The sequence below is a fragment of the Candidatus Palauibacter soopunensis genome (assembly GCF_947581735.1).
Classification (GTDB): Bacteria; Gemmatimonadota; Gemmatimonadetes; order Palauibacterales; family Palauibacteraceae; genus Palauibacter; species Palauibacter soopunensis.
Genome location: NZ_CANPVT010000002.1, coordinates 345,650 through 576,335 on the forward strand (window position 1 = coordinate 345,650; position 230,686 = coordinate 576,335).

At 69.3% G+C, this 230,686-nt stretch carries 195 protein-coding genes, 13 tRNA genes and 1 pseudogene (2 of these 209 cut by a window edge); 111 read left to right on the plus strand and 98 right to left on the minus strand.

Annotated elements, in window-relative coordinates; all coding sequences use genetic code 11:
* On the plus strand, positions 1–340 hold the 3' portion of the coding sequence (locus RN901_RS01785; RefSeq protein WP_310755194.1) for an alpha/beta fold hydrolase. The gene continues 677 nt to the left of window position 1, outside the view; only the last 340 of its 1,017 coding nucleotides appear in the window; its start codon lies off the left edge, out of view; its stop codon occupies positions 338–340.
* A gap of 9 nt (positions 341–349) precedes the next feature.
* Here the strand turns inward: RN901_RS01785 and RN901_RS01790 are convergent, their stop codons facing one another.
* The 5 genes and pseudogenes from RN901_RS01790 to RN901_RS01810 all read right to left on the minus strand — a co-directional run bounded on the left by RN901_RS01790 (position 350) and on the right by RN901_RS01810 (position 4,718).
* Entirely contained in the window at positions 350–2,071 is a 1,722-nt protein-coding gene (locus tag RN901_RS01790; protein WP_310755196.1) for a CocE/NonD family hydrolase, read from the minus strand.
* Position 2,072: 1 nt separating this feature from the next.
* A pseudogene (locus RN901_RS01795) lies at positions 2,073–2,456 on the minus strand (redoxin domain-containing protein); the annotation flags it as partial.
* A gap of 12 nt (positions 2,457–2,468) precedes the next feature.
* Positions 2,469–2,723, minus strand: coding sequence for a hypothetical protein (locus RN901_RS01800; protein WP_310755198.1), 255 nt, complete (start codon positions 2,721–2,723; stop codon positions 2,469–2,471).
* A gap of 40 nt (positions 2,724–2,763) precedes the next feature.
* Positions 2,764–4,362 (minus strand): carboxylesterase family protein, encoded by a 1,599-nt coding sequence (locus tag RN901_RS01805; RefSeq protein ID WP_310755200.1) that lies wholly within the window; start codon positions 4,360–4,362, stop codon positions 2,764–2,766.
* 14 nt (positions 4,363–4,376) lie between these two features.
* On the minus strand, positions 4,377–4,718 hold the full coding sequence (locus tag RN901_RS01810; protein ID WP_310755202.1) for an MGMT family protein: 342 nt from the start codon (positions 4,716–4,718) through the stop codon (positions 4,377–4,379).
* Here RN901_RS01810 and RN901_RS01815 point away from each other — a divergent pair.
* From RN901_RS01815 to RN901_RS01825, 3 genes are read left to right on the plus strand one after another with little or no spacing between them, the layout of a single operon-like run.
* Entirely contained in the window at positions 4,717–6,723 is a 2,007-nt protein-coding gene (locus tag RN901_RS01815) for a CocE/NonD family hydrolase (protein ID WP_310755204.1), read from the plus strand. The genes RN901_RS01810 and RN901_RS01815 overlap by 2 nt on opposite strands.
* Complete coding sequence (locus RN901_RS01820) at positions 6,720–7,184, plus strand: hypothetical protein (protein WP_310755205.1); 465 nt, start codon at positions 6,720–6,722, stop codon at positions 7,182–7,184. Before RN901_RS01815 ends, RN901_RS01820 begins: the two co-directional genes overlap by 4 nt.
* Before the next feature lie 25 nt (positions 7,185–7,209).
* Positions 7,210–8,337, plus strand: coding sequence for a PLP-dependent transferase (locus RN901_RS01825; protein ID WP_310755207.1), 1,128 nt, complete (start codon positions 7,210–7,212; stop codon positions 8,335–8,337).
* A 66-nt stretch (positions 8,338–8,403) separates the two neighbouring features.
* Here RN901_RS01825 and RN901_RS01830 read toward each other — a convergent pair whose 3' ends face one another.
* Genes RN901_RS01830 through bla form a run of 5 tightly spaced genes read right to left on the minus strand, consistent with a single transcriptional unit; the run spans position 8,404 to position 16,543 of the window.
* Positions 8,404–12,120, minus strand: a complete 3,717-nt coding sequence (locus RN901_RS01830) for a 2Fe-2S iron-sulfur cluster-binding protein (RefSeq protein WP_310755209.1) — start codon at positions 12,118–12,120, stop codon at positions 8,404–8,406.
* Positions 12,117–12,452, minus strand: a complete 336-nt coding sequence (locus RN901_RS01835; RefSeq protein WP_310755211.1) for a sarcosine oxidase subunit delta — start codon at positions 12,450–12,452, stop codon at positions 12,117–12,119. Before RN901_RS01835 ends, RN901_RS01830 begins: the two co-directional genes overlap by 4 nt.
* 7 nt (positions 12,453–12,459) lie before the next feature.
* Positions 12,460–13,758 carry an FAD-dependent oxidoreductase gene (locus RN901_RS01840; RefSeq protein WP_310755213.1) on the minus strand — a complete coding sequence of 433 codons (1,299 nt, stop codon included), beginning with the start codon at positions 13,756–13,758 and terminating at the stop codon, positions 12,460–12,462.
* A gap of 12 nt (positions 13,759–13,770) precedes the next feature.
* Complete coding sequence (locus tag RN901_RS01845; RefSeq protein WP_310755215.1) at positions 13,771–15,090, minus strand: FAD-dependent oxidoreductase; 1,320 nt, start codon at positions 15,088–15,090, stop codon at positions 13,771–13,773.
* A gap of 4 nt (positions 15,091–15,094) precedes the next feature.
* Positions 15,095–16,543: a class A beta-lactamase gene (bla, locus tag RN901_RS01850; protein WP_310755217.1), complete on the minus strand. Its 1,449-nt coding sequence runs from the start codon at positions 16,541–16,543 to the stop codon at positions 15,095–15,097.
* 151 nt (positions 16,544–16,694) lie between these two features.
* Between bla and RN901_RS01855 the strand changes: the two genes are divergently transcribed.
* From RN901_RS01855 to RN901_RS01885, 7 genes are all read left to right on the plus strand, one after another.
* Positions 16,695–17,972: an ArgE/DapE family deacylase gene (locus RN901_RS01855; protein ID WP_310755218.1), complete on the plus strand. Its 1,278-nt coding sequence runs from the start codon at positions 16,695–16,697 to the stop codon at positions 17,970–17,972.
* A 148-nt stretch (positions 17,973–18,120) separates the two neighbouring features.
* A complete protein-coding gene (locus RN901_RS01860) occupies positions 18,121–19,278 on the plus strand; it encodes a Fic family protein (protein ID WP_310755220.1) in 1,158 nt (385 codons plus the stop codon).
* Complete coding sequence (locus tag RN901_RS01865; protein ID WP_310755221.1) at positions 19,275–20,879, plus strand: amidase family protein; 1,605 nt, start codon at positions 19,275–19,277, stop codon at positions 20,877–20,879. The genes RN901_RS01860 and RN901_RS01865 overlap by 4 nt, the downstream gene beginning before the upstream one ends.
* A gap of 63 nt (positions 20,880–20,942) precedes the next feature.
* Positions 20,943–21,269: a hypothetical protein gene (locus RN901_RS01870; protein ID WP_310755223.1), complete on the plus strand. Its 327-nt coding sequence runs from the start codon at positions 20,943–20,945 to the stop codon at positions 21,267–21,269.
* Between the two features lie 21 nt (positions 21,270–21,290).
* Positions 21,291–21,560, plus strand: coding sequence for a hypothetical protein (locus tag RN901_RS01875; protein WP_310755225.1), 270 nt, complete (start codon positions 21,291–21,293; stop codon positions 21,558–21,560).
* Positions 21,557–21,958, plus strand: coding sequence for a type II toxin-antitoxin system VapC family toxin (locus tag RN901_RS01880; protein ID WP_310755227.1), 402 nt, complete (start codon positions 21,557–21,559; stop codon positions 21,956–21,958). The genes RN901_RS01875 and RN901_RS01880 overlap by 4 nt, the downstream gene beginning before the upstream one ends.
* A 182-nt stretch (positions 21,959–22,140) precedes the next feature.
* Positions 22,141–25,473, plus strand: coding sequence for a hypothetical protein (locus tag RN901_RS01885; RefSeq protein WP_310755230.1), 3,333 nt, complete (start codon positions 22,141–22,143; stop codon positions 25,471–25,473).
* Between the two features lie 31 nt (positions 25,474–25,504).
* On the opposite strand, the gene ggt (RN901_RS01890) is transcribed toward RN901_RS01885, so the two are convergent.
* Both ggt (RN901_RS01890) and RN901_RS01895 read right to left on the minus strand, forming a co-directional pair.
* Positions 25,505–27,208 (minus strand): gamma-glutamyltransferase, encoded by a 1,704-nt coding sequence (gene ggt / locus RN901_RS01890; protein WP_310755233.1) that lies wholly within the window; start codon positions 27,206–27,208, stop codon positions 25,505–25,507.
* A gap of 77 nt (positions 27,209–27,285) precedes the next feature.
* The gene (locus RN901_RS01895; protein ID WP_310755237.1) at positions 27,286–28,182 is read right to left on the minus strand and encodes an LpqB family beta-propeller domain-containing protein; all 897 of its coding nucleotides are present in this window, start codon (positions 28,180–28,182) and stop codon (positions 27,286–27,288) included.
* 118 nt (positions 28,183–28,300) lie between these two features.
* Between RN901_RS01895 and RN901_RS01900 the strand changes: the two genes are divergently transcribed.
* Together RN901_RS01900 and RN901_RS01905 are read left to right on the plus strand one after the other, a co-directional pair.
* Positions 28,301–29,605, plus strand: coding sequence for a dipeptidase (locus RN901_RS01900; RefSeq protein WP_310755240.1), 1,305 nt, complete (start codon positions 28,301–28,303; stop codon positions 29,603–29,605).
* Positions 29,605–31,323 (plus strand): YncE family protein, encoded by a 1,719-nt coding sequence (locus tag RN901_RS01905; protein ID WP_310755243.1) that lies wholly within the window; start codon positions 29,605–29,607, stop codon positions 31,321–31,323. The genes RN901_RS01900 and RN901_RS01905 overlap by 1 nt, the downstream gene beginning before the upstream one ends.
* On the opposite strand, the gene RN901_RS01910 is transcribed toward RN901_RS01905, so the two are convergent.
* Positions 31,320–33,185 (minus strand): thioredoxin family protein, encoded by a 1,866-nt coding sequence (locus RN901_RS01910; protein ID WP_310755246.1) that lies wholly within the window; start codon positions 33,183–33,185, stop codon positions 31,320–31,322. The genes RN901_RS01905 and RN901_RS01910 overlap by 4 nt on opposite strands.
* A 191-nt stretch (positions 33,186–33,376) precedes the next feature.
* Here RN901_RS01910 and RN901_RS01915 point away from each other — a divergent pair, with 191 nt between their 5' ends.
* On the plus strand, positions 33,377–33,784 hold the full coding sequence (locus RN901_RS01915) for a DoxX family membrane protein (protein ID WP_310755248.1): 408 nt from the start codon (positions 33,377–33,379) through the stop codon (positions 33,782–33,784).
* 57 nt (positions 33,785–33,841) lie between these two features.
* On the opposite strand, the gene RN901_RS01920 is transcribed toward RN901_RS01915, so the two are convergent.
* A complete protein-coding gene (locus tag RN901_RS01920; protein WP_310755251.1) occupies positions 33,842–35,371 on the minus strand; it encodes an inorganic phosphate transporter in 1,530 nt (509 codons plus the stop codon).
* A 235-nt stretch (positions 35,372–35,606) separates the two neighbouring features.
* Here RN901_RS01920 and RN901_RS01925 point away from each other — a divergent pair, with 235 nt between their 5' ends.
* Both RN901_RS01925 and RN901_RS01930 read left to right on the plus strand, forming a co-directional pair.
* Positions 35,607–36,728: an aminotransferase class I/II-fold pyridoxal phosphate-dependent enzyme gene (locus tag RN901_RS01925; protein ID WP_310755255.1), complete on the plus strand. Its 1,122-nt coding sequence runs from the start codon at positions 35,607–35,609 to the stop codon at positions 36,726–36,728.
* Positions 36,729–36,754: 26 nt separating this feature from the next.
* A complete protein-coding gene (locus RN901_RS01930; protein WP_310755258.1) occupies positions 36,755–38,254 on the plus strand; it encodes a CHAD domain-containing protein in 1,500 nt (499 codons plus the stop codon).
* A gap of 40 nt (positions 38,255–38,294) precedes the next feature.
* On the opposite strand, the gene RN901_RS01935 is transcribed toward RN901_RS01930, so the two are convergent.
* The gene (locus RN901_RS01935; protein ID WP_310755261.1) at positions 38,295–39,551 is read right to left on the minus strand and encodes an amidohydrolase family protein; all 1,257 of its coding nucleotides are present in this window, start codon (positions 39,549–39,551) and stop codon (positions 38,295–38,297) included.
* Positions 39,548–40,324 (minus strand): histidinol-phosphatase, encoded by a 777-nt coding sequence (gene hisN, locus RN901_RS01940; RefSeq protein ID WP_310755263.1) that lies wholly within the window; start codon positions 40,322–40,324, stop codon positions 39,548–39,550. The genes RN901_RS01935 and hisN overlap by 4 nt, the downstream gene beginning before the upstream one ends.
* A gap of 88 nt (positions 40,325–40,412) precedes the next feature.
* On the opposite strand from hisN, the gene RN901_RS01945 reads away from it, so the two are divergent.
* On the plus strand, positions 40,413–41,399 hold the full coding sequence (locus tag RN901_RS01945) for an FAD binding domain-containing protein (RefSeq protein WP_310755266.1): 987 nt from the start codon (positions 40,413–40,415) through the stop codon (positions 41,397–41,399).
* A gap of 33 nt (positions 41,400–41,432) precedes the next feature.
* Here the strand turns inward: RN901_RS01945 and RN901_RS01950 are convergent, their stop codons facing one another.
* Complete coding sequence (locus tag RN901_RS01950; RefSeq protein WP_310755269.1) at positions 41,433–42,560, minus strand: hypothetical protein; 1,128 nt, start codon at positions 42,558–42,560, stop codon at positions 41,433–41,435.
* 213 nt (positions 42,561–42,773) lie between these two features.
* Here RN901_RS01950 and RN901_RS01955 point away from each other — a divergent pair, with 213 nt between their 5' ends.
* Entirely contained in the window at positions 42,774–43,385 is a 612-nt protein-coding gene (locus RN901_RS01955) for a superoxide dismutase (protein ID WP_310755272.1), read from the plus strand.
* A 33-nt stretch (positions 43,386–43,418) separates the two neighbouring features.
* Here RN901_RS01955 and RN901_RS01960 read toward each other — a convergent pair whose 3' ends face one another.
* Positions 43,419–44,552 (minus strand): ATP-dependent 6-phosphofructokinase, encoded by a 1,134-nt coding sequence (locus RN901_RS01960; protein ID WP_310755275.1) that lies wholly within the window; start codon positions 44,550–44,552, stop codon positions 43,419–43,421.
* Between the two features lie 128 nt (positions 44,553–44,680).
* Between RN901_RS01960 and RN901_RS01965 the strand changes: the two genes are divergently transcribed.
* Entirely contained in the window at positions 44,681–45,355 is a 675-nt protein-coding gene (locus RN901_RS01965) for an HAD-IA family hydrolase (protein WP_310755278.1), read from the plus strand.
* Here RN901_RS01965 and lon read toward each other — a convergent pair.
* Complete coding sequence (gene lon / locus RN901_RS01970; RefSeq protein WP_310755281.1) at positions 45,352–48,054, minus strand: endopeptidase La; 2,703 nt, start codon at positions 48,052–48,054, stop codon at positions 45,352–45,354. The two genes, RN901_RS01965 and lon, sit on opposite strands and share 4 nt — an antisense overlap.
* A gap of 244 nt (positions 48,055–48,298) precedes the next feature.
* Between lon and RN901_RS01975 the strand changes: the two genes are divergently transcribed.
* A complete protein-coding gene (locus tag RN901_RS01975; protein ID WP_310755283.1) occupies positions 48,299–49,546 on the plus strand; it encodes a 4-hydroxy-3-methylbut-2-enyl diphosphate reductase in 1,248 nt (415 codons plus the stop codon).
* Between the two features lie 38 nt (positions 49,547–49,584).
* Here RN901_RS01975 and RN901_RS01980 read toward each other — a convergent pair whose 3' ends face one another.
* Both RN901_RS01980 and RN901_RS01985 read right to left on the minus strand, forming a co-directional pair.
* On the minus strand, positions 49,585–50,208 hold the full coding sequence (locus RN901_RS01980; RefSeq protein ID WP_310755285.1) for a thiamine pyrophosphate-dependent enzyme: 624 nt from the start codon (positions 50,206–50,208) through the stop codon (positions 49,585–49,587).
* On the minus strand, positions 50,208–50,831 hold the full coding sequence (locus RN901_RS01985; RefSeq protein WP_310755288.1) for a thiamine pyrophosphate-binding protein: 624 nt from the start codon (positions 50,829–50,831) through the stop codon (positions 50,208–50,210). Before RN901_RS01985 ends, RN901_RS01980 begins: the two co-directional genes overlap by 1 nt.
* 93 nt (positions 50,832–50,924) lie before the next feature.
* Here RN901_RS01985 and RN901_RS01990 point away from each other — a divergent pair, with 93 nt between their 5' ends.
* Together RN901_RS01990 and RN901_RS01995 are read left to right on the plus strand one after the other, a co-directional pair.
* Positions 50,925–52,103, plus strand: a complete 1,179-nt coding sequence (locus tag RN901_RS01990) for an acyl-CoA dehydrogenase family protein (protein WP_310755291.1) — start codon at positions 50,925–50,927, stop codon at positions 52,101–52,103.
* Positions 52,104–52,137: 34 nt separating this feature from the next.
* A complete protein-coding gene (locus tag RN901_RS01995) occupies positions 52,138–52,968 on the plus strand; it encodes a MaoC family dehydratase N-terminal domain-containing protein (protein WP_310755294.1) in 831 nt (276 codons plus the stop codon).
* Between the two features lie 25 nt (positions 52,969–52,993).
* Here the strand turns inward: RN901_RS01995 and RN901_RS02000 are convergent, their stop codons facing one another.
* Both RN901_RS02000 and RN901_RS02005 read right to left on the minus strand, forming a co-directional pair.
* Positions 52,994–53,386, minus strand: coding sequence for a hypothetical protein (locus RN901_RS02000; protein ID WP_310755297.1), 393 nt, complete (start codon positions 53,384–53,386; stop codon positions 52,994–52,996).
* Between the two features lie 101 nt (positions 53,387–53,487).
* The gene (locus RN901_RS02005) at positions 53,488–54,735 is read right to left on the minus strand and encodes an aminotransferase class V-fold PLP-dependent enzyme (protein WP_310755301.1); all 1,248 of its coding nucleotides are present in this window, start codon (positions 54,733–54,735) and stop codon (positions 53,488–53,490) included.
* On the opposite strand from RN901_RS02005, the gene RN901_RS02010 reads away from it, so the two are divergent.
* Entirely contained in the window at positions 54,734–54,982 is a 249-nt protein-coding gene (locus RN901_RS02010; protein WP_310755304.1) for a hypothetical protein, read from the plus strand. The two genes, RN901_RS02005 and RN901_RS02010, sit on opposite strands and share 2 nt — an antisense overlap.
* A gap of 28 nt (positions 54,983–55,010) precedes the next feature.
* On the opposite strand, the gene RN901_RS02015 is transcribed toward RN901_RS02010, so the two are convergent.
* From RN901_RS02015 to RN901_RS02025, 3 genes are read right to left on the minus strand one after another with little or no spacing between them, the layout of a single operon-like run.
* Positions 55,011–56,423 (minus strand): hypothetical protein, encoded by a 1,413-nt coding sequence (locus RN901_RS02015; protein WP_310755307.1) that lies wholly within the window; start codon positions 56,421–56,423, stop codon positions 55,011–55,013.
* Positions 56,420–58,225, minus strand: a complete 1,806-nt coding sequence (locus tag RN901_RS02020; protein ID WP_310755311.1) for a sodium:solute symporter family protein — start codon at positions 58,223–58,225, stop codon at positions 56,420–56,422. Before RN901_RS02020 ends, RN901_RS02015 begins: the two co-directional genes overlap by 4 nt.
* Entirely contained in the window at positions 58,216–60,978 is a 2,763-nt protein-coding gene (locus RN901_RS02025; RefSeq protein WP_310755314.1) for a PIG-L family deacetylase, read from the minus strand. Before RN901_RS02025 ends, RN901_RS02020 begins: the two co-directional genes overlap by 10 nt.
* Positions 60,979–61,111: 133 nt before the next feature.
* On the opposite strand from RN901_RS02025, the gene RN901_RS02030 reads away from it, so the two are divergent.
* From RN901_RS02030 to RN901_RS02060, 7 genes are all read left to right on the plus strand, one after another.
* Complete coding sequence (locus RN901_RS02030; protein ID WP_310755315.1) at positions 61,112–61,399, plus strand: NifU N-terminal domain-containing protein; 288 nt, start codon at positions 61,112–61,114, stop codon at positions 61,397–61,399.
* Positions 61,400–61,573: 174 nt separating this feature from the next.
* Positions 61,574–64,582 carry a BTAD domain-containing putative transcriptional regulator gene (locus RN901_RS02035; protein ID WP_310755316.1) on the plus strand — a complete coding sequence of 1,003 codons (3,009 nt, stop codon included), beginning with the start codon at positions 61,574–61,576 and terminating at the stop codon, positions 64,580–64,582.
* Positions 64,583–64,817: 235 nt separating this feature from the next.
* Entirely contained in the window at positions 64,818–65,189 is a 372-nt protein-coding gene (locus RN901_RS02040) for a BlaI/MecI/CopY family transcriptional regulator (RefSeq protein WP_310755317.1), read from the plus strand.
* Between the two features lie 4 nt (positions 65,190–65,193).
* Complete coding sequence (locus RN901_RS02045) at positions 65,194–66,963, plus strand: TonB family protein (protein WP_310755319.1); 1,770 nt, start codon at positions 65,194–65,196, stop codon at positions 66,961–66,963.
* On the plus strand, positions 66,948–67,145 hold the full coding sequence (locus RN901_RS02050; RefSeq protein ID WP_310755320.1) for a hypothetical protein: 198 nt from the start codon (positions 66,948–66,950) through the stop codon (positions 67,143–67,145). Before RN901_RS02045 ends, RN901_RS02050 begins: the two co-directional genes overlap by 16 nt.
* 4 nt (positions 67,146–67,149) lie before the next feature.
* Positions 67,150–68,478 (plus strand): TonB family protein, encoded by a 1,329-nt coding sequence (locus RN901_RS02055; RefSeq protein ID WP_310755323.1) that lies wholly within the window; start codon positions 67,150–67,152, stop codon positions 68,476–68,478.
* 193 nt (positions 68,479–68,671) lie between these two features.
* Entirely contained in the window at positions 68,672–70,078 is a 1,407-nt protein-coding gene (locus RN901_RS02060; RefSeq protein WP_310755325.1) for a carboxypeptidase regulatory-like domain-containing protein, read from the plus strand.
* A gap of 4 nt (positions 70,079–70,082) precedes the next feature.
* Here RN901_RS02060 and RN901_RS02065 read toward each other — a convergent pair whose 3' ends face one another.
* The 3 genes from RN901_RS02065 to RN901_RS02075 form a co-directional block, all read right to left on the minus strand.
* On the minus strand, positions 70,083–71,456 hold the full coding sequence (locus tag RN901_RS02065; RefSeq protein WP_310755328.1) for an MATE family efflux transporter: 1,374 nt from the start codon (positions 71,454–71,456) through the stop codon (positions 70,083–70,085).
* An 88-nt stretch (positions 71,457–71,544) separates the two neighbouring features.
* Positions 71,545–72,576, minus strand: a complete 1,032-nt coding sequence (locus tag RN901_RS02070; RefSeq protein WP_310755331.1) for a carboxypeptidase regulatory-like domain-containing protein — start codon at positions 72,574–72,576, stop codon at positions 71,545–71,547.
* Entirely contained in the window at positions 72,573–73,754 is a 1,182-nt protein-coding gene (locus tag RN901_RS02075; RefSeq protein WP_310755334.1) for a serine hydrolase domain-containing protein, read from the minus strand. Before RN901_RS02075 ends, RN901_RS02070 begins: the two co-directional genes overlap by 4 nt.
* 138 nt (positions 73,755–73,892) lie before the next feature.
* Here RN901_RS02075 and RN901_RS02080 point away from each other — a divergent pair, with 138 nt between their 5' ends.
* A complete protein-coding gene (locus RN901_RS02080; protein WP_310755337.1) occupies positions 73,893–74,183 on the plus strand; it encodes a hypothetical protein in 291 nt (96 codons plus the stop codon).
* Positions 74,180–74,449, plus strand: coding sequence for a hypothetical protein (locus RN901_RS02085; protein ID WP_310755340.1), 270 nt, complete (start codon positions 74,180–74,182; stop codon positions 74,447–74,449). The genes RN901_RS02080 and RN901_RS02085 overlap by 4 nt, the downstream gene beginning before the upstream one ends.
* Before the next feature lie 20 nt (positions 74,450–74,469).
* Here RN901_RS02085 and RN901_RS02090 read toward each other — a convergent pair whose 3' ends face one another.
* Positions 74,470–74,922 carry a hypothetical protein gene (locus RN901_RS02090; protein WP_310755342.1) on the minus strand — a complete coding sequence of 151 codons (453 nt, stop codon included), beginning with the start codon at positions 74,920–74,922 and terminating at the stop codon, positions 74,470–74,472.
* Between the two features lie 324 nt (positions 74,923–75,246).
* Here RN901_RS02090 and RN901_RS02095 point away from each other — a divergent pair, with 324 nt between their 5' ends.
* Positions 75,247–76,308 (plus strand): TonB-dependent receptor, encoded by a 1,062-nt coding sequence (locus RN901_RS02095; RefSeq protein WP_310755346.1) that lies wholly within the window; start codon positions 75,247–75,249, stop codon positions 76,306–76,308.
* On the opposite strand, the gene RN901_RS02100 is transcribed toward RN901_RS02095, so the two are convergent.
* From RN901_RS02100 to RN901_RS02120, 5 genes are read right to left on the minus strand one after another with little or no spacing between them, the layout of a single operon-like run.
* A complete protein-coding gene (locus RN901_RS02100; RefSeq protein WP_310755349.1) occupies positions 76,305–77,405 on the minus strand; it encodes an ABC transporter ATP-binding protein in 1,101 nt (366 codons plus the stop codon). The genes RN901_RS02095 and RN901_RS02100 overlap by 4 nt on opposite strands.
* A complete protein-coding gene (locus RN901_RS02105; RefSeq protein WP_310755352.1) occupies positions 77,402–78,100 on the minus strand; it encodes an ABC transporter permease in 699 nt (232 codons plus the stop codon). The genes RN901_RS02100 and RN901_RS02105 overlap by 4 nt, the downstream gene beginning before the upstream one ends.
* Positions 78,101–78,109: 9 nt before the next feature.
* Positions 78,110–78,937, minus strand: a complete 828-nt coding sequence (locus tag RN901_RS02110; protein ID WP_310755355.1) for a substrate-binding domain-containing protein — start codon at positions 78,935–78,937, stop codon at positions 78,110–78,112.
* A complete protein-coding gene (locus RN901_RS02115) occupies positions 78,919–80,274 on the minus strand; it encodes an ABC transporter permease (RefSeq protein WP_310755358.1) in 1,356 nt (451 codons plus the stop codon). The genes RN901_RS02110 and RN901_RS02115 overlap by 19 nt, the downstream gene beginning before the upstream one ends.
* Positions 80,271–81,248 (minus strand): ATP-binding cassette domain-containing protein, encoded by a 978-nt coding sequence (locus RN901_RS02120; RefSeq protein WP_310755361.1) that lies wholly within the window; start codon positions 81,246–81,248, stop codon positions 80,271–80,273. Before RN901_RS02120 ends, RN901_RS02115 begins: the two co-directional genes overlap by 4 nt.
* A 118-nt stretch (positions 81,249–81,366) precedes the next feature.
* Here RN901_RS02120 and RN901_RS02125 point away from each other — a divergent pair, with 118 nt between their 5' ends.
* A complete protein-coding gene (locus RN901_RS02125) occupies positions 81,367–81,558 on the plus strand; it encodes an AbrB/MazE/SpoVT family DNA-binding domain-containing protein (RefSeq protein ID WP_310755365.1) in 192 nt (63 codons plus the stop codon).
* 21 nt (positions 81,559–81,579) lie between these two features.
* Here RN901_RS02125 and RN901_RS02130 read toward each other — a convergent pair whose 3' ends face one another.
* The gene (locus RN901_RS02130; RefSeq protein ID WP_310755368.1) at positions 81,580–82,320 is read right to left on the minus strand and encodes a ubiquinone/menaquinone biosynthesis methyltransferase; all 741 of its coding nucleotides are present in this window, start codon (positions 82,318–82,320) and stop codon (positions 81,580–81,582) included.
* An 11-nt stretch (positions 82,321–82,331) separates the two neighbouring features.
* On the minus strand, positions 82,332–84,269 hold the full coding sequence (locus RN901_RS02135) for a von Willebrand factor type A domain-containing protein (protein ID WP_310755370.1): 1,938 nt from the start codon (positions 84,267–84,269) through the stop codon (positions 82,332–82,334).
* A 148-nt stretch (positions 84,270–84,417) separates the two neighbouring features.
* Between RN901_RS02135 and RN901_RS02140 the strand changes: the two genes are divergently transcribed.
* The gene (locus tag RN901_RS02140; protein WP_310755374.1) at positions 84,418–84,795 is read left to right on the plus strand and encodes a hypothetical protein; all 378 of its coding nucleotides are present in this window, start codon (positions 84,418–84,420) and stop codon (positions 84,793–84,795) included.
* Here the strand turns inward: RN901_RS02140 and RN901_RS02145 are convergent.
* Positions 84,792–86,276 (minus strand): anthranilate synthase component I family protein, encoded by a 1,485-nt coding sequence (locus tag RN901_RS02145; protein ID WP_310755377.1) that lies wholly within the window; start codon positions 86,274–86,276, stop codon positions 84,792–84,794. The two genes, RN901_RS02140 and RN901_RS02145, sit on opposite strands and share 4 nt — an antisense overlap.
* Before the next feature lie 167 nt (positions 86,277–86,443).
* Here RN901_RS02145 and rocD point away from each other — a divergent pair, with 167 nt between their 5' ends.
* From rocD to RN901_RS02195, 10 genes are all read left to right on the plus strand, one after another.
* Positions 86,444–87,661 carry an ornithine--oxo-acid transaminase gene (gene rocD, locus RN901_RS02150; RefSeq protein ID WP_310755380.1) on the plus strand — a complete coding sequence of 406 codons (1,218 nt, stop codon included), beginning with the start codon at positions 86,444–86,446 and terminating at the stop codon, positions 87,659–87,661.
* 227 nt (positions 87,662–87,888) lie between these two features.
* On the plus strand, positions 87,889–88,431 hold the full coding sequence (locus RN901_RS02155; RefSeq protein WP_310755383.1) for a sigma-70 family RNA polymerase sigma factor: 543 nt from the start codon (positions 87,889–87,891) through the stop codon (positions 88,429–88,431).
* Positions 88,425–89,474, plus strand: coding sequence for a hypothetical protein (locus RN901_RS02160; protein ID WP_310755386.1), 1,050 nt, complete (start codon positions 88,425–88,427; stop codon positions 89,472–89,474). Before RN901_RS02155 ends, RN901_RS02160 begins: the two co-directional genes overlap by 7 nt.
* Before the next feature lie 20 nt (positions 89,475–89,494).
* Entirely contained in the window at positions 89,495–91,363 is a 1,869-nt protein-coding gene (locus RN901_RS02165) for a HEAT repeat domain-containing protein (RefSeq protein ID WP_310755389.1), read from the plus strand.
* Positions 91,364–91,434: 71 nt separating this feature from the next.
* A complete protein-coding gene (locus tag RN901_RS02170; protein ID WP_310755393.1) occupies positions 91,435–92,451 on the plus strand; it encodes a hypothetical protein in 1,017 nt (338 codons plus the stop codon).
* A gap of 204 nt (positions 92,452–92,655) precedes the next feature.
* A complete protein-coding gene (locus RN901_RS02175; RefSeq protein ID WP_310755396.1) occupies positions 92,656–93,747 on the plus strand; it encodes a hypothetical protein in 1,092 nt (363 codons plus the stop codon).
* 120 nt (positions 93,748–93,867) lie between these two features.
* Positions 93,868–95,094 carry a hypothetical protein gene (locus RN901_RS02180; RefSeq protein WP_310755399.1) on the plus strand — a complete coding sequence of 409 codons (1,227 nt, stop codon included), beginning with the start codon at positions 93,868–93,870 and terminating at the stop codon, positions 95,092–95,094.
* Positions 95,091–96,236 (plus strand): 6-bladed beta-propeller, encoded by a 1,146-nt coding sequence (locus RN901_RS02185; RefSeq protein ID WP_310755402.1) that lies wholly within the window; start codon positions 95,091–95,093, stop codon positions 96,234–96,236. The genes RN901_RS02180 and RN901_RS02185 overlap by 4 nt, the downstream gene beginning before the upstream one ends.
* Positions 96,237–96,379: 143 nt before the next feature.
* Positions 96,380–98,701, plus strand: coding sequence for a DUF2723 domain-containing protein (locus RN901_RS02190; protein WP_310755763.1), 2,322 nt, complete (start codon positions 96,380–96,382; stop codon positions 98,699–98,701).
* Between the two features lie 2 nt (positions 98,702–98,703).
* Positions 98,704–100,983 (plus strand): DUF2723 domain-containing protein, encoded by a 2,280-nt coding sequence (locus RN901_RS02195; protein ID WP_310755405.1) that lies wholly within the window; start codon positions 98,704–98,706, stop codon positions 100,981–100,983.
* A 6-nt stretch (positions 100,984–100,989) separates the two neighbouring features.
* Here the strand turns inward: RN901_RS02195 and RN901_RS02200 are convergent, their stop codons facing one another.
* Positions 100,990–101,448, minus strand: a complete 459-nt coding sequence (locus RN901_RS02200) for a DUF2269 family protein (protein ID WP_310755408.1) — start codon at positions 101,446–101,448, stop codon at positions 100,990–100,992.
* A 98-nt stretch (positions 101,449–101,546) separates the two neighbouring features.
* On the opposite strand from RN901_RS02200, the gene RN901_RS02205 reads away from it, so the two are divergent.
* From RN901_RS02205 to RN901_RS02215, 3 genes are all read left to right on the plus strand, one after another.
* Positions 101,547–102,944 (plus strand): FAD-linked oxidase C-terminal domain-containing protein, encoded by a 1,398-nt coding sequence (locus RN901_RS02205; RefSeq protein WP_310755411.1) that lies wholly within the window; start codon positions 101,547–101,549, stop codon positions 102,942–102,944.
* Complete coding sequence (locus RN901_RS02210) at positions 102,941–104,437, plus strand: amidohydrolase family protein (RefSeq protein ID WP_310755414.1); 1,497 nt, start codon at positions 102,941–102,943, stop codon at positions 104,435–104,437. The genes RN901_RS02205 and RN901_RS02210 overlap by 4 nt, the downstream gene beginning before the upstream one ends.
* Before the next feature lie 86 nt (positions 104,438–104,523).
* On the plus strand, positions 104,524–105,690 hold the full coding sequence (locus RN901_RS02215) for a glycosyltransferase family 2 protein (protein WP_310755417.1): 1,167 nt from the start codon (positions 104,524–104,526) through the stop codon (positions 105,688–105,690).
* Between the two features lie 29 nt (positions 105,691–105,719).
* Here RN901_RS02215 and RN901_RS02220 read toward each other — a convergent pair whose 3' ends face one another.
* The 15 genes from RN901_RS02220 to RN901_RS02290 all read right to left on the minus strand — a co-directional run bounded on the left by RN901_RS02220 (position 105,720) and on the right by RN901_RS02290 (position 122,169).
* Complete coding sequence (locus tag RN901_RS02220) at positions 105,720–106,187, minus strand: hypothetical protein (RefSeq protein WP_310755420.1); 468 nt, start codon at positions 106,185–106,187, stop codon at positions 105,720–105,722.
* Positions 106,184–107,650, minus strand: a complete 1,467-nt coding sequence (argH, locus tag RN901_RS02225) for an argininosuccinate lyase (protein ID WP_310755423.1) — start codon at positions 107,648–107,650, stop codon at positions 106,184–106,186. The genes RN901_RS02220 and argH overlap by 4 nt, the downstream gene beginning before the upstream one ends.
* Positions 107,651–107,658: 8 nt before the next feature.
* Positions 107,659–108,984: an argininosuccinate synthase gene (locus RN901_RS02230; RefSeq protein ID WP_310755426.1), complete on the minus strand. Its 1,326-nt coding sequence runs from the start codon at positions 108,982–108,984 to the stop codon at positions 107,659–107,661.
* Positions 108,985–109,081: 97 nt separating this feature from the next.
* Positions 109,082–110,431 (minus strand): ABC transporter permease, encoded by a 1,350-nt coding sequence (locus tag RN901_RS02235; protein ID WP_310755429.1) that lies wholly within the window; start codon positions 110,429–110,431, stop codon positions 109,082–109,084.
* Positions 110,431–111,114, minus strand: coding sequence for an ABC transporter ATP-binding protein (locus RN901_RS02240; RefSeq protein WP_310755432.1), 684 nt, complete (start codon positions 111,112–111,114; stop codon positions 110,431–110,433). Before RN901_RS02240 ends, RN901_RS02235 begins: the two co-directional genes overlap by 1 nt.
* Before the next feature lie 33 nt (positions 111,115–111,147).
* A complete protein-coding gene (locus RN901_RS02245; RefSeq protein ID WP_310755435.1) occupies positions 111,148–111,651 on the minus strand; it encodes a DUF3299 domain-containing protein in 504 nt (167 codons plus the stop codon).
* 25 nt (positions 111,652–111,676) lie between these two features.
* Positions 111,677–113,311, minus strand: coding sequence for an amidohydrolase (locus RN901_RS02250; RefSeq protein WP_345782340.1), 1,635 nt, complete (start codon positions 113,309–113,311; stop codon positions 111,677–111,679).
* A gap of 81 nt (positions 113,312–113,392) precedes the next feature.
* Positions 113,393–116,656: a carbamoyl-phosphate synthase large subunit gene (carB, locus tag RN901_RS02255; protein ID WP_310755440.1), complete on the minus strand. Its 3,264-nt coding sequence runs from the start codon at positions 116,654–116,656 to the stop codon at positions 113,393–113,395.
* A gap of 80 nt (positions 116,657–116,736) precedes the next feature.
* The gene (locus RN901_RS02260) at positions 116,737–117,498 is read right to left on the minus strand and encodes a TonB family protein (protein ID WP_310755443.1); all 762 of its coding nucleotides are present in this window, start codon (positions 117,496–117,498) and stop codon (positions 116,737–116,739) included.
* Between the two features lie 9 nt (positions 117,499–117,507).
* On the minus strand, positions 117,508–117,627 hold the full coding sequence (locus RN901_RS02265) for a methionine/alanine import family NSS transporter small subunit (protein ID WP_310755446.1): 120 nt from the start codon (positions 117,625–117,627) through the stop codon (positions 117,508–117,510).
* Complete coding sequence (locus RN901_RS02270) at positions 117,624–118,211, minus strand: HDIG domain-containing metalloprotein (RefSeq protein WP_310755449.1); 588 nt, start codon at positions 118,209–118,211, stop codon at positions 117,624–117,626. Before RN901_RS02270 ends, RN901_RS02265 begins: the two co-directional genes overlap by 4 nt.
* 6 nt (positions 118,212–118,217) lie before the next feature.
* On the minus strand, positions 118,218–118,709 hold the full coding sequence (locus RN901_RS02275; protein ID WP_310755452.1) for a PH domain-containing protein: 492 nt from the start codon (positions 118,707–118,709) through the stop codon (positions 118,218–118,220).
* A 14-nt stretch (positions 118,710–118,723) separates the two neighbouring features.
* A complete protein-coding gene (gene dinB / locus RN901_RS02280) occupies positions 118,724–119,947 on the minus strand; it encodes a DNA polymerase IV (RefSeq protein WP_310755455.1) in 1,224 nt (407 codons plus the stop codon).
* Complete coding sequence (locus RN901_RS02285) at positions 119,934–120,758, minus strand: glycerophosphodiester phosphodiesterase (RefSeq protein ID WP_310755458.1); 825 nt, start codon at positions 120,756–120,758, stop codon at positions 119,934–119,936. The genes dinB and RN901_RS02285 overlap by 14 nt, the downstream gene beginning before the upstream one ends.
* Before the next feature lie 7 nt (positions 120,759–120,765).
* A complete protein-coding gene (locus RN901_RS02290; protein ID WP_310755461.1) occupies positions 120,766–122,169 on the minus strand; it encodes a hypothetical protein in 1,404 nt (467 codons plus the stop codon).
* Positions 122,170–122,244: 75 nt separating this feature from the next.
* On the opposite strand from RN901_RS02290, the gene RN901_RS02295 reads away from it, so the two are divergent.
* Positions 122,245–123,621 (plus strand): hypothetical protein, encoded by a 1,377-nt coding sequence (locus RN901_RS02295; RefSeq protein WP_310755464.1) that lies wholly within the window; start codon positions 122,245–122,247, stop codon positions 123,619–123,621.
* Between the two features lie 7 nt (positions 123,622–123,628).
* Here RN901_RS02295 and RN901_RS02300 read toward each other — a convergent pair whose 3' ends face one another.
* Positions 123,629–124,534: a TIM barrel protein gene (locus RN901_RS02300; RefSeq protein ID WP_310755467.1), complete on the minus strand. Its 906-nt coding sequence runs from the start codon at positions 124,532–124,534 to the stop codon at positions 123,629–123,631.
* On the minus strand, positions 124,527–125,405 hold the full coding sequence (locus RN901_RS02305; RefSeq protein ID WP_310755469.1) for a sugar phosphate isomerase/epimerase: 879 nt from the start codon (positions 125,403–125,405) through the stop codon (positions 124,527–124,529). Before RN901_RS02305 ends, RN901_RS02300 begins: the two co-directional genes overlap by 8 nt.
* A gap of 168 nt (positions 125,406–125,573) precedes the next feature.
* Here RN901_RS02305 and RN901_RS02310 point away from each other — a divergent pair, with 168 nt between their 5' ends.
* Together RN901_RS02310 and RN901_RS02315 are read left to right on the plus strand one after the other, a co-directional pair.
* Positions 125,574–126,188: a gluconate 2-dehydrogenase subunit 3 family protein gene (locus tag RN901_RS02310; RefSeq protein WP_310755472.1), complete on the plus strand. Its 615-nt coding sequence runs from the start codon at positions 125,574–125,576 to the stop codon at positions 126,186–126,188.
* Entirely contained in the window at positions 126,185–127,876 is a 1,692-nt protein-coding gene (locus RN901_RS02315; protein WP_310755475.1) for a GMC family oxidoreductase, read from the plus strand. Before RN901_RS02310 ends, RN901_RS02315 begins: the two co-directional genes overlap by 4 nt.
* Here the strand turns inward: RN901_RS02315 and RN901_RS02320 are convergent.
* Positions 127,873–129,195, minus strand: a complete 1,323-nt coding sequence (locus RN901_RS02320; protein ID WP_310755478.1) for an aminotransferase class V-fold PLP-dependent enzyme — start codon at positions 129,193–129,195, stop codon at positions 127,873–127,875. The genes RN901_RS02315 and RN901_RS02320 overlap by 4 nt on opposite strands.
* Before the next feature lie 182 nt (positions 129,196–129,377).
* Here RN901_RS02320 and RN901_RS02325 point away from each other — a divergent pair, with 182 nt between their 5' ends.
* The 3 genes from RN901_RS02325 to RN901_RS02335 all read left to right on the plus strand — a co-directional run bounded on the left by RN901_RS02325 (position 129,378) and on the right by RN901_RS02335 (position 132,202).
* A complete protein-coding gene (locus tag RN901_RS02325) occupies positions 129,378–131,468 on the plus strand; it encodes a S9 family peptidase (RefSeq protein WP_310755482.1) in 2,091 nt (696 codons plus the stop codon).
* A 69-nt stretch (positions 131,469–131,537) separates the two neighbouring features.
* Entirely contained in the window at positions 131,538–131,771 is a 234-nt protein-coding gene (locus RN901_RS02330; RefSeq protein ID WP_310755485.1) for a ribbon-helix-helix protein, CopG family, read from the plus strand.
* Entirely contained in the window at positions 131,732–132,202 is a 471-nt protein-coding gene (locus RN901_RS02335; RefSeq protein WP_310755489.1) for a PIN domain-containing protein, read from the plus strand. The genes RN901_RS02330 and RN901_RS02335 overlap by 40 nt, the downstream gene beginning before the upstream one ends.
* A gap of 26 nt (positions 132,203–132,228) precedes the next feature.
* On the opposite strand, the gene RN901_RS02340 is transcribed toward RN901_RS02335, so the two are convergent.
* Positions 132,229–135,363: an aminotransferase class III-fold pyridoxal phosphate-dependent enzyme gene (locus RN901_RS02340; RefSeq protein ID WP_310755492.1), complete on the minus strand. Its 3,135-nt coding sequence runs from the start codon at positions 135,361–135,363 to the stop codon at positions 132,229–132,231.
* A gap of 118 nt (positions 135,364–135,481) precedes the next feature.
* On the opposite strand from RN901_RS02340, the gene RN901_RS02345 reads away from it, so the two are divergent.
* Together RN901_RS02345 and RN901_RS02350 are read left to right on the plus strand one after the other, a co-directional pair.
* Entirely contained in the window at positions 135,482–137,425 is a 1,944-nt protein-coding gene (locus RN901_RS02345; protein WP_310755495.1) for an Ig-like domain-containing protein, read from the plus strand.
* Positions 137,422–138,372, plus strand: a complete 951-nt coding sequence (locus RN901_RS02350; protein WP_310755498.1) for an SDR family NAD(P)-dependent oxidoreductase — start codon at positions 137,422–137,424, stop codon at positions 138,370–138,372. The genes RN901_RS02345 and RN901_RS02350 overlap by 4 nt, the downstream gene beginning before the upstream one ends.
* 46 nt (positions 138,373–138,418) lie before the next feature.
* Here the strand turns inward: RN901_RS02350 and RN901_RS02355 are convergent, their stop codons facing one another.
* Positions 138,419–139,114 carry a redoxin domain-containing protein gene (locus tag RN901_RS02355; protein WP_310755500.1) on the minus strand — a complete coding sequence of 232 codons (696 nt, stop codon included), beginning with the start codon at positions 139,112–139,114 and terminating at the stop codon, positions 138,419–138,421.
* Positions 139,115–139,364: 250 nt separating this feature from the next.
* Between RN901_RS02355 and RN901_RS02360 the strand changes: the two genes are divergently transcribed.
* The 4 genes from RN901_RS02360 to RN901_RS02375 all read left to right on the plus strand — a co-directional run bounded on the left by RN901_RS02360 (position 139,365) and on the right by RN901_RS02375 (position 145,776).
* A complete protein-coding gene (locus RN901_RS02360) occupies positions 139,365–141,833 on the plus strand; it encodes a prolyl oligopeptidase family serine peptidase (protein WP_310755503.1) in 2,469 nt (822 codons plus the stop codon).
* Positions 141,834–141,883: 50 nt separating this feature from the next.
* Positions 141,884–142,624, plus strand: a complete 741-nt coding sequence (locus RN901_RS02365; protein WP_345782343.1) for an enoyl-CoA hydratase-related protein — start codon at positions 141,884–141,886, stop codon at positions 142,622–142,624.
* Positions 142,625–142,723: 99 nt separating this feature from the next.
* Entirely contained in the window at positions 142,724–144,124 is a 1,401-nt protein-coding gene (locus RN901_RS02370) for an amidohydrolase family protein (protein ID WP_310755508.1), read from the plus strand.
* Complete coding sequence (locus tag RN901_RS02375; RefSeq protein ID WP_310755511.1) at positions 144,124–145,776, plus strand: D-aminoacylase; 1,653 nt, start codon at positions 144,124–144,126, stop codon at positions 145,774–145,776. Before RN901_RS02370 ends, RN901_RS02375 begins: the two co-directional genes overlap by 1 nt.
* Here the strand turns inward: RN901_RS02375 and RN901_RS02380 are convergent.
* A complete protein-coding gene (locus RN901_RS02380) occupies positions 145,773–146,288 on the minus strand; it encodes a ferritin (RefSeq protein ID WP_310755515.1) in 516 nt (171 codons plus the stop codon). The two genes, RN901_RS02375 and RN901_RS02380, sit on opposite strands and share 4 nt — an antisense overlap.
* Positions 146,289–146,536: 248 nt before the next feature.
* Between RN901_RS02380 and RN901_RS02385 the strand changes: the two genes are divergently transcribed.
* The 16 genes from RN901_RS02385 to RN901_RS02460 all read left to right on the plus strand — a co-directional run bounded on the left by RN901_RS02385 (position 146,537) and on the right by RN901_RS02460 (position 165,763).
* On the plus strand, positions 146,537–147,913 hold the full coding sequence (locus RN901_RS02385) for a glycine--tRNA ligase (protein ID WP_310755518.1): 1,377 nt from the start codon (positions 146,537–146,539) through the stop codon (positions 147,911–147,913).
* Between the two features lie 15 nt (positions 147,914–147,928).
* Positions 147,929–149,419: a hypothetical protein gene (locus tag RN901_RS02390; protein ID WP_310755521.1), complete on the plus strand. Its 1,491-nt coding sequence runs from the start codon at positions 147,929–147,931 to the stop codon at positions 149,417–149,419.
* 10 nt (positions 149,420–149,429) lie between these two features.
* Complete coding sequence (locus RN901_RS02395) at positions 149,430–150,425, plus strand: alpha/beta hydrolase (protein ID WP_310755524.1); 996 nt, start codon at positions 149,430–149,432, stop codon at positions 150,423–150,425.
* Positions 150,422–151,909, plus strand: coding sequence for a sodium-dependent transporter (locus RN901_RS02400; protein ID WP_310755528.1), 1,488 nt, complete (start codon positions 150,422–150,424; stop codon positions 151,907–151,909). The genes RN901_RS02395 and RN901_RS02400 overlap by 4 nt, the downstream gene beginning before the upstream one ends.
* A gap of 27 nt (positions 151,910–151,936) precedes the next feature.
* Entirely contained in the window at positions 151,937–152,641 is a 705-nt protein-coding gene (locus tag RN901_RS02405) for a hypothetical protein (RefSeq protein ID WP_310755532.1), read from the plus strand.
* Complete coding sequence (locus tag RN901_RS02410; protein WP_310755535.1) at positions 152,641–153,801, plus strand: site-2 protease family protein; 1,161 nt, start codon at positions 152,641–152,643, stop codon at positions 153,799–153,801. Before RN901_RS02405 ends, RN901_RS02410 begins: the two co-directional genes overlap by 1 nt.
* A gap of 52 nt (positions 153,802–153,853) precedes the next feature.
* Positions 153,854–154,465, plus strand: coding sequence for an endonuclease III (nth, locus tag RN901_RS02415; RefSeq protein WP_310755538.1), 612 nt, complete (start codon positions 153,854–153,856; stop codon positions 154,463–154,465).
* A gap of 1 nt (position 154,466) precedes the next feature.
* Positions 154,467–155,576, plus strand: coding sequence for a tRNA epoxyqueuosine(34) reductase QueG (queG, locus tag RN901_RS02420; RefSeq protein ID WP_310755541.1), 1,110 nt, complete (start codon positions 154,467–154,469; stop codon positions 155,574–155,576).
* A gap of 45 nt (positions 155,577–155,621) precedes the next feature.
* Positions 155,622–156,674, plus strand: coding sequence for a fatty acid desaturase (locus RN901_RS02425; protein ID WP_310755544.1), 1,053 nt, complete (start codon positions 155,622–155,624; stop codon positions 156,672–156,674).
* 150 nt (positions 156,675–156,824) lie between these two features.
* Positions 156,825–157,931, plus strand: coding sequence for a multicopper oxidase domain-containing protein (locus RN901_RS02430; RefSeq protein ID WP_310755548.1), 1,107 nt, complete (start codon positions 156,825–156,827; stop codon positions 157,929–157,931).
* A complete protein-coding gene (locus tag RN901_RS02435; RefSeq protein WP_310755551.1) occupies positions 157,924–159,150 on the plus strand; it encodes a hypothetical protein in 1,227 nt (408 codons plus the stop codon). The genes RN901_RS02430 and RN901_RS02435 overlap by 8 nt, the downstream gene beginning before the upstream one ends.
* Before the next feature lie 28 nt (positions 159,151–159,178).
* Positions 159,179–159,610 carry a DoxX family protein gene (locus tag RN901_RS02440; protein WP_310755554.1) on the plus strand — a complete coding sequence of 144 codons (432 nt, stop codon included), beginning with the start codon at positions 159,179–159,181 and terminating at the stop codon, positions 159,608–159,610.
* 68 nt (positions 159,611–159,678) lie between these two features.
* Positions 159,679–160,008 carry a hypothetical protein gene (locus RN901_RS02445; protein ID WP_310755557.1) on the plus strand — a complete coding sequence of 110 codons (330 nt, stop codon included), beginning with the start codon at positions 159,679–159,681 and terminating at the stop codon, positions 160,006–160,008.
* An 87-nt stretch (positions 160,009–160,095) separates the two neighbouring features.
* Positions 160,096–161,406, plus strand: a complete 1,311-nt coding sequence (locus RN901_RS02450) for a TolC family protein (protein ID WP_310755559.1) — start codon at positions 160,096–160,098, stop codon at positions 161,404–161,406.
* Positions 161,403–162,629, plus strand: coding sequence for an efflux RND transporter periplasmic adaptor subunit (locus RN901_RS02455; protein ID WP_310755561.1), 1,227 nt, complete (start codon positions 161,403–161,405; stop codon positions 162,627–162,629). The genes RN901_RS02450 and RN901_RS02455 overlap by 4 nt, the downstream gene beginning before the upstream one ends.
* Positions 162,626–165,763 carry a CusA/CzcA family heavy metal efflux RND transporter gene (locus tag RN901_RS02460; protein ID WP_310755564.1) on the plus strand — a complete coding sequence of 1,046 codons (3,138 nt, stop codon included), beginning with the start codon at positions 162,626–162,628 and terminating at the stop codon, positions 165,761–165,763. The genes RN901_RS02455 and RN901_RS02460 overlap by 4 nt, the downstream gene beginning before the upstream one ends.
* Before the next feature lie 22 nt (positions 165,764–165,785).
* Here RN901_RS02460 and RN901_RS02465 read toward each other — a convergent pair whose 3' ends face one another.
* The 12 genes from RN901_RS02465 to RN901_RS02520 form a co-directional block, all read right to left on the minus strand.
* The gene (locus RN901_RS02465; protein WP_310755567.1) at positions 165,786–166,274 is read right to left on the minus strand and encodes a nuclear transport factor 2 family protein; all 489 of its coding nucleotides are present in this window, start codon (positions 166,272–166,274) and stop codon (positions 165,786–165,788) included.
* A 47-nt stretch (positions 166,275–166,321) separates the two neighbouring features.
* Positions 166,322–168,112: a carbohydrate kinase family protein gene (locus tag RN901_RS02470; RefSeq protein ID WP_310755570.1), complete on the minus strand. Its 1,791-nt coding sequence runs from the start codon at positions 168,110–168,112 to the stop codon at positions 166,322–166,324.
* Positions 168,113–168,122: 10 nt separating this feature from the next.
* Positions 168,123–169,496, minus strand: a complete 1,374-nt coding sequence (locus tag RN901_RS02475; RefSeq protein WP_310755572.1) for a hypothetical protein — start codon at positions 169,494–169,496, stop codon at positions 168,123–168,125.
* A gap of 60 nt (positions 169,497–169,556) precedes the next feature.
* Positions 169,557–171,248: a multicopper oxidase family protein gene (locus RN901_RS02480; protein WP_310755575.1), complete on the minus strand. Its 1,692-nt coding sequence runs from the start codon at positions 171,246–171,248 to the stop codon at positions 169,557–169,559.
* A 26-nt stretch (positions 171,249–171,274) separates the two neighbouring features.
* Complete coding sequence (locus RN901_RS02485) at positions 171,275–171,868, minus strand: hypothetical protein (RefSeq protein WP_310755577.1); 594 nt, start codon at positions 171,866–171,868, stop codon at positions 171,275–171,277.
* A gap of 73 nt (positions 171,869–171,941) precedes the next feature.
* The gene (locus RN901_RS02490; RefSeq protein WP_310755580.1) at positions 171,942–172,772 is read right to left on the minus strand and encodes an intradiol ring-cleavage dioxygenase; all 831 of its coding nucleotides are present in this window, start codon (positions 172,770–172,772) and stop codon (positions 171,942–171,944) included.
* A 34-nt stretch (positions 172,773–172,806) separates the two neighbouring features.
* Positions 172,807–173,331, minus strand: a complete 525-nt coding sequence (locus tag RN901_RS02495) for an FxsA family protein (RefSeq protein ID WP_310755582.1) — start codon at positions 173,329–173,331, stop codon at positions 172,807–172,809.
* 36 nt (positions 173,332–173,367) lie between these two features.
* The gene (locus RN901_RS02500) at positions 173,368–173,658 is read right to left on the minus strand and encodes a metal-sulfur cluster assembly factor (protein ID WP_345782344.1); all 291 of its coding nucleotides are present in this window, start codon (positions 173,656–173,658) and stop codon (positions 173,368–173,370) included.
* Between the two features lie 150 nt (positions 173,659–173,808).
* Positions 173,809–175,044 (minus strand): FAD-dependent oxidoreductase, encoded by a 1,236-nt coding sequence (locus RN901_RS02505; RefSeq protein WP_310755587.1) that lies wholly within the window; start codon positions 175,042–175,044, stop codon positions 173,809–173,811.
* Between the two features lie 7 nt (positions 175,045–175,051).
* On the minus strand, positions 175,052–175,576 hold the full coding sequence (locus RN901_RS02510; RefSeq protein ID WP_310755590.1) for a nuclear transport factor 2 family protein: 525 nt from the start codon (positions 175,574–175,576) through the stop codon (positions 175,052–175,054).
* 5 nt (positions 175,577–175,581) lie between these two features.
* Positions 175,582–176,457, minus strand: coding sequence for a prolyl oligopeptidase family serine peptidase (locus RN901_RS02515; protein ID WP_310755593.1), 876 nt, complete (start codon positions 176,455–176,457; stop codon positions 175,582–175,584).
* A gap of 7 nt (positions 176,458–176,464) precedes the next feature.
* Positions 176,465–177,055: a cob(I)yrinic acid a,c-diamide adenosyltransferase gene (locus RN901_RS02520; protein ID WP_310755596.1), complete on the minus strand. Its 591-nt coding sequence runs from the start codon at positions 177,053–177,055 to the stop codon at positions 176,465–176,467.
* Between the two features lie 139 nt (positions 177,056–177,194).
* On the opposite strand from RN901_RS02520, the gene ggt (RN901_RS02525) reads away from it, so the two are divergent.
* The 10 genes from ggt (RN901_RS02525) (at position 177,195) to RN901_RS02570 (ending at position 179,978) form a co-directional block, all read left to right on the plus strand.
* Positions 177,195–178,976: a gamma-glutamyltransferase gene (gene ggt, locus RN901_RS02525; RefSeq protein WP_310755599.1), complete on the plus strand. Its 1,782-nt coding sequence runs from the start codon at positions 177,195–177,197 to the stop codon at positions 178,974–178,976.
* Between the two features lie 36 nt (positions 178,977–179,012).
* A tRNA-Met gene (locus RN901_RS02530) sits at positions 179,013–179,086 on the plus strand.
* A 75-nt stretch (positions 179,087–179,161) separates the two neighbouring features.
* Positions 179,162–179,234: transfer RNA gene (locus RN901_RS02535), tRNA-Asn, on the plus strand.
* A 36-nt stretch (positions 179,235–179,270) separates the two neighbouring features.
* Positions 179,271–179,343: transfer RNA gene (locus tag RN901_RS02540), tRNA-Phe, on the plus strand.
* Between the two features lie 41 nt (positions 179,344–179,384).
* Positions 179,385–179,457, plus strand: a tRNA-Trp gene (locus RN901_RS02545).
* A 3-nt stretch (positions 179,458–179,460) separates the two neighbouring features.
* Positions 179,461–179,532 (plus strand) — tRNA-Thr (locus RN901_RS02550).
* Between the two features lie 26 nt (positions 179,533–179,558).
* A tRNA-Arg gene (locus RN901_RS02555) sits at positions 179,559–179,633 on the plus strand.
* Positions 179,634–179,660: 27 nt separating this feature from the next.
* Positions 179,661–179,732 (plus strand) — tRNA-Glu (locus RN901_RS02560).
* Positions 179,733–179,795: 63 nt separating this feature from the next.
* Positions 179,796–179,868, plus strand: a tRNA-Ala gene (locus tag RN901_RS02565).
* 37 nt (positions 179,869–179,905) lie between these two features.
* A tRNA-Lys gene (locus RN901_RS02570) sits at positions 179,906–179,978 on the plus strand.
* A gap of 65 nt (positions 179,979–180,043) precedes the next feature.
* On the opposite strand, the gene RN901_RS02575 is transcribed toward RN901_RS02570, so the two are convergent.
* Positions 180,044–181,120, minus strand: a complete 1,077-nt coding sequence (locus tag RN901_RS02575) for a hypothetical protein (RefSeq protein ID WP_310755601.1) — start codon at positions 181,118–181,120, stop codon at positions 180,044–180,046.
* A 134-nt stretch (positions 181,121–181,254) separates the two neighbouring features.
* Here RN901_RS02575 and RN901_RS02580 point away from each other — a divergent pair, with 134 nt between their 5' ends.
* From RN901_RS02580 to RN901_RS02610, 7 genes are all read left to right on the plus strand, one after another.
* Positions 181,255–181,830 carry a VanZ family protein gene (locus RN901_RS02580; protein ID WP_310755604.1) on the plus strand — a complete coding sequence of 192 codons (576 nt, stop codon included), beginning with the start codon at positions 181,255–181,257 and terminating at the stop codon, positions 181,828–181,830.
* 103 nt (positions 181,831–181,933) lie between these two features.
* Positions 181,934–183,220, plus strand: a complete 1,287-nt coding sequence (locus RN901_RS02585; protein ID WP_310755607.1) for a serine hydrolase — start codon at positions 181,934–181,936, stop codon at positions 183,218–183,220.
* Positions 183,221–183,322: 102 nt separating this feature from the next.
* A tRNA-Arg gene (locus RN901_RS02590) sits at positions 183,323–183,397 on the plus strand.
* Between the two features lie 73 nt (positions 183,398–183,470).
* A tRNA-Leu gene (locus RN901_RS02595) sits at positions 183,471–183,556 on the plus strand.
* Between the two features lie 6 nt (positions 183,557–183,562).
* Positions 183,563–183,648, plus strand: a tRNA-Leu gene (locus RN901_RS02600).
* 40 nt (positions 183,649–183,688) lie between these two features.
* Positions 183,689–183,762 (plus strand) — tRNA-Arg (locus RN901_RS02605).
* A gap of 192 nt (positions 183,763–183,954) precedes the next feature.
* Positions 183,955–184,407 (plus strand): GNAT family N-acetyltransferase, encoded by a 453-nt coding sequence (locus RN901_RS02610; protein ID WP_310755610.1) that lies wholly within the window; start codon positions 183,955–183,957, stop codon positions 184,405–184,407.
* Positions 184,408–184,417: 10 nt separating this feature from the next.
* On the opposite strand, the gene RN901_RS02615 is transcribed toward RN901_RS02610, so the two are convergent.
* Positions 184,418–186,034 carry a M28 family peptidase gene (locus RN901_RS02615; RefSeq protein ID WP_310755613.1) on the minus strand — a complete coding sequence of 539 codons (1,617 nt, stop codon included), beginning with the start codon at positions 186,032–186,034 and terminating at the stop codon, positions 184,418–184,420.
* 126 nt (positions 186,035–186,160) lie between these two features.
* Here RN901_RS02615 and RN901_RS02620 point away from each other — a divergent pair, with 126 nt between their 5' ends.
* From RN901_RS02620 to RN901_RS02645, 6 genes are all read left to right on the plus strand, one after another.
* A complete protein-coding gene (locus tag RN901_RS02620; RefSeq protein WP_310755616.1) occupies positions 186,161–186,925 on the plus strand; it encodes a 3-oxoacyl-ACP reductase family protein in 765 nt (254 codons plus the stop codon).
* Between the two features lie 165 nt (positions 186,926–187,090).
* On the plus strand, positions 187,091–187,399 hold the full coding sequence (locus RN901_RS02625) for a hypothetical protein (protein WP_310755619.1): 309 nt from the start codon (positions 187,091–187,093) through the stop codon (positions 187,397–187,399).
* Positions 187,400–187,538: 139 nt separating this feature from the next.
* Positions 187,539–188,438, plus strand: a complete 900-nt coding sequence (locus RN901_RS02630; protein WP_310755622.1) for a TRAP transporter substrate-binding protein — start codon at positions 187,539–187,541, stop codon at positions 188,436–188,438.
* Positions 188,435–188,956 (plus strand): TRAP transporter small permease, encoded by a 522-nt coding sequence (locus RN901_RS02635; protein ID WP_310755625.1) that lies wholly within the window; start codon positions 188,435–188,437, stop codon positions 188,954–188,956. The genes RN901_RS02630 and RN901_RS02635 overlap by 4 nt, the downstream gene beginning before the upstream one ends.
* The gene (locus RN901_RS02640) at positions 188,956–190,230 is read left to right on the plus strand and encodes a TRAP transporter large permease (RefSeq protein WP_310755628.1); all 1,275 of its coding nucleotides are present in this window, start codon (positions 188,956–188,958) and stop codon (positions 190,228–190,230) included. The genes RN901_RS02635 and RN901_RS02640 overlap by 1 nt, the downstream gene beginning before the upstream one ends.
* Positions 190,231–190,283: 53 nt before the next feature.
* Positions 190,284–190,829 (plus strand): GNAT family N-acetyltransferase, encoded by a 546-nt coding sequence (locus RN901_RS02645; protein WP_310755631.1) that lies wholly within the window; start codon positions 190,284–190,286, stop codon positions 190,827–190,829.
* A 9-nt stretch (positions 190,830–190,838) separates the two neighbouring features.
* Here the strand turns inward: RN901_RS02645 and RN901_RS02650 are convergent, their stop codons facing one another.
* The 5 genes from RN901_RS02650 to RN901_RS02670 all read right to left on the minus strand — a co-directional run bounded on the left by RN901_RS02650 (position 190,839) and on the right by RN901_RS02670 (position 195,182).
* Complete coding sequence (locus RN901_RS02650; RefSeq protein ID WP_310755633.1) at positions 190,839–191,393, minus strand: flavin reductase family protein; 555 nt, start codon at positions 191,391–191,393, stop codon at positions 190,839–190,841.
* Between the two features lie 216 nt (positions 191,394–191,609).
* Positions 191,610–192,749 (minus strand): DUF1295 domain-containing protein, encoded by a 1,140-nt coding sequence (locus RN901_RS02655; protein WP_310755635.1) that lies wholly within the window; start codon positions 192,747–192,749, stop codon positions 191,610–191,612.
* Positions 192,749–193,165, minus strand: coding sequence for a DUF1801 domain-containing protein (locus RN901_RS02660; protein WP_345782345.1), 417 nt, complete (start codon positions 193,163–193,165; stop codon positions 192,749–192,751). Before RN901_RS02660 ends, RN901_RS02655 begins: the two co-directional genes overlap by 1 nt.
* The gene (locus tag RN901_RS02665; RefSeq protein ID WP_310755639.1) at positions 193,162–194,571 is read right to left on the minus strand and encodes a serine hydrolase domain-containing protein; all 1,410 of its coding nucleotides are present in this window, start codon (positions 194,569–194,571) and stop codon (positions 193,162–193,164) included. The genes RN901_RS02660 and RN901_RS02665 overlap by 4 nt, the downstream gene beginning before the upstream one ends.
* Before the next feature lie 47 nt (positions 194,572–194,618).
* A complete protein-coding gene (locus RN901_RS02670; RefSeq protein ID WP_310755641.1) occupies positions 194,619–195,182 on the minus strand; it encodes a hypothetical protein in 564 nt (187 codons plus the stop codon).
* Between the two features lie 194 nt (positions 195,183–195,376).
* On the opposite strand from RN901_RS02670, the gene RN901_RS02675 reads away from it, so the two are divergent.
* Together RN901_RS02675 and RN901_RS02680 are read left to right on the plus strand one after the other, a co-directional pair.
* Positions 195,377–196,492 carry a TauD/TfdA family dioxygenase gene (locus RN901_RS02675; RefSeq protein WP_310755643.1) on the plus strand — a complete coding sequence of 372 codons (1,116 nt, stop codon included), beginning with the start codon at positions 195,377–195,379 and terminating at the stop codon, positions 196,490–196,492.
* A gap of 51 nt (positions 196,493–196,543) precedes the next feature.
* Entirely contained in the window at positions 196,544–197,482 is a 939-nt protein-coding gene (locus tag RN901_RS02680) for an aldo/keto reductase (protein WP_310755645.1), read from the plus strand.
* Between the two features lie 14 nt (positions 197,483–197,496).
* Here RN901_RS02680 and RN901_RS02685 read toward each other — a convergent pair whose 3' ends face one another.
* Genes RN901_RS02685 through RN901_RS02695 form a run of 3 tightly spaced genes read right to left on the minus strand, consistent with a single transcriptional unit; the run spans position 197,497 to position 200,666 of the window.
* Complete coding sequence (locus tag RN901_RS02685) at positions 197,497–198,459, minus strand: aminopeptidase (RefSeq protein ID WP_310755647.1); 963 nt, start codon at positions 198,457–198,459, stop codon at positions 197,497–197,499.
* Positions 198,460–198,472: 13 nt separating this feature from the next.
* Complete coding sequence (locus tag RN901_RS02690; RefSeq protein ID WP_310755649.1) at positions 198,473–199,465, minus strand: hypothetical protein; 993 nt, start codon at positions 199,463–199,465, stop codon at positions 198,473–198,475.
* Positions 199,458–200,666, minus strand: a complete 1,209-nt coding sequence (locus RN901_RS02695) for a cation:dicarboxylase symporter family transporter (RefSeq protein WP_310755650.1) — start codon at positions 200,664–200,666, stop codon at positions 199,458–199,460. Before RN901_RS02695 ends, RN901_RS02690 begins: the two co-directional genes overlap by 8 nt.
* 225 nt (positions 200,667–200,891) lie before the next feature.
* On the opposite strand from RN901_RS02695, the gene alr reads away from it, so the two are divergent.
* On the plus strand, positions 200,892–202,160 hold the full coding sequence (gene alr, locus RN901_RS02700; RefSeq protein ID WP_310755653.1) for an alanine racemase: 1,269 nt from the start codon (positions 200,892–200,894) through the stop codon (positions 202,158–202,160).
* Between the two features lie 13 nt (positions 202,161–202,173).
* Here the strand turns inward: alr and RN901_RS02705 are convergent, their stop codons facing one another.
* The 3 genes from RN901_RS02705 to RN901_RS02715 are packed head-to-tail and all read right to left on the minus strand — an operon-like array spanning position 202,174 to position 205,882.
* Positions 202,174–203,466 carry an aminotransferase class V-fold PLP-dependent enzyme gene (locus RN901_RS02705; protein WP_310755655.1) on the minus strand — a complete coding sequence of 431 codons (1,293 nt, stop codon included), beginning with the start codon at positions 203,464–203,466 and terminating at the stop codon, positions 202,174–202,176.
* A complete protein-coding gene (locus tag RN901_RS02710) occupies positions 203,463–204,923 on the minus strand; it encodes an APC family permease (RefSeq protein WP_310755657.1) in 1,461 nt (486 codons plus the stop codon). Before RN901_RS02710 ends, RN901_RS02705 begins: the two co-directional genes overlap by 4 nt.
* Positions 204,923–205,882, minus strand: a complete 960-nt coding sequence (locus RN901_RS02715) for a 3-keto-5-aminohexanoate cleavage protein (protein WP_310755659.1) — start codon at positions 205,880–205,882, stop codon at positions 204,923–204,925. Before RN901_RS02715 ends, RN901_RS02710 begins: the two co-directional genes overlap by 1 nt.
* A 100-nt stretch (positions 205,883–205,982) precedes the next feature.
* On the opposite strand from RN901_RS02715, the gene RN901_RS02720 reads away from it, so the two are divergent.
* Positions 205,983–206,885: a 3-hydroxyacyl-CoA dehydrogenase family protein gene (locus RN901_RS02720; protein ID WP_310755661.1), complete on the plus strand. Its 903-nt coding sequence runs from the start codon at positions 205,983–205,985 to the stop codon at positions 206,883–206,885.
* A gap of 3 nt (positions 206,886–206,888) precedes the next feature.
* Here RN901_RS02720 and RN901_RS02725 read toward each other — a convergent pair whose 3' ends face one another.
* Positions 206,889–207,326: a DUF126 domain-containing protein gene (locus RN901_RS02725; RefSeq protein ID WP_310755663.1), complete on the minus strand. Its 438-nt coding sequence runs from the start codon at positions 207,324–207,326 to the stop codon at positions 206,889–206,891.
* Positions 207,326–208,666 (minus strand): aconitase X, encoded by a 1,341-nt coding sequence (locus RN901_RS02730; RefSeq protein ID WP_310755665.1) that lies wholly within the window; start codon positions 208,664–208,666, stop codon positions 207,326–207,328. The genes RN901_RS02725 and RN901_RS02730 overlap by 1 nt, the downstream gene beginning before the upstream one ends.
* Before the next feature lie 191 nt (positions 208,667–208,857).
* Between RN901_RS02730 and RN901_RS02735 the strand changes: the two genes are divergently transcribed.
* The 5 genes from RN901_RS02735 (at position 208,858) to RN901_RS02755 (ending at position 215,232) form a co-directional block, all read left to right on the plus strand.
* Complete coding sequence (locus RN901_RS02735) at positions 208,858–209,232, plus strand: BlaI/MecI/CopY family transcriptional regulator (RefSeq protein WP_310755667.1); 375 nt, start codon at positions 208,858–208,860, stop codon at positions 209,230–209,232.
* Positions 209,229–210,668, plus strand: coding sequence for a M56 family metallopeptidase (locus tag RN901_RS02740; protein WP_310755669.1), 1,440 nt, complete (start codon positions 209,229–209,231; stop codon positions 210,666–210,668). Before RN901_RS02735 ends, RN901_RS02740 begins: the two co-directional genes overlap by 4 nt.
* Positions 210,669–210,809: 141 nt before the next feature.
* Complete coding sequence (locus RN901_RS02745) at positions 210,810–212,339, plus strand: tannase/feruloyl esterase family alpha/beta hydrolase (protein WP_310755671.1); 1,530 nt, start codon at positions 210,810–210,812, stop codon at positions 212,337–212,339.
* Positions 212,324–212,818: a 2Fe-2S iron-sulfur cluster-binding protein gene (locus tag RN901_RS02750; protein WP_310755673.1), complete on the plus strand. Its 495-nt coding sequence runs from the start codon at positions 212,324–212,326 to the stop codon at positions 212,816–212,818. The genes RN901_RS02745 and RN901_RS02750 overlap by 16 nt, the downstream gene beginning before the upstream one ends.
* A complete protein-coding gene (locus RN901_RS02755; protein WP_310755676.1) occupies positions 212,815–215,232 on the plus strand; it encodes a molybdopterin cofactor-binding domain-containing protein in 2,418 nt (805 codons plus the stop codon). The genes RN901_RS02750 and RN901_RS02755 overlap by 4 nt, the downstream gene beginning before the upstream one ends.
* Positions 215,233–215,253: 21 nt before the next feature.
* Here the strand turns inward: RN901_RS02755 and RN901_RS02760 are convergent, their stop codons facing one another.
* The 4 genes from RN901_RS02760 to RN901_RS02775 form a co-directional block, all read right to left on the minus strand.
* A complete protein-coding gene (locus RN901_RS02760) occupies positions 215,254–216,339 on the minus strand; it encodes a DUF5009 domain-containing protein (RefSeq protein ID WP_310755679.1) in 1,086 nt (361 codons plus the stop codon).
* A 16-nt stretch (positions 216,340–216,355) separates the two neighbouring features.
* A complete protein-coding gene (locus tag RN901_RS02765) occupies positions 216,356–219,247 on the minus strand; it encodes an outer membrane beta-barrel protein (RefSeq protein ID WP_310755681.1) in 2,892 nt (963 codons plus the stop codon).
* On the minus strand, positions 219,244–220,083 hold the full coding sequence (locus tag RN901_RS02770; protein ID WP_310755683.1) for a GLPGLI family protein: 840 nt from the start codon (positions 220,081–220,083) through the stop codon (positions 219,244–219,246). Before RN901_RS02770 ends, RN901_RS02765 begins: the two co-directional genes overlap by 4 nt.
* Positions 220,084–220,182: 99 nt before the next feature.
* Complete coding sequence (locus tag RN901_RS02775; protein ID WP_310755685.1) at positions 220,183–221,538, minus strand: MATE family efflux transporter; 1,356 nt, start codon at positions 221,536–221,538, stop codon at positions 220,183–220,185.
* 153 nt (positions 221,539–221,691) lie between these two features.
* Between RN901_RS02775 and RN901_RS02780 the strand changes: the two genes are divergently transcribed.
* On the plus strand, positions 221,692–222,309 hold the full coding sequence (locus RN901_RS02780) for an MBL fold metallo-hydrolase (RefSeq protein WP_310755686.1): 618 nt from the start codon (positions 221,692–221,694) through the stop codon (positions 222,307–222,309).
* A gap of 7 nt (positions 222,310–222,316) precedes the next feature.
* Here RN901_RS02780 and RN901_RS02785 read toward each other — a convergent pair whose 3' ends face one another.
* Positions 222,317–223,768, minus strand: coding sequence for a serine hydrolase (locus tag RN901_RS02785; protein ID WP_310755688.1), 1,452 nt, complete (start codon positions 223,766–223,768; stop codon positions 222,317–222,319).
* 119 nt (positions 223,769–223,887) lie between these two features.
* Here RN901_RS02785 and RN901_RS02790 point away from each other — a divergent pair, with 119 nt between their 5' ends.
* Positions 223,888–224,505: a MarC family protein gene (locus RN901_RS02790; RefSeq protein WP_310755691.1), complete on the plus strand. Its 618-nt coding sequence runs from the start codon at positions 223,888–223,890 to the stop codon at positions 224,503–224,505.
* A gap of 34 nt (positions 224,506–224,539) precedes the next feature.
* On the opposite strand, the gene RN901_RS02795 is transcribed toward RN901_RS02790, so the two are convergent.
* Both RN901_RS02795 and RN901_RS02800 read right to left on the minus strand, forming a co-directional pair.
* Entirely contained in the window at positions 224,540–225,079 is a 540-nt protein-coding gene (locus RN901_RS02795; RefSeq protein WP_310755693.1) for an SRPBCC family protein, read from the minus strand.
* Positions 225,076–226,002 carry an arginine deiminase family protein gene (locus RN901_RS02800; protein WP_310755695.1) on the minus strand — a complete coding sequence of 309 codons (927 nt, stop codon included), beginning with the start codon at positions 226,000–226,002 and terminating at the stop codon, positions 225,076–225,078. The genes RN901_RS02795 and RN901_RS02800 overlap by 4 nt, the downstream gene beginning before the upstream one ends.
* A gap of 104 nt (positions 226,003–226,106) precedes the next feature.
* Between RN901_RS02800 and RN901_RS02805 the strand changes: the two genes are divergently transcribed.
* Positions 226,107–226,637: a thioredoxin family protein gene (locus RN901_RS02805; protein ID WP_310755697.1), complete on the plus strand. Its 531-nt coding sequence runs from the start codon at positions 226,107–226,109 to the stop codon at positions 226,635–226,637.
* A gap of 7 nt (positions 226,638–226,644) precedes the next feature.
* Here RN901_RS02805 and RN901_RS02810 read toward each other — a convergent pair whose 3' ends face one another.
* The 4 genes in view from RN901_RS02810 to RN901_RS02825 are tightly spaced (at most 32 nt apart) and all read right to left on the minus strand, a layout consistent with a single transcriptional unit that may run on beyond the window.
* On the minus strand, positions 226,645–228,012 hold the full coding sequence (locus tag RN901_RS02810; RefSeq protein WP_310755698.1) for an amino acid permease: 1,368 nt from the start codon (positions 228,010–228,012) through the stop codon (positions 226,645–226,647).
* Between the two features lie 32 nt (positions 228,013–228,044).
* Positions 228,045–229,190 carry a fumarylacetoacetate hydrolase family protein gene (locus tag RN901_RS02815; protein WP_310755700.1) on the minus strand — a complete coding sequence of 382 codons (1,146 nt, stop codon included), beginning with the start codon at positions 229,188–229,190 and terminating at the stop codon, positions 228,045–228,047.
* Entirely contained in the window at positions 229,187–230,362 is a 1,176-nt protein-coding gene (locus RN901_RS02820) for a fumarylacetoacetate hydrolase family protein (protein ID WP_310755702.1), read from the minus strand. Before RN901_RS02820 ends, RN901_RS02815 begins: the two co-directional genes overlap by 4 nt.
* Positions 230,363–230,393: 31 nt before the next feature.
* A protein-coding gene (locus tag RN901_RS02825) for a dipeptidase (protein ID WP_310755704.1) crosses the window boundary here: on the minus strand, positions 230,394–230,686 show its final stretch. It continues 874 nt past the right edge of the window; 293 of the gene's 1,167 nt are visible here — the last part of the coding sequence; the start codon falls outside the window, past its right edge; the stop codon is at positions 230,394–230,396.

The window sequence follows — 230,686 nt, forward strand, 5'->3', positions numbered from 1 at the left end:
CGCCGTCGGCCGCTACCTGGAGAAACAGGGACGGGAGTTCGCGGAACGGTTCGAGGCGGAGACCTATCTGACGCTGTCGGCTTCGGTCGACCTGTGCGACCTGCGTCCGGACGAACTCGGCGTCCCCGCCTGGCTCATCGGGTGGGAGGAGGACACGCTGGTCCCGCCCTGGCTGCTCCTGGAGACCGCAGGCCGGATCGGCGCGCCTTCTCGCCTGCGGATTCTGAACTCCGACGCGGGCCACGACGCCTTCCTGCTCCACGCGCCCGACTACGAGGAAGCCCTGAGGGAGAGTCTCTTCGCGACGGAACCGCAGGCCCTCGCGGGCTCAGCCGGATGACTCGCGGGTTCAGCCGGGCGCCGCCGCCGCGACGGGAAGCCGCACGCACGAAGGATATGCGGCGGTGTGCAGGACCGTGTTCCGCGCCGTCCGCATGCGCGTGCCCGTCCCCACGTCCTCCCCCGTGTTGAGGTTGCGGCTGAAGCGGGGGAAGCAACTGCTCGTGATCTGAAGCCTGATCCGGTGGCCGGCCCGGAACACGTGGCTCATCGGATAGAGCCGGATCCGGAACTCGGTGGCTTCGTTCGGCTCCAGAAGCTCCGTCCGGTCCAACCCCCCTCGATATCGCGCGCGCAGGATCCCCTCTGTGAATACGAATGATCCTCCCGCCGGATCGACGTCCGTCACCCGCGCCACGAAGTCCGTGTCGCGCGCCGAAGATTCAGCGTAGAGCACGACCTCGACCGGCCCCGTGACCTCGAGATCGTCCTCCAGAACCCGCGAGGTGTAGACGAGCACGTCGGGCCGCCGCTCGAGCGGCGCCTGCTCGACGGGGCCGCCCCGCATCGGCGTCTCGGCGTGGGTCGTGATCAGCCGGGAAGAGAGATTGCCCCCGAGTGAGGGCGCCGGATCGCGCGGATCGTACTCGAAGCGGTCCGGCGGCTCGTCCCCGGGAGGCTCCGGATCGAGCCGGGCGTCGTCGCCCCGGTTCGCGCGCCCGCGGCTGTGCAGATACCAGGGCACTTCCTCCGTCCCCGGCGGCGGCCACTCCGCGCCCTCCCGCCACCGGTTGGCGCCCGTCGTGAACCAGCGCAGCGGCGGGTCTTCGCCGATCCCGTCGTCCACGCCGCGAAGCTGCCAGTCGAACCAGCGCCGCTCCTCCTCCCGCACATCCACCCAGGCGTCCGGGCCGAAGTCGAGGTCCCCGACCGTCCTCGTCTCCGGGACCTCGTGCGACCAGGGCCCGAGCAGGCTCCGGCTCTGCGTGCGGGCGCGCGGGGTCGCCGCCCCCGACATCCCCTCGTGGATGCGAAGCAGGGACCCCGGATACGCGTCGTACCACCCGCCCTGCTGAAACACCGGCGCCGTGACGCGGTCGTATTGGTCCGTGACCCTGAGGCGCCGCCAGTACTCGTCCCGCGTCGGGTGTTCCAGCCACTCCCGCCAGTAGGGGATCTTCCGTCCGATCGCGCGCTCGTCCATCTCGATGAGCGGCAGATGGGCCCAGAACTTCGGGTTCTGAAACAGGCGCGCGGCCTGCGGGCCGGTCACGATGGCGAGGTTCGTCTCCCAGATCACGGCCGCTGCGAGCGAGAGGAGCAACTGGAAAGCCCCGCCCAGGTAGTGACAGTCGCCGAAGTGGTCGTCGCAGATCACGTGCGACGCCATGCAGGTGAGGTGCGGGCTGCCGAGCGGCGCGCTGAGCCACTGCGTGAGCCCGCCGTAGCTGCGCCCCCACATCCCGATCTTCCCGTCGCACCACGCCTGCCCCGCCACCCACTCCAGCGTGTCGTGCCCGTCCTCGATCTCGGGGAGATACGCGTGGAACACGCCCTCGGACTGGAACCGGCCGCGACAGTCCTGGACCACGAACGCGTACCCGCGCTCGGCCCACCAGACGCCGTTGTCGATGAACACGTCCCGGCCGCTTTCGTACGGCGTCCGGGTCAGGATGGTGGGGAAGGGACCTCCGGAAGCGGGCAGATAGACATCCGCCGAAAGCCGCACCCCGTCCCGCATCCGCCCCCGCACCCCATGCAGCAGCCGCACCTCCCGCGGGGATTCGGGCACGCTAGGTCGGGATGGCGGCGAGGACCTCGGACGGTTCGGCGCGCGCCGTGTAGTCGGGGTCGGCGGAGGCGTAGACGATGGTTCCGTCGCGGTCGATGACGAAGGTGGACGTGAGCGGGAGTTCCCAGGACTCGTCGCCGTTGAAGCGGGCGAGGTCGATGCCGAGCCCGTCGCGGTACAGGGTGCGCAGCTCTCCGTCGACGGTGAACGTCAGGCCGTAGTCGCGCGCCACGCCGAGCCCGAAGTCGAGGAGGACGTCGAACTCGATGCCGTCTTCCTCGATCCAGCCGCGGGCGAACTCCGGGAGCTGCGGGGAGAGCGTGACGAGACGGCCCCCCTTCGCCCTGATCTCTGGGAGAACCGATTGAAGAGCAGCCTGCTCCTCGCGGCAGTACGGTCACCAGCGGCCCCGGAAGAAGCTGAGCACCACGGGCCCCCGCTTGAGGAGCGTCGCGAGCCGGACCGTGGGGCCGGCCACGCTCGGGCGGGCGAAGAGCGGCGCCCGGTCGCCCACGCCCGGGACTCGGTCGAGGATGCCGGAACTCCGCAGCGCCTCCGTGCCCGCGGCCATGACCTCCGTCGCGGCGGCGGGACGCGCGGCCTCCTTCTCTGCGCGGATCCCGGCGAGTCGCCGGTTGAGCGGCCCGCTCACCGCGGTGCTCCCCTGAGTCCTCCCGTGGCTCGCCGACGCATCACGGCGTGCCGGCGCGCAGGCGCCGCTCCCAGAAGTCGAGTTGGGCCGTGCGGAGTTCGCTTCCCGCCTCGACCGTCGGCCCCAGCACGAGATGGGCCTCGGAGTCGCGCGTGTAGGCCGGCCACGGCGGCAGCCCGGGACCGTTCGGATCGCCGTTCGCGGCGAAGTTGACCCAGTAGGAGGACATCGTCTCCGCCAACCGGCGGTCCACCGCTTCCCGTTCGCCTGGACCGACGTTGCCGAAGGCGTACACGATCTCGGCCGCGTGGTACGACTTGAGATAGTCCTTCGCGGGCCCCGGCGGCTCGTGCGTGAAGTAGTAGAGCCACGCATCCGCGCCGGCGGCTTCCGACGCCCGCGCCCACGTCCGCATCTGGATGCCGAACAGGGCGTCGCCCCGGCTTCGCATGAAGGCGTCGAAGATCTCGCCCTCCTCCTTCACGGGGTAGGCGGCGTCGAAGCTCTCCGCATCGTCGCCGACACGGCCCGCGACCCACTCGCGCCACGCGTCGAGCGTCTCCGGCACGGATCTCGGGGACGAGAGGGAGGTCATCTCATCGGCGTTGAACCCGACGAGCACCGGGACGTTGTTGTGTGCGCCCCCGGCGAACGCCGTCGTCACGTCCGTCGGCAGCACCCAGCCGTCCACGTTCTCCGCCGTCCTGAAGCCGCGCCCGGCCGGCGTCTCGAGCCCCGCCATCACGCTCGCGGCGGAGAGCCGCCGCATGTCCTCCAGCGTCTCCGCCCCGAGCGCCCCGAAGAACGCCGCGCCGATCTCCTCCGCGGAGCGTCCGCCCTCCGGCGCCTCCGAAAGGCGCATCATGGGCCCGAACCGCCCCCCGCTCTGCCCGATGGCGCGGTGGAAGAGTCCCGCCGCCAGCGGCGTCGCCATCAGCGTGTTCACGCTCCACGAGCCGGCCGACTCGCCGAAAATCGTCACGCGGTCCGGGTCGCCGCCGAAGCTCGCGATGTTGTCGCGCACCCACTCGAGCGCGGCGACCTGGTCGAGGACCCCGTAGTTGCCGGACGATCTGTGTTCGGATTCGGCCGTGAGGAGCGGGTGCGAGAGGTAGCCGAACGGTCCGAGCCGGTAGTTGATCGTGACCACGACCGCGCCCTTCTCCGCCAGTGCCGTCCCGTCGTAGATGCCGGTGGAGCCGGACCCCCGCGTGAGCGCGCCCCCGTGGATCCAGACCATGACCGGCCGCCGCTCCGAGGCGTCGGCGGCTCCGGTCCAGACGTTCAAGTACAGGCAATCCTCCGCCGTCGGGGCGGGGGGACCTCCGAAGAACGAGCCCGCGCCGTAGGGGGTCTGCATGCACTCCGGCCCGAAGCTCTGCGCGCGCAGCGTCCGCCGCCCCCACGCTTCGACCGGCTGGGGCGGCTTCCAGCGCCGGTCCCCCACGGGCGGCGCCGCGAAGGGAATCCCCTTGTAGGAGCGAATCCCGTCGACGAGGAGGCCGTCGACGTTCCCGCTGGCGGTCTCGACGCGGGTCTGCTGCGCGAGCAGCGGCGCCCTGAAGCCACCGACGGCCAGGGCGACGAGCAGGACGCGGGCCAAAGTGCGAACCGGATGAGCGCGAGAGTCACGACGCATGCGAGGCTCCGGAATCAGGAGGGAGGCGAGGGGCTGGCCGGGGGCGGCATCTCCCCGTTCCAGCGGAAACGCTTGAGCGAGATGCGTCCCCACTTGTCGAATTCCACCCCTTCGTTGGCCAGCAACTGGTACTGGATCATCTCGGAGTACGAGTCGCCGCGGGGGCTGATCTCGCCGCGCGCGTTGATCACCCGGTGCCAGGGCAGCGGCCGGTCGGAGGCATAGAGCGCGTAACCCACGAGACGGGCCTGTCCGCCGAGTCCGGCGAGCTGCGCGACCTGCCCGTAGGTGGCGACGCGACCGGCGGGAATCCGGGCGACGACGTTGCAGATGCGCTCGTGGAGGTCCGAAGCCATGGTGGTCGTCACTCGCTACGTGGCCGGGGGTCGTGTCATCTTCGAGAACAGTTTCGAACGCGTGAATCTTGGGGAGTGGGAACCGATGGACAATTCTCGGCCGGGCCGCGTCTTCGCATTGGCCGTAGCGCTCGCCGCCTGTTCCGGAGGCGGAGACGCGCCCGCGACGCGGGTCGCCGACGGCGGAAGCATGCCGGAAGGATCCGCCGCCCTCGACCGCTTCGCGCAGGACCCGGACGATCCCTCCGCGGCCCCCGAACCGACGTTCGAGGTGCGGGTCGAGACGGACCTCATGGTCCCGATGCGGGATGGGGTTCGCCTCGCGACGGACCTCTATCTGCCGGTCGAGTCCGCCGACCGCGGCGACCGCCTGCCCGTCGTCATGATCCGGCTGCCGTACGACAAGGCGTCCTATCGGGCCGGCGCGATCTCTCCGGCGCGGTTCTTCGCGGGACACGGATACGCCGTCGTCGTCCAGGACGTGCGCGGCAAGTACGCGTCGGAAGGGGACTATCTCCTGTCCGCGGCGGACCGCGAGGACGGTTACGACGCCGTCGAGTGGGCCTCGACCCAGCCCTGGTCGAACGGGAAGGTCGGAACCTTCGGCTGCTCCTACCTCGGGGAGAACCAGACGCAACTCATGGCGCAGCGCCACCCGGCGCACGCCGCCGCCATCCCGCTCGCGGCCGGCGGGGCGGTCGGCTCGGCCGGCGGACGGTACGGCTACTTCGGCATCTTCGAGGGAGGCGCCTTCGGGCTCTCCGCGAGCTTCGGCTGGTTCCGCGGCAACGGCCGGAAGCGGCCGGGGGGCGAGCCGCCGCCGCAGGTCGAGATGTTCGCCGCGCTCCGCGAGCTACCCACCGTCGACCTCATGCGGAAGTACGGCCCGCCCGACCGGGACACGGACTGGGAAGAGGTCATGAGCACGCCGCTCGCCGACGAATGGTGGGACGGACTCGGATACCTGAGCGACGCCGACCGGTTCGACACGCCGGCGCTCCACGTGAACTCGTGGTACGACCTCGGCGCCAACGAGACGCTCCAGCAGTGGCGGATGATGCAGGACAACGCGGTGAGCGACCGCGGCGGCGCGCACCAGTACGCCATCCTCTCTCCCACCAGCCACTGCATGTCCGAGCGCGCCACGGAAAACACCGTGGTCGGGGACGTCGACTTCGGCGACGCCCGCCTGCCGTACCGTTCCCTCTATCTCGCCTGGTTCGACCACTGGCTGAAGGGCGTGGACAACGGGGTCACCGACATCCCCCGGGTCCACTACTACGTGATGGGCCGGAACGAATGGGCGTCCGCCGACACCTGGCCGCCCCCCGGGGCCGAGATGACCCGCCTCTATCTCCGCAGCGAGGGCAACGCGAACACGCGGCTCGGCGACGGCGTCCTGTCCACGGAGGCCCCCGGCGAGGAACCCGCGGACCGGTTCGTCTACGACCCCGCGGACCCCGTCCCCTCCCGCGGCGGATCCGTCTGCTGCACCGGGAACCCGGATGACCAGCCCGGCGCGTTCGACCAGTCGGACATCGAGGAACGCGAGGACGTCCTCGTGTACACCGGCGATCCGGTCGGCGACGGCGGCCTCGAGATCGCGGGCCCGCTCGAGGCGCGGCTCTACGTGAGTTCGAGCGCCCCGGACACCGACTTCACCGTGAAGCTCCTCGACGTGCATCCCGACGGACGGGCCATCAACATCGTCGAGGGCATCATGCGGGCGCGCTACCGGGACGGATACGAGGAACCCGCGATGATGGAGGAGGGACAGGTCTATCCCGTCCGGGTGGACCTCCATTCCGTGGCGCACCGGTTCGCGCCCGGCCACCGCGTGCGGATCGAGGTCTCGAGTTCCAACTTCCCCCGCTTCGACCGCAACCTGAACACGGGCGGCAACAACTATGACGAGACGGAATGGGAGGTCGCGGAAAACGTGATCCACCACGCCGGAGACCGGGCATCGCACATCGTCCTGCCCGTCATGGAGAGGGACGGATGACCGACTCCGGATCGCCCCCGGGCTACCGTCCCAACCTCGACGAGGCGGTCGAGACGTGGTCGAGCATGAACGACGCCTCGATCCTGCGCAGCGTCGCCGCCGTCATCCTGGGGTTCGTGGTGCTGACGCTGGGCTCGGTGCTCGCCGGCCGGCTGATGCTGTCGCTGTTCGGCGTCGAACCGGAGATGGCTCCGGGCGCCGCGTTCATCTTCACGAGCCTGGGCGTGCGCCTCGCGGTCACCGTTCTGGCGGGCTTCCTCGCGGCCCTCGCCGCCCCGCGCGCGCCGCGGCTCCATGCGGTTGTCCTGGCGGCGATTCTCGTCTTCTTCAGCCTCGCCTCGCTCGCCGGCCTCTCGGCGTCCGGCGACCCGTACGGGCCCGCATGGTACCCCATCGTGATGCTCGTCATCGGCCCCGTCGGCGTCCTCATCGGCGGTGCCCTCCGAGCCGGACGACGCTGATCCGGTGCCCCCGGAAAGGTCGGAAATGCGAATCGAAACGCTGGCGGTGAAGACGGGCATGGACCCGGACGCGACGAGTCGGGCGATCGCGCCCCCGATCACGCTCTCGACCACCTTCGAGCGCGGGGAGGACGGGTCGTACCCCGGCGGGTTCGACTACTCCCGCAGCGGGAATCCGAACCGGGCCTTGCTGGAGGCGGCGCTCGCCGCGCTGGAGGGCGGGCCGGAAGCCGTCGCGTTCCCCTCGGGGATGGCGGCGACGTTCGCCGTCATCTTCTCGCTCGCGCCGGGGGATCACGTCGTCGCCGCGGACGACGCGTACTACGGGACCGGCGTTCTCCTGCGGGACTCGTTCGCCGAGCGCGGCATCGAGGCGAGCTTCGTCGACATGACCGACCTCGACGCCGTCCGCGCCGCCATGCGGCCGAACACCCGCCTCGTGTGGATGGAGACGCCGTCGAACCCGCTCATCCGCATCTCCGACATCGAGGCGCTCGCCGGCATCGCCCGGGAGGGCGGGGCGATCTCGTGCTGCGACAACACGTGGGCGACGCCGCTCCTGCAGCGGCCGCTGGATTTCGGCGTGGATCTCGTCATGCACTCCACGACCAAGTACTTCGGCGGCCACAGCGACGTGACCGGCGGCGCGGTCATCGTGCGCGAGCCGGGCGGGACGCTCGATGCACTGCGGAAGATCCAGAAGGACGGCGGCCTCGTGCCGTCGCCCTTCGACGCCTGGCTCACGAGGCGCGGCCTGGAGTCGCTCGCCGCGCGCATGGCCCTGCACTGCGCCAACGCCATGGAGCTTGCCCGCTTCCTCGACGCCCACCCGCGCGTCGAGCGGGTCCACTATCCGGGCCTGGAGAACGATGCCGGGCACGCCCTCGCCGCGCGTCAGATGTCCGGCTTCGGCGGCATGCTGTCCTTCGACGTCGCGGGCGGCCAGGAAGAGGCGTTCGCGGTCGCGGCCCACGTGAAGGTCATCGCCCGCGCCACGAGTCTCGGGGGGACCCACTCCCTCATCGAGCACCGGGCGTCCGTCGAAGGTCCGACGACCCGAGCTCCGGAGAACCTGCTCCGCATGTCCGTCGGCCTCGAACACATCGACGATCTGAAGGAGGATCTGGACCGGGCCCTCTCCGCCGCCTCCTGAGCTCCTCGCCCAACGGGCTCGGCGGCCGTGCCCCGCAGCCGCCCGAAGCGTTCCCGCGGGAACGTTTCAGCTTTCCAGCGCGTGAATCCAGTCGGTGAACACCCGCTCGCCGGCTGGGCGCAGCCCGGCGTGGCGACCCGATTCGAGGAGCGCTTCGACGAAGGCCTGTGCGTACCCGCGGCTGAAGGCGATCAGGACGGCGTCGTCCCGCCAGGTGACGACTTGGCAGGGGACATGGAGGACGGGCCCCTGGGTCAGGAATGGGCGCGCGCGCACCGGGTTGAGGAGGTCGAGATCGGTGACGCTCTCCAGTACCTCCTGAACGGAGTCTCCGAGCAGCGCGAGCCAGCAGTGCGAGTCGGTCGTGTCCGTGTAATGCGGACTGTCCGGCATGGCCGGGGGTGCGCCCGGTCCGACGTGCCAGATCGAGGCTTGGGTCCCGTTCATGCGGTTGATCATCAGCCCGTCGCGGACCTGGACGTCTCCCGGCGTGCGCGGCACGTCGAGGCCGAATGGCTGCACGGCCCGGATGTTGCGGTGCTGGGCGTCCCAGCGTGTGCGGTGGCTGAGGTCGATGAGGCAGGCCTGGCGCAGGGCGTCGGTGGAGGCGCGGTCGGTTTCGTAGTCGAGCACCACGTTCCAGCCGGCCCGGCGCTCGGTGCGGGCGGGCGCGGCGTCGAAGCGGACCGGAGACCGGCGATGGGCCGCGGGCGCCGGCTGCGATGACGCCTCGCCGGACCGGCGCGGGCGCCCTTCGGGGGCGATCCGCAGGCGCTGCCCCTTCGGATCGTAGAAGTGGGGAGGCACCACGGTGGCGGTCGAACGCACGGTCCGCCGGCCCGGCGACTCGTACAGGTCGAGCGAACGGCCCCGCTCCGCCAACCGGTCCTCGACGAGCGCGAGTCCGTACTGCCAGCCCAGCGTCGCGCTGTGCCGCGTCGTGCAGACGAAGCCGGCGATCCGCTCCCCGTCCACGACGAGCGCCCCGTCCTCGGGCCGGTGGGCGATGTCGCCGTCGTCGATCCGGAGTCCGACGAGCTTCAGCCGCCCGGCCTGTTCCTCGCAGTGGCGCAGCGCCGCGGCGCCCACCTTGCCGGAGGCCAGGTCTTCGCGGTCCCAGAGCCAGCCCATGCCGATGTCGAGGAGCGTGACGCGCTGCTCGGACTCCGTCCCGATGATCACGTGTCCCTTCTCGGCCCGCAGGCAGTTCTGCGCTTCCAGCCCGAACGGCCGGATGCCGTACTCCGCCCCGGCCTCCCACAACAGATCCCACACGTACCGGGCACAGCTCGCGCGCACGTGCAGTTCATAGGACAACTCGCCGACGAACCCGAGGCGCAGGCACCGCGCCGCCACGCCGTCTCCCACCTCGATCTCGCGGCAGCCGAGGTACGGGAACGCCTCGTCCGAGAGGTCCGCGCCCGTGATCTTCTCCAGCACCCGCCGCGCGTTCGGCCCGGCCACGTTGATGGAGGCGAGGGCGTCGGTGAGGTTCACGAGGTTGTAGTCCCACCCGTCGTACCGCGTGTGGAAACGGAGCCACTCGACCGTGGTCCCCGCCCGGTTCGAACTCGTCGTGAAGTAGAACTCGTCCTCGCCCGTCCGCACGACGACGCCGTCGTCGATGATGTTGCCCGTGTCGTTGCACATCGCCGAGTACGCGCAGCGGCCGGGCCGGGCCCGCGTCATGTCGGAGACGTAGGCGCGTTGGAGGGCGCGCAGGGCGTCGGGTCCCCAGATCCGGAACTTTCCCAGCGGCGAGCTGTCGAGGAGGCCGACGTTCTCGCGCACGTTGCGGATCTCTTCCAGGCACTCCCGATCCTCGCTGAAGTAGCGCGCCCGCTGCCACGGCCCCGCCCGTCGGAACACGGCGCCCCGCGACGCCTGGTCGTCGTGGAGCGGGGTCCGCTTGTGGATGTCGTGGTTCGGGCCGGCGAGCGTCGCGAGGGAGGGGGGGATGACCGGCGGGCGCACCGTGGTGGCGGCGAAGCTGCCCACCGGCCGCCCCGCGATCTCGGCCATCGCCATGGCGAGGTTCTGGCCCGGCACACGGTACTGCCCGGGGCCGAGTCCGAAGTTCCCGAAGCGCTTCGCGAGTTCGGGCACGTCGAAGGCGTAGGCGGCGCACTGGGCCGCGTTCTTCCACGTGCCGTCCTCGTCGAAATCGAGGAACGCCTTGCGGCCGGGGGCGAGACGCCGTCCGGCGGCGGGTCCGCGGACGATCGAGGAGCCCCGGGCGGGCCCCGGCAGGTCGGCCAGGCGCGCGCGCTCCCGGGTCAGCGCCCCCGCGACGTCGGTGCCACACGCCGCGGCGGCCTCGAGCCCGGCGATCCGTCCGGAACCGGTGAGCGCCTCGAGATCGGTGAGCCGAAGAACACCGCCCGCGGCGAACACGTCGGGCGGGAGGCGCTCGAGCTCGAAGGTCCGGGTGCGTTCGCCGTGGCGGAACCGCGCGCCGGCGCATGAGAGGACCCCGATGTCCGGTTGCCGCCCCGCGCTCGCCACCAGCAGGTCGCACGCCACGCGCAGCGCGTCGCCCGCCCCGCCACCCCCGGCGCCGCTCCCCGCCCGCGCCGCCACCTCTACGCCCCGCACCCGGCCTCGCCCACGCACCCGGGTCGCGGCCCATCCCGGCCGGAAGTCGATCCCCGCGGCCGAGAGGGCGTCTACCAGCTCCGGGTCGTGCCCTTCGCGCCGGGCGTCGGCGACGACGCGGATGTCCACACCCAAGGCCGCCAGATCCGCGGCCGCCTCGAGCCCGAGGTCGTCGCCCACGCTGAAGGCGGCGGCCGCGCCCGGCCGGACGCCATAGGTCCGCGCGAGCCGAATCGCCGTATCGACCTGCATCACGCCCGGACGGTCGTTGTGCTCGAACACGAGCGGCCGCTCGATCGATCCCGTCGCGACCACGATCGTCCGCGCGCGACACTCCCAATGCACTTCCCGTGGTCCCCGGTCGAACGGCATCGTCGCGGAGCCGCCCGCGGTGGCGCCGCCGGCCGCGCGCTCCGCCCCGCCGTGCTGAAAGCCCGTGAGCAGGTTCTCGCCCCAGATCCCTGTGACCGGCGCGTGCCGGACCACGCGGATCGAGTCCGTCCCTTCGACCTGCGTGACGAGTGCCGATACGTCATCGGCCAGCGGGCGACCGTCCCGCACGCGCCAGTCGAGGTGCCCACCGAGCCACGGCCGCCGCTCGAACAGGCACACCCGCAGGCCGCGCCGTCCGGCCTCGAGCGCCGCCGACAGCCCCGCCGGGCCGCCGCCGACCACCGCCACGTCCGCGTGCAGATAGCGCTCCGCCCGCTCCCCCGCGTCCGCCCGCTCCGCCGCGTCCAGCCTCAACACGCCCAGGCCGGCCAGCGCCCGCATCCGCTCCTGGAAGAACCGGGCGGCCCACGCGGGCCGGTGGAAGAGCCGGTAGTAGAAACCCGCCGGCATGAACCGGTCGAGCCGGTCCAGGAAACCGAACGCGTCGAACCGCGGGTCGCCGCGCACGTTCTGCGCTCCGACCTCCATCCCCTCGCGCAGCGGCGCCGTCCCCGCCGACTGGTTCGGCACGCCGTCGATCGAGACGAGCTGGCTCGACCCTTCCCCCTCCAGGTCGTACAGGCCCCGTGGCCGGTGATACTCGAAGCTCCGGCCGAAGGTGCGGATCCCCGCCCCCCAGAGGGCCGAGGCGACCGTGTCTCCCTCGAACCCCTCCAGCGCGCGCCCGCACCAGCGGAAATCGAGCGGGCGCGAACGGTCGAGGCGCTCCGTCGAAGAGGGCGGCAGCCGGCTCACGACGGATCTCCCCCGCTCGCCTCATTCTCGCCCGCGTCGCCGCCGCCGGGCCGCGTCTCCCGGTTCGTGGCCGGGTCGCGCCAGGTCGAAAACCAGACGCCGCAGCCGGCCCCGTGGTGCCACCACTCCTCGTGCGGCTCCAGGCGGTTCATGCGGAACTGCGCCCACCGGAAGTGCGCCTCGGCGGCGGCCCCGGGATCCGATCCGGCCGCCGGATCCGGGTCGGCCGCGGGCTCCGCCTCCGCCGGCCTCGGCCCCCGCTCCGGTCCCCCGTACGTGAACTCGTACACGTCGCGCTTCCCGCACACCGGGCACGTCAACCGGAACGTCACGGCACCGTCAGTCCCACTGCCCGTACTTCATGGTCGTGGCCGTCTCCCCCATGTACCGGTTCTCGAGGAAGCGGCGCAGGGCGAACGGGCGCAGGATGTCCGGCGCCTCCTCGCGCGCCATGAATTCGGCCATGTACCTGCCCGCCACGGGCCCGGACTTGAAGCCGAAGTATCCCCAGCCCACGTCCAGGTAGAGCCCCTCGTGGGCGAAGTTGCCGTCGAGGATGGGCGCCATGTCCGGCGTCATGTCCGCGAGCCCCGCCCACACGCGCAGAAACCGCACGCCCTTCAGGCACGGCATGAAATCCGTCAGCGACTCCGCCTGATGCTTGAAGTAGCCCGCCGTGACATCCGTCGTGTAGTTCACCTGCGGGTCCATGTGCGCGCCGGTCGCGATCTCCCCCTTCAGCGTCTGGTTCGCGTAGACGTGGTACGCCCCGGAACTCACGACGTGGTGCAGGAACGGCTTCAGCGGCTGCGTGACCATCGCCTGGATCGTGAGCGGGTTCACGGGCAGTTCGATGTCGAGCATCGCCGCGACCGCCGGCCCGTAGCCGCCCGCCATGATCCCGAGCTTCCGGCACCCGATCGGCCCCGCGCTCGTCCGCACGCCCGTCACGCGCCCGCCCTCGGTGTCGATCCCCCGGACCTCGACGCCCTGGTGGATGGCGGCCCCGTGCTGGCTGGCGCCCCGGGCCAGTCCCCACACCACCGCGTCGTGCCGCACGACGCCCCCGGGCGGGTGGTACATGCCGGCCTGGATCGGGTGCGCGGGCCGGTCCGACACGTCGAGCGCCGGGACCAGTTCCTTGCACTGCTGCGGATCCAACAGTTCCGAGCGCACCCCGCAGAAGTTCGCCGTGTTGATGGAGAGCCGGAACGCGGCTACTGCCGCCTCGCTGTGCGCGAGGTTGACGTTGCCGCAGTTGTGGAACATGAGGTTGAAGTCGAGTTCGTCCGTGAGGATGGGCCACAGCTTCAGGCCCTCGTCATAGAGGGGGACGTTCTCCTGCGTGCGCTGGTTCGCCCGCACGATCGCGGTGTTTCGCCCGGATCCCCCGAACCCGATGTACTCGCTCTCGAGCACGGCGATGTCCCGGACGCCGTGGTCTTTCGCGAGATAGTAGGCCGTGGCGAGCCCGTGGATGCCGCCCCCGATGATCACGACGTCGTAGTGGCGGCGTAGCGGCCGCTCCTCCCACAGGCGCCCGGACCGGAAGACGCCCGCCCCGAGTGCGGATTTCAGTCGCCCCGGCGGGCTGGCAGCCCGAGGGACACGCTCCGCTGCCTTCGAGCGGCGCTGCATCACGCCTGAAGGTCAGCCGATGACCGAGTAGGACGAATCCGGGTTCATCGTCCGGAGTCGACTGAAGAATCCGAGATCACAGTCCCGCCTCGTATACTTCATATGGAACTGTACCGGATCGACGTCGTGGTCGCGCCCGTCCTCGACCGCCTCTATCAGCTCCGCCATGAGCTGGCCCGCGACCGGCGCGTTCTTGAACTGGTTCCCGGACGTCCCCACCGCCATATAGAAGCCGGGCAGGTCCGACTTGTCATAGATGGGGATCCAGTCGTCCGACACATCGTAGAGGTCGACGAGTCCCTGCCGCGCCTCCGGGACCGGGAGTCCCTTCACGCGCTGCGCCTCGCGCAGGACCTGCGTCCTCCACTGATAACTGAACGTATTGTCATAGTCGTCCGGGTCCTCCACCCACTCCAGATCGTCGCACGGCGGATCCTCGGAACCGATCAGAATGTGATTGCCGACTTCCGGCCGCGAATAACACCCGATGTCGCTGTCCGAAATCAGCATCCCCACGACGTTATAGTCGACGCCCTCCGGCGCGGGCACGTGGCACACCTCCTGCTTCAGGGCGCGCGTCTTGATGTTCATCCCCTCCTCAACCCCCGCCATGCGGTTGATGACGAAGGAATGGGGACCGCCGACGTTCACGACGACAGGCGCCCGGACTTCGGACCCGTCCTTCAGTCGAACCCCGGCCGCCCTCCCGTTCTCCCGCAGGATCTCCGTCACCTCCGTGTTGAAGCGGAACTCGCCCCCGTGCGCCTCGCACCCGAGTTGGACGTTGTGGCAGCACAGTTGCGGGTCGTTGATGTAGCCGGATTCCGGGATATAGAGGGCCCCCGCCACGTTGCCGCCCGAGGGCCGGCCGAACCCCGGATCCTCCTCCGTCACCGGAGGCCCGAACTGCCGCGTGTCGAGGACGGAGAGCTTCTCCCTCATCCCCTCCGCGTCCAGGTCCTCGTACGCGACGTGGAGTTCGTCGAGACTCTCCTTCACCCGCTGCAGGTGGTGGTTCTTCTCCGTCTTCGTGACGAGGCAGCCGGTGTTGACGTAGCGCGCGAGCCCGGAGGGATCCGGCACGCCGACGTACTTCCCCCAGTCGAGCCAGTAGAAGTAGGACTCGCGCGCCATGGCGACGCCGTCCGGGGTCGAATAGTGGAGGCGGATGATGGCGCAGGTGTTCGAGGTCGAGCCGTACCCGGCGGCGGGGAGCTTGTCGACGTTGAGCGTCCGGAACCCGCGCTTGGCCAGTTCGAATCCGGTGCAGACGCCGATGACGCCGGCTCCGATGATGATCGCGTCGTAGTCCCTGGCCATCGCCTCGCTCACCGCCTCACCCGCCGATGCGTTCGTACACCGCGTGCGATACGCGCTCGTTCCCGTCCGCGTCCGTGCTCCGGTATTCGTTGTCGATCCGGTTTCCGTCCTCGGACAGGACGTTGATGATGACCTGCGTGACGCGGCCGTCCCGCCGGCTCGTGATCCGGTTCGTATAGCGGTCCACGACCTCCACCGCCGTCTCGACCCCGTCCCGCCCGGTCACGGGCCGGAATTCGCCGTCGAACATCGTGTCGTAGCTCCACTTCGCCTCGCCGCCGCGGGTGTTGGTGGACTCGACAGTGATCTTCATCCCGCCGTCCCCCCAGGGTTCATAGGTCATCACGTTGAGAGCCGGGGGCGGCGCGTCGGAGCGCAGCTTCCACACGCCGTAGCGGGGGTTGGCGCGGTCCGCGGCCGGATCCCCCGGGCTCCCGGGGTTGAACAGGAAGTAGTCGTAGATCGCGCGGGAGATCTGGGCGATCGTCGCCTCGCGCGCCGGGACCGGCCGCTCGGAGTCCTTCACGAACACGACCGTGATCACGTGCCCGGCCCCGTCGGGAAGGTAGATGTACCCGACGTCGTTGGTGGTCCCGCCGATCGTCCCCGTCTTGTGGCCGACCGGGGTGCCGGGCGGCAGCACGCCCTTGATGCGGCCGGTGCCCGTCTGCACTCGCAGCATGACGTCCTTGAAGACCTCCGTGTTCTTCGAGCCCAGCGCCTCGCCCGCCCAGGTCATGGCGAGCAGGTGCGCCATCGCGCGGGGCGTCGACGTGTCGCGCGCATCGGTCGAGAAGGCCTCCCGTGCCGCCCCGCGCTCGTCCGCCGTCACCTCCGCGGCCCGTTCCCGGAACTCCGCCATCGAGATGCGCCCGTCCGCGGGGGTCTCGACGCCGGAATAATCGCCGATCAGCGACGAGGTCGGACGGTCCACGCTCAGTCCGTCGACGCGCAGTTCCGCCATGCGCGCGTTCACGGCGTCGGGGCCGCCGGCCGCGGTGAGGGTGAGGTCCGTCGCGCTGTTGTCGGAGATGAGGAGCATCAGTTCGAGCAGGTTCCGGAGGGAGAGCGCCACCCCGGGGTCGTCGAACAGGTTCGAGATCGTCCCGCTGCCGGGATGGATGTCGGAGGGTTCGAGTTCGACCATGTCCGCCAGCGAGATCTCGCCGCGGTCGACCCGGGACAGGAGCTGCACCGCGATCGGAACCTTGTAGGTCGAGGCCATGGGGAAGCGCTCGTCCTCGTTGAACCACACCGCGCGGCCCGTCTCGATGTGGACGGCGCCGACGCCCACCGTGCCCCCGCTGCCGGGCGCCAGGCGCTCGATCTCCGCCAGAAGACGGCCGAGACCCGGGTCCCCCGCGGGCGTGACGGACTGCGCCGCGACCGGGACGGCGGCCAGCATCCCGATGGCCAGCGTCGCCGCGGCCAGTCTCGTGAACGAATGTCGTGTCCGGACGCGCATCGATCATACTCCGTGGTTCGTTTGAGCCGGGTCCTGCTTCCGCCGGTACGGTAGCCGTTGCGCAACGCGCGGACGAGACCACCGGTGCCGGGTCGCCCCGGCGGCCCCGCCGGTGGCATACTCCGCGATCCACGCAGGCAAGAGGGAGACGATGCCGGACGACAATCGCGCGCTGACCCCTGAGGAACGCCGCGCCGTTGAGGCGGTGGACGCGGACCGGCTCTTCGCGCTTCTGGCCGACTTGATCGCGATCGAGAGCGTCGCGAACCGCGAGACGCCGGCCCAGGAGCGGGTGGCCGAGGAGATGCGGGCCATCGGCCTCGAGACGGACGTGTGGCAGATCGACTTCGAGCGGCTGCGCCGACACTCCGCCTACACCGCCGACGTGGAGCGTCACGAAGGTCTCGGAGTCGTCGGCAGCATGGGACGCGGCGAAGGCCGCACGCTGATCCTGAACGGGCACGTCGATGTCGTCCCCGCGGGCGAGGTCGAGCGCTGGACGCACCCGCCGTTCGAACTCACGCGTCGCGCCGGTCGCCTGTTCGGGCGCGGGGTCGTGGACATGAAGGGGCAGGTGTGCGGCGCGCTGGCGGCGGCGTGGGCGCTGCGCGACGCGGGGATCGAACTGGACGGCGCGCTCCAGATACAGAGCGTGATCGGCGAGGAGGACGGCGGGGCTGGGACGCTGGCGACGATCGAGCGCGGGCACACGGGGGACGGGGCGATCGTCGTCGAGCCGACGGAGTTCGTCATCGCGCCCGCGCAGGCCGGCGCGCTCAGCTTCCGGCTCACGGTCCCCGGCCTCGCCGCGCACGGGGCGATGCGGGAAGAGGGCGTGGACCCGGTAGAGAAGTTCATTCCCATCTTCCGGCGACTCCGGGCCCTCGAGGCGGTCCGGAACCGCGACGTGGCCGACCCGCTGTTCCGCGGGGAAGCGCTGCCGTACGCCCTGACCATGGGACGGCTCCGGGCGGGGATCTGGCCCTCGACCGTGGCCGAGAGCCTCATCGTGGAGGGCCGCTACGGCGTCGCGCCCGGAGAAGACCTCGCCGGGGCGCAACGCGCGCTGGAGGATGCCGTGACCGAGGCCGCGTCCGGTGACGCCTGGTTGCGCGACCACCCGCCCACGGTCGAGTGGATCGGGGCACAGTTCGCCCCCGCCCGCACGGACGCGCGCGACCCTGTGGTCGGCACCCTGGCCGGCGCCGTGCGGTCACTCGGCGGCACGGAACCCCGCGTCGGGGGCGTGCGCTACGGCGCGGACATGCGGCTCCTCGTCAACCACGGCCACGTGCCCACCGTGCTCTTCGGCCCCGGCGACGTCCGCGAGGCCCACCGCCCCGACGAGAGCATCCGGGCCGCCGACCTGGTCGAACTGGCCCGCATCCTCGCCGTCACCGCCATCCGCTTCTGCGGCATCCGGGGCTGAACCCGAGTCCATGGCGTTGCCGACCGTGTCTCGGGGGCGTGGGCCATCCGCTCATGCCTTGCGCTCAAACCCTCGCAATTAAAGGTTGGGGCATGTTTTTTTATTAGCGGCGCACGCTATTCAAATCACTTAACCAGGCGCTGTCCCCATGATCCGCGGTGCGACCGGTCGCTACGAGACAAGCGCGGCAGGCGGCGAGACGGTCCGGGCGTTCGTCCCCGCGCCCCTTCCGCCGCAGCCGGACCTGGACCTGAAGACCCTGCTGGACCCGCTGGAGAAGGCGTCGCTGGCCCTCGGCAGTTTGGACAGCTTCGCCTCCCTCCTTTCCGATCCCCACATTTTCCTGTTCAGCTACGTCCGCAAGGAAGCGGTCCTCTCTTCCCAGATCGAGGGCACCCAGTCCTCGCTCTCGGATCTGTTTCTCTTCGAACTCGAACCGAAAACAGGTGCTCCGTTCGACGAGATCACAGAGGTGTCCAACTATGTGGCCGCCCTGGAACACGGGCTGCGGCGGATGCGGGAGGGGTTCCCGTTCTCCAACCGTCTCATTCGCGAAATTCACGCCACTCTGCTCCGTAGCGGAAGAGGCAACAAACAGGCTCCGGGCGAGTTCAGGCGCTCCCAGAACTGGATCGGCGGCACCCGGCCCGGAAACGCGAGTTTCGTCCCGCCCCCCGCGCATGCGGTCGAAGAATGCATGTCGCGGCTGGAACGTTTCCTGCACTTTCCCGCTGCGGGCCTGTCCCCGATCCTCAGGTCCGGTCTGGCCCACGTTCAGTTCGAGACGATTCATCCCTTCCTCGATGGGAACGGGCGCGTGGGCCGACTGCTGATCACCCTCCTGCTCTGCCACGATGGCGTACTGCGAGAGCCGCTGCTGTACCCGAGCCTCTATCTGAAGCAACATCGCGATACGTACTACGCCCTCCTCGATGAGGTCCGGCGGACCGGCGATTGGGAGCGGTGGCTCACGTTCTTCCTCGACGGTGTGGCGGAGACCGCGACCGACGCCGTCGCCAAGGCGCAGCGCATGCAGGAGCGGTTCGAGGAAGACCGCGCGCGGGTCGAGCGTTCCGGGCGGGCGGCGGGTTCGAGATTGCGTATTCACCAGGCGTTCCGGGACCGTCCGGTCCGAGACCTCCCCGGCCTCGTCCGGCAAACCGAGTTGTCCTTCCCGACCGTGTCATCCGCGGTGAAGGCACTGGAGCGGTTCGGGGTCGTCCGGGAGATTACGGGCAAGGCACGCGACCGTGTCTTCGCCTACGAGCCGTATCTGGCCATTCTCAACGAGGGGACGGAACCATGAAGACACGTGCAAAAGTGAGCCTGCGCGATTTCTTCGACGGCTCGGCGTTGCCGTCGCTCATCCTGATCATCGCGCTCGTCGCGGGCGGAGTCCCGCTCGCGGCGCAGTCATTCGCGGTCGAGGAGACGACGGTCGCGGAAGTCCACGCGGCTTTCCGGGCGGGCGACCTCACGTGCGAGGGTCTGGTCGGGGCCTACCTGGCGCGCATCGACGCGTACGACAAGCAGGGGCCGCTTCTCAACTCGATCGCCGTCGTCAACCCGCGCGCCCTCGAGGAGGCCCGGGCCCTTGACGCCGCCTTCGCGTCCGGCGGCCCCACCGGGCCGCTGCACTGCGTCCCCGTCCTCCTCAAGGACCAGGTGGAGACGAGCGACATGCCTACGACCTACGGGTCGGCGCTCTTCGCGGGCTACATGTCGGAGCGGGACGGGACCATCGTGACGCGGATGAAGGAGGCGGGCGCCCTCATCATCGCAAAGACGAACATGGGCGAGTTCGCCTCGCGCTACGTGGGGTCCGGGTTCGGGATCATCCGCAACGCGTACGACACGGGGCGGAACCCGAGCGGCTCCTCCGGCGGCACGGGAGCCGGCGTGGCGGCGAATCTCGGCCTCATCGGCATCGGCGAGGACACGGGCGGCTCCATCCGGGGCCCGGCGGCGGTGGCCTCGCTCGTCGGCCTCCGTCCCACGCTTCCCCTCGTGAGCCGGTTCGGGATGATGCCCGCCAACCCCACCACCGACACGATGGGTCCGATGACCCGCACCGTGATGGACGCGGCCATCCTCCTCGACGTCATCGCCGGCTACGACCCCAACGACCCCGTGACGGCGTATTCCGTGGGCCAGGTTCCCGACTCCTACGCGGCCGGACTCGACGCGGGGGCGCTGACCGGCGCCCGGATCGGCGTGATCCGCGAGCCGATGGACCGCTCCGTGGACACATCATCGGACGGGTTCCAGCAGGTGCGCGCCCGCATGGAGGCGGCGATCGGCACTCTCCGCGACCTGGGGGCCGAGGTATTCGACGTCGCAATCCCCGGAATCGAGCAGGTGAGCACCGTCTTCGGCGCCAACTCCTACGAGACCGAGGAGGTGACGGATGCCTACCTCGCCGAACTCCGCGACCCGCCGTACCGCACGCTCGCATCCATTCTGCTGAGCGGCCGCGTCAACCCGTGGCGGGCCGCCGGCATGGCCGATCTCCTGGGGAAGACGACCCGTGATCCCGGCTACCTGGAATACCTCCTGGCGCGCGACCGGGTGAGAGAGGACGTCATGGCGACGATGGCCGAGCACGACCTCGACGCCTTCGTCTACGCCACCTTCGACCACCCGCCGGACCTGATCGCCGAGGATGTGGAGACGAACCCCGCCCCGGCCGACCGCTACGCCCTCGGCGACAACCGCTCGCTGAGTCCGCTGACGGCGCTCCCGGCGCTCACGGTGCCCGCGGGATTCACGGACGACGGCCTTCCGGTGGGCCTCGAGTTCCTGGGCCGTCCGTTCACGGAGGCGATGCTCCTCGGCTTCGGCTACGCCTACGAGCAGGCGACAAATCACCGCCGCCCACCCCCCACCGCCCCACCCCTCGGACGTTGACTCGACCGACATGCACCATCATATTGTGCATGTGTCACAGTCATGCACACCCAAGAGAGGTCAATGTCGAGGATTCACTTCGTCGTCAAGAAAAGCGCCAGGCTCCGCTACCAGGCCCAGGCCGACCGCGAGGGGAAATCGCTCGCGCAGTGGCTGCGTGAAGCGGCCGACGAGAAACTGGAGGCCGCGCGTCCACGCCTGTTCACCGTAGAGGAACTCAAGGCGTTCGCCGCCAAGTGCGACGCGATGCATCCCCCCGGCGCCAGGGAGCCGAGCTGGGGAGGAAACCAAGCGGATGCTCGTCGAGACTCGGTTCCCGGATCCCGGCGTATGATCTTCGTCGACGCCAACGTTTTAATCTACTTGTCTGAAATCCGACAATCGGCGTGAGGCCGGGGGAAGAAAACGATCGTGTCCCGCATTCACTTCGTCGTCAAAGAGGCGGAAAAGGTCCGCTACCAGGCGCAGGCCAGTCGAGAGGGGAAGTCTCTCGGGCAGTGGTTGCGCGAAGCCGCTGACGAGAGGCTGGCCGCGGCCCGTCCGCGCAAGTTCACTCTGGAGGAACTTCGCGAGTTCAACGCCGCGTGCGATGCGCGGCGGTCCGACGCTCCTGAACCCGACTGGCCCGAAGTGAAGCGAGTGATCTCGGAGTCCAGACTGTCCGGGATCGAGACCACGTGATCTTCGTCGACACGAACGTCTTCATATACCACGTCGGCCGTCAGCACCCGCTGCGTCGGGAGGCGCGCGAGTTCATCGCTAGATCATTGGCACGCGATGACCATCTCGTCACATCCGCGGAAGTGCTCCAGGAACTGCTCAACTTCTACTTGAAGGGCCACCGACTGTCCGCCCTCGACGACGCTTTCACGCTCGCGGAAGCCTGCATTGACGAAGTGTGGGCCGTGGAAGAGGCGGACGTCCTGACCGCTCGGAATCTCGCGAACAACCATCCCGGGCTGGAGGCGCGAGACCTCGTTCATCTTGCCTCCTGCATCCGGCGGGAGCCCGACGACCTCATGACGTTCGACCGGGCGCTGGCCGCGGCTTGGCGGTCGCGGTCGCCCGGAAGGAACTGACGCGATCTCGCGGCGGGGCGCCTCCGCGTCGCCCTCCCCCTCATTCCGCAGCGTCCGCCGTGTCCGTTCGTCGCTCGCCGTGCCCTGTCTGCCCCGTGTCTACCGAGATAGCGTATCCGGCGGAATCTTCGCAGAAACCCCGGCACGGGCTGCCTGCCCGTGGCAAGAAGGAGAGCAGCGAGATGACGGATTCGTCGAGACGGCGTGCGTCGCGCGCGCGGCTGGTGGTCGGTTTGGGCGTCCTGATGGGGCTTCCCGGAGCCTCACCCGCCTGGGCGCCGGAGGTTCGGGCCCAGGAGGTCGATCAGTCGCTCGTGGCGGAGGTCGTGGCCGGCCTGCCCCTGCGCGAGATCGGCCCCGCGCTCATGGGCGGCAGGATCGCGGACATCGCCGTGCACCCGCACCGGAGCAGCACGTGGTACATCGCGGTCGGCTCCGGCGGCGTGTGGAAGACGACGAACGCGGGCGTGACGTGGGACGCGATCTTCGAGGACGAGTCCGTGTACTCGATCGGCGATGTCGCGATCGATCCCGACAACCCGGACGTAATCTGGGTGGGGACGGGGGAGAACGTGAGCGGGCGCCACGTCGGCTGGGGGGACGGCGTCTACCGCAGCCGCAACGGCGGGGAGACGTGGGAGAACGTCGGCCTCGGGGATTCGGAGCACATCGGCAAGATCCTCATCGACCCGCGCGACAGCGATGTGATCCTGGTGGCGGCCGAGGGGTCGCTCTGGGCACCGGGCGGCGACCGGGGCGTGTACAAGTCCACCGACGGCGGCGACTCGTGGCGGCTCGTGCTGGAGATCGACGAGAACACCGGCGTCACCGACATCGAGTTCGCCCCCGGCAACCCGGACATGGTCTACGCGGCGGCGTACGAACGGCGGCGCAAGATCTGGGGACACCTCGCCGGCGGACCCAACTCGGGCATCTACAAGTCGACCGACGGCGGCGAGAACTGGCGCCGGATCACGGCCGGACTCCCGAGCGGCGATGTCGGAAAGATCGGACTCGCCGTCACGCCCGCGAACCCCGAGGTCGTGTACGCGACCATGGAGGCGAACGACGAGGAGCGCGGCTTCTACCGGTCCCTCGACAAGGGGGAGAGCTGGGAGCGGCGGAACTCCTACATCTCCGGCGGCACCGGGCCCCACTACTACCAGGAGATCGAGGCCTCGCCGCACGACGCGGACGTCGTGTACCAGATGGACGTGTTCATCCAGGTCACGCGGGACGGGGGCGCGACCTTCGGCAACCTCGAGACGGGGCGGGAGAAGCACAGCGACAACCACGCGCTGTGGATCGACCCGGAGGACGGGCAGCACCTGATCGTCGGCACGGACGCCGGGCTGTACGAGAGCTTCGACGACGGGCGCACGTTCCGGCACTTCCCGAACATGCCCATCTCGCAGTTCTACAAGCTGACGCTCGACAACGCGGAACCGTTCTACAACGTGCTCGGCGGCGCGCAGGACCTCGGCACCCTGTGGGGTCCCGCCCGCACCACGAACATCGAGGGCGTGCGGAACCGGGACTGGTACGTGCCCATGGGGGCCGACGGGTACGCGGTCCAGATCGACCCGAGGGATCCGGACATCCTCTACCTGCAGACGCAGCAGGGGAACCTCTACCGCTACGACCGGGGCAGCGAGGAGGCGCTCGACATCCAGGCGCAGCCCGCGCCCGGCGACCCGCCCGAACGCTGGAACTGGGACGCGCCGGTCCTCATCAGCCCGCATGACCCCGACCGGATCTACCACGGCTCGCAGCGCGTCTGGGCGAGCGACGACCGGGGCAACTCCTGGACGGCGATCAGCGGCGATCTGACGACGGACGTAAACCGCTACGAACTGGAATTCATGGGCCGCGTATGGAGCGTGGACGACCTCATCGACAACGGCGCCATGTCCAAGTACGCGACCCTCACCGGGATCTCCGAGTCGCCGGTGACGGCGGGCGTGATCTACACGGGGAGCGACGACGGACTCATCCACGCGACGGAGGACGGCGGCGCGAACTGGCGGCTCGCGGGCGCCCTCCCCGGCGTGCCCGAGCGGGCGTTCATCAATGACGTGGAGGCGTCGCAGTTCGACGCGGCGACGGTCTTCGCCGTGGCGGACAACCACAAGGAGGGCGACTTCCGGCCGCTCGTGTTCGAGAGCAACGACGGGGGCCGCACGTGGCGCTCGATTTCCGGCGATCTGCCGAACGGGACGATCCTGTGGGCGATCGAACAGGACCACCTGAACCCGAACCTCCTCTTCCTCGGGGCGGAGTTCGGGATGTACGCGAGCGTGAACGGGGGCGAGAACTGGCACATGCTCCCCGGGCCGACGATCCCGCACCGCGATCTGGAGGTCCAGCGGCGCGACAACGACGTGGTCGGGTCGACGTTCGGCCGCGGCTTCTACGTGCTGGACGACTATACGCCGCTGCGCGAGCTGGCCGGCGGGGAGAACACCGCGATGGCCGCTGCGGACGGCGGAGCGCTGTTCCCGGTTCGCGACGCCTGGTGGTACGTCCCCTCGGTCCCCATGCAGGCGCGCGGCAAGCCGACGCTGGGGTCGGACGACTACACGGCTCCGAACCCGGACTTCGGCGCCGTGATCTCCTACTACTTGCCGGAGACACCGACGACGATGGCGGAGGCGCGCCGCGCGGCCGAAGCGGAAGTGCGAGCGGCCGGGGGAGACGTGACGTTCCCCGGCTACGACGCGCTGAACGAGGAGACGACCGAGAGCGGCCCGCGGGCGCTGGTTGCGATCGCCGACGCGGACGGCCGGACCGTGCGCTGGGTCGCCGGCCCCGCGAGCAAGGGACTCCACCGCGTGAGCTGGGATCTGCGGGCCCCGGCGCCCGATCCGATCGACCTCACGGTCCCCGGCTTCACGCCGCCGTGGGCGGGACCGCCCCAGGGGCCCCTCGTCGCCCCGGGCGAATACTCCGCGCAACTCGTCGTCGTCACGGCCGAAGGCGCGCGGGAGGTCGGCCAGGCGCAGACTTTCGGAGTGAAGGCGGTGCCCACGGCCGATCCGGGCACGGACTTCGGGGCCGTCGTCGCCTTCCAGAACGAAGCGTCGGAGCTGAGGCGCCGCATCGCATCGGCGGGCGAGGAAGTCGGCCGCGCCCGCGACCGGCTGCGTCACATGCGGGCCGCCCTCCTCGAGGCGCCGGACGCCCCGCTGGACCTGTTCGGGGACCTCGATGCGCTAGGCGCCCGCCTTCAGGAGTTCTCGATCCGTCTCTTCGGCGACCCGGCCCGGCAGCGCCTCAACGAGCCCACCGTACCCTCGATCTCGAACCGCGTGGGACGCGTAATCGGCGGCCACTGGGACACGCGCCAGACGCCGACGGCCACCCACCGCCGCAACCTGGAGATCGCCGAGACGGACTTCGGCGCGTGGCTGTCGGATTTCCGGAACTTCATGGACGGTGCCTTCGCCAACGCCGAAAGCGCCCTGGAAGCGGCCGGAGCCCCCTGGACCCCCGGCCGCCGCCTCCCCGGCAGCTAGCCCAACGTCGCCGGGGCCTCGCCGTCGGCCGTCAGTGGCCGATGGCGAGGCCGTCCTTGCGGGGGTCCGACGCGCCGGCCCAGCCGCGGTCCAGCTTCATGACGAGCTGACCGCCGCCGAACGAGGCGCTCTCCCAGTCCACGAGCTCGTGGCCGAACGCGCTCATGCCGGCTTCGAGTCCGTCCGTCAGCCGCTCGACCGCGACCCGGAGCCCGCCCATGTGGCGGAAGCGGGCCGCGTCGATCGCCTGCTGCGGGTCCATCCCGAACTCGATCATGTTGAGGACGACCTGGGTGTGCCCTTGCGGCTGCATCGACCCGCCCATGACGCCGAACGCCATCAGCGGCTCTCCGTCCCGCGTCACGAACCCGGGGATGAGCGTGTGGAAGGGCCGCTTGCCCGGTGCGACCTGGTTCGGGTGCCCGTCCTCGAGCGTGAAGCCGGCGCCCCGGTTCTGCAGCACGAAGCCCGTCCCCGGGACCACGACGCCCGAGCCGAACGAGCCGTAGATGGAGTGGATGAAGGAGACCATGTTCCCGTACCGGTCGGCGACCGACAGGTAGATCGTCTCCGTGGCGGTCGCGAACTCGCCGGGCTCGACCCGCTCGGCGGCCACCGCCGGGTTGATGAGCGCCCGCCGCGACGCGAGGTAGTCGGGGTCGAGGAGTTGCTTCGGGTCGATCTCCATGTGGTCGGCGTCGCCGACGTGCCGGGCCAGGTCCGCGAACGCCACCTTCTTGGCCTCGATCAGGTGATGGAGGTACTCCGGCGAGTTATGCCCCATCCCCGCCAGGTCGAACGGCTCGAGCATCCCCAGCATCTGCAGGGCGGCAACGCCCTGGCCCGCGGGCGGCAACTCCCAGATCGTCCACCCCTTGTAGTCCATGGACAGCGGCTCGACCCAGCGCACCTCCATCGCCGCCATGTCCTCCGGCGTGAGGTAGCCACCGAGTTCCGCGAGTCCCTCCGCCACCCGCGTGCCCAGCTCGCCTCCGTACATGGCGGAAGGGCCTTCCGCCGCGATCGTGCGCAGGGTGCGAGCGAAGTCCGGGTTCCGGAACCACTCGCCCGCTTCCGGCGCCCGCTCGCCGTCGATGAGGTAGGTTGCCGCGGCCCCGGGGTCCGCCTGCAGCTTCCGCAACTGCCCCTGCCACTGACCCGCGATGATCGGCGTGACGGGAAAGCCCTCCTCGGCCAGCGCGATGGCCGGCGCCACGAGTTCGGCGATCGGCCGGCTCCCGTACTTCTCGTTCAGTGCGCCCCAGCCCGCGATCGCCCCGGGCACGGTCACCGCCCCCGGCCCCGAGCCCGGCACGCGGTCGTAGCCGTCCGCCCGGATCCGTTCCGGCGTCATGTGGGTCCCGGCGCGGCCGGTCGCGTCCAGGCCGACGAGACGACCCTCCTCCGCGGACCAGAAGAGCGCGAACAGATCGCCGCCCAGCCCCGTCATGTGCGGTTCGACGAGCGAGAGTACGGACGAGGCCGCGATCGCCGCGTCGAAGGCGTTGCCGCCGTCGCGCAGCACACCGAGCGCGACGCTCGACGCCATGGGCTGGCTCGTCGCGACCATCCCGTTCGGAGCGTAGACGGTGGATCGCCCCGCCATGGAACCCGGAGCATTCATCGCGGCCTCCTGACTTGACGAGTTCCTGAGACTCTCCGCGTCCGCGGTGCCGCAGGCGGCGGCGGTCACGGGGAGAACGGCGAGGACGAGAGTCGTGGCAACGTCGCGCATGCACATCATTCGGCTGATCCCCCTGACTGATCCCTCTGAGGGTTAGCGGTGGGCCCGAACCGGGCGCCGCACGCACACTACGGCCTCCATGCGGCCATGGCATCCCAGCGCGGGTGGCGCGTGATGTTCACCGGCTCCGATCCGTCCGCGCCCATCGCGTAAATCTCGGAGTTCCCGTCCCGCTTGGTCGAGAACAGCACGTACGCGCCGTCCGGCGACCAGCGCGGCAGTTCGTCCACTCCGGCGCGTCCCGAGAGGTTGGTCTGGCCGCTGCCATCCGCCCGCATCACGTAGATCTCCGCGTCCCCGATATCGCGGTAGGACGTGAAGACGATCCGCGATCCATCCGGCGACCAGGACGGGGAACGCGCGCCGCCCTCGGCGGGGAGCCGCGCGAGCCCCGTCCCATCGGCCCGCATCGTCCACAGCGAGAACCGCCGGCCCCCGTCGCGGTCCGAGGCAAAGACGATCCGCGCGCCATCGGGCGACCAGTCCGGGTCCACGTCGAAGGACGACGGGCTCCGCGTGAGGTTGACCGGATTCGATCCGTCCACGTCGATCACCCAGATGTCCGGATCCCCCGTGCGCTCGGAGACGAAGACCACGCGCGTCCCATCCGGGGACAGGCGCCCGGAACGGTCGTTCGCCGAGTCCCGCGTCACCGGCCTCGCATTCGAGCCGTCCGCGTCCATGAGGAAGATGTCGGGGTTCCCGTCGCGCCAGCTCGTGAACACGATCCGCGACCCGTCCGGCGTCCAGCTGGGCTCGAGGCTCGTTTCCCCCTCCTCCGTCAGCGGCCGCTGTCCCGTCCCATCCGCGTTCGCCACCCAGACGCGCATGAACCTCTCGCGGATCGCGGTGAAGACGATCTCGCCCGCCGCGGGCGGCTCGGGACCCGTGGCGTCCCCGCACCCGAGCGCCGCCAGCGCTGCCAGCGTCATGCAAAGGAGTCGGGGCGCCTTCCAGGCGTACATGACGTTCGTCCGTCCTCCAGGGCTCGCGAGTTTCGGTGCGGCCCGATCCTCGTTGCATCCCGCCGGGGCGCGGACGAGCTTGCGCCACAGCGTTTCGGACCGACCCGGGAGTCAAAAGATGAGACAAATCGTACGCTCGCACCAAGCCCTCCTTCCCGTCCTGTCCCTTTTCCTCGCCCCGTTTCTCGCTTTCGGTTGCGGAGAACCGGCAGACGACCCGGGAACCGCGGCCGGTGAGGAGGCTTCCATGGACGAGGCCGAACTCGAACGGCGTGCCCGCGAGATCCACGAGAGCGTGCTCACGATCGACACGCACGACGACATCCCCTACAACTTCGCCACCCCGGAGGTGGATCCGCTCAACGCGGACCGCCAGGTAAATCTCGAGAAGATGCGGGCGGGCGGGCTCGACGTCGGTTTCTTCATCGTCTACGTGGGACAGACCGAGCGCACGCCGGAGAACTACGAGGCGGCGAAGCAGGGCGCGATCACGAAGTTCGAGGCGATCCACCGCATGGCCAACGAGATGTACCCGGAGCAGATCGGGCTCGCCCACACCGCCGACGACGCGGAGCGGATCCACGCCGAGGGCCGGCTCGTCGCCGCGATCGGGATCGAGAACGGGTACGTGATCGGGACGGATCTCTCCCTCCTCGAACGATACCACGAACTCGGCGCCCGCTACATCACCCTGGCGCACAACGGCAACAACGACATCGCCGACTCGGCGCAACCCAACTTCGCGTTCGGCGACACCCCGGAGGAAAACGGGGGCATCAGCGCCTTCGGCGAGGAGGTGATCGCCGAGATGAACCGGCTCGGAATCATGGTCGACGTTTCCCACATTTCGAAGGCGGCCAGCCTCGAGGCGATGGAGCTCTCCGAGGCTCCGGTCATCGCGTCGCACTCCGGCGCCCACGCGGTGAACGCCCATCCCCGCAACATGGACGACGAGCAGTTGTATGCCCTGCGCGAGAACGGCGGTGTGATCCAGGCCGTCGCCCTCGGGGCCTTCGTGAAATCGCCTCCGGAGGAGCAGCAGGCGGAGGTCACCGCGCTCCGGGAGTCGATCGGCTTCACGAGCTTCTCCCAGATGACGGACGAACAGCGCGTCGCCTTCCGCGAAGGGATGGCCGAGATCCGTTCGCGGTATCCGGCCGTGGACGTGGCGGACTTCGTCGACCACATCGACCACGCGGTCAACCTGATCGGCATCGATTACGTCGGGATCAGTTCGGACTTCGACGGCGGCGGCGGGATCGAGGGGTGGAGCGATGCCTCGGAGACGCTCAACGTCACGATCGAACTCGTGCGCCGAGGCTATTCCGAGGACGAGATCCGGCAGCTCTGGGGCGGGAACACGCTGCGCATCTGGCGCGCCGCCGAGGAAGTCGCCGCGGATCTGCAGCAGAGCGGGGGCTGATGCGCGTCAGGACGCTCACCGCGGTCGTCCCGCTGGCGCTGGCGGCGGCCGCGTGCGGCGAATCGCCGCGGGAGCCGGCCGACGCCGACGGGCCCTTCCGGGTCGGCGCGACGATCGATGTGGGAGCGGCTCCGCACGGCATCCGGTTCAGCCCGGACGGCGACACTGCCTGGGTGGCCCTGAGCGGCGAAGGCCGCATCGCGGTCGTGGACCTCTCGGAGTCCGCAGTTGTGGCGCGCTGGGAGGCCGGGGACGCGCCGCTCGACCTCGTCCGCGTCGACGGCGGCTGGCTGGTGAGCCAGTTCCGGGATTCGACGCTCATCCGGCTCGACGACGAGGGCCGGATCGTCCCCGGCGCCGTGTGGGACGTCGGGGCGGGTCCGTCGCTGTTCACGCCCGGGACCGTGCGCGGCGAGACCTGGATCACGACCGAGTTCTCCGACCGGTTGTGGACGGTGGACACCCGCGAGGGCACGCCGCGGGGGTTCCACGCCACCGGCGATCGCCCCTATCCGGCGGACGTGATGTGGGACGGCTCCTACGCCTTCGTCCCCAACCTGGATGCGGGGTCGGTCTCCGTCATCGACCTCCTGAACGGTGAACCGGACGCCACGGTCGAAGCGTGTCCCGGCCCGCCGGGGGGCGCGCTCACGCCCGACCAGGTCACATACGTCGTCGCCTGCGGCGGGTCCGACGAGGTGGCCTTCATCAACACCGCGTCCTTTGCGATCACGGGCCGCGTCTCGGAGGGCATCGGCCCCCGGCCGTTCTCGGTCGTCGTGTCTGGAGATGGTCGCCACGCGCTGGTCAACAACGCGGGCGGGACCACGGTCTCCGTCGTCGACCTCGAATCCCGCGCGGGCGTGCAGCGGTTGGAGGTCGGCGAACAACCCATCGTCCTCCGCGCGCACCCGGACGGCGAACGCGTGTTCGTGGCGAACGAGATCTCGGGCACGCTCGTCGAACTGGCGCCGGCCGTGGCGGAATCGTCCGCTCCCTCCGACGGGGAGGCGACGCTGAACGAGGTCGTCGTGCTCGGGATGATCCACTCGGGCCACGAGACCAGCGAGATGTTCAGTCTGGAGATCGTGAGAGACCTGGTGCGGGAGATCGATCCGGACTACTGGCTGACGGAGATCCCGCCCAACCGCTGGGACCGGGCATGGGCCGAGTTCGAAGCCACCGGGACGGTCGAAGAGCCCCGGGTCCTCCGCTTCCCCGAGTACATGGAGGGGCTCTTCCCCCTCTCCCGCGAGCTGGACTTCGAGGTCATTCCCACGGCGGGGTGGACGGAGCCGATGTCGGACTTCCGGGCCGCGTATCTCGACGCCTATTCGCGGGATCCGGACCGGGCCGAGGGCTGGGCGGAGTACCGGGCGGCAGCGGAGGCTTCAGCCGAGGCGCTCGCCGCGGGCGCGGGGGACGACCCGCGCTGGATCCACACCGATGCCTACGACGAGGCCTACGACATCCGCATGCGGACGTACGCCCGCCTGTTCGACGCGGATCTGGGCCCCGGAGGGTGGGACGCGATCAACGCCTCGCACTGGGCGTACATCGAGGATGGGCTGGACCGGCATCGAGGCGAGGGCGTCCGGTTCCTCCTCACCTACGGAGCGGGACACAAGGGGCCGTTCCTGCGCGAACTCCGGAAGCGCGACGACATCGTGCTCCTGGACGTGGGGCCGTTCCTCGACCGGGTGGCTGCGGCCCGCTAGTCGCCGAGCAGATCCAGGATCGCGGACTTCGAGATCAGCTCGGAGAAGACGTGCGGCTGCCCACCCGGCCGATAGAGCACATAGAAGGGGATGCCGTAGCGGCCGAAGTCGGCCAGGTAGCGGCCGATCGACTCGTCGCGCCGCGTCCAGTCCGCCCGCATGGCGATGACGCCGTACCGCTCGAACGCGCCGGCCACCTCCTCGGTCTCCAGGAAGAGCGTCTCGTTGACCTTACAGGTGAAGCACCAGTCGGCCGTCACGTCGACGAACACGTAGGTGCCCTCCGCCGCGAGTTCCTCGGCCCGCTCGCGGTCGAAGGGTTGCCACGCGATGAGGCGATCCTCCGGCGCGACGCCGATCCTGGAGGGCCCCGCTTCGGACCGCCCCGCGGCCACCGTGGAGACGGCCATGACCGTCAGCGCCGCCGCGGCGACCCCGGCAAGCCGGCGCCCGGGCCGACCGCGCTGCGACCGGCTGGCGAGCCAGATCGCGAGGGCCACGGCCAGCAGCCCGATCTCGAAGAAGGCGACGCGCGGCGCCGACACCAGCCCCGACATGACGAAGAGAAGCCACACGAGTGTCGCCGCGAGCAGGAACCCCATCACCACGCGGAAGGTCGCCATCCACGGCCCCGGCCGCGGCAGCACGCGCCCCGCCGCCGGGAACGCCGCGAGGAGCAGGTACGGAGAGGCCATCCCGGTGCCGATCGCGCCGAACATCGCCGCCGTCGTGATCGAATCCTGCGTGAGCGCGAAGCCGAGCGCGGTCCCCAGGAAGGGGGCGGAGCAGGGCGTCGCCATCAGCGTGGCGAAGAAACCGGTCACCAGGTGCCCCGCGAGCCCTTCGGACGGACCCGACGAGCCCACCTTCGCCAGCGTCCCCGGGAGGTGGATCTCGAACAGGCCCCACATGTTGAGCGTGAAGAGCAGGATCACGACCGCGAGCGCGCCGACGAACAGCGGTTCCTGGAACTGGATGCCCCAGCCCACCGCGACGCCGGCCGCGCGCGCCCCGATCGCCGCCCCCGCCAGCAGCAGGAAGGAGAGGACGATCCCGGCCGCCGTGGCGAGGCTCCCGGTCGTGAGCGCGCGCCGGCCCCCCTCCGCGCTCTTCATCAGCCCGAACACCTTCAGCGAGAGCACGGGAAGGACGCACGGCATGGCGTTGAGAATCAATCCACCAAGGAAACCCAGGAGCACGAACCAGAGGAAGCCGCGCCCCGCGCCGCCGATCTGCGCGCCGCCGCCCGTCCCGGCGCCGGCATCAGCCGCAAAAAACTCCGGACTGGCAGCCTCGCCGCCCGTCCCGACGGTGAGTCCCACGGTCGCCGGCGTGGTGACCTGCGGGAGGCACATTTTGTCATCGCACGCCTGGTACGTGACGTTTGCCCGGATGGGGTACGTGCCCGCAGCCGCGGCGGCTGGCGTTGCCAGGGAACCCCGGACGAACACCTCGCCCTCGTACACCGATATCGCAGTGGGTGCGAAGCTGAACGTCTTCATCTCCCCGGGCGGATACCGGAGCGCCGCCTCCGGCCAGTCCGGTGGCAACTCGAGATCGACACTGGTCGGGATCAAGTAGTCGTACGTCGGCTGGTTGCTGTTGGCGTGCCAGCCGTCCTCGATGGTGAGGCGCACCGCGAGTTCTGCGGGCTCGCCGGCGAGGTAGGCGGTGCGGTCGAGGGCGACCTCGACATCTCCCTTCTCGAGGTCCAGCGCCGCCTGTTGAGGAAGCTGTGCCGCGCCCGGGCCCGGGAGGACGGATCCCGCGACCGCGGCCCACACGACCGCGAGCATCGGCCAGGCGCGCCGAGCTTCGCCGCGTTCCGCGCCTGCTGTCCTGCCTCTCGAACCGACCGCCATTCGTCCCGATCCCTTGAACGAGCTTCCGACAACCCGGCGGGAAAATTAGCCGCCCGGCCTCTGCGTCAAAACACCCGTCCCCCCCGGCGCGATGGACGCCTGTGATGGACGCCCGCGATTGACGCCCCCATTTGCGGCGGACCACTCTTGAAGGAAGGAGGAACGTCCCGCACACCGGAACGGAGGCCGACATGAAACGCTGGGGTCTGCTGCTGCTGAGAGTGAGCACGGGGTGGCTGCTGGTGATGTGGGGGCTCGACAAGTTCGTGAACGTGGAGCACGGCCAGCGCGTGGCCGAGAGCTTCTATCTCGGGATCGGGTCGCAGGCGGTCGTCCAGAACGTGTTCGGCGGTCTGGAGATCCTCCTCGGCCTTTTCGTGGTGCTGGGCCTGTGGAGGAAGCGGGCGTACCCGGTGGCGTTCGTCGTGCTCCTCATCACGGCGCTCGCGGTGTGGAAGTCGATCCTCGATCCGTGGGGCTGGGTCCTCGACGGATCGCAGGTCCTCTTCTATCCCTCGATCATCGTTCTCGCCGGCGCCATGGTCCTGTGGGGCACGATGGACCAGGACGAGTTGACGCTCGACGCCCGCATGGGCTGACCGACCTCCGACCCGTTCCGGCGCGCCCGGGGTGACGCGCCGGAACGGGTCAGGGGATCAGCCGTGCTCCGGCTCGGGCCGGTGGACCCTTCCGAGCCGCCACATGCCGACGGCGACCAGCACGGCGACGATCGGCAGGCCGGCCGCCCCCGTGAGGACGATCAGCGAGGCCATCGTGAAGGCGACCCCGGCGGCGATGAGGCCCGTGAGGAGCCAGCCGCCGAGCACCACCATGATGCCCGTCACGCGCTGACCGCCGTCGATGGTCGTCCACGTCCGGTCCCCGAAGGATGCGCCCATCGCGGCCATGAACGTGATGTACGTCGTCGACAGGGGCAGCTTGTTCGCCGTGCCGATGGAGATGAGCATCGCTGCGACGGTCAGATTCACACTGGCGCGCAGCAGGTCGTACGGAGGATCCTGCGGGTCCGGCGGGGGCGGCGCGGTCTGCACCTCGATATGCTCCCGGATCCTGCGCGGCGTGAGGCGCTTGGCGAAGAGGAAGCCGGAGTACCCCCACGTCGCGATCGACGTACCCAGCTTGCTGTCGCGGAAGCGCTGCGGCGTGTGGCTCTGCGCAGCGAGCCGGATCTCCGTGTCCGTCACGCGACGCGCCTTCCGCGACCTGATGAGCGCCACGGCCATGATGATGCCCGCCGCCAGCAGCGCCCACGGCGGCGTCGGCACCCGGCCGGAGAGGTCGACGCCTTCCACGAGCACCGCCTGGAAGGCCGCGACCGACGGACCGATGAAGTTGACGAGGTCGTTTCCGGCGAACGCCATGGACAGCGCGCCCGTGCCGGTGAGGACGATGACGCCGACCACCGTCCTGGGCCGCCGCCGCAGCGCGAGCGCAAACATGCTCGACAGGACGAACACGCCGGCGAGGATCAGGAAGATCTGCTCGCGCAGCATCGTCATCGTCCCCTCACCGAGAAGCGCGGCGCCCTGCAGGCCCTTGAACAGCACGAAATAGGCCATCGCCGAGAACGAGACGCCGGTCCAGAGCCAGCCCCAGCGCGGAAAGCTCTCCTTCAGATCGAATCCGTACAGGATCCGGACCAGCCACATGATCCCGGCCGCGCTCACGAAGGCGGTGATCACGGAGAGGAAGATGGCGGTGTAGATGCCGAGCACCGGCCCGGTGTTGATGACTGCCAGCGCCTCGCGGAAGCCGCCCGCCGTGGTCCAGAGGGCGACCGCGATCGAGGCGCCCACGAGTTCCGACACGATCGACACCGTCGTGCTCGTCGGCAGCCCGAAGGTGTTGAACAGGTCCAGGAGAAGGACGTCCGCCGCCATGACGCCGAGGTAGAGCGCGAGGATCGAGGTCAGGATGATCGTCCCGTCCACGTCGGTGAAGAAGCCGGGATCGAACACGCCGCGCCGCGCCACCTCCATGAGGCCGCTCGACGTGAACGCGCCGAGCAGGATCCCGATCGTGGCGATGATCATGATGAGGCGCCGCCGCGCCACCCGGGACCCGAACGCCGAGTTCAGGAAGTTCACCGCATCGTTCGCGACCCCGACCCAGAGGTCGAAGGTCGCGAGCCCGAGGATCAGAAGCAGAGCAATCGTTTCGAACAATGGATCAACGCCTGGCTGGGGCTGCGGACGTCCGGAACCGGGCCACACCGAGGTGTCGCGCACGGTACTTTCAGCGCCAACCCTAGGCCGATTTCGCCACGGGGCAAGCGCCGTGACGAGACTGTTACCTCAGCGCCCTTCAGCCGTGTCCTGTTCCCGTCTTTACGTCATTCCGGTATCCTCCGAAGTTCGCAGTCCGAACGCGGGCACGCCCCGATCAAACCCAGGAGCCGAGATGCGGGTTCCCCCATTCCTGATGGAGCGGTGGCAGTCGACGTTCGAGCACCGCGTGGACTACAACCTCTCCGAGAGCGGCGTGCACCCGCTGACGCTGTCGGAACTGCTGGAACTCATCGACCTGGACCCGGGCGGCGTCCGCCTGGAGTACGGACAGAGCGATGGCTCCGATCCGCTCAAGGCCGTGATCGCCGACCTGTACGAGGGGGCCGTTCCCGAGAACATCATCGTCACGACCGGAGGGGCCGAAGCGAACTATGTCGTGCTCTGGAGCCTGGTGTCGGCCGGGGACCGGGTCGTGGCTCTGGAACCGACCTACGGCCAGACGCCTGGGCTGGCGCGAGGACTGGGCGCGGATGTGGTCTCGTGGAAGCTCGATGAAACGCGTGGCTGGCAGCCCGCGCCGGGAAGCGCCGCGGAAGTCATCACGCCGGGGACGCGCCTCGTCATCGTCACGAATCCGAACAACCCGACGGGAGCCGTCCTCACGGCGTCGGCGATGGACGAAATCGTCGGCGCCGCCGAGGCGGTCGGGGCCTGGATTCTGGCGGACGAGGTCTACGTCGGGGCGGAGGTCGAGGGCCCGGAGACGCCGAGCTTCTGGGGCCGCTACGACCGGGTGATCGTGACGGGCTCGCTCTCGAAGGCCTACGCGCTTCCGGGGCTCCGGCTCGGCTGGATCACCGCGCCGGCGCACATGCACGAGGAGTTCTGGAGCCGGAAGGACTACACGACCATCACGCCGGCGACGCTCTCGGACGTCGCGGCGCGCCGCGTCCTGAGCGCCGATGTGCGCCCCCGCGTGCTCGAACGGACGCGGGGGATCATCCGCGCCAACCTCTCCCGCGTCACCCGCTGGCTCGACGACCGCGCGGACCTGTTCTCGTACCGGGCCCCGGAGGCCGGCGCGATCTGCTACGTGCGCTACGGTCTCGACATCAACTCGACCGAGCTGGCGGAACGGCTGCGGGCCGAGAGGGGTGTCCTCGTCGTCCCCGGAGACCACTTCGGGATGGACCACTACCTGCGGATCGGCTTCGGCAGTCCGGCCGCGGCACTCGACGAAGCGCTCGACCGCGTAGCGGCCCTTCTCGAGGAGGCCTGCGCCGCCGTCGCCTAGCGTCGGTGGACACGACTCCGGGTTCCATGGTGCCGGCGACGGTCGAGGTCGAGGTCAAGCTCACCGGAGATCCGGCCGAGCTTGCCGCGGTCTTCGGCGACCTGGGCGGTACTCGCCCGGCCCGCGAGCAACTGGTGACGGTCTACTACGACACCCCGGAGGGCCATCTCCGGCGTCGCGGCTTCGCCCTCAGGATCCGGCGTGGGCGCGGCGTCCGGGAGCTGACCCTGAAGCGGGACGAGGGGGACGGGCTGACGCGCGGCGAGTGGACGTCACTCCTGCCGCCCGCGGCCCCGGAGGATGCGACGCCGAGGCTCGATCAACTCCCTCCTGAGGCTCCCGTAGGTGAACTCGCGATCCCGGATGCCGACGCGTTGAACCCCACCTTCCTCACCGACATCGAGCGCACGAAAAAGGAGGTCCGGACGGGCGACGCTCTGATCGAGGCGTCGCTGGACATGGGGCGGATCTCGGCCGGCGAACGCGAGGCGGCGGTAGCCGAACTGGAGCTGGAGCTGCTGAGCGGGCCGGTGGGGGACATGCTGGCGGGTGCGCGCGCTCTCCTGGAGAAGCGTCGCCTCAGGCTCGGGACGCGCTCGAAGGCGGCGAGCGGCACGGATCTGCTTCTCGGCACGTCGCCGCCCGCCGTCCGGGCGACCCGGGTGAAACTCGAACCGGCGGATTCTATCGGCGGGGCGCTCGCGAAGGTGGTCCGGGCCGCGTCCATCCATGTGACGGGGAATCTCGCGCCGGTGCTGGAGGCCGGCGATCCCGAAGGCATCCACCAACTGCGGGTCTCCCTGCGGCGGCTGCGCTCGGCGCTCCTCTTCCTCAAGCCCGATCTCGGATCCCGCGCGGCCGCCCTGAACCGCGAGGCCCGGCGGGCGCTCAAGCGGCTGGGCCCGGCGCGCGATTTCGACGTCTTCGTGCTCGAGACGTTGCCTCCGGTGATCGAGGCGAATCCGCGCGTCTCCGCGCTGCTCCGGCTTCGCGAGGCCGCCGAAGGCCGCCGGGAAGCGGCCCTTGCGTCGGCACGGAAGCTGATTCTCGGCCGGCGGTTCAACCGGTTCGTCCTGGACCTGCTGCAGGTGGCGCACGGCGGCGGTCTCGTCGTCGAGGACAGCGACGCGTCCCTCGTGGATACGGCGAGGGACAGGCTGGTCGCGAGATACCGGAGCCTCATGGAGGCGGGCAGCGGCTTCGACCGCCTCACCGAGCCGGAGCGCCACCGGGTCAGGATCGCGCTCAAGAAGTTCCGCTATGCGTGCGACTACTCGCGGGCCCTCTTCCCCGGCCCGGCGGTGGGCCCGTACCTCAGACGTCTGTCGGCGCTGCAGGACGATCTCGGCCGCCTGAACGACGCGTCGGTCGCCCGGCTGATCGCGCGGGAGTTGGCCGCGGCCGATCCGTCCGCGGCGGAGGGGGCTTCGCGGGTCGGCGACTGGTACGACCGGTGGGCGCGCGAGGCGGAGCCCGGCCTGGTCGAATCCTGGCGCACGTTCGCCGCGACCGAGCCGTTCTGGTAGCTCGCCCGCCCGGCGGTCCTCCCGGCGCCGCAGTTGCCGGCTACGGAACGACGCGGGGTCCGAGCGAACGGCGGTGACGCCTGACGCCGCGCGCGAAGAGGAGCAGCGTGAGCAGGAGCGCGGCCCCGCCGATCAGGAGCCGCACCGGATTGTCCGAAACCCGGTTTCCGGGGTTGTCGAGCAGGGCGTCGAAGAGCGTGGGCGGATCGTACAGGACCCCGCCCTTGCCCACGCGGGACACCGTCTGCGTGAGCGAAATGTCCAGGCGCGGATCGCTCTCCAGGATGAGAAAATCCCCCAGCTTGCCCGGCTCCAGCGTACCCCGCGAATCTTCGAGCCCCAGGTAGCGGGCCGCCTCGCGCGTGGCGGCGTAGAGGGCGTCCTCCGCCGTCAATCCGGCCGTGACGAGCGCGTCCATCTCCTCGTGCAGCGCCAGCCCCGGCGCGAGCGCGCCGTTCGTCGCCGTGGAGACGGATCCTCCGGCGGCGTGGAACTCCCGCACGAACTCGCGGTGCACCTCCAGGGCCGCACCCAGCCGTTCGGCCTCGGCGGGCGTCCGGTCGGGAAGCAGCCGGTCCTGAATGCGCTCCGCGACCATCGCGTATTCGACGAGGCGGTTCATCCCGTGCGGAAGTCGGTAGGGCGCCGCCCAGCGCTCCTGCTCCAGGAGGCGCGGCGCGAACGCGGCGCCCCGGGCCCCCATCGCCCGGGCGGAGTCCAGCAGCGCCTCGCGGTCGGCCAGCGCCGGCCGCGACCGCGCGTAGAGCTGGAGATCTCGCGGCTCGCGCCCGGGCGGCCCGCCCGCGTCGAGCGGAACCGTGGCGGCGAGCGCCTGGCCGAAGAGACCGAACGGGTACGGCGGCTCCTCGACGGGCGCCGCCGGCCGCGGCGCCGGAATGCGCGCGTCATCGCTGCCCGTCGGCGGCAGCCGCTCCCCGTCGGGACCCTCCGGGATCTCGGGGACGGCCGCCGTCGTGACGCCGAGCAGGAAGGCGAGGTAGGCGGCCTGCTCGTTGCTCGGCACCTCCGCGGCCTCCTTCACATCGATCAGCCCCGGCACCACCCAGAAGCCATCGGCGTCGAGCGCCTCCACGCCTGCCGGCACGGCGCAGTCGGCCTGCGCGCCCACGCACGTGATCAGGCCGTCGACCACGACGAGCCGCCCTGTCGGCCACGCGTCCCCCGTGCCGTCGATGATGTTCGCGTTGTCGACCACGATCGACGCCGGCCCGCCGCATGCCGCGAGCCCCAGCAGAAGGGCGGCCGACGCCCCCGTGTAGCGTTTCGTTCCCGTCATGACGTTCCGGTTCCGTTCAGGATCTCCATCACCTCTCCGTGCAGCGCGGGCGCGGCCGCCACCGTCGACGCGCCGCCGATGGGATCGTCCCCTTCCCAGGTCGTGATCACGCCGCCCGCGCCGCGGATCACCGGGACCAGCGCCGCAATGTCCCACGGGTGCATGACCGGATCGAGCATGATGTCGGCCCGCCCCGTCGCGACCATGAGATATCCGTAACAGTCGCCCCAGCCGCGGTACAGCGCCGTTCTCGACCACAGCGCCTCGAACCCGGCGAGGTTCCGGTGCCGGCCGACCGCTCCCGGATCCGTCGTGAGGAGCATCGCCTCCGACAGCGGGCGGTCTTCGCGGACCCTCACCGCCTCCCCGTTGAAGGTCGTCCCCGACGCGGTGCCGATGGCCAGTTCGCGCGTGACCGGCTGGTGGATCACCCCGAGAATCGGCTCCCCGTCGCGCAGCAGCCCGATGAGCGTCCCGAACAGAGGGACGCCCGCGACGAAGGAGATCGTCCCGTCGATCGGGTCCAGCACCCACACGTACTCGGCGTCCTCGTTGTGCGGGCCGAACTCCTCGCCGACGATGCCGTGGTCGGGAAAACGCTCCAGGATCCGGTCGCGCAGCAGCGTCTCGGCGTAGCGGTCCGCGACGGTGACGGGCGACTCGTCCGCCTTGGATTCCACGGCCAGGTCGGGATGTCGGAACATGCCCGCGACCGCCCGGCCCGACGCCTCGGCCAGCTCCGCCGCGAATTCTCTCAGCGAGTCGGGGTCCACCTCTCCTCCGGCTTCGGTTTTCGGGTTTGAGCGCGATCCGGCCCACAGGTTAGTGTCGCGTCCGGGACACGACACTAGTTTGCCGGACATGCTCAGGCTTCATCCGTACGAATACCACATGCCGCGCGCGCTCGACGAGGCGCTGTCGCTGCTCGCCGCCCATGGCGACGACGCGATGCCCATCGCCGGCGGGACCGACCTCGTCCCCAACATGAAGCACGGGCTGTTCACCCCCGGCCACCTCGTCGCCCTCAGCCGGGTGCGGGAGATGCGCGGGATCGCTTCCACCGAGGAGGAGATCCGCATCGGGGCGGCCGAGACGCTGACTTCGGTCGCGACCCACCCGGACGTCCTCGCGCAGATCCCGAGCCTCGCCCGCGCCGCCGAACTCGTGTCGGGTCCGCAGTTGCGGCGGGTCGGCACCATCGGCGGCAACGTGTGTCTCGACACGCGCTGCGCGTACTACAACCAGACGAAGTTCTGGCGGAAGGCGCTCGGCTACTGCCTGAAGAAGGACGGCGACCTCTGCCACGTCGTGAAGGGCGGCACCCGCTGCGTCGCGGCGCACTCGGCGGATACGCCTCCCGTGCTCGCGGTGCTCGACGCGGTCCTGGAGGTCGCGGATGAGGACGGGACGCGCGATGTGCCGATCCGGCGGTTCTTCACGTCCGACGGGATCTGGAACCGATCCATCGGAAGAAACGAACTCGTCGTCGCGATCCGGGTTCCGCGGCCGCCGGCGGGTACGCAGGTCGCGTTTCAGAAACTCCGGCCACGCGCGGCGATCGATTTCCCGCTAGCCAACCTCGCGGTGCGCGTCGGACGCGACGACGAGGGCCGCGTGTCCGATTTCCGCCTCGTCGTCTCCGCCATGGGCGCCTATCCCCGCCATGTGGGCAAGGTCGACGACGCCGCCATGGGGAACCGCCTCGGTCCCGGCGTGATCGAGGCCGTGGCCGAGCAGGCGTTCCGCCAGTGTCACCCGCTCTCCAACATCACGGTCGATCCGGAATGGCGCCGCGCCATGATCCCCGTCCTCGTCCGCCGCGCCCTCAACGAGATCGCCGCCGCCTGAAACCTGTCAGCTCAGGAGGCGAGGCCTGCCCGCTCAGTAGGCGAAGAGGTCGGCGAGCGGGACGTAGGCCTCGCCGGCGAACGCGAGCACGTCGTCGATGCCGAACAGGATCTCGTCGAGCGCCGCAAGTTCGGAGCCGGTGAATCCCGGTCCCGCGGCAGCGATGAAGACCGGCGCTTCCACGGTGCCCTCCACCAGAGCCTCCACGCGCCCCGCCTGGCGGATCTCTCCCTCCTGAGCCCCGTTCACGACCGCGAGGTCAACGAGCGTCCGCCCGGCCGAGCCATCGATGTCCATGCGGAAGAGAAGGTCCGCGTGCGATCCATCCGCCGACAGGCCGCCGCCCACCCGCAACCGTACCTCGGTCCCCTCCGCCGAGAGCACGCGGTGCGTCGACGTGACGTACGTCATGCCGGCCGCGTCATCGAACTCCAGCAACTCGTCGAGTTCGAAATCGAAGCGCCCGTTCTGGTCTTCCGCGAAGCCTTCGGAGAGCAGGCTCACCGACACCCCGTTCGCATCGGATGCGAAGGCGCCGTCCACGACGTAATCGGCGACGCGCCGGGTCCCGCCCCCGCTCGTATCGAAGGCCCGTATCCGCAACCGGGCGGACACCGCGTCGCTCTCGTCCATGAGATCCACGAACCCGAACGGCCGCAGCGGAAGCGCGGGAAGACCGGACGAAAGGTCCACCACGTACAACTCGAACCGGACCCCGTTTTCCGGTCCTCCGTCCCCGTACTCGACGTACGCGTCGTCGGACGCGTCGAAGATGAACTCCTTGCCGAGAATGTTGATCGGGAAGAGTGGCGTCTTCCCGCCCGATGCACGGCTTGCCGCGACGTTCGCCACCGCGCGTTCGAGCGAACGCGGCTCGAGAGCGCGGAGGAGATCGACCCGATCGGACGAGCCCCGGAGCTGTGCGTGGGCCACCCGGTTCGCCCGTGGTTCGGACAGCCCGAGCACCTCGGCGATCGTCCGCACCTGCGCGACGATCGCGTTGTCCGCCGCGAACCGGAGCGAGTAGATGGAGTACGCCGCCAGCTCGGGATCGAAGGGGGGATCGGGCAGCGGCGGTCCGACGATGCCCCGCTCTTCCACGCAACCCGCGGCCGCCAGTACGAGCAACCCCGCCACCAGGGCACGACATCTTGCCGCCACCGCGATCCCTCTCCTCATGGTTGAAACGATTGGACAGGAGAAAGACGAGACCGGTGGGAAGCAGGTCACGGCACGGGAGTAGGCGGGAGCACGCGGTAAGCGGAAGTGGCTGGTCACGGTCCCCACCGCGCGCATACCTTGCCGAAGCGTTCAAGAATCCGGCATTCGTCACTACGGCCCCCGGCCGGGGGCTCTTGATTCCGAGGAGGTAGGATGCACGCCTTGCCCGACCTGCCGTACGCCCACGACGCGCTCGAACCGACGATCGACGCGCGCACGATGGAAATCCACCACGGCAAGCATCACCAGGTGTACGTGAACATGCTGAACGGCGCGCTCGAGGGTCACGACGACCTCGCGGGCCTTTCACTCGAGGCCCTCCTGCGCGGCATCGGCGACGTGCCCGAGTCGATCCGCGGCGCGGTGCGGAACCACGGCGGCGGACACGCGAACCACTCGCTGTTCTGGACTTCGATGTCTCCGAACGGGGGCGGGAGTCCGTCCGGCGGCCTCGCGGCCGCGATCGACGGGGCCTGCGGCTCCTTCGACGACTTCAAGGCGGCGTTCCAGCAGGCGGGGCTCACCCGCTTCGGCAGCGGCTGGGCGTGGCTCGTGGCGGGGGGCGGCGGCGAACTCTCCGTGTACTCCACCGCGAACCAGGACAGCCCGCTGATGCAGGGAGACACGCCGCTCCTGGGCGTGGACGTGTGGGAGCACGCGTACTACCTGAACTACCAGAACCGCCGCGCGGACTACCTCGCCGCGTTCTGGGACGTCGTGGACTGGGCCGCCGTGGCCGCCCGCTACGCCGCCGCCACCGGCTGACCGCCCCGAATCAGCCGCCCCGGGCCTCCGGGGTCAGTCGCCGAGGCTGACCCCGATCGCCTGGGCGGTCATCACGATGTCGCCGTCCACCGGCACCAGCTTGGGGTTGGCGAGCGCCTCCGCGAGCGGGATCGCGCGGACGAGCGGCGGATCGAGTGCGACCATCGTCCCGAATCGGCCGCGGGCCACGCAGCGTACGGCGGCGGCGCCGAAGCGCAGCGACATGACGCGGTCGTAGGAGGTCGGCGTGCCGCCGCGCTGCAGGTGGCCCAGCGTCAGCGACCGCGTCTCCTTCCCCGTGCGCCGGGCGATCTCCCGCGCCACCATGTCGCCCAGCCCGCCCAGCCGCTCCTGGTCGTCCGCGACGTCCGCACCGCCGGGGAGAATCTTGGTCACCATCTCGCCTCCGGCGGGTTTGGCGCCTTCCGCCACGCAGACGATGCTGAAGTCGCGCCCCGAGGCATCGCGCTCCCGGATCTTGTCGCACACTCGTTCGATGTCGAAGGGAATCTCGGGGATGAGGATGACGTCGGCCGAGCCGGCCAGTCCGCTGTAGAGCGCGATCCATCCGGCGTCCCGTCCCATGACTTCCACGACCATGACGCGGCGGTGGCTCTCCGCCGTGGAGTGAAGCTTCCCGATCGCGTCGGTCGCCGTCTCCACCGCCGTGAGAAACCCGAACGTGAGGCTGGTTCCGCAGAGGTCGTTGTCGATCGTCTTCGGCACGCCGACCACCGGAAGCCCCCGCTTCGAAAGCCGGTGTGCGAGGTCGAGACTGCCGTCCCCGCCGATCGCGACCAACGCGTCGATGCCATGCTCCCGGAGGCTCTCGATGACCTCGCCGGACCGGTCCCGCTCCTCGATCGAACCGTCCGGCAAACGCACGGGCCACGCGAACGGGTCGGAGCGGTTGGTCGTCCCCAGAATCGTCCCGCCGCGGTGCGTGATCCCCCGCACCTCATCGCTCCCCAGCGGAACCACCTGCCCGGGATCGTCCGCCAGCAGTCCCCCGTAGCCGTTCTCGATGCCCACCACGCTCCAGCCGCGGCGGCGGGCACTCAGCACGATGGCGCGGATCACCGCGTTCAGCCCCGGCGCGTCCCCTCCGCCGGTGTTGATCGCGATCTTCCGGATCGCTCCCGCGCCGCCCGCCTTCTTCTCGTTCATGGCCCGATTATCGGTAGTGCGGCAGCGCGTGGCAAAACCCAGCGTTGGCGCTGCTCGAACGCCGCGGGGCTCTTGCCGCGCGCCGCCGGGGTTGACGCTGCGCCCGCGGGTCGGCACCCTCGCTCCCCATGTCGCCCCGCCGCCCGCTGGAAACGATCCTCTTCGACCTCGACGGGACCCTCGTGGACTCGACCCACCTCATCGCCGAATCCTGGCGCCATACGATGAGGACCCACTTCGAGGACCCCCCTCCGGACGAGGTGTGGCTGAGGACGCTGGGCCAGCCGCTGCGGACCCAGCTCGGCTATCTCGTGGACTCGGCCGAGGAAGTTCAGGCCATGGTCGACACCTACATCGACCACAACTTCCGGGAACACGAACGCCTCATCCGCTCGTTTCCGGGCGTGCGCGAGACGGTCGGGCGGTTGCGCGAGAGAGGCGTGCGGCTCGGCGTGGTCACGAGCAAGGCGAGCGCCGGCACGGCCCGCAGCCTGGCGGCGTGCGCGCTGGACGAGGCGCTGTTCGACGTGATCGTCACGTCCGATGAACCCGTGCCGCACAAGCCCGACCCGGCCCCCATCCGGCTGGCGCTCGAACGGCTGGAAGCGGCCGCCGAAACCGCCGCCTACGTGGGGGACTCCGTGTGGGACATGCGGGCGGGACACGCCGCCGGCGTGACGACGATCGCCGCGCTATGGGGTCCGTTCTCGGAGCGGGAGCTGGTGATCGAACGCCCCCACATCATGCTCGACGCGATCGAAGACATCGACGCCTATGTCGCCGCACCGGAGGTGGCCGGCTAGCCGGAGGACTCTTCCCCGCTGTCCGAAAAGGCGAGCGTCCCCTCCTCGAGCGAGCCGTTGGCGAGCGCGGCCGCGAGCGCCTCGTCGAGCGTTTCCACGAGGTGGAACTCGAGCTGCTCGCACACGTGATCCGGGAGGTCCTCCAGGTCGCCCTCGTTGATCGCCGGAAGGATGATCTCGTTGATCCCGGCGCGGGCGGCGCCGAGCACCTTCTCCTTGACCCCGCCGATCGGGAGCACCCGCCCCGAAAGCGTGATCTCGCCCGTCATCGCGACGTCGTGCCGCACGGGGTGGTCGCCCAGGGCACTCACGAGCGCCACCGCCATGGCGATGCCCGCCGACGGTCCTTCCTTGGGGATGGCTCCGGCCGGGACGTGAATGTGAATCTCGTGGTCCCGTAGCCGCTCCTCCGTGAGGTCGAGCCCGTTCGCATGGCTGCGCGCAAAGGTGAGGGCGGCCTGCGCGCTCTCCTTCATGACGTCGCCGAGCTGCCCCGTGAGGACGAGCCCCTCCTTGCCCTTCAGGACCCGGGTCTCGACGAGCATGATGTCACCGCCCACGGGCGTGTAGAACATGCCCGTCGCCACGCCGACCGAATCCTCCTCCATCTTCTCGGCGGCATGCACCTTCGGTCGTCCCAGCAGCTCGCGCAGGTCGTCCGCGCCCACGGCTGCCTCCGAGGATCCCGTCGCGATCTTCCGCGCGGACTTCCGGCAGACCGAACCGAGTTCGCGTTCGAGCTGCCGCACGCCGGCCTCGCGGGTGTAGCGCGTGATGATCGCCCGAATCGCGCCCTCGTCGACCTCGACCTGCTCCGGGAGCAGGCCGTTCCGTCGCTTCTGCCGGGGCAGGAGGAAACGGCGCGCGATCTCGAGCTTCTCGGCTTCCGTGTAGCCGCGGAACTCGATCGCCTCCATCCGGTCGCGCAGCGGTCCGGGGATCTGCTGGAAGACATTCGCCGTGGCGATGAACAGCACCTCGGAGAGATCGAAGGGCACCCCGAGGTAGTGGTCGACGAACGCCTCGTTCTGCGCCGGATCGAGCACCTCCATCAGCGCGGCCGAGGGGTCGCCCTGGAAGGAGACGCCCAGCTTGTCGATCTCATCGAGAAGGAACACGGGGTTCTTCGTCCCCGCTCGCTTCAATCCCTCGATGATGCGGCCGGCCATCGCGCCCACGTACGTGCGCCGGTGTCCGCGGATATCCGCCTCGTCACGCGCTCCGCCCAGCGACACGCGGACGTACTTGCGGCCCATGGCGTCGGCGATGGAACGGGCGATCGAAGTCTTGCCCACGCCCGGCGGTCCGACGAAGAGCAGCGTCTCCCCCGCGCGGTCGTCGTCATATCCCGGTACCGAGTCGGTCCCGGCCTCGTCGGACTCTTCTCCATCGGACCCTTCCGGGGCCTCCGCCTCCGCCTCGCCCTCCGCGTCGCCATTCCCCGAAGCTTCGGTCCCCTCCTCCTCGTCGGTCGCCGCGTCCCCGCCGCCGTCCGCCTCCGCTTCGGCGGCTTCGCGCAACCGCGTCTCTTCCTGGAGCTTGCGGACCGCCAGGAAATCGAGGACCCGATCCTTGACGTCGCGAAGTCCGTAGTGGTCCCGTTCCAGGATCTCCTCGGCCCGGGCGATGTCCAGTTGTTCCTCGGTCGTTTCGGACCACGGCAGGTCCGCGACGATCTCCAGGTACGTCCGCACGACCTGGGCCTCCGCCGACTCGCGCGGGATGCGCTCGAGGCGCCGAAGCTCGCGGTCGACTTCCTGGCGCGCCTCCTCCGGCAACTCGAGCGCCTCGATGCGCTCGCGGAGGTCGTTCGCCTCCTGGGAGTCGATGTCCTCGCCCAGCTCCTTCTGGATCGCCTTCATCTGCTCGCGCAGGAAGATCTCGCGCTGCCTCTCCCCCAACTCCTCCTGGACCTGCTCGCGGATCTCCTCTTGCGCCTCGAGCAGGCCGATCTGCTTCTGCAGGTGCACGAGAAGCGAGCGCAGCCGCGCCTCGACGGAGAGGGTCTCGAGAAGTTCCTGCTTCTGCTCGACCTCGAGTTCGGTGTAGAAGGCGACGAGATCGGCGAGTTCGCCGGGCGTCGACACGCCGCCCAGGAGGTGGTCGACGATTTCCTTCGGGACGCCGCGCAGGCGGCTGACTTCCGCGGACCTCTCGTGGACCTCCTTGTAGAGGGCCGCGAAGGCCCGCTCTTCGGGGTCGAGCGGATCCATGTCGTCCATTTCGCGCGCGACGACCTCGAGGTATCCGTCGCGCTCGTCGTATTCGAGGGCGGCGGCACGCGTGTCGCCTTGGATGACCATCTGGATGCCGCCGGGCACCTTCTGCATCTGCGCGATTCGGCACACGGTGCCGATGCGGAACAGGTGCTCGGGGTCGGGCCGCTCGACGTCGGCATCGAGCTGGGCAACCGCGAAGAGCAGCTTCTCCCCCGCGATCGCCCGGTCGATGGCCTTCATCGTCTTTTCACGGCCCGCGGCGATCGGCGCGGCCACGGCAGGGAACACGACCGTACCGCGGAGGGGGAGCACCGGCAGCCGCATGCGCTTCGACTCGGCCCGGCGCCCCGGTTCCGTCTCTTCGGCGGGGGCCGTTGCCTCGTCGCCCTCTACTTCGGCGACCTTCATCTCGAGCAGCACGCCGCCGTTTTCCGGCGGCACCGCCTCAGCCTGATCCTTGCGTCCGTTTTCTTCGCTCATACTCGCGTAGCTTCTATGTCCTCGCGCAACGTGCGCGCGTGAGTCGGATTTGCGTCTTCCGGTGCAGGTTTCGGGCCCGCCGGCTTCCCTCCCTGTACCCCCTTCTCCGCCGATGTGGCGCAACGACGCGCCTAAGAGGTCTGCCGATGCGGGCGGTGTGCGTCAAGACGGCAGCCGGCGGTGCTTGCTCGGCAGCCATCGGCGCTTGCTTGGCAGCCACGCGAGTTCTTGCCATCTTTAGGGCATGGCGAAACAGACACTGAAGGCGGGCGGTCGCAAGGCGCCGACCGCGGACGAACGCTATTACCGGCGCGGGCTGGGTCTGAAGAAGGAGATCCAGCCGGTGATCGATTTCGAGTATGGGAGCGCCATCGTCTCCCTGATCAGGGAGCGGGACTTCGAGCTTCAGGCGGGCCGGATCCTCCTGCGTCTCGCGAAGAGTTCCGGTTTCTGCTACGGCGTGGACCGCGCGGTGGACTACGCATACGAGTCGCGCCGCAAGTTCCCGGATCGGCGGATCCTCCTCGTAGGCGAGATTATCCACAACCCGCATGTGAACCGCCGGCTCCAGGAGATGGAGATCGAGTTCCTCTATCCCTCCGACACCGGGGAGTTCGACTTCAGCGGCATCACCGTCGACGACGTCGTGATCATTCCGGCCTTCGGCGTGACGCTGCACGACTTCGAGGCGTTGCGGGCCCTCGACTGCGTTCTCGTCGACACGACATGCGGTTCCGTGCTCAACGTCTGGAAGCGGGTGGACGGCTACGCCCGCGAGGGTTTCACGTCGGTCATCCACGGCAAGTACTGGCACGAGGAGACGCGGGCGACCAGTTCGCAGGTCCTGAAGCACGACAACGGGAAGTTCCTCATCGTACGCGACATGGAACAGGCCCTGCTCGTCTGCGCGTATATCCGCGGAGAAGGGGAGCGGGATTCCTTCATGCGGACGTTCGCGGAGTCGGTGTCCGACGGGTTCGATCCCGACCTCCACCTGAAGAAGATCGGGGTCGCCAACCAGACGACGATGCTGGCTTCCGAGTCGCTGGCCATCGCCGCGAAACTCGGCGAGTCGATCGCGGACCGCTGGGGACCGGAGGAGATGCCGGACCGGTTCCGCAGCTTCGACACGATCTGCTCGGCGACCCAGAAGCGGCAGGACGCCGTGAAGGACATGATGGAGGATCCGCCGGACCTCATGGTCGTGATCGGCGGCTACAACTCCTCGAACACGAACCAGCTCGCGTACCTCTGCAGCCTGTACACGACGACGTTTCACATCGAGGACGCCGCCTGCATCGATACCGTGCGCGGACGCATCACCCACAAGCCGCTGGGAACTGACGAAACGGTGACGGAGGGCGCGTGGCTGCCGGACGGGAACATCAGCATCGGCATCACGGCGGGCGCCTCCACCCCGAACTCGAAGCTCGGGGAGGCGGTGGAGCGCATCCTGCGGGGCGTGGGCTACGACCCTTCCAGCCTCCTCTAGCGGGCTGCTGGCCCCGGTCGGCGCGCCGGCGCCGGCGCTCAGTCGCCGGCGAGCGCGGCGCGGAAGCGGGTTTGAAGCAGGACGCCGTCCCGCGGCGGATATGAGCCAGATTCAGCGCTGAGGGCGACCTTCGCGACGCACAGCACCGGGCCCTCCTCCTCGAACAGGGTCGCCGCCAGCGCGGCGACGTCCACCCCCGCCGACCCCTCGACGTCCGGCCCCGCCGACCCTTCCCCGGATTCGCCGCCGACCGTGAAGGCGGCCTCGATGCCGGCCCCCCGCGCGATCGCCGCGATATCCGTGTTCTTCGCCGTGAGCCCCGCCTGCCGTCCCGTCTCGCCGAAGGCTTCGTTGTCGAGCACGAGGAGGGCGAGGTTCGGAGGGGCTTGGGCGGCGATCGCGGCGAGGCTCCCCACCCCCATCAGCATCTCCGCGTCCCCGGTAACGACGAGCACCCGCCGGGTCGGCCGCGCGAGGGCGACGCCAAGTCCCAGCATCGCGGCTCCGCCCATCGCGCCCCAGAAGTAGAAGTTCAGCGGCGAGTCGCCCGCCGCGTGACAATCCCACGCCGGAGATCCGAGTCCCGCGACCACGGCAGCGTCGCCGCGCCGGTCCAGGATCCCGGCGACGAGCGCGCGCCGGTCCAGTCCCGCGTCGCGCATCAGTCTCCGCTCACGAACGACTTGGCGCCGATGATGTGCTGGCTGACGAGCACGGCGGCGGGGCGTCCGGTCTCCCGCGCCCGGACGGCGGCTTCCGCGAACGCCGGCGCCACCCCGGAGGCGGACTCCGGCCGGAACACGTTCACATCGAGGGCGGCGAGGAGGTCGGGCACGGCGCGCCCCACGGGGACCTGCCACGGGTTCCGCTCCTCGGCTTCGCCGCGCATGGACACGAGGAGGAGACACGGAATCCGGCACACGTTCGGGAGCCCGAGCATGTTCACGATGTTGCCGACCCCGCTCGACTGGATGGCGACGACCGCGAGTTCGCCGCCGAGCCACGTGCCGCAGGCGAGGGCGATCCCCTCCTCCTCCGTCGTGAGCGTGATGAGCCGGATCCCGGGGTCCGCTTCGCACAGTTCGAGGAGTCTCCCGAGACCCGCGTCCGGCACCGTGGCGACGTGGCGGATGCCGAGGCCCGGGAGCGATCGGAATACCTGCTCCCCCCAATCGGCGTCATCGGATTCACGCTGTGGCGAGATGTCCGGGTCGTCCACTGTGCTCCACCTCTCTCCGTGTTCCGTCCCGCGGAGAATATGCCGCCGCGTTCCGTCCGGAGCCATCGGCGTCCCGCCTGGAGCCATCGGCGGCAGGCATCGCGGCGGCCGCCGGCAACCCGTACCCTCCGTCCCGTCCCTTCAATCGACGAAACCCGGATGGAAACCGGCCGCGTGTTCACGAGTTCCGAATACGGCTACGAGGCGATCCGCGAGGGCGTTCGCAGCCTGTGCGAGCGCTTTCCGGGCGAGTACTGGCGCGACCGGGACCGCGAGAGCGCGTACCCGACCGCGTTCATCGAGGCGCTGACCGAGGCGGGGTACCTCGCGGCGCTCATCCCCGAGGAGTACGGGGGCGCCGGACTCGACCTCAAGGCGGCGTGCGTCATCCTCGAGATGATCCAGCGCACCGGGTGCAACGGGGCCGCCTGTCACGCCCAGATGTACATCATGGGCACGCTGCTCAGGCACGGCAGCGAGGCGCAGAAGCGGCGGTACCTGCCCCGAATCGCGGCGGGAGAGTTGCGTCTGCAGGCCTTCGGAGTGAGCGAGCCGACCTGCGGCACGGACACGACCCGGATCGCGACGACGGCCGAGCGTGACGGCGACGCGTACGTGATCCACGGACAGAAGACCTGGATCTCCCGCTCCGAACACTCCGATCTCATGCTCCTGCTCGCGCGCACGACGCCTCGCGAGGAGAGCGCGAAACCCACGGCGGGGATGTCCGTGTTCCTGGTCGACCTGCGGGACGAAGTCGGGGAGTCCGTCACGATCCGGCCCATCGAGACGATGATCAACCACTCCACCACCGAGGTGTTCTTCGACGGACTGCGCGTACCGGCGGCGAACCTCATCGGCGAGGAGGGGAAGGGGTTCCGCTACATCCTCGATGGGCTGAACGCCGAGCGCGTGCTCATCGCGGCCGAGTGCGTCGGTGACGCGCGGTTCTTCGTGGAGCACGCGGCGGAGTACGCGAAGGGCCGCGAGGTGTTCGGGCGCCCCATCGGGCAGAACCAGGGGATCCAGTTTCCCATCGCCGAAGCCCACATGAAGACGGAGGCGGCGGCGCTCATGGTCGAGCGGGCGGCGTCGCTGTTCGACGACGGCGCGCCGTGCGGAGCCGAGGCGAACATGGCCAAGTACCTCGCATCGGACGCCTCCTGGGCCGCGGCCGACATGTGCATGCAGACATACGGGGGCTTCGCCTTCTCCACTGAGTACGACATCGAACGCAAGTTTCGCGAGACCCGGCTGTACCAGATCGCGCCGATCTCCACGAATCTGATCCTGTCCCACGTGGCGACCCACGTCCTGGGTCTCCCGAAGTCCTTCTGAAGCGGGGAGCGGCCATGGAGGAGTGGGGGTGGCCATGAAGGGCGAAACGCAGGGCGTCGGACGTACGGAGGAGGTCGTGGATCGGGCCTCCGCCGCGCTCGCGAGCGCCATGCTGGCCACGCTGGACCGGGACCCGTCGGCGCTGGCGGAGGGAGACCCGCTCCCACCGCTGTTCCACTGGATGTACTGCCGGGAACTGGCTCCGGGCAGCCAGCTCGACGTCGACGGCCACCAGAAACGCGGCGACTTCCTGCCGGCGCTGCCGTTCTCGCGCCGCATGTGGGCGGGCGGACGCCTGAAATTCGACGGGACCGTGCGAGTGGGCGACGGGCTCCGCCGTCGCTCGACGGTCGTGTCGGTCACGCCCAAGACGGGTCGAAGCGGTCCTCTCGTCCTGGTCACGGTCGAGCACCGGATCTCCGGCAACGATGGGGAGATCGTCGAGGAACAGGACCTGGTCTTCCTCGAACGGCCCACCGAACCGCTCGTGCTGCCCGACGTTTCAGCCCCGAAGGAGGAGATGGAGTGGTCGGAGTCGGTCACGCCGAACGCCGCCATGCTGTTCCGGTTTTCGGCGCTCACCTTCAACGCGCACCGCATCCACTACGACCGGGACTACGCGCGCGACACCGAGATGTACCCGGATCTCGTCGTGCACGGCCCGCTCACGGCGCTGCTCCTCGCGGATCTCGCGGTCCGGCGCTCCGGGCGGCCGCTGCGAACGCTGACCTTCCGGGCCCGCCGGCCGATGTTCGTCGACCGGACGATCGCCCTCGAGGGAAAACGGGACGGGGACAGCGCGGATCTCAGGGCGCTCGACGAAACGGGCGCCCTTGCGATGTCCGCCCGGGCCGGACTGGCCTGAGCTTCTCAGCCCCGCGGGGCGTTTCTCATCCCTGCAGGGCGTGTTGAAGGACGACGATACCGATCGCCGCGACCAGCACGCCGCCGACCCGCCACAGACCGGCGCCCATCCGGAGCCCCGTGTCCATCCCCTTGAGCGCGACCCCGGGCAGCAGGGCGTAGCACGCGCCCTTCGCCAGCGCCAGCCAGCCGTAGACGGTGAGGATCGTCGGCACCCCGCCCCACACGTTGTGGAAGGCGACGATGAAGGACCCGATCCCCATGGCGAGGAACGCGACCGTCAGGCTGCCGGCCGTGCCCTTCGACTGCAGGTGCGTGAGGAACGCCTTCCAGGCATCCGGCTGGAGGAGGTACGACACCCCCAGGACGATGAGGTTGATCGACACGAACACTTCCACTGCCCGCGTGAGGTCTTCCATCGGTTCCTCCCTTTCTCAGCTACGGGCCAAACGCTCGACCGAGTCCCGGCCAAGCCTGGCCCGGTCTCGGTCATAGTGTCCTTTACCGTCTCGCTTTACCTTCAGATCTCGGCCAGCGCCGCCACGGCGCGTTCGTTGTCCTCGAGCGTGTTGTAGAAGTGGGGGGAGAAGCGAACGAGCGGGCCGCGATGGTCGACAACCACGTCGCGCGAGGCCAGGTGACGCACGGCGGCGGCCGCATCTCCGTCATGCTCGACAAGGACGAGGGCGGATCGCGCCGCCGGATCGGCGGCCTGGTGGAGCCTGTAGCCCAGATCCGTCAGCCTCTCCCGCAAGTCGTTTGCCAGGAGCCGGTTACGGTGTTGAATGGCCGGGATTCCGTACTCGAGAACGACGGACAGCCCTCCCGCGGCCGTGTACGCGACGCCGGCGGCGGGAGTCCCCAGCTCGAAGCGCCTGGCGTCGGCTCGGGGCGTCGCATCGCGAATGTCGAAAAGGAACTGGTTTTCAACACCGAACCATGAGAGCGTGACCGGATCGAGGCTAACGGAGGGGTTCACATGGAGATATGCCATCCCCGGACCACCGCACAGCCACTTGAGCGCCCCGCCGACGAGGAAGTCCACCCCCAGCGCCCCGACGTCGATCGCCAGTTGTCCATTTGACTGATATACGTCCAGCAAAATGAACGCACCGGCATCGTGGGCGATTCGGGTGAGTTCCGCCGCGTCCTGGGTGTTGCCGCTCGTGAAGAAGACGTGCGAGGTCGCGAGCAGCGCGGTGCGCTCGTCCACGGCGGCGCGGATCGACTCGAGCGGGACGTGGATCCCGTCGGGACTCGGCACGATCTCCACCTCGAGACCGTTCGCCCGCTGCGACAGGAAGTGGTGGCCGACCGTCGGGAAGTCGAGTTCGGTAAGCACGACCTTGTCGCGGCCGGTGCCCCGCACGCTCGATGCGATGGCGCCCCAGACGACGGAGACGGCCGCGGAAACGCTCGACATCAGCGCGATCGTGTCGGCGTCGGCCTCGATCGTGTCCCCGAATTGAGCCCGGACTTCTTCGAGCTTGGCGACCCAGATCTCATACCAGGCGGCCGCGCCCATCTCGTGCCACAGCTCCTCGAAGCGCCGGCGCTCCTCCACGGAGTGGAGGGAGAGCGCGCCGAGGGAGTTGGAGTTGAGGTATGTCTTGCGGGAGAGAATCGGAAACTGGCCCCTCAACTCGTCGATGCGATCGTCGAGCGGCAGCGCCGCCTCGGCGACTCCGGCCGCCGCGGCCGGGCTGGCCGATCCCGGCTGGGCCGGGGTGGCCGATCCGGGCTGGGCCGGAATATCGTGTTTCGCCATGAATGATCCGTCGCATTCGGCCCCGCAGCAGGGGCCGCTTCTCGATTTCGAGGCAGGTCAGACGCTCGAACGGCGCGACCGCAAGCACGCCGGTCCCGGTGGCGAGCCGGACTGCCCCCGGTGCGAGACCCGCATGGTGCGCTGCGTCGAGCAGCACCGGGCGCCCCGCTCCGACGATTCGCCGTTCCGGGTACGACTCGCGTGCCCGGCGACCGACTGCGGCGCGTGGACATCCTACAATTGGTAGAAGACGTCGACCCCCGACAACCCGGCCCCTACCACTCCATCTCGGGCAGCACCTCTCCCTGGAGCCGGAACATCTCGTTGATGGTGTGGACCGCGGCGCGGTAGGAATCCGTCGTGGGGTCGAGGAGCAGCGCCTGCAGCAGCGTGCCGCGGGAGCCGTCCGCGAAAGCGTCGACGAGGAGGCGGTTGATCGACGTTTGCGTCCGAAGCAGTGCGAGGATCCCCTCGGGCAGCGGCGCCATGGCGGCGGGATGCAGCCCGTTCGCGTCGGCGTGGGCCGGAACCTCCACGACGGCCCCGTCGGGAAGGCCGGGCACGTAACCCTCGTTGGGGACGTTCACCGCGTCGAGATGGGTGTCGATCCCGCACAGCACGCCTTCGAGCAGGGGGACCGCCAGTTCGCCGGACGGAGCGAGATCTGCCGACGGCGTCAGTTCCCCGTCGGCTCCGAGTTCGTCCTCCCCGCCGAGGTCGTCGCCCTCGTCCCGCACGCGAGGGAGCGGGGACTCCGGAAACGCCGGCACGTCCGTCGGATTCTCGCCGAGGTTGTAGAGCCAGGTCGGGGTCTCGCCCGTCTCCCACGGGGCGCCGTGCACGGGGTCGTAGAAGAACTGGAGGAGGCTGCTGCCGAGGAATTCCCGCGCCCAGCCCAGGTACTCGCCGATGTGGTTCGCCCCGGGGCTGGGATAGCGGCCGAAGACCCGGAACAGGATCCGGCTCAGGGCGATTTCGTCCCAGTCGTGGAGCCAGTGCGCCTCCCGCTCGCGGCGCCGGAGTCGCGGGTAGAGGTCCTCACCGGTCTCGCGGTCGCGCACGGACTCGAACCAGCTGAAGTGGTTGAGCCCGCTCGCCCGCGCGTCGAGGCGCTCCACCGGCAGTTCCAGGAGGCGCGCCATCTGTTCCGTCCCGTGGAAGACGCCGTGGCACAGTCCGACGACGCGCACCGACGAAAGCCGGCTCTGGGCTTCGCACAGCTTCGTGAGCGGGTTGGTGTAGTTGACGAGCCACGCGTCGGGGCAGTGGATCTCCATCGCCCGCGCCAGGTCGACCGCGGGACCCATGTTGCGCAGGGCGTGGAAGAGGCCGCCCGGCCCGCCGTTCTCTCCGTAGATCTGCGACGAGCCGAACGCGCGGGGGACGTGGAAGTCCTGCGCCCAGTAGAAGTAGCGGTTGATTTCGATGGCGAGGACCACGGCGCGGGCGCCGGGGAGGGCCGCTTCGAGATCCGTCGTCGCGGACACGGCGACCTGCCGGCCCAGCCGCTCCGCCACCGCCTCCGCGTACGCCCGCGTGCGGGGCAGTTCCGACGGGTCGATGTCGACGAGAACCAGGCTCAGTTCCCGGTCGCACAGGGGATCGCTGAGGAGGACGTCGCGGATCGAGGCGGGGCCGAACTCGCGGCTGCCGGCTCCGACGAGGACGATCTTGAGCGGGTCGTTCATGGCGAAGTCCGCGAGGGCGCTGCGGGGGAGGTGTCCGCGTGCGCGATGCGCACCGTGATGGCACCGGCCGCCAGCGACACGGCGATCAGGAGCGCGCCCACGACGGCCCGGCCCGTGAGCACGTAGCCGATGCCGAGCAGGCTCGCGTAGACGAAGAGCGCGCCGAGGAGGAAGCCCGGCCACATGCGGCTCGCGGGCGGGTCGGCGGAGCGGACGCCGGTGCGCGCGGCCACATGGTGCCACCATCCGCCCGGGTGCACGCGGCGGTAGAAACGGTCCAGCACTTCGTCCGCCTCGGGCCGCGTGATGAGCACGACGGCGAGCCAGAGCGCGGTGCAGGCGACTAGGATGACGACCGCCCGGATGAGGTCCATCTCCGGCGCGTAGAACCCGTCCGCGGCCCGTATCGCCGCCGCGGGCAGCACGGGCTCGAGAACGCCGACCAGGACGCGGCCGTTGGCCAGGAGCACCGAGCCCGCCATGGCGGCGATCTCGGCCCACGCGTTCACCCGCCACCAGTACCAGCGCAGGAGCCAGACGAGCGCGACCCCCGCCGTGAGTTCGATGATGTAGATCCACCCCCGCTGGATCGAGTCCATCTGCCAGGCGACGCCAGCGGCGACCACCGCGAGCAGCACGACCATGATTCGCGACGCCGCCACGTAGTGCCGCTCGGAGCGGTCCTTCCTCAGAAAGCGGCGGTAGACGTCGTTCACCATGTACGACGCTCCCCAGCACAGGTGCGTGTCCATCGTGCTCATGAACGCGGCCAGGAAGGTGGCGACCATCAGCCCCCGGAGTCCGGCCGGCATGAGTTCTCGGATCATCATCGGGTAGGCGAGTTCGGGATCCGCGGCGAGCGCCGGATCCATGGCTGTCGGCGGGAAGACGAGAAGCGACCCGAGTCCCACCACGATCCAGGGCCAGGTGAGGAGCACGGTCCCCGCGAAGGCAAACCACAGCGAGGCCTTCACGGCCTGCCGCTCGTCCCGCGTCGCGAACAGGCGCTGCGCCACGTAGCCGTCGCCCTGTCCGCTCCTCAGCCACAGGATGCCGATCAGGCACAGGAAGGAGACGATCTCGAGCGAGGACGCGGTTCCGGCCGACGGCACGAGATCGAGGGCGCCGGGCGGGGCTGCCGGCACGTCGCGCACGGCGTCCGCCATCGCCGCCGGGCCGCCGAAGCGCGTGAGTACGATCCCCGCCAGGGTCATCGCCCCGAGCATGCCGGCGACGAACTGGAGGAGGTCGGTCACGACGACGCCCCAGAGCCCCGACGCGACCGTGTAGGCGAGCGCGAGTCCGACGCACACGGCCAGGGTCACGGCGGGGTCCCAGCCGAGGAGCACCCGGCTGAACTTCACCATCGCCAGCATGACCCAGCCCATGACGACGGCGTTCTTGAGGAGGCCCTGGTAGACGGCGGAGAAGCCCCGCAGTGCCCGGGCCGGCGCCCCGCCGTAGCGGATCTCGATGACCTCGGCGTCGGTGAGGACGCCCGCGCGCCGCCACAGACGCGCGTAGAAGAAGGTCAGCATGAGGATCCCCGCCGCCTCGTACCACCAGAGCCAGTTGCCGTACACGCCCTGCCGGCGTACGAGGGCGGCTGTCGCGAGCGGGGCGTCCGTCGCGAACCACGTCGCCGCGATGGACGTGCCCGCGAGCCACCAGGGGAGCGAGCGGCCGGCGATGAAATAGTCCTCGACGCTGCCGCTTGCCCGCCTGGCGAACCCGAACCCGATGGCGAGGACGATCGTGCCGTAGATGCAGACGACAACCCAGTCGAGCGTGGTCAGCGCCATGAAATGACGTTGGAGAGGATACGGTAGGCGCCCGGCACGCCGTACGGCAGTTGCCGGTGAAGGGCGAGCGCGAGGTAGGTGTAGCGCCCCTCGCCCACCGGAGCGGTGAGCCACACGCCCTCCTGCGGGGCCTGGCCCGTGTCGTGCGTCTCCACGAGCGGCGTGTAGGCCGGATCCCACTCGGTGAAGAACTTGGAGCCGCGCTGCTCGATCCACCCGTCGAAATCGGCTTCGGCGATGCGGTTGGGCGCCGTCATCAAGGGGTGGTCGGGCCGGAGCAGGCGGACGGGCGCATCCTCCTCCGACACTTCTTCCGCTCCCCGCGGAAGGGACGCGGGATACGGCGCCATCTCAGAGGGCACGTACTCCTGGGTCTGGTAGAGGACGATGAGGTGGCCGCCCCGGCGGGCGTACTCGAGGAGACGCCGGTTGTGCTCGATGAGGTCTTCGCGCACGGCGTAGGCGCGCGTGCCCACGACGATCGCGTGGAACCCCGGCTCGTCGGCGGAATCTGCGCCGGCGGCCGGATCCAGTTCCGCGAGGGCTGCTTCGTCCAGGAGTTCGACCGTGGCGCCGAGCGCCTCGATCCCCGCCGGGACTTCATCGCCGACGCCCATCACGTAGCCAACGCGGACGCCGTCCAGGCGGGTGACGGGAACGGACCGCACCGGAATGCGGGCGGGGCGCCACAGCCGCGCGAGCGGCAGATCGCGGTGCTCGCTGGTCCGGTATCCGCGGCGATAATCCACGCCCCGCGCGCGGGCCACGGCCGCGATCTCCGCTTCGCCTCGCCATCCGGCCGGAGGCGTGACGACGAAGGCCGCGTCCACGATCTCGCCCGGAGTGCGGAAGTCGTGCTCCACGACGCCGGGAGTGCCCGGGGCCGTGGTCCATCCCTCCGGCAGCTCGAGACGGACCGTGGCGGAGAGGGGCGCCGCGTTCGCCACCACCCGCGCGCGCACCTCCATCGGCGCCGCGGGCGGTGCCGCGGGCGACCCGCCGCCACCCCCCGCGTCGTCGTCTCCGCCCGCGCCGCCGACGGGCACGATGCCCACGTCCGGCGCCAAAGAGACGGAGAGGACCGGCAGCGTCTCCACCCTCCGTGTCACGGCGCCGTAGGGCAGACGCGCGACGGGGGCCGTCACCGGCACGGTGTGAGCGATGACGTGCCCCGCGATGGCGAGTTCGACGCCCGCCGCCAGCGCCGGACGCCGCCACGGGAGGTGCAGGTCCGCCGAGTCCGATACCTGGTAGTGGTTCTCCGACACGTCCCCGCGTCCGAAGTACGGTGCGGCCGGCGTGGCCGGCACCCGGACTTCGAGCGCCTCCGTCGAGCCGTCCGGCCGCGGGACGACCCGGTCCGGCGGCGCCAGGGTCTCGCCGTCGCGGCTCACGATCCAGGCCGTGACTCCGCCGCTCTCCGCGGACGCCGGCGGCTCGACCCGGACCTGGACCGCGGCCGTCTGACCCGGCGCCAGGACGGCCTCGCCGCCGACTCCCGGGCCGCGCGCCAGCTCCGCGGACACGGTCGTCCCGCTCGCGGCCAGCAAGGCCTCCTCGAACTGCCGCTCCTTCAGCGTGAGGTGAAACCGCGTCTCCGGAGAGTCCGGCAGCGCCGCGATCGCGGCCCGGATCCAGCCCAGCCCGCGAGCCAGGTCGGCGACGGCGCGCCCCGGGTCTCGGAAGTCGAACGTCTCCGCCACCGCGCCGATGAGACGATCCAGTTCGGCGAGCAGCGAATCCGCCTCGGGAGAGGCCGGCTCGTCCAGGAGCGCGGGGAGTCCTCTCAGCGTCGCGTCGAGTCCCGCGAAGAACGATTCCGCGATGCCCGCCGCCGCCGCCGCCCCGTCGCCGGCTCCGCCGAGTTGTTCGTAGAAATAGCGCCCCCCGCCCGTTCGCACGCGCCCCGCCGTCTGGGAGCGCTGCAGGCCGAGTCCCCGGCTGGCCCAGCGCTGGTACGTATCGCCGAGCCACGGGCTCATCCCGGTCGCGTCCACCTCCACGTCATACGGCTCGTCGACGCGAACGCCCCCGCGGAAGGTGCGGAGGACCCGCCAGGGCCGGAGCCCCTCTTCGGAGATCTGGCGCGGGAAGCGCGCCGGGTCCGCCGCCCCGGCCACGGCTTCCGGCGTCAGCAGCCCCGCCGCGTGGTGGTGGCCGTGCCCGTCGCGCGCCGACCCGTGAAAGCGGCTCACGACGACGAGTGGCCGGTTGAGGCGGATGACGCGGACCATGTCCTCGAGCACCGCCTCCCGGTCCCAGCTGCGGAAGGCTTCGTCCACCGACTTCGAATAGCCGTAGTCGACCGCCGTCGTGAAGTAGAGGTCGTCCAGGCCGTAGTAGCGGCCGGAGAGGACGAGTTCGCGCGTCCGGATCAGGCCGAGGGCGTCGAAGAGTTCAGGGCCGATCGCGTTCGCGCCCGCCTCGCCGCGGTTGAGGCTGAGGAGAGCCGTCCGGGCGCCCCATCCCCGGCTGGCCAGCGTGAGCATGCCGGCGTGTTCGTCGTCCGGGTGCGCCGTGACGTGGAGCAGGCTCGCGGTCGTGGCGAGTTTGCGGATGCGGTGCCAGGCCCCCATGGCCCCGCGGTCCACGTCCAGCCGTTCCTCTCCCACCGGGGCCGGGAAGGCGAGGACGCGATCCGGCGCCCGCCCGGCGGAGCCCGACTGCGCCGCCGCCGCGGTCACCCCCGCGAGGGTCGCCACCGCCGCCACCGAAAGGGCGGCGCCGAGTCCGGGTTGCCTGTGAGCGATCATGGATCATCCAGGTCGGTGGATCCGCCTTCGCATCGTGCCCGCGGGCGGAAGTCCGGGCAAGGAGGCCTTGCGAGCGAGCCCCGCCCGCCGATACTCAAACGGATCGCATCCACGGCCGCCAACCCCGGACCCGATGACAGATCCCGACATCCAGATCACGGTCGAGGGGACCCCGAACCCGCACGCGGCGAAGTTCGTGCTGGACCGGGCCATCCCCGGCGAAGGGAGCCGCAGCTATTTCGATCCCGAGTCCGCCGCCGAGGACCCGCTGGCGGCGCGCCTGTTCGACGTGGACGGAGTCCGGGCCCTGCTCATCGTCGAGAACTTCATCACCGTGACGAAGACCGCCGCGCTCGGTTGGCCGGACCTGCTGGACGAGATCGAGGAAGCGATCCTGAAAGCGTTTCACACCCTCCAGTAACGTTCCTTCGCTCCCCTCATTTAGGGGGGCTGAGCGTGCCCTCCCGAAGCTCGCCTGCGTACCCCTATCGTTTTATGTAACAACGTGTTGATACCAAATACATATCTCCCCGTAGGATCGTCTTCCAGGCGACGGAACCACTGGCGCCACGTCCATCACCGGGGAAGGAGAAACATGCTCACGCTACGCTGCTTCGGCGAGGTCGCGGCCTCGGACGCACGCGGGGCGAGGATCACGCTGCGGTCACGGAAGCACATGGGCCTCCTGCTCTATCTCGTCGCGCACCCCGGAACCATTCACAGGCGGGAGAAGCTCGCCGATCTGCTCTGGGATGGTCGCGACCGGAAAGCGCGACACTCACTCAGCCAGGCTCTCTACGACATCCGGTCATCCATGGGTCCGGTGATCACAGTGGACGCCGGCACGGTCCGGCTCGTGCCGCAGCGGGTGACATACGAGCTCGACGCTTTCGAACGAGCGTTCAAGTCCAGGGACCACGAGACCGTCATCGATCTGTACCGGGGAGACTTCGCCCCCGACCTGCTCAACCTGCGGGCCGACGAGTTCGAGCGCTGGCTGGACGGCGAACGGGAGCGCTGTCGCGTCCTGGTCGCAATGGCGCTCAGGAATGTGCAACAGGCCGCTGAGGAGAGCGGCGACTGGGACCGGACGTGCCTGGCCGCGCTTCGGCTCGTGAGGCAAAACGAGTTCGACGAGCACGCGCACAGCACTCTCATGCGTGCGTTATGCATGAAGGGCGACCACGCCTCAGCCCTCGCGTACTACCGGGCACTGGAGAAATGTGGTTGGGTCGCCGGCGCCCCGAAGCTGGCGGAGACGGCGGCGTGGGCTCGGAACCAGCTGGACGCCGCACCTCCCGTCGTCCGCGAGCGCTACGAGCCGCAACTGTCGGACCGAGGAGGAGAGTTCCGCCAACTTGGCATCGCCTTCCGTTCCTCCCGCGCGGTGCCCGTACGGTTGGTCGTAGCTGGTGAGCGCGGCCTTGGGCGGGAAGGCGTCGTGCGGAACTTTGCGAGGCTCGTACATGGGGGTGGAGGGTTCGTGCAGTGGCTTCCGCCGGACCTTGCAACAACGCGAGAGAGTCTGGCATCGGAGTTGCGCCGACACCCCGAAAAACCCCGGCTCATCGTCATCAGAGCCGATGTGCAGGCCTGGGCCGCCGTGGATGAGGCGATGCGGACGGCGGATTTCTCAGGCGCCATGGTGGTCGGTTTCTCGAGCCCGGAGGTGGCTGGTCAGGCGGAAGCCGCGCGTCTGGTGGACTTCGTGATCCCCTTCGATCCACTCACCACGGATGCGTGCGCGGCGTTACTTCAAGCGACCGAGAGAGACTGCAGTCGTCCCCAGGCAGTCGAGAGTGCGAGGCTCTCCGGAGGCAATCCGTCGCTGGCCCGGGCCATCCTCAGGGCGTGGATGCGTCACGGCTTCAGCCCCACGACCGTCACCGACCTGGAATCGGGCGGGCGATTGGCCTACGAGCGGTCCGCCGAGGTGCGGTCGCTCGTCGGCGATCAACTGGAGACCCTCTCGCTCCCGGAGGAACGATTGGTGACGACGCTCGCGTTGCTCACCCGCGCAGCGCGCGCCCACGCCGAAGAGATCGTGGCCGAACCTTCGAGCGCGGCTGCCCTTGAAGGGCTCCGGGCCAAGGGCTGGTTACACTCCGAGGGCGACCAATGGGAACTGAGCCGTCCCCTGGCCGGCGCCGTGACTGTGTGGAATCTACCGCCGGACGAGAGAACAAAGGTGCACCTCGCGGCGGCTCGAACCCTCGAGAACGGAGGTCTCGGCGCGCGTGCGGCGGCCGCCTCCGAATTCGCCGCGGCGGGAGAGTCCTCTCGCGCTTTCCGCCTGGCCTGCAGGGTGGCGAAGGGGGCTTTGCGGGAAGGCCGGTCGCCGGTCGCGGGTCAGGCGGCGGCGTTGGCGTTCGAGCACGCCGCGGTCGGGGCCGATCGCCTGCGCTCCGGCCTCCTCCTCTCGGAGGCCGAGTTTCAGCGCGGACGGTTTCGGCGGGCCCTGAGCGTACTGCACCAGATTGCCGCCGCCGCGGACACGGGGAATGACCTGAGCCGCGTCCAACTCGCGTTGGCGCGGGCGGCGGTGGCGGCGGGAGACCGACTCACGACGGGTCTGCACCGACAGAATCTGGCGGAGGCTCGCGGGCACGCGACCGACCCGGCGCTCAGGCGCGCGCTGACCGTGCAGATGGCCGTACTCGAGGCGACGGATACCGCGTCGCGGCGCAACGGGAAGCCGGGTTTCGAGAGGATCCGCAAGCATCTCCGCGGGATCGTCCGGGAGGACGCCGACTACGCTGGCGTCTGGTGCGACGCCTTCCGGCTCCTCTTCCACCGGGTTGGAGGTCAACGCGGTCTCACGGAGGCTCGCCTCGTTCTCGAGACCCACCGCCTCAGGCTCGGGCGGCTCGGCTACGAAGGCCTCCGGGCCGCTACCGCCGCGGAGTTCTGGGTGGCCATGCGGGGCGCCCGTCTGCATGACGCCCTCCAGTTGTTGGAGACCACCTCCGAGACCCTCAACGAGAACCGCCACGAGTCCGCGAACCTCAACAACCTCGGCGCGGTTCTGCTGGAACTGGGCAACTTCGACCGGGCGCTCGATGAACTCGGCCGCTGCCGCAGAATGGACGAGGCGCTCGAGAGTCCACCGGAATCCCGGGCCTACGCCCTGCTGAACCAGGCGGAGTGCTTCTTCTTCAAGGGGGACTACGCTCGTTGCCGAGAGTTCATGGAGCAGTTACTCCGGCGTCCCGGGCACACGGCTCAACATCCGTTCGGGGCGCAAGCACGGGCACTCACCGGCCTCCTGGCCATGACCGACGACGATCAGCACGAGGTAGGGGCCTGCCTTGAGTTGCTGGAAGACTGTTCCGATGGAGTCGGAGAGAACGACCTCTACCTGGTGACCTGGTTTCGTGCCGCGGCGATGGGGACTCGCGACCGCCGGGAAACCGTGGCCGATCTCATCGAAGCTGCAGACCATACCGCCGAAATCGACCGACTGAGCGCCGAGAAGCTGAGAGTGTTGGCCGGCACCTATTCCCCACCCAACGGACCCGACGCTCAACGCGAGGCCTGCGGCTTCCTGCGGTCCGCCGGAGCCTCCTGGTTCGTCCGCTTCGCACACAACTGGTTGCGCGCGTAACCCCGGCTTCCCGCCGCGCGTAGCCGCCGGCTTCCCGCCGCGCGTCACCCGGACCTTCCCACCCGCGTCCGAATCGGTGTCCCCCGGACGTTTCTACTACGTACCTAGTTGACAGCGGCGCCCCGGCGCGTCTACGCTGAATCGGGAACGACGCTTCGCTCGGTTCGCCAGCGTTTCGATGGCGGCCGACCGGGGCAGGCGACGCTGATGGTTCGGGAGGGAAAGGACCAAACTCGTGGAGATCAAGTTCACGACCCGGGAACTCGACCTCATGGCGGTGCTGTGGGAGACAGGGGACTCGACCGTCGCGGAGGTGCAGGAACGCCTCGGCGACGAGTTGGCCTACACCACCGTGCTCACGATCCTCCGGACGCTGGAGGAGAAGGGGTACGTGGGGCATACCCAGGAGGGGAAAGCCTACCGCTATCACACGCTCGTGGGGCGCGACTGCGCCGGCGCGAGCGCGGTGCGCCGCCTGGTTCAGAAGATGTTCCAGGGGTCGCCCGAACTGTTGCTCACGCACCTCGTCTCCGACCGGGCGCTCTCGAAGGAGGACCTCGAGAACCTGCGCGGCATGGTGGACGAACGCCTCAGCTCGAAGGAGTAGGGACATGGTCATCGCCTGGATCGGATACTGCCTGTTGATTTCGGGGCTCCTCGCCCTGGCCGCCTTCGCCTCGGAGCGGGCTCTCGGCCACTTCCGGAAGCCGGTGCGCTGGGCGTGGTTCGCGGCGATCGCCGGGTCCGTGACGGTGCCCGTCATCGCCTTCTTCGCGCCCGGGCTCCTTCCCGGCTTCGGGGTATCATCCGCCGGGCCGGTGGTGGGGTTGAGCGACCTGGCGGTCGCAACCACGGCGGCGGAACTGCCCGCAACGGCCGCGGTGCCCGTCGGCGGCTTCGATGCCGCGGCCGTGGGCGCGGCGCTGGCGTGGGGCTGGATGCTGCTGGCCGTCGCCATGGTCGGCTATCTCGGGCGGGTCTACGGCCGGCTGCGGTCGGAGATGCGGACATGGAGACCCGGCCGCGTGGCGGGATCGCCGGTCATGATCTCCGACGAGCGGGGACCGGCCGTGGTCGGGATCCGGCGCTCGGTCGTCGTGATTCCGAAGTGGATCCCCGAACTCGAGGACAGGCTGCTCCGCCTCGTCTTTCTCCACGAGCGGGAGCATCAGCGCGCCGGCGACCATCGGCTCTTCGCGGCGGCGGTCACGGCGCTTGTCCTGATGCCCTGGAACCCGCTCGTGTGGTGGCAGGTGTCCCGGCTGCGGCTCGCGATCGAGTTCGACTGCGACCGTCGCGTGCTCCGGCGGGGAGAGTCACCGCGCGACTACGCGGATGCCCTCATCACCGTCGGGAGCCGCGTCTCCGGGTCGCTGCTCGCCGCCGCCGCCTTCGCCGAACGGAAGCCGGCCGTGGAGCGGCGCCTGCGCCGCATGACCGAGCCGCCCGCCAACATGCGCCTGCTCCGAACGCTGGGCGCTTCGGGGCTGGCCATGGTCGCCGTCCTCTTCGTTCTGGGCTGCCCCGGACCCGAAAGCGGCACGAACGCGCCGGAAGCGCCCACCGCGACCGTGACTCCACCCTCCAACGCCAGTGAATGGGCGCCCCCGCCGGTGCCCGGCGAGGAGGCGGTGGGGCGCGGCGACCGGCCGTCCTTCATCGCGTTCGACAGGCCTCCGGTGCTCCGGAACGCGGCGGAAGTGGGGGACGCGCTCGTGCAAGCCTACCCGCAGAACCTGAAGGAAGCGGGCATCGGCGGACGCGTGGAGATGTGGCTGTACGTCGATACGTCCGGCATGGTCCGGAACTCGGAGCTAAAGACGAGCAGCGGCAGCGATGTCCTGGACGCCGCCGCCGCGGACGTCGTCGGCGCGATGCGCTTCGAGCCCGCGATGAACCGCGACCAGCCGACCGACGTCTGGGTCTCCCAGTGGGTCACCTTCCAGATCGGGAGCGATGCGGACGCTCCCCCTGCCCGCAGCGTTTCCGTAAGCGATGAGGACGCTCCCCTCATCGTCGTCGACGGCGTCATTCAATCCGAGGGCACGAGCCTGGAAGACCTACGGTCCCTCGATATCGACCACGTCGAGATCATCAAGGGACCGAAAGCCGTCGAGTTGTACGGTGAGCGGGCCACGAACGGCGTGATCGAAATCACGACAAAGGGCGGCGCCGCGGACAGCGATGCTCCGGTGGATGACCGCCCATCCTTCATTTGGAGCCGCATGAGGGAGGGGCCCCCTCCCGAACGCCGCCCGCTGCCGACCGCGGCCTCGAGATCGAAGACATCGTTCGCACGGGGGTTCTCGACGATGCCGACGGGGATGGCCTGCTGGAGGTCCGGATCGTACCCCGCCCGGAGAACATGCCCGATCCGGTGATCGTCATCGATGGCGTGATTGCCGGCACCGCGGGGCTCTCGGAGCTCGGCGCGCTCGACATCGATCATGTCACGATCGTGAGGGGTGCCCGTGCCTCGGAGACGTACGGAGAGAAGGCCCGGCACGGCGTGATCGAAATCACGACGAAGGCGGGTGCAAAGGACAGCGGCTCGAAGGAGTAGGGACATGGTCATCGCCTGGATCGGATACTGCCTGTTGATTTCGGGATTCCTCGCCCTGGCCGCCTTCGCGACCGAGCGGGCGTTGGGCCACTTCCGGAAGCCGGTGCGTTGGGGCTGGTTCGCGGCGGTCGTCGGCTCCGTGACGCTTCCGTTCGCGGCGTTTCTCGCTCCCGGCCTCCTCCCGGGCATCGGTGCGGCGCCCTGGGCTCCGCTCGTGTGGTTGAGCGAGCCGGTGGTCGTGGCCTCCGCGCCCGTTGCGGAGGCTGCGGCACCCACGGCGTGGTTCGACGCCGGCGCGATGAGTGCCCTCGCAGGTGGCGTATGGGTGTTGCTCGCGGTGGGGATGCTCCTCCACCTCGGGCGGGCGTACCGGCGCCTGCGGTCGGAGATGCGGACGTGGACGCCGGGTCGCGTCCTCGGATCGCCGGTCATGATCGCGGACGACCGGGGCCCGGCGGTGGTCGGAATCCGGCGCTCGGTCGTCGTGATGCCGAGGTGGATCCCCGAACTCGAAGACAGGCTGCTGCGCCTGGTCTTCCTGCACGAGCGCGAACACCAGCGCGCCGGCGACCACCGCCTCTTCGCCGTGGCGGTTGCGGCCCTCGTGCTGATGCCGTGGAACGTGTTCCTGTGGTGGCAGCTCTCGCGGCTGCGGCTCGCGATCGAGTTCGATTGCGACCGACGCGTGCTGGAGCGCGGCGAGTCCCCGCGCGACTACGCGGACGCCCTCATCACGGTGGGAGGCCGTGTCTCCGCGCCGCTGCTGGCCGCGGCCGCCTTCGCCGAACGCAAGCCGGCCGTGGAAAAGCGGCTGCGCCGCATGACCGAGCCGCTGGCCCGGCTCCGCACTCCGAGGACCCTGGGAGCTTCGGGCCTGGCGGCGCTCGCCATCATCCTCGTCCTCGGCGTCCCGCAGCCCGAGGCGCCGATGGATGCTCCCGCGCCCGCGGCCGATGCTGGCCGGGGTCTCAATATCGAGGCGAACCCGCTGGTCCGCCTGGCCGAGGGAGCCTCGCAGGCCGACCGGCCGACCTTCGTCGCGTTCGACACGCCCCCGGTTCTTCAGAACGCGGGCGAGGTCCAGCGGCTGCTCCAGAGCGCCTATCCGAGAACTCTGAAGGATGCGGGTATCGGCGGCCGGGTCGAGCTGTGGCTGTATGTGGACCTGTCCGGCGCCGTGGCCAACCATGAGCTCAAGACGAGCAGCGGCAACGAGGCGCTCGACCGCGCCGCCGCGGAAGTCGTCCAACAGATGCGGTTCCGCCCCGCAAGGAACCGCGATCAGCGGACCGCCGTCTGGATCTCCCAGTGGGTGACGTTCCAGGTGATCTAGCCGAAGGCGGGGGGCGCCGGGCCCCCCGCCGCACAACCATCCTCGGGCTACGTGACGCGAACGCGGGTTGCGGCGTCTACTCACGGGTGGCGCCATGGTCACTTCTCCCGGTCCCGGTTCGGGGCCATTCAACCTCGCGGACGTTCACATGACAGAACCCCTGACGCGGGACAGGCGTGGACCGATAGCCGTGATGGTCCGAGCCTCCCTGTTCGCCGTGGCGATGGCGGCGATCACGGGCGTGGCTCCCGAGGGAACGGCGGCCCAAGAGGCGGTAGAGGTCGCTGGAACCGTCGTTGACGACGGGACGGGAGAGCCGGTCGACGGCGCGACAGTGCGGTTGGCTGACACAGGAGGTTCGGCTCGCGAAACGATCACCGGCCCCGACGGTGTGTTCACCTTTGCTCAGGTCGCGCCCGGCGAATACACGCTCGGCGTCCGGCGCCTTGGCTATGAAGTCCTCAGTACTCCCCTCGAGATCGGACCTCAAGCCCCACCGCGGCTGGACGTACGCCTGCAACCGCAGGCGATCCCGCTGGAACCGCTCGAAGTCGGCGTGGAAGGGCGCGCGCCCCGCCTCGTCGAGTCCGGCTTCTACGACCGCATGGAGGAGGGCTGGGGCGTGTTCCTTGAGCCGCAGTGGATCGAAGCCAACAAGCGGGGCTTCGTGCGTCTGGCCGACTTCATGTCGACCCTTCAGATGCGCGCGCCTCTGCCGCGGTGCGACAAGATACCCGTATACCTCGACCGGAGGCGGGTCGGAGCTGCCGACGGCTCGGGAACGAGCAGGTCGTATTCCCTGAATCCCGCCGGGACTTTCAGTTCTCCGGTCCCCCCGCTGCCGACGCTGCTGGAAGAACTCTCCGTGCACGACCTTGGTGCTGCGGAGTTGTACCAGCCCGGTGCGAAGGTCCCGTTTTTTGCCTGGGACGACAGCACCATGACCTGCGGTGCGATCATCCTGTGGTCCAACTGGACGGCGGAGACGCCTGAGATACCGCAGATCGAGGTCGAGCTGTGCGAGCCGGCCGGCCGGCCCGGTGAGGTGGCCGTGAACGGGTTGGTGGAAGACGAAGTGACCCGAGTCCGGCTACCCGCCGCGCATGTGTTTGCGTCTTACGCGAATCCCCAGGATCCCAGCGGCCTCGAACGCGTGGAGACGGTGGTCCGCACGGACTCGCTCGGACGGTACCGGCTGTGCGAGGTCCCGGCCGACGAACCCCTGGAGTTGACGGCCGCCTACGGTCCTCACCGGGGGGACGGCACGGTGGTCGTCGCCGAGGCGGGTGTCGAGGCAAAGCTCGCCGTGACCGTGACCTCGCCCGGGGCGATCAGCGGCGTCGTCGTGAACGAGGTCACCGAACAGCCGCTCGAGGCCGCCAGCGTGACCGTGGCCGGCGCGGATGTCCGCGCCACGACGGATCGAGCCGGCCGATTCTCGATGAAGGGGTTGTCGCCGGGGACTTACAGGATCACTGCTCTCTGCGGAGGCTTCGACACGAGAGTTCGGGAGGTGGAACTCGCAGAGGGGCAGCAGGTCCGCATCGTGATTGGTCTCCGGTCGAAGGGAGTTGCACGCCGGACGCGCTGTTCCGCGTAGCCAGCTACACCGCTTTCTGCTTCCAGCGGCCGCGCCGGAAGATCGAGAGGCCGACGACAGCGGACAGCGAGTAGGCGATCGCGAACGACCAGAACACGCCCGTCTCGCCCCACCCGGCGCTGAAGGCAAGGAGCGCCGCGACGGGAAGCTGGAAGAACCAGAACACGCCGATGTTGATCCAGGTCGGCGTCGCCGTGTCCCCGGCTCCGTTGAAGGCCTGCATCGTCACCATGCCCCAGGCGTAGAAGATGTACCCGTAGCTGATGATCCGGAGCGCGCGCACGCCCACGTCGAGTGTCTCCGGGTCTGGGGCGAAGGGCGCGAGAATGGGCCCCGGGAAAGCCACGAAAACGACCGTCACGACGGCCATGAACAGCATGTTCCAGAAGCCGGTGAGGTAGACGGCCCGCTCCGCGCGGTCGGGCTTTTTGGCGCCGAGATTCTGGCCCACGAGCGTGGCGGCCGCGTTCGCGAGGCCCCAGGCGGGGAGGATGATGAAGATGACGACGCGGATGGCCATCGTGTAGCCCGCGAGGGCGATCGTCCCGAACTCGGACAGGATCCGGATCGAAATGATGTAGCTGACCTGCGTCACGAGCATCTGCCCCACGCCGCCGACCGACACGCGCGCGAGCCGCCGGATCACCGGAAGGTGGACCCGGAGGTCGCCCCGTCGCACCCGGACGCGCTCGCCCCGCGACAGGTGCCACAACTGGTACAGGGCCCCGATCCCGCGCCCCGTCGTCGTAGCCACCGCGGCGCCCGGGAGTCCGAGTTCGGGGAAGACCCAGAGGCCGAATACGAGCACGGGATCGAGCACGATGTTGATCCCGTTGGCCAGCCACACCGACCGCATCGCCATCGACGGGTCGCCTGCGCCCCGGTAGATCGCGTTGTTCACGAAGAGGAGAATGATGACGACCATCCCGCCCAGTTGGATGCGGGCGTAGGTCGTCCCCGCGGCGACGACTTCCGGGGATCCTCCCAGCATCCGGAGCAGCCACGGGGCCAGAATCGCCCCGGCGAGGCCGAGGACCGCCGCGATGCCGACGCTGAGCACGATCGCCTGCACGGCTGCCGTCGCGGCGCCGCGCTCGTCCTTCTCGCCCGTCCGTCTCGCGACCATCGCTGTGGTCGCCATCGCGAGGCCCACCGCGATCGAGTAGATGACGGACAGCATCGCTTCCGTGAGGGCGATCGCGGCCAGGGCACCAGCCCCGAGCCGGCTGACGACCGCCATGTCCACGAGGAAGAAGAGCGACTCTCCCGCCATCTCGAGCACCATCGGGATGGCGAGGAGAAGGACCCCGCGGTTGAGGCTCCCCGAGGTGAAGTCTTCCTGCGTGCCCCACAGCAGCGCCCGAAGCGTAGTCCACACTCCGGAACGGCCGGGAGCCGCAGTTTCCCCTTCGGGCCGGCCAGTGTCGCTCAAGGAATCGTCCTGTCGGGAGGAAGGTGTCGGGGAGTCAGTACGTCCAGATCGCGACGAGGTTGCAGTCGGTGAGGAGCATGGTGTTCGGCACCTGGTTCATGATCTCCGGCGGCGCCTCGCTGCACCGGTACGCTTCGATGCCCCGAACGGTGTCGAATTTCAGTTCGCCCAGGTTTCTCCGATTGAATCCGAGGCGGCTGGCCGGCCTTCCGTTGAGGAGGATGAGCTGGTTCCGGCGGTATCGGATGGACAGTTCCCGCTTGAACTGAAACACCTGCCCGAGGTGGATGAACTGGTCGATTTCCGGATAGGTCGCGAAGTAGCCCTCGTCGATGGACTGTCGGCGCTCGTAGAACCCCGACGTGAGCAGAAACGGGTCGCGGCCGGTGACCCTCACCTCGATCGGCGCGAGCGCGATCGCCCGCGTATTGAGTTCGATGCGGAATTCCGCGTTCTGGTCCGTGAGGATGTTGATCTCGGTCTCGAGGGGCGCGTAGCCGATGTGCGCCACGCGCAGGCCATAGGTGAGCGGCGGGATGGAGCGGAACGCGACGCGTCCGAGCGTATCCGTGACCCCGGAAACCGGTAGCGGGGAAAAGTCGATCTGCGCGCCCGCCACCGGTCGCCCGTCCGCGGCGTCCACGACGGAGAGGACGACGAACGCCGCATCGCCCATGTCCACCTCGAGGTCGACGAACCGCGACCGGTCGAGTTCGACCTTGCGCTCCTTCCCGCGCCGGGACCGATAGTTCGGGCGCACCCGGATCTCCCGGAATGCCTCGAGGCCGCAGGCCTGGTATCGCCCTCGCTCATCCGCTTCGACCCGTACGTCCTCCGGCGTCGGCATCCCGCGTTCGGCTTCGTAGCGGATCAGGACCGTCGCCCCCGGCAGAGGGACCCGGCTCTCATCGTCGCGGATCATGCCCTCGATGCCGACCTCGAGTTCCGCCTGTCCGAGCTGCCGGCAGATGCGGAGGACCCGCTCCTCTTCCTCCTCCTGCCCCGAGGCCGGGGACGGCGCGAGCGCGAATGCCGCCAGCGCGAGGAGCGGCGCGATACGGTTCAACGGCCGGCCTCGAGCAGCGCCCTGAGGAGCCCGTTCCCGGCCTCGCCGAGACTGGTGGCGCCGCTGTTGTAGTTGCGGCCGAGCGCGACCCCGTAGCCGCTCTCGGGTTCGAAGACGAGGTACATGTTGTACCCGGCGACGGAACCGCCGTGGCCGACGAACCGCACGTCGTCGCCGCCCTCGAGCGCGACGGGGCGAATCGAGAAACCGAGTCCGTACCCCGCGTCGGGGTCCTCGGGCGTCTGGACCGTCATGACCTCCCGCCGCGTCGCCGGCTCCAGGAGCTCGTGTTCCGTCATGCCCATGACCGCGGCCGCGAACGTCGCCAGGTCGCCGACGGTCGCGTAGACGCCGCCGTTCGGCACCTTGTATCCGCGCCCCTCGTGCTCGAGCGCCGGGAAGTCGGCGTTCACCGCGCCGTCGCCTCCGTTCGCGAAGCCCACGGCGACCCGCCGCCACAGGTCGGGGCCGACGATGAAAGCGGAGGAGCGCATCCCCAGCGGCTCGAACAGGCGGTCCTCGACGAGGTCCATGAAGGACGTCCCCGCGGCCCGTTGCAGGGCGTAGCCGAGCACGCCGTACCCGATGTTCGAGTACTGGTATTGGGTGCCGGGCATCGTGTAGAACCGCGTGTGGGGGATCGAGGCGAGGATCTTGTATCCCCAGTCCTCGATCGGCCCCGCCGCGGCGCCTTCGAGTTCGGGCTCCCGAATGAGGCCGGCGGTGTGGCTGGCCAACTGCCGCAATGTAATCGGCGTCATGCCGGCCGGCGGGTCACCGAAGCCGGCGGCCTCGGGCAGGTGGTCCAGGACGGCGTCATCGAGCGCGACCGTCCCCTCCTCTACCAGGTCCGCCATCAGGATCGCCGTCACCGACTTCGAGATCGATCCGGTCCGGTAGATCGTACGCACTCCCGCCGGGACGCGGTTCGCCGGATCCGCCCAGCCGAACCCCTGTGCCCACAGCACCTGGTCTCCCTTGAAGACCGCCGCCGTGATCCCGCCGATGCCGTCGGTTTCGACATCCGCTGCGATCTGCCGCGAGAACGCATCGATGACGTCCGCGTCCTGACCGGCCGCGGCGGACGGAAGGGCGAGACCGGTGAGAAGGAAGACGATTATCGCGGCGTACAGGCGGGGCGCCGCGGAGGTGCGGAATGAGGGGCGGTGGACCGGCATGACGTTCTCCTTGCGTGGCCGGCGGGCGGCCGAAAACCGCCCCCCGGGCTCGAATCCGGATGCAAAGTCGCAGCTTCTTGTCCGCATCGGAAGCCTTGAGGCTGGCGGGTCGAGCCCGACTCGCCTAGTGTGGCGCGCATGTCACTTCTGAAGAAACTGATCTTCCGCATGGACGGGGCCGCGGACAGCGCCCGAACCCGGTTCAAGAGCGAGTCGGGGGCCACCTGGGAGGCCGAGTTCTCGATCTTCTCGGGCACCACGCAACAGTCGCCCCGGCTGCTCGTGATGTTCCGGAACCAGGACGACATCACCATTCCCCAGCGCTACAACCAGGCGCCGCCGGGCATCTCCAAGGTGCCGAAGCAGGCCGTGGCCGAGATGAACGAGGCGGGGCTCCGCGAACTGCTCGCGCGCTCGGTGAAGGTATGAGCGGCGCGAGGGTGGATCCGAAGAAGGCGCTCTCCCGCACGTTCCTCGACGGGGGAATGGTCCGCTGGGAAGCCTACGTCTCGGGCGGCCAGCCGAATACGCCGCACGCGGCCCGCATCTACTTCGTGTGCCTCGAGGACCCCTTCGCACCACCGCGCTGGCTGTCGCACGAGAGCCGCAGCGTGGCCGAGGCGACGCGCGCTCTGGCCGACATGAGCGACGCGGACCTTCTGGGACTCCACTCCCGCTCCACGCCTCTGGAGTGACGCTCGGCCGGCGAGCCTCGCTACTTCACGGTGACGACATCGTATAGCCGTTCACCGGCGTTTCCGTCCACGCCCTCGTAGCGATGCTCCACCAGAATCGACCAGGATCCGGGCTCTACGTTGTAGATGTTCGCCACGTAGGACAGGGTCGAGGGGGTCAGACTGTTGCAGCCCTGTCGGCCCGACACGATCGTGATGGCCAGTTCCAGTCCTCCGTCGACCGCCCGCAGGTCCGGCGACAGGTAGTCGCACCGCAGCCGGCCCACGATCTGGCCCGACACTCGCATGGATCCGGGCCCCCCGGCGGCGCGCGCGAACTCAGGCAGGGCGGATCCCTCGCTGACCACGGACGTGAGCATGTTCCCCACGGTCGGAGAGACCCCGACCCCCAGATCCAGGCAGCCGGACAATCCGAGGAGGATACAAACGACGCCGATCGCGTGGCGCGCCTGTCTGTTTCCCGCGATTCGCAAGATGAGACTCCGCAGCCGAAGAACCCTCGAAAGAGTGACAGCGCGCGGGAGTCTCTCGCAATACCGCGGCCCGCCGCGCGTCGTGTGCGCGATACGCGCTTGCGTTACCTTCGATGCGTGGCTTGGCGACGTAGTGGCGGAGACCGCGGGATGCGAACACGGCACGAGGATCGTTCGGAGACGCAGGCTCGGAGAAAGGCTGTTTGCCGGGCCACGTCCTGCGTTCTGGCCGCAGCCGCGATCCTGACGTCGACCGGGTCCCGGCTGGTCGCTCAAGGCCCGCCCCTCACCCCTTCCCGCAGCATCGTGACGTGTCCGGCGGACATGGATCCGTCCCTCACCGGTCTCGCCGGCATCGTCCGCGATACGCTTCAAGGCGTCCTCATCCCGGGGGCCACGGTCTCAGCGACCTGGATCGAAGACGATGGACCGCGGCGCACGGTCTCCGTGGAGGCGGACGACAACGGCGTATACCTCCTCTGCGGCCTTCCGCCGATGGAGGATCTCACGGTGAGCGCGAGGTTCCCCTCCTTCCGCACGGAGCCGGTCCAGGTGAGCATCGCACCGGGTCCCCCCGCCGGGTGGGACATTCTCGTGGGAGTGGAGGAAGGGGCGCTCGCCCGCCTGCTTACGGTGCCCGGCCGAATCGTGGGTCGGGTGGTGGATCGCGGTTCCGGCCGGCCGGTCGAAGCGGCGAACGTCGTCCTCTCGGATACGCTATTGGCGGAGGACCGGCAGCGCATGACCGATGGCAGCGGCCGCTTCATGTTCTCGGACCTCGATCCTGGAACGTACCGCGTGACCGTCGATCACCTCACCTTCGATCCCCTGGACCAGTTGGTGTATCTGCCGAGCGACCGGACCGTGCAGGTGGATTTCGAACTCAGCGTGGACCCGATCGAACTCGCGCCGATCGTCGTCACGGCGTTGCGAGAGAAGCGACTGGAGTTGCAGGGATTCTACGACCGGCGTGAACTGGGCGAAGCCATCGGCGCCGGAATATTCCTTACGCGGGACGACATCCAGGACGCCGGGGCGATCCGCGTGACGCACTACCTGGGACGGATTCCGGGCATACGTACGGAGTGCACCGGAGGCGCGAACAACAACTGCGTCATCCGCATGACGCGGGGCGTGCCCAGTCTGAGCAGTCGCGCCGAGTACGGGTGCATGAACGCGAACATCTACCTGGACGGCGTCCGGGTGATCCGCGACGGCGGCGGCTTCAGCGACTCGATCGACAACTTCGTCTCGCCGGGCGAAGTCGCCGGGATCGAGGTCTATCGGGGCCCGAGCGAGTTGCCGGCCGAGTTCGGCGGAGCTGTTGGGCGCTGCGGGGCCATCGTCATCTGGACGGGCCCGGCGATGAGGCGGCGTTCGCCCTAGGACGGGGCCGCCGCGAACGCATGCAGCGCCGTGGCCTTCGCGCGCACCGCGACGCGCACTCCGGGGTCGACCCCGAGTTCCTGCGCGGCGTCGAGCGTGACGAGGGCGACGAGTTCGACGGGGCCGCGGAGCCGCAGCCGCACGAGCCCGCCCATGTCGCGCCGCTCCTCCACGGTCGCCACGATCAGGTTGCGCGTGCTCAGGTCCGCCGGGGGGACATCGGGGGGTCCGAGGACGAGATCTTCCGGCCGATAGGCGATCTTCACCGGCGTGCCCGGGGCCGCCTCGCCCAGGGCCACGAGTAAGGCGCCCCCGATGTCGACCGTGACCATGCGCTCGTGCGCCCGCGTCACGGCGCCGGAGATCGTGAACTCCGCCCCCGTGACGCGCGCCGTGTAGACGTCCGCGGGATTCTCGTAGATCTCCTTCGGCGTACCCGTCTGGACCAGCTTCCCGTCCCGGATCACCGCGACCCGATCCGCGAGGTGGAAGGCCTCGCCCCGGTCGTGGGTGATGAGAAAGACGCTCGTCGCCCGCTCCCGGGCGACGAGTTCCAGGTCGTGACGGAGATCGAGGCGGGCGTCGGTGTCGAGATTCGCCGTCGGCTCATCGAGAAAGAGGATCTCCGGGTCGAGGACCAGCGCGCGCGCGAGCGCCACGCGCTGCGCCTCACCTCCCGACAGTTGCGATATCGGGGCTCCCAGCAGGTGCGAGATCGCGAGTTGCTCGCACACGGCGCGCGAGCGGGCGCGAGACTCGGGGCGGGGCACGCCGCGCAGGGACAGGCCCAGCCCGACGTTGTACTCGACGGAGTCGCTCCAGAAGTGAGGGCGTTGAAACACGACCGCGGACGCGGCCCGGAGCGCCCGCTCGGCTGGCCGTCCCGACCCGCCGCGGAACGTGACCTCTCCGGCGTCGGGCTTCTCCAGCATGGCGAGAAGGCGCAGCAGCGTGGACTTCCCGGCGCCGTTCGGCCCGAACACCGCGAGCATCTCACCCTCGCGCAGTTCGATGCGGTCCACCTCGACGGCCGTCCTTCCGCCATAGACGCGGCGCAGGCCGACGCCCCCGAGAAGCGGGCCGGTCGCGGCGTTCACGCGACCTGGCCGCGGCGGATCGTGCGCCGGCCGATCAGGAGGAGCACCGCGTTCACGCAGAGCGCGATGAGCATGAGGACGATCCCCATGGCGATCGCGACGTCGAAGTTGCCACGCCGCGTCTCCAGCACGATCGCTGTCGTCATCACGCGGGTTTCTCCGAGGATGTTGCCGCCCACCATCATCACCGCGCCCACCTCGCTGATGATGGCCCCGAACCCCGCCGCCACCGCCGCCACGAGCGACGTCCGCACCTCCCTCAACTGCAGGATGATCGCCTGCCGCCGGCTCGCGCCGAGCGCCCGCGCCTGAAGGGAGATGTCCCGGGGGATGTTCTCCACCGCCGCGAGGCTCACCGCGGCGATGTACGGGCCAGCCAGAATCGCCTGGGCGCCGATCATGGCGGCCGGCGTGTAGAGCAGTTGCAGGTCGCCCAGCGGACCCGCCCGCGACAGAACGAGGAAGACGCCGAGGCCGACGACGACGGGAGGAAACGCGAGACCCGCGTTGATCACCGCGACCAGGGGAAGGCGAAGCCGGAATCGCGTCAGCCCGACCGCGATCCCGATGGGAAGTCCGATGACCATGGCCAGGAGGAGCGCCGATCCGCTGATCTGCAGCGAGCGGAGGATGACGTTCCAGACGTACAGGTCACCCGACGTGATGAGCCGGAGAGCCTCGAGCAGCGGATCCACGGGCCGAATCTAGTTTGCGGGATCGTCGCCGGGCCACGGGGCGAAGAGGGCCTCGCCGCCGCCGCGCACCCGGAATTCCCCGATGGCGCGGCGTCCGTTCGCGGAGCGCAGCCAGTCCGCGAAGACCGCGGCGCGTTCCGGCCGGACCGCCGCGCGCGGCGCCAGCAACGAATAGACGTTGCGCAGCGATGCGTGGTCCTCGACGAGCGCGTCGAGGTCGAGCACCGGCGACAGCATCGCGAGCGTCGCGCCATCCGTGAGGACGTACGCGCCGCGTTCGCTGGCCACGTGCAGCGTCGTGGCCTGACCCTGCCCGGACTCCACATACCATGCGCCGCCGGCCGCCACGCCCGCCTCGCGCCAGAAGGCGATCTCGCGGTAGTGCGTGCCCGAGCTGTCGCCGCGCGAGACGAAGCCGTGCTCCCCCTCCGCGAGCGTCGCGAACGCCTCGGACGGGGACGCGGATCCGCGAATCCGCGCGGGATCCGACGGTGGCCCCGCGATCACGTATCCGTTGACGAGGACGGGACTCCGCCGCGGCGCGTGGCCCGCCTCGACGAAACGGGCCTCGGCTTCGGGCGCGTGCACGAGCAGGAGGTCCACGTCTCCCGTGCGACCGAGTTCCAGCGCTTCGCCGCTCCCCGCGATGACCGTGCGCACCCGGAGCCCGGGCTGGTCTTCGTTGAAGCGGGCGATCAGGTGTTCGAGCAGACCCGAATCGTAGGTGGAGGTCGTGGCACCGAGCACGAACGTGTCCGCGTCGGTTCCGCACGCCCCGGCGCACACTCCGCCGCCGAGGGCAAGAAGGAGGGCGAAGTTCAGCCGTGGCGTATCCACCGCAGCACCTGCGGCAGGTTGGCGCGCTGGCCCTTCATCAGAATCCCGACCCGGAAGATGCGGCCCGCGACCCACGCCGCCCCGAGGACGAAGACCCCCAGCAGAACCAGCGACGCGAGCCACTGCCACACCGGGACCGAGGTGGCGAACAGCCGCGCCGGCATCACCAGCGGACTGAAGAACGGCACGAGGGAGAGGATGACGCCCCAACCGGCGTTCGGGCTCTGGATCACGCCCTGCGTCGCGATGAAGGGAAGGATGATCAGCAGCGTGATCGGGAGCATGACCTGCTGGGCGTCGTGCTCGTTGCTGATCGTCGCGCCGGCGCCGGCGAACATGCCCGCGTAGAGCAGGTAGCCGAAGATGAGAAAGAAGAACATCAGCACGAGCGTGCCCCACGGGACCGGGATGCTCGCGAGGTCGATCCCCGCCTCCGCCAGCGTGGAGGCGCCGGCGGTGAGGCCGTACACCGCCGCGAGCGCGAAGATCAGCGCCCAGACGGCCATCTGCGCGATGCCCACCGCCCCGACGCCCACGATCTTGCCCAGCATCAGTTCCCAGGGGCGCAGCGAGGAGACCATGATCTCGACGATGTCGGACTGCTTCTCCTCGAGGATCGCCCGCACGATCATCTGTCCGTAGATGAGCAGGATGAAGTAGAAGAAGAACGCGATGCCGAAGCTGAGCGCCCGGTAGATATCCTGGGACCGCGCTTCGCCGGACTCCGTGACGTTGATGACGTCGAACGAGGTCCGCTGGAGCAGCGCGCCGGGATCGATGCTCTGCACGCCGATCGAGCGCAGACGCGCCCGCACCGATGCCCGCTGGAGGGCGCCCCGGACCGAGCCCTCGATGACGGAAGGAACGCTGCCCCGCGCGAGCAGCGTCGTCCGCCCGTCGTCCCCCCCGGACTCTTCCTCCGCCTCTTCCGCCGTCTCTTCCGCGTCCGGCGCCTCCGCCGGCATCTCCGCGGAGCGCCGGCCTGCGCCCCTCGGGATCATCAGCAGCATGTCGTACGAGGAATCGGAGAGCCGCGTCCGCGCCTCGTCGACCGAAAGCTCCTCCATGTCCGCGGCCCGCACGGCGTCGAGCGAGTCCGCGAGAAACTCCTCGACGAGGAGGTCTCCGATGAGCCCGGCCGGGTCGGCGACCCCGATGACCCTGCGCTCCTCGCCCGCATCCGTCGCGCTGCTCACGGCGAGGAAGCCGGCGAGGCCGCCGAGTCCGACGATCAGCACCGGGAGGCCCAGCGTGGAGAGGAGGAACCACTTGGACTTCACGCGCAGCACGAACTCCCGGCGGATCACGGCCGCGACCCTGGGCGTGAACGGATTCATGCCGCCGCCTCGTCGTCCTCGCTCTCGTCCTCGTGCGAGAGTCCGGCCTCCGTCGCCTTCTCGATGAAGATCTGGCGAAGCGAAGGTTCGATGAGTTCGAAGCGCGAGATCAAGGCGCCGCTGTCCACCGCCCGCCGCAGCAGCGCCTGGGGATCCGCCCCCTCCGGCATGCGGACCTCCACGTACGTGCCGTGCGCCGAGATGTCCTCGATGAGATCCGGCGCATCGAGGAACGTGGGATTCCCCTCGAAGGAGAGCGCGATGTCGCGCCGCCCCGCCGCGGCCTTGATGTCACGGATCCGGCCATCGAGCACCTTCGTTGCTCCCGCGATCATGCACACGCGCTCGCAGAGGCGCTCGGCGTCCTCGATGAGGTGCGTCGAGAGCAGAATCGTGGCTCCGGCCTGCTGTCGTTGCTGCAGGAGTTGCTTGAACAGTTCGACGTTCAGCGGGTCGAGGCCGCTGAAGGGCTCGTCGAGCACCAGCAGATCGGGTTCGTGAAGGATGACCCCGAGGAACTGGGCCTTCTGGGCCATCCCCTTCGAGAAGGTCTCCACCTTGTCATCCGCCCGGTCGCCGAGACCCACCGCATCCAGCCCGGCCCGGGCCCGCGCGAGCGCCTCCTTCCGCTTCAGCCCCTTCAGCTGGCCGAAAAACGCGAGGTGGTCCGCGGCGGTCATCTTCTGGTACAGGCCGCGCTCCTCCGGGAGGTACCCGATGCGCGTGCGCATGGATTCGACGTTGGGGGAACCGAAGACGTCGACGGAGCCGGCGTCGGGTCCGATGATGTCGAGGATGATCCGGAGCGTCGTGGTCTTTCCGGCGCCGTTCGGGCCGATGAGTCCGTAAATCGATCCGTGGGGGATCTCAAGGTCGAGGTCGCGGACCGCCGTCTTCTTGTCGAAGCGCTTCGTGACGCCCCGGAGGCGAATGGCCGGTGTATTCACGGCCCCGATGATACGGATTGCCCGCACCCGTCGCCACGCAGCCGCCCCGCACCTTCGGCGGACCGGCCTACCGCAGGGGCCATCGCATCCCCATATTGAGAATTCCCCTCGCTTTGCCGAATCCAACCCTCCATGGGGAGGTTAGATGGCGATCTTCCGCGTCATGTACTATCGCGACATCACCGTGGGAAGCGGTGGCCGTATCACGATTCCTTTGGAGATGCGCGACCATATGCGACTGGCCGATGGCGATGCATTGAAAGTTCGCCTCGAGGAAAGCGAATCCGGCCAGCGCCAGTTCACCGTCTGGAAGACGGAATCCAGCCCGAACATCTAGCCCGAGTCTCCAGCCGCGACGCTAGCGGCGGTCTCCGTAGTTGATGGCCATCGTGCCCATCAGCAGGTCTTCGTAGCCGCACTCCACGAACCCGGCGGTTTCCATCCGGCGGACCATCTCCCGCTGATCCGGAAACCTCCTGAGCGACTCGGGGATGTACACGTAGGACTCCTGATCGCGGTGGAGCGCCCAGCCCGCGACACGGGTCGAGACGTCGAGGTACCCGAGGTAGATGCGGCGCAGCGCCGCGGAGCGCGGGTGGCCGAAATCGAGCGAGATCAGCCGCCCGCCGGGGCGCAGGCAGCGGAAGCTCTCGGCCAGCGCGGCGTCCAGGCCGGCGAAGTTCCTCAGACCGTAGCCGACGACGACGCGGTCGAACGCGCCATCGGGGAAGGGCAGACGAAGCGCATCGGCCCCGATCCAGCCGGCGAGGGCGGGGCCCGGTCGTCCGCGTCCCACCCGCATCATCTCGGGCGTGAGATCCGCGGCGACGACGTGGATCTCGAACGCCTCGCGCGTGGCTTGGCCCAGGGCTCCGCGGGCGAGGTCTCCGGTGCCGGCCGCGAGATCGAGGATGCGGTGGTCCGGGCGCAGGTCGGCCCGCGCGAGCAGCCGGCGCTTCCAGCGGCGGTGGAGACCCAGCGACATGACATCGTTGGTGAGGTCGTAGCGGCCGGCCACGCCCGCGAACAGCCGGCGGACGTAGCGTCGCTTGTCCGCCGGCCGTTCGATCTGGCCGGAGATGCGTCGATTGAGCTTCAAGGTGCGCCACGTTAACGCTGGTCGCCGTCCTCCGCTGCCGTTCCGAGCAGATCCAGGTCGCGCACGGTCTCCACGAGCCGGATGAACTCTCCGCGGTAGCCCCGGGGATCGTCGCCCCGTCCTCCCTCCGCCAGCGAGATGACGTCATCCGCCGAGAGTCCTCCGGCGTGGGGCGAGTCCCGCAGCAGCATGCCGAACCCCGCCACGGCCGCGGCGAAGCGGAAGCCCCGCGAGGGCGACCGTGAGCGGTCCGCGACGGCATGCGCGAGGAGTTTGCTCTCGGCGCCGTCCGGGTCCTTGTACCGGACCTTCACGTAGAGCAGTTCGTCCTCGAACGCGCCCGGGGGCGCTTCGACGGGGGGCGTCGGCTCGGCGGCCGGCTGGTACCGCAGCGGATCCACGCTACGCGGGACCGGAAGACCCGCGGGCACGACCTCGTACAGCGCGGTCACCGTGTGGCCGGCTCCGAGTTCGCCCGCGTCCTTTGTGTCGTCGTTGAAGTCCTCGTCGGCGAGCAACCGGTTCTCGTACCCGATGAGCCGGTGCGCGGCGGCGCGCGCGGGATTGAACTCCACCTGCAGCTTCACGTCCTTCGCGACCGTGAAGAGCGTCCCTCCCATCTCCTCCACGAGCACCTTCCGGGCTTCGAGGAGGCCGTCCACGTAGTGGAAGTTGCCGTTCCCCCGGTCCGCGATCTGCTCCATCTTCGAGTCCTTCAGGTTCCCGGTGCCGAAGCCGAGGACCGTGAGGAAGATCCCGCTCTCCCGCTCCCTCTCGATCAGGCGCACCATCGCCTCGTCGCTCGAGGCGCCCACGTTGAAGTCCCCGTCGGTCGCGAGAATGACGCGGTTGTTGCCGTCCTCGACGAAGTGCTTCCGCGCCACCTTGTAGGCGAGTGCGATCCCGGCGCCGCCCGCCGTGCTCCCACCGGCCTCCAGCCGCTCGACGGCCGACAGGATGCGGGCGCGCCGGTTCCCCGGGGTCGGGGGAAGGACGAGCCCCGCCGCGCCGGCGTAGACGACGATCGCGACCCGGTCCTGCGGTCTCAGTTGCTCGGTGAGTAGCGCGAAGGCCTTCTTCAGCAGCGGGAGCTTGTCGGGCGACGACATGGACCCAGACACGTCGAGCAGGAAGACCAGGTTGCTCGGCGGCAGGTTCTCCGTGTCGACGGAGGGGGCCTCGAGTCCGATGCGAACGAGCCGGTGTTCGGGCTTCCAGGGCGCATCCCACACCTCGGTGACGACCTGGAAGGGGTGGTCCCCCGCCGCGCCATCCCACTCGTACGGGAAGTAGTTGATCATCTCCTCGATCCGGACCGCGTCGACGGGCGGCCGCTCCCCCGCCTGGATGAAGCGCCGGACGTTGGCGTACGACGCGCGGTCCACGTCGATGGAGAAGGTGGAGAGAGGCGACTCGCCGACGCTGCGGAAGTCGTTCTCCACGATCCGGGCGTACGACTCCGTGTTGTAGCCTGGATACGCGCGCATGGCCGAAGTGGTGGCAAGGCCGCGCGCGGTGCGCTCGACCGCGTACGGGTGCCTGTCCTGCGGGGTCTCGCCGGCCACGCCCGTGGCGGTGAGGTCCTGCAGTCGCAACGCCGTCTGCTCGACCGTGAAGTCCAGCGTGAGCGTCCGGCCCGCTGTCACGCTGACGGTCTTGCTGCTCTCCCGGTAGCCGATCAACCGGACCGTGACGACCTGCTCCCCAGTCGGCACGCCGGAAAGGGAATACCCGCCCTCCGCGTCGGTCAGCGTGCCGATCACCGTCCCCGCCACGAAGACCTGCGCTCCCGCGACCCCGACATTGGCCGTCGCGTCGAGCACCGTCCCCTGCACGGTACCCGTCTCCGGCCGGGTCTCGGACTGGGCGTACGATCGGGCCGGGCCCGCGATTGCGAAGATCAGCGCGAGCAGGGTGCCGATCCGGACTGGAATTCGGTGAACGTTCATGGTCGCCTCGTCTCCTTCCGTGAGCCGAGGAACGCCGCCTCGCTCCGGCTGCGGCGAGCAGCGAGCGCCCTCGATACACCCGTAGACGCCGCGAGCCGGAAAAGGGTTACACCTGGCACGTCTCCGGAGGATGGTATACCATGTATACATGCCTTTGCCCCGTCCTCTCTGTACGCGCGTCTCGCGCGAGGTCGAGTCGGAACTCGAACGCGTGTTGCTTGAGCAGCAATGGACCCCCTCCCAGGGACTCAGGAGGATTCTCCTGGAGTGGCTCGCTCGGGAGAGATTCCCGCAGATCGAGTTCCGGGAGACGCGGGCGGGCAGGCGGGCGGCACTGCGCGGCGGGCCGGAGGTATGGGAGGTCGCGGCGGCGGCCGGGCCGGGCCGGGCGATGAGCGCCGCCGTGGGCCAGCGCTTCGCGGGGACGCGGACGGAGGCGCTGGAGGAAGCGCTCGCCTACGCCAAGGAATACGCGGACCGGATCGACCCCATCGTGGCCCGCGAGGAGCGGCTCGCCCGCCGCTAGACTTTTGTCAGCGCCTCGAGGAGTACGCGGGCCTTGTGGCGGGTCTCTTCCCACTCGCGCGCCGGTTCCGAATCGTAGACGATCCCCGCCCCCGCCTGCGCGAACACCCGGTCCCCGGCGGAGAGCAGCGTGCGGATGACGATGGCCATGTCGAGGCTCGTCGCTCCGTAGCCGACGTAGCCGGCCGCCCCGCCGTACGGTCCGCGGCGGGTCGGCTCGAGTTCGTCGAGGATCTCCATCGCGCGCACTTTCGGGGCACCGGTCAGAGTGCCGGCGGGGAAGCAGGCCTTGAACGCGTCGACGGCATCAACGCCCTCCTTCAGCGACCCGGCGACCTCGCTCACGAGGTGCATCACGTGGCTGTAGCGCTCGATCTCCATGAAGCGCGACACCTCGACGGAGCCGGGGCGGGCGACCCGGCTCACATCGTTGCGCCCGAGATCCACCAGCATGAGGTGTTCCGCCCGCTCCTTCTCGTCGGCGAGCAGGTCGCGCGCGTGCCCCTCGTCCTCCCCCGGCGTGGCCCCGCGCGGTCGCGTCCCGGCGATCGGCCGCACGGTCACGATCCCGTCTTCCACCCGGACCAGCGTCTCGGGGGACGAGCCGATGAGGCGCATGCCGTCCAGTTCGATGAAGAAGAGATAGGGCGACGGGTTGCTGCGCCGGAGCGCGCGGTAAAGCTCGAGGGGGTCGCCCTCGAAACGGGCGCCGGCGCGCTGCGAGACCACGACCTGGTATGCGTCTCCCGCCACGATGTACTCGCGGATACGCTCGACGGCCGCCTCGTAGTCGTCCCGCGACCGATTTCCGACCACCTCGGGCGTATTCGCTGCGCCGTCGCCGAGCCGCCCCAGTCCGTGCGGTCGCTCCAGGCCGCGCACCCAGTCGACGAGTCGGTCCACGGCGTTCCCATACAGTTCGGCCGGGTCGTCGTCGGAGGTGACCGGCACGGCCGCCACGGCGATGGCCCGCGAATAGAGGTTGTCGATGATGAGCATATGCTCCGTCGACAGGAAACAGGCGTCGGGCACGCCGAGGTCGTCGGGCGCCGCCGCGGGCAACCGCTCGAGCCAGCGTACCGTGTCGTAGCCGAAGAACCCGATGGCGCCGCCCCAGAACCGCGGCAGGGCGGGGACTTCGACCGGGTCGTAACGGGTGATCCATGCCTCGAAGGCGCCGAAGGGGTCGCTCGTGGTTTCGGGCTCGCTCCAGCCCCCCGCGGGCGTCCAGAGCCGGATCTCCGAGCCGTCGAGTCGCCACGCTCCGCGGGGTTCGGAGCCGACGAAGCTGAATCGCGCCCAGCGCTCCCCACCCTCGACCGATTCGAGCAGGAAGGAAAAGGGACCGCGCCGGAGCTTCGAGAACGCCGTGACCGGAGTATCGAGGTCGAACGGGATTTCGATGGCCACGGGAACCATCCGCCCGGGCTCGGCGAGGCGGGAGAATTCGGCAAAGTCGGGGATGGGGGAAACGTCGCTCATGCGCCCAAGGTAGCAGCCCGGGACGGGCACGGGGACCGACGGGGACACGCGCCCGGATCACCTTGTCGGAAGTAGGCTTTTCGTCTACTCTCTCAGGTCCGGTTCAATCCGGCCCGAACCCGTATCAACCCATGGCCGACGTCGCTCGGCAGCTCAATGAGGAAGCGATGAACACCAGCGATTACATCTCTCAGGTCGACAAGTGGAGCGCGCACAACTACCACCCGCTGCCCGTCGTGCTCGAGCGCGGCGAAGGCGAATGGGTGTGGGACGTGGAGGGCCGCCGGTATCTCGACATGCTGAGCGCCTATTCGGCGGTGAACCAGGGACACCGTCACCCCCGCATCATCGAAGCGCTGCGCGCGCAGGCGGAGAGGCTCACGCTCACGTCGCGCGCCTTCCACAACGACCGCATGGGTCCGTTCCTCCAGCAGCTGTGCGAGATGACGGGGTTCGAGCGCGCGCTGCCGATGAACACCGGCGCCGAGGGCGTCGAAACCGCGATCAAGGCGGCCCGCAAGTGGGGCTACACCGTGAAGGGCGTGGCCGAGGACCGGGCGGAGATCATCGTCTGCGAGCAGAACTTCCACGGCCGGACGACGACCATCGTCGGCTTCTCCTCGGATGAGGGATCCACGTTCGGGTTCGGTCCGTTCACGCCCGGCTTCGTGCCGATTCCCTACGGCGACACGGACGCGCTCGAGGCGGCGATCACGCCGAACACGGTCGGGTTCCTCGTCGAGCCCATCCAGGGCGAGGCGGGCGTGGTCGTGCCGCCCGACGGGTTCTACGCGCGGTCGCTGGAGATCTGCCGGGCGAACGACGTCCTCATGATCAACGACGAGATCCAGACCGGCCTGGGGCGGACCGGCAAGCTGTTCTGCGCCGACTGGGAGGCGGACCGCGGCGACATCATGATCGTCGGGAAGGCGCTCGGCGGGGGCGTGTTCCCCGTGTCCGGGATCCTCGCCAACTCCGACATCATGGACGTCTTCCATCCGGGAGATCACGGCTCGACGTTCGGCGGGAATCCGCTCGGCGCGGCCGTGGGGACGGCGGCGCTGGACGTGATCCGGGACGAGGATCTGCCGGCGCGCTCGAATGAGCTGGGCTCCTGGTTCAAGGGAGAACTGGAGGCGATCGACTCGCCGCACGTGGACCATGTGCGCGGGCGCGGCCTGTTCATCGGCGTGGTCGTGCGGGATGAGTCGGGGTCGGCGCGCCCGTTCTGCGAGGCGCTGCAGGCGCGTGGGATCCTCGCCAAGGAGACGCACGAGCAGGTGATCCGTTTCGCGCCTCCGCTCACGATCGAGAAGGCGAGCCTGGAATGGGCGCTGGAAAACATCGCCGAGGTGCTGGAGGGCGCGGCGGTCGCCGTCGCCTAGGGCGCCGGCCGCCTGAACGGGAGCCTCCGCCGCTCCCGGAACCCCGCCCCGGGCCGACCGGCCGCGGCGCATCCCCGCCGCGGCCCGGTCGTCCCCCGGGTCCGCCCGCCGATTCCCCGTCGGGCGGTCCGCCCGATCCCCGCGCAACCAATCCCCGGTTGCCTGTGTCACCGATTCAGAAGCAGAAGAAGCGGAAGAACCGACGTGTACCCGGAGACCCCGGCACGGTGACGGAACCGCAACTCATTCAGCGGCTCAGGGACGGAGACCAGGACGCGGCGCGCGCGTTGTACGACGCGCACGTCGACCGGGTGTTCCGGATCTGCTACCGGTTCGCGGGCGAGGACCACCTCGCCCAGGACTTCACGCAGGAGACGTTCGTGCGGGCGTTCACGAAGATCGACACGTTTCGCGGCGAAGCCGCGTTCGGGACGTGGCTGGGATCGATCGCCACGACGGTGTCGCTGAACGGGCTCCGCAAGGTGAAGCGCTTTCGCAGCCGCGAGACCGCGCTGCATGAGGACCTCCGCTCCACCCGCGGCCTGAGCGGCCTCGAGCCCGACGTGAAGGAGCGGCTGCACCGCGCCATCGACGAACTTCCCGCCGGCTATCGAACCGTTTTCCTGCTGCACGACCTCGAGGGCTACACGCACGAGGAGATCGGGGCGATGCTCGGGATCAAGGCCGGGACGTCCAAGTCGCAGCTCTTCCGGGCCCGCAGCCGCTTGCGGGAGAAGCTCGCGGACTTCGCCGGAGAATGGGCATGCTGAAGGATCGCATGGACGACGCGAGCCGCTTCGCCCGGTTCGTCCGCCGCGAGGCGGCCGACTACCACGACCCGCCGGAGCCCCCGGTCGAGGCGATGTGGACCGGGATCGAGGCGCGGCTCGGGGCGCCGCCGGTGCCCGACGCCGACTCGCCCGAGACGGTGGACATGACGGGCGCGGTGGCCGGCGTTGGCGGTGCCGTCGACCGCGGCGTCGATCACCCCTTCGATGTGCTGGGCTACCACGACCCGCCGCTCCCGCCGCGCGAGACGATGTGGGAACGGATCGAGGCGGAGTGGGTCGCGCGGCAGCCGGAGGACCCCGGCGCGCGCAAGGCGACTCGCGGCCCGCTGCGGCTGATCGTGGCCCGGACGCTCGGGCGGCGGCCCGGCCGGACCACGGTGTGGCTGACGGGCGCCGCCGCCGCTTCGGTCGCGCTGGCCGTGGCGCTCGACCGCGGCTCGCAGGTCCCGGTGTCCATCGAGCCGGAAACGGTCGCCGCGGCGACGACGGCACCGGTTACGGCGACGCCGCTGGCGGCCGCCGCGACCGACTCGGGACCCCTCGCGCCGACGGCCGCCGAGGAGGCGCTGGCGCTTTCCGTCGTCGAGGAGCCGCTGGAGACGAACCGGCAGTTCGCCGCGGCCGATCCGCCGCCGGCCGCCGATCCGGCCCCGACGCCGGGCCGGCCCGGAGCGGACCCGCCGGTCCGCGCCGCCGCCGAATACGACATGTCCCGGATCTCCCGTCACCTCGACCGGACCCAGGCCCTGCTCGTCGCGTTCCGCACGGATATCGGAACCGACGAATCGCAGCGCGACCTCGCCAGGTGGGCGCGTGAGTTCCTCGTCGAGACGCGTTCGCTGCTCAACACGCCCGCCGCGGAAGGCCAGCGGGAGCGCGCACTGCTGCAGGATCTCGAACTCGTTCTCGTCCAGATCGCGCGCCTCGGCCCGGACGCCCCGGACTTCGAGCGCGAACTGGCCCGCGAGAGCATGGAACGGCAGGGCACGCTGATGCGGCTTCGGTCCGCGAGCGGCACGTAAACGGAACCGTACGGAGGCATATGATGAAAGATCGCGTGAGACACCTGACGTGGACCGGGCTGCTGCTGGCCGGTCTCACGGTCGTAGACGCCGCGCCCCCGCGCGATGCGCTGCCGGTGTTCGGGGCGAGGACCCTTGCCGCGCAGACCGTGCAGCAGGAGGAGGTGGCGCGATTCCTCGAGGCGCGTCGCGCCATCAACGCGGAGGAGTTCCAACGCGCGGTGGCGCTCTTCCAGGCGGTGCGAACCGAGTCCGCGCTCGTGACGCCCCCGTTCGAGCCCGATTCCTACTACTGGGAGGCGTTCGCTCGTTATCGCCTCGGCGACCTGGCCGAGGCGCGGTTACTGCTCGAAATACTGATGGTCGGGTTCTCCGAGGCGCGGCCGGCGGAGCCTCGCCTGCACCGGGAGGCGGGGCGGCTGTACCACGACGCGCGGGCCCTGGACTTCGAGATCCGGAGCCAGCTCGCGTCTCAGGGGGACGCCGGCGATGCGGAGCGGCTGCTGCGCGAGGCGGAGGAGACCCTCGACGTCTCCGCCGCGACGCCCGGCTTCCGCGTGATGCCCATGGAGGTGGGGGGGCGCACCCTCGAACTTCCCGTGCGAGTGGCCGACCTGAGGACTCTGCCGGATTCGGTGGCCGCCGACTCGCTGGCCGACGCGCAGGGCGAGCCGGACGCGCAGGGCGAGCCGGACGCACAGGGCGAGCCGGAGGTACAGGACGCGGAGGACTATCTCCAGCGATTGGCTGAGTCCTCGGAAAGGATCACCGATTTCGAGCGGCAAGTTGCGGACTACGCGCAACGGGCCTTGACCGTCGATGTGCTGCAGGTCGATTGGCAACGGGCGGAATACCAGGAGGCCCTGCGCGCCGCGTCGCAGGAGCGGGGGACGTGCGACGACGTGTCGGTGCAGTTGGCGGCGCTCGAAGCGGTCATGCGCTACGAGAACGAGATCAACCGAATGCAGGTGCTTCGCGACGTCCTGGACCGCGACGACGAGTGTTCGCCGCGGCTGCACGAGGAGGCGGTCCAATTCGTCGCGAGACAGGGAACCGAGGAAGCCGAGGACGTTCTCCTCGGCATCTTCGAGACCCATGCGGAGAGATCCGTCCGCAGGCACGCGCTGCAGGAAATGTGGCGTTTCAACTCCTGGGATGCGTACCAGGTGCTCAAGCAGACGCTCGAGGACTCGGACGACTACGCCATGCAGAGCGATGCGATCGAAGCCCTCCGCAGGAGTGCGTTCGAGGGGACGACGGCCGGTGCCGCCTGGATGCAGTATGGCCTCCGCAACGGGGCCGTGAATGCACTCGTCGACGCGGTCCTCGATGATTCCAAGTCGGAGAGTATCCGGAACGCGGCGATCAGAGCGGTGGGCCGTCGGGATGACGTGCAAGCCGCCGCCTTCATTCCGCTCTACGAACGACTCGATTCGGATGACCTCAAGGAGTCCCTGTTCCGCGCCGTGCAACGAAAGGTGCGCGAGGAAGAGGACATGGAGACCGCCGCCTGGGCGCGCTCCGTCGCCTTCGATGCGGAAGAGTCCGGAGACGTGCGCGAGGAAGCCTTCACCGCGTGGGCGGGTCACCCGACGGTGACGGTGGCGTACCTCGCCGACCTCTACGGAGAGATTTCGGAGCCCTTCCTGAAGATGCAGACCATCTACGCCATCTTCGAGCGGGCCGATGCCGACTCCGAAGCCCCTCGGGTCCTGATGGAACTGATCCGCAACGAACCGGACCACGAGGTGCGGGAACGCGGCATCTACTGGCTCGGCCGCACGGGATCCGAAGAGGCGGTGGACTTCCTCCTTGAATTGCTGACCCCCCCGGCCGCCGATACACTGCCTCCTCCGGCCACCGATACGGTGCCGAAGCGGCCCGGATGAGACGCATCACAGGAGTCGACGTCTCGATTCCGGGTGGTTGAGACCGAGGCTCCTGGATGGGTGCGAATGCCATGAGACTCCGCCGCGTGGTGCCTGTCGCGGTCATGCTCCTGACCGCGACAACGGCGCCGAGCCTCGGCCAGGTGATCGAGGGGCCCGACGGTCCGGTCGAGTTCGTCGGGTTGAAGGAGTGGACCGCGCGCGAACTCTTCGACGCGATCCAGGAGCTGGCTCCCGGTCAGCCGTTCCACGCCTGCGCGGCGGTCATGCAGCGCGACCTCGGATTCGCCGAGGCGGCGGCCATGTCGTACAGAACGATGGGGTCTGACGACTCCTATACGGTCGTGGTCGGCGTGGAAGACGCCACACGGGTCCGCCCTCGCACGATCGGCAGCGACACCCTCGTCCTGCCGGAGGCCCTGGAGAGCCTGAAGGCGTTCGCGGAGGAGAACCCCGGGCTGCTGAGCAGGGCCGCCCAGGTGCTCTACGCACGGGGCGATGCCGATCGCACCGCCGAGGTGGCCGAATGGATGATGGGAATCGACGCCCGAGCCCTCGCGCAGGTCTGGAGTCTGCTCGACCGCGCGGACCGGCGGCGCGACTACCGCCTCGCCCTCGAGCTTCTGGCCAGGGATGCCTCGTGGCAGACGCGCGAGGTCGCCACGCTCGTGCTCAGCAACTTCACGGGTCGCGACGAGTCGTGGCACGCGCTGGTCCTTGCCGCGACGGACCCGGTGGACCGGGTCGCCGGAATGGCCGGCCTTGTGCTCCGCGGGCTGACCGGCCCCGACGACTCGCTGCGCCCGGTGGACTGGACTCCGGCGGAAGAGCCTCTGTTGGCGATCTTCGGCGGGACGAGCCCGTTCCAGTTCGGCACGACGCTCCGGGTCCTCGTCGCGACGGGAGTCGCACCCGAGTTCGGCCGGCGGCTCGCCCGGGGACGACCCGATCTCCTGCTCGCGTACGCGGGAGCCGAGCACCGCGGAACGCGCGCGCCCGCGATCACCTTCCTAAAGGCCATCAGCGGCGAGGACTTCGGCACGGACGTCGAGGCCTGGGCCGCGTGGATCCACGGCCAGCCGGACTGACGCGCAACCAAAGCCGAAGCTGACCGTGTCCCCGGTTCGGCAAGACTGAACCGATCCGGGGGAAAGAGTCATGCGTCAGTGGTTCCGTGCAGGTGTGTACCTTCCACTCCTGACCTTCGCCGCTACGTGCGGTGTCCTCGCCGCCTGCGGGGGGGATCCCGGGCTCACCGACGACCTCGGGTCCAGGTCCGGGACAGCGCCGGCGTGCGGATCGTCGAGTATGCCGGACAGCCGGAGGGCGAGGCGCCCTTCGCCCTGGCGGCGGAACCGCGATACCGGCACGGTGCGAACCCCGGCGACTACGAATTCCAGTTCGTCGACACCGGCCGGCTCCTGCCGGATGGAAGCGCGGTCGTTGCCTGGTACAGCGAAGTGATCGTCGTGAGTCCGGACGGCACGACGCACGAGGTGCTCGCCACCGCCGGAGAGGGACCGGGCGAAGTCATCTCCCCCCACGCGGTGTTCGTCCTGGGCCAGGACAGCGTCTTCGTGCCCGATGATCGTCTGTCCCGCCTGACACTCTTTGTCGGCGACTCGGTCGCGCGCATCTCGAGCCTCCCTCGGGCAGGGCACTTCGGCGTGGCCGGGATCGGTTCATCCGGCGAGCTGCTGCTCTGGAACCGACACCCCGCCAGCCTCTGGATCGATATAGAGGACGAGTGGCTCGCCGGGCACATGACCCTGTTCGATATCGAAACGGGCACCCTCGACACCGTTGCGTCGTACGACCACTTCCCGAGGCAGCGGTCGGGAGAGGAATCCCCGATCATCCGGCCCATGGGCGAGGTCACGGTCGCCGCGGGGCGGTTCGTCTACACCCGATCCGACCGGCCCGAGATCACCTGGCGTCTGCCCGACGGCACGATCACCCGGATCGTGCGCTGGCGGCCCGAGCCGAACCTGCTGGCCGAGGAACTCCTGGAGCACAGCGAGGCCTACATGCGGGTGCTCTACCGCAGGCACCGCGTAGGGTCCGAGGCCCGGCGCGAGGAGATTATCCGGGAAGACATGGCCCAATATCGCGCCATGATTGGCCAGCCGGTGCCGTTCTTCGGCACCCCCTTCGCCGACGCCGCCGGCAACGTATGGCTGCCTTCCTACCGTCCGGCCTACCCGGAGGAGGGCTCGCCCTACACCGTCATCTCCCCCGACGGGGAGTGGCTGGGACAGGTCGAGACCCCGCCCCGGTTCCGAATCCTCGACGTGACCGGAAACCTCCTCCTCGGCGTCCAGCGCGACAACCTGGACATCATAAGCGTCGCCGTGTACGAGCTGATCCCGAGCCCTCGGCGGTAAGGCAACGCTGTCCAGCGTCACGCAAGGATTGGGTCGGCCTCCGCGCAACCAAGGCGTCGCTGATCGTGTCTCCGGTTCGGTGCGACTGAACCGACCCCGCCTTCCTTCCGTGGACACGTCATGACAATCCGAATCGCGCGAACGATGTGGACGCTGCGGGCCACGCCCGCGCTCATCCTCGGCTCCCTCTCCGTGGCGTGCGGCGGCGGGGACGACGGTGGCGGCCTGCAGAGCATGGTGCGGGACAGCGCCGGGGTCACGATCGTCGAGAATCGGCGTCCCCTTCCGGAGTCACGCCTCGGGTGGCTGGTAGGACTGGCCCCGACCGCGACGATCGGGACGGCCGAGGGGGACCCCGCCTACGAACTCTTCCGGGTCGGCGGCGCGATGCGGCTCTCGGACGGGCGGATCGTGGTCGCCAACGCGGGAACCGGGGAGCTTCGCGTCTTCGATGCCGACGGTGTCCACCTCGAATCGTGGGGCGGTCAGGGCGACGGTCCCGGCGAATTCGGAGCCATGGCTCCAAGTGGACTGGAACCGTGGCCGGGCGACTCGCTGATGGCCAGAGATCCGTTCAGCGGCCGGATCTCCATCTTCTCCGGGGATGGAACATTCGGTCGCGCTCTCAGGCCGGAGGGCGGCTACCAGTCGGTCGTCGGACCGCTGCCCGACGGGAGCGTCTTCGCCGCCACTCTCACGACGTTCGAGCGCGGTGAGCCGGGCACCTCGGAGATCATCCGGCGGGATGTGGACTACGGCATCCTCTCGACGGACGGGAGCGTGCAGCGGGACCTGGGCGCGTACCCCGGATCGGAACTGTACATGGTCAACACGGTCGACGGGTCGCCTTTTCCCCGCCCCTATCCCTTCCGCCGAAGCTCGTTCGAGTTCACGTGGGGGGATCTGGTCGTCATCACCTCGAACGACCGTTACGAGATCCACGCGTACCGGCCCGACGGGTCGCTGGCGAGGATCGTCCGCCGCGACCACGAGGTCCGCGCGCCCACCAGGGGAGACCTGCGCGACGCCGTGGCCCGGCAGAACCCCGACCGGCCCGAGGCGCTGGATGACGTCGGCGACATGCCTCTCGTCGAGGCATTCCCCGCCTTTGGCCGGGCGCTCATCGACCGGCTGGGCTACCTGTGGATCGAGGAATACCGGCTTCCCGGGGAGGAGCACCGGCTGTGGACCGTGTTCGATCCGGAGGGACGCGCCCTCGGTCTGGTGGAGATGCCCGGGAGCTTCCGCGTCAGGGAGATCGGCGAGGACTACATCCTCGGCACGCGGGCTGACGAACTCGGCATCGAGTACGTCGAGTCCTGGTCCCTCGACCGCTCCGGTTCATGAGGCCCGCAATCCCGACCGCGATCGCCGTCCCCGTCGCGGTCGCGCTGCTCGCGGGCGTCGCGGCGTGCGCGGAGGAACCCCCCGCTCCGCCTCCCGAGGTCCCGGTCTTCGAGGGGGTGATCGACCTCGAGATCGGCGAGGTCGAGGGGGAAGATCCCTACCTGTTCACGAGAATCGGCTCCGTCGTGGCGGACGACGGCGGTCGGGTGGTCGTCGCGGACTACCAGACGCACGAGGTGCGGGTGTTCGAGCCGGACGGGGGCTTCGCCTTCCGCTTCGGCGGCCAGGGGGACGGTCCCGGCGAACTGACGAACCCCTGCTGCATGACGTTCGGGCCCGACGGCCTGCTGTGGGTGCGGGAGAGCGCCCGCTACAGCGCGTTCAGGCTCGGTAACGAGGGCGCCGAGTACGTGCGCAGCCTCAGGAGCGTCAACGCCTCCTTCAACCTGGTCGCGCCGGTGACGTTCGACGCGGACCGCCGGCTCGTCGATCTCGGGCTGGCGGCGGGCGACACCCGGTTCACGCGTTTCCACCTGGGGCCGGGCATGGCCGTGGACACGGTCCCGATGGCGACGGCCGAGGAGCAGGCCACCGGCTTCAGCCCCGTCGACATCCGGGTGGGGGATCAGGCCGCCACCTTCTACCTCTACCAGCCCTTCGGTCCGCTATGGATTCACGGGCACGGACCGGGTGGCTGGTGGGCCACGGCCGTGAACTCCGCGTACGCGGTCACGCTCCACCATCCCGACGGGAGCACGTCGTTGATCCAGGCACCGCTGCACGGACCGGAGCTGAGTCCGGATGAGCGCCGCCGCGCGCAGGCCCGGATCGACCAGGAGAAGGAGCGGTTCGCCCTGCGCGAGCACCCGTTCGGTGTGCCGGACCGCAAGCCGGTCCTGGCCGAACTCTTCTTCGATCGCGCCGGCCGGCTGTGGGTGGAAAAGACGGGCGTCGACGGGCAGGAGATGCGGGAGGCCGATGTCTACCGCGACGGTACGCTGGAGGCCCGATACCGCTGGCCGCGCCGCGTCGAACACCTCGCCTATCCCGCCTGGACCACCGAGACGGAACTCTACGGCACGACGCGCGACTCCCTCGACGTCTGGCGAGCCGCCCGCGTCCGCTTCACCCGAATCCCGTAACCTGCGCTGCGGCTCGCTCGCGTTGCGGGCGGGGGCTAGTTTCGGCGCGCGGATAGCCCGGCCCCATCTCCGCGGGGCCCGACCGGTTTCCGGTGACACCTTCCACGCGAACCTCGTGAACGGAGCGGCGTAATACCGGCGTGATGAACGGCATCGAGCGCGAGAAGATCGGTCCGCTGACGCTGCGTCTGTGGGGGCTTGTGACGGCCCTCGCCGTGTGGTCGCTCTACCTGCTGACGATCGCGCCGACGACCGGCTTCTGGGACACGTCGGAGTACGTGACGACGGCGCACATCCTCGGGCTCCCGCACCCGCCGGGGAATCCGGGCTTCGTCCTCGTCGGGCGCGTGTGGACGCTGCTGCTCGAGTTCACGGGACTCCCCGTCGCGCTGCGCATCAACATCCTCAGCGCCACGCTCTCCGCCGGGGCGAGCTTCTTCTCGTTCCTCGCGGTCGCGCGCATGGTCGCGCACTTCCGCGAGAACCGGCACGAGATCCTCGTGGCTTCGATGGTCGCGGTGTGGATCGGGGCCACGGCCTTCACCGTCTGGACCCAGTCGAATCTGAACGAGAAGGTCTACACGCTCTCGCTCTTCATCGTCTCGCTCGTGAGCTACCTGACGATGCTGTGGGTGGACGAGGCGGATTCGGCGCGCGGTAACCGGCTGCTCGTGCTGATCGCGCTCCTGCTCGGCCTGGGCTGGTCGAACCACACCATGTCGCTGCTGCCGGGTCCGGCGCTGGCGCTCTTCGTCCTGCTGCACCGCTGGCGCGCCGCCCTTAACCCGCGCGTCCTCGGGCTGGCCGTGGCCCTGTTCGCGGTCGGCTACTCGGTGCAGCTCCTCTTCGTCCCCATCCGGTCGGCGCAGAACCCGATCATCGACGAGGCGGACCCGGAGTGTCCGACGCTCATCTCGGCCGTCACGCCGAGCGTGATCGACGACCGTTTCGGGAACAGCAAGCTCTCGGTCGCGTGCGAGCCGCTGGCCCTCTCGCTGATCCGCGACCAGTACGGCCCGGGGCCGATCACGCAGCGCCAGGCTCCGTTGCACCGGCAGTACGCGAACTACTGGCAGTACTTCGACTGGCAGTGGGCGCGTTCGCTGCCGCCGGGCGGCCGGGTCGCCGCGAGCATGCTCTTCCTCTTTCTCGCCCTCCTCGGCCTCTGGACCCACTTCCGGAGCGACCGGAAGACCTTCGTCTACGCGGGGACCCTCTTCTTCACGGTCACGCTGTTGCTCGTCTACTACCTCAACTTCAAGCACGGCTACTCGCTGTACCTGGAGGAGGTGCCGAACATCCTCCAGCACGAGGTCCGCGAGCGCGACTACTTCTACATCATCGGCTTCCAGTTATGGGGGATCTACGCCGGACTGGGGCTCGTCGCGCTGTGGGGCAACTGGACCGTCCCGCCCGGGCGGAGGAGCGTCGTGCCCCCGGACCGGACGCGTCTGCCGGAGGACCGCCCGACCGGATTCGGCGCGCGGCACCGGAGGGCGGCGCCGATCCTGGCCGTCGCGCTCGTGCCCTTCTTCTTCAACTTCGCGCGCGCGGACCGGTCGGAGGACACCGCGGCCCGCGACTGGGCGTACAACATCCTGCAGTCGGTCGAGCCGTACGCCGTGCTGTTCACGAACGGGGACAACGACACCTTCCCGCTCTGGTACCTGCAGGAGGTGGAGGGGATTCGGCGCGACGTGACCGTCATCGTCCACTCCTACCTCGGCACGGACTGGTATCCGAAGCAGTTGCGGTCGCTGACGACGCCCTGCGAGCCGGGGGTGTCCGCGGCGGATTCCCCGACGACCGTCGTGTGCCAGCGTCCCTTCGACGCGGCGAACGCGGCGAGCCCGTACGTGGACGGGGCGGCGCCCTCTCCGACGCGCTCGATCATCGCCCTGAACGATGCGCAGATCGACGGGCTCGCGCCGGGGATCGCGGTCGCCCGCGACACGGCGTTCCGGGTCTCCAGCGCGGTGACGGCGACCGTGCGCGGCGGAGACTCGATTCTGTACCCCGACATCCTCGTGTTCCACATCATGCAGCAGTCGCTGGGGGACCGGCCGGTCTATTTCGCGGCGACCGCTCCGCCGGTGTACGGGAAGTGGGGGCTGCAACCGCACCTCGTCCGGCACGGGCTCGCCTTCAAGCTCGTGGACGCACCGCTGGAGGAGACGGCAGACCTCGTGAACCTGCGCGAGTACATGCCGAACACGGTGTCGCCGACGTGGAACGACCGCGCCCGCACCGAGGAACTGCTGTGGGACGTGTTCGAGGTCGAAGATGTGCTGGGATGGGAGGAGTGGCCCGAGCCGTCCACGCAGTCGAGCATCCCGGCCCAGTATTACCTTGCCTACTACCTGCAGGGCATGACGGAGGAGCACCTGGGCGACGTGGAAGCCGCTGAGCAGGCGTACGAGCGCGCGGACCGTTTCGGGCGGCTCGCCGGCCTCGGCGTGCCGTAGCCGTGAGCGGGATAGAACAGGAGAAGGTCGGCCCGCTGACGCTGCGGGTCTGGGCGTTGCTGACGGCGCTCGCCGTCTGGGTGCTCTATCTCCTGACCCTGGCGCCGACGGTCGGGTTCTGGGACGCGTCGGAGTACGTGACGACGGCGCACATTCTCGGACTCCCGCACCCGCCGGGGAATCCGCTCTTCGTGACCGTCGGCCGCGTGTGGGACCTCCTGACGGGGTTCACCGGCCTCCCCGTCGCGCTGCGGATCAACGCGCTCGGCGCCACGCTCTCCGCCGGGGCGAGCTTCTTCTGGTTCCTGGCCGTCGTCCGCATCGTCGGGCGCTTCCGCGAGAACCGGCACGAGGTGCTCGTCGCCGCGGTGGCGGCCGTGTGGATCGGGGCCACGGCCTTCACCGTGTGGACCCAGTCGAACCTCAACGAGAAGGTCTATCCCCTCTCGATGTTCGTCGTGGCCCTCGTGAGCTACCTGGCGATGGTCTGGATGGAGCAGGCGGACACGGCGCGCGGGAACCGCCTCCTGGTGCTCATGGCGCTGGTCCTCGGCCTGGGCTGGGCGAACCACACCATGTCGATGCTGCCGGGGCTGGCGCTGGCCGCGTTCGTGCTGCTGCACCGGTGGCGGGCCGCGCTGAACCCGCGCGTCCTGGGGCCCGCCGTCGCGCTGCTCGCCGTGGGCTACTCGCTGCAGTTCCTCTTCGTCCCCATCCGCTCGGCGCAGAACCCGATCATCGACGAGGCGGATCCGGAGTGTCCCTCGCTCGTCTCGGCCGTCACGCCGCGGCGGATCAACGACCAGTACGGGCAGAGCAAGCTCGCCGTGGCGTGCGAGCCGCTCGCCCTCTCGCTGATCCGCGACCAGTACGCCCCGACGCCGATCACCGAGCGCCAGGCCCCGCTGACCGCCCAGATGGCGAACTACTGGCAGTACTTCGACTGGCAGTGGGCGCGGTCGCTGCCACCCGGCGGCCGGCTCGCCGCGAGCGTCCTCTTCCTCTTCCTGGCCCTGGTCGGCCTCTGGACCCACGTGCGAAAGGATCGGAAGACGTTCGTCTACGCGGGCACGCTCCTCTTCACCGTCACGCTGCTGCTCGTCTATTACCTCAACTTCCGGTACGGCTACTCGATGTACTGGGAGGAGGCGCCACTCCTCGCCGCCCACGAGGTCCGCGAGCGGGACTACTTCTTCATCATCGGCTTCCAGTTGTGGGGGATCTACGCCGGGCTGGGACTCGCCGCCCTGTGGGGACGGTGGACCGCGGCGCGCGATCCGGCCCCGCTGCCGGCGGGGTTCGGCCCCCGGCACCGGAGGGCGGCCGCGCTCCTCGCGCTCGGTCTCATCCCCTTCTTCTTCAACTTCGGCCAGGCCGACCGGACGGGAGACCACGCCGCCCGCAATCTCGCGTACAACATGCTCCAGTCCGTCGAGCCGTACGCCGTCCTGTTCACGTACGGCGACAACGACACCTTCCCGCTCTGGTATCTGCAGGAGGTGGAGGGACTCCGGCGCGACGTGACGGTCATCGTCCAGTCGTACCTGGGGACGAACTGGTACCACAAGCAGCTGCGGCGGCTGACGAAGCCGTGCGAGCCGGGGGAGTCGGCGGAGGACTCCCCGACGACGGTCGTGTGCCAGCGGTCGTTCGATCCGTCGACGGCGGCGGATCTGTACGCGGACATGACCGTGACGCCGCCGACGCGTTCGGCCATCCCGCCGTCCGATACCGGGATCGATGCCCTGTCGCGGGGACAGCTCATCCCGGAGGACTCGACCTATCGGCTCTCGGACTGGATCGCGGGGCCGCTGCGGGAAGGCGACGTCTTTTCGCCGGCCGAACTCCGCGTGCTCCAGATCGCCCGGCAGTCGCTGGGGGACCGGCCGGTCTACTTCGCGGCGACGGCCTCGCCGGTGTACGGCAAGTGGGGACTGCAGCCTCACCTCGTCCGGCAGGGGCTCGCCTTCAAGCTCGTGGACGGACCGCTCGAGGAGTCCGGGACGCTCGTCGACCTGAGCGAATACTTTCCCGATTCGCCGCTGCCGACGTGGAACGACCGCGTCCGCACCGGAGAACTGCTGGAAGACGTATTTCTCGTCGACGACGTCCTGGCGTGGAACAGGTGGCCGGATCCGTCCACGAGGTCGAACATCCCCGGCGCCTACTACATGGCGCACGCCTTCCAGGGAGTTTCCGAGGAGTTGTACGGGAATACGGAAGCCGCGGAGTGGGCCTACCGCCGGGCGAACCACTTCGCGCGGCTTACCGGCGCCGACTGACCGCCGCTACATGGGGCGGATGGTGCCCAGCAGCGTGACGATCAGGATCAGGACGCCGTTGATCGAGGCCACGATCGCGTTCGTCTTCCGGAACTTCACGAACGACGCGCTTGCCTCCCCCGCGTTGGCGGAAGCCTCCGCGGCGCGCGCGAGCCTTCCCGAGTTGGGGATCTGGACCGCGACCGCGAGGACGAAGGCGATGAGCCCCAGCACCTGCATCTGAAACTGCCAGTGCGGCGTGAGCCGGAAGACGCCGTAGCCGCCCAGCCCGGCGAGGCCGAAGCCGGCGACCGTGGTCAGCAGCATGCCGAGGAGCCCGGGGCCCCGGAGCAGCCGGTGGCCGGCGCGATAGAGGAACGCGATCACGTTCCGGTCGCCCGTCTTGTTGGCCCGGACGCCGAGGATCGCGAGCGAGAAGGTGACGCCGAACCAGAGCGCCAGCCCGATCAGATGCAGAAAGAGCATCACTCCACGCATGTCCATGCGCGCAAAGTCCGGGCGGCGTGCGCACGGGTCAAGAGACCGCGATTGACGCGGGGCGGGGCCCGGCGGCAACGTCCGGCATGAGCATGATCGCGCAAACGAAACGGACTCCGCTCCCGGCGGCGCTCGAGAACGAACTCGAAGAGGTGTTCGGCGACCGGTTCACGACGGCCGAGGCGATGCGCCGGCAGCACGGCGAGGGCGAATCGTTCCACGCCAACGAGCCGCCGGACGCGGTGGTGTTTCCCGAGTCCACGGCCGAGGTGTCCGCCGTCGTGCGCGCCTGCCACCGGCACGACGTCCCGATGATCGGGTTCGGGGCCGGGACCTCGCTCGAAGGGCATGTCGCCGCGCGGCGCGGGGGAGTGACGATCGCGACGAGCGGCCTCTCGCGCCTCATTGAGCTCAACCCCGAGGACATGGACTGCCGCGTCGAGGCGGGGATGACGCGCAAGGCGCTGGAGCCGCACCTCAAGGGGACGGGCCTCTTCTTCCCCATCGACCCGGGCGCCGAGGCGAGCCTGGGCGGGATGGCTGCCACCGGGGCTTCCGGGACGACCACGGTCCGCTACGGCACGATGCGCGAAAACGTGCTCGGGCTCACCGTCGTGCTCCCGGACGGGACCGTGATCCGGACGGGTGGGCGCGCGAGAAAGTCCTCCGCCGGCTACGACCTCACGCGGCTTTTCCTCGGCTCCGAAGGCACGATCGGCATCATCACGGAGGTCCTCCTCCGGCTGCACGGGATCCCGGAGGCGATCGCCTCGGCGGTGTGCTCCTTCCCCACGCTGGCCGACGCGGTGGACGCGGTGATCTACACGATCCAGAGCGGGGTGCCGGTCGCGCGGGTCGAACTCCTCGACGACGTGCAGATGGACGCGGTGAACCGGTACTCCGACTTCGACTACCCCGTGCGTCCCACGCTCTTCTTCGAGTTTCACGGGACGGCCGCCGGCGTCGAGGAGCAGTCGACCGAAGTGGGTCTCATCGCGAAGGAACTCGGCGGGACGGACTTCGAGTGGGCCACGCGGGCCGAGGAACGGTCGCGGCTGTGGGCCGCCCGGCACGAGGCCTACTACGCGTCGCTCGCCCTCCGTCCGGGCTCCCGGGGGTGGGCGACGGACGTCTGCGTCCCGATCTCGTCGCTCGCCGACTGTCTCCTGAAGACCCGGGAAGAGATCGACGCGGAAGGTCTGCTGGCGCCGATCGTCGCGCACGCGGGAGACGGCAACTTCCACGTCCTCTTCATCATCGATCCGGACGATGAGGAGGAGATGGCGCGCGCGAAGCGGGTGAACGCGCGCATGATCGAGCAGGCGATCTCGGTCGGGGGCACCTGTACCGGCGAACACGGGGTCGGCTACGGCAAGGTCCCCTACATGCGGGCCCAGCACGGGGATGCCGTCGACGCCATGCGCTCGATCAAGGAGGCGCTCGACCCGAAGGGCCTCATGAACCCCGGAAAGGTGGTCGCATGACGATCAAAATCCGCGCATTCCCGCTGCTCCTCGCGCTCGCGGCCTGCGCTTCCCCCGATGGCGGAGACGGCGGAGACGCGGCCGCCGGAGGGGAGGGTGTCGCGGACCTCGTCATCCTCGGCGGCCGGGTCATGGATCCGGAGACGCGACTGGACGCCGTGCGCGACGTCGCGGTCGCCGACGGTCGTATCACCGCCATCTCCGAAGGGGGCGTCGCCGGACGGGACACGATCGATGCCACCGGCCTCGTGGTCGCGCCCGGCTTCGTCGACCTGCACGCGCACGGACAGGACACGGTGAGCGCGAAGCTCCAGGCGCTGGACGGCGTGACGACGGCCCTCGAGATGGAGATCGGCGTGTACCCGGTGGCCGAATGGGTCGCCTCCCGCGAGGGGACGGCGCCCATCCACTTCGGGGCGACGGTGAGCCACCCGGGCGCGCGCACGAAGCTGCTCGCTGGTTTTGATGTCGGCCACTCGGTGATGACGCCGCCGGGCGAACCCAGCCCCTTCGAGTTCGAGGCGGTCTACGGGGCCGTCGACGACGACCAGATGCTCGAACTGAACGGGCTCATCGCGTCGGGCCTGGAGGAGGGCGGGCTCGGGATCGGGTTCGGCATCACGTACACGCCGGGCGCCTCGCGGACGGAGATCTACCGCGTCTTCCAGCTCGCGGCCGCGCAGGGGGCGCCGGCCTACGTCCACATCCGGGGCGAGAACTCGGGTGGCACGCTGGGGGCCTTCCAGGAGGTGATCGCGAACGCGCTCTCGACCGGCGCCTCGCTCCACATCGTCCACATGAACTCGAGCGCCGACGAGATGGCGCGCATGACGCTGGAGATGATCCGCGGGGCGCGCGAGCGCGGGATCGACATCACGACGGAGTCCTATCCCTATACGGCGGGCTCGACGCGGATCGAATCGGCGCTGTTCGACCCGTGGGAGGGCCGCCCCGACGACGAATACGGCCGTCTGCAGTGGTCGGGGACGCCGGAACGGCTGAACGCCGCGAGCTTTCGGCGCTACCGGGAGCAGGGCGGCTGGGTCGTGATCCACGGGAGGAGCGAGGAGACGAACGAGTGGATCGTCGCGCAGCCCGACGTGATCGTGGCGAGCGACGGGATCCCGTACCTGTACCAGGCGATCCACCCGCGCGGCGCCGGGACGTATTCGCGCGTGCTCGGATACTACGTGCGCGAGCGCGGGGCGCTGAGCCTGATGGACGCGCTCGCGAAGATGACGATCCTGCCGGCGCAGCGCGTCGAGGGGTTCGCCCCCGTCATGGCTCGGAAGGGAAGGGTTCAGGCCGGCGCGGACGCGGACATCGTCGTGTTCGATCCCGATACGATCATCGACCGCGCGACGTACGCGGACCCGGCCGCGCCCTCGGAGGGCGTCCACTATCTGTTGGTCGAGGGCACCGCTGTCGTCCGGGATGGAGAGATCGTGCCCGGCGTCTACCCCGGGCAGGCGATCACGAGCGGCACGCGGTAGCGTCCGGCTCTCGGGCCGGGTCGATTATTCGCCGGACGGGTATAGGCGGTGACGCTCTCCTCGCGCTCGCGGCCCTTACGCTCCTCGTGTGGACGAGCATCGCGGGGACCGTCATCTACAGCGAACTCAAGGTTGGCCGGCTCGATGAAGTGAAACCTGCCGGTGCCGACGAGCCCCCGCTTCCCCGCCTCTCCGTGATCGTGGCGGCCCGGAACGAAGAACCGTCGGTGGAGGAGGCGCTCCGCTCACTGCTCGCCCTCCGCTACCCGGACTTCGAGGTTCTCTTCGTGAACGACCGCTCCGAGGATCGCACGGGCGAAATCGCCGCACGATTGGCGGTCGAGGACGACCGGCTCTCGGTGATCGACGTGGAGGAGCTTCCCCCCGGCTGGTTCGGGAAGAATCACGCCGCCCAGCGGGGTGCGGACGCGGCGGCGGGAGAGCTTCTGCTCTTCACCGATGGCGACATCCGCTTTGCGCCAGAGGCCGTCTCTCTCGGTGTGCGACACCTCATGCGCGAGCGCCTCGATCATCTGAGCGCGGGCCCTGGAATCGTGGTCGGCGGCCGCATGCTTCGGGCCTCCATGATGGCCCTCCGCCTCTGCATCTCCGCCACGATGCGTCTCTGGAAAGTCCGCGACCCCCGGAGTTCGGCTTTCATGGGCGTCGGTGCCTACACGCTCATGCGCGCCGACGCCTACCATGCCGTCGGTGGCCACCGAAGCGTCGCTCTGCGGCCCGACGAGGATCTGAGAATGGGGCAACTCGTGAAGACCTCGGGGCTGCGGTCGGACTTCCTCAACGGCGAAGCGATGATCTCGTGCCCCTGGTACGATTCCCTCGGAGGCTTCATTCGTGGGACCGAAAAGAACCTCTTTGCCGCGCGAAACTACCGTCTCTCGGAGGCGCTGGTCGCCAGCGCCGGGCTGTTGTGGCTTGCCATCGCCCCCATCGTCCTGACACCGCCGCTGTGGGCCACCGGCGAGATCGCGCCTGCCGCCATCTTCGCTACGTGCCTCCTCATCGGCTGGTTGCCGGCGATCACCGTACTCAGGGACAAGGCCCACCCCTGGTGGACCGGCCTCCTCCTTCCGCCCGCGATCGTGATCGTGGCGTACACGCTGTTGCGGTCCACGGTTGTCGCCGTGGTGCGAGGCGTCGCGTGGGGAGGTCCTCCGATCCCCCTCTCCGAGCTGCGCGGGGAGCCCGATCCCACCGCGAGCAATCCCCGGGAAGGCGATCACGTTCCTTGATCGACCTCATTTCCGTCGCGGGCGCGGGCTCAGAGGTTGGCGAGCGACCTCAGTTCGTCCACGAGTTGGGACCGGACCTTCGCGTCGCGGCACAGCACGAGGATCGTGTCGTCTCCCGCCACCGTCGCAAGGACGCCATCAAGATCCGCCTCATCGAGGGCGATCGCGACGGCGTTGGCGCAGCCGCTCAGCGTGCGAATCGCGAACAGCGCGTCACCCGGGCCGACATCCAGCGCCAGTTCGCTCAGCGTCGCGGCCAGCATGCGTTGGGGGCAGGGCGGCGTCGTGTCCCGCCCTCGACGCTGATACCTGGGCCCGCCGGAGCCGGGCCGCTTCACGATCCCGAGGCGCTGGAAGTCCCGCGACAGCGTTGTCTGAGTGGTCGAGATCCCCTCTCGCGCGAGCGCCGCCACGAGTTCGATCTGACTCCGGATCGGCTGGGTGTCGATGATATGCATAATCGCCCGCTCGCGGGTCCTGCGGCGCTCGGGCGTCATGAGAGCACCCCCTCCAGCAGCCGTTCCTCGAGGTGGGCGCGCCGGATCGGCGGATCGCGGCGCGCGTCGAGCCAGGCTTCGAGGGCGGCCACTTCGCGGTCCACCTCCTGCAACTGCTCCAGCACGCGCCCCGGCGCTGGCCCGCCGGGCGAATCGTGCGCGGCGACGGCGGCGGTCGGCCGCAGCACGCCGTGCACGTCGTCACCCGCGGACGGACAGCACGTCCTCAGCGCCTCGAGGTCCAGATCCCACAGTTCCACGCCGCGTTCTTCAGCCATCCGTACTGCTTCTCCCACTTGATGGTGTGCCGTCCGGAACGGGACGCCGCGGCGGACGAGATGGTCGGCGAGTTCGGTGGCGGTCAGCATCCCGCCCCCGAGCGCGGCCTCCATGACGTCCGTCCGGTAGTTGACGCCCCGCGCGACCGCGATCGCCGCCGCGAGCGACCAGTCCGCCGTATCGAGCGTGTCGAAGAGGCGTTCCTTGTCTTCCTGAAAGTCGCTGTTGAAGGTGAGCGGAAGACCCTTCATCAGCGCGAGCAGCGCGGTCACGTTCCCGATTGTCCGGGCCGACTTCCCGCGCAGGATCTCGGCCGCCTCGGGGTTCTTTTTCTGTGGCATGATGCTGCTGCCCTGCGCCACCGAGTCGTCGAGTTCGATGAACCCGAACTCCCGCGTCGACCAGAGCACGATCTCATCCGCCCAGCGCGAGAGGTGGATCGCGACCATGGCGCACGCGTAGGCCGCGTCGAGCACATAGTCGCGGTCGCCGACGGTGTGCATGCTGTTCGCGAAGGTGCGGTCGAGCCCGAGCAGGGCGGCGCTGCGGGCCGGATCGATCGGGAACGACGTGCCGGCGAGCGCCCCCGCGCCGAGCGGCGACACGCCCGCCAGCCGGTGAGCGGCCCGGAGCCGCCCCGCGTCGGCGCCGAGCGAGGCCACGTGGGCGAGAAGGTGGTGCGCGAGGCTCACCGGCTGCCCGCGCTGGAGGTGCGTATAGCCGGGCAGAAAGGTCTCGCGATGCGAGGCCGCCTGGCCGGTCAGCACGCGCTGCAACCCGGCGATGCCGGAGAGGATGTCCTCGAGGCGCTCGCGCACATACAGCCTCAGCGCGACCGCCGTCTGATCGTTCCGGCTTCTCGCCGTGTGGAGCCGCTGGCCGGCGTCCCCCACGCGTTCGACGAGCGTGCGTTCGATCCACGTGTGCACGTCCTCATCCGGGCCTTCGACCTCGAGTTCCCCGGTCTCCACCTCCCGCAGGATCTCCGACAGGCCGGACAGGATCAGGTCGCTGTCGCTCCCGGAGAGGATCTCCGTCTCGCGCAGCATGCGGGCGTGCGCAAGGCTCGCGAGGAGGTCGTGCCGGACCAGCCTGCGGTCGAACGGCAGCGAGTTCGTGAACTCCTGGATCGCCGGATGTACGGGAGCCGCGAAGCGCCCTCCCCAGAGAACGTCATCCGGCATCGGACGGTTCAGCCTGAGCCGGACGCCACCGCCCGCCGGGGCCGCTGGATCGGCGTCGACGAAGTCCGCGCCGCCTCGACGGAGGCGGTCGCGGCCCAGTCCCGCCCGCCGTCCGCCGCCGCGGCCCGCACCCGCGCGGCGAGACTCGAGGGGAGGCCCCACAGGCGGACGAACCCGCCGGCATCGGCCTGATCGTAGACCGCGTCCTCCTCGAACGTGGCGAGATCCTCCCGGTACAGCGAGAACCGGGACGTCCGCGCCACGGGCATCGCGGAACCCTTGAACAGCCGCACGGTCACGTCTCCGGTCGACATGGCGTGCGCCTCGTCGAGGAACGCGTCGAACGCGGCCCGCAGCGGCGAGAACCAGAGACCCTGGTAGACGAGTTCCCCATACCGGTCGGCGATGCCGCGCTTGAAGCCCGCCGTGTCCCGGTCGAGCGTGAGCGCCTCCAGGTCCGCGAGCGCGGCGAGGAGCACGGTCCCGGCCGGCGTCTCATAGACCCCGCGGCTCTTCATGCCGACGAGCCGGTTCTCCACGAGGTCGACCCGCCCCACGCCGTGGGCTCCGGCCGTCTCGTTCAGGCTCCGAACGAGCGCCACCGGATCGAGGGTTTCACCGTTGAGCGCGACGGGAACCCCGCGCTCGAACGAGATCACGACGTCCTCCGGCGTGTCCGGCGCCTTGGCCGGGTCGACCGTCAGTTCGCGCAACTCGTCGGGCGTCGCCGCGGTCGGGTTCTCGAGGATGCCGCCCTCGAACGACGTGTGCCACAGATTCCGGTCGATGCTGTAGAGCTTCCGAGGGCTCCCCGGCACCGGGATGCCGCGCTCCGCGGCGTACGCGAAGGCGTCCTCGCGCGACGTGATCTCCCACTCGCGCCAGGGGGCGATGACGGTCAAGTCCGGAGCGAGCGCCTGGTAGGCGAGTTCGAAGCGGACCTGGTCGTTGCCCTTTCCGGTGCAGCCGTGCGCGACGGCGTCGCAGTCGAACTCCCGCGCGACCTCGACCTGGGCGGCCGCGATCACGGGCCGGGCCAGAGACGTCCCGAGCAGGTATCGGCCCTCGTACACGGCCCCCGCCTTGAGCGCCGGGAACGCGCACTCGGTGAGGAACCTCTCGCGGAGATCGATGACGCGGCAGGCGGCGGCCCCCGTCGCCAGCGCCTTCTCGCGGATCTCGTCGAAGTCTTCCCGCTGTCCGACGTCCACGACGGCGGCGACGACTTCGCAGCCGTAGTTCTCCTTCAACCAGGTGACCATCACGGACGTGTCGAGGCCGCCGGAATACGCCAGGGCGACCCGTTTCACGTTCTTCGTCGTGCGTGTATTCATGCGGCGATCCTGAAATGGCAGTTGGGCGGATTCATTCAAGGGGCGGAAATATATACAGCCGAATGAATAAATATGCAACTAGATGAGCACCGCCAGGTCAGACCCGAACCGCGAGCCCGTCGTGGAGGGCCGTGCGGTAGGCCTTGAACGCGGGCACGAAGCCCATCAGGAATCCGGCCGTCACCACGGCGCCGAGGAGGAGAAGCTCAATGGGGCCGGGCGGCCGGATCGGGATGAAGAGCCCCACCTGCGCCTCGACGATGGACTGCCCGGCCGCGAGCAGCCCGTACACGACCGCGAGTCCCGCGAGCGCCCCCGCCGCGGCCAGGCATACTGACTCGAGCACGAGCAGGGCGAGGATCCGGTTCGGTCCGGCTCCGACGGCGCGCAGGATCGCCATCTCCCGCCGGCGCTCGTTGAGCGACGTGTAGAGTGAGACCAGCATCCCCAGCAGCCCCACCAGGACGACGAAGATGGCCACCAGCCGGAGGCCGGTCTCGGCATAGCCCAGGCCCTGCCACATCTCGTTCAGCGCGACTCCGGGGAGCACGGCCATCATCGGCTCGTCCTCGAAGTCGTTGATATCGCGCTGCAACTGGAGTACGTCCCGACGGTCGGTCGTGCCCACGAAGAACGAGGTCACCTGCGTGACTTCGACGTCCTCGATCGAGACGTCCTCCGCGTGAGCATGGCCGTCGTCCGCGGGGGCCGCTTCGGCCTCTTGGTCGTGGGCGTGGCCATCGTCCGCGGGGGCCGCTTCCGCCTCGTCGTCGTGGGCGAGTTCGTCGTCCGGCGCTGGCGGCACACCGTCCTCCCAGTGGATGGCCTCCATGCCCTCGAGGGTCACGTAGATGGCGCGGTCGACGGGCGTGAACGTCTTGTCGATGATGCCCACCACCGTGAAGGGCATGTGGTCGTGGGTCACGAAGCCCAGTTCGCCGAGGCCGTGCGTCACCGAGATCTCGTCGCCCATCGCGTAGTTCAGCTCGGCCGCCACGTCCGCGCCCAGCGTCACGTCGAACAGGTCCGTGTTCCCCCGCCCCTCCGCCAGCGTGATTTCCTGACCTCCGCGGTAGCGGTAGTGCCGATAGAAGTCCTCGTTCGTGCCGACAACCCGGAATCCCCGGTGGCTGTCCCCGAGGCTGTAGGGGATCGTCCACTCGACCGCGGGGTGCTCCGCCCACTCCCTGTAGGCCTCCCACGAGACGTTCTCCGTCGGCGCTCCCATGCCGAAGACCGAATACAGAAGCAACTGGATCGTGCCGCCCTTGGTGCCCACGATCAGGTCGGTCTGGCTGATCGTGTTGGAGAAGCTCTCGCGCATGCCCACGCGCACGTTCTCCACGCCGATCAGGAGAGCGAAGCTGAGGGCGATGGAACTCACCGTGAGCGAGGTGCTGAAGGCGCGATTGCGGAGCGACTTGAGGGCGAGGTCGAACACCAGCATCAGGGCACCGCCTTGTTGACGTCGGGGAGGGAGATGGTGCGGGAGAACATGCCCTCCAGCGTGCGGTCGTGGCTCACGAACATCAGCGTGGAGCCGGCGCGCTCGCACTCCTGGAAGAGCAGTTCGAGGAAGGCCTCCCGGCGGTCGAAGTCCAGGGAGGAGGTCGGTTCATCGGCGACGATGATCTCGGGCGACCCGATGAGCGCCCGGCAGGCGGCGACCCGCTGCTGCTGGCCCACCGAGAGTTCCGTCACCGGCTTCTTCAGCAGATCGCCGATGTGGAGGTGATCGGCCAGCAGCGCGGCGGTCTCCTTTACGCCCGCGCCGTCCAGGCGGGCTCGGCGTCCCGCGCTCATGCGCGCCGGGAGCGCGATGTTGTCGAGTACCGAAAGGTAGGGGATGAGGTTGAACATCTGGAAGACATAGCCGATGTGCTCCGCCCGGAAGGCGTCCCGCTGTGCGCCCGAGAGCGACGCGAGATCCTTGCCGAGAACCCTGACCTCGCCTTCGTTCGCTTCCAGGACCCCCGCCAGCACGCCGAGCAGCGTGGTCTTGCCGCTCCCGCTGGGACCGAACAGGAACGCGCGCGCCCCCCGCTCGAGTGTCAGTTCGCGGATGTCCAGCACCCAGGGGCCGCCGCCGTAGCGGAAGCGCAGGCCCCGGAGGTCGATTGCGAGACTCACGCGCTCAGGGCGGGCACGTGGCCGCAGCGCGGATCAGGAGCCGTACGGATAGACCCGCTGGCCGGCGAGGGTGAAGCCGACGTAGCCGTACACGCTCTCCGTCAACTCGATCTCGAGCACCCCTTCGACCCAAACCGGGTTCCACCCGTCCAGCTTCGCCCGCTTGCCCTCATCCATCTCGATGTAGACGAGCTGGTTGGGCGGGGGAGGCGGCGTGTGGATGCAGGCGCCGACATAGGGCACGAGCAGGAACTCCGTCGCCGAGGACGCCCAGTCTTCGAGCGGCACCGTGAATCCGGGGATCTTGACGAGTTTGCCCGCGAGCGCCGCCAACTCCTCGCTCGGCTCGCCGGTGCGGTAGTTGAGGCTGGCCAGAAGGCGCCAGCCTACCTCGGTGGGATCGTCGTCCGATGCGACAGGCGGTGCGTCGACCGGGGGCTCCGTGACCGCCGCCGGAGGGCCGCCCGCGCCGGCAAGGGTCACCACGAGCAGCATGGCGGCGGCTGTCGAGAGAAGTCTGCGGCTCGCGTCGATCATCGGAAAACTCCGGCTGTGAAAGTCCTCAGTTCGATCCCGGTCTGTCCTGCCGGTCCTCCTCGGAAGCCGGCCGCGAGAGCGTCGGATATTTGATACCCAGTTGATCAAGATACGTGTCGAAGCGCGTCTCGTCATAATAGAACGGTTCCAGGAGCGGACGGAACGTGTCCATGATCTCCCTGTTGAGATCGATCGGGGGCGGGTCGTCCGGGCCGATGAAGGGAACATACTCCACGCCTGAGGTCTGTTCCTCCCGGAAGTAGGTCCACGCCTCCTCGACCAGCTCCGGCTGGGCGAAGAGCTGGAGCGCCGTGCGCGCCATGACCCGCGCGCCGGCGACCGCGCCCTTGTGCGCGATGGGAGTGGCCATCGCCATGGCGCTCGACCAGTGGTGACCCGGAAGCCCTGGCACGTTCGACGGGAAGCGCAGGGTCACCGTGGGCACGTTCCACGAGATGTCGCCGATGTCGTCGGATCCGCCGCTCCGGCGCGGCCCCGGCTCGCCCAGTGGCGACAGGGCGATGGGCATCCCCGACGGGACGCTTCCCACCGATTCCTGCACGGCGCTCGCGAAGTCGTGGTCGTCCTCGGTCCACTCGGGCAGCCCGACCTCCTCGATGTGTCCGTACATCGTTTCGGCCACGACCTTGTTGAAGTGGCGGGGCCAGGCGGCGCCGATGATCCGGTACGACATCTCGGTGTCGGTCATCAGGGCCGCGCCTTCCGCGATGCGGATGGCGGTGTCGAAGTTGCGCTTGATGTCCTCGTAGTCCATTTCGCGGATGAAATACCACACCGAAGCACTCGGCGGCACGACGTTCGGCTGATCGCCGCCGTCGCTGATCACGTAGTGGGAGCGCTGGTCGGGCCGCAGGTGCTCGCGCCGGAAGTTCCAGGCGACGTTCATCAGCTCGACCGCGTCGAGCGCGCTGCGGCCGCGCCAGGGAGCGCCCGCGCCGTGGGCGGCCTCGCCCTCGAAGGTGAACTCCACGGAGACGAGCCCGGTGCCGCTCCCCTGGCCCCAGTTCACCGACAGGTTGCTGCTCACGTGCGTGAAGAGGGTGACGTCGATGTCCTCGAGATAGCCGTCCCGCACGTACCAGGCCTTGGAGCCCAGCTGCTCCTCCGCGACTCCGGGCCAGAGCACGAGCGTTCCCTCGATGCCCTCGGCCTCCATGACGTCCTTCAGCGCGAGCGCCGCCACCACATTCACGGCCTGCCCGGAGTTGTGGCCCTCGCCGTGGCCGGGCGCGCCCGGAATCAGGGGGTCGTGATAGGCGACGCCGGGCTTCTGGTTGGCCTTCGGGATTCCATCGATGTCGGATCCGAAGGAGATGACCGGCTCGCCGCTGCCCCAGCGCGCGAACCAGCCGGTCGGGATGCCCACGGGCGCGTACTCGACCGTGAAGCCGTTCTCCTCCAGGATCCCGGTGATGTAGGCCGAGGTCTCGATCTCCTGCTGTCCCAGTTCGGAGAAGGAGAAGATCTTGTCGACCATGACCTGGGCCAGCTTGGCGCGCTCGAGCACGCCCTCTTCGACACGGGCCACGAGGGGCGCCAGTTCATCGTCGGAGAGGCCCTGCGCGGCCGCCAGGACGGTGGGGGCGGTGAGAAGGGCGACCAGCGCCGCTGCCAGTGTTCGTTTACCCATTTTGTCCATGGAGATACCGGGAAGAAGGGACCGGGAGGCGAAATAGTCTCGAAGCATACGCACGGGCGACCCGCGTCGGAAAGTGGGCCGTCAGGCGGAGCCGGCGGTCCTCGTGAGTCTGTCCTCTTCCACTTCGACGACATCCCGCGCCTGGAGGCTGTGGACCGTGTGTCGGCGGTGCCGGAGGGCGATGATCGCGTCGGCGGCCGCGGACGCCGCGGAGAGCGTCGTCGTGTAGGGCACGCGGCGGGAGACGGCGGCGCGGCGAATCATGTAGTCGTCGTACTGGGCGTGCTTGCCGAGCGGGGTGTTCAGGAGGAGCTGCACGTCTCCCGAGACGATGCGGTCGAGGAGGTTCGGACGCCCCTCGTGCACTTTGAGGATGCGCTCGCACGGAACGCCGCGGCCCCGCAGATACCTGGCCGTCCCCTCCGTGGCGAAGATCGTGAAACCCAGTTCGTGGAAGCGGCGCGCGATCGGGACCATGTTCGGCTTGTCCTGGTCGTGCACCGTGATCGCGACGGCCCCCTCCGTCGGCAGCCCCTGGTAGACGGAGATCTGGGACTTCGCGAACGCGAGCCCGAAGCTGTCCGCGTATCCCATGACCTCCCCCGTCGAACGCATCTCCGGCCCGAGCACGGTGTCCGCGTCCGGGATCTTGTCGAAGGGGAGCACCGCTTCCTTCACGGAGACCTGGTGCGGGACGAGTTCGTCCCCGAGTCCGAGGTCGTCGAGCTTCACGCCGGCGAGCACCCGGGCGGCCACCCGTGCGAGCGGGACCCCGGTCGCCTTGCTCACGAACGGCACCGTGCGGCTCGCGCGCGGATTCACCTCGAGCACGTAGACCGTCTTCTCGTGTACGGCGAACTGCACGTTGATGAGGCCCCGGACGTCCAGCGCGAGCGCGAAGTCCCGCGTGAAGCGGCGCATGGCCTCCATGTCGACGTCGCGCAGCAGGTAGGGCGGCAGGACGCAGGCCGAGTCGCCCGAGTGGACGCCCGCGTCCTCGATGTGCTGCATGATCCCGCCGATCAGGACCGTCTCCCCGTCGCACACCGCGTCCACATCCGCCTCGAAGGCGTCCTCGAGGAACCGGTCCAGGAGCACGGGATGTTCCGGAGACGCCTGCACGGCGCGCGCGAAGTACTCCCGCAGCGAGACCGGGTCGTAGACGATCTCCATGGCGCGGCCGCCGAGCACGTAGCTGGGCCGGACGAGCACGGGATACCCGATGCTCTCCGCGATCTCGAGCGCCTCCTCGATGCTCGTCGCGGTCCCGCCCGGCGGCATCGGAACCCCGAGTTCGCGGCAGAGTTCGTCGAAGCGGCGGCGGTCCTCGGTGCGGTCGATCGACTCGACGCTCGTCCCGAGGATGGGGACGCCGAGTTGCTCCAGCTTGCGCGCGATCGTCAGCGGCGTCTGTCCACCGAACTGGACGATGACGCCCTCCGGCTCTTCCTGCTCCACGATCGCGAGCACGTCTTCCACCGTGAGCGGCTCGAAGTAGAGCTTGTTCGAGATGTCGAAGTCGGTGGAGACGGTCTCGGGATTCGAGTTGATCATGATCGTCTCGAACCCTTCGTCGCGCAGCGCGAGCGAGGCCGAAACGCAGCAGTAGTCGAACTCGATGCCCTGTCCGATGCGGTTCGGGCCGCTGCCGAGGATGATGATCTTCCGCCGGTCCGAGCGCTCGGATTCGTTCTCGTCCTCGTAGGTCGAGTAGAGGTATGGCGTGGCAGCGGGGAATTCGCCGGCGCAGGTGTCGACCGTCTTGTAGACTGGCCGGTGTCCCGCGGCCTGGCGCACCTCGCGCACCTCGGCCTCCGGAATCCCGCGCAACTGTCCCATCTCCGCGTCTCCGAACCCGATTCGCTTCAGCCGTTCGACGTCCGCGGGCGTGACCGCGGCGGCCGCCGCGAAGGCCTGGCCCTCGCGCACGAGTTCCTCGAGTTGGGAAAGGAACCAGGGGTCGATCCCCGTGATCCGGTTGATCTCGTCCACGGAGAGGCCCGCCTGGAAGGCGCGGTAAAGCTGGAAGGGACGTTCCGGCGTCGCGGTGCGGATCGCGGCCCGCACCGTGTCGACGGCGTCGTCCTCGAGACGGTCCGCGTCCGGGTCCGGCGAGGGGAGCCACCCCGAGCGCCCGTTCTCGAGCGCGCGAAAGCCCTTCAGCCACGCCTGCTGGAACGTGCGGCCGATCGCCATCACCTCGCCCACGGCCTTCATCTGCACGCCGAGCGTCGCGTCCGCCTTCGGGAACTTCTCGAACGCGAAGCGCGGGATCTTCACGACCATGTAGTCGAGCACCGGCTCGAAGCAGGAGGGCGTCACCTGAGTGATCGCGTTCGGGATCTCGTCGAGGCGGTAGCCGACCGCGAGCTTGGCGCCGATGCGCGCGATGGGGAACCCGGTCGCCTTCGACGCGAGGGCCGAACTCCGGGACACGCGCGGGTTCATCTCGATGACGAGCATCTGGCCCGTCGTCGGGTGCACGGCGAACTGGATGTTGCAGCCGCCCGCGTCCACGCCGATCTCGCGGATGCACGCGATGGCCGCGTCCCGCATCGCCTGGTACTCGCGGTCCGAGAGCGTGAGCGCCGGCGCGACGGTGATCGAGTCGCCCGTGTGCACGCCCATGGCGTCGAAGTTCTCGATCGAGCAGACGATGACGACGTTGTCCGCCCGGTCCCGCATCACCTCCAGCTCGAACTCCTTCCAGCCGATGATGCTGCGGTCGATGAGCACCTCGCCGATCGGCGACGAGCGGATGCCGGCGCGGACGAGGTCCTCGAACTCCTCGCGGTTGTAGGCGGTGCTGCCGCCGGTGCCGCCGAGGGTGAAGGACGGCCGGATGATGGCGGGGAATCCCGTATCCTCGACCAAGGTGAGCGCCTCGTCGAGCGAGCGGGCGAAGCCCCCCGCGGGCAGTTCGAGCCCGATGCGCTGCATGGCCTCGGCGAACTGCTCGCGGTCCTCGGCGAGCTGGATCGCCCGGACATCGGCCCCGATCAGCTCCACCCCGTGCTCGTCGAGCACTCCGCGTTCGGCCAGTTCCAACGCGACGTTGAGCGCCGTCTGGCCGCCCATCGTCGGGATGAGCGCGTCGGGCTTCTCCGCCTCGATGACCCGCGCGACCCAGTCGGCCGTGAGCGGCTCGATGTAGGTCGCGTCGGCGATGTCCGGGTCCGTCATGATCGTGGCGGGATTCGAGTTCACGAGGATGACTCGATATCCCTCCTCGCGGAGCGCCCGGCAGGCCTGCGTCCCGGAGTAGTCGAACTCGCAGGCCTGGCCGATCACGATCGGGCCGGAGCCTATGAGAAGAATCGAGGAGATGTCGTCGCGGCGTGGCATCGGGCGCGCAAGCTATTCGGTTGGACGGCGGATCGCAGCCCCCGGCGGCGCGGCCCCCGGAGGTGGGGAGAAGATCGGGGCTACCGCATGAGAAGCGAGATTTCGCGCAGGGCCCAGACTGCGGTTGGCCGACCGTCGCGGAGGGCGGGGGCGAAGAGCAGTCCGCGGGCCGCCCGCACGGCCGCCGCGTCGAAGGCCTGGTCGCCGGATGAGACCTGGACCGCGGTCGCCTCGACCCTTCCATCGGTCCGCACGAGAAGCCAAATGGAGGCCGCGATGTCCGCGTCGAGTCCCTCGCGGCGGATCACGGGAAGCAGGGTCGTCGCGAGCGCGGCCTCGGCATCGGTGTCCCATACGAGGCGGGCCGCCTCGTCGTGGGCGACGTATACGGGACCCGATTCGCGGAGCTCCGCCAGCTCCGCTTCGACCGCGGCCCGGGCCACCTCGATGCTGGCCAGTGAGTCGCGCCGGGTGGCGGCGATCAGGGAGTCGCGCCGGGCCGCCTCCAGCGAGTCCCGGAGCGCGGCGGCCCGCTGCGCCTCGAGGATGGAGTCCCGGCGCGCGGCCGCGGCCCGCTCGGCTCTCGCGATGGAGTCCCGACGCGCAGCCTCCCGCGCGGCCCTCGCGATCGAATCCTGCCGCGCAGCCTCCCGCTCGGCAGCCGCGATCGAATCCTGCCGCGCGGCCTCCCGCTCGGCAGCCGCGATCGAATCCCGGCGCGCGGCTTCCACGACCGCATCGGGCGGACGCATCGCGCGGGGGATGGGGAGGAAGCACGATCCGACCCCCAGCGCGGCCAGCGTCACCAGGAGGATCCGTCCCCCGCGGCGCCTCTCCCTCATTACGGGCGGCTAGCTCTCTCCGCCTCGCTTGGCGCCTTCCTTGCGCCAGGCGATCGACGCGAGGACGGCGAGTCCTCCCCAGACGAATCCGAGGATGAGGATCATCATGATGATCGTCGTCGTGGTCATGCTCCCCCCGGGCCGTTCAGGCCGAGATCTTCCACTGCAAGCTGCATGGCGGCGATGACGAAGGCGATGTGCTCGCCCATGTCTTCGCCCAGTTCAGCGCAATTCTCCAGCATTTCGTCGCGGCTGATCGCGGCGGCGAACGCCTTGTCCTTCATCTTCTTTCGTACCGACCGGGTCTTCATGCCGGCGAGCCGCGTCGGGCGCACCAGGGCGCACGCGGTGATGAAGCCGGTGAGTTCGTCCACGGCCCGGAGCGTCTTCGACATCCGCGTCGTCGCTTCGACATCGGTGTAGTCCGCGTGGGCCATGATCGTCTCGAGGATGTCCTCGTCCACCCCCTTCTCGCGGAGGATGGCGACCCCGGTCGAGGGATGCTCCGCATCGGGCGCGTGGTCGTGGTTGGGCCAGCGCTCGTAGTCGAAGTCGTGCAGCAGCCCCGCCACGCCCCAACGGTCTTCGTCCTCGCCGTACTTCCTCGCGTAGGCGCGCATGGCGGCCTCGACCGCCAGCATGTGGCGCCGGAGCCCGGGACTCTCGGTGTATTCGTGGACGATCGCGAGCGCCTCATCCCGTGTCGGGAGCATCCGTCGTCACTCTCCTCCGGTGGTTTGACCGGCCGTTTCCATGGTGTGGCCGGCCGTCTCGTGCAGCGCGTCCAGAAAGCGCCGCGGCTCGCTCTGGCTGACGAGGAGCGAGTACCCGTCGAGCGTGGGAATGTACACCACGCGTCGGCGGTCCGTGAGGTAGAGGAGCGCCTTCTCCCCGCTGCGGAGCCGGAACCACCCCGCGGAGTAGCCGCCGAGCGCCGTCCCCATGGTGCGCCGGCGAGGGACGAGATCGGGTTCGCCGCGGAGGTCCACGACGCGGGCATCGTCGAGTTCGAGACGGTCGAGGGGGATCGTCCGGCCCCAGAGGTCGCCCACCAGCTTCAGGCCCGCCGGCGACACCTCCGCGCGGCTGTTCCTCGTGGACCAGGCCGCCCAGCCCAGCATGAGCGTCACGCCGATGAGGACGACGATGATGATGATGAAGAACCAGAGGACGCCTCGCCCGGAGGCCGGCGGAATCGGGAATACCTGCATGATCGTGTTCCTCGCTACGTGTCTCGCACGTTCGAATCGAGAAGGGCGGCCCGCTTGAGCGCGTCCCGGCCGAAGCGGTCCGCCACGGCATCCATCGTCTTCGCCAGCTCGCGCCGGCTCTCCCCGGCGGAGGTGGCCGGGTCGTCGTCGCCGAGGAGCCCGAGTTGCTCGTCTTCCGGATGGTCGAAGCCGGAGAGGCTGACGCCGATGAGCCGGACGCGGCGGCGGGGATCGTCGGCCTCCCGGAACAGCTCCCGCGCGACGGGCCAGATGGCTTCCGTCATGTCCGCCGGTCGCTCGAGCGTCCGCTGGCGCGTGTGCGTCTCGAAGCCGTCCCAGCGCAGCTTCAACTGCACCGTGCGCCCCGCGATCCCCTTCTTGCGCAGCGACCGCGCGACCCCTTCGCAGAGGGCGAGCAGGGTCCGCTCCACGCGGGCTCGATCCTCGACGTCGCGCGGGAAGGTCACCTCCTTGCCGAGTGATTTTCGCCCCGGCCGCGGGTCGACCCTTCGCACGTCGAGGCCGTTCGCGAGTTCGTGCAGACGCCGCCCCAGCTTGCGGCCCAGCGACGCCTCTAGGAACTCGGGCTTGTTGCGGGCCACGTCCCCGATCGTCTTGAAGCCGAGTTGGGCCAGGCGGGCCTGGACCTTCGGCCCCGCCCCCCAGAGCCGGGAGACGGAGAGCGGCGCCAGAAACTCGCGTTCGGTCCCCGGCGGTACGACGACGAGCGCGTCCGGCTTCCTGAGGTCGCTCGCCACCTTCGCCACGTACTTGTTCGAGGCGACGCCGACGGAGGCCGTGAGCCGCTCCTCGTCGGCGATCCGCTGCCGGATCCGGGTCGCGATCTCCGGTCCCGTGCCGAACAGCCGCCGGCTCGCCGTCACGTCCAGGAAGGCCTCGTCCAGCGAGAGCGTCTCCACCTGGTCGGTGAAGGAGCGGAAGATGTCGAAGATTCGCCCGGATATCTCCGCGTAGAAGGCGATGCGCGGGCGCACGTAGACGCCGCCGGGGCAGCGGCGCCACGCCTGCGAGATCGGCATCGCGGAGTGGATCCCGTAGCGCCGGGCCTCGTAGTTCGCCGTCGAGACGACGCCCCGTCCGCGGCCCTTGCGCGGGGCGGATCCGATGATGACGGGCTTGCCGCGCAGCGACGGGTCCTCGCGCATCTCGACCGCGGCATAGAACGCGTCCATGTCCACGTGGAGGATCGTCCGCGACCGCGTCTCAGGCTGCGGCATCTCTCCCCACCTCCCTCTCGTCCAGGATCCGGCGGGCCCGCCCCGGGGCGTCGCTCACGAGCCCGTCCACGCCCCAGTCGAGGAGGCGCCGCATGTCGTCCGGGTCGTTCACGGTCCAGACGAAGACCCCCATGCCGTCGGCGTGCGCGCGCCGAACGAAGCGCGGCGTGACGATGCGCAGCGCGCTCTGCCGTTCGGGCAGCATGGCGGCCGCGCAGCCGGCGGGGGCGAACCGGCGGCCGAGGCCGACCTTGCCGAGAAGTACGTATGTCCGGAGTTCGTCCTGGTAGGCGCAGTGCCAGCGCGCCTGCCGGCTCGCGGGCTCCACTTCCTCCCGCTCGAAGCCGCCGACCAGGATTCGCTCCCGATCCGCGCGATTTCGGCTCCGCTGCAGCCACGCGCCCAGTTCGTGCCCCGCCGCCGCCGACTTGATCTCCGCGATCACCGGCAGGTCTCCCACCGCCTCGAGCACCTCTTCGAGGGTGGGGATGCCGACCCCCTTCCCCCGGAAGGGGAAAGTCTTCCCGTGGTCCGTCGTGAAATGGAATCCGGTGTCGAAGGGGCGCAGTTCGTCCCGCGTGAGTGCCTCGACGTCCCCCGCCCCGTCCGTCGTGCGGGGGAGGCTCGGATCGTGGATGACCATGAGGCGGCCGTCCGCGCTCCGGTGCAGGTCGAGTTCCACCGCGTCGGCCCCCACGCGCACCGCATGCTCGAAGGACGGAAGCGTGTTCTCGGGCGCGAACGCCGCCGCGCCCCGGTGGCCTATGACCCGCAGCGGGGAGCCGGGACCGAAGAGATCGTCGGGCAGCACCGTCAGGTCAGGAAGCCACGCGCCGTGCCTGGGCCCGCCCGAGCGCGACGGAGAGTACGATCCACATCCCGGCCAGCGGCGCCGTGGACATCGCGACCCACGCCAGCGTGAGGCCGAGCATCGCGAACAGGCTGTCGATTCCGGCGCCCGCGAGGTCGCCGCCCCGGTACAGGAAGACGTCGACGATCGGCTTCCCCTTGTACTTCTCCGCGGGTGGCACGACCGAGAACAGCGTCTCGCGCGAGGGCCGCGAGATCGCGTACCGCGTCGCGCGGTGGACGGCCTGGAAGATCATCATCACCCCGTAGATCGGCCACACGGCGAGCACGACGAACCCGAGCACGGTGACGAGCGGCAGGATGGCCAGCGTCCACCCGACACCGAGCTTCCGGATCAGGTGCGTTGTGATGAAGATCTGCGTCAGCAGGGTGCCGAGTTGCGCCAGCGAGTCGAAGTCGGCGAAGCTCCCGACGCGCTGGCTGAACGTGTCCGTGGCCCCGAGGATGACGTTCGCCTGGGTGAAGTAGATCAGCGTGTTCGAGATCGCCATGAACACGACCCAGAGGCCGACGCCGAGCAGGTAGGGCGAGGTGAACACGGCCCGCAACCCTTCCAGCGCCCCGCCCCCGATCCGCGTGCCCCCATCGCCTCGTCGCCGGGGTCCGGTTTCCGACGCCCCGCCGTCCGACGCCACCGGTCCGCCGGCCGGGTCCGCTCCGAGCCGGGACAGGTCCGACGCCCCGGCCCTCCGGTCGAGGATCAGCATGACGGCGATCGCGAGCGCGAAGCAGCCGGCCCCGATGAGCATGAGACCGGCGGGCAGGTACGGACTCTCGGTCAGCCCGCTGACGAAGCTCGCGCCGCGCCCCCCCAGGAACGCCCCCAGCGTCCCGCCGATCCCGATGAAGGGGAACATCCTCTTCCCCTGATCGACGTCGAACACGTCGACCATGAAGGACCAGAATACGCTGGTCGAGAAGAGGTTGATGACGCTCAGCCACACGTAGAAGGTGTAGCCGACGCCCCGCGCGAGGCCGGTCTCCGCGTCGGTGCCGATGAGTCCGCCGCCCGCCCGCACGTCCTGGATCAGCAGCGTCGCGAAGCCGATCAGGCAGGCAATGACGAACAGGTACGCGACCGGAATGAAGCGCCGCCGGTTCGTGCGCGCGACGACGCCTCCGAAGATGAGGACCGCGAACAGGGAGGCCACCGACGTCACGGCGAAGAGCCAGCGCAGGTCGTCCATACCGCGGGCGACCCCCATCGCCTCCCGCACCGGACGGAGGAAGAAGTAGCCGCAGAGGACGAGAAAGAAGAAGAGTGCGGACAATACCGCGAGCCCGAACTCGCCCCGCCTCATGTTGAGGATCCGCCGGGCGGCGCCGATGATACGTTCTCCCAAGCTGGCCACGTTCGCTCCCACCGTTAGGTTCCCGGATCCTCTGAAGAGAATCCCTTTTTCCATCGACCGGCAAGCAGAGCCACCATGACCCCGCCCCCGGAGAGCGAACCGCACACGCTGGCCGCCAGGCTGACGGGCGCCCGCCCGGAAGAGGCCGGGCTCGTACTCCTGTCGGCGCTCTACTTCTTCTTCATCCTGTCTGCGTACTACGTGATCCGGCCCATCCGCGAGGAGATGGCCGTGGCGGGCGGGGTCGAGAACATCCCCTGGCTCTTCACGGGTACGCTGACGGCCATGCTTCTCGTGCACCCGATCTTCGCCGCGGTCGTGTCACGGTGGACCCGCCGGCGGTTCGTGACCCTCACGTACCGCTTCTTCATGCTGAACCTGCTGGTCTACTTCGTGCTGCTGAGGGTCGTGACCGACGGCGACGCTTCCGTATGGATCGGCCGGACCTTCTTCGTCTGGATCAGCGTCTTCAACCTGTTCGTGGTTTCCGTCTTCTGGTCGTTCATGACCGACATCTTCCGGGAGCGCCAGAGCCGCCGCCTGTTCGGCCTCATCGGAGTCGGCGGAACCGTGGGGGGGATCGTGGGGTCCGCGATCACGGCCTTTCTGGTGGGGTTCCTGTCGCCCGCGACACTCCTCCTGTTCTCGGTGCTGCTGCTCGAGGGCGCGGTCGTCTGCCTCAAGGCCCTCGATTCGCGCTGCGCGACCTCCGCGGCCGCGGGTGACGATTCGGGTGTCGCCGCCGGCGGCCGGCCGGACGTGGCGGGCGGCGAAGGCGAGATGGAGGAGGTGATCGGGGGTTCGGCGCTGGAGGGGATTCGGCGGGTCCTGGCGTCGCCCTACCTGCTCGGGATCGGCGCCTTCATGCTGCTGTTCACGATCGGTTCCACCTTCCTCTACAACATCCAGGCGGACATCATCTCCCGTACCTTCGCGACGGGCGCGGAGCGGACCTCGGTCTTCGCGCGCATCGATCTCTCGGTGAACATCCTCACGCTGTGTACTCAGCTCTTTCTGACGGGCCGCATCCTGAAGTGGCTCGGCGTGCGCCTGGCGCTCGGAATCCTCCCCGTGCTCAGCGTCCTCGGCTTCCTGACGCTCGGGGCGGCGCCGGTCTTCGCGGTGTTCGTCGTGTTCCAGGTGCTGCGAAGGGCGGGGAACTTCGCGCTCGCGGTGCCGACGCGGGAGGTGCTCTACACCGTCCTTCCGCGCCGCGACAAGTACAAGGCCAAGAACTTCAACGACCTGTTCGTCTACCGGGCGGGCGACCAGATCGGCGTGTGGTCCTTCGCCGGACTGCGAGCGCTCGGGCTGGGAAGCTCCGCGCTTGCGCTGACCATGGTCCCGCTTGCCGGGGTGTGGCTGCTGATCGCGCTGTGGCTGGGAAAGAAGCAGGCGGCGCTGGCTCGGAGTCCGGCCGGGCGTCGCGCGGAGGCGGGCGCGGCCAGCTAGCGGGGGTTCAGACGGCGCACAGCTCCACGGCTTCGCGCAGCGAGCGCAGGGGGTCGCCGCTCCGCGGGATGAACTCGTGGGCCATGTATCCCTCGAAACCCGTGTCCGCGATCGCGCGCACGATCGGGGGATAGTTCAGTTCCTGCGTGTCGTCGATCTCGGCCCGACCCGGGACCCCGCCGGTGTGGTAGTGGCCGATCCAGGGGCTCGCGTCCGTCAGCGTGCGGATGATGTCCCCTTCCATGATCTGCATGTGGTAGATGTCGTAGAGGATCTTCACGCGGGGCGAGTCGACGGCCCGGATGATCTCGAGCGCGTAGTCCATGCGGTCGCCGATGTAGTCGACGTGTCCGCCGGGCTTCGAGTTGAGGACCTCGACGAGGATCGTGACGCCCTCGGACTCGGCGATCGGGGCGCACGCCTCGAGGCAGCGTATGGAGTTCTCGATTCCGACGCCGTTCTCCATCCCGCGGCGGTTGCCGAAGAAGCAGATCACGTTGGGGACCGAGACGCGCGCGGCATGCGGGATGTGGCGCTCGAAGGCGTCGATGATGCCGGCGTGGTTTTTTGTCTCGTTCAGGCCGTCCTCGATCGTCCCGGCCGCCACGTCGCCGCACGAGACCGTGAGGCCGTGGTCGTGCGCGACGGACCATTCCTCGACGGTGAGCAGGTCCATCGCGGTGAGACCCATGTCGGCCACGCCCCGGCAGAAGGGGATGAGGGGAATCTCCTCGAAGCACCAGCGCGCCACGGACTGTGTGATGGTGTTGGCGGACCGGCGGGCGCCGGCGAGTGCCACGGCGGAGTTCGCCGTGCCGCCGACGAGGAGACCGAGCGAGGCGGCGCCCGTCGCGCGCAGGGCGTCGCGGCGGCTGACCGGCTTCCGGTCCGGGGGTACGGTCGGATCAGCCATCGAACGACGCGAGGTGCTCGTAGCTCGCGCGCACCGACCCGATCGGATCGCCCGGCGTGTCGTGCTCGACGAAGTAGTGGATGAGCCCCGCCTCGTCCGAGCGCTCGAAGATCGCCGCGAAGTCGATGACGCCCGCGCCCACGTCCACCATCTCGCCATCCGCCGTGCGGTCCTTCACGTGGCAGAGGTCGAAGCGGCCGGGGTACCGGCTGATGTAGTCGAACGGATCGCCGCCGCCGTGCACGAGCCAGTAGAAGTCGACCTCGTAGCGGACCAGTTCCGGGTCCGTGTTCTCGATCATCACGTCGAGCAGGCGGAGACCGTCCACCTCCTCGAGTTCGAAGTCGTGGTTGTGATAGGCGAAGACGAGTCCGGCGTCTCGGCAGCGCGCCCCGAGTCCGTTGAATTCGTCCGCGAGCCACCGGTATCCGTCCACGAGGGCCGTTCCCGTGGCGCCGTCGTTTCCCGGCCGCTCGGGGCCCGCGAGGTAGGGGAGGACGAGGTACCGGTGTCCGATCTCGGCGGCCGCGTCGGCGGCTTCGTCGAAGCTCGACCGGAGTTCCTCGAGCGACAGGTGGGCCGCGGGGGCGGTGAGGCCTTCCGCTTCCAGCGCGGTCCGGATCTCGGCCGGCGAGCGGCCGAAGTAGCCGGCGAACTCCACCTCGCCGTAGCCGATGCGGGCGACGGATGCGAGGGTCCGCTCGACATCGCGCGCCATCAGCGACCGCACCATGTAGAGCTGGAGCCCCCACGCCTCGGGGAGCGTCCGGGCCGCGGGGAGGGTCGGGGCCGCGGCGGCGGCCGCGCGTCCGGCACCCGTGAGGAGGAGTCCGGCTCCGAGCGAGTGCTGCACGAATCTCCGTCTGTCCATGCGCGCAATATGTCGCGCGCCCCGGCCGGCGTCGATCCGCTGCCCGACAGAATGCAGGGCCGCACGAATGCTGCGGGGCTTTTGCCGCGGGCTGCCGGGCCTATGTTGGCGGTGCGCGGCGGCGCCTCCGCCGTCCGCGCGCGTCGATGCGGGCCGGGAGGAGGGACTGTGAGACGGCGCAGGGCTCTCGAGATCATCGGTGTGGCCGCGGGCGCGCCGCTGCTGGCGCCGGGGAGCGCGGTGGCGGAGGCCCTGGCGCTCGGGCAGCGCATCCGGTCGGTGGCCGGCCCGGTCGGCGGCGCGCCGCCCGCGACGCTCACGCCCGCGCAGGCGCGGACGGTGACGGCGCTCGCCGAGGTCATCATCCCCCGGACCGACACGCCCGGCGCGAGCGAGGCGGGCGTTACCGCATTCGTCGATGCCCTCCTGACCGGTTGGCTGGACGCGTCGGACCGCGACCGGTTCCTTGCCGGCCTGGACGCCGTAGACCCCACTGCCCGGGCGGCCCACGGCGCCGATTTCGCCGACTGCACGCCCGCGCAACAGACCGAACTCGTCGGACAGATGGACGAAGACCTCGACCGTCTCCGCCGGGATCCGGATGAAGACGAGCGGCAGACCTTCTTCTACGACATGAAGCGCTTCACGCTCGCCGGCTACTTCACCTCGCAGCCCGGCCTGCGCTCGCTGGGATACCGGATCATCCCCGGCGCCTTCGAGGGGTGCGTCATCCTCGACCAGTACGGCACCGGCGAGCGACGCCGAGGCGGAGGGCAGCCGTGAGCCGCCGCCAGGACGTCTGGGACGCGATCGTCGTCGGCTCGGGGATCACCGGCGGCTGGGCCGCGAAGGAACTCACCGAACTCGGCCTACGCACGCTGGTGCTCGAGGCGGGGCCCATGATCGTCCCCGAGCGGGACTACGTCGAGCACGTGCCCCCGTACCGCATGCCGTACCGCGGCTGGAACGACCGCAAGGCGCTCGCCGCCGAGCAGCCCGTGCAGCGCGAGTGCTACGCATGCGACGAGATGGGCCGGAAGTTCTTCGTCAACGACATCGAGAACCCGTACACGACACCCGACGAGAAGCCGTTCCTGTGGATCCGGGGTCGCCAGGTCGGCGGGCGCTCGATCATGTGGGCGCGCCAGTCCTACCGCCTCAGCGACCTCGATTTCGAGGCCAACGCGCGCGACGGGATCGGCATCGACTGGCCGATCCGCTACGCGGAACTCGCTCCGTGGTATTCGTACGTCGAGGACTTCGTCGGGATCAGCGGGCAGCCCGAGGGGCTCCCGCAACTGCCCGACGGCGTCCTTCTGCCGCCCATGCAGATGACGTGCGTCGAGAACGCGGTGAAGGAGGCGATCGCGCGGGACTTCGGCGACACCCGGATGATGACGATCGGACGCACGGCCGTCCTCACCGTCGACCACAAGGGACGGAGCGCCTGCCACTACTGCGGTCCCTGCCACCGCGGCTGCCGCACCAGGAGCTACTTCAGTTCGCTCAGCGCCACCCTGCCGGCCGCCGAGGCCACCGGCCGAATGACGCTGCGACCGGACAGCGTCGTGCACAGCGTGATCTGGGACCCCGCCCGCGGGCGCGTCACGGGGGTCCGCGTCATCGACCGGCAGACGGGCGAGGATCTGGAGTTCTTCGGCGAGATCGTGATGCTCGGCGCCTCGGCGCTCGAGTCGACCCGCATCCTCCTCAACTCGACGTCCGCCGACTTCCCGGACGGGCTGGCGAATTCGAGCGGGGTCCTCGGCCGCTATCTCATGGACCACACGATGAGCACCGGCGCGAAGGCGAAGTTCCCCGGCTGGGAGAATCACGGCTACACCGGCGAGCGTCCGAACGGGATCTACATCCCCCGCTTCCGAAACGTGACGGAACCATCGCCCGACTTCATCCGGGGCTACGGCTACCAGGGCTGGTCGACCCGGCAGGGCTGGAGCCGCGGCCTCGACATGCCCGGCTTCGGGGCGGACTACAAGCGCCGGCTCACCGAACCCGGCGTGTGGGAGTTCGAACTCGGCGCCTTCGGCGAGTGTCTTCCGCGCGAGGAGAACTACATCGAACTCGACCCGGAGCGCGTCGATGCGTGGGGAATCCCGGCCCTGCGCATCCACTGCGAATGGGGCGACAACGAGCGCCTGATGATGCGGGACAGCGCGGACCGCGCCGCGGAAATGCTGGAGGCCGGCGGCGGCACGGACGTCGAGTTGCTGACCGAGATCACGGCGCCGGGACTCACGATCCACGAGATGGGGACGGCGCGGATGGGGCGGGATCCGGCGACCTCCGTCCTCAACGGCTTCAACCAGGCCTGGGACGCGCCGAACCTGTTCGTGATCGACGGCGCGGCGATGCCGTCCTCCGCCTGCCAGAACCCGTCACTCACCTACATGGCCCTCACCGCCCGCGCCTGCCACTACGCGCTCTGGGCAAAAAACCGCGCCGAACTCTAGGCGGAGGCGGCAAGCGCGTCGGCGATCTGCTCCATCTCCGCCATCGTGTTGTACATGTGCGGGCAGAGGCGGATGCCCGGGAACACGCCCCGGCGGAGCGCTCCGGCGACGCCGTGTTCCTCGTAGATGCGGTTGTAGATCTCCGTGTGATCGTCGACCCCCAGCTCCGCGATGACCACACCTCCGCCGAGGCCCGGAACGTCGGACGTGTGGAACTTCACGCCGGGGATGCGCTCGCGGATCGCCGCCTTGAGGCCGGCCGCGAGGGCACGCATGCGGGCCTCGATCGCCGCCGCCCCGATCGCCTCGTGGAACTCCACCGTCGTCCCCACGCCCGCCACCGCCGCGTCGTCGCGCTGGCCGTACGTGCCGAACTTGTCTGCTCCGCCTCCCGCGACCGCGCCCTCCCAGCCCACGCCGACGTCGCTCGGCCACAACTCTGCGACACGTTCGGCCCGGACATAGAGGACCCCGGCTTCCTTGGGTCCGCAGAACCACTTGTGGGCGCTCCCGGTGTACGAGTCGCAGCCCATGGCGTGCAGGTCGACTTCCACCGCGCCGAAGCTCTGGGCCCCGTCCATGTGCACGTAGATGCCGCGGTCGCGCGCGATGCTGCACAGACGCTTCGCCGGCAGTTCGACCCCTGAGATGTTCGAGATCTGCGTGACCGCGAGGACGCGCGTCCGGTCGGTGAAGGCGCTCACGAAGGCGTCAATCAGTTCGTCTTCCGTCTCGGGCGTCGGCGGCGTCGTCACGCGGATCACCTTGTAGCCCCAGCGGTCGGCCCGGACGTCCCACGCCACGTTGTTCGTGGGATGGTTCTGGTCCCACAGCACGACCTCGTCGTCCGCCCCCAGCGTGAGTCCGTTGATGACGGTGTTGTTGCTCTCGGAGGTGTTGCGCGTGATCACGATCTCCTCGGGCGAGGCGCCCAGCAGCCGCGCGAGCGCATCCACGGACTTCGCGGCCAGCGCGTTGAACTTGGCCCGGTTGTGGAACGAGGCGTCCCGGTCGATGTCGCGCGTGTACCCGAACACCGCTTCCTGCACCGGCCAGGGAGAGGGACAGAGGTTCGCCGCGTTCACCAGGATGAGTCCGGGGCGGAGCGGGAACTGGGACTTCACCATCTCCCAGAAGGACTCGTCCTCCGTCCCCATGAAGTCTCGCCGCGCTGACAGGTCCTCGAGGCCAAGGGTGGGCTTCGAGCGCGCGAAAGTCCACGCCGGCGTGGCCGCGAGGGCTGCGCCCGCGGCGGCACGCTTGAGGAATCGGCGACGGTCGGGCAGGCGGGTCGCGTCGGTGGGCGTGCGAGTCGTCACGGAAACCTCCCGGCTTGTGGGCCGCCGCATCCCGCGCGGCAGCCGCGGTCGTTCGCTGATGCAACATACGCCGCGTGACTTCGGGCGGCATGGGGGCGTGCGCGGTGGGGCGCGGTCTATGCACGCGGCGAGGCGCATCCCATGTTGCAAAAGGCCCCGCGCCCATCACACGAGGAGGTACCATGGACACGCGCGCCCCCGCTTCCCCCCGCGTCCCGCTCCGATTTCTCGCCGCACCCGCAACTCTCCTGATACTCTGCGGCCTCACCGCCCCCGCCCTCGTCGCGCAGGAAGCGAACGGCGCGCTCGCGCTCGAGTCCTGGCTCGACTGGGAGCGGGTCCAGGATCCGCAGATCTCGCCGGATGGCGGCGCCGTGGTATACGAGCGTCTGTGGGTCGACAAGATGAACGACGCGTGGGAGTCCTCGATCTGGATCGTGAACCCGGACGGCAGCCGTTCCCGCCACCTCGTCGACGGGTCGTCGCCGCGCTGGTCTCCCGATGGCAGCCGTCTCGCATTCCTCGCGCCCGACGACGAGGGGAACACGCAGATCTTCGTGCGCTGGATGGATGCCGAGGGCGCCGTTTCCCAGGTGACGCGGCTTACGGACAGTCCTTCGGACCTCGCCTGGTCTCCCGACGGGACGCGCTTCTCGTTCACGATGCGCGTGGGGGCGGAGCGGCCCACGGCGCGCCACTGGTCCATTTCGCTCCCCCAGCCGGAGGGGGCGACGTGGACGCCGGGTCCCCGGATCATCGAGCGCCTCGTCTATCGACAGGACCGCATCGGGTTCCTGGGCGACAAGTACCGGCACATCTTCGTCGTCCCCGCCGAAGGCGGTACGGCGCGCCAGCTCACCGAGGGCGACTACAATTTCGGCGTCCCGACGTGGGAGCCGGACGGACGGTCGCTCCTGTTCAGCAGCCTCATCATCGAGGACGCGGAATACCGGTGGCAGGAGACCGAGATCTATCGGCTCGACGCAGAGTCCGGCGAACTGAGTCAGGTCACGACGCGCAAGGGTCCGGACAACCGGCCGGTGCCCTCGCCGGACGGGCGCATGATCGCCTACGTGGGGCACGACACGACGACGTTCGACTACATCGAATCCGCCGTCTACGTGATGAACGCGGATGGATCGAACCCGCGTGCCCTTACGGCCGAAATGGACCGCAGCCCCGGGACGCTGCACTGGGCCCCGGACGGTGGCGGCGTCTACTTCGACGCGTCGGCCGACGGCTATCGCAACATCCACTACGCCTCGGTGGACGGAGAGGTGCGGGCGGTAACCGAGGGCCCGCAGATGTTCGGCGTCAACGATGTGAGCGACGGCGGCATGGCCGTCGGGATGTGGGGGGACGCGCACGAACCCGGCGACATCTATGCCTTCCCCGTCGATCGGCCCGACCGGCGCACGAGGCTGACGAATGTGAACGCGGACGTGCTCGCGGGCGTGACGCTGGGCGAAGTCGAGCAGGTCTGGAGCGAGTCATCCCATGACGGCCTCGCGATTCACGGCTGGGTCATCAAGCCCCCGGACTTCGACGGGTCGCGGCAGTATCCGCTCATTCTCGTGATTCACGGCGGCCCGCACGGCATGTACAACGGCGGGTTCAACTTCTCGTGGCAGGAACACGCCGCGAACGGCTACGTCGTCCTCTATACGAACCCGCGCGGAAGCTCCGGCTACGGGACCGAGTTCGGGAACGCGATCCAGTACGACTATCCGAACCACGACTTCGACGACCTGATGTCGAGCGTGGACGAGGTCATCTCCCGCGGCTACGTGGACGACAGCAACATGTTCGTCTACGGGTGCTCGGGCGGCGGCGTCCTGACGTCGTGGGTCGTGGGGCACACGGACCGCTTCCGGGCCGCGTCGGCGAACTGTCCGGTCGTGAACTGGTTCAACTTCCCGAACGAGGTCGACGGCAACTACCTGCGCTGGTACGCGGACTTCCAGGAGTTCCCGTGGGTGGACCCGAGCGAGCACATCCGCCGCTCGCCGATCACCTATGTGGGCAACGTTACGACGCCGACGATGCTCATGACGGGCGTCCTCGACCTGCGCACGCCGATGTCCCAGACGGAGCAGTTCTACCAGGCGCTCAAGGCGCAGAACAAGCCGACCGCGATGGTCCAGTTCCAGGGCGAGTGGCACGGCACGTCGCGCCTGCCATCCAACTTCCTGCGGACGCAACTCATCCTGAGGAAGTGGTTCGAGCGCTGGGGCACCCACGACGACGACCGCACCGCCGCAACCATGCCATGAACCGGACTGCTGGGAAGGTCTCTGCCCCTAGCTTGCGGAGTCTCGCCACTTACCGATAGATTGTTATACATGCGTAAAACAATCTTGGCGGTGCGACTGGAGGAGGAGTTGCGGGAGGCGGTCAACCGCCGTGCTGCTGCAGAGGGGACGACGGTGTCCGGCTTCGTACGGGAGACCCTTCGCGAGGCGGTAGCGGACCGGCCGGTCGGCGATCGGATCCGTCACCTCAAGGGGACCGTCCAGCTGGAAGCCGATGACGACGAGTGGCGCACGACGCTTCGGAGCCGCAACTGGCGCCGCTGACGGAATGGCTCGTGGATACGGGTCCGATCGTTGCCTATCTGGATCCGGGCGACCCCGCTCACCAGGAGGTCGGCGAGGCACTCGACCACTTCCGGGGCGTGCTCCACACGACAGGTGCTGTGGTGACCGAGGCCATGCACTTCATCACCCGTTCTCGCCGCGGCCCGTCGGCTCTCGCGGACTTCGTCGCGTACGGTGACGTGTGCGTCCACGACGCATGCCAGCCTCCCGGCATCACGAAGGCCGCGCTCCTGATGGATCGCTATGCGGACACGCCGATGGACTTCGCCGACGCCACGCTTGTCCTTCTCGCGCAGCGACTCGACGTACATGACATCTTGACCCTCGACCGCAGAGGCTTCCGCACTTACCGCACGGACGATGGCCGGCCCTTTCAGCTCATCCTGGATCAGACCGAAGCCGCGCCATGATCGAGCACAAGGGCTACACCGGGGCGTCAGGGCTGGAAGGTGGTTTCGGTAAGGATGTCGTCGAGGTTGGAGATCAGGAGGTCGGCGTCGGCTTCGGAGAAGACGAGGGGGGGCTTCATCTTGATCACGTTGTGGTCCGGGCCGTCCGTGCTGAGCAGGATCCCCTTGTCGCGCGTCCGCTGGACGGCGGCGTCGGCGAGGTCGGCGGCCGGTTCGAGGTCGTCGCCCTCCCGCACGAACTCGATGCCGGTGAAGAGGCCGCGGCCGCGGGCGTCCCCCACCGGGGCGTGACGGTCGCGGAGGTGTTCAAGGCCGGCCAGTAGACGCCTGCCGACGACGGCGGCGTTCTCCCGCAGTCCCTCGTCCTCGATCACGTCGAGGACGGCGAGGCCGATGGCGCAAGAGACGGGGTTCCCGCCGTAGGTATTGAAGTACTCCATCCCGTTGGCGAAGGATTCGGCGATCTCGCGCGTCGTGATGACCGCCGCGAGGGGATGGCCGTTTCCGATCGGCTTGCCGAGGGTGACGATGTCGGGGACGACGTCGTGCTCCTCGAAGGCCCAGAAGTGCGACCCCACGCGGCCGAAGCCGACCTGGACCTCGTCGGCCACGCACACGGCGCCGTGCTCGCGGGCCGCGGCGTAGGAAGCCGCGAGGTATCCGGACGGGAGCGGGATCTGTCCGCCGCAACTGAGGATCGATTCATGGAAGAAGGCGGCCGCGCCGGGCGGGCGCTCCTCGAACCAGGTGGGCTCCGTCTCGAGCGCCCGCGCCGCGTCGCCGACGTATGCCGCGTACAGGGGCGCCACGTCCCGTTCCGGCCCGCGGTGGATGCCCCGGAACAGGTCCGGCATGGGCGCCATCCGGACCCAGGGCCGGAGCCCTTTCCCGCCGGGGCCGTTGAACTTGTAGGGGCTCAGGTTGACGACCGAACTCGAGTTTCCGTGATACGCCCCGTCGAGGACGACCGCGCCCACCTTGCCGGTGTGCGTGCGCGCCATGCGAAGCGCGAGTTCGTTGGCCTCCGTGCCGGAGCACACGAGGAAGCATACGTCGAGCGGGGCCGGGAAGAGGGCCGCCAGCCGCTCCGTGTATTCGAGGATGGTCTCGTGCAGGTAGCGCGTGTTGGTGTTGAGCGCGGTCATCTGGCGGCGGGCCGCCTCGTTCACGCGCGGGTGCGAGTGGCCGACGTGCGCGACGTTGTTCACGCAGTCGAGGAAGGGCTGACCGTCGATGTCGTACAGCCGGCTTCCGCGCCCCCGGACGATGTGGAGGGGTCTCCCGTAGGAGAGGCTCAGCGAAGGACCGAGCCACCGATTCCGGTCCTCGACCAGGGCTGCGTGGCTGCGAGGTCGTGGCGCCGCCGCCTCTCCGGGGAGTTGAAGCAGGTGGTTCGGGTCGGGGCTCACCGCCGTCCAGGTGCCGCGGGCGCTCGGGGCGGCGACGCCCGGGAACGTTCCCTCGTAGCCCAGTGGGTCGAGGAAGATCTGGAAGTGGAGATGCGGGGCCCAGTCGCCGTTGGCTGGCGGGGCCCCGATCCAGCCGATCGTCCCGCCCGCCTCCACGACATCGCCGGGCGCGACTTTCGATAAAGCTTCGGCTGACAAATGCCCGAACAACGTCCGAAATCGGACCGGTCCATCCGCCCCGCCCGCCGGGTCCTCCAGCTCGTGCTCGAGGATGATCGTGGGGCCGTAGTCCAGGCGGTCGGCGTTGTCCTGCACGGACACGACGCGACCCCCGAGCGGCGTGAGGACGGGCGTCCCCGGCTCCGCGAACAGGTCGACGCCGAGGTGAACCGTCCGCCACTCGTCCATCTCATTCCCCGGCGCGCGGAAGGCCTCGCCCGTGTACCACCACCTCACTTCGTCGTAGCGGCCGATGCCGACCGCCGCCCCCGCGTCCCGCATCCGGTCGAACAGCCGCTGTGAGAACGCCGCATGATCCGAGGGATCGAAGGTTCCACCGTCGTCCCCCGACTCGACGCTCAGGTCCAGCGTGACCGTGGGTGCGGTGCGCGGATCGGGGTCGAGCACGGGCGCGGCGTCCGGGGCGGCGCGTTCGAGCGCCGCGATGACCCGAGCGGTCGAGGGACAGGGCGCGTGCCCGCACGCTTCCCGCAGCCGGAAGCGCCCCAGGTTCGGGGGCGTCGCGTCCAGGTGCCCGAGCACTTCCCAGGCCGGTGCCCGGCTCACGAGCAGGTACTCGTTGTCCGGCTCCTGGGCGCCGCGCACCGACGAAACCGTCACGCTGAGCGCGAGCCGCAGCCGCGCCAGTTCGTAGACCACATCGGCTTCGGCCTCCGTGAGTTCGTACTCGGCCGCGTAACCCAGGGCGACGTCGCAGAACGCGCCCACCGGATCGCGCGTGCCGAGGCCCGCGTACGCGCAGGCCACCGCCAGATCGGCGATGGTCCACGAGCGCATCGCGTCGCCGAAGTCGACCACGCCGACGAGTTTCGGCGCGCCGTCGAGAATCCTCGCCGGATCGACGTGGATGTTGGCGGGGTTCGCGTCGTTGTAGATCGGACCTTCCCGGAGTCCCGCGCGCCGCGGTGAGACAACCTCCGCGTACCGCTCCAGGATATGAGAGAGGATCGCCCGGCGTCCCGGGTCCGGGATCGCGACCAGGTTCTCCGCGACAAGCGTCGCCGCGCCCCGCAGATCCCAGATCATGGGCCGGTCTTCGATCGCGACCCGACCCGCCTCCGGCCCCGAGGCGAGGGAGCGATCCAGGATCCCGACCATACGCCCGATCTGGCGCCGGAGTTCAGGTCCATGCGGCCGGTATCGGTCGAGGGACACTCCGGGCACCGGATCCAGGAAGCGGATCAGGTGGGTGCGGCCGTCCAGCGCTCGTTCGATCAACGATTCGCCGCCGGCGGTGGCCCGCCACGTAGGGAGCCGGTAGCAGGATTGGGACGTGAGACCGTCGAGGATGGCGGCTTCGGCCCCGAGCACCGACCTGCGCTCGAGCGCGTTCGAGACCTTCAGGTAGCCGAGGGGTCCGTTGGCGCCCCGAATCTCGAACACGCGATCCCGCTCGCTCGCGCACTCACGAGCCTGGCCTTCCACTCCCCAGCCTTCGGCGGCGAGCCGCGCCGCCTCGCCCTCGCCGAGCGACGGCCTGCCGCCCGCATACGCGGTATCGAGCGTCTCCATGAGGGCCGAAGCTCCGACGCCGCCGGGACCGGGTCAACCACGCGCGTTGTTGCCGCCCGCGTCCGTCGCACCGAGCTTCCGGGTCCGGTCGAACCGCATCCGTACACGGAGGATCACGATGTCGCTCCGCTCCGCCCTTTTCGTTCCGATCTTCGCTGCGGCCGCCGCGGCCGCCGCCCCGCCGATCCTTGCCGCGCAGGAGCGGGTATACGCGGTCGCTTCACCGGCTGAACTGGAACTCGAGGTCGGAGCGTCCTTCCAGCTCACCGCGGAGATCCAGGGAACCGCGGAGGAAGGTGCCACCTCGGAGGTGCGCTGGTTCGCGGCCGACGATGGTGTGACGGTGACGCCGGAGGGCGTGGTGACGGCGGTGCGACCGGGCGAGTCGCGCGTGGCGGCGATGTTCCGCGGCCAGCCGAGCTGGGTGACGATCCGCGTGCCCCGGCTCGAGCCCGCCCGCATCGAGGCCCGCGTCGCCGGCCCCGTCTACGCGGGCGCGACCGCGGTCCTTCATCTCGAGGCCTACACGGCACCGGGCGGCGCGGTGGACGATGTCGAGTTCGCGTTTGCCTCCGCCGACCCGGACGTCGCGACGGTGGATGGTTCCGGACGCGTGCTCGGCCACGGGCCGGGACAGACGGTCATCACCGTTTCCGCCGGAGACGCCTCGACCCGGATCGACGTGACCGTCGAGCCGAACACCGCCGAGGACTACGAACTGGAGGCTTCCGGGGATGTAGGCTCGCTGTCGACGGGGGATGTCACGGCCTTCCGGCTCGTGGGCCGGGACGCCGGGGACAGCGAGATCCCCCTCGCGCCGCTGTGGAGCGTGACACCCAGCGGGGCGAGCGTCGAACCCGTCGACGGCCGCGGACTCTTCGTGGCGGAAGAGCCGGGGACGTACCACGTGACCGCGGTCGCGGGCCCGGCCATCGCCCGGACGGTTTCCGTGCGGGTCGGCCCCCGCCGCCACACGGCCCGGCTCGAACTCGTGGGGAGCGGGATCACGTCCACGCACCGGGCTGGCGACACCTGGGTGTTCGAGGGCGTGGACGGACGCGACTACGCCTATCTCGGCACCTTCTATCACGACTGGATGAAGGTGTGGGACGTGACGGATCCGACGCAGCCCGTCCTCACCGACTCCATCCAGCTCGATGCCCGCCGCATCAACGATGTGAAGATCCACCCCGACAACCGTCTCGGGATCGTCACCCGCGAAGGGGCCTCCAGCCGGAGGAACGGGATCGTCCTCCTCGACCTCTCGAATCCCGCCCATCCGGAGATCCTCTCCGAGTACACGGACACGGTGACGGGGGGCGTGCACAACGTCTGGATCCTGGGAGAAGAGGATCTCGTCTACGCCTGCCACAACGGCACGAGCGAGATCGTCATCATCGACATCTCCGATCCGGCGAACCCGCGCGAGATCAACCGCTGGGCGCACGACGAACCGGTCCGCAGCCTGCACGACGTGATCGTCCAGGACGGCTACGCATACGCTTCGTTCTGGAACGAAGGCATCTACATCCTCGATGCGGGGGCGGGCACGCACGGGGGCACGGCCCGCGATCCGAAGCTCGTCTCGCGGTGGGTGTCGGGGCAGGGGAACACGCACGTCGCCTGGCGTCACGGCAAGTACCTGTTCGTGGCGGCCGAGATCTACCCGTCCGACTGGGATCCGAACGCGTTCGGCCCCATCGAGGCGCGGGGCTACGTGGAAGTGCTCGACATGACGGACATGGACGACCCGGTGAAGGTCGCCCATTACACCGTGCCGGAGGCGGGGGCCCACAACCTGTGGAGCGATGACCGCGACCGGCTCTACATCGGCTACTACCAGGCGGGGCTGCGGGTGCTGGACATCTCGGGTGAACTGCGCGGCGACCTCTACCGCCAGGGCCGCGAGATCGGAGCGATCAAGACGTCATCGCCGGACGCCGCCGTCCCGAACTGGTCGATGACGTGGGGAGCCCAACTGTTCAAGGGACGGATCTTCACCTCCGACCTCCACTCCGGCCTGTGGATCGCCCGCCTCGTCGAGGAGGAACTCGTCCCATGAGAACGAAAGAGAGCACCATGAACCGCGCCACCGTGATGGTCGCCGCCGTCCTCATGTCGGCGGCGCCGATGTTTACCGCCGACGTTCTGGCCCAGGAGACGCCCGCGCCGGCCCCCGGGCAGACGGTCGTGCTGGTTACCGGATCCACCTCCGGCCTCGGGCGCGAACTGGCCCTGCGGCTGGGCGCGCGGGGCGATCACGTCATCGTCCACGGGCGCAACGAGGAACGCGGCGCCGAGGTCGTGGAGGCCATCAATGAGGCGGGACCCGGGAGCGCCCGCTTCTACCGCGCCGACTTCGCGTCACTCGCGGAGGTCCGCACGTTCGCCGAGACGCTGCTGGCCGACTACGACCGGATGGACATCCTGATCAACAACGCGGGTTTCGGGTCGGCGCCGGACGAGCGGTGGGTGACCGAGGATGGGCACGAGTACCGCTTCCAGGTGAACTACCTCTCCACCTTCCTGCTCACGCACATGCTGATGCCGCGCCTGCTCGACAGCACCCCGTCCCGCATCGTGAACGTGTCGTCCGGGGCGCAGACGCCGATCGACTTCGACGACGTGATGATCGAGAACAACTTCAGCGGGCGCCGCGCCTACGCTCAGAGCAAGCTCGCCCAGATCATGTTCACCCACGACCTGGCCGAGGACCTGGCCGGCACCGGGATCATCGTCGGCTCGCTACATCCCGCGACCTACATGCCGACCGGGATGGTGCGACGGTTGGGGGCCACGCCGCGAGCCACCATCGCGGAGGGGGCCGATGCCGTCATGCAGGTCGTCGACTCCGACGACTTCGAGAGCGGGCAGTATTTCAGCGGTCTCGATCCGACGCGCGCGAACGACCAGTCCTACGACGCCGGAGCGCGCGCCCGACTCAGAGAGCTGAGTCAGGAACTCACCGGCCTCACCTGCGGAATGGGCCGCTGCCGGCTGGATCGCTGACCGGCGGGCGGCTCCGCCGGAGCCGCTCCGCCAGAAAACTGCCCTCCTAGCGCTCCAGGGCTTCGAGGGCGGCGAGGATGTCCGCGTGCTCGGGGCGGACGCGGTAGTCCACTTCGGTGAAGCTCCAGCGCACCGTCCCCTCCATGTCGATGACGTAGGTCGTGGGGTGCGGGATCTGGCGCCCGCGCCCGTCGTCCTCGTTCAGGAGGCCGTAGCGGTACGTGATCGCGGATCCGTCATCGGACAGGAGCGGGAAGTCGAGCGCGTAGTCGTAGTCCTCGACGACGCGGTCGACCATGAGCCCGATGTCCTCGGGGCTGTCCGGGGCGATCGCCAGGAGCTGGGTCCGTTCGCGCTGTTCGGGCGTCATGAAGTCTCGCAGCTCTCCGAGCTGCTTTGCGCAGTACGGTCACCAGTGGCCGCGGTAGAAGAAGAGGATGACGTCCTTCTCCCCGCGGTAGTCCGAAAGCGTGATCGGCTCGCCCGTGCTCGAAAGGGCGGTGAAATCGGGCGCGGGGCTGCCGGCGAGCACGCGCTCGAGGTCCGCCGGGGGCAGATCATGCCCATCCAAGGGGCCGAGCACCACCTGAGCGGCCTCCTCGGCCACCGCTTCGGCGGCCCCCGCCGCCGCGGAGGCATCGGCATCTCCGGTGTCTCCCTCGGGTGCGCAGCCGGCCAGCCCGACCGCCACGACCGCCCCCGTTGCCCATAACCGGAGGTCACGCGCGTCCATCATCCGCATCTCCCTGTCTCCCTTCCCGTTTGTGTGCGCCCGCGAACGCCGCAGCCGTTCGCCGGCCCGGCAACGCTATCGTGCCGTGGGGCCGCGCGACAGCGGCGGCGGGGCGGAAACGGCGGTACCGGCGCGCCCGGGGCGGGTTCCGGCGCGTCTTGCGTGCGCCATGGGCGGTTCGGACTTTTTCCGGGACACGACACCAAGTGGTCCCGATCACCGGTTCAGGGGACCTCGGTCATCAGCTGGAGCCCGCAAAATGCGACACGATTACAGCCCTCGAATCCTTCGATTCTCCCTCTCCTTCGCCTTTCTCCTCGCCGCGGCCGCGACGGATGTCGCCGCGCAGGAGGGTGCGGACGGATACCAGACGCCGGCCGCCGAACTCGCCGCGCTCGTCGATGCCCCGGCGACGCCGGGGATCAGCCTGAGTCCCGACGAGTCGGTGATGCTGCTCACGATGCGGCCCAGCCTGCCGTCGATCGCCGAGGTGGCGGCGCCGGAGCTGCGGATCGCCGGGCTGCGCATCAACCCGCGCACGAACGGCCCCAGCCGCGCGCGGCCCTCGAACGGCCTCGCGCTTCGCACGCTCGATGGTGAAGAGCGCGCCGTGACCGGGCTGCCGGAGAACCCGCGCATCCGCAACACGCGCTGGTCGCCGAACGGGAGCACGGTGGCGTTCACCCACGACACCGACTCGGCCGTGCAGCTCTGGATACTTGACGTCGCCTCCGCGGCGGCGCGGCGGCTGTCGGACCTCGATCTCGTGAACGTGGGCTTCGGGGCCCCGTTCAACTGGTCGCCGGAGGGCGACTTCCTCTACGCCATGGCAGCACCGCCCGGCCGCGGCCCGGCGCCGGCCGAGCCGATGGTGCCGACGGCGCCCATGATCGAGGAGACGTCGGGGGAGGCGGCCCCCGCCCGGACGTACCAGGACCTGCTGCAGGACCAGCACGATGAGGCGCTCTACGAGTACTACTCGACGGCGCAGCTGGCCCGCGTCGGCCTCGACGGGTCGGTGGCCATGGTCGGCGATCCGTCGATCTTCTCGGGTGCCTCGCCATCGCCGGATGGCGAGCACCTGCTCGTGCAGACGACGCACCGGCCGTACTCGTACCAGGTGCCGGCCTCCCGCTTCCCGCGCACGATCGAGGTGTGGGATGCGCAGGGGAACGTGGTTCACCAGGTCGCGGAACTCCCGCTCCAGGATGGCGTCCCCACGTCGTTCGGGTCGGTGCCGACGGGCGTGCGGTCGATCTCGTGGCGCGCCGACGCGGACGCGACGCTGTACTGGACGGAGGCGCAGGACGGCGGCGACGCCCTCGCCGAGGCGGACATCCGCGACCGGGTGTTCATGCACGCGGCGCCCTTCTCGGGCGAGCCCGTCGCGATCGCGGATCTCCCGCTCCGCTACGGCGGGGCGATGTGGGCGGAGGAGGGATTCGCCTTCGTGAACGAGAACTGGTTCTCCACCCGCCAGCAGCGCACCTACCGGATCGATCCGGACGCCCCGGGCGAGATGGAGCTGATCTTCGACCTGCAGACGGAGGATCGGTACAACGACCCGGGCTTCCCGATGTTCACGACGAACGATCGCGGCCAGGGCGTCCTCATGACCGCCGACGGAGGGTCTTCGATCTACCTGGCGGGGCAGGGCGCTTCGCCCGAAGGCAACCGCCCCTTCCTCAGAAAGCGGAACCTCGACACGGGAGAGGAAGAGGAGTTGTTCCGCTCCGAGGCGCCGTACTACGAGGGCGTGGTCACGCTCCTTGAGGACGGGCGGCTGATGACACGGCGGGAGTCGGTGGACGAGCCCCCGAACTACTTCCTGCGCGACCTCGAGCGGGGGACGATCAGCGCGGTGACCGAATTCCCGCACCCGTACCCGCAGTTCGCCGGCATCCGCAAGGAGGCGATCCAGTACGAGCGCGGGGACGGCATCCCGCTCTCGGCCACGCTCTACCTGCCGGCGGACTACGACCAGGAGCGCGATGGTCCGCTTCCGACCTTCGTGTGGGCCTATCCGACCGAGTTCAAGAGCGCGGCGGCGGCGGGCCAGCGACGCGACTCGCCTTACCAGTTCACGCGGATCCCCTATGGCGGCGCCGTGCCTTACGTGACCCGGGGCTATGCCGTGCTCGACAATGCGTCGATGCCGGTCATCGGCGAGGGCGACGCGGAGCCCAACGACACTTTCCGCGAGCAACTGGTGGCGAACGCCCGGGCGGCGGTCGACGAAGGTGTGCGGCGCGGGGTTGTGGATCCGGACCGGGTCGGCGTCGGCGGACACTCCTACGGCGCCTTCATGACCGGCAACCTGCTCGCCCACTCCGACATCTTCCGGGCCGGCGTGGCGCGGAGCGGCGCCTACAACCGGACGCTCACGCCGTTCGGCTTCCAGCGGGAGCAGCGGCTGTTCTGGGAGGATCCGGACCTCTACCTGTACATGTCGCCCTTCATGCACGCGGACAAGGTGAACGAGCCCATCCTCATCATCCACGGCGAGGACGACAACAACTCGGGCACCTTCCCCATCCAGTCGCGGCGCTTCTACGCGGCGCTCAAGGGGCTGGGCGCGACGGCGCGGCTCGTCTTCCTGCCGGCCGAGAGCCACGGCTACGCGGCGCGCGAGTCGGTCCTGCACGTTCTGTGGGAGACCGACCGCTGGCTCGAGATGCACGTGAAACCGGCGAAGCCCGTCACGACGACGGACGACGCGGGAAACTGAGCGCCGCCGCCGAAGTCCCGCTTCTGGTCGAGGCGGAGGGTCCCGTCCGGATCCTCCGCCTCAACCGTCCCCGTCGTCTCAACGCCGTGAGCCTCCCCATGTACGAGGCGCTGGAGGCCGAGCTCGCGCGCATCGGAGCGGACTTCGAGACGCGCGTCGTCGTCGTGACGGGGACGGGACGGGGGTTCTGCTCCGGCGCCGACCTCAAGGCGCACCGCGATCACGAGGCATCGCGGGCTGAGCGCCACGCCTACATCGAGACGAGCCAGCGCGTGTTCCGCGCGCTCCAGACGTTGCCGCAGCCCGTGGTGGCGGCCGTGAACGGACACGCGATCGGTGCGGGCTGCGAACTCGCCCTCTCGTGCGATTTCGTCATCGTGGCGGAGGAGGCGAAGCTCCGCATGCCGGAGGTCGCGCTGGGGACGTTCATCGGCGGCGGCACGGCCTACACGCTCCGCCGGCGCGTCGGACACGCGCGCGCGGCCGAACTGATCCTGCTGGGGCGCTACTTCACCCCGGAGGAGGCGGGAGCATGGGGGCTGGCGAACCAGGTGCTCCCCGCGGAAGAGGTCCTCCCCGCCGCGCTCGATCTGGCCGGCCGGCTGGCCCGCAACGCCCCGATCTCCATGCGCCTCGCCAAGCAGCTCCTCGACCGCGCGGAATCCATCGACCCCGAGGAGGCGCTGCGCCTCGAGGCCGAGGCGCTCTTCGCCTGCATGGCCTCCCAGGACTGGCGCGAGGGGCTGGAGGCCTTCGCCGAGAAGCGCGCCCCCGCCTACCGCGGCCTCTAGCGGACGGACTGCTAGCCGCCGCCATTGCCGCCCTGCCTCTACGTGCCACACGTTTCACGGGCTCAGCGACTCAGCCCGCGCAAGGCAGAGGAGGACATAATGGTTTCCGCCCGCCGCTCCGCCCGGATGACCGGGGTTCTCTCGCTCGCGGCCTTCGCCGCGCTCCTTGGGGCTCTGCCCGCCACCGCCCAGGACGGGACGATCGCGCTGGTCGGAGGCCAGCTGCTGGACGGGTACGAGGTGCCTCCGATCCATCATGCGGCCGTCGTCATCGAAGGGAACCGGATCGTCGCCGTGGGGCCCGCGGCCGAGATCGAGATCCCGCCCGACGCCGAGGTCATCGATACGCGGGGCAAGACCATGATGCCCGGGATGGTCGACGCGCACGTGCACATCATGATCCTCGGGCACGGCGACTACAGCCAGTGGTTCCCGTGGTTCGAGGGGAACGACGACCTCGTGTACGAGACGTCCGCCCGGCAGTTGCTCGCGGCGGGTGTGACCGCGGGGGTCGATCTCGCGGCGCCGATGTCCAGCCTCGCCTTCCGCGACCGGGTCAACCGCAACGAGGTGCCGGGTCCGCGGCTGCTCGTCAGCGGCCCGTGGGTCACCCGCTACGCCTGGGATTTCCTTCCCGACGAACTCCGCGTCCTGCACCGCACGCCCGAGGAGGCGGCGGAGCGGACGCGGATGCTGATCGATGCCGGAGTCGACGTGATCAAGACGTGGATCGGCACGACCGAGGAGGACATGCGGGCGATCAAAGCGGTGGCGGGACCGGCGGGCGTCCCCATCCACTGCCACGTCTACGAGGAGGAGGTCGTGTGGGGCGCGATCCGCGGCGGCTGCGACGTGCTCCAGCACGCGGGCTCCGGTGGAAGCGTCCCGGCCTACTCGCAGGACCTCGTCGACTACATCGCGATGGAGGGGATCCCGGTCGTACAGACGATTTCGCACCGGATCTGGATCTATCCCGCCACGCTCGAGTTCCCGGAGCGGCTCTGGGACCCGGATATCATCAACAGCTTCCCCGAGCCGATCCGGGAGCAGGTGCTGAACTCCTACACGAAGGACGACTTCTGGCGGAAGCCCTACTTCCGCAGCACGCCGCGGCAGATACGGAACAGCGAGCGTGCGTCGCGCCAGTTCATCGATGCGGACGCCTTGATGGCGATGGGCACGGACACCGGGTCACCCCTCAACTTCCACGCGGAGTCGGCGTGGCGTGAGGTGTCGGCGCTCGTCGACATGGGGATGACGGAGATCGAGGCGATTTCATCGGCCACCAAAGTTGCGGCGGAAGTGCTCGGGCTCCGCGAGACGGGGACGATCGAGCCCGGCAAGCTCGCGGACATCATCGTCGTGGACGGCAACCCGCTGTTCGACATCAACGTGCTCGGCTACGTGACCGACGTGATCAAGGACGGGATCGTCTACAAGCGAAACGGCGTCCCGGTGTGGGAGATGGAGAGCGCGCGGACCAGCACGAGCGGGCGGTGATGCGCCGGACCCTTCCGCGGCCGGCGCCGGGACTTGTCGCCGCGCTGGTCCTCACCGCATGCGGCGTGGTTCCGGAGTCGGCGGACGACGGCGCGACGACCCGCGCCGGCGACGCTCCGTACGACCTCGTGATCGTCGGTGGAACGGTCGTCGATGGCACCGGCGCCGACCGCTTCACCGCCGACGTGGGAATCCGCGGCGGCCGCGTGGTCGAAGTGGCGCGCGACGGCGGGCTCTCCGGGCGGGGAGCCGAGGAAATCGACGCCTCCGGCCTCATCGTCTCCCCGGGGTTCGTCGACCACCACAACCACGTCCAGAACCAGGTCCACCGGCGACCGCTGGCCGAGAACTTCATTCGCCAGGGCATCACGACCATCCTTCCCTCGCTTCACAGCGGCGACCAGCCGTACCCGCTGCGCGACTACATCGAGGACCTCGAGGTCGCACCCAACATCGGCTTTTTCGCGGGCCACACCTGGACCCGCGAGCAGGTGCTCGGGATGGAGGATCGCGCGCCGACGCCGGAGGAACTCGACGAGATGCGCGACCTCGTGCGCGAGGCGATGGAGGACGGTGCGCTCGGGCTCGCGACCGGACTCCTCTACGTCCCGGCGAACTACGCCGAGACCGAGGAGGTCATCGAGCTGGCGAAGGTCGCGGCGGAATACGGCGGCATCTACTACACCCACATGCGGGACGAAGCGCGCGGTCTCCTGCCGGCCGTGCGCGAGGCGATCCGCATCGGCGCCGAGGGCGGGCTTCCCGTCCACATCAACCATTTCAAGGCGATGGGGGTGGACAACTGGGGGAAGACCGTCGAGTCCCTCGCGCTCGTGGACTCTGCGCGCGCCGAGGGGATCGACGTCAAGGTCGATCTCTACCCGTACCTGGCGGGCAGTACGGGCTCCAGCGTGCTCTTCCCGCAATGGGTGCTGGCCGGCGGCGTCGACTCGTTCCGGGTGCGGGTGACCGACCCGGAAATCCGCCCGCGGGTGGAGCGGGAGACCGAGGAGTGGATGCGCCGGGACTGGACTGGTGGAGACCTGTCACGAATCCAGTTCCGCACGCTCCGCGCCTTCCCGGAATACAACGGGAGGCGGATGTCGGACCTCGCCGCGGACCGGGGGCTCCCGAACAACGACGCCACGGGCGTCCAACTCGCGATCGAACTCCAGTTGGCGGGCGGGTTCAGCGCCATCTACCACTTCATGGACGAGGCGGACGTCATCCGCATCATGCGGCACCCGCAGGCGATGTTCGAGACGGACGGGGATCCGGTCGGCTACGGGCTCGGGTTCCCGCACCCGCGGAGCTACGGAACGTTTCCCCGCATCCTCGGGCGCTACGTGCGCGAGATGGGCGTGCTCACGCTGGAGGAGGCGATCCGGAAGATGACGTCGATGTCGACGGACGAGATCGGCCAGTCCGAACGCGGCCGGATCGCGCCCGGCATGTGGGCGGACATCACCGTCTTCGACGCCGACCGCATCATCGACCGCGCCGACTACGTGGACCCGCACCGCTACTCGGTCGGAATCCACCACGTGATCGTGAACGGCGTCCCCGTCATCCTCGACGGCTCCGTCACGGGCGCGAAGCCTGGCCACGTGCTGAAAGGCCCCGCCCGCCACCTGACCGAAACCCGCGGCTAGCCGGCGGTGTCGGCCTCCGGGTCGCCCGTCCGTTGGCCCAGTTCGGTCTCGAGCATGAGCAGGGCCGACTTGTCGTCGCCCGCGAGCCGCAGCCGATCGACGATGTCGGAGATCGTCTTCTCCTCCTCGACCTGCTCGTTGACGAACCACTGCAGCATGACCTGGGCCGGATAGTCGGCTTCGTCCATCGCGAGGCGATAGAGGTCGCCGATCATCCCGGACACCTTCCGCTCGTGCCCCAACGCCGCCTCGAACACCTCCAGCGGCGAACCGAACTCAGAAGGCGGGGCGTCGATCGCCCCGAGCGAGACCTGTCCTTCACGGTCGTGCACGAAGTCGAAGATGCGGAGCGCGTGCTCCCGCTCCTCCTCGGCCTGCGCGCGCATCCAGCGCGCGAAGCCCGGAAGGCCTTCGCCCTCGAAGTGCGCGCACATGGAAAGGTAGACCTGGCTCGCGTACAGCTCCTGCGTGATCTGCCCGTTGAGCGCCGCCTGCATCCTGGTGCCGATCATCTTGTCCGCCCGCTCCTCTCGTCTCGTCAAGAATGCGCGCCGCGACGCGGATATGCGCCACGCTCGCGCCGGACCGAATCTCGTTTCCCGCGTACCGGATCGCCAGCGACAAATGGTTGCTCCTCTTTGCCGGCGGCGGCTATCGTTGCCGCGCTCGCGGCCGGAGTCCCTGCCACAATGTCCGAGGCTCCGGTGATTCCAGCCGATTCCGCCGCCGCGTCCAGCGCGAGTGGCTGTCGAAGATATCCATGACCGACAACATGAACACGGATTCCGCCGCCGATTCGGGCCATCCGCCCGGCTTGATGGACAAGCTCGTGTCCCTCGCCAAGCGGCGCGGGTTCATCTTCCAGTCCTCCGAGATCTACGGCGGCGTCGGGTCCGTCTACGATTACGGCCCGCTCGGCATCGAGCTCAAGAACCGCATCCAGGATCTGTGGTGGCGCGAGATGGTGTATCGCCACCCGAACATCGTGGGGCTCGACGCGGGGATCCTCATGAACCCGGAGGTGTGGGTCGCGAGCGGGCACGTGGGCGCCTTCACGGACCCGCTCGTCGAGTGCCGGAGTTGCCACCGCCGCTTCCGCGCGGACGACCTCCCGCAACTGGAGTCGGGCGAGCCCGAAGCCCAGCAGTGCGGCGTGTGCGGGACGACCGGCCAGTGGACCGATCCCCGCCAGTTCAACCTCATGTTCAAGACGTTCATGGGGGTGGTGGAGGACGAGGCGTCGACCGTCTACCTGCGGCCGGAGACGGCGCAGGGGATCTTCGTCAACTTCCGGAACGTGCAGGAATCCGTGCGCCAGAAGGTCCCGTTCGGAATCGCGCAGGTGGGGAAGGCGTTCCGGAACGAGATCACGCCCGGGAACTTCATCTTCCGCACGCGTGAGTTCGAGCAGATGGAGATGCAGTTCTTCGTCGCGCCGGGGACGGAGGACGAGTGGTTCGAAACGTGGAAGGAACGCCGCATGGCGTGGGTCGAGACGCTGGGCATCCGTTCGGAGCGGCTGCGTTTCCACCGGCACGGGCCGGACGAACTCGCGCACTACTGCAAGGATGCGTCGGACATCCAGTACCGGTTCCCGTTCGGGTGGCAGGAGTTCGAGGGAATCCACAACCGGACGGACTACGACCTCGGGCGTCACCAGCAGCACTCGGGGAAGAAGCTGGAATACTTCGACCAGCCGGCGAACCGGAAGTACGTGCCGTACGTGGTCGAGACCTCCGCGGGACTCAGCCGCACCCTCCTCGTCGTGCTCGCCGATGCCTACGACGAGGAGGAGGTCGGGGGCCAGAAGCGCGTCGTGCTGCGGCTCAAGCCCGCGCTGGCGCCCTTCCACGCGGCGGTCTTCCCGCTCGTGAAGAAGGACGGGATGCCGGAGATCGCCGACAAGCTGGCGGACGATCTGCGTGGCACGTTCAACGTGTTCCACGACATCGCGGGGTCGATCGGCCGGCGATACCGGCGGCAGGACGAAGCGGGAACGCCGTTCTGTCTGACGATCGATGGCCAGACGCTCGAGGATGAGACGTGCACGGTGCGCGATCGGGATTCTCTCGAGCAGACGCGCGTGCCGCTGTCGGGCGTCGCGGCGTGGCTCGGCGCCGCGATCGGCGGCGCCTGACCGGGCGGGCCGCCCTTGCCGTTTCGCGTAGCGGAGATCCGTGACCGGGCCCAGCGCCTGCAGAGCGCGCTGGCGCGCGCCTACTATCGGCTCCGCAGCGGGCTGGACGAGCGGTCTTCGCTCGCGTCGCTGTACCGACAACATCGGCTTCTCCTCAGTCCCGGAGTGCTTCAGGCCATCCAGCGCGACCTTTCCGAGGCGCAAGGGGATGAGCGCCGGCGCCTGAAGACGCTTTTCAACTGGGTCGCGGGGCAGCAGATCGAGGCCGAACTCGCCCCGCTGGAAGACGAACTGCGGTCGTGGGAGACGGGGACGACCGTCGTTCTCGCCGAGCGGGAGATCCCGCTGAGACGCGTCCCGGACTGGATCGTGCGCGCGGAGGACCGCAGCGAGCGGCTGGGGTGGGAGGCGGCGCGCCACCGCCGGATCGAAGAGGCCGCGGCGCTCCGGCTGGATGTCGTGCACCGGGGACGCGAGGCCGTGGTTCAGCTCGGTCTTGGGGAATTCACCGAGGCGCGGGAGCGGCTGGCCGGCCTGGACCTGCAGCATCTGGAGCGCGACGCGGCGGCGATCCTCGAGGGTACGGAGGCGCGCTACCGGCGGATGTTCGCGGCAGAGACGGAGGCTCGCCTCGATCCGCGCGACGGGCCGCCTTCGCGAGCCGACGCGCGGTGGCTGATGGGGATGCGCTGGCTCGGGCGGTACTTCGAGATCGAACCGTTCGCCGCGCGTCTTCGCCGCGCCGTCGAGGTGCTGGGACTCGGGCGGGTGTTCGATCGTTCCGTACGCGTCGATATCGACGGACGACGGCTCAAGGACGAACGGTCGTTCACGGCGGTCATCGACGCACCCGAGGACGTGCGCCTCGTCGTGTGTCCGCTCGGCGGCTGGATCGACGCGCGCCGCCTGCTCCACGAAACGGGACACGCGCTCCACTACACGTACGCATCCGCCGCGCTCTCGTGGGAGGAGCGGGTGCTGGGCGACGATTCGATCGGCGAATCCTTCGGGCTGGTGTTCGACTCGCTGACGCTGGATCGCGGATGGGTCGAATCCGCGACGGGACTCGAGGGCGCCGCGCTCGAGGACTATCGGCAACTCGCCGCTTTCCTCAGGCTCTACCGTCTGCGCCGCGACGCCGCGCGGCTTCTCTGGGAACTGGAGTTGGCACGGGCGCAGCGGCCCGGCGAGCAGGCCGACCGATACGCCGCACTGCTGAGCGAAACGACCGGGTTCGCGCACCATCCGGGCACCTACCTCACGGATCATCGTCGGGGCTTCCAGGCCGCCAGGCGCCTGCGGGGCTGGATGCTCAGCTCCATCATCATCGATCGCCTCAACAGCCGCTTCGGGGCCGGATGGCACGGCAGCGCCGCGGCCGGCAAGTTCCTGCTCGAGGTTCTCTCGGCCGGCCGGCGCGAAGACGCCGCCCAGCTTGCGCCGCAGTTCGGCGTGGAGGGGCTGACGCCCGAGACGCTGCTCGCGCGCGTCGAGCGCTGGCAGTGAGCGGACGGCGGTGAGCGGGCTGCGCTGGCCCGGCAGGTTCGCGCTGGGCGCGGCGGCCGGGCTCGCGGGCGTCGCGTGGTGGCTGGCCATGACGCGCCGCAACGAGGCGCTGGTGCGGCCGCCCATTCGGGACGGCTCCGGCGAGGCGCTCCCCGGCGGTGTCATCGAGTACTCCGACGGCGAGAGGGTCGAATACGTCGACGCCGGGTCGGGGGATGCGCTCGTCTGGGTCCCCGGTGCGGACGGACCGAAGGAGACGTTCCGCTATCAGCTGCCGAGCTTCGCCCGGCGCCATCGCGTCGTGTGCGCGGATCTGCGGCGTGAGTTTGCGGTGACGGACGACTTCGACCGCCTGGTCGACGACGTGGCCGAACTCGTCGAGGCGCGCGACGTCGAGCGCTTTGTGCTCATCGGGACGAGCCTCGGGAGCGCGATCGCGATGCGCTTCGCGAGCCGGTTTCCGGAGCGTCTGCGGGGGATCGTGCTGTGCAACCCGCTGGCGCGCGTCTCCTACCGCCACATCGGCTTCAACCGGGCCGCGCTCATCCCTCTCGCCATGGTGACGACCCGATATCTCCCGACGGAACTCTCCCGCGGCCTGGCCCAGGTCTGGAGCCGTCTCGGCGTCTGGATCTTCGACGACTCGCCGGGTCGGGATGCCCTGATCGAGTACGCGCTCTTCACCGGGCCGCGAACCGTCCGTCCCACCGTCTCCGACCGCCGCGTCTCAGGCCTGCGGCGGGTGGATCTGCGAACGGATCTGCCCCACATCGCGGTGCCCGCGCTCGTGGTGAAGGGCCCACGCGACGAGTATTGTCCGGTGGACTGGGCGCGCGAAATCACCGAGCTGCTCCCGGACGCCGAGTACGTCCCCATTCAGGGCACCGGGCACTGCTCGCACATCTCGCGCCCCGGCGCCTTCAACGAGACACTGGACGATTGGCTCCAGCGGCTCCGGGCGCGCGAGGAAGCGGAAAAAGAGTCAGCCGAGAGAGGCGACGCATGACGAATCCCGTCTTCAGCTCCCGGGCCGCGATGATGCTGGCCATGCTCGGGATGGCCGTCGGAACCGGCAATATCTGGCGCTTCCCGCGTATCGCGGCCTCCAACGGGGGCGGCTCCTTCCTCGTCGCATGGGTCGTTTTCCTCTTCCTCTGGTCCGTGCCCCTGATTCTCGCGGAGTTCGCCGCCGGCAAGGCGACACGCTCGGGCCCCATCGGAGCGTTCACGAAGCTGGGGGGGAAGAAAACCGCCTGGATGGGCGCCTGGATCGCCTTCATCTCGACCGCGATCATGTTCTACTACACGGTCGTGATGGGGTGGACGATCCGGTATCTCGTCGGTGCGGTGACCGGAACCGTGCCGACCGCGCCCTGCGAGGTCGGGGCCGCGGCGTGCATCGGGCCGCAGGAATACTGGGACACCTTCATCGGCTCGCCGTGGCCGATCCTCACGCACGCGATCGCGATCGGGCTTGCGGTGATCGTGGTCCTGCGCGGCGTGAAGGGGATCGAGCGCGCCGCGCGCTTCCTGATTCCGAGCCTGCTGCTGCTCGTCCTGGCGTTGACGGTCCGGGCGGTCACGCTCCCGGGGGCGAGCGCGGGCCTCGCGTTCCTCTTCACGCCCGACTGGGCGGAGCTCGGCAATCCCACCATCTGGCTCGAGGCCCTGACGCAGAACGCCTGGGACACGGGCGCGGGCTGGGGACTGATCACCGCGTACGCCGTCTACATGAAGAAGCGCGAGGACACGACGCTGAACGCCTTCATGCTGGGTTTCGGCAACAACTCCGTGTCGCTGCTGGCGGGGATCATGGTGCTGTGCACGGTGTTCGCGATCCTTCCCAACGCGGCCGACCAGATCGTGGGGGCGGGGAACGAGGGGCTGACCTTCATCTGGGTGCCGCAACTCTTCGGGCTCATGCCGGGCGGGTCCGTGTTCATGGTCCTCTTCTTCCTCGCGCTCGTGTTCGCGGCCTGGAGCAGCCTGATCGCGATGATCGAGATGCCGACCCGCGTCCTCGCGGATGCGGGGATCGCGCGCAAGAGGGCCGTGCTGACGATCGGCGGCCTCGGGTTCATCCTCGGACTGCCGTCCGCCATCTGGATCGAGGTGTTCCGCAATCAGGACTGGGTGTGGGGCGTCGGGCTGATGATGAGCGGTCTCTTCTTCTCGATCATGATCATGCGCCACGGCGTGGACCGCTTCCGCACACGGCTGGTGAACAGCGTGGGCAGCGATCTCGTGGTCGGAAGGTGGTGGAACATCGTGATTCGACTCGTCGCCGCGCAGGCGGTCGTGATCACGGTGTGGTGGCTGTGGCGGTCCGTCGACCTGAACGACCTGGGCGCGTCGTTCACGCTGTTCTCGGAGTTCAACGTCGGAACGGTGCTCATCCAGTGGGCGATCGCGATCGCGGCCTTCCTGGGTCTCAACCGCTGGCTGGCCGCGAACGCCGCGGGCTCCCCGGCTTCGGCGGACGACGCCTGACGGGGGCGGCGACCGTTCGATCGCGCGGTGAACTTCAACCGATTCGAGACGGCGGCTCGCCGCATGTGGCACGAGATCCCCGCTGAAGCGCGGGAAGGGGTCGACGGGCTGACGATCGAGCCGGAGGCCGCAAGCCACCCCGACTTCCACTGGGTGTACACGATGGGGGAGTGCCTGACGGAGGCGTGGCCGAGCGGTGCCGGCGGAGACGGCGACGTGCGTTCGGAACTCGTCCTCTATCACGGTTCCTTCCGGGCGCTCGCGGGGGAGGACCCCGACTTCGACTGGGAAGGCGAGCTGTGGGAGACGATCCTGCACGAACTGCTGCACCACCGGGAATCCGCCGCCGGGGAGGCGGGTCTGGATGAGGTGGACTGGGCGCATGAACAGAATCTGCGGCGGCTCGCCGGGGAGCCCTTCGACCCGGACTTCTGCCGGGCGGTGCCGTCCGGCCCGGACGGCGTCGTGAAGCTCGAATCGGAGCTGTTCGTCGAGTCGGTGATCACGGAACGCGCGGATGAAGCCGTCTTCGAATGGCGCGGGCGACGCTACGCCGTGGAGGCTCCGCCGTACGCGAACCGGGCGTTCGTGGAAGTGCCGAACCTGGCCGGGGGCCGCCTGTGCGTCATCATCCGCCGACGCCTTCCGTGGTGGCGCTTCGGACGAGGGAAGAACTACCGGCCCGCGGAAGTCTCCCTTCGGGCGTACCCCCTCCCCCCCGGCGACGGCTGATGCCGCTGTTCGGCAGCTTCCGGATCGGACGCTGGTTCGGCTTCCCCATCCGGATCGACTTTTCGTGGTTCCCGATCGCGGCGCTCGTGATCTGGACCTTCACCACGCGCGAATTCCCGCGTGCGCTGCCCTTCTATCCCTCATCCACGTACCTCGCGATGGGGACGGCGGCGGCGCTCCTCTTCTTCCTCTCCGTAGTCCTGCACGAACTGGGTCACGCCCTGGCGGGCCGAGCGCGCGGCGTGGAAGTCGAGCACATCACGCTCTTCATCTTCGGCGGCATCGCGCAGGCGCGAGATGAGGCCCGGCGTCCGCTGGATGAGTTCCTGCTCACCGCGGCGGGTCCCCTCGCGAGCGTCGCCCTCGCCGCCGCCTTCCACGGAGGGCGGGTGGCGGCGGAAGCCTGGGCCGCCCCGGCGCCGGTGGTCACGGTGCTCGGGTTCCTGGCGCTTCTCAACTTCGTGCTCGCCGTCTTCAACATGATCCCCGGTTTTCCGCTCGACGGGGGCCGGATCTTCCGCTCCATCGTATGGGCCGTCACCGGAGACCTCGTCAAAGCCACCCGGTGGGCCACACAGGGCGGGCGGCTGTTCGGCGGCGCGCTCATCGTCCTCGGGCTCTTCAACCTGAGCCGTGGACAGTTCATCTCCGGCGTGTGGGCGGCCTTCATCGGTTGGTTCGTGGTCAATGCGGCCTCGTCGAGCCTGCGACACTTCGAACTCCGCACGCTCCTGCGCCGGATCCCCGTCGCGAGGGTGATGAACCCCCGGCCCCGCATGATCGAGGCGGCCATGCCCGTGGAGCGGGCCATATCCGACTACTTCCTGCGCGGACGGGAGGAGGCGTATCCGGTAGAGCGGGACGGCGGCCTGATCGGGGTCGTCGAAGCCCGGGCCGTCTCCGCGGTGCCGGAGAACGCTCGCGCGACAACGCCGGTATCGGCGGTCGCGCGACCCGTCGAGGAGTTCCCTTCGGCCCGTCCCGACGAGTCTCTGGCGGAAGCCCTGTTCCGGATTCGGATCCAGGTGTCGTATCTGCTCGTGATCGAGAACGGGTTCGTCGTCGGCGCGCTCGACCCGCGTGAGGTCAGCGCGAGAGTGCAGCGGCTGCAGCGGATGGGGCTCGTGAGCCTCGGGCCGCCGCCGGCGAAGAGCGCCTGACCCGGTGGCCCGGCCTCGTTCCTGGAAGGCCCGTTCCGAGCTGGCCGCGGCGTTGTCCCCGCGACTTGCCGCCCTCTACCCGGACCTTACCGTCTCGCTGGACTGGGAGACGCCGCTCCAGCTGATCGTCGCGACGGTGCTCTCGGCCCAGTGCACGGACGAGCGCGTGAACCGGGTCACGCGCACCCTCTTCCCCGCCTATCCCGACGCCCGCGCGTATGCCGACGCGCCGCTGGAGGAGCTGCGGGAGGCCGTGCGCCCGACCGGATTCTTCAACAACAAGGCGCGCCACCTGAAGGGACTGGGCCGCCGTCTCGTCGACGTGTACGACGGGGAAGTCCCACGGACGATGGAAGACCTGCTCACGCTCCCCGGTGTTGCCCGGAAGACTGCGAACGTCGTGCTCTCCAACGCGTTCGGGCTTCACGAGGGCGTGGTCGTGGACACGCACGTGAAGCGGGTCACGCACCGCTTCGGCCTCACGAACGAGGTCGATCCCCCGAAAGTGGAGAAGGATCTGATGAGGGTTCTGCCGCGCGAGGAATGGCACCCCTTCGCGTGGCGCTCGATCCTGCACGGCCGCACGGTCTGCTACGCCCGGAAGCCGCGTTGCGCCGCGTGCCCGGTGGCCGATCTCTGCGTCAGTGCCGGGAAGTTCGGGTGACGTGAGCGTCGGCCGCGATGGCGCCGCGCTGAAGCGGGCCGTCCGCGCCGCCGCGCGGGCCGCCGGGTTCGACCAGGTAGGGTTCGCTCCGGCGGCGCCCCCGGCGCACGCGGACGCATACGAGGGCTGGCTCGCGAGCGGCTACCATGGCGAGATGGCCTACATGGCGCGGGAGGACGCCGTTCGCCGCCGCCTCGACCCGCGGGAGGCCCTCCCCGGCTGCCGGACGCTCATCGTCGTCAGCCTCCTGTATGGGTCGAGGCCTGCCGCCACGGCGCCGCCGCGCGGGCGGCCCGTCGACGCCTGGGACTCCGCTCCGGATCGCCGACTGCCCGTCGTCGCCCGTTACGCGCTGGGCCGCGACTACCACGACGTGTTCGAGGAGCGGCTCGATGCGCTCTCCGCCGCCATCGAGGATCTCTCTCCCGGCGCCCGCACCAAGCGCTACGTGGACTATGGTCCCGTCCTCGAGCGGGACCACGCGCAGCGCGCGGGGCTGGGCTGGATCGGCAAGAACACGATGCTCCTCCACCCCGACCTCGGGTCCTACTTCATGCTGGGAGAGCTGCTCACGGACCTCGAGATCGAGCCCGATCCCCCCTTCGTCCACGACCGCTGCGGGACCTGCCGCCGCTGCATCGACGCGTGCCCGACGGACGCGATCCTGGACGGCCGGCTCCTCGATGCGCGGCTCTGCATCTCGTATCTCACGATCGAACTCCGAGGCCCCATCCCCGAGACGCTGCGCCCCGCGATCGGCAACCGGGTGTTCGGCTGCGACATCTGCCAGGAGGTGTGCCCCTGGAACTCGGAGGCGTCCGCCCCCGAGGAGGCGCCGTTCGCGCCCCGGCCCGGCCAACCGGTGCCGCCGGAGGACATGGTCGCGTGGGCGGAGGAACTGGCCTCCCTCGATGCCGACGAGTTCCGCACGCGCTACCGGGGCACCGCGTTCCGCCGCCCCGGCCGCGACGGGCTGCTCCGGAATCTGGCGGTCGGCCTCGGCAACTCCGGCGGGCCCGGCGCGCACCGCATCCTGCGGCGCCTCGTGGAGGACCCGTCGCCCCTCGTCCGGGAACACGCCCGGTGGGCGCTCGACGTACTCCAGGGTTAGGTTGGACCGTCGCACCGAAACGCGGAGAACTGAGGAGAAAAACGCATGCCGGGTTATGCGGTCCTGGGAGAACCGTGGTGGATCGCCCTCGTGTGGATTCTTGTCGCAGGGCACCTCACGAACATGGTCAACACGCTCTATCTGCACCGCTCGGCGACGCACGGCGGCGTCGTGTTTCATCCGGTCGTCGAGCACGCCATGCGTTTCTGGTGCTGGCTCACGACCGGGATCGTCACGAAGGAGTGGGTCGCGATCCACCGGAAGCACCACGCCTATGCGGACCGCGAGGGCGATCCTCATTCGCCCACGCTCGAAGGTCTCGCGAACATTGCGTTCGGCGGGCTCTTCTTCTATCGGAAGGCCGCGAAGGACGAGACGCTGCTCGAGAAATACGGGAAGGGGACGCCCGACGACTGGGTCGAACGCAAGGTCTACGCCAAGCGCCGTGGCCTGGGGCTCAGAATCATGCTCGTCCTCAATCTGTACCTGTTCGGGATCATTCCCGGGCTCATCGTCTGGACGTGCATGGTGTTCTGGATGCCGCTCACGGGGAACATCATCAACGGCCTCGGACACGCGCTCGGCTACCGGACCTTCGGCACCCGCGACGACAGCCACAATCTCTATCCCTGGGGGATCTGGATTCTCGGCGAGGAACTCCACAACAACCATCACGCGGACCCGCGCTCGGCCAAGTTCAAGGCGCACTGGTGGGAGTTCGACATCGGCTGGTTCTACATCCGGATACTGAGCGTCCTGCGACTCGCCAACGTGCTCTACGCGCGCACGGCGACCCCGCGGGAATTCGCGGCGAAGTTCTACCGTGACTCGGCGGACCGCATGAACCGGCGTCTGGATCGGGCGCTGTCGCGCATCCAGCGGACCCGCGAGGCCGGACTGCGGCGCATCGAACGCGCCCGCGAGGAACAATCCCTCAAGCGTCTCGACCGCGCCGCCGCCAGAGCGCGGGCCCGTCTGGATCGGGTCCGGCCCGGCAAGTTCGCGCGCGTCGCCCGGGCGAAGGCTGAGGCCGGCGCCGAACTCGACCGGGCTCGAGAGGCCGCCCGCACCCGCATCCTCCGCGCCGCGGAGGCCTGACCCTCGAAAGCCGCCCCGCCCCGGACTCACCGGATGCTTGTTGACGCCGCTCGTAGTTCCGTGCATCTTCCGAAAACTATTTTTAGCCTAGGCTAAAAATCAGCCCGGGCCGCGGCCCGGATCGGTGTTCGGGGGAAATCCGGAGGACAGGTGAAGCCGGAGAAGCTGAGTCGGCGTGACTGGCTGAAGCTTGGCGCAGCGGGGGTTGCCGGCGTATCGGGAGCGACGGTGCTGGATCTGGCCTCCCGGGGCGGGGCCAGGGAGGCTCTGGCGGCCAGCGGGGCCATGCCGCGCGAGCCGCGAGTGGACGGAGCCGCGGCGGGCCCGCACGCGGGGCACCAGGAGGCGATGGGGATCGTCGGCATGCCCGGGCCCGACGGCACATTCGACCCGGCGGCCTTCCTCACCGACTTCGACTACGGTGAGGTCACGACTCGCGCCGACGGGCGCGTCGTGCGGCGCTGGGAGTTGGTGGCGCTCGACCGCGACATCGAGATCGCGCCCGGCGTCTTCTTCCCGGCGTGGACCTACAACGGGCAGGTGCCGGGTCCGACGCTGCGCTGCACGGAGGGGGACATCCTCCAGGTCGAGTTCATCAACGCGGGCTCGCATCCCCACACCATCCACTTCCACGGCACGCACCCGCCGGAGATGGACGGCTTCGAGCCCATCGTGGAACCGGGCCAGCGCTTCACCTACGAGTTCGAGGCGAAGCCGTTCGGGCTCCACCTGTACCACTGCCACACGATGCCGCTCAAGCGGCACATCCATAAGGGTCTGTACGGGACGTTCATCGTGGATCCGCCCGAAGGCCGGGAACCGGCGCGGGAGATGGTGATGGTGATGAACGCGTTCGACAGCAACCTGGACGGGGACAACGAGGTGTACGCGGTCAACACTTCGGCGTTCTACTACCACCACCATCCGGTGCGTGTGGGCGTGAACGATCTGTGCCGGATCTATCTCGTGAACACGACCGAGTTCGACCTCATCAACTCCTTCCACCTGCACGCGGGCATGTTCAAGGTGTTCCGAACCGGCACCCGGCCGGACCAGTACGACCTCACGGACACGATCATGATGTGCCAGGGCGAGCGGCACGTCCTCGAGTTCCGCCTCGAGAACCCGGGCATGCACATGTTCCACGCGCACCAGAGCGAGTTCGCGGAACTGGGGTGGATGGGTTTCTTCGAGGCGGTCGAGCGGCTCGCCGCCGACGAGGGCGCGCCCGTGCGCGCCGCATCCCGCAGTGTCTGACGAGCGGTCCGACGCCGCTCCGCGCGGGGGCGGCCCGGCGCGCTGGGTCCTTGGCCTCTTCCCGCTCGCGCTGCTGGCGGGGCTCGTCGCGTTCTTCTTCGGCGCCGATCCCACGGCCCCCTTCCGGAACGCGTTCCCGCCCGTCGAGGATCTCACGATCGAGCGCGTGAGCTTCCCGGAGAGCGGCGTCATGCGCGTGCACGTCGTGAACGGAGGCCCCGAGGCGGCCACCATCGCGCAGGTGATCGTCGACGATGCCTTCTGGCAGTTCGAGATCGAGGGCGATCCGACCCTGCCGCGTCTCGCCCGAGCCACGCTGGAACTGGACTACCCATGGGTGGAGGGAGAACTCCACGTCATCCGGCTCGTGACCTCCACCGGACTCACCTTCGATCACGAGGTGGCGGTGGCGACGCTCTCGCCGCGCCCCAACGCCCTTTACCTCACGACGTTCGGCCTCCTCGGCCTCTACGCGGGGGTCATCCCCGTCCTCGTGGGCCTGCTGTGGTATCCCTTCCTGCGCCGGATCGACCGCAAGTGGATCCACTTCTACCTCAGCCTCACCGTGGGCCTCCTGGCTTTCCTCGTTGTCGATGCGTTCGAGGACACGCTCGAGGCTTCGGCGCTCGTGCCGGAGGGATTCCAGGCGGCGGGGCTGATCGCCGTCGGCGTCATCGGCGCCATCGTCGGTCTCAGGGCCCTGGGGAACCTCGGACGCGGCCGGGGCGGCGGAGGCTCCACCGGAGCGGGCGGGGGCGGGGCGAGCAGCGGGCTCACGGTGGCGTACCTGATCGCCATCAGCATCGGGCTGCACAACCTCGGCGAGGGACTCGCGATCGGGGCGGCCTTCTCCCTCGGCGAGATCGCGCTCGGAAGCTTCCTCGTCATCGGCTTCGCGCTCCACAACACGACGGAGGGGCTGGCGATCGTCGCGCCCGTCGCGGACCGGCGGCCCGCGCTCCGACACTTCGCCTTCATGGGCGGAATCGCCGGACTGCCGACCGTACTGGGAGCGTGGGCGGGCGGATTCTCCTACTCGCCGACGCTGGCGACGTTCTTCCTCGCGCTCGGCGCCGGAGCCATCCTGCAGGTCATCGTCGAGGTCACCCGGCTGATCCGGAAGAGCTGGCCGCAGGGCCTGTTCACGCCGCTCAATGCCACGGGCCTCCTCCTCGGCCTGCTGGTCATGTACGGCACGGCGCTGATGGTGACCGCGTAGCCTGACGGCCCAACCAAAAGGAGGCAGGATGCTCGGCGGCAGAAACCCCGGCCTCGGTCTGGCCATCCTCCGCGTCGTGATCGGACTGATCTTCGTGATGCACGGCTGGCCGAAGCTGGCCGGGGGCATCGATGGGACCGCGGCGTTCCTCGGGTCGCTCGGAATCCCGCTCTCGGGGATCGCGGCGTGGGGGATCGCGCTGGCCGAGACCCTGGGCGGCGCATGCCTGGTCGCGGGCCTGTTCGTGACGCCCTTCGCCCTGGTTCTCGCCGCACACATGCTGGCGGGGGTCTTCCTCGTGCACCTGGCCAACGGCTTCTACGTCGTGGGCCCGGGCCAGGGGGGCTACGAGTTCAACCTGCTCCTGATCGCCGCCCTGCTGACCCTCGTGCTGGCGGGATCGGGGATCGCGACGGTCAAGATCCTCTTCGCGAAGGACGTCGAGGTGGTCATCGAATAGTGCGGTGCCGCCGAGCAGGGACGTTTTCGTGCCTCGACACGGCGGACAGGGCCGTTTAGACTGGCATCATGCGCCAACTCGCCGTTCCCCTGCTTCTTGCGACGCTCGTGCTTCCGTACGCGCGCGCACCGCTGTGCGAGGCGGGCTCGCACGAGCACGGCGAGCACCACGCGATGGCGGAGTTGCCGACCCTCGTCGAGCCTTCGACGGAGGGCGCGGACGCGGGAACGGACTGTCACTCGCTGATGGGTTGCGCCGTCTTGCTGCAGGCCTCGCTCCCCATGAGCACGACCGGCTTCCGCGCCTTCGCGTACGACTCGGACGCCGCGCTCGCCGGCGCCGCATGCCAACTCCGGTCCAGAGCCTCTCCCGACACCCCTCCGCCCAAGACCGTCTGAACGGACGCATCCACACGAGCGCCCCGATCGCCGACTGACGACGGCGACCCCTGGGCGAGTTGTCACCGTTCAGACGAGAGGCATCTCATGCCATCCGTAACTCATGCCCGCGTGTCCCGCATGAAGGGCGGGATCCGCCGGGGCATCCGGTGCTTCGCGTGGGCCGTGGCGGCCAGTGGGGCCGTGGCGTCCCCGTCGCGGGCCCAGGAGCGCGATACGCTCCACCTGGCCGACGCGGTCGCCGCGGCGCGCGGCGCGAACCCGATGCTGCGGGTCGCACGCCTGCGGGCCGACGCCGCCCGGGCCCGCGTGCCACAAATGGGCGCGCCGCCGGATCCGGTCGTCTCGTTCCGCCTCGGAAACCGTCCGCTCGACGGGTTCGGAGCGGGCGAGCGAATGACGATGAACACGCTCCAGCTCCAGCAGACGCTCCCCTGGCCGGGGAAGCTGGGGTTCGCGGAGGCGCGCGCGGCACACCTCGCGGTCGCCGAGGAGCTGGCGGTTCTCGACGCGGAGGCCGCGCTCGTGCGGCGCGTGAAGGCCGTGTACTTCGAACTCGCCTTCGAGGACCGGGCGCTGGACATCATGCGCGACACACGCGACCTCCTGCGCGAGTTCCTCGATGTCTCCAACACGCTCTACGCCGTGGGGACGGGCCTTCAGAACGATGTCCTGCAGGCCCAGGTGGCCGTCGCCACGATGACCGAGGACATCGCGGCGGCTGAGCAGACGCGGCTCGCCATGGCGGCAAGGCTGAATGCGCTGCTGGGGCGCGAGCCCGAACGAACCGTGGGGGCGCTCGAACTGCCCGCCGCCGGTGAGTCACTTCCGGCCGTGACGGATCTCATGGCCCTGGCGGCCGAGAGACGGCCCGCGCTGCGCGCCGCGCGCGAGCGGATCCGGGCGGCGGAGTCGGCCTACGAGGGTGCCCGCCGCGCCCTGTACCCGGATCTGAGGCTCGGGGCCGACTACGCGCACCGGCCTCGGTTCGCAGACATGCTGAGTTTCAGCGTTGGCGTCAGCATCCCGCTGTGGGCGGGCTCCCGCCAGTTGCCCATGCGGGACGAGGCGTTCGCCTGGCACGCTGCTGCAGAGGCTGCCGAACTCGAACTGCTGAACGAGACCTACGCCCGGATTGCGGAGGCGCGCGCCGAGTCCGACCGCGCCCTGCGGCTCCACGACCTCTACGCAACGTCGATCCTCCCTCAGGCCCGGGCGGCGGTCGAATCGTCGCTCTCCGCCTACCGCGTGGGCGAAGTCGATTTCATGACGCTCGTCCAGAGCGAACTCACGGTGAACCGCTACGAGATCGAGCGCGTGCGGCTGACCGCCGCCTATCACACCGCCGTCGCGGAGATCGAAGCCCTGCTGGGGGGCGAAACGGAGGTAGTCCGATGAAACGACTCAACTTCTTCCCGTTCGTGCGCGCTCGGCTCGGATTCGTTCCCGTCGCGGCGGCGCTCTGGGCCTGCGGCGGCGACTCGGAGATGGCGGAGATGCCCGGCATGGAAGGCGATCATGCCGCGCACATGCCCGGCATGGCCGCGCCCTCGGAAACCGACACGCTGCCGGCGCTCGGGCGCGGTCTGGTGCAGCTCACGTCGGAACAGGAGCAGGCGCTCGGCGTCACCTACACCGCCGTGGAGCGGATCTCGGCGGTGCGTGAGATCCGGACCGTGGGCCGCATCGATGCCCCGGAGGGCAATATCGCCGACATCACGCCGAAGACAGACGGCTTCGTCGAGGAACTCCTGGTCGCGACGACCGGGGAAGCGGTGCTCCGCGGCCAGCCGCTGCTCACGATCTACAGCCCCGCGCTCGTCGCCGCGCAGGAGGAGTTGCTGACCGCGCGCCGGCTTGCCGCGCAGGTCGACCCGGCCGCCACCGAGGCGTGGTCGAGCGCGCAGTCCATGCTCGAGGCGAGCCGGCGGCGCCTCGCCTGGTGGGACATCACCGACGAACAGATCGAGCGGCTCGAGCAGACGGGCGAAGTCACGAAGACGCTGCGCCTCGTCGCTCCGGTGAGCGGAATCGTCCTCGAGAAGGATGTCGTCGAGGGACAGCGGATCACGTCCGGCACACGACTGTACCGGATCGCCGACCTCTCGACCGTTTGGGTGGAGGGGGAAGTGTTCGAGCGGGACCTGCAGTTCGTCGAGGTGGGTTCCCAGGCGCATATCGAGGTCACCGCCTATCCGGGCGAACACATGATGGGTACGGTGAGCTTCGTCTATCCCGTCGTGGAGATCGCGAGCCGCACGAACCGCGTCCGGGTCTCGGTCCCGAACCCCGGCCTTCGCTTCAAGCCGGGGATGTTCGCCACCGTCTTCTTCGAGGTGGCGGCGATCCAGGACGACATCGCGGTGCCGCTGGAGGCCGTCGTCGTGACCGGGGAGCGCAACCTCGTCTTCGTGCGCGACGAGGCGGGCGTGCTGATGCCGCATGAGGTCGTGCTGGGGGCACGGGCCGGAGACCAGGTGCAGATCCTGAGCGGACTGGCGGAGGGAGAGACGATCGTCGCTTCCGCGAACTTCCTCATCGATGCCGAATCGCGGCTGGGCGCGACGGGCGGGGGCATGCCCGGCATGCAGCACGCGGGCCACGGCGAGGAGGGGCGATGATCGGCCGCATCATCGCCTGGTCGATCCGAAACCGGTTCCTCGTCCTGCTCGGGACCGCCGCCATCGTCGGTGCGGGGCTGTGGGCCGTGCGCACGACGCCGCTCGACGCGATCCCCGACCTGTCGGACGTGCAGGTCATCATCCAGACCGATTTCGCGGAGCAGGCGCCGCAGATCGTCGAGGACCAGGTCACGTATCCGATCGCGTCGGAGATGCTGAAGGTGCCGGGAGCGCGCGTGGTGCGCGCGTTTTCCTTCTTCGGGCTCAGTCTCGTCTACGTCATCTTCGAGGACGGCACGGACATCTACTGGGCCCGCTCGCGCGTTCTCGAATACCTGAACGGAATCCGGCGGCAGTTGCCGGAGGACGTCGAACCGGTACTCGGTCCGGACGCGACGGGCGTGGGCTGGGTCTATGAGTACACCCTCGAGTCGGACAGCCTGGACCTCGCGGAACTGCGCACGCTCCAGGACTGGTACATCCGCTATCAACTGACGGCCGTGCCGGGGGTGGCCGAGGTCGCGAGCCTGGGCGGGTTCGTCAAGCAGTACCAGGTGGAGGTGAATCCGGAGCGGCTGCGGGCGTTCGACATCCCCGTCACGCGGGTGTCCCGGGCGATCGGCGACCACAACATCGACATCGGCGCGCGCGTCCTCGAGATGGGGGGGCGCGAGTACATGATCCGCGGTCTCGGCTACCTGCGGGGCACGCTGGACATCGAGAACGTGGCCGTCGGGTCGACGCCGAACGGCACGCCCATCCGGGTGGCCGATGTCGCGACGGTACGGGAAGGCCCGGCCCCGCGGCGCGGCGTCGCGGATCTGGACGGCCGCGGCGAGGTCGTGGCCGGGATCGTCGTCATGCGCTTCGGCTCCGACGCGCTCGAGACGATCGAGCGGGTGAAGGAGCGGCTGGAAGAGATCAACGCGGGGCTCCCGGCCGGCACCCGGCTGCGGCCGGCCTACGACCGCAGCGACCTCATCCACCGGGCCATCGACACGCTCCGCGAGAAGCTGGTGGAGGAATCGCTCATCGTCGCCGCCGTGGCGCTGGTGTTCCTGCTCCACTTCCGTTCGGCGCTCGTCGCGATCGTGACGCTCCCGCTCGGCATTCTCATCTCTTTCATCGTCATGCGCTGGATCGGCGTGAACGCCAACATCATGAGCCTCGGCGGGATCGCGATCGCGATCGGGGCGATGGTCGACGCGGCCATCGTCATGATCGAGAACATGCACAAGCATCTCGAACGCGCGGCCCCCGGCACATCGCGCTGGGACGTCGTCCTCGAGAGCGCAAAACAGGTGGGTCCGCCCCTCTTCTTCTCCCTCCTCATCATCACGTTCAGCTTCCTCCCGGTGTTCGCGCTCGAGCAGCAGGAGGGCCGGCTGTTCAAGCCCCTCGCGTTCACCAAGACGTTCGCCATGGCGGGGTCCGCGTTCCTCGCGATCACGCTGGTTCCCGTGCTCATGGGGTATCTCGTGCGCGGGCGGATCCGCCCGGAGCGGGCGAACCCGGTGAACCGCATCCTGCGCTGGCTCTATCGACCCTTCCTGGGCTTCGCGCTCCGACGCCCGTGGCTCGTGGTCGTCGTCGCGGCCGGGGTGCTGGGCGCCACGGTGCTGCCGTGGCAGCGGCTCGGCAGCGAGTTCATGCCGCCGCTCCAGGAAGGATCGATCCTGTTCATGCCGACCACCGTGCCGGGGGCGTCGATCGCCCAGGCGCGCGAGATCATGCAGTACCAGGACAGCGTCCTCGCGTCATTCCCCGAGGTCGAGAGCGTGCTCGGAAAGGCGGGACGCGCGGAAACCGCCACCGATCCGGCCCCGCTCGACATGTTCGAGACGACGATCACCCTGCGGCCGCGGGAGGAATGGCGACCCGGGGTGACGTACGCCGGGCTGCTCGCGCAGATGGACGAGGCGGTTGCGCTCCCCGGCGTGACGAACGCATGGACGATGCCGATCAAGGGGCGCATCGACATGCTCGCCACGGGCGTTCGCACGCCGGTGGGGATCAAGATCTTCGGCCCGGATCTCGACACGCTGCAGGCGCTCGGGGAGGAGGCGGAGCGGATCGTGCGCGAGATTCCCGGGACGCGGAGTGCGTTCGCGGAGCGTGGGGTCTCCGGGTACTACGTCGACATCGACGTCGACCGGCCGGAGGCGGCGCGCTACGGCCTCAACGTCGGGGATGTGCACAACGCGATCATGGCGACCGTCGGCGGGATGAACGCGACGGTCACCGTGGAGGGTCGGGAACGCTACGCGGTGAACGTCCGCTACCCGCGGGAGTTGCGCGACGACCTGCAGAACCTGCGCGAGGTGCTGGTGCCCGTCCCCGATGGGACGCAGATCCCGCTCGGCCAGGTGGCACGCGTGGCGGCCGTCCAGGGGCCCATGGCCGTGAAGACCGAGAACGCATTCCCCGTGACGACGATCTTCGTCGATATCGAGGGCGTCGACGTCGGGAGTTACGTGGAGGCGGCCCGGCGCGTCGTCGCCGCCCAGCTCGAACTCCCCAGCGGATACTCCCTCGTGTGGAGCGGGCAGTACGAGTTCATGCAGCGGGTGCAGGAGCGTCTGCGCGTCGTGATTCCGGTGACGCTGGGGATCATCTTCCTGCTCCTGTACCTCAACTTCCGGGGTGTGGCCGAGTCGCTGATCGTGATGCTCGCCCTGCCGTTCTCGCTCGTGGGCGGGATCTGGTTCCTGTGGCTGCTGGGCTACAACACGAGCGTCGCGGTCTGGGTCGGGTTCATCGCGCTCGCCGGCGTAGCGGCGGAGACGGGTGTCGTGATGCTGATATACCTGGACGAGGCCTTCCGCCGCCGCCGCGGCGAGGGCCGGATCCGGACCGCCGCGGACGTGGCGGCCGCGGTCCGCGAAGGGGCGCTGGAGCGGCTGCGTCCCGTCGTGATGACGGTGATGGCGATCACGGCGGGGCTGATGCCCATCCTGTGGAGTTCCGGCACGGGCGCGGACGTGATGAAGCGGATCGCGTCACCCATGGTCGGGGGGATGATCTCCGCGACGGTTCTCACGTTGCTCGTGATCCCCGCCATCTACCTGTTGTGGCGCCGGTGGCAACTCCGGCGCATGGCGGGCGGGCCGATGCCACCCGGCTCTCAGGCCTGAAGGTCCGCCGGGCGGCGCGGCCTCAGCCGCCCGGCGGACCCAGCGGGCTCGGTTCGCAGTTCTCGGTTTCGCGCGTGTAGGCGATGCTGGAGATCTTCCAGCCGTCTCCCGTCTGCACGAGGCTGACGGCGTCGATGCCGCAGTGGCTGAACTGCCCGTCTACATGGAAGTCGTAGGGCGTCCACACGACGGCGATCGGACCCTCGATCATCACGTGCGGGTCCCACATCCGCTCCAGCAGGGCAGGCCCGGGCTGACCGATGGAGGCGGCGAAGTCCGCGCCCGTGCTCTCCCGGACCTGCACCCCGTCCGCGGTCTCCGCCGTGGCCACGAAGGTGGCGCCGTCGGTCAGCAGGCCGCGGATCGCGTCGCCGTCGCGGGCCGCCATGGCGTCGAACAAGGCCTGCACGGCGGCGACTGCCCCCGCTTCGGCGTCATCCTGCGCGGCGGCGTATGCGGGCGTGACGAGGATCGCCGCGGCGAGAAGCAACGTCGCTCCGAGCTTTCTCATGAGATTCTCCCGATTCCTGTGGTCGATCGGCACAGACCGTCCCGGCTTCAATACGCGGTCGTGCGAAACACCGGCTGGAAAAGTCGGGTCCGGTGCGCGCAGGCGCCGTCCGCCGGACAGGCCGCGCAGTCGGGCTCCGTCATCTCCGGGCAACGCGTCCGGTTCTGGAAGAAAAACCAGTCCACGGCCCCCATGGAGCGCCCGCTCAAGCGCCGGATCTCTCCGACCGCCTCGTAGCAGGCGGCGCGCACGGCCTCCTCCTCTTCCGCGCTCACAACCTCCCGCTTCGCGAGCTTCGCGGCCAGCGTCTCGTCGGGCACGGAGACGACGCCGAGCCGGAGACAGCTGCGCTGGCAATGGTAGTCGACGATCGGCGGCACGTCTTCGCCCGCCCCGAGCCGCAGGAATCGCTCCGGGCGCTGGCTGAGGATCGCCGCGAGGAGGGCGGACTTCTTCCGCCACGGGTCCTCCCTGTAGCCGCCGATCGCATCGAGGCGAGCGAGAAAGTGGGCGAGGGGCCGGTTCGCGGCGTCCGCTTCGGCCAGGAGCGACGCCGGGGTCAGGCCGAGGCCCAGCATGCTGTGTCCGTACGCCCGCGCGCACGCCGGATGGTGGGTGCCCGCGGGGAGCGGGTTGTGTCCTCCGTCGTCTCGCAGGCGATGGTCGAAGTCCGCGTCGTCGAGAGCGGCGTGACCGCCGGGAGTGAGTTCGTCCGGGGCTTCGCGGGCCCAGCGCCGGTAGGCGGCCCACAGGTAGTCGCTCCCCTTGAGGGCCCGGCCCCCCAGAGAGGCGATCATGGGTTCTTCGTAACGCCCCGCGCGCTCCCGCCAGAAACCGAACTGCTGCACGGTCGCGGCGAAGAAGAAATCGAGCGCGACCGGATCGCCGGGTTCGGGGAAGTCGGGGCCGGTGAAGTCGAACGCCGCGGCCTCCGGGGCCGAGGCGATGACCTCGGCCACCCGCCGAATGCGGCCCCGGTCGACGCGGACCCGCACATCCCGTGGCGCCACCGGCGGCGGGACGTCCGAGAGCAGGGTCGCCGGGCCGATGCCCGTTACCGTCTGCGCGGCACGGACCGCCGCAACGCGCGCGGCTATGGCGGGGTGGTCTCCGGCCGCAAGCCGGGCCAGCGCCGTCCCGCAGAAGGTGTCGCCGGCGCCCGTCGGATCCACCTGCTCGACTTCGGGAGCGGGGACGTCGATCGGATGGTCGCCCATGACGACGCGAGCCCCGAGCCGCCCCCGCGTGACGAAGACCACGCGCCCCGGCGCAACGGCCACGTCGTCGAGAGACCCGAAGAGGAGTTCGGCCTCCTCCTCGTTGCAGAAGAAGTAGTGGGAGGCCTCCACCACCCGCGCGACGACCTCCTGATGCTGGCGAATCCCCGGCGCGTACGTCCCGCACCCGACCCGCACGCCCGCAGCGGCCAGCCGCCGCGCGAACCCCAATTGCAGTTCCGGGTCGAGGAGCGGCACGACGTACGCGAAGGCCCCCGGGCCCGCGTCGGGGATGTCGCTGTAGCGGATGTCGCCCTCGGAACCGCGCACCGCCTGGCGATAGACCGTCCGGCCGTCGGCGAAGTACTCGATCTCGAAGTGGGGGAGCGCGGAGGGCGGGACCGGCGGCCCCCGCCAGTCGAGGAGGCGGTCCGCCGGCGCGAGTTCCGCCGGCATGGGATCGGGCCGCGGCGCGACGACCGTGACGTCGGCCCCGACCCGCTGCGCCGCGAGCGCCGTATAGAGTCCCGCGCCTCCGGCGGACCGCACGGAGCGGCCGCCGAAGTGCAGGAGATCCAGGGAGGGGCTCCCGACCACGAGGAGCCGTGGCCGGGTGCTCATGCTGTCGGCGTCAGTCGCCCTGCTGGTCCGTCGTGATGCGCCCTGCCGCGCCGGCGGGTCCGTTGTCCCAGTCCTGGGCGCTGGAGACGTTCGGCACGCCCCAGTCGTCGCCGTTCCACCCCTGGAAGCCCTCCATCCGGAAGGTCCACAGACCCGTCGTCATGTCGCTCACCACGATGAGTCCGTCCTCGTTCCGGACATCGACCCCGAACGTGCCGTTGAACACGGCCGTCCGGTCGACGTTCGGCGGCCCGAGATAGGTGTCGTAGTGACCCACCGTGATCGGGTTCTCGGGGTCCATCATGTTGAACACGACGAGCCCGTCCAGGTAACCGGACACAAACACGAGCGGCCACCGCACCTCGTGGTTGTGGACGAGGTTCTTCCAGTTCGCCGTCCACGCCGCGATCGGGCGGTTGATCGCGGACACCTCGCCGTTCAGCCCCGGCCGGAGGTCGAAGATCCGGAGCGGCGCGTACTGATACTCCGTCTCCGCGATCGCGAAGTTGCCGTCCGGCGTGGGCGTGAACGTGTGCCCGCTCCGAATCCCGGAGACCCCGACGATCTGCGTCAGAAGCTGGGGATTCTGGAGATCCGTCACGTCGTAGATGTAGTAGCCGCCGGTGCCCCCGCCGTAGAAGCGGTCCGTCCCCGTGTCCGGGTGATAGCCGAGATAGAAATCGTGGTATCCCCGCCGCCGGTTCCCCTCCATCCCCTGATCCGGGACCGGGATCTGAGCCACCATCGCGTCGCCGCGCCCGTCGACGAGGGCGCCGAGGTCGTAGACGGCCGCGTACGGTCCCGAGACCGTGGCGACGAGATACACGTTCATGTTCGAGTGCTTGTAGATGAAGATGTTGTGGAAGCCGCCCGGGAGATCGGGCTCCTTGATGCGGGCCACCTCACGCACCGTCGAGGCGTCGGGTAGCCCCGTCACATCGAGGACGACGGCCCCCATGTCCGAATCCGGTCCGCCCTGCCCGAACTGGAGCGACTGCACGACGTAGTAGCGGTCTCCCCACTTGAAGTGCTTCACGTCCATCCCGCCGGTGCGCAGATGGAGATCCTGGTCCTCGATCCGCCACTCGTAGAGCACCTCGGGGTTCTCCGGGTCCTCGATCGAGACGATGTCCAGCCCCTTCGGGCCGACCGGCCCGTACTGCATGCGCGCCACGTACGCGTACGGCCGGTGCATCTCCTGTTCGATGTCCATGTCCGCGATGCTGAGCCGCGGGCCGAGCGGGACGTGTCCGAGCACTTCCATGTTCCGGCTGCCGCGCTCCACGACATCGATCGCCTGGGCGTCGAGGGCCGCCGGGGAGGCGAAGGCCGCTCCAAGCACGGCGACCGCGGCGAGAGTCAGCGTCCGATTTCCAACCTTCATTCTTTCCTCCGTTTTCAAGCAGCGCGCCCCGCGGCGAACCGGATCGGCGCGGCCGCGCGGCTAGCCGGGGTCCACCGTGAACACCATGGACATGCCGGCCTCCAGGTGCTCCGCAATATGGCAGTGCGCCATCCATCGGCCAGAGTTGGAAGCCTCCAGCAGGATGTCGAACGTCGATCCGACCGGGATCACGACCGTGTCCTTCCAGGCGAGATTGTCCGACGGCACCCCGTCCTTCGAGAGCACGAGGAAGCGCTGGCCGTGGATGTGGATCGGGTGCTGCATGGGGTGGAACGAGCGGCGCTGGTTGTGGATGCGGATCTTCCGCACGTCCCCCACGGTGAAGCGCCAGTCGATGTCCCGGTTCTCCTTCCCCGTCCCCGTGTCGCGCAGGATCCAGGTCAGGTTCTCCGATGTCGAGAGGAAGTTCATCATCGGCATCGCGTCCGTCCACTCGACGGGTGGGAAGTAGAGGGTGTCGATGGCCATCACCGCGACGATGTCGCTGGGAAGGTTCCCGACCCGGACGGTGAGTTCGAGCTCGTGGTCGACGGGCCGGCCGAACTCGGCACGGTAGCGGTCGATGTCGTCGATGACGTCCGCGTGCTCGCGCAAGGTGGAGAACGCGTCCCCGTGGTCTTCCGCCACCGGTTCGTCGAGGACCGTGACAATGCCGAGCGTGTCGGTCTGGGGATAGAAGCGGCCGTTGAAGTGGTCGATGGCCTGGATCGGGTTGAGGAGCGCCCAGGTCCCCGGTTCGTCGAAGCGGGCGTCGACGATGTACCGCTGGGCCGGGGCGAGGACGACGTTCGAGATGACGCTCTCGCGCTCGAACTTGCTCACGTCGGCGCCCACCAGCTTCATCTCCGCGCCCTCGAGGACGAGGTTGAAGGTGCGCGTGTTGGCGACGTTCGTGAGGTAGAGCCGGCGGACCTCGCCGCGGCGGACCGTCGCCTCCCAGCGCGGCTCGCCGTTCACGAGCAACTGGTTCCCGAAGCGGCCCATCAGCGTCTGCACGGCGGCTTCGCGTCCCCAGGGGAAGAGTCCTCCGTCGTCGACGAGCAGGTCGTCGAGCATGAGGAAGTCCTCGCCGTTCGCCGGGCCGTAGTAATCCGCGGCGGGCGCGTCGACGAGCATGTTCCCGTACAGGCCGAGGTCCTGCTGGATGTCCTCGCGGTGGTGCGGGTGGTACCAGTAAAGACCGGCGTCGGGGAAGTAGACCCGGTACATGAACGACTCGCCCGGGGCGACCGGGTCCTGGGTGACGCCGGGCACGCCGTCGAACTCGTTCTCGAGTCGCAGGCCGTGCCAGTGGACCGCGGTGGGCAGGTCGATGTGGTTCGTGAACAGGACGATGATCTCCGCGCCCTGCGGGACGCGGATGAGGGGTCCGGGATACTGCCCGTTGAAGCCGTACATCGTGAAGGTCCGCATCCCGATCGTGCGCCGCACGAACCCGGCCTCGAGGCGGAGCGTGTCGCCGTCGGCCATCTCCACGACCTCGCGGAAGACCGCCTCCGGAAGCATCGCGGGATCGTGGCCGGGGTCGGGCAGGTACGGAGTCACCCCGGGGACGGCGCCCATCAGGCCCGGAAGCATCATCGGCATCGGGATCGGTTGCGGCGGCATGCGCCACACGGCCCCCATGCTGTCCGTCGCCATCATGTGGCCCGCGTGCTGCTGCCCGGCCGCCGGGGCGGTGCCCAGCGGCAGCAGCGCGGAGATGGTCGCGGCGACGGCGAGGTAGCGCACTGTCTTCGGTCGCCGCTCGGGTGGGGTCAGAAGTAGAGCTGGCAGTTCATGGCCTCGAACGGGCCGTGGCCGGCCATCGTGTGCAGCCGGCCGGAGGGGGAGAGGCCGGTGAGCACGATCGGCCCCTGCCAGCGCTCGACGTCGGTCGACGCCTCCTCGCTCACGAACACGAGGAACTGGTTCCACGCGAGCCGCGCCGTGAGCCGGTTCTCTTCGCCGAGCGTGCCGAGCTGCACCCACTCGTCGAGTTCGGGCTTCGCGGCCCACGCGACGTAGACCGCCTCGCCGCGGCGGCGCAGCCGGTCGACCTGGATCTCGATGTCGAACGTCTGGAAGCCGCCGTCGTCCACGGTGATCTCGAACGGCGAGCCGGGCTGCGTGAGCGTCATCGATCCGCGGCTCCCGGGGGCGCTCTGCGTGCCCGAGAGGGGAACCACTTCGGGCGTGACGAGGCAGGCGTCGATCCGGGGCGTTGCGTCAACCCACGGCGCCGCGCCGGCCGGAGCCGGGATGTCACTCGGCCCGGCAGCCCGTGCCTCGCCCGATACGAGCGAGCCGAGGGCGATCCCGAAGACGGCGGTGGCGCCGATCGCGCCGGCGTGCGGTTTCATGCTCTTCATGTTCGAAAGGTCGATTCCGGCGCCCCGCCTTGCAAGCGCCGGCGGCCGCGCGCGCGCACCCGGCGGTCGACCCTCAGTCCGACGCGGGCCGCTCGGCCCTCCCGCGTCTGCCGCTGCGGCCGTCGGGCCGGCCGGTCTCGGCATCCGTGAGATCGAGGCCCAGGTCGAAGGTGGCCGCGTATCCGTGGTCCGTCTCGCTGACCCGGGCCATCAGGCTCTCGCCACCGTCGCGGCGAAAGATGCCGTCGTCCGCGTTGGTCACGGGGCGCCGCCCGCGCGCCGCGTACGGCGCCTGCGCGTGCACTTCGTCCGTGAGCGCCTCGTCGAAGTAGAGCTGCGAGGTGAACTCGTACGGCTGGCCGGAGACGTCGGTGCGCACCTTGAAGTGTACGTGCACGGCGCGCCCGCGGTACCAGCCCGGAAAGACCGTCGTGAAACGGGCCAGCCCCTCCTCGTCCGTGCGCTGGTAGCCCCGGAGGAAGTGCCGTTCCCTCGCCGATTCGGGCGCGCCGTCGTCCTCCACGCCCGAGTACACGCCGTCGGCGTCGCACTGCCACACGTCGATCAGCGCGCCGGGAAGCGCCGAACAGTCGCCCCGGGAGATTCGCGAGAGGTTGAACCTGAGCGTCAGCGGGATGCCCTCGCTCACCGTTCCGGTCGACGGATCGGACCGGATGTCGGAGCGTTCGAGCCGCGCGTCGACGAAGAACGGCCCTTCGGTCTGTTCGGGCTTCGCCACGCAGGCGGGCAGCGCGCGGGCGATCCCGTCCGCCTGGGCGGCGAGAGGGGTGCCCGTTCCCAGAACCCACCGACCGGCGGCCAGCGTCCCGCCCCCGACGCCGAGGGCGGCGAGAGCCTCGCGCCGCGTCAGTACCCGACCCCGTTCAATGTCCTCGTGCTCCATTGCCGCACCTCCAGAGTCTCTGGCAGCCCGGGCGTCAGTCGCCGTCCGGCTCGTTCTCCTCGATGATGATCTCCCGCCGTGAGGTCCGCGGCCCACCGCCGCGACCCGATCCGCCGGTCCCGGGGCGCGCCCCGAAGTTGCCGTACAGGCCGCTGAACCCCCCGCCGGATCCGCTCATCACCTGGATCGTGCCGCGCTCGATCTGGGCGCTGAGCCGCTCCCGGACCCGGGCGATGAGGCTCCGCCTCACCGGCGGGATGAGCAGCAGGATTCCGGCGATGTCCGTAATGACACCCGGGGTGATCAGCACGATGCCCGCGACGAGGATCAGGAGCGCATGGACGAGCGACTCGCCCGGAAGCTGGCCGCCCTGGAGTTCGTCACGGACGGCCAGCCAGCCCCGCAGACCTTCGCGCCGCGCGAGCCACGCGCCGGCGAACCCCGTCCCCATGACGAGCAGGAGCGTCGGCCCGAGTCCGAGCAGACCTCCGATTTGAATGAGGAGCGCGAGTTCGACGACGGGGACGATCGTGAACAGCAGGAACAGCCGAAGAAGCATGGTCAGAACCGTGCGGCCATCAGAATACGGACACCGTCAGAAGCCCATCATCGCCCGCACCGCCGGGTCGATCCTCTCGGGCGTCCAGAACGGCTTCCACACGAGGCTCACGACCGCCTCCTCCACGCCGTCCACCGACTCGGCCGCGTCCTTGGCGCCCCCGAGAATCTGACCGCCCGCCGGGCAGCCGGGGCTCGTCAGCGTCATCGTGACCTTCGCCTCGCCCTCCTCGACCTCGACATCGTACACGAGTCCGAGATCCACGATGTTGATGCCGAGTTCGGGATCCGTCACGGTGCGAAGCGCAGTCCGCACCTTCTCCTCGATCTCGGGCGTCACTCCGGACGTCGGCGCGGCCGATTGGGCTTCGTCCGCCGACGCGGTTTCATCGGCCGGGCCCATACCGTCCATCGGGTCCCTCGTATCCTTCGATTCCATCGTATCCGTCACCTTTCAGCCGTGTCCGTCACCGATCCACTATCCGACCAGCTCTCCGGGGCGCACACCCGGCTTCTCGAATTCCTTCAACAGATCCTCTACGGTGGGGCGCGCGCGCACCAGCGCCCGGCAGTCCTCCATCGCGCCCGTCGCGTTGATGAGGATCGTGCCGGTGAGCCGATTGTCCGTCACGCAGTACACGATCGAGCGGCCCGAGCCGAGTTCGCCAGAGACGATCGTGCGGTCCACGGCGGCCGTCTCTCCGAACACGTTGATGCTGAGGTCGAACACGTGCGTGAAGAAATAGGAGAGATGGTCGAACGCCTCCCGCGCGCCGGCCATGTTGCGGCCTGCGTGGCGCCCGTGCGCGCGGGCGTGATCCCAGTGTTCGAGACGCGACAGTCCGCCCCCCATGGGATCCGGGAAGCGGGCCACGTCGCCCGCCGCGTAGATGTGGGCGGCCGTCGTCTCCGCGAACCCGTCCACGACGATCCCGTCCTGGACCGCGAGGCCGGCTTCGGCGCCGAGTTCTTCGTTCGGCGACATCCCGACGCCGACGATCGCAACGTCGGCGGGGACCTCCTCGCCGCTGTCCAGGACGACCCGCGCAAGGCGTCCCTCGCCTTCGAAGGCGGCCACGCCGGAGCCCATCATGAACCGCACGCCGCGCTCCTCGAAGTAGCGGCGGAGGAAACCGGCGATCGTCTCGGGGAAGACGCGCGCCCAGACGCGCGGCTCCACCTCCGCGACGACGGCATCGACGTCGAACTTCGACAGCGATGAGGCCAGTTCCATCCCGATGAAGCCGGCGCCGACGAGCACGACGCGAGACGCCCCGCGGGCCAGCTCGCGCAGTTGCTCGGAATCGGCCGCGGTGCGGAGCGTCGACACGCCGGGGAGATGGCTTCCCGGCACCTCGAGCCGCTTCGCCCGCCCGCCCGTCGCGATCAGAATCCGCCCGCCTCGAATCGCGTCTCCCTCGGCCGTATCGACGGTCATGGAGCGAGCGTCCAGGCGCTTCACCGGCGCGTCCGTGAACAGCGTGAGTCCGTCCGCCTGCTCCTCGAACCAGCGCGTCGGCTTCACGTGCAGCAGGTCCCGCGGCGCCCCTTCCGCCTGCAGGAACTCCTTGGACAGGGGAGGCCGGTGATACGGAGGGTCCGGCTCCTCCGCGAACATGGCGATCGAGCCTTCGCGGTCGATCTCGCGGATCCCGTCCACGGCCGAGACCGCGGCGAGGCCGCCCCCCACTATGACGTAGTCGAAGCTCTTCATCCGCAGGTCAGCCCCCGCCGTCTTCGGCCGACTGGTCGTGGACGATGAGCCAGGCCCCTTCCACGTTCAGCAGGACGAGCGTGAACGGCCCCGTCGATGTGACCGTCCCCTCGCGTTCGAGGACGTAGCGCGCCGTCGCGACGCCGACCCGCTCGTCCACTTCCCGGACCCGCAGGCCCTCGAAGCGGAGGCTGTCCCGCGCCGCGCCCTCCGCGAAGTCCGGGGCGTATCGCTCCCGAATCCCGTCGTAGCCTTCGATGAGTCCGGTCGATCCGATATAGGTCGTGGTCGGCGATGGGGAGTAGGCGCTCATGAACCCGTCGAGATCGCCCGCGTTCCACGCCGCCGCCTGCCGGTCGAGCAGGGAGGCGACCTGCTCGGCGAGATCGGGCCCCTCGTCCGGCGCCGGAGCGCCGTTGCTGTCCAGCCGCACGAACTCGCAGCCCCCCGCCATGAGTCCGGCGGCCAGGGCGACCGCCGTCGCCGCCGCGAGCCCTGAACGTCGCCTCCGGCTCGATCGGTTTCGGATCATTCGTCTCACTTGAGTCCACGCGTGAACAGTTCGACCGACGCGTCGATCGCTTCGTCGAGTTCCGGCGTCGTCCCCGCGAACGGGTGTCCGGTCTGGAATGTGTGCGTCCCACCATCTACCCCGACGAGCCGCGCGAGGTCGCCCACGGCGTCGGCGATGCGCCAGGCGTCGCTGAAAGGCACGGACTCGTCGGCCGTCCCGTGCACCACCGTGACTGGAATCCGCAGGCTCGCGGCGCTGTCGAGCACGTCGAGGCGCTCCCGGTTCGCGCGCATGTCGTCGAGCACGTTCCGCTCGAGCGGCATGTCCTGCTTCGTGCGCGCGTTCGGGATGATCACGGTTTCCCCGGCGTCCCACCGGTCGGCGAAGCTCTCGTAGCGCGTGACCGAGGAGATCGAGGCCCAGGTGACGAGCGCCCGAACCTGGGACCGGAGCCCCGCCTTCAGGATGCAGGTGGCGCCGCCCCGGCTGTGCCCGAGCAGGCCGAAGCGCGTAGCGGGGGCGACGTCGACGTTGCCGAGCCGGCCCGCCGAGAGTCCATCGAGGATGGCTTCGAGATCCCACAGTTCACGGGAGAAGGTGTTGTGGCTGAAGGCCTCCAGGTCATCGAAGTCCGAGTCGCGTACGCCGGAGCCGTCGAAGTTGAAGGAGACGACGGGGATCCCCGTCCGCTCGGCGAGTTGTTCGCAGAGGTGGGGAAAGAAGCCCCAGTCCTTGAACCCCTTGAAGCCGTGGCAGACGACGAGCGCCGCGCCGTCGGCCGCACCGGCTCCGTCGTCGTCGGTTCCCCCGAGCGGAGCAACGACCGACCGGTAGTCGCCGCGGAGGTCCGCGCCCGGCGGCGTGAGTCGAAACGGGGTGCGCGTCACGGTCCGCATCATGCCTTCATCACCCGGCTTCGTCCCGCTGCCGCTGGGGCAGCCACATCGCGTCCTCCCGGCCGGCGCGCCCGTTCGCGGCCCGGGCGAGCGTGAACAGCAGGTCGGAGAGACGGTTGATGTAGGGGACGACGACTTCGGCGAGATCGGGCTGGCCATCGAGGAGAGCCGTGACGCCCCGTTCGGCCCGCCGACAGACGGTGCGCGCGACGTGCAACTGCGCGGCGAGGGGCGATCCGCCGGGCAGGACGAAGGCCTCGAGCGCGGGAAGCTCGGCGTCCAGCGCGTCGATCCAGGCCTCGAGCGCGTCGATCCGATCGGCGGAGAGCACGGGAATCGTGCCCTTCCGCAGCAACCGGTCGGGATTGGCGGCGGCGAGGCGGGCCCCGATCGTGAACAGATCCTCCTGGACGGCGCCGAGCGCCGGCCCCGATTCACCGAGCGTCGCGGCGTCCGGATCGAGGGCGAGCGCCACTCCGATCGCGGCGTTGAGTTCGTCGACCGTGCCGTACGCCGCGACCCGCGCATCGTCCTTCGGGACCCGCGCGCCGCCGAGGAGCGTGGTCTCCCCTCCGTCCCCGCCTTTCGTGTATATCTTCAATCGGGACCGGCCGTAATCGGGTTTGGCCGCGTGCCGCGCGTGGTGCGCCACGCTGATAAGCGAACCTTAACAGCCCGCGGCGAAACGCCGCCACCTGGACCGCCAGCGCCATCTGGCACCGCCAACAGGGAGTCGTGACGTGAAGACCGACGGAACCGACCTCGGACCTGTGGACAGGCAGTCACGACGGGCCTTCATCGCGACGGCGGCGGCCGGGGTGGGCGCCGTCGCGGCGGGCTCGCTCGGCGGGTGCGGGCCAGACGGCGAAGAGACCGCGGTGAGCGCATCGGATACCGGCACGCCGGGCGGTGGCGGCGGGATCGTCGTGGCGCGCGGGCCGATCGCCGTCGAGGCCGGAGTCGGCGCCCTCAGGCGCGGCGGCAACGCGATCGACGCGGCCGTCGCGACGGCGTTCGCGCAGTTCATCACGACGCCGTTCTCGGCCGGCGTGGGCGGCTTCGGTTGCATGGTCGTGTACGACGCGAGCACCCGACGCGCCACGTCCATCGACTTCCACGGGCGTGCGGGGAGCCGGGCCACGCCCGACATCTACCGCAGCGCGCTCGAGGGGCGGATCTACGGGCACGCGGACCGCTGGAAGGTGCGCGGCGACATCAACCAGATCGGCTACAAGGCGGTCGTTACGCCGGGCACGATTGCCGGCCTGTGGGAGGCGTGGACGCGGTTCGGGACCCGGCCGTGGGCCGAACTCGTCGAGCCGGCGATCCGGCTCGCGTACGACGGCTTCGAGATCCCCGGCGCCCTGGCGCGCGGCTTCACGACCCGGACGGAGTCGTCCTCGGGCGTCGTACCGTTCTTCACGAAGGTCCGGACGACCGAGGCCTCCGCGCGCATCTTCCTCAACGACGGCGTGCCGTGGCGGGCGCGGGAACGACTCGTGCAGCGGGACTACGGCCGCACGCTCGAACTCATCGCCGAGGGTGGCGCCGACGTGGTCTACCGGGGCGAGATCGCCGAGCGCATCGCGGCGGACTTCGAGCGCAACGAGGGCCTCATCACGATGGCCGATCTCGAGGCGTACACGCCCGACGTCTACGACCCGGTGCACGGCACCTATCGCGGACACGAGGTGTTCTCGAACGCCCTTCCGGGCAGCGGCGCCCAGGTCATCGAGATCCTGAACCTCCTCGAGGGCTACGACGTGCCGGGCCTCGAACACGGGAAGGCGGACCACGTGGAACTCCTGGGCCGGGCCCAGATCCTCTCCTTCATCGACCGGCGCCGGTACCACGGCGACCCGAAGTTCATCGACGACCCGACGGACATCCTCGTGTCGAAGGACCGCGCCGCCGAACTGCGGGACTTCATCGACCGGCGCGAACTCCCGCCCGACGTCGTCGAGGAGCCGCCGGAAGGGCCCGACACGACGCACCTTTCGACCGCCGACCGAGCCGGGAACTGCGTGGCGCTCACGCACACGCTCGGCTCCGCCTCGGGGGTCGTCACCGAAGGCCTCGGCTTCACGTGGAACAACTGCATGTTCCAGTTCAACCCGGTCGCCGGCCGTCCGAACAGCATCGAACCGGGGAAGGCGCGCATCACGGGAATCTCGCCGGCGATCGTGCTGCGGGACGGGCAGCCGATCCTGGTCACGGGCGCGGCGGGCGGCACCCGGATCCTGGGCGCCGTCCAGCACACGATCAGCAATACGGTCGACTTCGGCATGTCGGCGCTCGAAGCCGTCTCCGTCCCGCGCTGGCACTGGGAGGATCACCTGCTCGAACTCGAGCCGCAGCTCTATCATCACCTGAAGGAGGAGCTCGAAGGGCGTGGTCTCGACGTCGCGAACGACGCGTTCGTCGCGCAACTCCATGCGGTCGGGATCGACCCGGATACCGGGCAACTGACGGGAGGACCGGACCCGCGCGGATGGGGCGGAGGATCGGCCACAACAGGTTGACACCTCCCTTGTGCATTTGTATCCTGCGGGTCGCGCTGCGGGGTGGAGCAGTCTGGTAGCTCGTCGGGCTCATAACCCGAAGGTCGCAGGTTCGAATCCTGCCCCCGCTATCTTTCGCCTCGCCTCGCAAAGCTGCGGGGCGAGGCGTTTTGCTCTCCGATCCCTTTTGCGGGACGGGGGTATGATCCGGGGTAGCTCAGTGGCCAGAGCGGGTGGCTGTTAACCACTAGGTCGTGGGTTCGAATCCCACCCCCGGAGTAGGGCAGCAGGGCTCTTGCCACGGGCTGCCAAAAGGGCTGGGTAGCTCAGGCGGTAGAGCACGGCGCTGAAAACGCCGGTGTCGGCGGTTCGACTCCGCCCCCAGCCATTGCCACGGGCCGCCAACGGCCGGTTCGCGGGAAGCGGCAGAGGGGCGTAGCTCAATTGGTAGAGCACCGGTCTCCAAAACCGGCGGTTGGGGGTTCGAGTCCCTCCGCCCCTGTCGGCTCGCGTAGCTCAGGGGTAGAGCGCATCCTTGGTAAGGATGAGGTCGCGGGTTCAAATCCCGCCGCGAGCTTGGAGCAGCTTGGAACGGGATAGCGGGCGCCCGTAGCTCAGTTGGATCAGAGCACCGGCCTTCTAAGCCGGGGGTCCCAGGTTCGAGTCCTGGCGGGCGCGTGGCAGAAGGGGACGACAGCGGCACGAGCCCCCATCGTCCAACGGCTAGGACACCACTCTTTCAAGGTGGAGATAGGGGTTCGATTCCCCTTGGGGGTACTGGAGCGGACGACCGGGCGGGAGTGCGGACCGCCCGTCCACGGAAGCGGAAGCAGGAAGCGCGGGGCCGTAGCTCAGCTGGGAGAGCGCTGCAATGGCATTGCAGAGGTCAGGGGTTCGAATCCCCTCGGCTCCATTCTCGCCGCCTCGGGATCGAGGTCGCGAGACCGTACGCGCCGTTAGCTCAATTGGCAGAGCAACTGACTCTTAATCAGTAGGTTCGGGGTTCGACTCCCTGACGGCGCATTCCCCCACCGGCATCCTCGTTTCGCCTGCCGCCTCGCCTCGCTCCTCGGGGGCCGGCTTGCGCCTTATCGGTTCTCGCGCTCCTGGGCGCGGGCGCCCCGCAGGACGTTCTCCAGGGCGTAGTTCGCCTCGTGGCAGGCGTATTCGTAGAGGAGGTCGTCCATTCTCACGAACGGGACCTCGCCGCCCCACGGGGTCTCCCACGTGTCCGGGTCGTCGATCAGGAACTCATAGTTGATCGTGTTCGCGTCCACGCGCGTGAGCCGTTCCGTGATCTTCATGCTCGGACTCGCGCCGAAGAACTCGCGGTAGCCGGTGAGTTGCTGCGGATTGAGCTTCGTCGTCTCGATCACGAGGGTGTCGTCCTCCCACCAGCCGCGGGAATCCCCGAACCAGGGCCGGATCGCATCCGGGAACGATGACGGGGCGCCGGTCTCGTCGGACTCTCCAGAGTCGGGAGCGACACCGATCGGGATGATGCGGGCGTCGTGCACCATCTCCGTCATGATCATGAGATGGTCGGGGGTCTGCACGATGGTGTAGTTGTTGTTGTAGAAGTAGTTGGGAAGCATGGGAGGGCCGGCGTTGGACCCGAAGGAGACGATGCAGCGCTCCGAGAGGGGCCGGTTCTCGGGGTTGTCGTACTCGCCGTGCCGTCCGCGGACCGCGAGGAGCCCGCCGAGTCGCTGCTGGGCTTCCGCCGTGCGCGCGGGAATGCGGCCATCCTTCGGCACCATGAGGAGGGAACTGCGCGGTTCTCCGTTCACGACGGCGACCTGATCTCCCCGGTCCAGATAGAAGAGGTTATAGCCGCCCGTGCCGCCGGCCGCCGCCTCCAGAACGAAGTCGCACCCGATGGTGGTGCCGCCCTCCGCCGGCGCGTCACGGTCCGGATCGCTGGATCCCGAGTGCGTCTCGATGCACTCCTGCCGGCCGCCCTCGATCTCGGCGACCTGCTCGGGCGTGAGCACGGCCTCGAAACCCTGGGGCCGTTCGATGGGCGTGATCGTCCCGTTCGTCCAGTTCCCCTGCAGGTCGGGGCGTCCGTCCGGCGTGCGCGGCAAGGCACCGCCATCCTGCGCCCGTGCGATCGGGATCGACACGGCGGCGAACAGCGCCACCGCGACCGTTGCGCGAATCATCGTTACCTTCATCGGAACTTCCCTCGCGGTTCAGCGTCTCAGCGACACAGAAGGGTCGTCACTTTCTAATCATATGGCTCGTTGCGCGATGGTTCACGGGGTGGCCGTCCGCCCGAGCCGGGATGGAGATGCGGATGCCGGAATTCTCGTCCAACCGGGAAAGGCGCCTGTGGCTGTGGGCGCTGGCCGTGGTCGTGGCGATCTACGCGACGGCCGATCTCGCGCGAACGCTGGCCGACGCGCTGCGCGAGAGCGGGCTGCTCGAACTCACCCCCACCATGTTCAGCGCCGGCATGCTCCTGATCGGGATCATGATTCTGGTACAGGGGTTGAGGGAACGGTCGCGCGGCGTGGAGGTCGGCTTCGCGCTGGGCGTCGCCGCGATCGCCGTCCTCGGTTTCGCCCGGGGGATCGCCGCGGCCGAGCGTTCCCATCTCATCGAGTACGCGGTGCTGGCGCTCATCATCCACGAGGCCCTGGTGGAGCGGACGGCCCACGGGAGGCGCGTCCCGGTACCGGCCGTGCTGGCCATCGCGCTGACGACGGCGGTCGGCGTGGTGGACGAGTGCATCCAGTTCTTCCTCCCCAGCCGCACGTTCGACCTGTTCGACATCGGGTTCGACCTGCTGGCGAGCGTCCTCGCGGTCGGCTCGAGCGTCTCGATCCGCTGGGTACGCCGCCTGATCGGAAGGTGGCGGCACCGGACCTAGCTCGAGGAACCGTGTTTGATCGCCTGGCCTCAGATACCCGTGTACCGGCGGGGTGCCAGTCGTTACGATGCGTCCCGTACTCGATCCGAATCAGGAGGTTCTCATGCGGGGCATGATTCGCGCGCACCGTGGCGCGCTTTGGGCCGGACTCCTTGCCGTTTCAGCGACGGTCGCGTTTCCGGGCGTCGGGACCGCGCAGTACCTGCCCGCGCGCGGGGACGCGTGGGAGACGCGCACTCCGGAGCAGGTGGAGATGAACGCGGCCGGCGTCCAGGCGGCCGTCGAATACGCCCTCGAGCACGAGACGAGCCAGGCGCGAGACCGGGAGTTCCAGCACAGCCGGAGCTTCGGGCGCGAACCGCTCGGTGAGGGGATCGGCCCCTTCAACGTGCGTGGCGGGCCGGCCGGGATGATCGTGCGGCACGGCTACATCGTCGCGGAGTGGGGGGACACGAAGCGCGTCGACATGACGTACAGCGTGACCAAGTCCTTCCTCTCAACGTCGGTGGGCCTCGCGTGGGACGAGGGACTCATCGGCTCGCTCGATGATACGGTGCGCGAGTACATGGCCCCGATCGACGTGCCCCCGGGCGACGGGGAACCGGGCGTCGACCGCATCGGCTTCGGGAAGCCCGACCCGACGACGATGTTCGAGTCCGAGCACAACCGCACCATCACGTGGGACGACCTCCTGCGGCAGACATCCGACTGGGAGGGCACGCTGTGGGGCAAGCCGGACTGGGCCGACCGTCCGAGCGGCGACCCCTCCACCTGGCTGACGCGGGAGCGCCATCCCTCGGGGACCGTGTACGAGTACAACGACACGCGGGTGAACCTGCTCGCGCTGGCTGCAATGAGCGTGCTGCGGCGTCCGCTGCCCGAGGTCCTGCACGAACGCGTGATGGGACCGATCGGCGCCTCGCCCACCTGGCGCTGGAACGGCTACGAGAACTCGTGGGTCACGATCGACGGGCGTCGCGTGCAGTCGGTGAGCGGCGGCGGCCACTGGGGCGGCGGCATGTTCATCAGCGCCCGCGACCAGGCGCGCTTCGGCCTCTTCACCCTGCGGCGCGGGACGTGGGGAGACCGGCAACTCCTCTCCGAGGAATGGTTCGACCTCGCGACCACGCCGGGCCCGGCGAACGGCTCCTACGGGTTCATGAATTTCATGCTCAACGTCGCGGACGACGAGGGAAACAAGCGCTATCCGAGCGCGCCCGAGGAGGCGTGGGCCCACCTCGGGAACGGCACGAACATGATTTACTGCGACCCGGTGAACGATCTCGTCGTGGTGGCGCGCTGGATCCCGGGAGGGGCGATCGACGGCCTGCTCGACCTCGTCATCGACTCCATCGACAACGCGGCCGCGACCTCATCCGGGTCGCGCTGAACCGAATCGCGGTCGGCCTCTGCGGCAGGTGGACGCTGGCGGCCGGCCCCGTTAGATTGCCCACACGGCGCGTCGCCTCCTACGGCGGCGCGTTTCGTGTCTGCGCCCGTAGCTCAGCCTGGATAGAGCGCTTGCCTCCGGAGCAAGAGGTCACAGGTTCGAATCCTGTCGGGCGCACTCGCCCCGGCTGAGCCAGCAGCACCGGTTCTCGGGGGGGCGACTCCCCGGACTGGAGAGTTCTGGGGCGCAGGCTCGGGTGGCGGAAATGGCAGACGCGCAGGATTCAGGATCCTGTGGGATTAAACTCCCGTGGGGGTTCGACTCCCCCCCCGAGCATCACCGGCCCAGGTGGCGGAACTGGCAGACGCGCTAGCTTGAGGGGCTAGTGTCCTTTTACGGACGTGGAGGTTCGAATCCTCTCCTGGGCATGCAGGACGACATCGCCGGTCGCGGGACGGCCGGCTCCGAGCGCCCGTAGCTCAACTGGATAGAGCACCTGACTACGGATCAGGAGGTTGGGGATTCGAATTCTCCCGGGCGCATGCTTTCCTTCCTTCGGGCGTCGAGACTGCGCCCGCAAGAATTCGGGCGCTCCTGGAGCTTCGCTCCCCTTCGCTGGCCAAATTCTCCCGGGCACTTCCTTTCCTGCACACGTGCCGGGCGGCGTTGTCCCTAGGCTCGCGACGGGCTTCGCCCGCTCGCTGACGAATCTCCTCCAGGACGGGGTCCATTAGATGCGCGTCAGGCCGGCTGAACGGGGGGATGTGGATCGGCTGCTGGAGTTGATGCGGGGGCTCGCGCGGTTTGAGGAGTACATCGACGACTTCGTGGTGACGCGGGAGAGTGTGCTCGAGCATGGGTTCGGGGACGACCGTCTTTTCACCGCGTTTGTCGCCGAAGAGGACGATGATCTCGTCGGGATGGCCGTGGTTTACACGATTCCGTGGACCTATACGCTGCGGCCCAAGGTCGTGCTCAAGGAGCTGTTCGTCGAAGAGGGTGCGAGAAACCTGGGGGCGGGAAAGGCCCTGATGGCGGCGGTGATTTCGCACGCCGAGTCCATCGGTGCGGCCGAGTTGATCTGGACCGTAATGGACGGGAACCGGGCTGCAGAAGGCTTCTACCGATCCCTGGGCGCTTCCCCGGATCTCAAGTGGAACAACTGGTCCCTGAGCCTCGACGATTGAACCGGATCCGTCACCGCGTGCTCTGACCGGAAGTCCGCGCCGGGGGGCGGCAGTCGGGCCACTGGGTGCCGGGTGGCATGGTGCGGCGGTCGCGGGGCATGCGGTCCGGGTCCTCGGAGGCCAGGTAGGCGAACATCGCGGTCATCACGGCGTCGTCGCGCAGGTCCTCAAAGACGATCTTGTCGAAGCTGTCGCGGTTCGTGTGCCAGGTGTAGGTACTCGTGTCCCAGCGGTTGTCGGCGATGTTCATCTCGCTCCGGCCGGCGCCCACGTGGAAGCTGAAGGCCGGCACCCCGGCGCACAGGAACGACGCGTGGTCCGTCCCGCCGGATTCAGGCATCCCCGGGACCTCGAGCGTGACGAGGTCGGACAGCTCGCTCGGGATCTTCGCGAGCCACTCGCCGAAGCGCCCCGCCGCCCCGGCGAAGCCCTGCATGGGAATGAAGGTGACCGGGCCGTTTCCGTGATCGACGTTGAACACGGTGTGGGTGCGTTCGAGGATCTCGGGATGGTCCTCGACGAAGGCGCGTGATCCGTTCAACCCCTGCTCCTCACCGTTCCAGAGGGCGCCGATGATGGTGCGGCGGGGGTTCGGGACGGCGTGCTTCAGGATGCGCATCGCCTCCATGATCGCGACGGCGCCGGTGCCGTTGTCGAGCGCGCCGTCGGAGCCGTCCCAGGAATCATAGTGGCCTCCGAGGATCACGTACTCCTCGGGTTCCGCGCTGCCGGGGATGACGGCGAAGGCGTTGAAGACCGGCACTTCTCCCAGGAAACGGGCCTGCGCGTCGACGCGCAGCACCGGCCCCTGATCGTTCTCGGCCAGCCGGTACAGCAGCCCGTACGCCTCGCAGCTCAGGTCCAGGACCGGCGCCCGCTGCGCGCGGGTGCCGAAGATCTTGGTGACGCCCCAGCCGTCGGACCACTGCGAGCGGATGATCCCGGCGGGTCCGCCTGCGTTCAGCGCTTCCGGCAGCGAGCGCGCATCGAACCCCGTGTTCCCCACGCGTTCGCTCCACTCCGCGATGGCGCGCTCCCGCTCCGCCGCCATGCGGGCCGTGGTCTCGGGCCGCGCGAACCACTCCAGGTTGTCGCGCGGGCGGCAACTCGGCTCCGGGCGCGAGACGAGCACGAACTTGCCGCGCACCTCCGACAGCGCTGCCTCGAAGGCTCCGGGGCTGTCCGCGTCCGGCAGGATCACCACCTCCGCCTCGACGGGCCCGTCCGTGGCCGGGCTCCACGCGGCCGCCATGCCCTCGAGCGATCGCATGCGCGGCTGGATGAGATCGATGTGGCTGATCCCCCGCTCCCATCCCCGCCACGTGCCGTACTGCTCCTTGTACGCCTCGATGCCCCACTCCGCGTACTTCGCGAGCGCCCAGTCGTTGGCGCCGGCCATTGCGGGCGAGCCGGTCAGCCGCGGCCCGATGGAGTCCATCATCACCTGGCCGAGCTGATAGACCTGTGAGCGCTCGACCCCCTCCTCCCAGATCGCCCGGATGACGGGATCGTCAGAGGGAAACGACTGCGCCGCCGCGCCCCGGGTTACGCCCGGAATCAGCGAAGCCGTCAGAGTGGAGAGGCATGCCAGCGAACAGGCGAGTTCGAGACGAGCCGTGCGCTTCATGGGTCGCTCCCGCGGGAAGATGGAACCTGTTCGAAGGTAGGGGTGCCCACGCGCGTTGCGAATCCCTGTCCACGCCCGGACTTTGCCCACTCGGCATCACACGCGAACTCGAATCCCGAATTCCCCATGCGTCTGCACGGCAAGCGTGCTCTGGTAACCGGCGGCTCTCGGAGCATCGGTCGGGCGATCGCCCTCGGACTGGCCCGCGAGGGCGCGGATGTGGCGGTCAACTACCGGCGGAGTCGCGAGGATGCCGAGAGCGCCGTCCGTGAGATCGAGGCGATGGGGCGCCGCGCGGCCGCGGTGCAGGGCTCGACGGACTCCCGTTCAGACGTCGAGCGTTTTGTCGCGGAGGCCCACGACGTCCTGGGCGGCCTCGATATCCTCGTGAACAACGCCGGGATCCTGAGGCGCACCCCGTTCCTCGAGATCGGCGAGGAGGAATGGGACGCCATTCAGGGCGTCAACCTGAAGGGGTACTTCCTGGTGGGTCAGGCGGTGGCGCGCCGCATGGTCGAGGCGGGAGCGGCGGGGGCGGTCGTCAACGTGTCTTCCGCCGGACAGGCGGTGGCCGCGCCGAACCTCACGCACTACTGCGTGTCGAAGGCGGGGGTCGAGATGCTCACGAAGCAGATGGCGCTCGAACTCGCGCCGCAGGGGATCCGGGTGAACGCCGTCGCGCCGGGCCTGATCGAGACCGACCTGAACCGCGCCGACATCGCGCGGGACGACTTCCGCGAGGGACGCCTCGCCCGCATCCCGCTCGGGAAGATCGGCGTTCCAGACGATGTGGTGGGAGCCGTCGTCTACCTCGCGTCGAACGAGGAGGCGCGACTCGTGACGGGTGCCAGCCTGTTCATCGACGCTGGCCAGACGATCTGGGGTGCCTAGGTCGTGGACACGCGAGTCCATGTAGACAGGGCGGGCGGCTTCGTCATGGCCCTGCCGGTTTCGGACGCGTTCCCGCTGTTCAGCGCGGAGGGTGAGCGGCGGTGGGTCGCAGGGTGGGATCCGCGCTACTTGTCTCCGAACGGGCCCCACGCGAGGGAAGGTCTGGTGTTCCAGACCATCAAGGAAGGCGTGGGAACGGCGACATGGGTCCAGACAAGGCATGCGCCCGCCGCGGGCGTCGCTTCGTTCGTGTACATAGTTCCCGACCACCACACCGCCATGGTGGACGTTCGTGTGACTCCCGACAGTGACAACCGAAGCCGGGCGTCTGTGAAGTATCGAATGACGTCGCTTTCGTCCGACGCGGACGATTTCGTGCGAGCGTTCGGCGAAGCCTTTGAGGACTTTATGGCCCAGTGGGCTCAGGCCATCCAGCGACACATCGTGGAAGGTGCCGCACTTACTCGGGAGTGAAGGCGAGGACCTGAACCCTCGGCGCCGGAAGGGGGTGGGCCTCGGGCTGGCGGTAGCGGCGACGCTACTCGTGGCGTCCTGCAGTGGCCCTGTGCCCCGCGACTCCGAACCGCCTACCTGGGAGGTACGCTTTTCCCACGTGCTGTCGACCGGCTCCGAGTTCCATCTCATGGCGGAGCGGTTCCGGGATCTCATGCTCGAGCGCACGGATGGACGGTTCCGGGTCGTCATCTATCCGTCGGGACAGCTCGGGGGCGAGCGCGTCGCCTTCGAGCAGATCCAGGTGGGCGCGGTCCACATGGCGATTACGGGTACCCCCGTGCTCTCGGGCTGGGTGCCCGAGACGCAGGTCTTCGATCTCCCCTTCCTGTTCGAGACCCGGGACCACGGGCTCGCGGCGATGAACGGCCCGGCGGGAGACTGGTGGCGCGACCTCCTCCTTGAGCGCACGGGCGTCCGCTCGCTGGGCTTTCTCGACTACGGGTTCCGCCACGTCTACAATCGGCGCCGGCCCATCGAGGCGCCCGAGGATCTCGCCGGCCTCAAGCTCAGGGTCCTCCAGAACGCGACGTACCTGGCGGCCTATTCCGCGCTCGGCGTCCAGGCGACGCCGATGAACTACGGCGAGGTCTACTCCGCGCTGCAGCAGGGCGTGATCGACGGCGGGGAGGCGAACGCGATCGGTTTCGTGAGCAGCCGGCTCCACGAGGTGGCGAAGTTCTACAGCTTCACCTCCATCACGTACAACCCCATCACGCTTCTCGTGAACGAGCCGTTCTATCGGGGGCTCCCTGCGGAGATCCGGGAGATCGTCGACGGTTCCGCGGCCGAGGCGCTCGCCTACCAGAGCGAAGTCGCGCGCCGGATGGAGGCGGACGCCATCGTGGAGATGCGCGCGGCCGGCGTGGAGATCTCGCGTCCGAACCTGGCGCCGTTCGCCCCGGCCGTCAGACCGCGGATATGGGACGAACTGGCGAATCGGCTGCCGGACGGCGAAGCGCTGATCGCAAGGTTGGTGGCTTCGACGGAGCGCCGATGACGAAGCGGCTGCAGGTGTTCAACGGGCTCCTGGTGAGGCTTGAAACCTACGCCGTCGGCATTCTTGTGATCGCGGTCTGCGACGTGGTTCTCCTCCAAGTGTTGATGCGCTACCTCTTCGCCTGGCCGAATCCGTGGAGCGAGGAGGTGTCGCGCTTCTGCTTCATCTGGATGTCGCTGCTCGGGGCTTCGCTGGCGGTGGCGCATCGGTCCCACTTCCGGTTCGACCAGGTCACGGGGCGGCTGCCTCCGCGCGCGAAGAAGGCGGTGGAGACGTCCGCGGCAGCGATCGTGCTGATGTTCGCGCTCCTCCTCATCGGCGCGGGCATCGCCCTCATGGACCTCACGATGGGAGAGCGTTCCGCCGCGTTGAACCTGCCCGTTGCGCTCGTGTATGCGGCGGCGCCCGTGTCCGGCGTGTTGATGGCGATCCACATGCTCGCGGGTCCGACGGTCGCCGATTCGGACCGGCGGCTCGCGCCGGGGGTTGAGGATCTTCCAGCCGAGGGCGGCGGCTGATGGGCGGACTCCTCCTCGGGGCTTTCGGCCTCCTCGTGCTGGCCGCCGTGCCCATCGGATTCGCGCTCGCAATCGCCGCCATCATCGCCATCGTGGTGGCGGATCTCCCACTCGTCGTCATCCCGCAGCAGATCGTCGCGGGGATGGACTCGTTCCCCATGCTCGCCGTGCCCCTGTTCATCCTCGCCGGCTACCTGATGGATGTCGGAGGGATCAGCCGTCGCCTGGTGACGCTGGCCCGCGCCCTCGTCGGCCACCTGCCGGGAGGGCTCGGGCAGGTGGTCGTCATGGCGGAGGTGTTCTTCTCGGGCGTGTCGGGTTCGACGTCCGCGGATGCGGCCGCCGTCGGCGGCATCATGGTGCCCCAACTGACCGCGAACGGGTACGGCCGGGCGCGTGCCACGGCGATCGTCTCGGCCGCGTGCGGGATGGGGATCCTCATTCCGCCCGCCATCGTGATGGTCGTCTACGGCGTCATCGGCAACGTCTCCATAGGCGCCCTGTTCATCGCCTCGATCGTGCCCGCGCTCCTCATCGCCGCGGGCCTGATGGCGCAGATCGGGTGGCAGGCGCGGAGGGAAGGGTGGCCCCGCGGGGAGTGCGCCTCGTTCGCGGAACTCCGCCGCGCGATGATCGACGCGGTGCTCCCGCTCTTCATGATCGTCGTCATCCTGGGGGGCATCCGCTTCGGCCTCTTCACCCCCACGGAGGCCGCGGCGGTCGCCGTCGCCTATGCGCTGCTCCTGGCGGGATTCGTGTACCGATCGCTCACCCTGGCGGATCTTTGGAGCAAGGTCGTCCAGACCGCCGTGGTGTCCGGAATGGTGCTGTTCGTCGTGGGCGCCGCGCACCTTCTGGGCTGGGTCCTCGCCGTCCTGCAGCTGCCGCAGACGCTGGCGTCATCGGTGGTGGGGCTGGGCGGCGGCCAGATCGGCTTCATGCTCCTCACGATTCTCGTCTTCCTTCCGCTCGGCGCCATCCTCGAGGGCGTGCCCGCGGTCGTCCTGCTGACGCCGATCCTTCTGCCGCTGGCGACGCAACTCGGGATCGACCCCGTGCACTTCGGCGCCGTCATCGTGGCGACGCAGGGGATTTCCGTGTTCCTGCCGCCCGTCGGCGTGAGCCTGCTCGTCGCCTGCTCCGTGGGAGGTGTCGAGCCGGCGGAGGTCGCGCGCCCGCTCTGGCCCTACCTCGCCCTCATGCTGGCGCTCACGGTCGCCATCGCGCTCCTGCCCGGCGTCGTCCTGTTCCTGCCGGAACTGCTCGGGTATTGAAGGGTCTGAGGCATGCATCGTTTCGTGAACGACATGACCCCTGGGACCGCACGATGGAGACACGGGAGTTCGAGATCAGAACGGAGCGGTTGCTGCTGCGGCCGCACCGCCTGGAAGACGTCGACGACATCTTCGAGTTCGCCCGCGACCCGGAGTGGGCCCGATACCTGCCGGTGCCGGTGCCATACCTCAGGGAACACGCGGAGGAGTTCGTGGCGCAGCGGATCCTCACGTCCCGGGAGGAGTGGCCGGTGTGGGCGATCGTCCTGGCAGGGAAGGTTATCGGCGGCATCGGAATCAGGATCGACGTCGAGCATGCGACGGGCGCACTGGGCTACTCGATTGCGAAGGAGCATTGGGGCCGAGGCCTGACCGTGGAGGCGGCCCGCGCCGTCGTCGACTGGGCGTTCCGCGAGCGCGGGCTCGCGAAGGTGTACGCGTACGCCGATGTGCGGAACACGTCGTCCCTGAGGGTGATGGAAAAGCTGGGCATGACCCGCGAGGGCATGTTGCGCGGCCACCGGACGCTGCGGGAGGAGCGGGTCGACGACGTGTACTACGGACTCCTCAGGGAAGAGTGGGGGAGGGACGAAGGCTGAGTCGGTCCGTCAGTACTTGATGTCGGTTCGGCCGACCGTCATCCCGATGTTGCCGACCCGCCGCCCCATCGTGTAGTGCTCGCCACTCCCGGCGGTCATCCCGAAGAAGTCCACGGCCGGCACGATCAGGCGGCCGGCGTCGTCGACCGCGCCCTCGATGGCGGTCGTCGCCACGACCTCCGCGAGGAACACCTTCCGCTCGGGCGGCACCTCGAGGGAGTCGAAGATCCGGCACTCGCAGTGGATGGGGGACTCCTCCACGGTGGGCGCATCGACGACGGTCGCCGCGCCGCGCGTCAGACCCGAGAGCTCGAACTTGTCGGCCACGCGGCCGGAGTTCATGTCGACGGTGTCGAACGCCTCCACCATCGACGCGAGCGGGACGTTCAGCACGAACTCGTCGTGCATGTCCAGGAGTTCCCTCGCCTGATGCTCTAGGGCTGCGCTCACCCCGATCTGGGGCGGGTCGCCGCTCACGACGAACGTCCACAGCACCGAGATCTCGTCCGGGTCGCCGGGCCGGCCGTTCACGGTGAGCAGAATCGCCGGGACGGGCGGGAGCATCGGGCCCGGCTCCGCAAGCAACCGGCGAGCCCCGGTGAGCGGCGCCGGCGGCCTACCCCCGCCCACCGGCATCCCTTCGTCGGGTGCACATCCCCAAACAGCGGCAACCGCGGCGGCCGCCGAGCCACTCCCCAGAAACCGCCTCCGCGACCAGCCGTGCGTTGCTGACATCGTCTTCACCGCCTCCTCGCGGATGACTCGCCGTTCGACCCGACATCAATAGATGCCGGGGATGATCCGATATTTGACCCGTGCTTGATACTCGGCCCACTTCTCGGGGCCGTATTTTTCGGCGCAGAACTTGTCGTCGAAGCGCTGTCGAAAAATGAACAGTCCGACGATGAAGACGAAGTAGGTCCAGGCCCAGGGGTTGGCGAAGTAGCCGAACACGAGGGCGATGGAGAGGGAGAAGAGGCCCTCGCCGAGATAGTTGAAGTGGCGGGCGACGCCCCACAGGCCGCTGCACAGGATCTTGCGGTCGCCGGCCTCGATGTACTCGGGCTCGATGAGACCGAGGAACTTGCGCTCGGGCCAGCGCTTGAAGGTGTACTTCTGCATGTTGGCGCCGCGCGTGATGCCCCATGCGACGAGGAACAGCGCGGGTGCGCCGATCAACCACACCTGTCTCCAGGGCGCCGCGAAGCCGGGGGCCGGGTACACGGCCAGGCCCCACAGCGGCAGGATGTAGAGCCACCCGTACACCATGATCCCGCCCCAGATCATCTTGAAGCCGAGCTTCTCGTGGATCACATCGTACGTGTAGAGCTGGACGCGCTCGAAGATGAAGTAGTCGAAGACGTAGAACGTGAGGAACCCCGCGTAGAGGAAGACGCCGGGGTTGGAGTCCGCGCCGAAGAGCCCGTAGTGGTACGCGGCTCCGGAGAGGGCGTTCAGCGACAGCATGGTCCCGCCGACGACGTACAGGAACATCTTCACGTCGAAGCGTTCGTTGAAGAACGAAAGCTCGAGGACGCGCCCTTCCCAGAGGGCGGCGAGCGGGCGCTCCACCTTGTCGCGCGACCCTCCGAACACCGCGAGGAGGGCGAAGACCAGGCACATGACCGTGCCGCCGGCCACCTGGTAGACGGTGGACCGGTAGAACCAGTCTCGCGGCATCCCGGTGAGTTCGAGCGCCCACACGACCTCGGCGAGCACGAACACCGGCAGACCGTTCAGTCGGTAGCCGCGGGGCTCGCCGGTCTCCGGGTTGATGACGTAACCCGGGACCCGCCTTCCAGGCAGAATGAGTTGCAGCACGAAGAACGCGGCGCAGATCGCGAGCGGGGCGAGGAAGCCGGCAAGCGCTTCGGTCCCGGAAAGCGCGAACAGATGGCCGATGCCAAGCCATTCAATCATCAGAAAAGATCCTCCCCGGGGAACGCCGATGCCTGCCGGAGCCAGTCTGCCAGGAGATCCTCGTCCGGCTCGTCGTCCTCGTAGATGTGGAAGTAGCGCACCTGCTCGTGCTTCGATTCCACCGGCGGCGCGGGACGCAGCGAGGCGCCGTTGAGGAACGTCACCTTGACGTACCGCGTGAAGCAGTGGAACGAGAGGAACCAGCCCCTGTCTTCGATGCCGTAGAAGGGCGAGTTCCAGCGGACCGCCCTGCGGACATCAGGCACGTTACGCTCGATGAGCGCGTCGAGGTGGCGGCCGACCTCCCGTTTCCAACCCGGCATGGCCGTGATGTACGCCTGCACGGGCGCATCTCCATCCCCCTTCGGAATCTGGGGATTGCCGCCGGAGAGGAGTTTCGCGACCAGGCCCGCTATCCCTCCGTCCGCGCGAACCGCAGGTTCCTGACCCGCCCGGCGTCGACGATCAGCGCCTCGTGCCGGCCGCCGACGAGTTCGGAGAAGCGGAGGGTCGGCCCGTCCTCGGTCGTGAGTTGCCTCTCCGATTCGGCCACGAGGGCGACCGGGTCCCGCCGGCCGACGTGCAGCATGAGCCCGGCAGCGCCGTCCTCCACGATCCGATACGTGGCGTCCAACTCGGGACTGTAGAAGGATCCGGCGTAACGCGCGCGGTTCGGAATGTCGTGGTCGGGCAGAGCCTCGGGAGCGTCCTCGTCTGCGGCCTGCATCTCCTCCTCTCCCTCCGCGACGTCCTCGGGCGGATCCATCGCGTCTTCCAGGTAGATTTCGGCCGTGCTCGCGATGAGGGCCATGGGATCGATCCGCGACCGGTTGCACAGGGCGACGAACGAGTAGCCGGCGTCGGGATAGCGGGACATGCCCGTGCGGTAGCCCACCCACGAGCCACTGTGCCGCACCGTGGCCAGCCCCCGGTGTTCGCCGTGGGAGAGACCGAAGGCGTACGGAATCGTGTCGCCGGAGGTGAGCACGCCCCGCTCGTGCATGAGCGCGACCCACTCCGGTCCGCCGACCGTACCCTCGGTGAGGTTGCGGTCCCAGGCGGGCCACTCCTCCACCGAAGTGTAGATGCCGCCGTCCCCGACCACGTCGAGCGTCGTCATGTTGATCCGGAAGCCGTCATCGGTGGGGGAATAACCGGTCGCCCGGTCGGCGACGACTTCGTTGTGGTCGTCGTGGAAGTGCGTGCGCGGCATGCCCAGAGGATCGAAGAACTCGGCCCGCGCGAACTCCCGCAGGCTCTGCCCCGAAACCTTGGCCACGATCTCGGCGAGCAGGACGTAGCCGGAGTTGCTGTACAGGTACTCGGAGCCCGGAGGAAAGTTTAGTTCGCGCTGCCGGTGGATCGCATCGAGGATGTCCTGATTCGTGATGAAGTCCTCGCTCCGGTTCCCCGCCAGGGTGAAGAGCACGAGGTAGTCGCGCACGCCGGACGTGTGGTGGATCAGGTGTCGGACGGTGGGAGAGTCGGCGTAGTCGGGGAATTCGGGGATGTAGCGCCGGACGGGAGCATCCAGATCCACCTCTCCCCGGAGGGCGAGCAGGGCGACCGCGCCGGCCGTGAACTGCTTCGAGACGGACGCGATGCGGTAGATGGTCTCCGGGCCGTTCGGGATGCCGTGGTCGAGGTTGGCGGTGCCGTAGCCGGCGGCGTGGATCGGGCGGCCGTCCCGGATCACGGCCATGGAGCAGCCGGGCCCGTCGGCGCTGGCGTAGTCGGCGAAGACGGCGTCGACTTGGGCCTGCAGCTCGCCGTCGGCCCCCGGGGCGCAGCCTGTGAGCGCGCCGACCAGGATCGCGGCCACGGCGGCCGTCCCGGCCGGATGACGGTCGGGGCGCCGCGGGTGCGCGGTCAGGATCGCCCCCTCGGCCAGAGGCTGAACGGTTCGCGCGCGAACACCCGGCGGACCATCGGCTCGAAGAACTCGAGCGGGAGCGAGTCGTAGTCGGGGTCGAAGGCGCACTGGTCCCAGCGGTGGCAGAAGTCCACCGCGTCCTGGTACCAGGGGTGGTCGCGGTATCGGTCGCGCACGTTGCGGTCGCGGCCCAGGTGGTGGGCGTAGTAGACGAGCTGGAACAGGCCGTGGTGCCGGACGATCCAGTGCGTGCGCTCGGTCACGAAGGGGCGGAGCAGCAGGGCGGCCAGTTCGCCGTGGCTGTGCGGGGCCAGCAGATCGTCGATGTCGTGCAGGAGCGCCGCCACGACCATCTCCTCTTCCGCGCCGTCGCGATGGGCGCGGGTCGCGCTCTGCAGTGAATGTTCGAGCCGGTCGACGTGGTAGCCGCCAACGGAGCCTGACAGCTCGCGGAGGTGCGCCAGCACGCGGTCGGCGGTATCGGCGGCGAACTCGTCCTCGAGGCGCGCGAGCAGTTCGTAGTCCTCGCGGGTGCCGTCCTCCATGCGCGTGAAACTCACGACGGGGCCGCTCGGCCCTCTGCCGGCTCCTGCGCTCGTCCCGGCCGTACGGGGCATGCCGGTCACTCTCCGCTGAGGGTTGGATCGGGGGTTCCTCGCCGCAGCGTCGGCAGAAGCGAAGGGCATTGTCAAGATCGCTCGGGCGTCCGTAGCGTTCGCTGCAGGCCGGTGACCACGGACTGGGAGGATCGACCATGGGTGCCTCGATCAGCAGCCTCGCGCAGAACGGCGACGCCCTGACGGCGGTCTGGAGCGACGGCGAACGCACCGATCTCCCCTACCTCTGGCTGCGCGACAACTGCGGCTGCGGAGAGTGCTGCGTCGAGCAGACCACGGAGAAGCGCTTCCACGTCTTCCGCGTCCCCAGCGACCTGAAGCCGTCGACGGTCGATATCGAAGGCGCCGGATCCGACGACGAGGCGATTTCCATCGCCTGGCCGGACGGACACCGCACGCGCCACCGGTCGAGCGACATCCACGGCCTCCTGAGCCGGCCTCGTCTCGAATTGCAGTACTGGGACGGACGGTTCGAGCCCCGGAGGTTCGACTACCAGCGGTTCCTGGCGGACGACAGCGCGGCGGCGGAACTGATCGAGGAGTTCCTGCGCACCGGGGTGTGCGTACTGGTCGCCGCTCCCACCGAACCGGATTCGTTGGAGGAGCTCGCCGTCCGTCTGGGCCCGGTCCGGGAGGTGCTGTTCGAGCGCATCCACAACGTCAAGCTCGATCCGAAGGGCTACAACATCGCGCATACGGCTCTGGCCGTCGGGGCGCACAACGACTTCACCAGCTACACGTGGCCCCCGAGCGTGCAGGCGCTGCACATGCTGGTGAACGAGTGCGAGGGCGGCGCGTCGACCGTCGTGGACGGCTTCGGCCTGCTCGAGGCGCTCCGCCGGGAGCACCCCGATAAGTTCGACGCCCTGTGCTCGGTGCCGGTGCCGTTCCGGATCTTCAGCGACGAGTACGAGTGCTACGCGGCGAACCCCATGGTCGACCTCGACAGTGACGGGGAGATCAGGATGATCCGCTTCAACACGGCGCAGATGCAGGCCGTTTCCCTGTCGGAGCCCCGGCTGGGCGAGTTCTACGCCGCCTACCACGAGCTGTCGAGCCGCGTCAACGACCCCGGCGCCCAGGTGACCTTCCGGCTGGAGGGCGGCATGATCCTTCTGTGTGCCGGACACCGCGTCCTCCACGGCCGCACCGAGATGGTATCGTCCGGCGCGCGCCACCTGCAGGACGCCTACTTCGAACACGACAACGTCCGCACCCACCTGCGGCTCCTCCGCCGCACCGGCCGCGCCTGAGAACCGGGTCAGCCCAATGCACGGACCACGACCATGCCGAAGGAGAGTCCCATGAAGAGCCTGGGCGATACGACGCGACGCGACTTCCTGTCTTCCCTCGCGGGTGCCGGCGCTGTGCTGGCTGCCCCGCGCGCCCTGTTCGGGAGTACGCCCCCGGTCCAGGAGACGCTTCCCACCCGTCCGATCCCGGGAACGGAGGAGACGCTGCCCATTGTCGGCTTCGGCTCCTCGAAGCCCGTGCTCGAGATCCCGACCGAAGGGACGGAGCCCGTGGCGAACGTGATCCGCATGCTCCTCGAGCATGGGGGCCGCGTCGTCGATACCTCGCCGCGCACGCCGGAGATCGACGCGGAGTTCGGCACGGTCCTGACGGCGCCGGAGTTCGGCGGCCGCCTCTTCGTCGCCACGAAGATCAACACGGACGGGGAAGCCGCGGGCATCGAGCAGATGCGGCAGAACCAGCGGCTCGTCGGCAGCCGCACCCTGGATTTGCTCGAGGTCGAGAGCATGCGCGACCTGGACGTGCACTGGCCCAACGTGCTCCGCTGGAAGGACTCGGGCGAGGCGCGCTACATCGGCGTCACCACGTCCAGCATCCCCCAGCACGAGGCGTTCGAGTCGTTCATGCGGACGCAGCCCCTCGACTTCGTGCAGGTCAACTACTCGGTGATGGAGCCGAACGCGGAGGATCGTCTCCTGCCGCTCGCGCAGGATCTCGGGCTCGCCGTCCTCATCAACCGTCCGTTCATGAACGGTACCTACTTCCCCCGCGTGAGCGGACACGAGCTGCCCGAATGGGCGGCCGAGTTCGACTGCGCGAGCTGGGCGCAGTTCTCCCTCAAGTACATCCTCGCCCACCCCGCCGTGACGTGCGCCCTCACGGAAACGACGAATCCGGATCACATGGCGGAGAACATCGGCGCCGCCTTCGGCCGCCTCCCCGACGAGGCCACGAAGCGCCGCATGCGGGAGTTGGTCCAGGACTTCTGAAGCCCTGGTCCCGTTCAGCGGTCGGCCAGGATCTCTCCCCCGCAAAGGACGAGTTCGTCGTCGATCCAGACTGTGGGAGTGCGGTTGACCGCATCGAAGTGGGTTTTGGCGGAGACGGTGCCGCCGAGGTTGGCGGAGGTGCCGATGCCGATGTGGACGGTGCCGTTCACGCCTTCGTCGTTGAGCATTTCGCCGGTGAACTCGGTGCAGGCCGGGTTCAGGCCGAAGGCGAACTGGGCGAGGTTGTAAACCCAGGGGTCGTCCTGTCGGGCCAGCAGGTCCGCGAGGAATTCGGCCTGGTCGCCGCCCTCGATGTCGGTGACGAAGCCCTTCGAAATGCGGAAGGTCACGGGTTTGCGGATGGGACCCACGCCGTAGTAGGGGATGCTCCCGTCACACACGAACACGCCCTCGGCGGTGCCCTGCGCGGGGGCACAGTTCGCTTCGATGTTGGGAACGGCGGAGAAGCCGGGGCCGTCCAGCAGGCAGGCGTGGCTGTTCCCGGTCACGCCTTCGAGGCTAATGGTGAGATCGGTGCCGGCGGGGTTCGTCACCCGCAGGCGCTCGCCGGCGGTGAGCTTCGCCGCGATGGCGTCGCACAGCGGCTTGCGCGCGCGGAAGTCCGTGAACAGCCCGCCGTCGCGCATCATCCGCTCGGTGAACGCGGTCATGGACAGAACTCGGGCTCCGGCGCCTATGGCCTCGCGGACCGCGCGGGTGTGCGCCAGGGCCAGCGTCACGGGCAGGAAGGCGATGTCGGCGGCCGAGAGCGCCGCGGCCACGGCGGGTCCCGGCTCTTCGTTGTCGATCGACCGCTCCGGCGGGGTCACGATGCTCGCGACGGCCCCGGCCTCAAGCGCGGCGTCGGCGACGGTCCGGGCGATCGTCATCCGCTCCGGATCCGTGACGATGACCACGTCCTCGGCGGGCTGCACGTTGGCGCACGTCCGCACCAGGATCTCCGCGCCTCTCCTCACGATGGTTCCTGCTTCATACCAGCACCTGCTTGTCGCGCTGGACGACGCGGCAGTCGACGGCGATGGTCGGCTCCCACATCAGCAGGTCGTAGTGCGTCGGGGCCACGATTTCGCCTCCGAGGGTATGGCTGGTGCCGATGCCGATGTGGATCGTGCCCATGACGCCCTCGTCCTCGAGCATCTCTCCGGTGAGGCGGGCGTTCGGGTTCAGGCCGACGCCCAACTCGGCGACGTTGAAGCAGTGGGGGTCCTCGAAGGACTCCAGGTGCTCGCGCAGGAAGTCGGCCTGCGTCCCGCCGGTCATCTCCACGATGGCGCCTTCGCGCACGGAGCAGACGATGGGCTCCTCGAGGATGCCGATGCCGAGGTAGGGGACCGAGGCGTCGAAGATGAGCGTGCCCTCCGCCGAACCGGTCACGGGCACGACGTTGACCTCGATGTCGGGGACCGGGGCCAGTTCGCCGGGTTCCGGGATGTTCGTGAGGACGTTCGCGACGCGACCCTCGATCCCGAAGCGGAGATCCGTTCCGCGCGGGGAAGTGAGCCGCACGGACTTGCCCTCCGTGAAGGCCGCGCCAAGGCGGCGGCAGACACCGGCCTGCGCCTCGAAGTCGGTCTCGAGCAGCGCGGGGCTGGTCATGATCGCGTCGGTGTACGCCGTCATCATGCAGACGCGCCCGCCCGCCTCCAGTGCGGCCCGCATCGCGCGCGTGTGGGTGATCGAGATGCGCACGGGGGAGAAAATCACGTCGGCCTCGGCCATAGCCCGGGCGACCGGAGAGGGCGGCTCCTGCCCGTCCTGATTCCGCATAGGAATAATGCACACGGTGACGTCGGCGCCGGCGTCGCGGGCGGCCGCGGCCACGGCATCCGCGTACCGCCGCATCGTCGGGTCGGTCACGATCACGACGACTTCACCCGGCTGGACGCGCCCGTTCACGTGCACGAGCCGCCGCGCGCCGGGCGAGAGATCCATCCCGGCCTCAGCCACGGCCCCGTCAGCCACGATCCCTCGCGAAAAACTCATCGAATCGACCGTCGAAGATGATCGCGGTGTAGCCGTCTCCGGTCGTGTTCGTCGCGGTGCGCAGCATGTCGGGGATACCGCCGGAGAGCGCGATCCAGCTCGCGATGAACTCGCCCTGAGCCTGACCTTCCAGTCCCAGCATGCTCGCGAACAGCGTCGCGCTCCACAGCGCCGTCCCCATGCCGGCCGGGAGCCCGGGAGCGGCGATCGTGAACAGGACGACGGCGGGCCACGCGGCGAGCATCATCATCCAGCTCAATTCCAGGCCGAACACGTAGCTGACGACGAAGGGTCCGTACGCGACGTAGGCCAGCGCGCTCGCGTCCAGGTTCGCGACGGCGCCGAACGGGAGGACGAAGTCGGCCACCTCGTCGCGGACGCCGACCTTCTTCGCGTTGGCGAGGTTGACCGGGAGCGTCGCCAGCGAGGAACACGTGCCCGCGGCGAAGACCGCGGTGGGCACGTAGTACTCACTCAACACGGGCCCCACGGGCCGGCGTCCGACCCTCCGGACGAGCACGAACGTGTAGAACGCCCACCAGATGAGGACGAGGGCGCCGGTGTAGGCGGCCATCGTGAGATAGTGGGAGAGCCCCAGGCTCGCGCCGAAGCGCACGCCCAGCGTGATCCCGAAGGCGAGGATGAGCGGGAGCATGACGTAGGCCAGCTTGCCGCCCGCCTTCTCGATCGAGTCGGCGACTCGTCGGAGTACGCGGTAGGTCGGATCGTGCCGGGCGCCGAAGGCTCCGAGCAGGACTCCGGCGAGGATCGCGAGCAGCGGCCAGGAGGCCCCGCCGTCGCCGAGGCTCCGCAGCATGGCCGCGGCTTCGGTCCATACGCCCCGGTCCCCCGTGGCCAGCGGGATGCGGAAGATCGTGGCGGAGGTCACGACGGCGATGAGTCCGGCGACCGTCGACGTGAAGACGTACCACAGGACGACCGCGCCCGCGAAGCGCCCGGCGAGCCCGCGACGAATCAGGGTCGCGATGGCCGGGCTGAGGGCCGCGAGGATCAGCAGCGGCACGACGGCGACAACCCAGGCGATAAGCGTGCCCGTGGCGTCGGCCACCGGCGCCAGCGGCACGGGGAGGGACCCACCCGCAGCCAGCCCTCCCGCCAGCGCCAGGATCGTCCAGACGTACGCGGGGACGTTACGCCTCCGCCGCCCTCGGGCCCTCACTCCGTCGAGCGTCGGCGAATCCGGGCGCGCAACATCTCGAAGTAAAGCCTATCGACGGTGACGATGGGAGCGGACTCACCACCCTCGAGCAGGAGATCTCGAAGGAACTGACGGTCGGCAGGGAGCGAGATGTTGATCGTGTTCATAGGCGAAGCGTAGTGTCTTCAGGAAAAAGTTGGCAACGCCACGGTCAACCTGCATCACCCCGCTGAGCCCGGAGGCCCCATGGATCGCCCGTCATCACCGCTCCCGCGCCGCCGCTTTCTCCACCTGACCGGCGCCGCCCTGGGCCTCGCCGCGACCTCCGGCTGCGCAACCGCCGGGAGGACGCGCAGTACGGGGGCCGGCCTGCTGTCTGCCGGTGCAGCCACGGACCGCACCTGGACCCCCGAGCGCTTCGATCCGTGGATCGAACTCGACCGCGCCGCCTGGACCCAAAACGTCCGGGAGGCCGCGCGGCTCGCGAGCGGGCGCCCCATCCTCGCGGTCGTGAAGAACAATGCGTACGGCCTGGGCGACCGTGCGGTCGGGCCGCTCCTCGCCGGGATGCCCGAGGTGGGCGGCATCGCCTCCGTGCGCGTCGAGGAGGCGCTCGCCATGCGGGAGGAAGGCGTGACCAAGCCGATCGTGGTCATGGCCGAGGGATCCGAGGACGAGATCGAGGAGATGGCGAGGCACGACATCCTCCCGTCCGTGTGGCTGGACGATGCGCCCGCGCGGCTGCGGAGCGTGTCCAGGCGACTCGGCCGTCCCGTGCCCGTCCAGCTCTTCATCGATACGGGGATGAACCGCGAGGGCATGCCGTACACCCGCGCGCGCCGCTGGATCGAGGAGCTCGTGCAGAGCGAATACGTCGACGTGAACGGCACCTACACCATGTTCATTCACGATCTCGACTTCAACCGGGAGCAGCTCGCGCGCTTCGAGGAACTCCTCGCGTGGGCCCGCGGGAAGAACCTTCCCCTCGGCACCCTCCACGCTTCACCCTCCTTCGAGCTGTTCAACCTGCCCGAGGCGCACTACGACATGGTGCGTCCCGGGAACGCGCTGTTCGGAAACCACCTCTCCGGTGGGGAGGGCGCCGGGGAGATGGCCGACCTCAGGCCCGTGTTTCGCATGAACGCGCGCGTGGTGCGGGTCGAACGCCTCGAGCCGGGTGACGGCGCGGGCTTCCGCCACACCTTCACCGCCGACCGGGCCACCTGGGTGGCGCTGCTGCCGGTCGGCCGCACCGACGGCTATCCGTCCGAGGCGAACGGGACCTGCGAGGTGCTGATCAACGGCCGCCTGTACCCGGTCGCCGGAGGGGTCAACTCCGCGCACACCATTCTCGACATCGGTCCGGAGAAGACGGTCGAGGTCGGCGACGTCGCGACCCTCATCGGCCCCGACCATCCGTCCGTGCTTCCCCACACCGTCGCCGAACGGACGGGCCGCGGCTTCCTCGGCATCATCCAGTTCATGAACCCCCGGCTCCCGAGACGGGTGGTGTAGGCCCCGCTCCCGGTCAGCCGCAGCGCGCCGCGATGGCCGCGATCGCGGCGTCGATCTCCTCGCGGGTGTTGAAGAAGTGGATCGAGAGGCGGAAGTCGCGCTCCTCCCGGACCGGAGAGGCGAGGATCCCCTCGTCTTCGCGCAGGTCGCCGTACAACTGCGTGGCGTCGCACCCCTCCGGGAGCTGGACCACGAACACGCCCGAGCGGTCCGCGTGCGCCCGCGGAGACGACACGCCGAGTCCCTCGGTGGCGTCCACGACTTCGATCGCGTGGTCGACGAGCGACTGGATCCGCCCCTCGATCCTCTCCAGTCCAATGCCCTCCATCCACTCCACCGCGCGGGCGAAGCCGGCGAAGTCCGCGAGCGCGCGGGTGCCGAACTCGTACCTCGCGGCGCTGGGGAGCAGGGTGTAGGCACCCTCGTAGTCCATCGTCGCGTGGCTGTGGGAACCGGCCCAGCTGAGCTGCACGTGGTCCAGCATTTCGCGACGCACGAAGAGCGCGCCGGCGCCCTTGGGGCCGAGCAGCCACTTGTGGCCGCAGGTGGAATAGCCGTCGCAGCCGAGGGCGCGGAAGTCGGTCGCGACGCAGCCGGGGCCCTGTGCGCCGTCGAGGTGGTAGCGCACGCCGCGGGAGCGCAGCAGGTCGCCCAGTTCCGCGGACTCGTCGGTCCGCAGCGTTCGTCCGTTGTTCCGCGACACGTGGCTGATGCTCACCATCCGCGTGCGGTCGGAGAGTTGGCCGCGAACCTCGTCGATGAGTCCGGTTCCGGGATTCAGGTCGATCTCGCGGATCGCGATTCCGAACCGGTCGCGGAGGACGTACCACGGGACGACGTTGGCGGGGTGCTCCGTGTTGGAGATCACGACCTCGTCGCCCGGCTCCCAGTTCAGGCTCCAGGCGAGGATGGAGATCCCCTCGGAGGTGCTGTGCGTGAGCGCGACCTCTTCCGTCGCGGCCCCGAATACGCGCCCCAACTGAGCCCGCAGGTCGGGCTCGATGCGGGCCATCTCGTCCGAGATGCGGGGCTCGGCCGGGCTCCTGTTCTGGAAAGCGAGCCGTTCATGGACGTGGTCGATAACAGCGTTCGGAGCGGGGCCGATCCCGCCCGTCTGGAAGTACAGGCTCTCCGTCGAGGCGGGGATCTCGGCGCGCGCGCGGGCCACCCAGGCCTCCTGCGGACGACCCGAATCAGCGGGCCGCGATGCCGGATCGGCCAGGGCGAGCCGCCCGACGGGCACGATCGGGGCCAGCGCCAGCGCGCCCGCGGACCGGCGGAGGAAGTGGCGTCGACTCGTGTTCATTCCGGGTCCTCGTCGCTGAGGATGAGCCAGCGGAGCCTCCTGTCGCTCACCTCGCGGCGGAGAGGCGCGGCGGCGCGGTAGAAGACGAGCCCGAGCGCCGCCCAGACGACGAGGACGATCCACTCGGCGGGGATCCGGCCGCCCGCGCCATGGAAGGGTTCCCAGATCGAAGCTCCGAGCAGCCCCAGCGCGATGACGGCACTGAGAACCAGGAAGCCCCGGCCGCCGGGCACGGTGTAGGGACGCGGATGGTCGGGGCGCGTCTTCCGCAGCCGCAGGACGCCCAGCACGACGACGAGGAAGACGATCATGGCCGAGATCGCGGCGCCTCCGACGATGACGAGGATGGCGTTGCGGCCGAACAGCGCCCCCACGCTCCCCATGACGGCCACGAAGATGACGGCGGCCGACGGCGAACCGTAGCGGTCGTGCACCCTGGCGAGGCGGTGGGGGATCATGTGCGCCCGAGCCATGGCGAAGACGATCCGCGTGGAGGCGAAGAAGATCGCGTTCCACGTCGTGATCAGCCCGCAGAGTCCGGCGAACAGCACGACCCGGCCCAGGAACGGCGAGCCCAGGGCGGCCTCGATCGCGGCCGCGGCCGGAAGCTCGGACGCGAGCAGTTCCGCGCGGGGCATGCTCATGGCCGTCGCCAGAATCACGAGGCAGTAGAAGACGAGCGCGAACAGGATGGAGGCGCCCATGACGCGCGGCAGGAGCCGCAGCTTCGCGCCCTCCTCCACCTCCTCCATCGCCTGCGGAATCGTGTCGAAGCCGGCGAACCAGAACGCGGCGGTCCCGAGCACGATGCCCACGCCGACCAGGGCCGCCCCCGGCGTCGTCCCGCTGAACATGGGCTCCAGGTTCGCGACGCTGCCCCCCACGACGCCCGCGACGACGAAGATGAGAGTGAGGATGATGAGCCCCGCCGTCATCAGGTCCTGGAACCAGGCCGCCGTCTTTCCGCCGCGGTAGTTGATGAACGTGATCGCGGCCATCACGGCGAGTCCGAGGGCGAGGCTCCACAGCCGCACCTCCTGCCCCAGCAGCGTGTAGATGACCGGACCGCCGAACCCCGGGACGAGAGCGGACACGACCCATTCCACGGAGATCGCCTCGAAGGAGGTCGTGAAGATGTAGGAGAACGCAAGGAACCACGCGGCGGCGAAACTCCAGCGCGCTCCCCACGCCTCGAATACGTACGCGACCTCGCCGCCGGTGACCGGGTACGCGGCCGCCATCTCCGAGTAGCAGAGTCCGATCGCGAGAATGCCGAGGCCGCCGAGCACGAACGCGATGATGGCCCCGATCGCGCCGGCGCCGCTCAGCCACGCCCCCATGACCGTGATCCAGCCGACCCCAATGATGGTGCCGAAGGCGAGCGAGAAGAGCGACCGGAGCCGGATCCCCCGCCCGAGTTCCTCCCGTCCGCCCTCCGCCCCCGGCTGGCCCGGCACTAGCTGTACCGTGTCGGCGTGGCCGAAAGCCCGAGCATTTCGCGCGCCTGCGCGGGCGTGGCGACCTCGCGGTTCAGCTCGTGTGCGATCCGGACGGCCCGCTCCACGAGCTGGCGGTTGCTCTCCACCTTGTGACCGCGGCGGTAGTAGATGTTGTCCTCGAGGCCCACGCGGACATGGCCTCCCATGAGAGTGGCGAGCGTGGTCATGGGAAGCTGGTGCGGCCCGATGCCGGAGCACAGCCAGACGGAACCCTCGGGGAACTCCCGGACCATGTTCACGACGTTGTCGACGGTCGGCCAGCTCGACGTCTGGTAGCCCATCACGGTCTGAACCCAGTAGGGCGCCTCGATGAGGCCCTGCGCCATCAAGTCCCGGATCACCCACCCGCAGCCGGGGTGGTAGGTCTCGAGTTCGGGCTTGATGCCGCGCGCCTTCATCTCCGCCGCGAAGTGCGCGATCTGCCTGTAGGAGAACGGCGTGCAGTCGTCGAAGTCGATCGCGGGGCGGGGGTGCGTGTACTCCTCCCCGCGCGGCTTGAGTTTGAACTTGCCCATGTCCGGGGCGAGGTTCAGCGACGCGACCTCGGGGTTGGCGTCGAGGCAGGACAGGCGCTGTTCATCGTCCATCCACAGGTCGCCGCCGGTGGTATTGTTGATGATGATCTCGGGGCAGCGCTCGCGCAGGCGGCGGTTCGCCTCGAGCCAGACCTCGGTCGTCGTCGCCCCCTTCCACAGCGTCTCGGGGTTGCGGGCGTGGATGTGCACCATCGAGGCGCCTGCGTCGTACGCCTCGCCGACGGACTCGGCCAGCTCCTCGGACGTCTCCGGGAGGGCGTCGTTATACTCCTTGCCCTGGATGCCGCCGTTCGCGGCCAGACAGATGATGACGGGGGGCATGCCGCCGGCGACCCTGTCCATGTAGGCGTAGGGGTCGCCGTAGTTCCAGGTTCTGGTCATCTGCTCCTCGGAAGGCTGTGAAGGCTGTTATCGTCTCAAGAGGTTGTCCCCGGTCCTCGGGGAGCCTTGGCCATTTCACACCGATTCACAAGAGGATGCCATGTCCGGTACGGAGCGTGCCGCAGGGACCGTAGCCATCATCGGCGCGGGAACGATGGGACGACGGATCGCCTACGGCTGCGCCGTGCGGGGGGTGGGCGCGCGGCTGCACGATGTCTCGGAGGAGGCGCTCGCCGGAGCGCTGGTTACCGTGCGCGAGTTGCTCGAGGCCGCGGACGAAGGGGACGGGCACGGGGCCGGCGCGACACATGGCGTCGTGGAGGCGTGCAGGGACCTCGAGGACTGCGTGCGGGAGGCGGACTGGGTCATCGAGACGGTCCACGAAGACCTCGAACTGAAACGCGTCGTCCTCGGGCGGATCGGCGCGGCGGCGCCGCCGGAGGCGTTCATCGCCTCCAACACCTCCTCGCTGCCGGGTTCGTGGATGGCGGAGTCGACGGGGCGTCCCGGGCGGTTCACGAACATGAACTTCGGCCCGCCGGAGGACCTCAAGGTCGAGGTCATGGGGCACCCCGGCACCGACCCCGCGACGATCGATGCGGCGAAGCAGTTCCTGCGCCGGCTCGGCCTCGTGCCGATCGTCGCCCGTCGCGAGATCCAGGGCTATCCGACGAACCGGATCTGGCGCGCGATCAAGAAGGAGTCGCTGCAGCTGGTCGCCGGCGGATACCTGAGCGCCGAAGAGATCGACCGGGCGTGGATGCTCGACTGGGGCACGCCGATTGGGCCGTGCGGACTTATGGACGTGGTCGGACTCGACGTCGTGCGCGACATCGAGAACGTGTACTACGAGGCCTCCGGCGACCCGTCCGACAAGCCGCCCGACTTCCTCGACCGGATGGTCGAGCGGGGGGAACTCGGTGTGAAGTCGGGGAAGGGGTTCTACACCTACCCGTCGCCCGTCTTCGAACGGGAGGGCTGGCTCACGGCCTCCGACGACTGACGCCTACCAGGTCACGACGCCGTCCCGGCCGACGCGCAATTCGTCGCCGGTCTCGACCCGGTCGAGCAGTTCGGGCCCCAGCCGGTCCACGCACACGATCGCCGTGTCGAGCCAGACATCGGCCAGGATGAGGCCGCCGGCCGTGAGCGGATCCACCTCCCCGGGCAGGAGGAGTGCGGCGGGGGCGAGGCCGAGTTCCGCGATGCGCTCCCAGCAGGGCCCGGCCGACGTCGATCCTACGCAGAAGGGCGCGAGGATGATCCGCCCGGTGAGCGGTTCGCCGAAGAGTTCGGTGTTCTGCGGATCCCCGCACACGGCCGTGTCGATTCCCCCGTCGAACTGGTCGCAGAAGCTCGCGAAGGGGTTGAACCCGGCCCGCGACACGGCGGCGGGCGCCGCGGTCTCGCCGGCGATGACCGCGCGGCCCCGGAAGCGCGGCATCAGGCCTGCACCTCGGAGGAGGTCCCGAAGGAGGCCCGCATGGAGCCCGCGGCGGGGGTTCCCGCGCCCCCCGTCACCATCACCCGCAGGAGCGCGTCGTCGTCGAGCATGTACACGTTGCGACTGTAGTAGCGGAGCTTGTTCGAGTTCGTGACCACGCAGGCGGGCGCGAGGATCGGATCCTGCATGAACGCTTCGAGGCAGAAGGAGCCCACGTGTCCTCCCGCGAGAGCGAGGGTCGCGAAGCCCGGATGTTCGGCGCGGAAGCGGGACACCACGTCGGGGGCCGCGACGAAGACCGTCTCCACCGCGAGGCGGTCGCGTCCGGCGCGCGCGAGTTCGCCCTCCACCGCATCGGTCCACGCGCACAACTGGTCGTAGGTGAGGTGTGGGCAGCCGAGCAGGACCTTGTTCGGCCGCAGCTCATCGACTGGGCGGTCGGCGCGCAGCGACGCTCCGACCGACTCGATCTGTCCCTCGTCGATCATCAGCCGGCGAGCGTCGTCGCGGATGAGCCGCCGGCCGTACCGCTTCGCCTCCACGGTGACGCCCTCCACGTGGAAGAGGCCGACCCCGCCCCCCACGGAGGCGTTCGTCCCGAAATCGCGCAGGAACTTCGCGCGGGCCGGGTGTTCGCCGCCATCGAGCATGTCCGCGAGGCCCGTCACCCAGGGGATCCCGTCCCCGACTTCCCGCCCGACGATGTAGCCGAGCACCTGTCCGTTGATCGGCCCCGCCGCCTCGACCTCGACGAGCCAGCTCGCGCGCCGCCCCTCGTCCGTCAGCAGGCCGGCGAGCGGCGTCTTGCCGACGACGTTGGAGATGAGATCGATGATCCCGGGATTCCGGTGCGTGCGCGCGCCGATGACGGAGTTCGCGTACACCACCGCGGAGGACTCCGCCCAGGCCACGATCTGGCCGTACGAGGGCCGGTTCGCGACCTCCTCGAACCAGGGCGTGCAGGTCAGGCCGCCCGCGTCGCGCAGGCCCAGCTTCGTGAGCGCCTCCCGGTAGCGCAGCTCCATCGGGTAGGCGCGGGCAAGCCGCTGCCGCTGGTTGTCTGTCAGGTCCGATAGCGTCTCGTTGAGGATCGTGGCCGGGTCGGCCGTGAACGGAAGCGCGGCCCGGACCCCGGCGTCGACGAGCGACTCGAGAAACTCCGTCCGCGCCCCGACCCCGGGCTTGGACTCCGGAATCACGAGGTGCCCCGGACCCTCCACCGGCACGAGCCGCTCCGCATCCATCGCCTCGCCGAAGCGGACCATGGTGAGGAGGAGCTTGCGGGGGATCTCCCCCCGGCTCCCGTCGAGGACCTCTCGCTCGTCTCGGGTCAGATCCATCGCACCGTCGACTGTCACCTCTTTGGACGTTCTCGGCCGTTCCCGGAGGCTCGGTCGCGGAGTGGCGGATTCACAAGACCGGCGCCATGTACGAAAACCTTCGTTGACAGGGTGCACCTCACCACGTATTCTTTCGTACGAAGATGTTCGTATATGCGTGGGCGGGGACGTTTCCAGGAGGGGGTGAAGCCTTGAGGGATCCGACATTCAGCGACCGGGAGCTGGACATCATGAGCGTCCTGTGGCGCCGCGGGTCCGGTTCCGTGAGCGAGGTCATGGACGCGCTCGAGGACGAGGTCGGCTACACGACCGTGCTCAAGTTCCTCCAGATCCTGGAGAAGAAGGGCGCCGTCCGGCACGAGGCCGAAGGTCGGGCGTATCGCTACTTCCCGCTCGTGGCCTCCGAGGCGGCGGGAGAAACGGCGCTGGCCCGGATCCGGGACAAGATCTTCGGCGGGTCGGCCGAACTCGTCCTCGCCCAGCTCATCTCGGGCCGGGAGGTCTCGCCGGAGGAACTGGAGCGCATGCGGCGGATCCTCGATGAACTGGAGGAGGGCGAGCTGTGACTCTGGCCACGATGATCTATGGGCTGATCGTCGCCGTCCTTGTCGCCGGGGCCGCGTGGTGCCTCGACCGGGGTCTCCGGGCCCACGGGCGGCCGACTCGCTGGGTCTGGATCGGCGCCCTCGGGGTTGGCGGGCTGGCGCCGTTCTTTCCCCGATTCCTTCCGGCGGCGGCAACGGCGGATGGCCCCGGGCCCTTCGCCCTTCCCGTCCGCGCCCTCTATGAACTCGGAACTCCGGCGCCTTCGCTCCCGGAGCAGGGCGGGAGCTTCCTCGCCGGGGTCGGGATGGAGGATTCTCTGGGAGCCCTCTGGGTCGTGGGTTCCATCTTCGTCCTTGTCCTCTTCGCCCTGCTCTGCCTCCGCCTGCGGCGGTTGCGCACGACGTGGGAGCCCCGGGACGTCTGCGGCGAGGAAGTGCTGCGGTCGGAGAAGTTCGGGCCGGCCGTCGTGGGGCTCATCCGGTCACGGATCGTCCTTCCGTCGTGGGCCTTCGGCCTCGGCAAAAAGGAACTCGAGATGGTCGTGCTGCACGAACGGGAACACGTGCGGGCGTGCGATCCGATCCTCCTGACAGTGGGGCTCCTGCTCGCGGCGCTCTCGCCCTGGAACCCCGCGGTCTGGTGGTCGCTCGCCAGGCTCCGGCTCGCCGTGGAAGGGGACTGCGACCGCCGCGTTCTGGCCCGCGGCACACCCGCCCGGAGCTACGCCCGCCTGCTTCTGACGGTTGCCGCCGGGTGTCGGCGGACGCCGGATCCGGCGCCGGCCCTGATCCGCGGCGGCCACTCGGTAATCGAAAGGAGACTCATGATGATCAGGACCGCGACGAGGAAGCCCCGAATCCGGGCTTCCATCCTCACCGCCGCAGCCGGGTTGGGCCTGTTCGCCCTCGCCTGCGACACCCCGATCCCGCAGAGCCCGGCCGAGCCCGAGCGCGCCTCGCGCGTGGAGGGCGTCGTCAGCGCGGAGGGAGTCGCCAACTGGGACGGTATGGAAGTGGAGGTCAAGTACGAGGATGGAACCTCCCTGGTCCACTCGGGAAAATGGGCGGTCGATCCGGAAGCAGGTGTCGGATACGTGGATGAAGACGGAACCTTCCAGGCGCTCGACCTCGGCCCGGAAGCCGAAGCGCGCGTTCGCAGCACCGTCGAGCGCCTCGAGCGCGAGGTCGAAATTGTGCGTGAGAGGCTCGATGGGCGCCTGCAATCGGGCGAAATCACGAAAGAGGCGATCCCGAGGGATCTTTGGCTGAGCCTTGAAGGCGTGAGCGAGCGCATCGGGGAGTTGACTCCCAGGCTGGAGGAGTTGGCCATGGAGGTCCGCCGGCTCGACGCGGCTGCCGAGGCAGGCGAGATCACGTACGACGAGTGGGAGCAAATGCTACGGACCTACATGGAGGCGCATAACGCCCGGCTGCGCGCGCGCGACAAGCCGCACTGATCCGCGACCCCGGCGCCGGAGACCGTTGCGGCCCGGCGTCCCCGGCGGCACCGTAACTCCGTTCGGTCGCGCCTCCGAACCCTGACCCGAGGGTCGGACTCGGAGGCGCCAGTCGCGGGACACTCCGACCCGGGGAAACACATGACTCCGACGCGCCGCCTCGCGGCTTCGTCCGCCGCCGTCCTGACCCTGACCGCCTTCGCCCCCGCCCCCACGGTCGACCTCGTCCCCGCCCTCGCGTGCGATGAACTGACCGCCATGTCGTGGAGCGGTTTCACGCTGGACGAGGTGTCGGAGGTCGAGGCCGGAGCCAACGACCCGGCGCACTGCCGCGTGCGCGGGACGATCGACGAGGAGATCCACTTCGAACTCCTCCTCCCGCTGGCCGAAGACTGGAACGGCCGCTTCCTGATGGGCGGCGGCGGCGGGTTCGTGGGGAGCGTACAGAACCAGGCGCTCCAGTTCGCGGGGCCGGTTTCGGTCCTGAGCCGCGGGTTCGCCACGGTGGGCACGGACACGGGACACCAGGGCCCGGGCATCGACGCGAGCTGGGCGCTGAACCGGCCCGACCGCGAGGTGAACTTCGGCCACCGGGCGGTGCACGTGACGGCGGAGACGGCGAAGACGATCGTCCGCCTCTTCTACGGCCGCGACATCGACTACTCCTACTTCATCGGCTGCTCGCGCGGCGGGGGCCAGGCGATGATGTCGTCGCAGCGCTATCCGGACGATTTCGACGGCATCGTGTCCGGGGCTCCGGCCTACGACTGGCCCGGCCTCGGCGCCTTCTTCCTCCAGACCCAGCAGGCGCTGTATCCCGACCCGAACGACCTCGCGACGCCCGTGATCACGGACGAGGCCGCGGCCATCCTCGAAGCCGCGATTCTCGAGGCGTGCGACGGAAACGACGGCGTGGAGGACGGGTTCATGACGAACCCGATGGCGTGCGATATCGACATCGCCTCGATCCCGGGACTGACCGACGAACAGCGGGCGGCCGCGGAGGTCATCTACGGCGGCGCCCGCGCGGGGGACCGGCACGTTTACCCCGGCTTCCCCTTCGGGGGCGAGACGGACCAGGGGGGATGGAGGCTGTGGGTCACGGGCCGGGAGATGCAGCTCGGACCGGGCGGACCCAACCTCCACTACGCCTTCGGCACCCAGATGTACAAGTACATCATCTTCGACGACCCCGAGTTCGACTACTCCACGTACGACTTCAGCGACTACTTCTCGTGGGAGGAGGACACGCGCCGCGCCCGCGCGATCCTGAACGCGACGGACACGGACCTGAGCGGCTTCAAGACGGCGGGCGGGAAGCTGATCCTGTGGACCGGCTGGTCGGACTCGGCGATCCCCGCCAGCGGCACGATCGCCTACTACGAGGGCGTGACCACGGGCGACGAGGAGGCGGACGACTACACGCGGCTGTTCATGCTGCCCGGTGTGCTGCACTGCGCGGGTGGCCCGGGTCCCGACTTCGTCGACTGGATCGCCGCCATCCAGTCGTGGGTGGAGGAGGACGAGGCCCCGGAGCGGCTCGTCGCGTCGAAGTTCGGCGAGTCCGGCGTCGAGATGCAGCGGCCCGTGTGCCCGTGGCCGGCCTACGCCGCCTACAACGGCACCGGAGACCCGAAGCAGGAGGACAGCTTCGAATGCGTCGCACCGTGATTACGCTCAGAGTGAATGGCGAGACGCACTCGCTGGACGTGGAACCCTCGACCCCGCTGCTCTACGTCCTCCGGAACGACCTCGGACTCAGGGGGCCCCGGTTCGGCTGCGGCCTCGGCCAGTGCGGGACGTGCACGGTCCTCATGGACGGCCGCGCCATCCGCTCGTGCATGCGGCCGGTGTCCCGCGCGGAGGGCGAGATCACCACGCTCGAGGGACTCTCTGCCGACGGAGAGCTGGATCCCGTGCAGCAGGCGTGGATCGACGAGCAGGTGCCGCAGTGCGGGTACTGCCAGAACGGCCAGATCCTCACGGCCAAGGCGCTCCTCGACCGCAATCCGGAGCCGAGCGACGAGGAGATCCGGCAGGGGATGAACGGCGCGCTCTGCCGCTGCATGACGTACTACCGGATCCAGTCCGCCGTGAAGCGCGCCTCGGAGGCGATAGCGAACGGGGAAGGTGGGGAGGTGGACCGGTGAAGCGCCCGGCGGAGTTGTCCGCGAAGCTCGACGAGGCGCTTGCCCGGTGGGAGGGAGGCAGTTCCCGCCGCGACTTCCTGAAGACCTCGGGGCTGTTCGTCCTCGGCTTCAGCAGTGTGGGCTTCAGTGGCGGGTCCGGGACCGGTTTGGCGGGGTTCGGCCGGAACGGGTCCGGCGACCCCGACGAGGCGAACCCGTATCCGGATCCGGACTATCTCCAGCTGGACTCGTGGCTCGTCGTGCACGAGGACGGCACGGCCACGTTCTACGTCGGCAAGACGGACGGCGGGCAGGGGACCGGGACCGCCATGCGGCAGATGATGTGCGACGAACTCGACCTCGCGTACGACCGGGCCACGCTCATCATGGGCCGCACGGACATGACGGTGGACCAGGGCGGCTCGGGCGGTTCGGACGCGATCGAGCGGGACGCCCTGGCCGCGCGGCGCGTCGCGGCCGAGGCCCGCCGCGTCCTGCTGGAACTGGCCGCGGACCGCTTCGAGGTCCCGGCCGACGAACTCGCCGTCAGCGAAGGCGTCATCTCCGTCGCCGCCGATCCCGCCCGCACGGCGACCTACGGCGAGCTGATCGGCGGGCGGCGCTTCGACATCGCCCTCACCGGACGGAACGTCAACGAGACGACCGGCCTCGCGGCCGTGAAGCCGGTCCAGGAGCTGCGGATCGTCGGCCAGTCGGTCCCCCGGTACGACATCCCGTCAAAGGTCGACGGATCGCTCGAGTGGGCGGTCGACGTGCGGCTCCCCGGCATGGTCCACGCGCGGAACGTGCGGCCGCCCTTCGCCGGCGCGCGGCTCGTCTCCATCGACGAGTCCACGGTGCGCGACATCCCCGGCTTCATCCGCGTCTTCCGGGAGGGCAACTACGTCGCGGTCGTCTGCGAGCGGGAGGAACAGGCGATCCAGGCGGCGGAGAGCCTCGCCCTCGAGTGGGAGAAGCCGGAGACGGCGCCCTTCCCGTCCTCCGAGGACCTCTTCGATTACATGCGCGGTGCGACCCCCGTCGACGCGGGGACCGGCGGGTCTCCCCGTCCTCGCGAGGAAGGGGACTCCGACGCGGCGCTCGCGGGCGCGGCGACGGTCGTCGAAGCCGGCTACGACATCCCCTTCCAGGGACACACGGCGATCGGGCCGGCGCACGCCGTGGCGGATCCCTCGGACGGGCAGATGACGGTCTACACGAACGACATGAAGCCCTACAGCCACCGCACCGGGATCGCCGAATTCCTCGGCATGCCGCCGGAGCAGGTGCGGGTGATCTGGATGGAGGGGCCGCAACTCTACGGGCGCACGGCGGCGGACGACGCGGGCTTCGAGGCGGCGTACCTGGCCCGGGAGCTGGGCCGCCCCGTCCGGGTGCAGTGGATGCGGCACGAGGAGACGGCGTGGGACACGAAGGGCCCCGCCTTCGCCATCGACCTGCGCGGCGGCCTCGATGACGCCGGCAACGTGGTCGGGCTCGACTATCGCGCCCGCATCGCGAACTACGCACACGTCGGGTACAACCAGGCGGACACCGTGCTCATCGCCCAGCTCATGGGAATTCGCCCCGAGCGGCCGTCGCCCGGCGGCGGCCGAGGCCCCGACGAGATGTACCACATCCCGAACCGCCGGGAGGAGACGCGGGCCGTCCGTTTCCCGCTCGCCTTCGAGACGCCGCTCCGCACCGGCAACCTGCGCGACCCCAACGGGCCGCAGACGACGTTCGCCGGGGAATCGTTCATCGACGAGATGGCCGCGGCCGCGAACGCGGATCCGGTCGAGTTCCGGCTCCGTCTCCTGCGCGGGACGACGGAGGACGACGCGACGTTCCGCCGGGCCCGCTCCATCGCCGTTGTGGAGGCGGCGGCCGAGGCGTTCGGCTGGGAGCCGAGACCCACGCCCCGCGAGCCGAGCGACGGGCGCATCCTCACCGGGCGCGGGATCTCCTACGCGTACCGCATACAGACGGCTGTTGCCACGATCGCCGAGGTCGAAGTAGACCGCGAGAGCGGACGCGTGTGGGTGAAGCGCATGGTCTGCGCGCACGACTGCGGCCTCGTGATCAACCCCGACGGCCTCGAGAGCACGGTCCAGGGGAACCTCCTGCACGGGATCAGCCGCACCCTGTACGAGGAGGTGCAGTTCGACGGCGAGCGGGTGACGAGCGTCGACTGGCGCACCCACCCGACGCTGACGCACCCGGACGCGCCCGAGCAGGTCGACGTCGTGATCGTGAACGGCGATCCGAATCCGGACCGGCCGGACCTGCCGCACTACGGGGCGGGCGAGCCCTCGCACCGCACGGTCCCGGCCGCCATCGCCAACGCGATCCACGACGCGACGGGCGTCCGCATGCGGCGCATCCCGCTGCGCCCGGAGCGCGTGCTGCAGGAGCTGGCAGCGGCCGGAGTCTAGCGGCAGCCGTCGCCGGAGTGCCTAGATCTTGATGTAGGTGCGGCGGCGATGGAGCAGCCACATCACGCCCAGCCAGAAGGCCACCTGGGCCAGCGCCATGGCGAGCGAGCCGCCGTAGTCGCCGGCCCATGACCGGAACGCGTTCTCGTACAGCCATCCGCTCAGCGACGTGCCTCCGTCGCCCCCGACCCGGATGCGGGCGAGCGTCTTCGCGAACATGCCGGACGCGACGAACACGGCGATCGAGTTCATGCCGTAGATGACGAACGGCGCCACCCACCCTCCGCGCAGACGCTTCACGTCGATCAGCCAGTACATGGCGCCGAACAGGAACAGCGCCGTTCCGGCCGTGAAGAGGACGTAGGAACTCGACCACAGGTTCTTGTTGATCGGGAACACGATGTCCCACAGGAATCCCAGCACGACGAGCCAGGCGCCGGCGATCCACATGCCCCGCGAGATCTCGCTGCCCGAGCGATCCGACCGCAGCCAGTCGCCGCAGAAGATCCCGAGCAGGCACGTCCCGATGGCCGGCAGCGTCGAGAGGAGTCCCTCCGGATCCCACGTCCCCTGCCACAGCCGGTCTCCCATGAGGAACCGGTCGATCCGCGCTCCCAGGTTTCCGTCCGGCGACAGATCCCCGGCGACGAGGGCCCAGTACCCGAGGAGGAGCACTCCCACCGCGATCCACCGCACCCGCGCGGAGCCCCACAGGTAGAGCGCCGCCGCCGCGCAGTAGACGAGTCCGATCCGCTGCAGCACGCCGTAGAGGCGCATGTCGAAGAGGTCGAAGTCGGGAATCGCCCGCATGGCGAGCCCGAGCCCGATGAGAATGAGCGAGCGCCGGACCACGTGCCGGAACAGCCGGACCCGGTCCGTCCCCTCCGCCAGGCGGCGCGAGAAGGAGAAGGGGATGGCGACGCCGACAATGAAGAGGAAGTAGGGGAAGATGAGATCGGTCGGCGTCCACCCGTGCCATTCCGCGTGGGCGAGCGGCGCGTAGACGTAGCTCCAACTGCCGGGATTGTTGACGAGGATCATCGCCGCGATCGTCAATCCGCGGAACGCGTCCAGCGAGACGACCCGGCCCCCTGCGGGTTCGGTCATGCAGCCCCTGTCGGCGCTACCTCCGGAACCGGCCTCCGTCGCGTCCGCCCCGGCTGCCGCCGGCCATCGACTGGCTCCCGAGATACCAGGTGAAGTTCAGCATCACGTACTGCGTGAGCGATTCGACCCGACTCTCCTGAATGAAGCCGGGCGAATTCGTGTACGATACGCCCTGATTCTGGCCGAGAATGTCGAACCCCACCAGTCGGATCTCGGCCCGGTCGTTCAGGATGAGGCGCCGGAGCGAGGCTTCCCACAGCGCGACGTTCCGGCCCGGGCCGAACAGGTCCTGGTCGTACAGGCGCCACTGGAACTCCGTGCCCAGCGTCCACGGCCCCATATGAAGATCGGCGATCGCGTACAGCGTGGAGTTGAGGTAATCCTCGTCCAACTCCTGGTTGAGGGAGTAGCTGACGTCGCTGAAGGTGAGCTTGGCGCCGCCGCGGACGTCGTAGTCCTCCTTGGCGCGGTTCTCGAGTTCGATCCCGAACGTGTGCGACAGCGACCGGCTCCGGTTCTCGAGGTCGTTGACGAATTCGTTCGAACTGGAGTAGCGGAGGTCGTAGTTCAGGTCCACCTGACCGCCCATCCAGCGCAGCGGCGTCCCGAAGCTCCCGCCGCCGCTGGCCGACCATGCGCTCCCGAGGTTCACCGGCGAGATCGTCTGAAGCCCGCGCTGCGTCACCGTTCGGGCCTGGGCGATGTCGTTCGTCGTGACGCTGACGTTCGCCCACGTGAACAGGTTGATGAAGCTGAAAGTGTCGAAGAACCGGTATTCCGTCCGCAGGCGGTGCGTGTATTCGGGCTGCAGGTCCGGGTTCCCCACCCGGATCCGCAACGGATCGCGGTTGTCGACGAAGGGCTGGAGGTCCGTCATGCGCGGTTCGCGCGTCGATGTCGAGTACCGGAACTGTAGTGTGCGCCGGTCGTCGACCTGCATCCGGTATTCGGCGTTCGGCAGGACGTGCGTGTACCCGTTGGCGACCTCCTCGTCGCGGTCGAGGATCGTCCCCTCCAGGTTCGAGCCCTGCACGCGCAGCCCAAGCACGAACCGTCCGGCCTCGCTCGTGCGGTTGAAGCGGAACCCCCCGCGCAGGTAGCTGTACGTCCGCTCGAACCCGGATGTGAGGAGGGGATTCGGTGTCCGGCCGTCCGGCCCGATGTCGAACACCGACTGATTCTCATCCTCGGCGGTCGCACTCCGCTCGCCGTAGACCTCGAGCATGGACTCCCAGGGCATCGGCTGGGTCATCGAGAGGCGGACCGAGTGCGTCAGCGTCTGACCGACATTCGTCTGCTCCTGGAGCACGTCGCCGGCCCGGGCGCGCGGGTTTTCCACGTTGCCCTCGATCGACGAAGCGAGGTTCGTCAGGCGGTCGGAATCGCTGAGATTCAACCGGGCTTCCGCGAAGAGGCTTCGCCCGCTGTCGTCGAGTCGCTTGCGCCACGTGAGTCGGGCATCGCCGCCCACGTCGTCGCCGTTCACGTCGTAGTTCGTCGCCGCGGCCGTGAGAAACTGCCCCGTGCCCGAGCGCGTGTCCTGGAAGTCCACGCGGTCGAGGAGGGAGCTGCGCGCGTTCAGGTTCCCGCGCAGCCGCAGTTCGTGGCCTTCGGCGAGCGTGAACTGGGAGTTCAGGTTGACCCTGTGGCTCGAGTTTTCGGTGTCCGTGCGCGTGGCGCGGTCGACGAGGGATGACGCGCTCGTGCCGAGGAGTTGCTCCTGCCGTCGCGTCTCGTTCTGGAAGTTGTCGAGCGTGCTGAGGCGGTAGCTCGTCCGGATCCAGTGGTCGTCGTTCCCGCCGAAGTCGTGGTTGACGTTGAGCCCCAGCATGGCGGTCTCGGTGAGCCCGTCGTCGCCTCCTCCGCCGCGGCCGAAATCCCGTCCGCCGAACGACATCGCATCGCCCCACCCGAACCCGGCCTGGTTCACGTTGTTCGCGCTTCCCACGAGGGCAAGCTGCGTGGTGGGAGAAAAGCGGTTGATCGACAGGGCGCCCGCGTACGGAATCCCGCCGGCCACGGTCCCGGTTTCGCTGCCGGCGGCCCTGGCGACCCTCGCGGCCACGGCCTCGCCGAACCCGGGGGAGACGGATGCGTTCTCAACGTCCGCCCCGAGTCCTCCCGACGTACGGCCGAAGTAGCCCGACCGCGCCTCTTCCTTGAGTTCCAGGTTGATCGTCCGCTCTTCCTCGCCGTCGGCAATGCCCGTGAACTCGGCCATGTCCGATTCCTTGTCGTAGACCTCCACTCGGTCCACGGCCTCGGCGGGCAGGTTCTGGGTCGCCATCGTGGGGTCGCCGCCGAAGAACTCCCTCCCGTCGACGAGCACGTTCTCGACCTCTTCGCCCTGCGCCGTGATCGATCCGTCGGTCTCGACTTCGATCCCCGGAAGCTGGCGGAGGAGGTCCTCCACCGTCGCGTTGGGCCGCGTCCGGAAGGCGAGCGCGTTGTAGCCCAGCGTGTCCCGCCGGTTCAGGAAGGGGACGTGGTCGAGCGTGACGACGAGCGGGTCCACCTCCACCGCCATCACCTCGAGGTTGATCGTGCCGACGTTCACATCTTCGCCGGTGAGGGAGAAGTCCTGCCGCACCGTGCCGTATCCGAGCAGGGTGACCTGCAGGATGTATTCGCCGGGTCCGAGATCTCCGAGGGCGAAGACGCCGTCGCCGCCGGAAGTCGTGAAGCGGGTGAGGACCGAGTCGGGCTTCGCCAGCGCCACGACCATGGCGCCGTTGAGGCCCGCGCCCGCAGTGTCGGCGATCACGCCGCTCACGGTGTATTCGGCCTGGGCCTCTACGGGACCGGGCGAGAAGGTCGAGACCGCCAGTCCAATGGCCAGCAGCGCCATGATCGATCCCGCCCGCGCCGGGAACGCCCGCGCGGGACCCATCGGCCCGGGCCGCCTCATCGGAGCCCCCCTTCGAAGGGACGACGCCGGTTGCCGGCCCCGCGCGTGGCCCGGATTTCCTCGATTTTCTCCGCCACGATGGCTTCGTACTCCTGGCGCGTGACCATCTCCCCGTCCGTCGGCGGGGCGATCTCGACATCGCCCAGACCCTCGAGGTTCACCTCGGTCGCCGAGTAGAGGAGGTGGCCGCCGTCGAGCGAGAGCACGAGGATGAGGCCGGGAAGGCCGCCGTACTGGCCGGGGCCCGCCTGTACCGGAATCTGGGGCGTGAACCAGGCTTCGATCTCCGATCCGTCGTGGACGGCCGTCGCCTGCTGCACCATGAAGCCGAGGAACTCGCGCTGCTCCGTGCCGAGCTTCCACTGATACGTGGGCCGGTCCCCGGAGATCAGGAACGTGCGTCCCATGAACTCGCGCGTCTCCGTAATCGCACCGCTCGCGAAGTCCACGTAGGCCTGGAGCAGGTCCTCCTGGTCGCTGCGCGAAGCGGACGCCATGCGGAGTCGAAGCGCCATGCCGAGCGCGCGGCGGTCCGTCCGGTCCGAGTCGCCGGGGCCGCGTCGGGGCGCCGCTTCCTCCTCGTCCGGATCCGGCGTCATGATGGATCGGGAGCCGTCGAAGAGAAGGACCATCGAGGCGCTGCTCTGCGCCGCGATCCGGTCGCGCAACGCCGCCCAGCGCTCGGGCACCTCGAAGTCGTACTGCACCGAGCGCAGGTAGTGGACATGGCCCGTCTGCGCGCCCAGCGCCGCCGGCGCGAAGCCTCCGAGGGCGCCGGGAAGGGTCGCGAGAAGGAAAAGCTGGAACCGCCGCTGGAATCGTCGTCGTGTACTCATGGAACCCGCCGCTTGTCGTCCGTCATCCGTTAGATGGGACACACGGGGCCGAGGTCACGTTGTAGGGAGCGCCGGGTCGCGAAACGCGAGGGCGCCGGGTCAGGGCGCGTCGATGGCTACGCGTCGCACCTCGCGGCGGAGGACCTGCCTCAGGCGGGCGAACAGGAGGACGGCCACGACGGCGAGTCCGGCGGCCAGACCCCACCACAGGCCGCGCGGGCCCCAGTCGGCACGGAAGGCGAGGAAGTAGCTCACGGGCACGCCGAGCAGCCAGAAGCCGAGGGCGTTGACGAGGAAGGGCGTGAAGGTGTCTCCGGCCCCGCGCAGCACGCCGGCCGCGACGGTCTGGAGGCCATCGGTCACCTGGAAGACGCCCGCGATCGGGATCAGGGATGCGGCGATCCCGATGACCGTGAGATCGTGCGAGTAGAGGCCGGCCCAGAAGCGCGGGAAGGCGAGAAAGGCGCCCGCCGTCGCGAGCATGAAGACGCCGCTGAGCTGGATCCCCGCGGCGGCGGCCCGCCGCGCCCCGTCCATGTCCTCCTGTCCGACCGCGCGTCCCACGCGCACGGCGGAAGCGGCCGCGATCCCGAACGGCACCATGAAGGTGAGCGCGGCGAGGTTCAGTGCGATCTGGTGCCCCGCCATCGCCTCGGTGCCGAGCCAGCCCATCATCACGCCGATCACGGCGAAGGCCCCGAACTCCAGTTGCTGCTGGAAGCCGATCGGCGTGCCGAGCCGCACCATGCGCGCGAGCGCGCGACGATCGAGGGCCTCGCGCCGAAAGCGGCCCAGGTAGGGACGCATCGAGCGCCAAGAGAGCGCCAAAAGCGCCGCCGCCATGCACCAGCGCGCGAGACTCGACCCCCACGCCGAGCCCACGGCCCCCAACTGCGGGACTCCGAGGTTGCCGTAGATCAGCACCCAGTTGAGGAAGGCATTCAGGAGGTTCGCCCCCGCGATGGTCCACACGATCGGGGCCACGCGATGCATCGCCTGGAGGCTTTGTCGGAGTACGACGAACGCGTAGAAGGGGAACATCCCCAGGATCGACCCCAGCGCGTATCCCCCGGCCACCGGCACGACATCCGCGGGCTGCCGGAGGAAGGCGAAGATGCGCGCGGCGGGCAGGAAGAGCAGGGACGTGATCGCCGTCAGAAAGAGGGTCAGAACGAGCGCCCGCTGGATCCCTCTGGCCGCGGCCTCATGGTCTCCGGCCCCCACCCCCTGCGCGACGATGGGATCGAGGGCCATGAGCACGCCCATCCCGAACACCGCGATCTGGAAGAAGTAGATGTTCCCCAGGCCGACCGCCGCGAGGTCGGTCGCCGAGAGGTGGCCGACCATGAGCGTGTCCACGACGCCCATCATCATGATGCCGACCTGGACGGTCACGATCGGGAGGGCCAGGCGCAGCATGCGCGCGAGGTCCGCGCGGCGGGGGGTGAGATTCATCGCGCAATCCTGCGTCCGGCGCGTTCGGAAAGGCAAATCCGTTGCCGCCCCCCGGCGCCGCGGATAGACTCCGCCTCACCGCTCCGAGAGCAGGAAGCGGGCAAGAATCGAGGGGGCAAAATCGAAATCCTGACGTTCGCCGGAGGACCGTTCGTGCAGAACACCCTGCTCGTGGTCTGCGAGGACGGCCGCACCGGACTTCTGATCGATCCGGGCACCGCGACGCCGGAGGCGCTGGCCGAGGCGCGCGCCCGCGACCTCGACATCGCGGCGCTCCTCGTCACGCACGCCCACCTGGATCACATCGACGGCCTCAAGGAGGCGAAGGCGGAGACGGAAGCGCCCATCCATCTCCATCCGCTTGACCGGCCGCTCTACGACAACATCGCGAACCAGGCCCTCGCGTTCGGCGTGCCCTGCGTGGAACCGCCGCCGCCCGATGTCGACCTCGTCCCCGGCACCAACATCGCCTTCGGCGGCTCGGAATTCGAGGTCGTATTCGTGCCCGGCCACGCGCCGGGGCACGTGATGTTCGTCTCGACGTCACACCCGGTGGCGATCGTCGGGGACGTGATCTTCCGCGGGTCGATCGGGCGGACGGATCTTCCGCACGGGAACTACGGCGTGCTCATGGAGTCCATCCGGTCGCAGGTGCTGACGCTACCGCCGGAGACGTGCCTCTACCCCGGTCACGGCCCCGAGACCACCGTGGCGCTGGAGCGCGACACCAACCCCTTCGTCCTCCAACTCCACGGCGGCCGCTGGGTTTAGTCCGGCGTCAGGGGTTCGTGGCTACGGGTTCGAACGCCTTGAGAACCTCCCGCGTCATATCCCAGCGGTCGAAGCCCTGCCGGCCGTAGTCGAGCCCGCGGCGGACGATGACGACGTCGTGCGACGGGACGATGACGACGAACTGGCCGCGGTTGCCGGCGGTGGAGTACGCGTCCTTCGGCACGTCGGTGCGGTCGTCGGGCACGAGCCAGAACTGGCCGCCGTAGAAGTTGCCGGTCTCGGATGTGGCGGGGGCCGGCGTCCGCACGAAGTCGATCCACTCCTCGGAGATCAGGCGCTCGTCCTTCCACATCCCGTTCTGTGCGTAGAGGAGCCCGAAGCGGGCCAGATCCCGCGCCGTCGTGTAGATCTGGCTGCTCATGATGAAGTCGCCGAACCGGTCCGTGCTGAGGAACGTGTCCCGCATCCCGATCTTGTCGAGGAGGCGTTTCCGCGGGAACTCGAGGTAGGCCTGCGGGTCGCCGATCACCTGCTTCATCGCGTACACGCCGAGCAGCGTGTCGTAGTTCTCGTAATCCCAGAACGTCCCGGGTTCCTGCATGAGCGAGCGGTTGCGGGCGCCGTGCACCGAGCTCTCCCCGGCCCAGTAGGAGAAGCCCGACCCGGTCGCGTACTCCATGCCCCAGCTGTCCACCGGATAGAGTCCGCTGGACATGTTGAGCACGTGACGGAGGGTGATCTCCCGCCGGGGATCGTTCTCCGGAGAGCCCGCGTTCTCGGGCAGCCAGTCGAAGGGCAGGGGCTCGTCGAGCGCCAGCTTCCCCTCGTCGACGAGCATGCCGATCAGAGTCGAGGCGATGCTCTTCGCCGTCGACCAGGTGCGGGTCTTCGTGAACATGTCGATGCCGGGAGCGTAACGTTCGTGGATGATCTCACCGTCGTAGAGGACGATGAGACTGAGCGTCACCTGCTCCGGGGATTCGCGGTCGAAGGTCCAGTCGGACGCGGCTTCGAGGGCCACCGGATCGACGCCGCGCGGGAGTGGGCGGCTCATGACGAGGTCGCCGTCCGGCCACGCCGCCCCGGCCGGATCGCCGGCCGGCGCGGGCATCGCCAGGATCGGCAGATCGTCGAGGTCGTCGAAGGTCTGGTCCGGCGACATGATCACGCACCCGATCCCTTCGCGGAACGCCGCTCTCATGGTCGGGGTCGCGCCGGGCTCGCCGATGGCGACCGTCTTCCTCTCCCAGTCGACGACGTAGTCTCCGCCGTCGGCCGTTCCGACGGGGTCCTGCAGGTAGGCGAGCTCCTGCTCGTAGACCTGCTCCAGCGTCCGGTCTCCCGTGAACAGGCCGTTGCACTGGAGGATGGCCTGGACGCCGCGCTGGATCATTTCCCGCTGCGGAGCGAAGTAATCGTAGGACCGCTCCTGCTGGGCAGCGGCGGCTGCCGGTGCGAGGAGGGCGAGCGCGATGGCCGCGAACGTGAGGCGTTTCATGGCTTCCCCCGGAGTCCGGACGACAGGTTTCTGGAACCCTGTCAACATGCGGGACGCACGCGCTTCCGGCCACGGGTGCGAAGGTCGCGCCCGTGGCCGGGCGGGAATATCGTGTCTCCGTGATCGACCAGATTCTCTACGGCTCAATTGCGCTCATCGCGCTCACGAACCCGCTCGCCGAGCTGCCCTTCTTCTTCGCGGCCACGGACGGGTCCTCGCGTGCGGAACTGCGCCGCGCGGCGGTGAAGGTCGCCGTCGGGGTTCTCATCGTGCTTACCGTCGCCGCGGTCGCCGGGGCGCGCATCCTGAACCTCTTCGACGTGAGCTTCGCCGCGTTCCGGACGGCGGGCGGCCTCGTCGTCATCCTCGCCGCGCTCGAGATGCTCCGCGGCGCCGGGTTCGGGATCACGGGCGTGCGCCGGGATCCCGGCGAGACCGAGGACCACCTCTGGGTCCCGCTCGTCATGCCGCTGATTGCGGGACCGGCGTCGATCACGGCCGCGATCACGCTGGCGCTCGATGAGGCCGGCGCGTTGATCGGAATTCCCGTCGCCACGCTCATTGCGGTGTTCGTCGCGTCCGTGGGCGTGCTCGCGGTGCTGTTGGCGGCCAGCTTCCTCTCCCACGCGCTGAGCCGCCGGGCGGTCCGGATCTTCGAGCGCTTCTCGGGCCTGATCCTGCTCGCCATCGGCTGCCAGATGTGCCTCAGCGGCGTTCGGGAGTTCTTCGCCGCCTGAAGGAGTCGGCCGCCGGAGTCGGCGTCCGCGCCGGCTACCGGACCACGTCGACGGTGACGTTCTCGCCGAAGTGCGTGCCGATGTCCGAGAGGAACAGCGACGCGGTGGCGTGATGCCCCATGAGATAGCGGCTCACGAAGCGGAAGACCGGGCTGTAGACCTCGCCCTCCTCGGTGATCGTGACAGTCGCCCCCGCGGCGGCGGGTTCGATCTCGAAGATCCAGCGGCCGCCGAAGGGCATGCCTTCCGAGAGGATCGTCGTCACGAGCCGGGTCGGGGGTTCGCTCTCCGTCAACTCCATGGGGAGCGGTCCGGTGGCCCCGAGTTCCACCCAGGCCGGCTTCCCGTCCCGCGCCGGCAGCTCCTCGATTCCTTCCACGGACGGACGCCACTCCGGGTACGCGCGATAGTCCGCGACGGTCGCGAAGATCTCCTCGGGTGAGGCGGAGAACTCGGCGCGCACCGCCGCCACGTGATCCTCGGGCAAGGCACTCCCGACGCCGTAGACGACCCCGACCAGGCCCGCGATGACGATGAGCATGCCGATAATGATGCGCTTCAAGGTGCGATTCATGGGTGCGTTCCCCGTATGGAGGGATGGTCGTCGCGCAGAATTGGCAGCGTGAGGCAGGTCGGTCCGCCCTCGCACGCGATGCAGAGCGCGTCCCCGTCGAAGCACGTGATGTCACAGCCCGCGTCTCTCATCAGCCGGACGGTCTCCGGGAATCCGTCGAGGGCGATGCAGCGGCGCGGAGCCGTCGCGAGGACGTTGAGGTTCAGGCCGCCGGAGGCCCGGAACTCCTCGTCTCCCGCCTCAAGAAGCTGGATCCCGCGCTCCCGCATCAACTGGTGGAGGGCGACCGGAAAGAGCCGGGGGTAGATGAGTGCCAGGTCCCGGTCCAGCGGGCTTACCAGCGAGAGGAGGTGAAGACAGGCGGCGCTGCCGTTCCACATCGGGAGATCGAAAGCCCGGACTTCGATTCCGAGCGGGGCTACAATGGCCTGAAGCTGGTCGATGCCCGCCTGGTTGGTGCGGAAGCCGCGTCCTGCCGCGAGCGTACTCTCGTCCACCCACATCAGATCCCCGCCTTCCGCGAGCCCCGGGGCCTCGATGGCGCCTATGACCGGCACGCCGAGACGCCGGTAGAGCCCCTCGTGGCTCGCCACTTCGGGCTGCCGCAGTTCCTTGCCGGGCCGCAGGAGGATCGCGCCGCCGGGCGTCATGAAGGAGGGGTCGAACGGGAACATCGCGTCGGCGAGCCCGTCGTCGGCCGGGCCGCCGATCCACTCGATCTCGGCCCCTGAGGCCGCGACGCGCTCGGTGAACGCATCGTACTGGCGGAGCAGCCGGTCGGGCTCGATCGGCCCCGCGTAGTGCCAGCGCCCCGGATCCGCCTCCAGCGTCGCCCGGCCCGGCCGGCGCATCGCCACGCGCCGAAGCGGCGCCGCCATGCCGGAGACGCCGAACTTCACCTCGGTTTGCAGCCGCCCGTTCATCTGGCTGAAGCTACGTGGGCACCCGTACCTTCGCTGGCCGCCGCGGCGCAGGGATCGTCGGTCCCGGCGCGCCGGCCCATACCGCAGCAAGAGGGTTCCCGAGCTTGAACCGAGATCGATTTCACGGTGCCTCGACGTTCTCCGCCTACCTGGAGACGGTCGAGAAGAACCGCGAGTTCTGGCACGCGCTGGCGCGCCGCGCGGCGGTGGACGAGAAGACCCGGCAACGCGCCCGCGCCATCCCCGGCCGGTGGAACGTCATCGCGCTCACCGAGGACTGGTGCGGAGACGCGATCAACACCCTCCCCGTGTTCGATCGCCTCGCGGAGGTCGCCGCGAACATCGAACTGCGCGTCCTCCTTCGGGACGAGAACCCGGACCTGATGGACGCCCATCTGACGAACGGCACGAGCCGGTCCATTCCGGTCCTCATCATCTACGACGAGGCGTTCCGCGAGCGTGGGTGGTGGGGTCCCCGGCCGGCCCCGATCCAGGAGTGGGTGCTGACGGAGGGGATGAAGCTGGACCCGGAGGACCGGTATCGTGAGGTTCGCCGTTACTACGCGCGGGACAAGGGCCGCACCGCGCTGGACGAATTCCTCCGGATTCTCGAGCGCGCGGCCGCCGGCGACTGAGCGGGAATCAGCCGCCACCGACCGGCCCATCCGCCTCGCCTCTTCCGCCGCCCACGGCCCGCATCACGACAAACACCGGGACGCCCGCCACCAGGAGGAGGAAACCCCAGAACACGATTTCGGGGCCCGCCCCCGCGATGGCCCAGAAGGAAAACCCGAAGGCGAGGACGGCCACGACCAGCCGCCCCACGGAAGGTGCCGAGCCGGGGGGCTGCGCCGCCCCCGAGGCGCCCCTCGCGGCGACGCGCTCGCGCACGGCGAAGAGCAGTCCCGTCGTGCTCGCGAACACATAGGCGAGCAGCGTCGCGAGCGTGGAGAGCAGGATGAGGAACGTAAAGGCCTGGACGAGGCCGCGGGTGTAGTTCATCGCGATGAGGATCGTCGCGACGCCCGCCGCGAAGATGAGCCCGAAGGACGGCGTGCCGCGCGGACTGAGCCGCGCAAAGGCGGCGGGAAGGAGGCCATCCTGCGCAGCGGCCCGCGGGAGCTGCCCGGAGAGCAGGATCCAGCCGTTGAGCGCGCCGAAACAGGCGATCGTGGCGCCCGCGCCAATCACGAGCCGGCCGGCATTCCCCCAGATCGATCCGGCCGCGTCCGCGAAGGGCGCGGTGGAAACGGCGAGATCCGCCGGTGCGATGATCCCCATCACGGCGGACGTGCTGATGATGAAGATCAATGCCGCGATCACGGTGCCGAGGATCGTGGCCCGCGGGATCGTGCGCGCCGGGTCACGAACGTCGGCGGCGGGGACGGTCGCGGCCTCGAGTCCCATGAAGGCCCACAGCGTAAGCGTCACGGTCGCCGTGACGGCAGCGACGGGACTGCCCCCCGCGGGATTGAACGGCCGAAAATGCTCGGGCTGGAAGTAGAGGAAGCCGATCGTGCCGATCGCCGCCAGCGGCAGGAGCTTGAGCACGGTTGTCACGAGTTGCACGTGTCCCGCCGCGCGCACGCCCCACGCGTTCACGAACGTCAGACCCCAGAGGGCGACGAGGGATGCAATGCCGCCGGCGATGGGAGAAGCGCCCAGCATGGGCCAGAAGACGGTGGCATAGCTCACGGTCGCCACCGCGAGCGCCGCATTGGCCGTGAGCAGCGAGATCCAGTAGGACCACGCGACCCAGAATCCGATGAAGTCGCCGAAGCCCTCGCGTGCGAAGGCATACGGGCCGCCGACCTTCGGAATCAACGCGCCCAGTCGCGCCATCACGAGCGCCAGGCACATGGCTCCGCCCGCGCTCACCAGCCAGCCGAGGATGCTGATCCCCCCGTAGGGAGAGAGCGAGGCGGGCAGCAGAAAGACGCCCGAGCCCACCATGCTCCCGACGACGAGGGCCGTGCACATCCACAACCCCAGGGCGGGTCTGGGCGTCATCCGCCGCTCCTGGCGGTAGCCGGCCGCTGCTGCTAGCGGTTGCCCCGATAGCTGCGGACGGGCGGCAGCCGGGCGCCGGTTCCGCCGGGCGGCTCCGTCTCGGCCACCACCTCGAGGGTCAGCGTGCCGATGCCGTCGATCGCAGCGCTGACGACCTCGCCGGGCTGCAGGAATCGCGTCTCGCCGCGAACCGCGGTGCCCATGCCGACCCCGCCCGAGGTGCCGTTGTTGACCACATCCCCGGGGAACAGCGTCGCGACCGAGGACCCATACTCGATCAGTTCCCACAGGGTGTGGATCATGTCTCCGGCGGTCGCCTCCTGCATGCGCTCCTCGCCGACGTCCAGCGTCTGGCGCAGCTTCTCCATCGGGTCGCCGTAGAACTCCTTGGGGACGATCCAGGGGCCCATGGGCGCGAACGTGTCGTGCCCCTTCCCGACGAACCAGTCGGAGGTCATGGGGTTGCCGCCGGGCGGCCGCCCTCCGCGGTCGGAGACGTCGATCGTCACCGTGTACCCGAACACATGGTCCTGGGCGTCGCGGGCGTCGACGTACTTGGCGCTGCGCCCGATCACGGCGCCGAGTTCCACCTCCCAGTCCGTGCGGTCCCGGCCGAAGGGGATCACGATCTGGTCGTCAGCGCCGATCACCGCGCCGCGCGTCGGCTTGAGGAAGAGATAGGGCACGCCGCGGTTCTCACGCCGCTGCCGGCGGGCTTCGCGCCGCTCCTCCTCGGTGCCCGCCTCGTTGACGTGGCTGTAGAAGTTGACCGCCGCGTTCAGGATCTTTCCGGGGTACATGATGGGCGGGAGGACCCGCACGTCCTCGAGGTCATGGACGAAGTCGGCTCTGCCACGCCCCGACAGCCCGCCCCGGGCCACGAGGTCGTTGACGATCTCGTACAGTCGGAGTCGTATCCCGTACTCGTAGCGGCCGATGAGGTCGATCATGTCGGCCGGCGGCGGGACGGGTGGATAGGCGGGGTTTCGCTCGAGGTCCCGGTTCGCCTCCTCGATGTCGACGATGAGCGCGTCCCGCAGCACGAGGGCGACGCGCGGAACGCCGTCGATCTCGAATGTCCCTACCTTGAAGGGCTCCGCGATCTCGATCTCCGGCCCTCCCTGGGCCGACAGCGGAATGGAGAAAGCCAGGGCCGCGGCCGCGAGGAGCGCCCTCATGAGCCTGGATCCCGCCTGTAGGTGCTCACGGGCGGCAGCCGGACGCCCATCTCGCCGAGAGGCTCGGGCCCCTCCACCACCGGAAGTTCGATCGTGCCGATCCCGTCGATCGTGGCCGTGACGACGTCGCCCGGCTGCAGGAATCGCGCCTCGCCCATGCCGACGCCGCCGGAGGTGCCGAGGTTGATCACATCGCCGGGGAACAGCGTCAGGATCGACGAAGCGTATTCGATCAACTCCCACAGCGAGTGGATCATGTCGCCCGCCGTCGCCTCCTGCATGCGTTCGCCGCCGACATCCAGCGTCTGGCGCAGCTGCTCCATCGGGTCCCCGTAGAACTCCTTGGGGACGATCCAGGGGCCCATGGGCGCGAACGTGTCGTGCCCCTTCTCGACCAGCCAGTCCGAAGTCGTGGGGTTGCCGCCCGGAGGACGCCCGCCGCGGTCGGACACGTCGATCGTCACCGTGTACCCGAATACGGTCGCCTGGGCATCTTCGGAGGCGACGTACTTTGCCGCCCGCCCCATGACGACGCCCAGCTCCACCTCCCAGTCGGTCTGGCTCCGGCCGTGCGGAATCACGATCCGCTCGCTGGTCCCGACCACGGCGCCGCGCGACGGCTTGAGGTAGAGGTAGGGCACGCCCCGGTTCTCGCGGCGCTGGCGGACCGCTTCCTCTCTGTCGCCTTCGGCCGCATCCGCGGCAACGCGGCTGTAGAAGTTGCTCGCCGCGTTCAGGATCTTGCCCGGATACATGATGGGCGGGAGGACCCGGACGTCATCGACATCATAGACATAGTCCGCGCGAGTGGGGCCGGAGAGCCGCTGATAGGCCACCGTCTCGTTGACGATCTCGTACAGGCGCCGCTGGAGGCCGTACTCGTAGCGGCCGATGAGGTCGAGCATTTCCGTCGGGGCCGGCACTCTCGGATAGGCGCGGTTCCGCTCGAGGACTTCGTTGGCGAGTTCGATGTCGACGATGAAGGCGTCACGCAGCACGAGCCCGACGCGCGGCACGTCTCTGATCGCGAACGTCCCCACCTTGAACGGTTCCACGAGGACGATGCCCGCGACATCCTGGGCGGCAAGAGAGACTGCGGAGAAGAGGACCGCGATCACTCCGAGCGGAAGGGCCCGTCCGGTCGAAGTTCGTTTGAGCAGTGCTGTTCTCATGGGTCTTTCCTCTCGGTTGGGGACGGGGGGTTCAAGGCACCAGCCCGTCCAGTTCTTCGATCGTGGCCATTGAGGGATCGCGTTCGGCCTGGAGCCGGCGCGCGGTCGCTTCGGTGGCGCGCATGACGCGAAGCAGGTTGTCGGCCGCGAGGGCCCGAAGTTCGGATTCGGTCCACCCGCGGCGCGAGAGTTCAGCGAACAGGGCGGGGTACGTCGACACGTCCTCCAGCCCGACGGGGCCCCGGTCGATGCCGTCGAAGTCGCCCCCGATCGCGACGTGGTCGATGCCCGCCACGTCGCGGATGTGCTCGATATGCGCCACGA

Coding starts and splice junctions, on each gene's coding strand:
- RN901_RS01805 (WP_310755200.1), bottom strand. CDS start 4,362: ATGCGTCGTGACTCTCGCGCTCATCCGGTTCGCACTTTGGCCCGCGTC.
- RN901_RS01815 (WP_310755204.1), top strand. CDS start 4,717: ATGGTGGTCGTCACTCGCTACGTGGCCGGGGGTCGTGTCATCTTCGAG.
- RN901_RS01810 (WP_310755202.1), bottom strand. CDS start 4,718: ATGGCTTCGGACCTCCACGAGCGCATCTGCAACGTCGTCGCCCGGATT.
- RN901_RS01820 (WP_310755205.1), top strand. CDS start 6,720: ATGACCGACTCCGGATCGCCCCCGGGCTACCGTCCCAACCTCGACGAG.
- RN901_RS01825 (WP_310755207.1), top strand. CDS start 7,210: ATGCGAATCGAAACGCTGGCGGTGAAGACGGGCATGGACCCGGACGCG.
- RN901_RS01840 (WP_310755213.1), bottom strand. CDS start 13,758: ATGCAGCGCCGCTCGAAGGCAGCGGAGCGTGTCCCTCGGGCTGCCAGC.
- bla (WP_310755217.1), bottom strand. CDS start 16,543: ATGCGCGTCCGGACACGACATTCGTTCACGAGACTGGCCGCGGCGACG.
- RN901_RS01855 (WP_310755218.1), top strand. CDS start 16,695: ATGCCGGACGACAATCGCGCGCTGACCCCTGAGGAACGCCGCGCCGTT.
- RN901_RS01860 (WP_310755220.1), top strand. CDS start 18,121: ATGATCCGCGGTGCGACCGGTCGCTACGAGACAAGCGCGGCAGGCGGC.
- RN901_RS01865 (WP_310755221.1), top strand. CDS start 19,275: ATGAAGACACGTGCAAAAGTGAGCCTGCGCGATTTCTTCGACGGCTCG.
- RN901_RS01870 (WP_310755223.1), top strand. CDS start 20,943: ATGTCGAGGATTCACTTCGTCGTCAAGAAAAGCGCCAGGCTCCGCTAC.
- RN901_RS01885 (WP_310755230.1), top strand. CDS start 22,141: ATGACGGATTCGTCGAGACGGCGTGCGTCGCGCGCGCGGCTGGTGGTC.
- ggt (WP_310755233.1), bottom strand. CDS start 27,208: ATGCGCGACGTTGCCACGACTCTCGTCCTCGCCGTTCTCCCCGTGACC.
- RN901_RS01895 (WP_310755237.1), bottom strand. CDS start 28,182: ATGTACGCCTGGAAGGCGCCCCGACTCCTTTGCATGACGCTGGCAGCG.
- RN901_RS01900 (WP_310755240.1), top strand. CDS start 28,301: ATGAGACAAATCGTACGCTCGCACCAAGCCCTCCTTCCCGTCCTGTCC.
- RN901_RS01905 (WP_310755243.1), top strand. CDS start 29,605: ATGCGCGTCAGGACGCTCACCGCGGTCGTCCCGCTGGCGCTGGCGGCG.
- RN901_RS01910 (WP_310755246.1), bottom strand. CDS start 33,185: ATGGCGGTCGGTTCGAGAGGCAGGACAGCAGGCGCGGAACGCGGCGAA.
- RN901_RS01915 (WP_310755248.1), top strand. CDS start 33,377: ATGAAACGCTGGGGTCTGCTGCTGCTGAGAGTGAGCACGGGGTGGCTG.
- RN901_RS01925 (WP_310755255.1), top strand. CDS start 35,607: ATGCGGGTTCCCCCATTCCTGATGGAGCGGTGGCAGTCGACGTTCGAG.
- RN901_RS01930 (WP_310755258.1), top strand. CDS start 36,755: ATGGTGCCGGCGACGGTCGAGGTCGAGGTCAAGCTCACCGGAGATCCG.
- RN901_RS01935 (WP_310755261.1), bottom strand. CDS start 39,551: ATGACGGGAACGAAACGCTACACGGGGGCGTCGGCCGCCCTTCTGCTG.
- RN901_RS01945 (WP_310755266.1), top strand. CDS start 40,413: ATGCTCAGGCTTCATCCGTACGAATACCACATGCCGCGCGCGCTCGAC.
- RN901_RS01955 (WP_310755272.1), top strand. CDS start 42,774: ATGCACGCCTTGCCCGACCTGCCGTACGCCCACGACGCGCTCGAACCG.
- RN901_RS01960 (WP_310755275.1), bottom strand. CDS start 44,552: ATGAACGAGAAGAAGGCGGGCGGCGCGGGAGCGATCCGGAAGATCGCG.
- RN901_RS01965 (WP_310755278.1), top strand. CDS start 44,681: ATGTCGCCCCGCCGCCCGCTGGAAACGATCCTCTTCGACCTCGACGGG.
- lon (WP_310755281.1), bottom strand. CDS start 48,054: ATGAGCGAAGAAAACGGACGCAAGGATCAGGCTGAGGCGGTGCCGCCG.
- RN901_RS01975 (WP_310755283.1), top strand. CDS start 48,299: ATGGCGAAACAGACACTGAAGGCGGGCGGTCGCAAGGCGCCGACCGCG.
- RN901_RS01980 (WP_310755285.1), bottom strand. CDS start 50,208: ATGCGCGACGCGGGACTGGACCGGCGCGCGCTCGTCGCCGGGATCCTG.
- RN901_RS01985 (WP_310755288.1), bottom strand. CDS start 50,831: ATGGCTCCGGACGGAACGCGGCGGCATATTCTCCGCGGGACGGAACAC.
- RN901_RS01990 (WP_310755291.1), top strand. CDS start 50,925: ATGGAAACCGGCCGCGTGTTCACGAGTTCCGAATACGGCTACGAGGCG.
- RN901_RS01995 (WP_310755294.1), top strand. CDS start 52,138: ATGAAGGGCGAAACGCAGGGCGTCGGACGTACGGAGGAGGTCGTGGAT.
- RN901_RS02000 (WP_310755297.1), bottom strand. CDS start 53,386: ATGGAAGACCTCACGCGGGCAGTGGAAGTGTTCGTGTCGATCAACCTC.
- RN901_RS02010 (WP_310755304.1), top strand. CDS start 54,734: ATGAATGATCCGTCGCATTCGGCCCCGCAGCAGGGGCCGCTTCTCGAT.
- RN901_RS02005 (WP_310755301.1), bottom strand. CDS start 54,735: ATGGCGAAACACGATATTCCGGCCCAGCCCGGATCGGCCACCCCGGCC.
- RN901_RS02015 (WP_310755307.1), bottom strand. CDS start 56,423: ATGAACGACCCGCTCAAGATCGTCCTCGTCGGAGCCGGCAGCCGCGAG.
- RN901_RS02020 (WP_310755311.1), bottom strand. CDS start 58,225: ATGGCGCTGACCACGCTCGACTGGGTTGTCGTCTGCATCTACGGCACG.
- RN901_RS02025 (WP_310755314.1), bottom strand. CDS start 60,978: ATGATCGCTCACAGGCAACCCGGACTCGGCGCCGCCCTTTCGGTGGCG.
- RN901_RS02030 (WP_310755315.1), top strand. CDS start 61,112: ATGACAGATCCCGACATCCAGATCACGGTCGAGGGGACCCCGAACCCG.
- RN901_RS02035 (WP_310755316.1), top strand. CDS start 61,574: ATGCTCACGCTACGCTGCTTCGGCGAGGTCGCGGCCTCGGACGCACGC.
- RN901_RS02045 (WP_310755319.1), top strand. CDS start 65,194: ATGGTCATCGCCTGGATCGGATACTGCCTGTTGATTTCGGGGCTCCTC.
- RN901_RS02050 (WP_310755320.1), top strand. CDS start 66,948: ATGCCCGATCCGGTGATCGTCATCGATGGCGTGATTGCCGGCACCGCG.
- RN901_RS02055 (WP_310755323.1), top strand. CDS start 67,150: ATGGTCATCGCCTGGATCGGATACTGCCTGTTGATTTCGGGATTCCTC.
- RN901_RS02060 (WP_310755325.1), top strand. CDS start 68,672: ATGGTCCGAGCCTCCCTGTTCGCCGTGGCGATGGCGGCGATCACGGGC.
- RN901_RS02075 (WP_310755334.1), bottom strand. CDS start 73,754: ATGCCGGTCCACCGCCCCTCATTCCGCACCTCCGCGGCGCCCCGCCTG.
- RN901_RS02080 (WP_310755337.1), top strand. CDS start 73,893: ATGTCACTTCTGAAGAAACTGATCTTCCGCATGGACGGGGCCGCGGAC.
- RN901_RS02085 (WP_310755340.1), top strand. CDS start 74,180: ATGAGCGGCGCGAGGGTGGATCCGAAGAAGGCGCTCTCCCGCACGTTC.
- RN901_RS02095 (WP_310755346.1), top strand. CDS start 75,247: ATGGATCCGTCCCTCACCGGTCTCGCCGGCATCGTCCGCGATACGCTT.
- RN901_RS02115 (WP_310755358.1), bottom strand. CDS start 80,274: ATGAATCCGTTCACGCCCAGGGTCGCGGCCGTGATCCGCCGGGAGTTC.
- RN901_RS02125 (WP_310755365.1), top strand. CDS start 81,367: ATGGCGATCTTCCGCGTCATGTACTATCGCGACATCACCGTGGGAAGC.
- RN901_RS02135 (WP_310755370.1), bottom strand. CDS start 84,269: ATGAACGTTCACCGAATTCCAGTCCGGATCGGCACCCTGCTCGCGCTG.
- RN901_RS02140 (WP_310755374.1), top strand. CDS start 84,418: ATGCCTTTGCCCCGTCCTCTCTGTACGCGCGTCTCGCGCGAGGTCGAG.
- RN901_RS02145 (WP_310755377.1), bottom strand. CDS start 86,276: ATGAGCGACGTTTCCCCCATCCCCGACTTTGCCGAATTCTCCCGCCTC.
- rocD (WP_310755380.1), top strand. CDS start 86,444: ATGAACACCAGCGATTACATCTCTCAGGTCGACAAGTGGAGCGCGCAC.
- RN901_RS02160 (WP_310755386.1), top strand. CDS start 88,425: ATGCTGAAGGATCGCATGGACGACGCGAGCCGCTTCGCCCGGTTCGTC.
- RN901_RS02165 (WP_310755389.1), top strand. CDS start 89,495: ATGATGAAAGATCGCGTGAGACACCTGACGTGGACCGGGCTGCTGCTG.
- RN901_RS02170 (WP_310755393.1), top strand. CDS start 91,435: ATGAGACTCCGCCGCGTGGTGCCTGTCGCGGTCATGCTCCTGACCGCG.
- RN901_RS02180 (WP_310755399.1), top strand. CDS start 93,868: ATGACAATCCGAATCGCGCGAACGATGTGGACGCTGCGGGCCACGCCC.
- RN901_RS02185 (WP_310755402.1), top strand. CDS start 95,091: ATGAGGCCCGCAATCCCGACCGCGATCGCCGTCCCCGTCGCGGTCGCG.
- RN901_RS02190 (WP_310755763.1), top strand. CDS start 96,380: ATGAACGGCATCGAGCGCGAGAAGATCGGTCCGCTGACGCTGCGTCTG.
- RN901_RS02200 (WP_310755408.1), bottom strand. CDS start 101,448: ATGCTCTTTCTGCATCTGATCGGGCTGGCGCTCTGGTTCGGCGTCACC.
- RN901_RS02205 (WP_310755411.1), top strand. CDS start 101,547: ATGAGCATGATCGCGCAAACGAAACGGACTCCGCTCCCGGCGGCGCTC.
- RN901_RS02210 (WP_310755414.1), top strand. CDS start 102,941: ATGACGATCAAAATCCGCGCATTCCCGCTGCTCCTCGCGCTCGCGGCC.
- RN901_RS02220 (WP_310755420.1), bottom strand. CDS start 106,187: ATGACGCCCGAGCGCCGCAGGACCCGCGAGCGGGCGATTATGCATATC.
- argH (WP_310755423.1), bottom strand. CDS start 107,650: ATGCCGGATGACGTTCTCTGGGGAGGGCGCTTCGCGGCTCCCGTACAT.
- RN901_RS02230 (WP_310755426.1), bottom strand. CDS start 108,984: ATGAATACACGCACGACGAAGAACGTGAAACGGGTCGCCCTGGCGTAT.
- RN901_RS02235 (WP_310755429.1), bottom strand. CDS start 110,431: ATGCTGGTGTTCGACCTCGCCCTCAAGTCGCTCCGCAATCGCGCCTTC.
- RN901_RS02245 (WP_310755435.1), bottom strand. CDS start 111,651: ATGATCGACGCGAGCCGCAGACTTCTCTCGACAGCCGCCGCCATGCTG.
- RN901_RS02250 (WP_345782340.1), bottom strand. CDS start 113,311: ATGGACAAAATGGGTAAACGAACACTGGCAGCGGCGCTGGTCGCCCTT.
- carB (WP_310755440.1), bottom strand. CDS start 116,656: ATGCCACGCCGCGACGACATCTCCTCGATTCTTCTCATAGGCTCCGGC.
- RN901_RS02260 (WP_310755443.1), bottom strand. CDS start 117,498: ATGAGGGAGAGGCGCCGCGGGGGACGGATCCTCCTGGTGACGCTGGCC.
- RN901_RS02265 (WP_310755446.1), bottom strand. CDS start 117,627: ATGACCACGACGACGATCATCATGATGATCCTCATCCTCGGATTCGTC.
- RN901_RS02270 (WP_310755449.1), bottom strand. CDS start 118,211: ATGCTCCCGACACGGGATGAGGCGCTCGCGATCGTCCACGAATACACC.
- RN901_RS02275 (WP_310755452.1), bottom strand. CDS start 118,709: ATGCAGGTATTCCCGATTCCGCCGGCCTCCGGGCGAGGCGTCCTCTGG.
- dinB (WP_310755455.1), bottom strand. CDS start 119,947: ATGCCGCAGCCTGAGACGCGGTCGCGGACGATCCTCCACGTGGACATG.
- RN901_RS02295 (WP_310755464.1), top strand. CDS start 122,245: ATGACCCCGCCCCCGGAGAGCGAACCGCACACGCTGGCCGCCAGGCTG.
- RN901_RS02300 (WP_310755467.1), bottom strand. CDS start 124,534: ATGGCTGATCCGACCGTACCCCCGGACCGGAAGCCGGTCAGCCGCCGC.
- RN901_RS02305 (WP_310755469.1), bottom strand. CDS start 125,405: ATGGACAGACGGAGATTCGTGCAGCACTCGCTCGGAGCCGGACTCCTC.
- RN901_RS02325 (WP_310755482.1), top strand. CDS start 129,378: ATGGACACGCGCGCCCCCGCTTCCCCCCGCGTCCCGCTCCGATTTCTC.
- RN901_RS02330 (WP_310755485.1), top strand. CDS start 131,538: ATGCGTAAAACAATCTTGGCGGTGCGACTGGAGGAGGAGTTGCGGGAG.
- RN901_RS02340 (WP_310755492.1), bottom strand. CDS start 135,363: ATGGAGACGCTCGATACCGCGTATGCGGGCGGCAGGCCGTCGCTCGGC.
- RN901_RS02345 (WP_310755495.1), top strand. CDS start 135,482: ATGTCGCTCCGCTCCGCCCTTTTCGTTCCGATCTTCGCTGCGGCCGCC.
- RN901_RS02350 (WP_310755498.1), top strand. CDS start 137,422: ATGAGAACGAAAGAGAGCACCATGAACCGCGCCACCGTGATGGTCGCC.
- RN901_RS02360 (WP_310755503.1), top strand. CDS start 139,365: ATGCGACACGATTACAGCCCTCGAATCCTTCGATTCTCCCTCTCCTTC.
- RN901_RS02370 (WP_310755508.1), top strand. CDS start 142,724: ATGGTTTCCGCCCGCCGCTCCGCCCGGATGACCGGGGTTCTCTCGCTC.
- RN901_RS02375 (WP_310755511.1), top strand. CDS start 144,124: ATGCGCCGGACCCTTCCGCGGCCGGCGCCGGGACTTGTCGCCGCGCTG.
- RN901_RS02380 (WP_310755515.1), bottom strand. CDS start 146,288: ATGATCGGCACCAGGATGCAGGCGGCGCTCAACGGGCAGATCACGCAG.
- RN901_RS02385 (WP_310755518.1), top strand. CDS start 146,537: ATGACCGACAACATGAACACGGATTCCGCCGCCGATTCGGGCCATCCG.
- RN901_RS02400 (WP_310755528.1), top strand. CDS start 150,422: ATGACGAATCCCGTCTTCAGCTCCCGGGCCGCGATGATGCTGGCCATG.
- RN901_RS02410 (WP_310755535.1), top strand. CDS start 152,641: ATGCCGCTGTTCGGCAGCTTCCGGATCGGACGCTGGTTCGGCTTCCCC.
- RN901_RS02425 (WP_310755544.1), top strand. CDS start 155,622: ATGCCGGGTTATGCGGTCCTGGGAGAACCGTGGTGGATCGCCCTCGTG.
- RN901_RS02440 (WP_310755554.1), top strand. CDS start 159,179: ATGCTCGGCGGCAGAAACCCCGGCCTCGGTCTGGCCATCCTCCGCGTC.
- RN901_RS02445 (WP_310755557.1), top strand. CDS start 159,679: ATGCGCCAACTCGCCGTTCCCCTGCTTCTTGCGACGCTCGTGCTTCCG.
- RN901_RS02450 (WP_310755559.1), top strand. CDS start 160,096: ATGCCATCCGTAACTCATGCCCGCGTGTCCCGCATGAAGGGCGGGATC.
- RN901_RS02455 (WP_310755561.1), top strand. CDS start 161,403: ATGAAACGACTCAACTTCTTCCCGTTCGTGCGCGCTCGGCTCGGATTC.
- RN901_RS02460 (WP_310755564.1), top strand. CDS start 162,626: ATGATCGGCCGCATCATCGCCTGGTCGATCCGAAACCGGTTCCTCGTC.
- RN901_RS02465 (WP_310755567.1), bottom strand. CDS start 166,274: ATGAGAAAGCTCGGAGCGACGTTGCTTCTCGCCGCGGCGATCCTCGTC.
- RN901_RS02470 (WP_310755570.1), bottom strand. CDS start 168,112: ATGAGCACCCGGCCACGGCTCCTCGTGGTCGGGAGCCCCTCCCTGGAT.
- RN901_RS02475 (WP_310755572.1), bottom strand. CDS start 169,496: ATGAAGGTTGGAAATCGGACGCTGACTCTCGCCGCGGTCGCCGTGCTT.
- RN901_RS02485 (WP_310755577.1), bottom strand. CDS start 171,868: ATGAAGAGCATGAAACCGCACGCCGGCGCGATCGGCGCCACCGCCGTC.
- RN901_RS02490 (WP_310755580.1), bottom strand. CDS start 172,772: ATGGAGCACGAGGACATTGAACGGGGTCGGGTACTGACGCGGCGCGAG.
- RN901_RS02495 (WP_310755582.1), bottom strand. CDS start 173,331: ATGCTTCTTCGGCTGTTCCTGCTGTTCACGATCGTCCCCGTCGTCGAA.
- RN901_RS02505 (WP_310755587.1), bottom strand. CDS start 175,044: ATGAAGAGCTTCGACTACGTCATAGTGGGGGGCGGCCTCGCCGCGGTC.
- RN901_RS02510 (WP_310755590.1), bottom strand. CDS start 175,576: ATGATCCGAAACCGATCGAGCCGGAGGCGACGTTCAGGGCTCGCGGCG.
- RN901_RS02515 (WP_310755593.1), bottom strand. CDS start 176,457: ATGATGCGGACCGTGACGCGCACCCCGTTTCGACTCACGCCGCCGGGC.
- RN901_RS02575 (WP_310755601.1), bottom strand. CDS start 181,120: ATGATTCGCGCAACGGTCGCGGTGGCGCTGTTCGCCGCCGTGTCGATC.
- RN901_RS02580 (WP_310755604.1), top strand. CDS start 181,255: ATGCCGGAATTCTCGTCCAACCGGGAAAGGCGCCTGTGGCTGTGGGCG.
- RN901_RS02585 (WP_310755607.1), top strand. CDS start 181,934: ATGCGGGGCATGATTCGCGCGCACCGTGGCGCGCTTTGGGCCGGACTC.
- RN901_RS02610 (WP_310755610.1), top strand. CDS start 183,955: ATGCGCGTCAGGCCGGCTGAACGGGGGGATGTGGATCGGCTGCTGGAG.
- RN901_RS02615 (WP_310755613.1), bottom strand. CDS start 186,034: ATGAAGCGCACGGCTCGTCTCGAACTCGCCTGTTCGCTGGCATGCCTC.
- RN901_RS02620 (WP_310755616.1), top strand. CDS start 186,161: ATGCGTCTGCACGGCAAGCGTGCTCTGGTAACCGGCGGCTCTCGGAGC.
- RN901_RS02635 (WP_310755625.1), top strand. CDS start 188,435: ATGACGAAGCGGCTGCAGGTGTTCAACGGGCTCCTGGTGAGGCTTGAA.
- RN901_RS02640 (WP_310755628.1), top strand. CDS start 188,956: ATGGGCGGACTCCTCCTCGGGGCTTTCGGCCTCCTCGTGCTGGCCGCC.
- RN901_RS02645 (WP_310755631.1), top strand. CDS start 190,284: ATGGAGACACGGGAGTTCGAGATCAGAACGGAGCGGTTGCTGCTGCGG.
- RN901_RS02650 (WP_310755633.1), bottom strand. CDS start 191,393: ATGCTCCCGCCCGTCCCGGCGATTCTGCTCACCGTGAACGGCCGGCCC.
- RN901_RS02655 (WP_310755635.1), bottom strand. CDS start 192,749: ATGATTGAATGGCTTGGCATCGGCCATCTGTTCGCGCTTTCCGGGACC.
- RN901_RS02675 (WP_310755643.1), top strand. CDS start 195,377: ATGGGTGCCTCGATCAGCAGCCTCGCGCAGAACGGCGACGCCCTGACG.
- RN901_RS02680 (WP_310755645.1), top strand. CDS start 196,544: ATGAAGAGCCTGGGCGATACGACGCGACGCGACTTCCTGTCTTCCCTC.
- alr (WP_310755653.1), top strand. CDS start 200,892: ATGGATCGCCCGTCATCACCGCTCCCGCGCCGCCGCTTTCTCCACCTG.
- RN901_RS02705 (WP_310755655.1), bottom strand. CDS start 203,466: ATGAACACGAGTCGACGCCACTTCCTCCGCCGGTCCGCGGGCGCGCTG.
- RN901_RS02715 (WP_310755659.1), bottom strand. CDS start 205,882: ATGACCAGAACCTGGAACTACGGCGACCCCTACGCCTACATGGACAGG.
- RN901_RS02720 (WP_310755661.1), top strand. CDS start 205,983: ATGTCCGGTACGGAGCGTGCCGCAGGGACCGTAGCCATCATCGGCGCG.
- RN901_RS02725 (WP_310755663.1), bottom strand. CDS start 207,326: ATGCCGCGCTTCCGGGGCCGCGCGGTCATCGCCGGCGAGACCGCGGCG.
- RN901_RS02730 (WP_310755665.1), bottom strand. CDS start 208,666: ATGGATCTGACCCGAGACGAGCGAGAGGTCCTCGACGGGAGCCGGGGG.
- RN901_RS02745 (WP_310755671.1), top strand. CDS start 210,810: ATGACTCCGACGCGCCGCCTCGCGGCTTCGTCCGCCGCCGTCCTGACC.
- RN901_RS02750 (WP_310755673.1), top strand. CDS start 212,324: ATGCGTCGCACCGTGATTACGCTCAGAGTGAATGGCGAGACGCACTCG.
- RN901_RS02760 (WP_310755679.1), bottom strand. CDS start 216,339: ATGACCGAACCCGCAGGGGGCCGGGTCGTCTCGCTGGACGCGTTCCGC.
- RN901_RS02765 (WP_310755681.1), bottom strand. CDS start 219,247: ATGAGGCGGCCCGGGCCGATGGGTCCCGCGCGGGCGTTCCCGGCGCGG.
- RN901_RS02770 (WP_310755683.1), bottom strand. CDS start 220,083: ATGAGTACACGACGACGATTCCAGCGGCGGTTCCAGCTTTTCCTTCTC.
- RN901_RS02775 (WP_310755685.1), bottom strand. CDS start 221,538: ATGAATCTCACCCCCCGCCGCGCGGACCTCGCGCGCATGCTGCGCCTG.
- RN901_RS02785 (WP_310755688.1), bottom strand. CDS start 223,768: ATGAAACGCCTCACGTTCGCGGCCATCGCGCTCGCCCTCCTCGCACCG.
- RN901_RS02795 (WP_310755693.1), bottom strand. CDS start 225,079: ATGAATCGCACCTTGAAGCGCATCATTATCGGCATGCTCATCGTCATC.
- RN901_RS02800 (WP_310755695.1), bottom strand. CDS start 226,002: ATGAACGGGCGGCTGCAAACCGAGGTGAAGTTCGGCGTCTCCGGCATG.
- RN901_RS02810 (WP_310755698.1), bottom strand. CDS start 228,012: ATGACGCCCAGACCCGCCCTGGGGTTGTGGATGTGCACGGCCCTCGTC.
- RN901_RS02815 (WP_310755700.1), bottom strand. CDS start 229,190: ATGAGGGCGCTCCTCGCGGCCGCGGCCCTGGCTTTCTCCATTCCGCTG.
- RN901_RS02820 (WP_310755702.1), bottom strand. CDS start 230,362: ATGAGAACAGCACTGCTCAAACGAACTTCGACCGGACGGGCCCTTCCG.